The sequence below is a fragment of the Psychrobacter sp. JCM 18900 genome, assembly GCF_904846625.1.
GTDB lineage: Bacteria > Pseudomonadota > Gammaproteobacteria > Pseudomonadales > Moraxellaceae > Psychrobacter.
The window spans coordinates 115,344-346,029 of the sequence record NZ_CAJHBL010000004.1 but is presented as its reverse complement, the minus strand read 5'-3'; the positions used below and the strand labels follow the sequence as shown (position 1 = coordinate 346,029).

199 protein-coding genes, 1 tRNA gene and 1 pseudogene (2 of these 201 only partly in view) are annotated in these 230,686 nt (G+C 42.9%); 83 read left to right on the top strand and 118 right to left on the bottom strand.

Going from position 1 to position 230,686, the window contains the following annotated elements; translation table 11 throughout:
* Positions 1–1,079: the 3' portion of an iron chelate uptake ABC transporter family permease subunit gene (locus JMX96_RS09770; protein WP_201568841.1), read on the top strand. It extends 7 nt beyond the left edge of the window; the window shows 1,079 of its 1,086 coding nt (coding positions 8–1,086); its start codon lies beyond the left edge, outside the window; it ends in the stop codon at positions 1,077–1,079.
* A gap of 77 nt (positions 1,080–1,156) precedes the next feature.
* A complete protein-coding gene (locus JMX96_RS09765; protein WP_201568840.1) occupies positions 1,157–1,927 on the top strand; it encodes an ABC transporter ATP-binding protein in 771 nt (256 codons plus the stop codon).
* Positions 1,928–2,356: 429 nt separating this feature from the next.
* Here the strand turns inward: JMX96_RS09765 and JMX96_RS09760 are convergent, their stop codons facing one another.
* Both JMX96_RS09760 and JMX96_RS09755 read right to left on the bottom strand, forming a co-directional pair.
* Positions 2,357–3,637 carry a PepSY-associated TM helix domain-containing protein gene (locus JMX96_RS09760; protein WP_413786742.1) on the bottom strand — a complete coding sequence of 427 codons (1,281 nt, stop codon included), beginning with the start codon at positions 3,635–3,637 and terminating at the stop codon, positions 2,357–2,359.
* A 222-nt stretch (positions 3,638–3,859) separates the two neighbouring features.
* The gene (locus JMX96_RS09755; RefSeq protein WP_201568838.1) at positions 3,860–5,962 is read right to left on the bottom strand and encodes a TonB-dependent receptor domain-containing protein; all 2,103 of its coding nucleotides are present in this window, start codon (positions 5,960–5,962) and stop codon (positions 3,860–3,862) included.
* 502 nt (positions 5,963–6,464) lie between these two features.
* On the opposite strand from JMX96_RS09755, the gene JMX96_RS09750 reads away from it, so the two are divergent.
* From JMX96_RS09750 to JMX96_RS09730, 5 genes are all read left to right on the top strand, one after another.
* Positions 6,465–6,740 carry a Trp family transcriptional regulator gene (locus JMX96_RS09750; protein ID WP_057761242.1) on the top strand — a complete coding sequence of 92 codons (276 nt, stop codon included), beginning with the start codon at positions 6,465–6,467 and terminating at the stop codon, positions 6,738–6,740.
* A 114-nt stretch (positions 6,741–6,854) separates the two neighbouring features.
* Positions 6,855–8,273, top strand: a complete 1,419-nt coding sequence (locus tag JMX96_RS09745) for an anthranilate synthase component I family protein (RefSeq protein ID WP_201568837.1) — start codon at positions 6,855–6,857, stop codon at positions 8,271–8,273.
* Positions 8,274–8,329: 56 nt separating this feature from the next.
* Positions 8,330–8,977: an anthranilate synthase component II gene (locus tag JMX96_RS09740; protein ID WP_201568836.1), complete on the top strand. Its 648-nt coding sequence runs from the start codon at positions 8,330–8,332 to the stop codon at positions 8,975–8,977.
* Positions 8,978–9,064: 87 nt separating this feature from the next.
* Complete coding sequence (locus JMX96_RS09735) at positions 9,065–9,730, top strand: lysozyme inhibitor LprI family protein (RefSeq protein ID WP_201568835.1); 666 nt, start codon at positions 9,065–9,067, stop codon at positions 9,728–9,730.
* 298 nt (positions 9,731–10,028) lie between these two features.
* Entirely contained in the window at positions 10,029–10,982 is a 954-nt protein-coding gene (locus tag JMX96_RS09730; protein WP_201568834.1) for a DMT family transporter, read from the top strand.
* Between the two features lie 112 nt (positions 10,983–11,094).
* On the opposite strand, the gene JMX96_RS09725 is transcribed toward JMX96_RS09730, so the two are convergent.
* The 4 genes from JMX96_RS09725 to JMX96_RS09710 form a co-directional block, all read right to left on the bottom strand.
* The gene (locus tag JMX96_RS09725) at positions 11,095–11,838 is read right to left on the bottom strand and encodes an amino acid ABC transporter ATP-binding protein (protein WP_057761251.1); all 744 of its coding nucleotides are present in this window, start codon (positions 11,836–11,838) and stop codon (positions 11,095–11,097) included.
* Positions 11,839–11,897: 59 nt separating this feature from the next.
* Entirely contained in the window at positions 11,898–12,581 is a 684-nt protein-coding gene (locus JMX96_RS09720) for an amino acid ABC transporter permease (RefSeq protein ID WP_179797881.1), read from the bottom strand.
* A 74-nt stretch (positions 12,582–12,655) separates the two neighbouring features.
* Positions 12,656–13,492: an amino acid ABC transporter substrate-binding protein gene (locus JMX96_RS09715; protein ID WP_201568833.1), complete on the bottom strand. Its 837-nt coding sequence runs from the start codon at positions 13,490–13,492 to the stop codon at positions 12,656–12,658.
* A gap of 448 nt (positions 13,493–13,940) precedes the next feature.
* Positions 13,941–14,714 carry a UTRA domain-containing protein gene (locus JMX96_RS09710; RefSeq protein WP_201568832.1) on the bottom strand — a complete coding sequence of 258 codons (774 nt, stop codon included), beginning with the start codon at positions 14,712–14,714 and terminating at the stop codon, positions 13,941–13,943.
* A gap of 341 nt (positions 14,715–15,055) precedes the next feature.
* On the opposite strand from JMX96_RS09710, the gene hutU reads away from it, so the two are divergent.
* From hutU to hutI, 5 genes are all read left to right on the top strand, one after another.
* Positions 15,056–16,765 carry a urocanate hydratase gene (gene hutU / locus JMX96_RS09705; RefSeq protein ID WP_201568831.1) on the top strand — a complete coding sequence of 570 codons (1,710 nt, stop codon included), beginning with the start codon at positions 15,056–15,058 and terminating at the stop codon, positions 16,763–16,765.
* Between the two features lie 70 nt (positions 16,766–16,835).
* The gene (locus tag JMX96_RS09700) at positions 16,836–18,200 is read left to right on the top strand and encodes a YjiH family protein (RefSeq protein WP_201568830.1); all 1,365 of its coding nucleotides are present in this window, start codon (positions 16,836–16,838) and stop codon (positions 18,198–18,200) included.
* A gap of 398 nt (positions 18,201–18,598) precedes the next feature.
* Complete coding sequence (gene hutH / locus JMX96_RS09695) at positions 18,599–20,161, top strand: histidine ammonia-lyase (protein ID WP_201568829.1); 1,563 nt, start codon at positions 18,599–18,601, stop codon at positions 20,159–20,161.
* 23 nt (positions 20,162–20,184) lie between these two features.
* Positions 20,185–21,243: a formimidoylglutamase gene (gene hutG, locus JMX96_RS09690; protein ID WP_201568828.1), complete on the top strand. Its 1,059-nt coding sequence runs from the start codon at positions 20,185–20,187 to the stop codon at positions 21,241–21,243.
* A 96-nt stretch (positions 21,244–21,339) separates the two neighbouring features.
* Positions 21,340–22,617: an imidazolonepropionase gene (gene hutI, locus JMX96_RS09685; RefSeq protein ID WP_370587283.1), complete on the top strand. Its 1,278-nt coding sequence runs from the start codon at positions 21,340–21,342 to the stop codon at positions 22,615–22,617.
* A 287-nt stretch (positions 22,618–22,904) separates the two neighbouring features.
* Here the strand turns inward: hutI and gdhA are convergent, their stop codons facing one another.
* Entirely contained in the window at positions 22,905–24,251 is a 1,347-nt protein-coding gene (gene gdhA / locus JMX96_RS09680; protein ID WP_201568826.1) for an NADP-specific glutamate dehydrogenase, read from the bottom strand.
* Positions 24,252–24,874: 623 nt separating this feature from the next.
* Between gdhA and JMX96_RS09675 the strand changes: the two genes are divergently transcribed.
* The 6 genes from JMX96_RS09675 (at position 24,875) to JMX96_RS09650 (ending at position 29,246) form a co-directional block, all read left to right on the top strand.
* Positions 24,875–25,237 (top strand): roadblock/LC7 domain-containing protein, encoded by a 363-nt coding sequence (locus JMX96_RS09675; RefSeq protein ID WP_010201036.1) that lies wholly within the window; start codon positions 24,875–24,877, stop codon positions 25,235–25,237.
* Between the two features lie 176 nt (positions 25,238–25,413).
* Positions 25,414–25,908 (top strand): PAS domain-containing protein, encoded by a 495-nt coding sequence (locus tag JMX96_RS09670; protein ID WP_201568825.1) that lies wholly within the window; start codon positions 25,414–25,416, stop codon positions 25,906–25,908.
* Between the two features lie 3 nt (positions 25,909–25,911).
* On the top strand, positions 25,912–26,661 hold the full coding sequence (locus JMX96_RS09665; protein ID WP_201568824.1) for a PhnD/SsuA/transferrin family substrate-binding protein: 750 nt from the start codon (positions 25,912–25,914) through the stop codon (positions 26,659–26,661).
* A gap of 124 nt (positions 26,662–26,785) precedes the next feature.
* Positions 26,786–27,409, top strand: a complete 624-nt coding sequence (locus tag JMX96_RS09660; RefSeq protein WP_201568823.1) for a hypothetical protein — start codon at positions 26,786–26,788, stop codon at positions 27,407–27,409.
* Between the two features lie 140 nt (positions 27,410–27,549).
* On the top strand, positions 27,550–28,164 hold the full coding sequence (locus JMX96_RS09655) for a hypothetical protein (RefSeq protein WP_201568822.1): 615 nt from the start codon (positions 27,550–27,552) through the stop codon (positions 28,162–28,164).
* A gap of 416 nt (positions 28,165–28,580) precedes the next feature.
* Positions 28,581–29,246 (top strand): class I SAM-dependent methyltransferase, encoded by a 666-nt coding sequence (locus JMX96_RS09650; RefSeq protein WP_201568821.1) that lies wholly within the window; start codon positions 28,581–28,583, stop codon positions 29,244–29,246.
* Here the strand turns inward: JMX96_RS09650 and JMX96_RS09645 are convergent.
* The 8 genes from JMX96_RS09645 to nfsB form a co-directional block, all read right to left on the bottom strand.
* A complete protein-coding gene (locus JMX96_RS09645; protein WP_201568820.1) occupies positions 29,243–30,337 on the bottom strand; it encodes a hypothetical protein in 1,095 nt (364 codons plus the stop codon). The two genes, JMX96_RS09650 and JMX96_RS09645, sit on opposite strands and share 4 nt — an antisense overlap.
* Positions 30,338–30,427: 90 nt before the next feature.
* Positions 30,428–30,994, bottom strand: a complete 567-nt coding sequence (locus JMX96_RS09640) for a GNAT family N-acetyltransferase (protein WP_201568819.1) — start codon at positions 30,992–30,994, stop codon at positions 30,428–30,430.
* Between the two features lie 48 nt (positions 30,995–31,042).
* Positions 31,043–31,765, bottom strand: a complete 723-nt coding sequence (locus JMX96_RS09635) for a nucleotidyltransferase family protein (RefSeq protein ID WP_201568818.1) — start codon at positions 31,763–31,765, stop codon at positions 31,043–31,045.
* Positions 31,762–33,099 carry an XdhC family protein gene (locus JMX96_RS09630; RefSeq protein WP_201568817.1) on the bottom strand — a complete coding sequence of 446 codons (1,338 nt, stop codon included), beginning with the start codon at positions 33,097–33,099 and terminating at the stop codon, positions 31,762–31,764. The genes JMX96_RS09635 and JMX96_RS09630 overlap by 4 nt, the downstream gene beginning before the upstream one ends.
* Positions 33,100–33,210: 111 nt before the next feature.
* Positions 33,211–35,649 (bottom strand): xanthine dehydrogenase family protein molybdopterin-binding subunit, encoded by a 2,439-nt coding sequence (locus tag JMX96_RS09625; RefSeq protein WP_201568816.1) that lies wholly within the window; start codon positions 35,647–35,649, stop codon positions 33,211–33,213.
* Between the two features lie 2 nt (positions 35,650–35,651).
* Entirely contained in the window at positions 35,652–36,644 is a 993-nt protein-coding gene (locus JMX96_RS09620) for an FAD binding domain-containing protein (RefSeq protein WP_201568815.1), read from the bottom strand.
* Positions 36,641–37,312 (bottom strand): 2Fe-2S iron-sulfur cluster-binding protein, encoded by a 672-nt coding sequence (locus JMX96_RS09615; RefSeq protein ID WP_201568814.1) that lies wholly within the window; start codon positions 37,310–37,312, stop codon positions 36,641–36,643. The genes JMX96_RS09620 and JMX96_RS09615 overlap by 4 nt, the downstream gene beginning before the upstream one ends.
* 335 nt (positions 37,313–37,647) lie before the next feature.
* Positions 37,648–38,304 carry an oxygen-insensitive NAD(P)H nitroreductase gene (nfsB, locus tag JMX96_RS09610; RefSeq protein ID WP_201568813.1) on the bottom strand — a complete coding sequence of 219 codons (657 nt, stop codon included), beginning with the start codon at positions 38,302–38,304 and terminating at the stop codon, positions 37,648–37,650.
* A 391-nt stretch (positions 38,305–38,695) separates the two neighbouring features.
* On the opposite strand from nfsB, the gene JMX96_RS09605 reads away from it, so the two are divergent.
* Positions 38,696–39,349 carry a DsbA family protein gene (locus tag JMX96_RS09605; protein ID WP_201568812.1) on the top strand — a complete coding sequence of 218 codons (654 nt, stop codon included), beginning with the start codon at positions 38,696–38,698 and terminating at the stop codon, positions 39,347–39,349.
* A 44-nt stretch (positions 39,350–39,393) separates the two neighbouring features.
* Entirely contained in the window at positions 39,394–40,089 is a 696-nt protein-coding gene (locus JMX96_RS09600; RefSeq protein WP_201568811.1) for a haloacid dehalogenase type II, read from the top strand.
* Between the two features lie 124 nt (positions 40,090–40,213).
* On the opposite strand, the gene JMX96_RS09595 is transcribed toward JMX96_RS09600, so the two are convergent.
* Complete coding sequence (locus JMX96_RS09595) at positions 40,214–41,344, bottom strand: S-(hydroxymethyl)glutathione dehydrogenase/class III alcohol dehydrogenase (RefSeq protein WP_261862992.1); 1,131 nt, start codon at positions 41,342–41,344, stop codon at positions 40,214–40,216.
* Between the two features lie 292 nt (positions 41,345–41,636).
* Here JMX96_RS09595 and JMX96_RS09590 point away from each other — a divergent pair, with 292 nt between their 5' ends.
* Positions 41,637–42,557, top strand: a complete 921-nt coding sequence (locus JMX96_RS09590) for a LysR family transcriptional regulator (protein ID WP_201568810.1) — start codon at positions 41,637–41,639, stop codon at positions 42,555–42,557.
* 111 nt (positions 42,558–42,668) lie between these two features.
* Positions 42,669–43,187, top strand: coding sequence for a DUF302 domain-containing protein (locus tag JMX96_RS09585; protein WP_201568809.1), 519 nt, complete (start codon positions 42,669–42,671; stop codon positions 43,185–43,187).
* Between the two features lie 90 nt (positions 43,188–43,277).
* Here the strand turns inward: JMX96_RS09585 and JMX96_RS09580 are convergent, their stop codons facing one another.
* The 8 genes from JMX96_RS09580 to epmB form a co-directional block, all read right to left on the bottom strand.
* The gene (locus JMX96_RS09580) at positions 43,278–43,565 is read right to left on the bottom strand and encodes a DUF4031 domain-containing protein (protein ID WP_201568808.1); all 288 of its coding nucleotides are present in this window, start codon (positions 43,563–43,565) and stop codon (positions 43,278–43,280) included.
* Between the two features lie 95 nt (positions 43,566–43,660).
* A complete protein-coding gene (locus tag JMX96_RS09575) occupies positions 43,661–45,922 on the bottom strand; it encodes a transglutaminaseTgpA domain-containing protein (RefSeq protein ID WP_201568807.1) in 2,262 nt (753 codons plus the stop codon).
* Positions 45,919–46,935 carry a DUF58 domain-containing protein gene (locus JMX96_RS09570; RefSeq protein ID WP_201568806.1) on the bottom strand — a complete coding sequence of 339 codons (1,017 nt, stop codon included), beginning with the start codon at positions 46,933–46,935 and terminating at the stop codon, positions 45,919–45,921. Before JMX96_RS09570 ends, JMX96_RS09575 begins: the two co-directional genes overlap by 4 nt.
* Before the next feature lie 253 nt (positions 46,936–47,188).
* Positions 47,189–48,214, bottom strand: coding sequence for an AAA family ATPase (locus tag JMX96_RS09565; protein ID WP_201568805.1), 1,026 nt, complete (start codon positions 48,212–48,214; stop codon positions 47,189–47,191).
* 42 nt (positions 48,215–48,256) lie between these two features.
* Complete coding sequence (locus JMX96_RS09560) at positions 48,257–48,715, bottom strand: c-type cytochrome (protein WP_201568804.1); 459 nt, start codon at positions 48,713–48,715, stop codon at positions 48,257–48,259.
* Positions 48,716–48,779: 64 nt separating this feature from the next.
* Positions 48,780–50,867, bottom strand: a complete 2,088-nt coding sequence (locus tag JMX96_RS09555; protein WP_201568803.1) for an EAL domain-containing protein — start codon at positions 50,865–50,867, stop codon at positions 48,780–48,782.
* Between the two features lie 324 nt (positions 50,868–51,191).
* Positions 51,192–52,949 carry a hypothetical protein gene (locus JMX96_RS09550; protein WP_201568802.1) on the bottom strand — a complete coding sequence of 586 codons (1,758 nt, stop codon included), beginning with the start codon at positions 52,947–52,949 and terminating at the stop codon, positions 51,192–51,194.
* A gap of 369 nt (positions 52,950–53,318) precedes the next feature.
* On the bottom strand, positions 53,319–54,326 hold the full coding sequence (gene epmB, locus JMX96_RS09545; protein WP_201568801.1) for an EF-P beta-lysylation protein EpmB: 1,008 nt from the start codon (positions 54,324–54,326) through the stop codon (positions 53,319–53,321).
* A 160-nt stretch (positions 54,327–54,486) separates the two neighbouring features.
* Between epmB and efp the strand changes: the two genes are divergently transcribed.
* Complete coding sequence (gene efp / locus JMX96_RS09540; RefSeq protein ID WP_057761310.1) at positions 54,487–55,059, top strand: elongation factor P; 573 nt, start codon at positions 54,487–54,489, stop codon at positions 55,057–55,059.
* Between the two features lie 158 nt (positions 55,060–55,217).
* On the opposite strand, the gene JMX96_RS09535 is transcribed toward efp, so the two are convergent.
* From JMX96_RS09535 to JMX96_RS09490, 10 genes are all read right to left on the bottom strand, one after another.
* Complete coding sequence (locus tag JMX96_RS09535) at positions 55,218–57,020, bottom strand: GAF domain-containing hybrid sensor histidine kinase/response regulator (protein WP_201568800.1); 1,803 nt, start codon at positions 57,018–57,020, stop codon at positions 55,218–55,220.
* Positions 57,021–57,050: 30 nt separating this feature from the next.
* Positions 57,051–57,911: a ThiF family adenylyltransferase gene (locus tag JMX96_RS09530; RefSeq protein ID WP_201568799.1), complete on the bottom strand. Its 861-nt coding sequence runs from the start codon at positions 57,909–57,911 to the stop codon at positions 57,051–57,053.
* 100 nt (positions 57,912–58,011) lie between these two features.
* Positions 58,012–58,944, bottom strand: coding sequence for a TatD family hydrolase (locus JMX96_RS09525; RefSeq protein WP_201568912.1), 933 nt, complete (start codon positions 58,942–58,944; stop codon positions 58,012–58,014).
* 542 nt (positions 58,945–59,486) lie between these two features.
* On the bottom strand, positions 59,487–61,730 hold the full coding sequence (gspD, locus tag JMX96_RS09520; RefSeq protein WP_201568798.1) for a type II secretion system secretin GspD: 2,244 nt from the start codon (positions 61,728–61,730) through the stop codon (positions 59,487–59,489).
* A gap of 77 nt (positions 61,731–61,807) precedes the next feature.
* Positions 61,808–62,713: a type II secretion system protein N gene (locus JMX96_RS09515; RefSeq protein WP_201568797.1), complete on the bottom strand. Its 906-nt coding sequence runs from the start codon at positions 62,711–62,713 to the stop codon at positions 61,808–61,810.
* Positions 62,714–63,541, bottom strand: coding sequence for a type II secretion system protein N (gene gspN, locus JMX96_RS09510; RefSeq protein WP_201568796.1), 828 nt, complete (start codon positions 63,539–63,541; stop codon positions 62,714–62,716). It abuts the gene before it with no gap.
* A gap of 229 nt (positions 63,542–63,770) precedes the next feature.
* Positions 63,771–64,094 (bottom strand): H-NS family nucleoid-associated regulatory protein, encoded by a 324-nt coding sequence (locus JMX96_RS09505; RefSeq protein ID WP_101204384.1) that lies wholly within the window; start codon positions 64,092–64,094, stop codon positions 63,771–63,773.
* A gap of 1,044 nt (positions 64,095–65,138) precedes the next feature.
* On the bottom strand, positions 65,139–65,753 hold the full coding sequence (ssb, locus tag JMX96_RS09500; protein WP_201568795.1) for a single-stranded DNA-binding protein: 615 nt from the start codon (positions 65,751–65,753) through the stop codon (positions 65,139–65,141).
* 317 nt (positions 65,754–66,070) lie between these two features.
* Positions 66,071–66,682 (bottom strand): DUF3833 domain-containing protein, encoded by a 612-nt coding sequence (locus JMX96_RS09495; RefSeq protein WP_201568794.1) that lies wholly within the window; start codon positions 66,680–66,682, stop codon positions 66,071–66,073.
* A gap of 141 nt (positions 66,683–66,823) precedes the next feature.
* Positions 66,824–68,188, bottom strand: a complete 1,365-nt coding sequence (locus JMX96_RS09490) for an MFS transporter (RefSeq protein WP_160022262.1) — start codon at positions 68,186–68,188, stop codon at positions 66,824–66,826.
* A gap of 738 nt (positions 68,189–68,926) precedes the next feature.
* On the opposite strand from JMX96_RS09490, the gene uvrA reads away from it, so the two are divergent.
* The 3 genes from uvrA to JMX96_RS09475 all read left to right on the top strand — a co-directional run bounded on the left by uvrA (position 68,927) and on the right by JMX96_RS09475 (position 74,318).
* Positions 68,927–71,833, top strand: a complete 2,907-nt coding sequence (gene uvrA / locus JMX96_RS09485; protein ID WP_201568793.1) for an excinuclease ABC subunit UvrA — start codon at positions 68,927–68,929, stop codon at positions 71,831–71,833.
* Between the two features lie 312 nt (positions 71,834–72,145).
* Entirely contained in the window at positions 72,146–72,394 is a 249-nt protein-coding gene (locus JMX96_RS09480; protein WP_201568792.1) for a hypothetical protein, read from the top strand.
* Between the two features lie 154 nt (positions 72,395–72,548).
* Positions 72,549–74,318, top strand: coding sequence for a P-loop NTPase fold protein (locus JMX96_RS09475; RefSeq protein ID WP_201568791.1), 1,770 nt, complete (start codon positions 72,549–72,551; stop codon positions 74,316–74,318).
* A gap of 69 nt (positions 74,319–74,387) precedes the next feature.
* Here the strand turns inward: JMX96_RS09475 and JMX96_RS09470 are convergent, their stop codons facing one another.
* Complete coding sequence (locus JMX96_RS09470) at positions 74,388–74,669, bottom strand: DUF503 domain-containing protein (protein WP_201568790.1); 282 nt, start codon at positions 74,667–74,669, stop codon at positions 74,388–74,390.
* A 264-nt stretch (positions 74,670–74,933) separates the two neighbouring features.
* On the opposite strand from JMX96_RS09470, the gene JMX96_RS09465 reads away from it, so the two are divergent.
* The 4 genes from JMX96_RS09465 to JMX96_RS09450 all read left to right on the top strand — a co-directional run bounded on the left by JMX96_RS09465 (position 74,934) and on the right by JMX96_RS09450 (position 78,179).
* Positions 74,934–75,722 (top strand): threonine/serine ThrE exporter family protein, encoded by a 789-nt coding sequence (locus tag JMX96_RS09465; RefSeq protein ID WP_201568789.1) that lies wholly within the window; start codon positions 74,934–74,936, stop codon positions 75,720–75,722.
* Between the two features lies 1 nt (position 75,723).
* Positions 75,724–76,176 carry a threonine/serine exporter family protein gene (locus tag JMX96_RS09460; RefSeq protein WP_101205820.1) on the top strand — a complete coding sequence of 151 codons (453 nt, stop codon included), beginning with the start codon at positions 75,724–75,726 and terminating at the stop codon, positions 76,174–76,176.
* 174 nt (positions 76,177–76,350) lie between these two features.
* Positions 76,351–77,715, top strand: coding sequence for a glutathione-disulfide reductase (gorA, locus tag JMX96_RS09455; protein ID WP_201568788.1), 1,365 nt, complete (start codon positions 76,351–76,353; stop codon positions 77,713–77,715).
* Positions 77,716–77,981: 266 nt separating this feature from the next.
* Positions 77,982–78,179 (top strand): hypothetical protein, encoded by a 198-nt coding sequence (locus tag JMX96_RS09450; protein WP_227677006.1) that lies wholly within the window; start codon positions 77,982–77,984, stop codon positions 78,177–78,179.
* A gap of 44 nt (positions 78,180–78,223) precedes the next feature.
* On the opposite strand, the gene JMX96_RS09445 is transcribed toward JMX96_RS09450, so the two are convergent.
* Positions 78,224–78,847 carry a GNAT family N-acetyltransferase gene (locus JMX96_RS09445; RefSeq protein ID WP_201568786.1) on the bottom strand — a complete coding sequence of 208 codons (624 nt, stop codon included), beginning with the start codon at positions 78,845–78,847 and terminating at the stop codon, positions 78,224–78,226.
* A 365-nt stretch (positions 78,848–79,212) separates the two neighbouring features.
* Entirely contained in the window at positions 79,213–80,862 is a 1,650-nt protein-coding gene (locus JMX96_RS09440; protein ID WP_227677005.1) for an FAD-dependent oxidoreductase, read from the bottom strand.
* A 243-nt stretch (positions 80,863–81,105) separates the two neighbouring features.
* Here JMX96_RS09440 and truD point away from each other — a divergent pair, with 243 nt between their 5' ends.
* Positions 81,106–82,431 carry a tRNA pseudouridine(13) synthase TruD gene (gene truD / locus JMX96_RS09435; protein WP_201568785.1) on the top strand — a complete coding sequence of 442 codons (1,326 nt, stop codon included), beginning with the start codon at positions 81,106–81,108 and terminating at the stop codon, positions 82,429–82,431.
* Between the two features lie 105 nt (positions 82,432–82,536).
* On the opposite strand, the gene JMX96_RS09430 is transcribed toward truD, so the two are convergent.
* Positions 82,537–83,994, bottom strand: a complete 1,458-nt coding sequence (locus JMX96_RS09430) for a sensor domain-containing diguanylate cyclase (RefSeq protein ID WP_201568784.1) — start codon at positions 83,992–83,994, stop codon at positions 82,537–82,539.
* 293 nt (positions 83,995–84,287) lie between these two features.
* A complete protein-coding gene (locus JMX96_RS09425) occupies positions 84,288–85,169 on the bottom strand; it encodes a PHP domain-containing protein (RefSeq protein ID WP_201568783.1) in 882 nt (293 codons plus the stop codon).
* Between the two features lie 291 nt (positions 85,170–85,460).
* On the opposite strand from JMX96_RS09425, the gene ispZ reads away from it, so the two are divergent.
* The 6 genes from ispZ (at position 85,461) to JMX96_RS09395 (ending at position 90,340) form a co-directional block, all read left to right on the top strand.
* Positions 85,461–86,012, top strand: a complete 552-nt coding sequence (gene ispZ / locus JMX96_RS09420; protein ID WP_101205812.1) for a septation protein IspZ — start codon at positions 85,461–85,463, stop codon at positions 86,010–86,012.
* A gap of 107 nt (positions 86,013–86,119) precedes the next feature.
* Positions 86,120–86,446 carry a YciI family protein gene (locus JMX96_RS09415; protein WP_201568782.1) on the top strand — a complete coding sequence of 109 codons (327 nt, stop codon included), beginning with the start codon at positions 86,120–86,122 and terminating at the stop codon, positions 86,444–86,446.
* A gap of 56 nt (positions 86,447–86,502) precedes the next feature.
* Positions 86,503–86,892, top strand: coding sequence for a hypothetical protein (locus JMX96_RS09410; protein WP_201568781.1), 390 nt, complete (start codon positions 86,503–86,505; stop codon positions 86,890–86,892).
* A 124-nt stretch (positions 86,893–87,016) separates the two neighbouring features.
* Positions 87,017–89,083: an FAD-dependent 5-carboxymethylaminomethyl-2-thiouridine(34) oxidoreductase MnmC gene (gene mnmC, locus JMX96_RS09405; protein ID WP_201568780.1), complete on the top strand. Its 2,067-nt coding sequence runs from the start codon at positions 87,017–87,019 to the stop codon at positions 89,081–89,083.
* Between the two features lie 101 nt (positions 89,084–89,184).
* Complete coding sequence (locus JMX96_RS09400; protein WP_201568779.1) at positions 89,185–89,619, top strand: secondary thiamine-phosphate synthase enzyme YjbQ; 435 nt, start codon at positions 89,185–89,187, stop codon at positions 89,617–89,619.
* A gap of 82 nt (positions 89,620–89,701) precedes the next feature.
* Positions 89,702–90,340: a hypothetical protein gene (locus tag JMX96_RS09395; RefSeq protein WP_201568778.1), complete on the top strand. Its 639-nt coding sequence runs from the start codon at positions 89,702–89,704 to the stop codon at positions 90,338–90,340.
* A 150-nt stretch (positions 90,341–90,490) separates the two neighbouring features.
* Here JMX96_RS09395 and JMX96_RS09390 read toward each other — a convergent pair whose 3' ends face one another.
* The 7 genes from JMX96_RS09390 to ffh all read right to left on the bottom strand — a co-directional run bounded on the left by JMX96_RS09390 (position 90,491) and on the right by ffh (position 97,009).
* Entirely contained in the window at positions 90,491–91,168 is a 678-nt protein-coding gene (locus tag JMX96_RS09390) for a DUF4112 domain-containing protein (RefSeq protein ID WP_201568777.1), read from the bottom strand.
* Positions 91,161–92,078, bottom strand: coding sequence for a 4-hydroxybenzoate octaprenyltransferase (gene ubiA, locus JMX96_RS09385; protein WP_201568776.1), 918 nt, complete (start codon positions 92,076–92,078; stop codon positions 91,161–91,163). The genes JMX96_RS09390 and ubiA overlap by 8 nt, the downstream gene beginning before the upstream one ends.
* 130 nt (positions 92,079–92,208) lie before the next feature.
* Entirely contained in the window at positions 92,209–92,451 is a 243-nt protein-coding gene (locus JMX96_RS09380; RefSeq protein ID WP_201568775.1) for a hypothetical protein, read from the bottom strand.
* Between the two features lie 91 nt (positions 92,452–92,542).
* Positions 92,543–93,442 carry a class I SAM-dependent methyltransferase gene (locus JMX96_RS09375; RefSeq protein ID WP_201568774.1) on the bottom strand — a complete coding sequence of 300 codons (900 nt, stop codon included), beginning with the start codon at positions 93,440–93,442 and terminating at the stop codon, positions 92,543–92,545.
* 66 nt (positions 93,443–93,508) lie between these two features.
* Positions 93,509–94,351, bottom strand: a complete 843-nt coding sequence (locus JMX96_RS09370) for an undecaprenyl-diphosphate phosphatase (protein ID WP_201568773.1) — start codon at positions 94,349–94,351, stop codon at positions 93,509–93,511.
* 141 nt (positions 94,352–94,492) lie between these two features.
* The gene (gene tsaB, locus JMX96_RS09365; RefSeq protein ID WP_201568910.1) at positions 94,493–95,194 is read right to left on the bottom strand and encodes a tRNA (adenosine(37)-N6)-threonylcarbamoyltransferase complex dimerization subunit type 1 TsaB; all 702 of its coding nucleotides are present in this window, start codon (positions 95,192–95,194) and stop codon (positions 94,493–94,495) included.
* Between the two features lie 270 nt (positions 95,195–95,464).
* Positions 95,465–97,009, bottom strand: a complete 1,545-nt coding sequence (gene ffh, locus JMX96_RS09360) for a signal recognition particle protein (RefSeq protein WP_201568772.1) — start codon at positions 97,007–97,009, stop codon at positions 95,465–95,467.
* Positions 97,010–97,461: 452 nt separating this feature from the next.
* Between ffh and JMX96_RS09355 the strand changes: the two genes are divergently transcribed.
* Positions 97,462–98,226 (top strand): inner membrane protein YpjD, encoded by a 765-nt coding sequence (locus tag JMX96_RS09355; protein WP_370587212.1) that lies wholly within the window; start codon positions 97,462–97,464, stop codon positions 98,224–98,226.
* Positions 98,227–98,310: 84 nt separating this feature from the next.
* Here JMX96_RS09355 and purU read toward each other — a convergent pair whose 3' ends face one another.
* The gene (gene purU, locus JMX96_RS09350) at positions 98,311–99,231 is read right to left on the bottom strand and encodes a formyltetrahydrofolate deformylase (protein ID WP_227677004.1); all 921 of its coding nucleotides are present in this window, start codon (positions 99,229–99,231) and stop codon (positions 98,311–98,313) included.
* A gap of 214 nt (positions 99,232–99,445) precedes the next feature.
* On the bottom strand, positions 99,446–101,881 hold the full coding sequence (locus JMX96_RS09345) for an Ig-like domain-containing protein (RefSeq protein WP_201568770.1): 2,436 nt from the start codon (positions 101,879–101,881) through the stop codon (positions 99,446–99,448).
* Between the two features lie 484 nt (positions 101,882–102,365).
* Between JMX96_RS09345 and rpmB the strand changes: the two genes are divergently transcribed.
* Both rpmB and rpmG read left to right on the top strand, forming a co-directional pair.
* Complete coding sequence (rpmB, locus tag JMX96_RS09340) at positions 102,366–102,602, top strand: 50S ribosomal protein L28 (protein WP_057761372.1); 237 nt, start codon at positions 102,366–102,368, stop codon at positions 102,600–102,602.
* 128 nt (positions 102,603–102,730) lie between these two features.
* The gene (gene rpmG, locus JMX96_RS09335; RefSeq protein WP_010201403.1) at positions 102,731–102,886 is read left to right on the top strand and encodes a 50S ribosomal protein L33; all 156 of its coding nucleotides are present in this window, start codon (positions 102,731–102,733) and stop codon (positions 102,884–102,886) included.
* A 156-nt stretch (positions 102,887–103,042) separates the two neighbouring features.
* On the opposite strand, the gene JMX96_RS09330 is transcribed toward rpmG, so the two are convergent.
* From JMX96_RS09330 to ispH, 11 genes are all read right to left on the bottom strand, one after another.
* Positions 103,043–103,354: a hypothetical protein gene (locus JMX96_RS09330; RefSeq protein WP_201548793.1), complete on the bottom strand. Its 312-nt coding sequence runs from the start codon at positions 103,352–103,354 to the stop codon at positions 103,043–103,045.
* Positions 103,355–103,574: 220 nt separating this feature from the next.
* Positions 103,575–103,886, bottom strand: a complete 312-nt coding sequence (locus JMX96_RS09325; protein WP_057761376.1) for a hypothetical protein — start codon at positions 103,884–103,886, stop codon at positions 103,575–103,577.
* A 108-nt stretch (positions 103,887–103,994) separates the two neighbouring features.
* Positions 103,995–104,393: a hypothetical protein gene (locus JMX96_RS09320; RefSeq protein ID WP_227677003.1), complete on the bottom strand. Its 399-nt coding sequence runs from the start codon at positions 104,391–104,393 to the stop codon at positions 103,995–103,997.
* 211 nt (positions 104,394–104,604) lie between these two features.
* Entirely contained in the window at positions 104,605–105,294 is a 690-nt protein-coding gene (gene rpe, locus JMX96_RS09315) for a ribulose-phosphate 3-epimerase (protein WP_057761380.1), read from the bottom strand.
* Positions 105,295–105,408: 114 nt separating this feature from the next.
* Positions 105,409–105,690 (bottom strand): TIGR03643 family protein, encoded by a 282-nt coding sequence (locus JMX96_RS13685; RefSeq protein ID WP_370587211.1) that lies wholly within the window; start codon positions 105,688–105,690, stop codon positions 105,409–105,411.
* A 229-nt stretch (positions 105,691–105,919) separates the two neighbouring features.
* Complete coding sequence (fghA, locus tag JMX96_RS09305) at positions 105,920–106,810, bottom strand: S-formylglutathione hydrolase (RefSeq protein ID WP_057761382.1); 891 nt, start codon at positions 106,808–106,810, stop codon at positions 105,920–105,922.
* A gap of 120 nt (positions 106,811–106,930) precedes the next feature.
* Entirely contained in the window at positions 106,931–108,412 is a 1,482-nt protein-coding gene (locus tag JMX96_RS09300) for a C13 family peptidase (RefSeq protein WP_201568769.1), read from the bottom strand.
* Between the two features lie 319 nt (positions 108,413–108,731).
* Positions 108,732–110,693: a molecular chaperone HtpG gene (htpG, locus tag JMX96_RS09295; protein ID WP_201568768.1), complete on the bottom strand. Its 1,962-nt coding sequence runs from the start codon at positions 110,691–110,693 to the stop codon at positions 108,732–108,734.
* 502 nt (positions 110,694–111,195) lie between these two features.
* Positions 111,196–112,011: a thioesterase family protein gene (locus JMX96_RS09290; protein WP_201568767.1), complete on the bottom strand. Its 816-nt coding sequence runs from the start codon at positions 112,009–112,011 to the stop codon at positions 111,196–111,198.
* Positions 112,012–112,065: 54 nt separating this feature from the next.
* Complete coding sequence (locus JMX96_RS09285; protein WP_201568766.1) at positions 112,066–112,314, bottom strand: hypothetical protein; 249 nt, start codon at positions 112,312–112,314, stop codon at positions 112,066–112,068.
* A gap of 53 nt (positions 112,315–112,367) precedes the next feature.
* Positions 112,368–113,324, bottom strand: coding sequence for a 4-hydroxy-3-methylbut-2-enyl diphosphate reductase (ispH, locus tag JMX96_RS09280; RefSeq protein ID WP_057761392.1), 957 nt, complete (start codon positions 113,322–113,324; stop codon positions 112,368–112,370).
* Between the two features lie 373 nt (positions 113,325–113,697).
* Here ispH and gmk point away from each other — a divergent pair, with 373 nt between their 5' ends.
* From gmk to JMX96_RS09240, 8 genes are all read left to right on the top strand, one after another.
* Positions 113,698–114,324, top strand: coding sequence for a guanylate kinase (gene gmk, locus JMX96_RS09275; protein ID WP_102091897.1), 627 nt, complete (start codon positions 113,698–113,700; stop codon positions 114,322–114,324).
* A 164-nt stretch (positions 114,325–114,488) separates the two neighbouring features.
* Positions 114,489–114,749 carry a DNA-directed RNA polymerase subunit omega gene (gene rpoZ / locus JMX96_RS09270; protein WP_057761396.1) on the top strand — a complete coding sequence of 87 codons (261 nt, stop codon included), beginning with the start codon at positions 114,489–114,491 and terminating at the stop codon, positions 114,747–114,749.
* 339 nt (positions 114,750–115,088) lie between these two features.
* Positions 115,089–117,287, top strand: coding sequence for a RelA/SpoT family protein (locus JMX96_RS09265; RefSeq protein WP_201568765.1), 2,199 nt, complete (start codon positions 115,089–115,091; stop codon positions 117,285–117,287).
* Positions 117,288–117,392: 105 nt separating this feature from the next.
* Positions 117,393–117,773 carry a RidA family protein gene (locus tag JMX96_RS09260; protein WP_057761400.1) on the top strand — a complete coding sequence of 127 codons (381 nt, stop codon included), beginning with the start codon at positions 117,393–117,395 and terminating at the stop codon, positions 117,771–117,773.
* Positions 117,774–117,947: 174 nt separating this feature from the next.
* The gene (locus JMX96_RS09255) at positions 117,948–120,236 is read left to right on the top strand and encodes a primosomal protein N' (RefSeq protein WP_201568764.1); all 2,289 of its coding nucleotides are present in this window, start codon (positions 117,948–117,950) and stop codon (positions 120,234–120,236) included.
* 234 nt (positions 120,237–120,470) lie between these two features.
* The gene (locus tag JMX96_RS09250; protein ID WP_201568763.1) at positions 120,471–121,652 is read left to right on the top strand and encodes a cation diffusion facilitator family transporter; all 1,182 of its coding nucleotides are present in this window, start codon (positions 120,471–120,473) and stop codon (positions 121,650–121,652) included.
* Positions 121,653–121,959: 307 nt separating this feature from the next.
* On the top strand, positions 121,960–122,664 hold the full coding sequence (locus tag JMX96_RS09245) for a hypothetical protein (RefSeq protein ID WP_201568762.1): 705 nt from the start codon (positions 121,960–121,962) through the stop codon (positions 122,662–122,664).
* A 90-nt stretch (positions 122,665–122,754) separates the two neighbouring features.
* Entirely contained in the window at positions 122,755–124,641 is a 1,887-nt protein-coding gene (locus tag JMX96_RS09240; protein WP_114700593.1) for a monovalent cation:proton antiporter-2 (CPA2) family protein, read from the top strand.
* 58 nt (positions 124,642–124,699) lie between these two features.
* Here JMX96_RS09240 and JMX96_RS09235 read toward each other — a convergent pair whose 3' ends face one another.
* Positions 124,700–125,629 (bottom strand): DUF2628 domain-containing protein, encoded by a 930-nt coding sequence (locus tag JMX96_RS09235; protein WP_201568761.1) that lies wholly within the window; start codon positions 125,627–125,629, stop codon positions 124,700–124,702.
* A 201-nt stretch (positions 125,630–125,830) separates the two neighbouring features.
* On the opposite strand from JMX96_RS09235, the gene trmB reads away from it, so the two are divergent.
* From trmB to JMX96_RS09220, 3 genes are all read left to right on the top strand, one after another.
* Positions 125,831–126,670 (top strand): tRNA (guanosine(46)-N7)-methyltransferase TrmB, encoded by an 840-nt coding sequence (trmB, locus tag JMX96_RS09230; RefSeq protein ID WP_201568760.1) that lies wholly within the window; start codon positions 125,831–125,833, stop codon positions 126,668–126,670.
* Between the two features lie 1,058 nt (positions 126,671–127,728).
* A complete protein-coding gene (recA, locus tag JMX96_RS09225) occupies positions 127,729–128,781 on the top strand; it encodes a recombinase RecA (protein ID WP_201568759.1) in 1,053 nt (350 codons plus the stop codon).
* Between the two features lie 40 nt (positions 128,782–128,821).
* Complete coding sequence (locus JMX96_RS09220; protein ID WP_201568758.1) at positions 128,822–129,913, top strand: regulatory protein RecX; 1,092 nt, start codon at positions 128,822–128,824, stop codon at positions 129,911–129,913.
* 213 nt (positions 129,914–130,126) lie between these two features.
* Here the strand turns inward: JMX96_RS09220 and JMX96_RS09215 are convergent, their stop codons facing one another.
* From JMX96_RS09215 to JMX96_RS09190, 6 genes are all read right to left on the bottom strand, one after another.
* Positions 130,127–130,840, bottom strand: coding sequence for a YidB family protein (locus JMX96_RS09215; protein WP_201568757.1), 714 nt, complete (start codon positions 130,838–130,840; stop codon positions 130,127–130,129).
* Positions 130,841–131,081: 241 nt separating this feature from the next.
* Positions 131,082–131,540, bottom strand: a complete 459-nt coding sequence (locus JMX96_RS09210; RefSeq protein WP_201568756.1) for a hypothetical protein — start codon at positions 131,538–131,540, stop codon at positions 131,082–131,084.
* Between the two features lie 52 nt (positions 131,541–131,592).
* A complete protein-coding gene (locus tag JMX96_RS09205; protein WP_057761419.1) occupies positions 131,593–131,874 on the bottom strand; it encodes a succinate dehydrogenase assembly factor 2 in 282 nt (93 codons plus the stop codon).
* A gap of 126 nt (positions 131,875–132,000) precedes the next feature.
* Positions 132,001–132,894: a dihydropteroate synthase gene (gene folP, locus JMX96_RS09200; protein ID WP_201568755.1), complete on the bottom strand. Its 894-nt coding sequence runs from the start codon at positions 132,892–132,894 to the stop codon at positions 132,001–132,003.
* A 456-nt stretch (positions 132,895–133,350) separates the two neighbouring features.
* Positions 133,351–135,246 (bottom strand): ATP-dependent zinc metalloprotease FtsH, encoded by a 1,896-nt coding sequence (gene ftsH, locus JMX96_RS09195; protein ID WP_057761422.1) that lies wholly within the window; start codon positions 135,244–135,246, stop codon positions 133,351–133,353.
* Between the two features lie 401 nt (positions 135,247–135,647).
* Positions 135,648–136,280 (bottom strand): RlmE family RNA methyltransferase, encoded by a 633-nt coding sequence (locus tag JMX96_RS09190; protein ID WP_057761424.1) that lies wholly within the window; start codon positions 136,278–136,280, stop codon positions 135,648–135,650.
* A 334-nt stretch (positions 136,281–136,614) separates the two neighbouring features.
* Between JMX96_RS09190 and JMX96_RS09185 the strand changes: the two genes are divergently transcribed.
* Together JMX96_RS09185 and JMX96_RS09180 are read left to right on the top strand one after the other, a co-directional pair.
* Positions 136,615–136,926, top strand: coding sequence for a YhbY family RNA-binding protein (locus JMX96_RS09185; protein ID WP_057761426.1), 312 nt, complete (start codon positions 136,615–136,617; stop codon positions 136,924–136,926).
* Positions 136,927–137,145: 219 nt separating this feature from the next.
* A complete protein-coding gene (locus tag JMX96_RS09180) occupies positions 137,146–137,904 on the top strand; it encodes a hypothetical protein (protein WP_201568754.1) in 759 nt (252 codons plus the stop codon).
* Positions 137,905–138,042: 138 nt separating this feature from the next.
* On the opposite strand, the gene JMX96_RS09175 is transcribed toward JMX96_RS09180, so the two are convergent.
* A complete protein-coding gene (locus JMX96_RS09175) occupies positions 138,043–138,771 on the bottom strand; it encodes a CHAP domain-containing protein (RefSeq protein WP_160022325.1) in 729 nt (242 codons plus the stop codon).
* A gap of 249 nt (positions 138,772–139,020) precedes the next feature.
* Here JMX96_RS09175 and JMX96_RS09170 point away from each other — a divergent pair, with 249 nt between their 5' ends.
* Positions 139,021–139,536 carry a hypothetical protein gene (locus JMX96_RS09170; RefSeq protein ID WP_102091884.1) on the top strand — a complete coding sequence of 172 codons (516 nt, stop codon included), beginning with the start codon at positions 139,021–139,023 and terminating at the stop codon, positions 139,534–139,536.
* 298 nt (positions 139,537–139,834) lie between these two features.
* Here JMX96_RS09170 and lpxC read toward each other — a convergent pair whose 3' ends face one another.
* From lpxC to JMX96_RS09110, 12 genes are all read right to left on the bottom strand, one after another.
* Positions 139,835–140,752, bottom strand: a complete 918-nt coding sequence (gene lpxC, locus JMX96_RS09165; protein ID WP_201568753.1) for a UDP-3-O-acyl-N-acetylglucosamine deacetylase — start codon at positions 140,750–140,752, stop codon at positions 139,835–139,837.
* Between the two features lie 324 nt (positions 140,753–141,076).
* Positions 141,077–142,282: a cell division protein FtsZ gene (gene ftsZ, locus JMX96_RS09160; protein WP_057761433.1), complete on the bottom strand. Its 1,206-nt coding sequence runs from the start codon at positions 142,280–142,282 to the stop codon at positions 141,077–141,079.
* 266 nt (positions 142,283–142,548) lie between these two features.
* Positions 142,549–143,841 (bottom strand): cell division protein FtsA, encoded by a 1,293-nt coding sequence (ftsA, locus tag JMX96_RS09155; RefSeq protein ID WP_057761435.1) that lies wholly within the window; start codon positions 143,839–143,841, stop codon positions 142,549–142,551.
* Positions 143,842–144,005: 164 nt separating this feature from the next.
* Positions 144,006–144,794: a cell division protein FtsQ/DivIB gene (locus tag JMX96_RS09150; RefSeq protein WP_057761437.1), complete on the bottom strand. Its 789-nt coding sequence runs from the start codon at positions 144,792–144,794 to the stop codon at positions 144,006–144,008.
* 377 nt (positions 144,795–145,171) lie between these two features.
* Positions 145,172–146,164, bottom strand: coding sequence for a D-alanine--D-alanine ligase (locus JMX96_RS09145; RefSeq protein ID WP_227677001.1), 993 nt, complete (start codon positions 146,162–146,164; stop codon positions 145,172–145,174).
* 23 nt (positions 146,165–146,187) lie between these two features.
* Positions 146,188–147,627, bottom strand: a complete 1,440-nt coding sequence (gene murC, locus JMX96_RS09140; RefSeq protein WP_101205772.1) for a UDP-N-acetylmuramate--L-alanine ligase — start codon at positions 147,625–147,627, stop codon at positions 146,188–146,190.
* Between the two features lie 66 nt (positions 147,628–147,693).
* Positions 147,694–148,779, bottom strand: coding sequence for an undecaprenyldiphospho-muramoylpentapeptide beta-N-acetylglucosaminyltransferase (gene murG, locus JMX96_RS09135; RefSeq protein ID WP_201568752.1), 1,086 nt, complete (start codon positions 148,777–148,779; stop codon positions 147,694–147,696).
* 296 nt (positions 148,780–149,075) lie between these two features.
* Entirely contained in the window at positions 149,076–150,047 is a 972-nt protein-coding gene (gshB, locus tag JMX96_RS09130; protein ID WP_201568751.1) for a glutathione synthase, read from the bottom strand.
* A 65-nt stretch (positions 150,048–150,112) separates the two neighbouring features.
* Positions 150,113–150,826 (bottom strand): orotate phosphoribosyltransferase, encoded by a 714-nt coding sequence (pyrE, locus tag JMX96_RS09125; protein ID WP_201568750.1) that lies wholly within the window; start codon positions 150,824–150,826, stop codon positions 150,113–150,115.
* A gap of 62 nt (positions 150,827–150,888) precedes the next feature.
* Positions 150,889–151,923, bottom strand: a complete 1,035-nt coding sequence (locus JMX96_RS09120; RefSeq protein ID WP_201568749.1) for a hypothetical protein — start codon at positions 151,921–151,923, stop codon at positions 150,889–150,891.
* 80 nt (positions 151,924–152,003) lie between these two features.
* Positions 152,004–152,843 carry an SDR family oxidoreductase gene (locus tag JMX96_RS09115; protein ID WP_201568748.1) on the bottom strand — a complete coding sequence of 280 codons (840 nt, stop codon included), beginning with the start codon at positions 152,841–152,843 and terminating at the stop codon, positions 152,004–152,006.
* 101 nt (positions 152,844–152,944) lie between these two features.
* Positions 152,945–155,107: a DUF4105 domain-containing protein gene (locus tag JMX96_RS09110; RefSeq protein WP_201568747.1), complete on the bottom strand. Its 2,163-nt coding sequence runs from the start codon at positions 155,105–155,107 to the stop codon at positions 152,945–152,947.
* A gap of 151 nt (positions 155,108–155,258) precedes the next feature.
* Between JMX96_RS09110 and ampD the strand changes: the two genes are divergently transcribed.
* The 3 genes from ampD (at position 155,259) to JMX96_RS09095 (ending at position 158,301) form a co-directional block, all read left to right on the top strand.
* Positions 155,259–155,888, top strand: coding sequence for a 1,6-anhydro-N-acetylmuramyl-L-alanine amidase AmpD (gene ampD, locus JMX96_RS09105; RefSeq protein WP_201568746.1), 630 nt, complete (start codon positions 155,259–155,261; stop codon positions 155,886–155,888).
* A gap of 112 nt (positions 155,889–156,000) precedes the next feature.
* A complete protein-coding gene (gene murJ, locus JMX96_RS09100; RefSeq protein WP_201568745.1) occupies positions 156,001–157,551 on the top strand; it encodes a murein biosynthesis integral membrane protein MurJ in 1,551 nt (516 codons plus the stop codon).
* A 129-nt stretch (positions 157,552–157,680) separates the two neighbouring features.
* Positions 157,681–158,301, top strand: coding sequence for a hypothetical protein (locus JMX96_RS09095; protein WP_201568744.1), 621 nt, complete (start codon positions 157,681–157,683; stop codon positions 158,299–158,301).
* Positions 158,302–158,312: 11 nt separating this feature from the next.
* On the opposite strand, the gene JMX96_RS09090 is transcribed toward JMX96_RS09095, so the two are convergent.
* Positions 158,313–158,933 carry a GNAT family N-acetyltransferase gene (locus tag JMX96_RS09090; RefSeq protein WP_201568743.1) on the bottom strand — a complete coding sequence of 207 codons (621 nt, stop codon included), beginning with the start codon at positions 158,931–158,933 and terminating at the stop codon, positions 158,313–158,315.
* A 215-nt stretch (positions 158,934–159,148) separates the two neighbouring features.
* Here JMX96_RS09090 and ribF point away from each other — a divergent pair, with 215 nt between their 5' ends.
* Complete coding sequence (gene ribF, locus JMX96_RS09085; protein WP_201568742.1) at positions 159,149–160,216, top strand: riboflavin biosynthesis protein RibF; 1,068 nt, start codon at positions 159,149–159,151, stop codon at positions 160,214–160,216.
* Positions 160,217–160,291: 75 nt separating this feature from the next.
* Here the strand turns inward: ribF and JMX96_RS09080 are convergent, their stop codons facing one another.
* From JMX96_RS09080 to JMX96_RS09065, 4 genes are all read right to left on the bottom strand, one after another.
* Entirely contained in the window at positions 160,292–160,531 is a 240-nt protein-coding gene (locus JMX96_RS09080; protein ID WP_160022359.1) for a DUF2789 domain-containing protein, read from the bottom strand.
* Between the two features lie 302 nt (positions 160,532–160,833).
* Positions 160,834–161,817: a malate dehydrogenase gene (locus JMX96_RS09075; protein ID WP_261863010.1), complete on the bottom strand. Its 984-nt coding sequence runs from the start codon at positions 161,815–161,817 to the stop codon at positions 160,834–160,836.
* Positions 161,818–162,234: 417 nt separating this feature from the next.
* A complete protein-coding gene (locus JMX96_RS13740) occupies positions 162,235–162,357 on the bottom strand; it encodes a LasU family protein (protein WP_413786741.1) in 123 nt (40 codons plus the stop codon).
* A 1,012-nt stretch (positions 162,358–163,369) separates the two neighbouring features.
* Positions 163,370–165,502 (bottom strand): lytic transglycosylase domain-containing protein, encoded by a 2,133-nt coding sequence (locus JMX96_RS09065; RefSeq protein ID WP_201568740.1) that lies wholly within the window; start codon positions 165,500–165,502, stop codon positions 163,370–163,372.
* A gap of 347 nt (positions 165,503–165,849) precedes the next feature.
* On the opposite strand from JMX96_RS09065, the gene miaB reads away from it, so the two are divergent.
* Positions 165,850–167,343, top strand: a complete 1,494-nt coding sequence (gene miaB / locus JMX96_RS09060; RefSeq protein WP_201568739.1) for a tRNA (N6-isopentenyl adenosine(37)-C2)-methylthiotransferase MiaB — start codon at positions 165,850–165,852, stop codon at positions 167,341–167,343.
* A 101-nt stretch (positions 167,344–167,444) separates the two neighbouring features.
* Here the strand turns inward: miaB and JMX96_RS09055 are convergent, their stop codons facing one another.
* From JMX96_RS09055 to JMX96_RS09035, 5 genes are all read right to left on the bottom strand, one after another.
* Positions 167,445–167,681, bottom strand: coding sequence for a hypothetical protein (locus JMX96_RS09055; RefSeq protein ID WP_227676999.1), 237 nt, complete (start codon positions 167,679–167,681; stop codon positions 167,445–167,447).
* A 150-nt stretch (positions 167,682–167,831) separates the two neighbouring features.
* Positions 167,832–169,046, bottom strand: a complete 1,215-nt coding sequence (locus JMX96_RS09050; RefSeq protein WP_201568738.1) for an RtcB family protein — start codon at positions 169,044–169,046, stop codon at positions 167,832–167,834.
* Positions 169,047–169,827: 781 nt separating this feature from the next.
* Positions 169,828–170,556, bottom strand: coding sequence for a LysE family translocator (locus tag JMX96_RS09045; protein ID WP_201568737.1), 729 nt, complete (start codon positions 170,554–170,556; stop codon positions 169,828–169,830).
* Between the two features lie 170 nt (positions 170,557–170,726).
* Positions 170,727–171,995: an acetylornithine deacetylase gene (gene argE / locus JMX96_RS09040; RefSeq protein WP_227676998.1), complete on the bottom strand. Its 1,269-nt coding sequence runs from the start codon at positions 171,993–171,995 to the stop codon at positions 170,727–170,729.
* A 48-nt stretch (positions 171,996–172,043) separates the two neighbouring features.
* Positions 172,044–172,697, bottom strand: coding sequence for a UPF0149 family protein (locus tag JMX96_RS09035; protein ID WP_057761477.1), 654 nt, complete (start codon positions 172,695–172,697; stop codon positions 172,044–172,046).
* 212 nt (positions 172,698–172,909) lie between these two features.
* Here JMX96_RS09035 and JMX96_RS09030 point away from each other — a divergent pair, with 212 nt between their 5' ends.
* Together JMX96_RS09030 and JMX96_RS09025 are read left to right on the top strand one after the other, a co-directional pair.
* The gene (locus JMX96_RS09030; protein WP_201568736.1) at positions 172,910–173,350 is read left to right on the top strand and encodes a hypothetical protein; all 441 of its coding nucleotides are present in this window, start codon (positions 172,910–172,912) and stop codon (positions 173,348–173,350) included.
* A 108-nt stretch (positions 173,351–173,458) separates the two neighbouring features.
* Complete coding sequence (locus tag JMX96_RS09025; protein WP_201568735.1) at positions 173,459–173,914, top strand: cell division protein ZapA; 456 nt, start codon at positions 173,459–173,461, stop codon at positions 173,912–173,914.
* 77 nt (positions 173,915–173,991) lie between these two features.
* Here JMX96_RS09025 and JMX96_RS09020 read toward each other — a convergent pair whose 3' ends face one another.
* From JMX96_RS09020 to JMX96_RS09005, 4 genes are all read right to left on the bottom strand, one after another.
* Complete coding sequence (locus JMX96_RS09020) at positions 173,992–174,282, bottom strand: hypothetical protein (protein WP_224737782.1); 291 nt, start codon at positions 174,280–174,282, stop codon at positions 173,992–173,994.
* Between the two features lie 280 nt (positions 174,283–174,562).
* On the bottom strand, positions 174,563–176,656 hold the full coding sequence (gene glyS, locus JMX96_RS09015) for a glycine--tRNA ligase subunit beta (protein WP_201568734.1): 2,094 nt from the start codon (positions 176,654–176,656) through the stop codon (positions 174,563–174,565).
* Between the two features lie 9 nt (positions 176,657–176,665).
* Positions 176,666–177,667: a glycine--tRNA ligase subunit alpha gene (glyQ, locus tag JMX96_RS09010; protein ID WP_102092582.1), complete on the bottom strand. Its 1,002-nt coding sequence runs from the start codon at positions 177,665–177,667 to the stop codon at positions 176,666–176,668.
* 475 nt (positions 177,668–178,142) lie between these two features.
* Positions 178,143–178,355 (bottom strand): PspC domain-containing protein, encoded by a 213-nt coding sequence (locus JMX96_RS09005; protein WP_057761485.1) that lies wholly within the window; start codon positions 178,353–178,355, stop codon positions 178,143–178,145.
* A 918-nt stretch (positions 178,356–179,273) separates the two neighbouring features.
* Between JMX96_RS09005 and nadR the strand changes: the two genes are divergently transcribed.
* The 3 genes from nadR to JMX96_RS08990 all read left to right on the top strand — a co-directional run bounded on the left by nadR (position 179,274) and on the right by JMX96_RS08990 (position 181,847).
* The gene (gene nadR / locus JMX96_RS09000; protein ID WP_201568733.1) at positions 179,274–180,332 is read left to right on the top strand and encodes a multifunctional transcriptional regulator/nicotinamide-nucleotide adenylyltransferase/ribosylnicotinamide kinase NadR; all 1,059 of its coding nucleotides are present in this window, start codon (positions 179,274–179,276) and stop codon (positions 180,330–180,332) included.
* Between the two features lie 127 nt (positions 180,333–180,459).
* Positions 180,460–181,191 carry a nicotinamide riboside transporter PnuC gene (gene pnuC, locus JMX96_RS08995; protein ID WP_201568732.1) on the top strand — a complete coding sequence of 244 codons (732 nt, stop codon included), beginning with the start codon at positions 180,460–180,462 and terminating at the stop codon, positions 181,189–181,191.
* Between the two features lie 221 nt (positions 181,192–181,412).
* A complete protein-coding gene (locus tag JMX96_RS08990) occupies positions 181,413–181,847 on the top strand; it encodes a DUF962 domain-containing protein (RefSeq protein ID WP_057761491.1) in 435 nt (144 codons plus the stop codon).
* Between the two features lie 187 nt (positions 181,848–182,034).
* Here the strand turns inward: JMX96_RS08990 and JMX96_RS08985 are convergent, their stop codons facing one another.
* The 3 genes from JMX96_RS08985 to JMX96_RS08975 all read right to left on the bottom strand — a co-directional run bounded on the left by JMX96_RS08985 (position 182,035) and on the right by JMX96_RS08975 (position 184,196).
* Positions 182,035–182,646 (bottom strand): nitroreductase family protein, encoded by a 612-nt coding sequence (locus tag JMX96_RS08985; RefSeq protein ID WP_201568731.1) that lies wholly within the window; start codon positions 182,644–182,646, stop codon positions 182,035–182,037.
* Positions 182,647–182,755: 109 nt separating this feature from the next.
* Positions 182,756–183,469, bottom strand: coding sequence for a pirin family protein (locus JMX96_RS08980; protein ID WP_201568730.1), 714 nt, complete (start codon positions 183,467–183,469; stop codon positions 182,756–182,758).
* Positions 183,470–183,815: 346 nt separating this feature from the next.
* The gene (locus JMX96_RS08975; RefSeq protein WP_201568729.1) at positions 183,816–184,196 is read right to left on the bottom strand and encodes a DoxX family protein; all 381 of its coding nucleotides are present in this window, start codon (positions 184,194–184,196) and stop codon (positions 183,816–183,818) included.
* A gap of 137 nt (positions 184,197–184,333) precedes the next feature.
* Here JMX96_RS08975 and JMX96_RS08970 point away from each other — a divergent pair, with 137 nt between their 5' ends.
* Positions 184,334–185,239 (top strand): LysR family transcriptional regulator, encoded by a 906-nt coding sequence (locus JMX96_RS08970; protein WP_201568728.1) that lies wholly within the window; start codon positions 184,334–184,336, stop codon positions 185,237–185,239.
* A 34-nt stretch (positions 185,240–185,273) separates the two neighbouring features.
* Here JMX96_RS08970 and JMX96_RS08965 read toward each other — a convergent pair whose 3' ends face one another.
* On the bottom strand, positions 185,274–186,680 hold the full coding sequence (locus JMX96_RS08965; RefSeq protein WP_201568727.1) for a Na+/H+ antiporter NhaC family protein: 1,407 nt from the start codon (positions 186,678–186,680) through the stop codon (positions 185,274–185,276).
* A 210-nt stretch (positions 186,681–186,890) separates the two neighbouring features.
* Positions 186,891–186,965, bottom strand: a tRNA-Gly gene (locus JMX96_RS08960).
* 529 nt (positions 186,966–187,494) lie between these two features.
* Here JMX96_RS08960 and JMX96_RS08955 point away from each other — a divergent pair.
* The 4 genes from JMX96_RS08955 (at position 187,495) to JMX96_RS08940 (ending at position 189,896) form a co-directional block, all read left to right on the top strand.
* Complete coding sequence (locus JMX96_RS08955) at positions 187,495–188,307, top strand: M48 family metallopeptidase (RefSeq protein WP_201568726.1); 813 nt, start codon at positions 187,495–187,497, stop codon at positions 188,305–188,307.
* 273 nt (positions 188,308–188,580) lie between these two features.
* The gene (locus JMX96_RS08950; protein WP_201568725.1) at positions 188,581–188,901 is read left to right on the top strand and encodes a BolA family protein; all 321 of its coding nucleotides are present in this window, start codon (positions 188,581–188,583) and stop codon (positions 188,899–188,901) included.
* Positions 188,902–188,975: 74 nt separating this feature from the next.
* A complete protein-coding gene (locus tag JMX96_RS08945) occupies positions 188,976–189,335 on the top strand; it encodes a SirB2 family protein (protein ID WP_201568724.1) in 360 nt (119 codons plus the stop codon).
* A 165-nt stretch (positions 189,336–189,500) separates the two neighbouring features.
* Positions 189,501–189,896: a hypothetical protein gene (locus tag JMX96_RS08940; RefSeq protein WP_057761508.1), complete on the top strand. Its 396-nt coding sequence runs from the start codon at positions 189,501–189,503 to the stop codon at positions 189,894–189,896.
* A 206-nt stretch (positions 189,897–190,102) separates the two neighbouring features.
* Here the strand turns inward: JMX96_RS08940 and trxC are convergent, their stop codons facing one another.
* The 3 genes from trxC to JMX96_RS08925 form a co-directional block, all read right to left on the bottom strand.
* On the bottom strand, positions 190,103–190,540 hold the full coding sequence (gene trxC, locus JMX96_RS08935; protein WP_201568723.1) for a thioredoxin TrxC: 438 nt from the start codon (positions 190,538–190,540) through the stop codon (positions 190,103–190,105).
* 147 nt (positions 190,541–190,687) lie between these two features.
* Positions 190,688–191,308: a class I SAM-dependent methyltransferase gene (locus tag JMX96_RS08930; protein ID WP_201568722.1), complete on the bottom strand. Its 621-nt coding sequence runs from the start codon at positions 191,306–191,308 to the stop codon at positions 190,688–190,690.
* 159 nt (positions 191,309–191,467) lie between these two features.
* On the bottom strand, positions 191,468–192,340 hold the full coding sequence (locus tag JMX96_RS08925) for an MBL fold metallo-hydrolase (RefSeq protein WP_201568721.1): 873 nt from the start codon (positions 192,338–192,340) through the stop codon (positions 191,468–191,470).
* 330 nt (positions 192,341–192,670) lie between these two features.
* Here JMX96_RS08925 and JMX96_RS08920 point away from each other — a divergent pair, with 330 nt between their 5' ends.
* From JMX96_RS08920 to JMX96_RS08895, 6 genes are all read left to right on the top strand, one after another.
* Positions 192,671–193,006: an ArsR/SmtB family transcription factor gene (locus JMX96_RS08920; protein WP_238052827.1), complete on the top strand. Its 336-nt coding sequence runs from the start codon at positions 192,671–192,673 to the stop codon at positions 193,004–193,006.
* A 46-nt stretch (positions 193,007–193,052) separates the two neighbouring features.
* Positions 193,053–194,756 (top strand): SulP family inorganic anion transporter, encoded by a 1,704-nt coding sequence (locus tag JMX96_RS08915; protein ID WP_201568720.1) that lies wholly within the window; start codon positions 193,053–193,055, stop codon positions 194,754–194,756.
* A gap of 237 nt (positions 194,757–194,993) precedes the next feature.
* Entirely contained in the window at positions 194,994–195,320 is a 327-nt protein-coding gene (locus JMX96_RS08910) for a beta-lactamase hydrolase domain-containing protein (protein ID WP_201568719.1), read from the top strand.
* A 66-nt stretch (positions 195,321–195,386) separates the two neighbouring features.
* Entirely contained in the window at positions 195,387–195,719 is a 333-nt protein-coding gene (locus tag JMX96_RS08905; RefSeq protein WP_057761521.1) for a TIGR01244 family sulfur transferase, read from the top strand.
* A 375-nt stretch (positions 195,720–196,094) separates the two neighbouring features.
* The gene (locus tag JMX96_RS08900; protein WP_160022401.1) at positions 196,095–196,952 is read left to right on the top strand and encodes a bile acid:sodium symporter family protein; all 858 of its coding nucleotides are present in this window, start codon (positions 196,095–196,097) and stop codon (positions 196,950–196,952) included.
* Between the two features lie 178 nt (positions 196,953–197,130).
* Positions 197,131–197,883: a glutathione S-transferase family protein gene (locus JMX96_RS08895; RefSeq protein ID WP_227676997.1), complete on the top strand. Its 753-nt coding sequence runs from the start codon at positions 197,131–197,133 to the stop codon at positions 197,881–197,883.
* Between the two features lie 73 nt (positions 197,884–197,956).
* On the opposite strand, the gene JMX96_RS08890 is transcribed toward JMX96_RS08895, so the two are convergent.
* Both JMX96_RS08890 and ahpF read right to left on the bottom strand, forming a co-directional pair.
* Positions 197,957–199,405 carry an alanine/glycine:cation symporter family protein gene (locus JMX96_RS08890; RefSeq protein ID WP_201568718.1) on the bottom strand — a complete coding sequence of 483 codons (1,449 nt, stop codon included), beginning with the start codon at positions 199,403–199,405 and terminating at the stop codon, positions 197,957–197,959.
* Between the two features lie 258 nt (positions 199,406–199,663).
* Positions 199,664–201,241: an alkyl hydroperoxide reductase subunit F gene (gene ahpF / locus JMX96_RS08885; RefSeq protein ID WP_201568717.1), complete on the bottom strand. Its 1,578-nt coding sequence runs from the start codon at positions 201,239–201,241 to the stop codon at positions 199,664–199,666.
* Between the two features lie 439 nt (positions 201,242–201,680).
* On the opposite strand from ahpF, the gene JMX96_RS08880 reads away from it, so the two are divergent.
* Positions 201,681–201,929, top strand: coding sequence for a YdcH family protein (locus tag JMX96_RS08880; protein WP_057761532.1), 249 nt, complete (start codon positions 201,681–201,683; stop codon positions 201,927–201,929).
* A 170-nt stretch (positions 201,930–202,099) separates the two neighbouring features.
* Here the strand turns inward: JMX96_RS08880 and ahpC are convergent, their stop codons facing one another.
* A complete protein-coding gene (gene ahpC, locus JMX96_RS08875; protein WP_057761534.1) occupies positions 202,100–202,666 on the bottom strand; it encodes an alkyl hydroperoxide reductase subunit C in 567 nt (188 codons plus the stop codon).
* A 268-nt stretch (positions 202,667–202,934) separates the two neighbouring features.
* Here ahpC and JMX96_RS08870 point away from each other — a divergent pair, with 268 nt between their 5' ends.
* Positions 202,935–203,846 carry a hydrogen peroxide-inducible genes activator gene (locus tag JMX96_RS08870; RefSeq protein ID WP_201568716.1) on the top strand — a complete coding sequence of 304 codons (912 nt, stop codon included), beginning with the start codon at positions 202,935–202,937 and terminating at the stop codon, positions 203,844–203,846.
* Between the two features lie 39 nt (positions 203,847–203,885).
* Entirely contained in the window at positions 203,886–204,557 is a 672-nt protein-coding gene (locus JMX96_RS08865) for a hypothetical protein (RefSeq protein ID WP_201568715.1), read from the top strand.
* On the opposite strand, the gene JMX96_RS08860 is transcribed toward JMX96_RS08865, so the two are convergent.
* The 7 genes from JMX96_RS08860 to JMX96_RS08830 all read right to left on the bottom strand — a co-directional run bounded on the left by JMX96_RS08860 (position 204,535) and on the right by JMX96_RS08830 (position 213,308).
* Positions 204,535–205,137, bottom strand: a complete 603-nt coding sequence (locus JMX96_RS08860) for a methyltransferase domain-containing protein (RefSeq protein WP_201568714.1) — start codon at positions 205,135–205,137, stop codon at positions 204,535–204,537. The two genes, JMX96_RS08865 and JMX96_RS08860, sit on opposite strands and share 23 nt — an antisense overlap.
* Positions 205,138–205,349: 212 nt before the next feature.
* Positions 205,350–205,883 (bottom strand): M48 family metallopeptidase, encoded by a 534-nt coding sequence (locus JMX96_RS08855; protein ID WP_201568903.1) that lies wholly within the window; start codon positions 205,881–205,883, stop codon positions 205,350–205,352.
* A 215-nt stretch (positions 205,884–206,098) separates the two neighbouring features.
* On the bottom strand, positions 206,099–207,661 hold the full coding sequence (locus tag JMX96_RS08850) for a DUF1513 domain-containing protein (RefSeq protein ID WP_201568713.1): 1,563 nt from the start codon (positions 207,659–207,661) through the stop codon (positions 206,099–206,101).
* A 3-nt stretch (positions 207,662–207,664) separates the two neighbouring features.
* Positions 207,665–208,816 carry an imelysin family protein gene (locus tag JMX96_RS08845; protein WP_201568712.1) on the bottom strand — a complete coding sequence of 384 codons (1,152 nt, stop codon included), beginning with the start codon at positions 208,814–208,816 and terminating at the stop codon, positions 207,665–207,667.
* Positions 208,817–208,885: 69 nt separating this feature from the next.
* Positions 208,886–210,550 (bottom strand): di-heme oxidoredictase family protein, encoded by a 1,665-nt coding sequence (locus JMX96_RS08840; protein ID WP_413786740.1) that lies wholly within the window; start codon positions 210,548–210,550, stop codon positions 208,886–208,888.
* Positions 210,551–210,835: 285 nt separating this feature from the next.
* Positions 210,836–212,296 (bottom strand): imelysin family protein, encoded by a 1,461-nt coding sequence (locus JMX96_RS08835; protein WP_201568711.1) that lies wholly within the window; start codon positions 212,294–212,296, stop codon positions 210,836–210,838.
* Between the two features lie 355 nt (positions 212,297–212,651).
* Positions 212,652–213,308, bottom strand: a complete 657-nt coding sequence (locus JMX96_RS08830; RefSeq protein ID WP_057761553.1) for an OmpA family protein — start codon at positions 213,306–213,308, stop codon at positions 212,652–212,654.
* A 375-nt stretch (positions 213,309–213,683) separates the two neighbouring features.
* Between JMX96_RS08830 and JMX96_RS08825 the strand changes: the two genes are divergently transcribed.
* From JMX96_RS08825 to minE, 5 genes are all read left to right on the top strand, one after another.
* Positions 213,684–214,646: an acyltransferase gene (locus tag JMX96_RS08825; RefSeq protein ID WP_201568710.1), complete on the top strand. Its 963-nt coding sequence runs from the start codon at positions 213,684–213,686 to the stop codon at positions 214,644–214,646.
* A gap of 411 nt (positions 214,647–215,057) precedes the next feature.
* Positions 215,058–216,155, top strand: a complete 1,098-nt coding sequence (locus tag JMX96_RS08820; protein ID WP_227676996.1) for a hypothetical protein — start codon at positions 215,058–215,060, stop codon at positions 216,153–216,155.
* Between the two features lie 71 nt (positions 216,156–216,226).
* The gene (gene minC / locus JMX96_RS08815; RefSeq protein WP_201568708.1) at positions 216,227–217,051 is read left to right on the top strand and encodes a septum site-determining protein MinC; all 825 of its coding nucleotides are present in this window, start codon (positions 216,227–216,229) and stop codon (positions 217,049–217,051) included.
* Between the two features lie 289 nt (positions 217,052–217,340).
* On the top strand, positions 217,341–218,153 hold the full coding sequence (minD, locus tag JMX96_RS08810) for a septum site-determining protein MinD (RefSeq protein WP_057761560.1): 813 nt from the start codon (positions 217,341–217,343) through the stop codon (positions 218,151–218,153).
* Positions 218,154–218,155: 2 nt separating this feature from the next.
* On the top strand, positions 218,156–218,446 hold the full coding sequence (gene minE, locus JMX96_RS08805; RefSeq protein ID WP_057762631.1) for a cell division topological specificity factor MinE: 291 nt from the start codon (positions 218,156–218,158) through the stop codon (positions 218,444–218,446).
* Between the two features lie 78 nt (positions 218,447–218,524).
* Here minE and JMX96_RS08800 read toward each other — a convergent pair whose 3' ends face one another.
* From JMX96_RS08800 to JMX96_RS08770, 7 genes and pseudogenes are all read right to left on the bottom strand, one after another.
* Positions 218,525–219,052: a cytochrome b gene (locus tag JMX96_RS08800; protein WP_201568707.1), complete on the bottom strand. Its 528-nt coding sequence runs from the start codon at positions 219,050–219,052 to the stop codon at positions 218,525–218,527.
* Between the two features lie 139 nt (positions 219,053–219,191).
* A complete protein-coding gene (locus JMX96_RS08795; protein ID WP_201568706.1) occupies positions 219,192–219,689 on the bottom strand; it encodes a hypothetical protein in 498 nt (165 codons plus the stop codon).
* A gap of 17 nt (positions 219,690–219,706) precedes the next feature.
* Positions 219,707–220,702: a chemotaxis protein CheB gene (locus JMX96_RS08790; RefSeq protein WP_201568705.1), complete on the bottom strand. Its 996-nt coding sequence runs from the start codon at positions 220,700–220,702 to the stop codon at positions 219,707–219,709.
* Positions 220,692–227,579, bottom strand: a complete 6,888-nt coding sequence (locus tag JMX96_RS08785) for an Hpt domain-containing protein (protein WP_201568704.1) — start codon at positions 227,577–227,579, stop codon at positions 220,692–220,694. Before JMX96_RS08785 ends, JMX96_RS08790 begins: the two co-directional genes overlap by 11 nt.
* A gap of 30 nt (positions 227,580–227,609) precedes the next feature.
* Entirely contained in the window at positions 227,610–228,542 is a 933-nt protein-coding gene (locus JMX96_RS08780; RefSeq protein WP_227676995.1) for a CheR family methyltransferase, read from the bottom strand.
* Between the two features lie 110 nt (positions 228,543–228,652).
* Positions 228,653–229,726, bottom strand: a pseudogene (locus JMX96_RS08775) (methyl-accepting chemotaxis protein); the annotation flags it as partial.
* Between the two features lie 543 nt (positions 229,727–230,269).
* Positions 230,270–230,686, bottom strand: the 3' portion of a protein-coding gene (locus tag JMX96_RS08770; RefSeq protein ID WP_160022438.1) for a chemotaxis protein CheW. 114 nt of this gene lie beyond the right edge of the window; the window shows 417 of its 531 coding nt (coding positions 115–531); its start codon lies beyond the right edge, outside the window — the gene reads right to left on this strand; the stop codon is at positions 230,270–230,272.

Below are 230,686 nucleotides of genomic sequence, written 5' to 3'. Positions count from 1 at the left end.
CATCAACTAAGCTTACTTCCACCAAGACTGATGCTACCAAAACCAGCACAGCAATAGATAACTCATCTTCAGCAGATGGTCAGTATTCAGCCGCTGCACAAGGTCAGTTGGCAAAGCTTTGGGCATGGATAGCTGCCCATCCAAAATCCATAGCAGCTATTATTCTACTTATCTCGATGACCTTGTTTATGACGCTCAATGTCAATGGCTATTGGGACTTTGCGCTACCATTACGCGGCAAAAAACTGCTGGCACTGATGGTGGTTGGCTATGCGATTGGCGTGTCGACGTTACTGTTTCAGACGTTGACTCACAATCCAATTCTAACGCCCTCCCTACTCGGATTTGATTCACTCTATGTTCTGTTGCAGAGCTTACTGGTTTTCTTTTTAGGTGCGATTAGCTTTACCAGTCTCGATCCTATTGCCAAGTTCACGCTAGAGATTGTTCTGATGTTTGGGGCATCTTTATTATTATTTAAGCTATTGTTTTCTAAAAGCAGTCAGGATTTGACGCGGCTAATATTGGTGGGCGTTATCTTTGGTGTGTTGTTTCGCAGTTTATCAGCACTCATTGCACGGCTGATTAACCCTGATGATTTTGTGGTCGTACAGTCCGCTAGCTACGCGCAGTTCAATACGGTCAACCCTCAGCTACTGGGCATCAGCTTATTTATCTGTGCCATCACTGCGATATTTGTGTGGCGCTGGCGTTACCAATGCGATGTGTTGATGCTCGGACAAGCACAGGCCGTCAACCTTGGTATCAACTATCAACGTCTGGCATTTGGTCTATTAACTGTCATCGCTGTACTGGTTGCCACGGCCACTGCACTGGTCGGTCCTGTAACTTTCTTTGGTCTATTGGTTTGCGCATTGACCAATCGTATCGCGCGACATATGTATCACACTGAGCGGCTGATATTGGTCAGCTTGGTCGCTATGATTTGCTTAGTACTGGGTCAGACTATCTTTGAGCAAGTGCTAGATATGGCAGGCGTATTGTCAGTGGTAATAGAGCTAGCGGGCGGATTGATGTTCTTAGCATTGATATTTATGTCTCAACGTCGTTCAGTATGACCACTTAGCTGACATTGTTTGTTTAGCCGATCCTGTTGATAGAGAAAACCCTAAGACTTTTTTAAATAAGACTGACTATGATTAAACTGAATAATATCTCTCACCATATTGGCAAACAACAAATCTTGCATGACATTACGTTGTCCCTACCAACGGCGCAGGTAATTGCTTTGATTGGGCCTAATGGTGCTGGGAAGTCTACGTTGTTTTCTGTTATGGCTCGTTTGCAGCCGCTGCAATCTGGGCAGGTGAGTTTCGCTGTAGATAATGAGGAACGTGACATTGTCAGCTGTCAGGCGCGGACACTGGCCAAGACGGTCGCTATGCTTGGGCAAGACAACCATGTACAAGGACGCCTACGCGTACATGAGCTACTGATGTTTGGTCGTTACCCTTATCATCAAGGGCAACCGACCGCTGACGATCAACAAAAAGTACAAGAAATCCTCGAACGCTTTGAGCTTGAGCCACTTGCCGAGCGTTTCTTGTCAACGCTATCAGGCGGACAGCGTCAACGCGTGCTGATTGCTATGATTGTCTGCCAGGATACGCCCTATCTATTGCTCGATGAGCCACTAAATAACCTAGACATGTATCATGCTGGTCGACTCATGCGTGAGCTACGCCAGCTGAGCCACAATCAGCAAAAAACCGTGGTGATCGTCCTGCATGATATCAACCAAGCGGCACAGTTTGCCGATACAGTGGTTACGATGAAAGCAGGAAAAGTGACTGCTGTTGGTTGCCCTGCTGATGTTATTACTAAAGAGACGATGAAAGATTTATACAACGTCGATGTCACTGTCCTAAGTCATCAGGGTCGTCCAGTGATTGTTGATACGGTTTAAATAAAGAATTTCGCAAATAATAAAAGAAATTATAGATGCATAGAGCGCTATTAAATAATCGATGGATAAACTACAAAAACCTATCTCTACTAGTTTTAGTGATTAGCCTTTGCCTGTTCATTTATTATGCTCTAAATAAGGAGATATCAAATACCTTTTTTTGGTTAGGAATGACTTTATATACTCTAAGATTAGTGATTATTCCTATGGATTTTACTCAAGACATCTCGTCAGTAGATTACACAAAGAACTATGATGAAAATAATAGTTGGCATAGATGGGTCATGATAGGTGAGACGTTTGCTTTCTTCATTTTTACTGTCTCGATAGCAGACACAATATTTTTGCAATTAAATTTATAACTAGGGCATGCTTTTGATTCAACAGATAACTATCTAAATAAAAACATACCCTAGAAATCTGGCAATATTACCTACCCTTTTGCAACGCCTTCAATCGACTTTGACGCCCTTTCCACCATAGATAAACACCAGTAATAGACAACACTGTCACAGCCAAACCTATCAATGCTAAAAATATTTGATACAGCAAATGGCCAATACCTTGACTGATATGCCCCATATGTAAGGTCGATAGCCATTGATCGGCTTTGCTGCCAAATGATGAACTTTGATAGCCAAAATTTACACGCTCGATGCTACCAGTCCTTGCATTGACAGTAATAGACGAAGCGCCGCCTTTTTTACCGATATCTCTGTTTGTTTTGAAACGCATCTGCCATTGATTGTCTTCTTCGACCCAGCGGATACCCAATAGCTGCTGTACCGACACGCCATTCTGCTGTGCAGCGATTTCTGCCTGTTCGCTTAGATAAGCAATGCTATTGGCTTTATTGACGACATCAATAGCATCGACATTACTAGCCTCGTTACTCAAAGCCTCACCTTTTGCAGCGCCAATCCTCGAACCCCTGTCTGCATTAGCAGTCTGCCCAATTTCTTCACGTGATTTTTCTTGTTTGTCGCCTCTGCCTTCGAGCCCCACAACTGCATGCATCACAGGTTGATAGACCTCTCTTAGGTTAAAACCAACACTCGACCACGCGATGACAAACAAGATCCCCCAAAGCCATAATCCAAAGGCATGGTGTAGATCATAATTCAATTTAAACATATTACTTTTGGTACGAATTTTCCACGCTGGTAACCAGCGTTTCAAAAAGGAGGCACGTTTTTTGGGCGAGGTTTTATTCTGTGCTTTTTTCTTGATTGCTCTAGGAAACGTTAAGTAAAAGCCAATAAAGCAATTAATCGTCCACACGAGCGCGACAATCCCTAGTAGCAATCTTCCAATATCACCCAGTAATAAATCGCGATGTAACCAAAACACTTTCCACATGGTGTTGTGCCATGCCCACTCATCTCTATCACGAGTACCAATGATATCGCCAGTATAAGGGTGGACATAAACCTGTTGAAAAGGTGCTTTTGGTTGGTTTTGGGCGGCTTTTCCTCGTGCTCTATCTACCGAAAATACGGCTGACCTCTCTGCTGCTATCGAGGTTGGCATGCTAGAAAAAGCATATTGTGGGTACGCACTGATGACCTTGTCATGAAGCTCGGCAATAGGCAGATGTGATGCGTTTTGTTTCTCGACCTGAACCAGTTTATGGTTGAAGACATCGTCTAGCTCGTCATGAAATGCCAATAATGTGCCAGTAATACCAGTGATAATTAAAAAAGCTGCCATGGCAAGCCCAGTATAACGATGGAGCCATAGGCAAGCTTGACGAGGATTGAGTGAAATCATTAGTGTTGGTTCTTTGTCATATGTTGTTTTGGTAGGTACTTATCAGTTGGCACGTCATTGCTGTTATAGCCAATGTAAAAACTAGTAGGCAATAAAAAGCCAGCTCCCGTATAAGACAGCTGACTTTATAAGTACGATTAGATTTAAATTCGATAAGCTAGATTAGAACTGATAAGTTAAAGACGTTTTGATATTACGTCCCATTTCAAAATCAGTATAGGCATCATCGATAGAGTTACGTGATGCATGACTTGCATAAGTCTCATCAAAGATATTGTATACACCTAGTGTGGCTTTTAAACCTTCAATTTGAGTTGGCGTATAAGTCATAAAGATATCGTGTACGTCATAGCCTGATTTTTCGTTGTCATCACCAGCAGTATTCGGTGTCACATCGGCGACATAAGTACTGCGCCAGCCAAGCTCAGTAGTGTTGGTTGGAGCGTAACCTAGGTTAACCATATACTTATCGCCAGACTCAGAGCCGCTACCACTGACAGAAGAGATATTGTAACCCGTATCTTCGCCTTTGCTACGCGCACGAGCATAGCTTAGACCCATGTTGAAGTTATCTGCGCGATAGTCGGCTGATAGCTCTACGCCTTTGATTTTGAAATCTTCGTCATTATTAATGACACCTTCACAAGTACCACCAAGTTCGCCTGTACTACAGTTAATACCTGGTCTATCTATATTCTTTCCAGATGCATCATATCTGATGTATTCGATATAATTTTCGATATTGGTTTCAAAGTATTTAGCACTTAACTTTAAAGAGTCATCAGCCATCGTTAGACCGCGCAGCGTTGTAGCAATACCGACTTCTGCATTATCACCTTCTTCTGCTTTTAAGTCGTCATTGACATATGTACCAACACCATCGGTATTATAAATCGTTTGGCTGAGATCTGGACCGTTAAATAACTGCGTATAGCTTGCAAATAGTTGGGTGTGCGGTGCAATCTCATAGCTAGCAGCCAATGCGCCAACGACATTGTCATAAGTCTTGCCAGCCGATACATATTCTGGAGACTCATAACGGTCATAACGGACGCCTGGCGTTAAGCTAAGCTTACCCATTTGCCATTGGTCTTCTAGATACACTGAAGTATTGGTTGCTTCATCTGTACCAGCAACTGGTATAGCTGTACCTCGTTGAACACTGCTATAGTCAGATTCTTTTTTGTAATGCTCAACCCCAGCGATTAACTTATGAACCCCTGGTACACCATTGATGATATTGCTATCGATGATACTGGTGTTTTGTACTTTTGCGCCTGTGGTTTGGACTTCTGCATCAAACTCAAACCCAGGTAAGCCATCAGAGTTACGCAAAATCTGCGTGCTAGTCTGATATACACTGGCGTCTACATTGACCAACTGGTTGGCAGGATTGTATGCGTAGTCAAGCGCATAGGTATCGCGTTTGACTTCCTGCGGGATGATTGGGTTCCAGCCACCAGCAGGAAAATCTGGACGTAATGGGAACTTGCCTTTGTTTTCGGTACGGCTAAAGCTAGCGCCTACATGATGATCACTACCGACATAAGCACCAGCTTTTAATAGGATGTTTTCGCCTTCGCTGTCTTCCGTTTGGATTTTACGGCCTTTACCGTCTTCACCAGCATCCGCATTGCGTTTGCCATAATAAGCCAGTAAATCAACATTTTCTGTTGGTGCACCATATACAGTGGCAGAAGTTAGCAGTTCATCATTGTTGCTAGCATAACCTGTATGCAGCTTAGCACCTACTTTTTGACCTGGCTTAAGTAAATCTGCCGCGTCGACTGTCTCAAAAGCAACCGCGCCGCCGATGGCATCATTGCCTAACGTCACTGAGTTATTGCCCACTGATACTTCTGCTTGTTTTAGCAGATCTGGATCAATAGTGACATCACCCATATGGTAGAACAATGCGCCTTCTTGACGTGCGCCATCAATCGTTACTTTTAGATTGGTATCATCAAGACCACGTACACGAATACGTTGGTTGACTGATGAGGTACCGCCCACGCTTACCCCTGGTACAACGTCTAAAAAGTCGTTCAAGTGGCTGGCTTGTGCAGCTGGGGTGTAGTCATCTATATAGACAGAGTCTTCTTGTACAGCGTCACGTACTGAGCTATTTGCTGTTACAGTGATAGTCTGCAATGTCGTGTTTGGCATATCTGCTGCCGTTGCAGCGCTAGCAGCTTGCGTCCACAATACAGCGGCGACACCGATAGACAATACTGTCAATTGACTAGATAACTTTACTTCGCGCATAACACATTTACTCACTTTGTTTACTGTCAGAAATTAGAATGTTTAGAATTATTTTTAAAGGCTGTCGTCAAACAACCCTTAAAATAGTGCCTACCAGAAGATTAAGTACCTTAAAAATACTTAACTCATCGTGCGAATAACATGATTAATGTTAATGATAATGATTAGCGTTTAAATAATGAGAGGCATAATAACGAAGTATTAACACTTTGGCAATAATTAATGTAATAAATTCTCAATTTTAGCTCTGGACATGCTGAGAGAGCACAAAAGTGTTTCTGTACTAGTCGTAAATATAACATTCAATATGGTTCTGACGATGTATCAAGACTATATGTAGTCAGGCGTAGGAACTTATCACTTATATATCAGTCTGCTATTAACTTAGCTCATCACTTGTTTTTCTTGTACTACTGTACTAGAATACTGAAACAAGATAGTTCCCAGCGAAAAATTGCTTAATAAACGACCTATCTATTTTCTTTGGCTAAGATGACCTATTATGACTACCGATCCTTATCAAAGCTTAGTGAAACATTTGACCAACTGTACTGATAGCGCAGATATCGAAAAGCTGCTCAGTGCCCTGCTGACCGATAAAGAACAGCATGACATTGCCAATCGTATTCGCATTTTTGACTTGCTAGATCGCGGTATCACCCAACGTGATATCTCTGAGCAGCTCGGGGTTGGTATCGCCACTGTCTCTCGCGGTGCCAAGGCCAAGCAAAGCCATGATGTCAGCGCGTTACTGGCCACTCATAGAGACCGCTCTTAGCCTCTGACGACGATACTATCTAGCTTTTTACTGACGAAACTTATACTTATTAATCAACACTTATTAGTCGACACTCATTAATCAACACATATTTGAACCATTTCGGACTTTGTTATGACCTCTAGTACTCGCATACAGACCAAGCCTGCTCCTATCGATATTCCGAGCAAACCACAACGCATCAAACTGACGCAAGATATCGATTTTTTTGCATTATTCAAACGTATTGAAAGCGCGTTTGATACCTGCTATTTGCTCGAATCATTGGGTGAAGACAGCCATATCTCGCGCCATCATGCGATCGGCTTTGACCCTGTGACGACTATCGCAGCATTAGATCGCAACACGCTTGCGATTACCGATAATAAAACTGCTGAGACAAGTTGCTATCAAACCGACAACCCTTATCAATTGCTGCGTGAGATAACACCGCAACATGTCATCGCCCGTGACCAAAGCGGCGGTCTGGTTGGCTATTTGGGTTATGACTGCGTGAACTTTTTTGAGCCAAGTCTCAATGCAAAAGCCAGCGAAGACTTTGAACCATTTAAGTTTGGCGTGTATTTAGATGGATTGACCCTAGATAAGATGACTGGGGAAATCTTCTACTTTTATTACCCAACTGCTCAGCAAGAAAACCGCATCGAGCAAATCAAAGCCCTACTCGATGAGCCAACGCCTAGTTATGAAGCGCCTAAAGTTGAATTTTTAGGTGATGGTATGAGCCAAGAAGAGCATGCTAATGTCGTTATGCAAGTCAAAGAAGATATCATCGCTGGGCGTATCTTTCAGTGTGAGGTTGGGTTTAAATCTAAGTACCGTATTGCCGGTGACAAAATGCCGATTTATGAAAAGCTGCGCGCTGTCAACCCATCACCGCATATGTACTTTATGAAATTTGCCCAGCAGTGCATCATTGGCGCTTCTCCTGAGCTGCTATTCCGCTTGCGTCAGGGTGAAATGGAAACTTATCCGCTCGCAGGAACTGCCAAGCGCGGCGCCGATGTAATAGAGGACCGTAAGCTTGCCCGCGCCTTGCTCAACGATGACAAAGAGATTGCCGAGCATAATATGTTGGTCGATTTGCATCGCAATGATATTGGCCGTGTGGCACGATTTGGTACGGTAAAAGTACGCAGTTTGATGGATATTAAACGCTTCTCTCACGTACAGCATATCTCTTCTGAAATCGTTGGCATCCTGCATCCTAACGAAGATATGTTTAGTGCGCTTGCCAGCAACTTCCCTGCTGGTACGCTATCAGGCGCACCTAAAGTAGAAGCCATTAAGGTGATTAATGAGCTAGAGCCAGATGGTCGCGGTGCTTATGGCGGTGCATTAGGCTCGTTCAATTTTAATGGTGATTGTATCTTCGCCATTCCTATTCGCAGCCTCTTTATCAATGGCGAGTCTGCCTACGCTCAAACTTGCGGCGGTAACGTTTACGACTCCAACCCAGCTGATGAGTACTTAGAGATTCAGCGTAAACTGTCGGCGATGAAAGTCGTATTAGACAGCTTTATGCAATCATAATTGCTACTAGAAATACTGCGTAAATTGACCATATTTTACAAAAGAGTTTATGACCCATGAATGTTTTAATTATCGATAACTACGACTCGTTTACCTTTAATCTCTACCAATATGTGGGTGAGATTTTGCAAACCTTAGACAGTGATAAAGAAGCCAGCGTAATCGTTAAACGCAATAACGAAATAACCTTAGCAGATGTAGAAGCGATGAATCTTGATAGAATTATCATTTCGCCTGGCCCTGGCTCCCCTGACGATCCGGCGTACTTTGGCATCTGTAGCGAGGTCATTGAAACACTAGGCAAAACTGTGCCGCTATTAGGCGTCTGCCTAGGTATGCAAGGCATTGCTCATGTGTTCGGCGGTGACGTGGTACGCGCCAGTGTACCGATGCATGGCAAGGTCTCATCAATTCGCCATGATAATTCAGGTATTTATCAAGGTTTACCACAAGAGCTTGAAATCATGCGCTATCACTCACTGGTGGTAAAAGCCGACACTATCCCAAGTTGTCTCACGATTACTTCCGTGGTCGCCAATGACAGTGGTGCTGAATTGAGCTTTGCTGAGTCAGCATTGACTGGTGATGAAATTATGGGACTGGCGCACAAAGAATACCCAATTCAAGGTGTGCAGTTTCACCCTGAGTCGTTTGCCACTGAGGGCGCTAAGCGATTGCTGAGTAACTTCTTGCTACAGGTATAAACCTATATGTCCGTCTCCATGTCTAGCTCAAGCCTAAATAAACCTAGCTTACTCAGACATACTACATTGCTCTTGAGCTTAATGCTAATGACGTCTGTCAGTTCCGCCGTAGCGCCTGTACAGGCAAACTTTACAATGGGCATGGACATCCAAGGTCAACGTCTCAACCTTTATGAGAGCTGTGCAGAAGGAAGCGTTACTTGCAACAATATGCTGCTAGTCGCTCCCGATTTAGGACGGCTATTGCAGACAACACCAGAACCTAGTAAGTCGCCCTATGCTGTCAAATACTACTCTGCGGAAACCAAGCATAGCTTATGTAAAGATGGCGTGACCCCGTGTCGATTTCAGGGTTATACCTTTGAGGGCGAAGATTTTGATGGGTTTATAGATACCTCGAACCATGAGATATCTATAAGAAGTAAATGGACAGTCGATACCTATAGTGCCACCTACAAAGAAAATGCGACTTATCTGCCATTAGCATCAGAAGCTGCTCTGATTGATCAGATATATAACACGTCTGATAAAGCATTGAATGAAAGCTACAGAGTAACGCGAAATGAAGTCAGACGCCTGTACGGTGAGGATATGGCGGCTGATCTTAAGAAAGAGCAGACTCAGTGGATAAAACAGCGCTCAAAAAACTGCGGGGCTGATACGGATCATTTACCAAGAACCCAAGTGGAAAAAGTGTGCTTTATTCAGCGAAATACTCTCCGAGAGCAAACATTCTTTTTATGGATTGATTAACAGAGACTATAGAAATGAAAAATGGTACGAACACAAATATGATATAAGTTAATGATTCGATATTGTTTAGGTTATTCAGCAAACGCTAGCCATTTTTTAGCAATTTAAATAACTATTGACTGAATTTAGCACACGCCCTAGTAGCCACTTATTATCTTTTAGTGATAGACTCAAAAGAATAAACAAAAGACAGCCTTTAATCAGGTTGTCTTTTCTTATTTCAGCATTGCTTGGAGAGATTGTATCAATAGCAATCTTACAACATCTTGTGTCACTTAGATCGTAAGAAGAAAACAGTATGGCAAACATCGACAACGGAATGACGAACCATTCGCATCAATCATGGCTAGGCACCATCCAAATTATCACGGCTGCTATTTGCTGGGGCACGTTGGGTATATTCTCGACTTATCTAAACCAAATTGGATTTAGTGGCTGGCAGGTAACGATATTACGCATCGTCACGGCAGCCTTTATTATTTTAGCCATGCTACCAAAATTGTGGCCACACCTTATCAAATTACAACCAAAACAGTGGCTGGGACTGGCGATGCAGTCATTGATAGGTGTCCTTGGCATGTCGGTCTGCTATTTTTTTGCGGTCAGTTACGTTGGAGCTGGCCCTGCCGTTGCCTTACTCTATACCGCGCCCGTATTTAGCTTATTATTTTCGAAGTTCTTACTGAGTGAGTCCATTACTCGTAAATCAGTGTTGCTAGCATTGATGGCGGTGTTTGGCGTAGGTTTAACGATGTTAGGTGAACAAGCAAAAGTTAACTGGGGGATTTTACTCGGTCTATCAGCAGGGATGTGCTATTCGTTATATGGCGTATTGGGTAAGCGTGCGATGCATTACGCTCACCCTGCCCCTCTGGTATTTTTCACTTCCATTATCATTAGTGCTGGCGTACTACTGCTCTTGCCTGAGACCTATAACACTTATGAGCAGCTAGTGAGTCTGCCCTTAATGACTTGGGGCTATGTTTTAGGATTGTCATTATTGGGAACCGTCGTGCCATTTGGGCTATATATGAAGGCATTGGAGAAACTGCCTGCCACTCGTGCATCGGTATTCACGATTTTTGAGCCATTAACTGCGATTGCGCTCGCGATGCTGTTACTGCATCAATCTTTGTCTTGGATTCAATATCTGGGCGTGGCACTTATTTTGCTGGCGGCTTTGTTAAATGCTGTATTAAATGGTACTGCTACTCGCGTACCTCGCTGGTTAAAGCAACGACAAAAAATATAGTTTACTGTCTATTATTTGAAATACGTCCTATTTATTGCGATAAAAAAAGCCCCAACCATTGCATCATGATTGGGGCCTTTTTGTTTTATTACTTATGCGAAAACAAACGTTTTTACTGCTCAATACGTTGCAAAAATGCCTGCGTACGAGGATGTTTTGAGTCCTCAAACAGCTGCTTGGCACTGCCTTCTTCAACCACATGACCATCCTCAATCAGTACAACATGATCGGCAACGTCTCGGGCAAAGTTGATTTCGTGAGTCACTACAACCATCGTCCAACCTTCAGAGGCGAGCTGCTTCATCGTCTCAAGCACATCCTGTACCAACTCTGGATCAAGCGCAGAGGTTGGCTCATCAAACAGTAAGAGCGATGGCTCAATAGCCAGCGCACGAGCAATACCGATACGCTGCTGCTGACCACCAGATAGCTGGAACGGATACAGATCCGCTTTGTCCGACAGTCCAACTTTCTCAAGTAGTACCAATGCCTGCTCACGGGCTTGCGCTTTGCTTTGACCTTGTACGACCGTAGGCCCAAGCATGAGATTTTCAATGGCTGTCTTATGTGGAAATAAATTATAAGACTGAAAAACCATACCTGACTTACGCTGTAAGGCTAGCAGCGTTTTTTTGCTTGGCTTAGTCGCAAAGTCGACGCTCAAGCTATCGTCATCAAAAGCAATCACACCTTGATCAGGAATCTCTAGCGCATTTAAGCAACGCAAAAAGGTGGTTTTACCCGATCCTGAAGGTCCTAATATTACGACTACTTTGCCTTTATTAATGGTCAAGTCGATGCCTTTTAGCACCTGATTGCCACCGAAGGCTTTATGAATATTAGTGACTTTGATCATAAAAATTCCTGTTGTGCTAGGGCGTGTCTATTGAGCCATAATTTATTTTACTACGTAGCTCATTTTGCTACATAACGGTCTAGCCGAGTTTCAAGCTTGCCTTGGATAAAGGTCAAGAACAGACAGATACCCCAGTAGATAATCGCCGCTTCCGTATAGACCAGCATAAACTCATAGTTACGAGCTGTGATAATCTGCGCTTGTTTGAATAGCTCAGTGACCAGTACCAATGAAGCAAGTGAGGTATCTTTTACCAGACTGATAAAGGTATTAGACAACGGCGGCACCGATACTCTAAGCGCCTGCGGTAAAATCACATGGCGGAAGGTCTGTAGATACGTCAAGCCAACTGTCGATCCTGCTTCCCACTGCCCTTTTGGTATTGACAAAATCGAAGCACGCACTGTCTCCGATGCATAAGCACCGATGTTCAGTGAGAACGCGATAATCGCTGAGGGAAAGGGATCGAGCTTCACCCCGACACTTGGCAGACCATAAAAAATAATAAACAGCTGAACCAGCATCGGTGTACCGCGAATGGCGGACACATAGACACGAGCGAGCCGATAAATGATTTCATGGAACCAAGTGGCACGCGGAATAATACGAATCAATGCCACTGTCAGTGCAATGGCCATACCAATCGCAAATGAGATCAATGCCAGCGGTATCGAATAATAGATACCGCCTTTGAGCATTGGCCAAAACGACGAGATGACAATCTGCGCTCGATCAGGACTCATAAATGGCAATACTGCCAATAAGTCCGCGAACCATGATGTAGACATTACAGAAGCTGACATGATAGAAACTGACATTATTTTTGTTGACTTATATCAGCACCAAAGAACTGTTCGCTAAGCTTGGTAAGTGTGCCTTCAGCCGCCAATTCAGCCATTGCTTCATCCAGTTTCGCTACAACTTCATCATCACCTTTAATAAGCACTAGGCCTGAACCAGTTTGTTCACTTGCAGGGGCAGTTAGTTTAATCTCAAGATCAGAATCTGGGAACTTTTTGAGATAATCCAATACCGCTAGATTGTCATTCATCGTAAAGTCAGCACGGTCTTGCTTAACCAATTGAATCGCTTGCGCCATACCATCGACAGGAACGATCTCTGCACCATAACGCTCTGCAAGCTCACCATAGTTACTGCTAAGTGATTGCGCCGTACGTAGGCTTTTTAGACCTTCCCACGAGCTATAACGGTTATCATCAGTAGGTGCCAATACAACCGCACCTGACCAGCTATAAGCCATTGCTTTGTCATACTTTGCTTTACGCTCAGGCGTGGTCAAACTAACTTGGTTAGCCACCATATCAAAACGTTTTGAATCCAAACCAGCCAGCATCGCATCCCATTGAGTTTCTTTAAACTCAACGTCTACGCCCAGTTTATCAGCTACTGCACGCGTTACTTCAACATCATAACCCGTTAGTTTGCCGCTCTCATCATGGTATGTGAACGGAGGATAAGTACCCTCTGTACCAACGTTGATAGTGCCGCCGTTGTTAATACGTTGTAGTAAATCAGAACCGCCTGTTGCAGCGCTGTCAGTTGCACTGGTATCGGCTTCGTTGGTAGTAGATTGACCACAAGCGGCAAGGAACATAGTGCTGGCGGCAAGGGCTAAAAGAGTACGACGTTTCATAAGACGTCCTTATAAGAGTGAATGAATAAAGTAAAAACACATAATGTTAATAAGACACACAGCACTAATAAAATATACGGTGCTAATAAATAGGGCAAGCCGACACAGAAGAACAATACGAGCTCCTCTATGATATTCGGCTTTGGTTGCCCGATTTGAGGTTATTCGGGCTATTTTTCAATACTGTTTCTATATTATATTTTAATTTTTAACGATTGTTCAAATATTCTGAAGAGTTTAATTAACGCCAATTGCTATCTTATTAAATAGCAGCTTATGGATATAGTATCTCATTTTGGACAGAAAAAACGTACACAATCAGTGAGCATACGTAAGCTATAGTCAGTTCGATATAATTTCGATATAAGGAAACCGAGTGCAAGTTATACATTAGTATGCTTAGCGAGGATGACGATGTAGCGGATTTATATAGGCTTGACTATATCTGCTACAACTCGCCTGAGAACTGATAGCGATCACCCGCGTGCCACATTTTTACAAAGGTAACGACTTGCCCAGCCGAATAGGTCTGCCGACGCAGCACAAGCGTTGGTGACTGCGGCGCAATTTGCAAAAACTCAGCAATCTCATCAGGGGCTGCCAATGCTCGAATGGTATAGCTACCACTCTCTAGAGGGCTTTTGGCAATTAAGTAATCACTGGTATTGACCACACTAAAATCCTGATCGATAAACTTCGGTACTTTTTTGGCATCGACCCAGCGTTCTTCAAACTGTATGGGCTGACCATCGGCAAAGTGAATGATTTTTACTTCATACAGGACAGCTTCATCACTAGCATCTTTCTGAGCGCTTGTGTTAACAGGCACAGACTCTTTATCAATCACAGCCCCTTCATCAATACCAAACTTACGACGCAATTCATCATCGAGCATATCAGCCGTAATAGCACGCTTACTCATGACCTGTGCCTCATAATCACGATTGGCGGATTTGAGATCCTCTGCGATATTGCGAACTTCTACGAACGTATGGTTAAACTGCTGCTGCGCGACAAACGTACCTGAGCCTTGACGGCGTTCTAGTACCCGCTCCTCGCTCAGTTCTTTGAGTGCACGGTTGACCGTCATTCGTGACACACCAAATTCTTCAGCCAGTGCCATTTCTGTCGAAATTGCGTTGCCTGCCTGCCACTTACCAGAATGAATATTGTCTAGTATGGCGTTTTTTATGCGTTGATACGCCGGAATCGTCTTTGTCATATCCGCCTTTAACCGTCAGTTTTGCTAATAGGAGTGACCACATAATATCACGAGACCACCGTGCAAGCCTTAGTCAAAATGTCTGAGCGTTCAGTATTAACTAGGGGATAGTTCAACTCACTCGATGTTATCTAAATCGGCTGAGTGAATGACAAAAATAATCAGCTCATGAAAAAAATCCTTGCATAGAAAAAGTATCTTTGATAATTTGTATATACAACTTTACGACAGTATCGATAATCTAGCCAATTTAGCAAGCAGTTAAGTGCACTCTTAGACTGATCGTAAACCACTCACTTTAATTGCCCAATCGACTTAAAAGATTTCACAAGGATTTGACCATGACTACTGATAGCAATAGCAACAAACCTACTCGACGCGATGAGAGCCGTAATATCGCTGCGCCTACTGGCTCTACGCTACATTGCAAAAGCTGGCTGACCGAAGCCCCTTATCGGATGCTGCAAAACAACCTGCATCCTGATGTGGCGGAAAACCCAAAAAGCCTAGTCGTCTATGGTGGTATCGGACGCGCAGCCCGTAACTGGGAAAGCTACGATCAAATCCTAGAATCGCTAAAAGAATTAGAAGATGATGAGACATTATTGGTGCAATCGGGCAAACCCGTCGGCGTGTTTCAAACGCATGAAAATGCCCCGCGCGTCTTGATTGCCAATTCAAACCTTGTGCCGCGTTGGGCAACGTGGGAGCACTTCAACGAGTTAGATCGCAAAGACTTAATGATGTATGGCCAAATGACCGCTGGTAGCTGGATTTATATCGGCACGCAAGGCATCGTCCAAGGTACGTATGAGACTTTCGTTGAAGCAGGTCGTCAGCATTATGACGGTAGCTGGGCGGGTCGTTGGATTTTGACCGCTGGTCTTGGCGGTATGGGCGGCGCGCAGCCACTTGCGGCTACTTTTGCAGGGGCAACTTCATTAAACATCGAGTGTCAGCAGTCTAGTATTGATTTCCGTTTGCGCACTGGTTATGTCGATAAGCAAGCGGATGATCTTGACCATGCTTATGAGCTAATCAAACAACATACCGATGCAGGTGAAGCCGTTTCTATCGCCCTCCTTGGCAATGCCGCAGATATCCTACCTGAAATGGTCAAGCGTGCTAATGCTGGTGGCATGAAGCCGGATTTGGTCACCGATCAAACCTCGGCGCATGATTTGATTAATGGCTATCTGCCAAGTGGCTGGACAGTGGAAGCATGGAAAGCAGCACAAGAAGATTCAGAGCAACACGCAGCACTGACCAAAGCAGCCGCTAAATCTTGTGCCGTACACGTACAGGCGATGCTAGATCTACAAGCAATGGATATTCCAACGACCGATTATGGCAACAACATCCGTCAGGTCGCTTTCGATGAAGGCGTCAAAGATGCCTTTAACTTCCCAGGTTTTGTCCCTGCGTATATTCGTCCGCTATTTTGCCAAGGTAAAGGCCCATTCCGCTGGGTAGCGTTATCAGGTGATCCAGAAGATATCTATAAGACTGATCAAAAAATCAAAGAGCTATTCCCTGAAAACCAGCATATCCATCGTTGGTTAGATATGGCAAAAGAGCGTATTCAATTCCAAGGCTTGCCTGCTCGTATCTGCTGGTTGGGGCTTGGTGAGCGTGATAAAGCAGGTTTGGCATTTAATGAAATGGTCAAAAACGGCGAGCTAAAAGGCCCGATCGTTATTGGTCGTGACCACTTAGACACGGGTTCTGTTGCCAGTCCAAACCGCGAAACAGAAAGCATGAAAGATGGCTCAGATGCGGTCTCTGATTGGGCATTATTGAATGGCATGCTCAATGTCGCAGGCGGCGCGACTTGGGTATCACTACATCATGGCGGTGGTGTTGGTATGGGCTACTCGCAGCACTCCGGCATGGTCATTGTCGCGGATGGTACTGACGCCGCAGCCAAAAGATTGTCACGCGTGTTAGTCAATGATTGCGGCTCAGGCGTCATGCGTCATGCAGATGCAGGTTATGAGTTGGCGATTAAAACAGCGAAAGAATATGGTCTAAATCTGCCAATGATCAAATAGTTTGTTCCTTGTCCTTATATGCTGTAGCTGGGTATAAGGACATAATCGGCGTTTTATCAAGGAGGATAATATGATTGAGCAAAATACGACATCTAGCCTGAACGATGAAAGTACAACGACATCATCGAAAAAACTACTATCAACCCCTATTGCATTAATACAGCTGATCGTATTCAGTGCGATCGGTTTGGTGATGTTTTTTGTGCCATTTACCATTGGCGAGAAAAGCACGATTTTGTTCGATCATGGTGCGACCTATCTGGTGACTCAGCAGCATACTTTGTCCGTTACGCTATTGTTTTTACTCATGCTCTATGGCGTGAGTAAACCATTTATAGATGGCTCATGGCGCAAAAATATCACCCACATGATTATGACTGCTTTTAAAATCATGGGTCTGATATTGGCAGTGATGTATGTGGCTGACGTAGCGCCTGCCTTTATGATGGAAAAGGACATGCTGCCGTTTTTGTTTGAAAAACTGGCCTTACCGGTGGGTATGATTGTACCGATTGGGGCATTGATATTGGCATTCTTGGTTGGTTTTGGCTTACTAGAAATGGTTGGTGTGCTCATGCAGCCGGTTATGAAACCTATTTGGAAAACCCCAGGCTCATCAGCGATTGATGCCGTTGCTTCCTTTGTCGGCAGCTACTCCATTGGCTTACTCATTACCAATCGTGTGTACTTGCAAAAGCAATATTCAGCACGTGAAGCCATTATCATTGCGACTGGGTTTTCGACTGTATCAGCCGCGTTTATGGTGATTGTTGCCAAAACGCTTGGTCTGATGGAATTTTGGAATGTGTTCTTTTGGTCTACGCTAGTAATTACCTTTATTGTCACTGCAATTACTGCTCGTATTCCACCTATCAGTCTCTTTGATGATAGCGTTGAACGTCCCGCTTTAGACCATAAAGGTGGTACACGGCTAGCAGCTGCGTTTGACTTGGGATTATCCACTTCGCGCCGTGCCACTGACCTCAAACAAATCTTGTGGTCTAACTTTCGTGATGGCCTGACGATGGCAGCCGCCATTGTGCCATCTATCATCGCGGTTGGCTTAACAGGATTGCTATTAGCAAAATATACGCCAGTTTTCGATGCCTTGGGCCTGCTTCTTTATCCCTTTACATGGCTTGGCGGCCTACCGGAACCGCTAGTCGCTGCCAAAGGCATGTCAGCGGGCTTGGCTGAGATGTTCTTGCCAGCATTACTACTAAGTGAGGCAGATATTCTGACACGCTATGTCGCAGGGGTCATTTCCATTAGCAGTGTGCTGTTCTTTTCAGCCATGATTCCATGCGTGCTTGCGACCGAGATTCCTATCTCTGTTGGCAAAATGGTCATCATTTGGTTCGAGCGCGTGGTATTCAGTATTTTACTGGCTGCGGCATTCGGACATCTGGCTATGTACTTCAATTGGATTGGCTAAAAAATTCAAACCCAATAATAGATATTTCGTTGATTAAAAAACTTTCAACAATTTAATTTTAATAAAGACACTAGGGCGTGTCCTCAATTCAAACGAGTGTCCTCTAAATGGGCTAAAAACAGCTAAATTTTGCCAAACATCGTCAAATAGTTGGTCAATATCTCGATATTATCTGCACTATTTTCCTTGTTTGACGGCAATTTATCTCATTTTTATCACCATTTTTAAAATGAGGACACACCCTAAACAAAAATAATATAACCCACATAGTCGATTCAATTTAAAAGTAGTACAAGGCAACCGAGTGTAGATGTATATGTGATACTTCAAGCGAGGTTAACGCTGTAATACTTTTATAGTGGAATGACTATATGACTTACCACACTAGGATGACCCCTATGAACGACATCAAACAACTAACCCTACATCCTCGCCAGCTTAGCTTTGAGATGCTACGTGATATCTACGAGCAGCCTGTCATATTGACACTACCTGAGAGTGCCTATGAAGCGATAGATGCCTCGCACGAAGATGTACGCACTATCATTGCACGAGACAAAAGCGCTTATGGTATTAATACTGGTTTTGGCCTATTGGCAAAGACGCGTATCAGTGATGATCAGCTTGAGCTACTTCAGCGTAACCTAATCGTTTCTCACTCAGTGGGTACTGGTGAAGCGTTGCCAGACGGCGTGGTGCGACTGATTATGGTGATGAAAGTCGCCAGTCTGGCGCAAGGTGTCTCTGGTGTACGCCGTGAAGTGGTTGATAGTTTACTTGCCTTAATCAACAAACAAATCACACCCAATATCCCAGCCAAAGGTTCAGTTGGTGCCTCTGGTGACTTAGCGCCATTATCACATATGACACTTGCAATGATGGGCGAAGGTGATGTGTTTGTTGACGGTAAAAAAATGCCTGCCGCTGACGCTCTAGCACAGCATGGACTTGAGCCTATTACTCTTGCAGCTAAAGAAGGCCTTGCACTGATCAACGGTACGCAAGTATCAACCGCATTGGCATTACGTGGTTATTTCTTGGCGCGTGATTTGCTTGAGACTGCGACCATTGTCGGCTCACTATCAATTGATGCTGCCAAAGGATCAGACTCACCATTTGATGCGCGTATTCATGAAGTGCGTGGCCATCATGGTCAGATAGAGATCGCCAAAGCACACCGTCAGCTAATCAAAGGTAGTGCTATCCGTGCCTCACATGACGGCGAGCAAGATGATCGAGTACAAGACCCTTACTGCTTACGCTGCCAGCCACAGGTTATGGGTGCTTGCCTTGATATCATCAACCAAGCAGGAAAAACGCTACTCATCGAATCCAATGCCGTAACTGACAACCCACTTATCTTTAATAACGAAGATGGGCCAATTGCTATATCAGGTGGTAACTTCCATGCTGAGCCAGTCGCTTTTGCCGCTGATATTTTAGCCTTGGCAATCGCTGAGATTGGCTCTATGTCTGAGCGCCGTGTCGCTTTGCTAATCGACGCGACGCTATCAGGTGGCTTACCGCCATTCTTGGTTGATAATGCTGGGGTAAACTCAGGGTTTATGATTGCTCATGTGACCGCCGCAGCACTGGCGTCAGAAAACAAATCTATCGCCCATCCTGGTAGCGTCGATAGCATCCCGACTTCTGCCAACCAAGAAGACCATGTGTCTATGGCCACCTATTGCGCACGACGCCTATACGAAATGGCACAAAACACTGCCACCATTATTGGTATTGAACTTCTGGCTGCTGGTCAAGGCATCGACTTCCATCGCGGACTAGATACGTCAGAGCCGCTGACTGTGGCACATCAGAAACTACGTGAAAAAGTGACTTTCTATGACAAAGATCGCTACCTAGCCCCTGATATCGAAGCAGCCAAGCAGTTAGTATTAGACGGTACGCTTGCTGAACATTGGCAGTCACTACGCAGCGATTGGTATGAGTCTAAATAAAGATCAATAAGCGGAGAGCAGCGATGACAATAGCGATAACAGCAGCACCGAATACCACACCCATTAGCCATACACCTGCTGATATGACCCAGTGGACAGGACGTGCAGAGCCATTTGAGACTGCGCGTGCCCGTTATTGGTATCAGCTTGCTCAGCCTTACGAGAAACAACATATTGGGCTGGTTGGCTTTGCCTGTGAGCAAGGCGTCAGACGCAATCAAGGCCGCGTGGGTGCTAGAGCTGCCCCACCATTGATTCGTCGAGCTTTTGCTACGCTGCCAGTCATCGCTGATTTACAACGACGTTTTGATGGTCAATTATCAACCTTATTGGGTGATGCTGGCGACATTCATTGTAATGATAATGATAGCTTTGCCGAGAGCACTCTTGAGCAAGCTCAGATCAAATATGCTGATGCAGTGAGTACAATCGTCAAGCAAGGTGGATTACCCGTCGGGCTTGGCGGTGGTCATGCCATTGCTTATGGTAGCTTTTTGGGATTATGGCAGGCCTTAGAAAATACTAGCGAAACAACTATCAGCACAAACACAGCGCCTACTATTGGGATTATTAATTTTGATGCTCATCTTGATATTCGTCAGTCTGATGTAGCGACTTCTGGGACACCATTTCGCCAAATTGCCGAGCACCTTGATGCACATGGTCAGCCCTTTCATTATTGCTGTATTGGCGTCAGTCGGTTCTCTAACACGGCGGCGCTTTTCGATCGTGCCGAGCAATTGGGCGTACAGGTTATCAGTGATGAAGACTGTCATTATCAGCCTTGGGATACACTTGCTGAGCAAGTTAAAAGCTTTATAGATCAGGTCGATATCGTGTATTTGACCATCGATATGGATTGCTTACCATCTAGTGTCGTTCCAGGTGTGAGCGCACCTGCCGCCTTTGGTATTGAGCTGGGTTTCGTTGAGCGTATGGTCAAAACCATCATGGCATCAGGCAAAGTAAAAATGGCAGACATTGCTGAGATCAATCCTACCTTTGACGTTGATAGTCGTAGCTGCAAAGTTGCTGCTCGCTTACTAGCGACTATTGTAGAGCAGCATTTAATTGTCACCTAAACACATTAGCCTCCCAATAATTAGGAGCATATTATGAATGAATCAAAGAACTCCGTATTGAAAAACCCTACAGAACAGACGCTCGACGAGTCTACTATGACATCATTTGACCACATCATTACTAACGCCAATATCGCCACTTTTTCAGCGCAGCATGGTTTTGGTATTGATATAGGTAGTGATGCAAATGAGCACGCTGATAGCATCCCATACGGACAACTACTACACGCGGCTATCGGTATTAAAAGTGGCAAAGTCGCTTGGGTTGGCACACATGATCAAATCACTGCTCATTTACCTAAATATCAAGATAGCCAAATCACAGACGTGGATGGTAAATGGATAACCCCAGGGCTTATCGACTGTCATACGCATATTGTCTATGGTGGCAACCGTAGTAATGAGTTCGAAGCAAGGTTACAAGGCGCTAGCTACCAAGACATTTCTGCACAAGGCGGTGGTATTGTCGCGACGGTCAGTGCTACTCGCACCGCCAGTATTGAATCACTATTTGCACAAAGCGAAAAACGCTTCGTCGCACTTATGAAAGAAGGCGTCACCAGTATTGAAATCAAATCTGGCTACGGCTTAGACTTGGACACTGAGCGTAAAATGCTCACGGTCGCTCGTCAACTGGGCGAAAAATACGATATCCATGTAAGTACCACGTATCTAGCAGCGCATGCCCTACCTACTGAGTACAAAGACCGTGCGGACGATTATATCGTACAAGTCTGCAAGTGGCTGCCAATTCTGCATGCAGAAGGCTTAGTCGATGCGGTCGATGGTTTCTGTGAAAATATCGCTTTTAGTACTGAGCAAATCAGACGAGTGTTTGAAGTGGCTCGCTCATTGGATCTACCAGTCAAACTACACTCTGAGCAGCTGTCTGATATAGGTGGTAGTGCCTTAGTTGCTGAATATAAAGGACTATCGAGCGACCATCTAGAACACTTATCAGAAGAAGATATCAAAAAAATGGCGGCTAGCAATACGGTTGCCGTGATATTGCCAGGGGCGTTTTATACGCTACGTGACACCAAGTTGCCGCCGATTGACGCACTACGCAAACATCAAGTTCCCATGGCAATTTCAACCGACTGTAATCCTGGCACCTCACCGTTGACGTCACTTTTATTGACGATGAATATGGGCTGTACGCTATTTTACTTAACCACTGAAGAGGTTTTGGCAGGAGTTACTGTTCACGCAGCACAAGCTTTAGGACTACCGAATAAAGGTAAAATAGAAGTGGGCTGTGATGCTGATTTGGCACTATGGGATATCGCCCGTCCTGCTGACTTGCCCTATCAAATGGGACTAAACCCTATCCAAGGTATCATGGTACAAGGTAAATGGCGCGACACAATATAATCAACCTACCTTTGTTTATCTCAATTAAAAAAGCCCCAATCATTCAGTGACTGGGGCTTTGCTATTTGTCCGTATGAACCAACTACTAGGGCGTGTCTTCAATTCACTCGATAGTCATCTAAATGGGCTAAAAATGGCTAAATCTTGCCAAACATCGTCAAACAGCTGGTTAATATCCCGATATTATCTGCGCTATTTTTCTTGTTTGACGGCAATTTATCTCATTTTTATCACCATTTTTGAAATGAAGACACGCCCTAGAGCATGTTTAACCCTTATAAGTAAGACTAGTTCAAAATACCAAAAGCAACCAACGCATCAGCTACACGTTTGAAACCAACCATATTGGCACCAGCCATATAGTCGATATAACCATTGTCAGTTTGACCATACTCTGCTGAAGCGTTCGCAGCACTGTCGTGGATATCTTTCATAATACCTTTTAGACGCTCATCGACTTGCTCAAAGGTTTGATACTGACGGACAGAGTTTTGCGACATTTCAAGCGCAGACACTGCCACGCCGCCAGCATTGGCCGCTTTACCAGGTGCATAATGGACTCGGTGTAAACGGATATAATCAATCGCTTCCGCAGTGAGCGGCATATTCGCGCCTTCAACCACATACTTCACACCATTTTCGACGAACAGTTTGGCATCAGCTTCATTGACTTCGTTTTGAGTAGCGCATGGAATCGCAATATCAGCTTCAAACTGCCACGGTTTCTGTTTGGCAAGCCACTCGCCACCATAAACATCAATATACTCTGCTAAAGGCTTGTTTTGCTGCTTTTGTTTTTTGAGCCAATCAATTTTTTCTTGGTTGAGGCCATTTTCATCATGCAACGTCCCTTGTGAATCAGAGACAGTTATTGCCATACCACCTAGCGCATTCACTTTTTCGGCAGCATGCAATGAGACATTACCCGCCCCTGATATCAGCACCCTTTTGCCTTGAAGCGTATCGTTCTGAGCGATGAGCATGTTTTCTAAGAAGTAGACTGCACCGTATCCCGTCGCCTCTGTACGCATCAAGCTGCCACCAAAGCCCACGCCTTTGCCAGTGATAACCCCTGTTGATTCACGCGTCAAATTCTTATACATCGCAAACATATAGCTAACTTCTCGACCACCGACGCCGATGTCACCAGCAGGCACATCCATGTCTTTGCTCACGTAATGATGTAGCTCACGCATAAAGGCATAGCAAAAACGACGTATCTCGCTGTCTGTTTTACCTTTAGGATCGAAATCTGACCCACCTTTACCGCCGCCAATAGGCAAGCCAGTTAAGGCATTTTTAAAAATCTGCTCGAAACCTAAAAACTTCAACACGGATTGATTGACCGTAGGATGGAATCTGAGACCGCCTTTATAAGGGCCTAGAGCATTGCAAAACTGCACACGCCAACCACGATTGACTTGTACCACGCCTTGATCATCTTCCCAATTGATACGAAAGCCAAATACCCGATCAGGCTCTACCAAACGCTCGAATACCTTTAACGTACTATATTCAGGATGCGCATCGTATAAAGGTTGAATCGTAATTGCCACCTCTTTTACTGCTTGAATGAATTCGGGCTGATGGGCATAACGTGCTTCGACTTTTTGGATGGCTTCACTGATGCTCATGTATTTCTTCCTTAGGATAAAACTGGTGATAGTAATTATTTACATCGACGCTACAACATATTGAGTAAGCGAAAGGACTATAAACGTTGATGTAAAACTGAAATCGCCCCTATACAAGATTATGTATAGAGACTGATAGGATCAAAAAAGCTGACTCAATTTGTATTTTTATAATGTATTTAGAAGTGTCAACATTTATCCCCTCATGACTGTATATCATTTTTGAGACTTATAAGTCTAGTAAATATCTTCATCATAAGAATCTATAAGCGATTTTTGTTAGCTAAATTTCAGCGGCTCCGTTTGATAGCAATGGTGGACATTAATCTATAGTTACAAAGAACATCTCTATTCAAAAAAAATACCAAGGATCTTGCTAGGTCTTCAACCGCTCATCGACTAGACATAATAAAAAACCACCATTTTCCTCGAAAAAATAAAGATAAAGGGTAATGATTTGATGACAAATGGCATAAAAATCCAAAAAATTTACTTTTAATTGGGCAAATGTATATCAATATTATTAGTAAGGAATTATAATACCTTTCTTTAAACAAGGATATTTCTGACTAACTTCATTAGCTCATAAATAAAAAACCAATCACCAGTACAGAGAAAGCGATATGCGTACAGATTCATTTCAGCAGATATTGGAAGACTTAAACAGTTCATCAGCAGATGTTGAAGCATCTGCCCTAATCTCTAACGATGGTCTTATGATTGCTTCAGCTCTACCAACCGGCGTGGATGAAGATCGCGTGGGTGCTATGTCAGCAGCATTATTATCATTGGGTGATCGTGCAGGACGCGAGTTGGCACGCGGTAGTATCGATCGCATTATGATTCAAGGCGAGAAAGGCTATGTCATCATGACCTCATCAGGCGATGAAGCCGTACTTACCATCATGGCAAAACCCAACGCCAAGCTTGGCTTGATATTCCTAGATATTAAACGCGCCTCAGAAGCGTTGGCAAAGCTCATTTGATTGGCGACTGCTTATCGAATTTATTAGCTTTTAATTACTATAAACATAGTTGGTTCAATATAATTTGAATATAAGAAAACCGAGTGAAAGTACTACAAGTAGTAGGCTAAGCAAGGCTGACACCGTATCCGATTTATAAAGGATTGACGATATAACGATCAACGAAGGAGATGACCATGGGTTCTCCAATCCCTGATGCACACAAACCCGATATGCCTGCTGAGCAAATCACGATGACTTATCATGATGGCACGTCACGGACTGTCTATGATACTGGTATAGAGCGCCCCTACCCAGACGGTAAGCTGATTGTCTCGCGTACCAATCTCGACGGTATCATCACTCACGTCAACGACGCCTTTGTCGAAATCAGTGGCTATCATGTAGATGAATTGATTGGCCAACAGCACTATATTTTGCGTCATCCTGATATGCCAAAAGCTGCCTATAAAGACTTATGGAGTACTGCTGAGTCTGGACAAAAATGGCATGGCTATGTCAAAAACTTATGCAAAGACGGCAGTCATTATTGGGTCTATGCCACTGTGGTGCCTAACGTGCGTCGCGGCGAAACCGTCGGCTATACCTCGGTACGACGCAAACCATCACGCAGCAAAATTGAAGCGGCGATGATTCAATATGCCCAAATGAAACAAAATGAGGAAGGCTAGGTCATGACGACACACAATATGTTAATCGCCCCTGATTTTTCTCCTGATCGCTTTGCAGGCTGGCACATGTTCAATACTTTGATTCAAAAACGTGCCAACTTAAACATGCATCTAAATATCCCTGCCTCTCACGCTGAGCAAGAGCAGGTCATTGATGCTGGTGACATTCAAATCATTTATGCTAACCCCTTTGATGCAGCGACTCTCATCCGCGAGCAAGGCTATCGAGCCATTGCCCGACCTATCGGTAAATCTGACGAGATGATCATTGCAGCCGCAGCTAATAGCACTATCAGTCGTTTGGAAGACATTCAAGCAGGGGCTACTGTCGCGATGGCTGACAACCGAGATGTCAAACTGATTGGTTTGCGATTGCTAGAAGCCGTCGATATAGAAGCCTCTGATCTCAACTGGGATGTGACCGAGACCTATCAAGCGGCTGCCCGCAAAGTCATCAAAGGTGAAGCCCAAGTCGCGTTTTTCTTGGCAGAGATATTTCATAGCTTTTCACGCTTGACCAAGACTCAGCTGTCAGTACTTATCGAAAGTGACTTGGCTGATATCAGTCATGTACTCCTTGTTAAAGAAGACTTTCCCGATGCGCAAATCTTCCTAGAGGCCATCCTCAATTTGCATAACGATGCAGATGGTAAAGAAGCATTGTCTGAGCTTGGCATGCCTCAAGGATTTGAGCCAATGAGCGAAGAAGATGCCGAATTTATGATTGATTTGATGCAGACATTATTAGATTAGTCGCTCAATCATTGTATTGATATCAAGCGCTATTTCTCTGGATTACATCATCGCTTGTCGTATGACATCATTACCACTGAAGCAAGCACCGTCGTCATAATAGCGATGACAGGAGGGTATTATTATGTCTGATTCAGACCTGATCAAAGAAAATGAAAGAGTCGCGCACCGAGTATTTCGGTTTTACTCACGTAAAGTATTTTTGGCACCCAATAACCGTCACTTTCATGAGCAGCGTATCAATGCAGCGTTACTGTTGACGGAGAAAGAACCGCTACAGGGTGCAGTGGCAGACTTTTTTTATGGGTGCTGGTTTGATATTCCATACGATGTAAACAACCTATTTACTCGTATAAAAAATCGTTTGTATCCTCATGTCCAGCAAGGCTTTCGCGATTGTATTGATAAAAAAAGATACATCCAGCGCAATAGTATGCTTGCCACTCGCTGGAGTGTGCTGACATCCCCTTCTCTCAATGAGCAAAAGCAACGACTGCGTATCAGCAGCGACGATGCCCGAGAAATCGCTAAAGACATCACCACTGAGCTGATGCAAGCGCGTGAGGACGAAGACTGGGGTACGATTGAGCAAATCGAAAATGAGTTTTTTGCCCATTGTACTGCGCGCAATGATCGTCTCGCATTTTCGCTGGTATGGTTTCGCTTGGGTAGAAGTGTTTGGCAGTTCGATGCACGTTGGGACAACTGCCAACAACATCTCGATCAAACTATAGTCAAATCCATATAAATCCGCTACATCGTCATCCTCGGTAAGCATATTAATGTATAACTTACGCTCGGTTTCCTTGTATCGAAATTATTTGAACTCAACAATATGAAAGCCTAATTTGTCACCTATTAATCACTTTTATCATAATGGTAGTTACTATGTCCTCTTACTTAAATGCTGATAAAACCTATCTTACCCTGACGCCAGCTGGTATTTTTGAGGCGTTTTCACAGAACGAACCAACTGATGAGCAGTTGGCATTACAGGATTTGCTGTCTTATGATCAGACGTTGCTCGCTGCTGACTGGCTTCAGCGCTATTCTGAAAAATGGCTACAGAGCTTTATAGAACAAGGTTGGATTGAAAAGCTGTCGCTACTTTTACCAGCACCTAACTTACCATTGGACCAGTTCTTGCCTTATGTCGTGGCGAGCTTATCTGGTAAACGCCGAGCCGCTATTGGATCTGATGAAGGGTTTTGTTTGGCACGAGTTGGCTATAGTCAAGAAGAAGCGGACATGCTCAGTGTCGCCGCCGCTGATTTTTCAGGCTTTATGCTCCGCCAAAAGCAACGTGGATGGGCAGTAGAGAGTCAGGCAATCTCGTTTTTTCAGCAGGTTGACCTACTCATTCCTGAGACCAGCTTTGTGTTTTTATGGATAGATAATGCAGGCTACGTTCTCATTATCGATGGCGAACCTTTGACCAACAGTCGTGCTTTTGTCGAACTAGTATGGGCCCTTAAAACGTCTGGATTGAGATTTCTTAACTAAGGAGGTTTCTTAACTGATTTAACTCGCTTAGTTGATTCCACTGTATCGACTGATTTGATGCTTAATCTCAATCTTTTACGCGAGCATAAGCAGTGCGCTTAATTCTAGCTAAGCACACTACTTATGCTTATATGAAACTTTTCGTACCATTCTTATCTATATCACTCTTTGATATCGGCTAACTCTATGCAGCAATAACAATACTCTCAGAATTAACAATAACTTGTCAGAATTTAGGTCATACTCTTCTCATACTTAAGTATTTTCTTGCCACAACTTAAGTTGCCACAAATCTCTAATCATTCAAACATCTATACCGCTTCCAATATTTTAACTATCTTTTCCAACGTCGTACCCTACCGAAATCGGCAACCCCTGCCAAAACTTGCATTCTTGCTTATTTTTTAGGACAGTTTATGACTTCGCTGACCACTGTGCGCGTGCGTTATCAAACGATTGAAATTGGCAATACCGACATTCATATTTGTACTTTGCGTGACAATCAACAATTTAGCGACCCTGATGACGAAGCGTTAAATTTGGGCATCTGCTCTGCTTCTTGGCCGATGTTTGGGGTGATATGGCCGTCAAGCTTGGTGCTGGCCAATCATATGCTTGATTACGATATTGCAGGCAAACGTATTTTGGAAGTTGGCTGCGGTATGGCGCTCTCTAGTTTGCTACTGAATCATAGACATGCGGACATCACAGCGACTGACTATCATCCAACGGTTGAGTATTTCCTTGATAGGAATACCACGCTGAATAATAACAAAGAGATTAATTTTGAGCGTTTAGATTGGGCAGAGGATAATAGCCATCTTGGCAAGTTTGATATGATTATCGGCAGTGACTTGCTCTATGAAGACCAACACATTGATATATTAGCTGAGTTCATTGACCGTCATGCTATGCCGACTTGCGAAGTCATCGTGGTCGATCCTGGTCGCGGTCGAAAAAACAAGCTAACCAATAAGATGACTGAATTTGGCTTTAGTAGTAAGCATGTAAAACCTGAAAATACGACTTACCTAGACTTGCCATTTAAAGGGCATATTCTGACGTTTTCGCGAGATAATTAATCTGACGGTTTATCTTTATCGTTTCCAAATTTTGCAATAAGTGCCATGATGACTTCTTGAGAGTTAATTGGATAAGACTCATTACTTATAGATTGAAAATCTTTAGGGGCAAATATTCTTTGAGCAATTTCGGATTTTATTTTATGTTGCTCTTCTTCAGGTAACGAGGCTATATAAGGATTAATAGCCTTTAAGTCTAATGATGTTTGAAGATGAGTGTATTGTTGCTGACGATGCTTAGTAGACTCACGCGCTAAGTAAGCAGCTGGAACAGATAACAAGAACACTAATGCCAATCGTAGAAGCGAATTAGATAGATCAAAGCTTTGATGAATAGATTCCCAGAAAGAATAGCCAGCTATTAGAATAATAATTGCCATACAAAACAATGATCCCCATCTCAACCAATCAGCAGCTATTTTTTCTTGGTCTGCACTATCAGCATATTCAGTAACAATCACTCTGCTTGCTGCGTTACCTAAAAGAGTATCTAACTGAGCATTCTTATCATTAATAGCTTTTAGCTCTTCTTCATATGCTAGTGATATGGCACCAATTTTACTTTTGTATGTCTCTTCTAATGACTCTATTTCTTTCGTTAAAATATCAGCCTTAACTTCACTTTCATCAAGTGATTTTTTTACTTTACGATTTAATTGTTCAAGTTTTTCATTCGTATCTTTTAATTGTTTCTTAAAAGATCTATAGTCTTGCATATCGCTTGAAACATTTGAACGTGCTTTGTCTGTCAAAGGAACTGTCAAAATTGGTGAATTTTCTATCTTTCCACGAAGAAAAACAGCACGTTCTGATAAAGTTTTACTATATTCCCTCGTTCGCTCATCAATATCCTCAACAAGAAAATCAATTGTACTTGCATTCGAACAAACACTTAAAGCAGCTTCTGCAATTTTCTCTGCACTTCCTTTATCCAAAGCAACCTTGTAATTTTCATAAGCCCTTATAAAATAATCAATACGATCTCTAGTAGTTTTTGATACTGGGTTCTCACCGATACTATCTCGAAATTTATTGAATAGCTCTAATATATCTGCTATACCATTCTCAAATTCTAGTAATATATCTTCCATAGCATTCTCATTTTATATACATAAATCGATAATTATATATTAGTTTAAGTATATAAATTTTAATTCGTTTAACTGGGTATGCTAACGCAGCTAAGCAAGCTTCCACTGCTGCCGAGTGATTTTGTACAGCACATGCTCAGCGAGCCGATGATTAGAATTAATCATCGGGTGATAGAAGTTTTCTTGTGTATTGGTCATACCAAGGCGCTCCATAACCAATTGTGAGCGCTTATTAATGACTGCTGTAAATGAAACTACTTCCTCAATCCCTAACTCAACAAAGGCAAAATTCAGAGATGCTCGGGCAGCTTCAGTCGCATACCCTAATCCCCAATAGTCATTATCTAAGCGCCAAGCAATCTCGACAGCAGGAGAAAACGGCATATCGGCATGCGCGTTATTTAACCCAACCATACCGATAAAAGTATCTGTCTCTTTTAGACTGACCGCCCAAAAACCCCACCCATTGTCATCAATCAGCGACTGGCATTTTTTGGCGATAGTATTACTCATGGAAGTAGTCAATAACTTAGGAAAGTATGCCATTACTTCAGGGTTAGCATTCATCTCAGCGAATGGCGCAAAGTCGCTCGCTTGCCATTGTCTGAGATACAGTCGTTCGGTTTCTATCGTATTTATAATTTTATTCTCTCGCATTTCGTTGTTCAGAAGGAATACTGTTCAAAATCAATTAAATTAATCAAGTTAGCTATCAAGCCAACCCAGTTTTCTAGCAAACGCTAGTTGCTCAGGCGTATCAATATCGTAGCTAAGTTGGTCATTATCGACATCACCTACTTGATCAGTGGGCAATTCTCTAATGAGGTAACGAAGCCCTTTATCTCCTATCAATTCTGACTGCCACTGTCTCAGCAGGTTATAGTCAATTGCCAAAGGCAGACCTATGATATCAGATACCGTTTCATCCAGATTTTGATGTTTTTTTAAACGTTGCCAACTGTCATAGCGACTAGCCACTACTGGCTGCTCGCCCGATAGCAAAGCGGTTAAATGTGGCTCATCTAATAACACTTGATCGACTCCCATGATGAGCACTCGATCGATTGAAGTCGTTTCAAGAGCAGCAATTGTCTCAATACCTAGACTTAAACTATCCGCCATACCAGCATCAGCTTGTGAGTTCACTACTATTTGAACCGTTGAATATTGATTTTCCAACGCTGTAATCGCGCTATCAATCAAACGATGCTTATCAGGAATAACGACGACGATGGCTTGCGGATTGGTCGTTATTGCCAATCGAGTCATATAAGTAATTAACGGCTCGCCATTCTTAATAAGCAGCTGCTTGGGTTGACCTAGACGCTGACTGAGGCCACTTGCTAAGATAATGACCGCATGGTTTTGACTCTGCTGTTTAGTACTTTCTGTATATTCAGCACCTTCTGTAAATGCACGCTTACTCATACGCCACTCTGGACAATATTGGCATCCGTATCATTACTCACCGCTGGGATATTTGAAACATTGTTATGTGAACCACTTACTGGAGCGTCTTGACTATGCATGACCGCATTAATCTCTGCCATGATGCCAAGCGCAAGTGCCTCAGGGCCATCTCCACCCAGCTTATAACCAATCGGATAATGCAATTTATGAATGCCAGCTTCTAACATAGTAGGATTGCTAAGGTTTATGCTAATCTCATTAATTAAACGTTCGGTTCGATAGCGCGGCCCTAATTGTCCTAAGTATTTATAATTGTTTGAATGCTCGAGCAGTACAGTTAGGCGCGCGCGATCTTGACTCAAGCTGTGTGACATCAGGGCGACGGCTGCGTTATTACTGAGCTTAAGCAAAGTCTCACTGTCATCTAAAGATAGCGACATCACAACATCCGCTTGAGGAAACCGCATACGCGTCGCATATTGCGCGCGACTGTCTACGACCGTCACATGCCAATCTTGTAGTTTAGCCATGGTCACCAGTGGCATCACATCGTTACCTGCCCCGCAAATCAATAGACGCAATTGTGGTTGCAGGCGTTGCACGAGCCACTCTGTATTTACGTCTTCATTTTTCACCGTCACATATTCGGCATTTTTATCAGACAGCTTATATTGTGCTAACTCTTCTACAGTATTGGCAAGTATGCTTGGAAGAGCTGTTTTCCCTAGTGCAAAAACGCTTCCCAAACTGCAGTATTCATCTAAATTAATCCGCATCCCGATTTGCAAGTTATCACTGTTTTGCGATATAGAATCTTGATACTGATAGTCGTCAGCACGAATTAAAGTCGCTACAGTAATCGGCTGCTGAGTACGTCGAACATTACGGATTGTCTCTAACAATGGTGTTGCTGTCGTTAGTCGTTCAAACAATACATGCACTCGCCCATTACAGCCTAATCCAAAATTTAGCTCATCAAAGTCCGCGTCATCTAAACCGCCATTTAAGCCGCTATCTAAACCTTTATCCGACTCATCATATATATCAGAGTTAGTTCGCTTCACACCTGCTTGCGCTTGGCCATCGTCAGCATATTGAATGTCATCACCCGTCTGATAGACTTGCACATTGGCACCGTTACGAGTAAGCCAAAAGGCACGTTTGATAATATGCGGCTCCAAGCAGCCACCACTAATCATCCCAACTGATCGACCATCCTCACAGATAAGCATCATCGCGCCAGCACGGCGATATGCTGAGCCTTCAGTACGTACGACCGTTGCCAATACAGCATCAATACCTTGTTGCTTAGCTTTGATTGCCAGCTTAAGAATGTCAGCGACCTGATTCATAACGCCTCTTATTTGGTAGTTATTTTCTTGATAATGACGAAATATACTGCTGATTGAGTTATAAAAACCCGCTCATTAAGCGGGTTCCTGTCGTACATATGGCTCAAAAAATTACTCTGGCATCTCGTAAAGCAATTTATCAAGCGTAATCGGAAAATCATAAACGCGTACGCCGACGGCATTATAGACAGCGTTAGCAATCGCGGCGGCAGCACCAGCAATAGCAGTCTCACCAATGCCCTTGATATGCATTGGGTTGGTATAAGGATCATCCTCTTCGACCAATATCACATCTAACTGTGGTACATCGGCATTGACTGGCACATGATATTCAGCGAGATCATGGTTACATAGGCGACCGTCACGTTTATCGTAGATGACCTCTTCCATCAACGCTGAGCCAATACCGAATACCATGCCACCATAGCATTGCGAAGTCGCTGTTTTATGGTTAAGAATACGACCTGCGGCAAATGCGCCTGTCATGCGTTTTACTCGAATCTCACCAGTAACTTTATGCACAGCTACTTCAGCAAAGTTTGCACCAAAAGAAGACTGACGATACTTTTTACCATTTTTACCTGGCTTTATCTGTCCTTTGGCACTGACTTTTTGCTCCTCGTAGCCTGCGATCACGTCAGCAAGCGCATATGATTCTGTATTGTCAAAATCATATTTTTCTGATGCTGTCTGTTCTTCTAATACATTCTCTGAAAATGAGACTCCGGTCGTTTCAGATATCTTATCAATAGTGCTATCAGCAAACGCTTGACCGTTCTCTTTGGCTGCCTCTACTGTAGTCAGATCATGCTTGCCTACTTGCTTAATTTGACCATTATCTAGCTGAATCGTATCAGGGTATAGACCGACTTTTTCTGCTAACATTTCACGCAGCTGCTCACAAGCGAGGTAGACACCACTACCTGCACTTGCTGCACCCCAGCTACCACCTGAACCTGATGCAGGTGGTAAGGCACTATCGCCTAATTTCATCTCGATATGGTCGATAGGTAATCCTAATAAATCTGCTGCTACCTGAGAAAACACTGTATAAGACCCTGTACCGATATCCGTCATATCTGTCTCGATAACTGCTTTGACACCAAGCGCTTTTGACTTATCGATTTGCAGCGTTGCGCGCGCTTCAGAAGACTGTAACTGGTTACCACGTGCGGCCGCAGCCATGCCCGTGCCTATCCACCAGTCACCTTCTAATTGACTGGCAGGCTTTGTGTTGCGCTGACTCCAACCAAACTGCTCAGCACCTTGCTCCATACAGGCAATCAGCTGGCGCGTCGAAAATGGAATGTCTTTACTAGGGTCTTTTTCGGGTTCGTTACGGCGGCGCAGCTCTATAGGATCAAGGTCCAATTGCGCAGCCAATTCATCCATCGCACACTCAACGGCAATCATACCGACCGCTTCACCAGGTGCACGCATAGAGCCTGATAGCACTTGGTTCATATCAACCATTTCGTAATTTACACGGCGGTTTTTACCACTGTATAGATAGTGCGTAGACAAGGCAGTTGGTTCAAAGAACGCTTCGTCTGGCAAATTGCTAGAAATGGTATCGTGAATCAACGTATCGATAACGCCATTTTTATCGCAGCCAATTGCAATGCGCTGACGAGTGTTTGAGCGTCTGACCGTTGCCTCCATCACCTGTGGACGGGTCATAGTAATCAATACTGGTCGACCAAGATCTTTTGACGCAATAGCAGCGGCAATAGATTCAGGCGCAATACCGAGCTTACTACCAAACCCACCACCAACATAGTGTGCAATTAGCTGAACTTGATCTTTGTTTAAGTTTAGCGCATCCATGACTTGCTGCTTACAAGACGCAAGCATTTGATTTGCCGTATAAAGAACGAGCTTATCCCCTTCCCAATGTGCCAATGTCGCATGTGGCTCCATCGCAGAGCTGTTTTGACTTGGCGTATGATAAAAGCGATCTAGTGTTACTTCAGCATTAGCCAATCCTTGCTCAGGATCGCCTTGGACATAATTTTTGTCAGAGCCTTTTTTTTCATCAACTGCATGGGCGTTAGACAACTCTTTAGTAAAATTTAATGCCGCTTGGTCAGTCTCATCTTTATAAGTGACTTTAAGCGCATTTGCCCCTTCTGTTGCTGCTTCAAAGGTTTCAGCGATTACAACAGCGATGGGTTGACCATGATAAAAAATCTCAGTCGCTCCCTGCTTTGGCGCTTTTTTCAATCCGCCTTGCTGAGAATTACGCAAGAAGTGCTTAGGATCTGTCACGACCTTGATAATATTGGGAATGCCATCTAAAGAACTACTATCGATATTCTGGACTTGCCCTTTAGCAATAGTCGCACCGACCAAGACACCGTACGCTTTATTGTCTAAATGGATTTCAGCACTGTAAGGTGCTTGACCACTAACCTTCAGCGAGCCATCAACACGGTTGATTGGCTTACCAACCAGTTTGCTCGCTGTTGTGCTAAATAAAGATTCAACAGGTTCATCCATGGTCATTTTTTTGGTCGGTTCTGACTGAGTGATTGATTCAAATAATGACATGATTATGCTCCCTCGCCCGCTAGTGCGCGCTGAATGACTTGTTTTAGTAGGCGACGCGTCAACGGTATCTTAAAGTCGTTTTGACCATTACCTTTGGCATCATTCAATAACAGATCGGCAGCTTGCACGATAACGTCATTATTGCCATCGGTATCCGTCAACAGTGCCTCAACTTCTTCATTACGCCATGGCTCCGTACCGATACCACCAAATGCCAATCGTACCGTTTTTAGATTACCGTTATCATCAGCGTCTATCACTGCGGCACAGGACACGAGCGCAAACGCATATGAGGCGCGATCTCGCACTTTGTCATAAGTATGCATACCTTTAATAGGCGCAGGTAATACAACATGAGTAATTAACTCGCCTGTCTCTAATACGTTTTCAATATGCGGCGTATCTTTCGGCAAGCGATAAAAGTCCTTCACATTGATAGAACGAGTCGATCCATCCGCTTTAACTGTCTCGATAGTGGCATCCAGCAAGCGCATCGCTACTGCCATGTCAGATGGATGCTGAGCGATACAGGCATCGCTCGTACCTAAAATAGCCAGCGTACGGTTCTCGCCATTGATAGCAGGACAACCTGTGCCCGGTTCACGCTTATTGCAAGCACTATCCGTTTGATAGAAGTAATAACAACGGGTGCGCTGTAAGAAATTACCGCCAGTCGTTGCTTTATTACGCAGCTGGCCAGTCGCTCCTGCCAAAATCGCTCGGGACAATACTGGATAATTTGCAATAACTTCAGGATGCGCTGCTAAATCACTATTGGTCACAAGCGTGCCAATACGCAGACCACCGTCGGCAGTGGTTTCAACTTGCTCTAATTCTAAACGGGTAATATCGACCAATTTAATTGGCGTTTCAATCTCCAATTTCATCAAGTCTAATAAGTTGGTACCACCTGCGATAAATGACGCATCTTTGGTACTGGCAGATATTGCCGCTTGCTCTGGTGCATCAGCACGGCTATATTCAAAGCGTTTCATGAGCGGCCTCCTGTTGTAGCAGTTGCTGTCTTGTTATTCGCTGAGGTCTTACCAAGTTGCGCCTCGCTCGGTGGCGGCGACCAGATACCTGTCACGCTTGAGTTTTGCACTGTATTGTCTGTTGTTTGAGTACTAGCTTCTTGTATTTGACTCTCTGATACCTGACTCTCAAGCACTTGTGAAATGGCTTTGATAATATTTGGATAAGCTGAGCAGCGGCAGATGTTACCACTCATGCGCTCAGCAATTTCTTGTACAAGGAGACCATCAGGATTTTTTAAGTCGGTGCTAACATGGCTTGGCCAGTTTTGCTTCACTTCTTCTATCAATGCGGTCGCTGAGCAAATCTGACCAGGCGTGCAATATCCGCACTGAAAAGCGTCATTGTCTTTAAACGCTTGCTGCAATGCCGATAATGACTCTGGCATTCCGATGCCTTCAATTGTTGTGATGTCATCACCATCATGCATAACGGCGAGCGTCAGACAAGAATTAACCCGTCGTCCATTGATGAGCATTGTACATGCCCCGCATTGACCATGGTCGCAGCCTTTTTTGGGTCCAGTAATTTGTAAATGCTGACGACAGACGTCGAGCAGTGTCGTACGGGCGTCAAGATTTTCAAGCTGATAATCTTGCTTATTGATTGTTAAAGTCAAAGTAGACATGCTGGCTTCTCGCTGGCAGATGAACATAATAAAATGGTGAAATACGCTTCAAAATGACAGCGTCAATAAATTTATTATGACGTATGAAAAAAGTTGTTTTGTTTTTACTTTGTAGGGGTTCCAGTGTAGTTTCTAATCTGCAAGAGTATCGAAATGTTAGCGCTGCTAATAGGTGATATATGATTTATCATCAGTTTTTAACGTTATTTCAAAGGAAATATCGATAAAAAAAGCCCCATAAACGGTCAGTTTATGAGGCTCTTAAATAGACTTTTTACGTATAGTATTTAGTAGATATGTCTATTAAATCCGTTCTTGGATTAGCTAATAACTGGCTAGGCTTTCGTGATAATCGTTTCTTCATCAAAACGTGATTTTGGCAGCTCAGCGTTAAAGTCATCTTTACTACGATAACCAAGTGATACGACTGCCACAGCGGTGTAACCTTTACTACGCAAATCAAACTCTTCATCAAGTGCTTTTAAATCCGCCCCTTCCATCGGCACCGCATCGATACCCAAAGTTGCAGCCCCTAGTAGCAGAGCGCCCATATTAAGATACAATTGCTCTATCAACCAATGTGGCTCGTCCTTTTGCTCATAACGACGAATGTCCAAAAACATTTTACGCGTCTGATGCATTTGCTCTTTAAATTGTGGTTCCGCAAAACGACCATCTGCATTTTCTTTTTCTAGTATGTCATTCAAAAACTCATCATCTGCATAGACACGGCTACAGAATACAATGACGTGCGAGGCACCTTTTACTTTGGCATCGTTGAACTCATACATGCCCTCAGTGCCTTTTGCGATTCGGGCTTTACCAGCTTCATCATCAGCAATGACAAAATGCCAAGGCTGAATGTTGGTACTCGAAGGACTTAGGCGCAAAATATCTTTTAGACTTTGGAAATCTTCTGCTGAGATTTTCTTATTGGTATCAAATTCTTTTGTGCTATAGCGCCAGTTCATCGCTTCAGTGATATTTTTCATCTATGACTCCATTATTGATATTAGTTTTTTATTCTTGCTTAGAATTTTTCTTCTTCGATTATCATTTAACGAAGCCACTTTAAATAAAAAGCTATTTTATGACCATGCCTGCTTGGTTAAGTATTCGTAGGTTTTGTTATGACTGAGTCAGCGTATTGCAAAAACGCCTACTTTCTTATTGGTAATGGTTACAATTACGCTACCGAATTGGCGACGCCGACTGCGCAGACTACATTGTAATCACTTAGTCATTCTCTTAGTATGAACTGACTTGATATATGGTAACTAATTATAGTTGTCTGATAACTAGGTATATCTGCTTGATTCCAACTGATATGCCACTATCTATACATCCCAAACAAAACATACATAATAATACCTGTGAGGAAATATGAGCACATCAGAAAAACCACTCCGAATAGATATCGTCTCAGACGTCGTCTGCCCTTGGTGCGTCATCGGTTATCGCCAATTGGCAGCAGCACTTGAGCAAACCAATACCGCTCACACTATCCACTGGCATCCGTTTGAGCTAAACCCAAATATGCCGAACGAAGGTCAAAACCTACGTGAGCACATCATCGAGAAGTACGGTTCTACCAAGCAAGAGTCAGATGCTAGCCGAGTCAGAATGACTGAAGCTGGACAGGAAGTTGGCTTTAAATTTAATTTCAATGATGACACACGCATGCACAACACCTTTAACTTGCATCAGCTGCTACATTTCGCTGATCAACAAGGCCGCATGCATGAGCTAAAGCAAGCCTTGTTTGCCGCGCATTTCACCAATAACAGAGACATCTCAGATATCAATGTGCTTGCTGATATTGCAGCAGAGACTGGGCTTGATCGTAGTGAATCATTGGCAGTGTTAGAAGGTCAGTTCTTTGCAAAAGAAGTACGAGCCGAAGAGCAGCATTGGCAACAGCAAGGCATCCAAAGTGTACCAGCGATTATCTTTAATGAGCGTCATCTGGTCAGCGGTGCCCAAGGGGTCGAGAACTACATCAGTATTTTAGAGCAATTGGCCAACATGACTGAGTAAACCACCTGACGTTATAAAAATGTCATTCTATAAAAGGATACTTTATGTCTTCTGAACGCTTTCCCTCGATTATTGTGTTCGACGTCAACGAAACATTGCTCGATATCGACACGCTAACGCCTTTATTCACCCGTGTCTTTGGCAAGCAAAGAGTACTGCGAGAATGGTTCGCTCAGCTGGTACTGTACTCGCAGACCATGACGTTATCCGGTCTCTATACGCCTTTTGGCGAGCTCGGCGTTGGTGCATTGCAAATGGTTGCTGATATCAGACAAGTGGCTTTGACAGACGACGATATCAATGAGTTCAAAGAAAGAATGAACGCGTTGCCGGCGCATCCTGATGCAGCGCCAGCACTGACTCGTTTGCGTGATGCAGGGTTTCGACTGGTCACGCTGACCAATTCAGCAAGCAGTGCGTCCCCAACGCCACTAGAAAAAGCAGGTCTCAGTCAATTCTTTGAGCAGCATTTCAGTATTGAGACTGTTGGCAAGTTCAAGCCAGCACCTGATACTTACCAATTGGTGGCTGATACGCTAGCCGTTGATACGTCAGACTTATGTCTTGTTGCCTGTCACCTCTGGGATACTATAGGCGCACAAGCGGCTGGTTGTCGCGGTGCATTTTTGACCCGTCCCTATAATGCGATGCTCAACGCGCCAAATGTACCAGTTCCAGATTTGACCGCATCAGATTTATCGACACTAGCGGATCTAATCATTAGCAAAAAGAGTGCTTGAGACTTTCAATCACTAAGCTATGTGTGGAAATAATATTAAAAAAAGGCTGCTTCAATATTGAAGCAGCCTTTTTATTTTTAACAAAGCATTTCTAAGACAATGACGTCGTTACTGCTGTCATTAACTACTCTGAGAAGTGTACAACCGTACGGATACTTTCGCCTTTGTGCATCAAGTCAAACGCTTCGTTGACGTCTTCTATCGGCATCGTATGAGTGATGAAGTCCTGTAGCGGAATCTCGCCTGCTAGATAGCGTTCGACATAACCTGGTAGTTCTGTGCGACCTTTTACACCGCCAAATGCTGAGCCCTTCCAGACTCGACCAGTCACTAACTGGAATGGACGGGTTGAGATTTCTTGTCCAGCACCAGCCACACCGATGATGACCGACTCACCCCAACCTTTGTGGCAGCACTCTAACGCTGAACGCATGACATCGACATTACCGATACATTCAAACGAATAATCAACACCGCCATCAGTTAGCTCAACGATCACTTCTTGAATTGGTTTGTCATAATCTTTTGGGTTGATACAGTCAGTTGCACCTAGTTTTTTGGCTAACTCAAACTTGCTTTCATTGATATCAATCGCGATGATACGGCTGGCTTTTGCCATAGCAGCACCAATTACTGCTGACAGTCCAATACCGCCCAGTCCAAAGATAGCTACTGTAGCGCCCTCTTCAACTTTTGCAGTATTCATGACCGCGCCCATGCCAGTAGTCACACCGCAACCAAGCAAGCAAACTTCTTGTAATGGCGCTTCTTTATTGACTTTAGCCAAAGAAATCTCTGGTAAAACCGTGTACTCAGAGAAAGTTGAGCAACCCATATAATGATAGATAGGCTCGCCGTCTTTATAAAAACGTGTAGTGCCATCTGGCATCAAGCCTTTGCCTTGAGTCTCGCGCACTGCCGAGCAAAGATTGGTTTTTCCTGAGCGGCACATTTTACAGACGCCGCATTCTGCCGTGTATAACGGAATGACATGGTCGCCGACCTGAACACTGGTCACGCCTTCGCCAACTTGCTCAACGATACCGCCGCCTTCATGACCCAAGATCGCAGGGAATACGCCTTCTGGGTCTTCACCAGATAAGGTAAAAGCATCTGTGTGACAGACACCACTGGCGACGATTTTTACCAATACTTCGCCTTTGCGCGGTAGCATGACGTCCACTTCTTCGATAGATAGTGGCTGCTTTGGACCCCACGCGATGGCGGCTTTTGATTTGATAAATTTATCTGACATAAAATTCTCTCTTTTTAATTGATTGTTATTTATGGGTGATGACATGACAGTTGCGTTATAAGTGCAATCCATTCTAGTAACTTGCTAACACATTTTATGGATTTTGGCGTTCACTATATCCACAGTTAAAACGAATAAAGATAGACTGAGCTTATCTTGCCTGCCCTCTATAGGCAAGCATCGATGACAGTAAAACACTCTCTGTTTACATTGATACCAACCATTATATTTATTTCTGAGCGGATAACAATATGCTATATTTGCAAATATCTTTTACATATTGGTAATAATCATGCGCTGGGAAGGGATTAGTGAGTTTGTCTATGTCGCAGAATATGAGAGTTTTACGCGTGGTGCAAAAGAGCTGGGTATCTCGACGGCACAAGTCAGCCGTCAGATCAGCGCGTTAGAGAAACGTTTAAATATAAAGCTGCTATATCGAACCACACGCAAGGTCTCATTAACCGAAGAAGGACGTGTATTCTATCAGCACTGCCGCAGTGTGCTCGATGGCTTGGATGCGGCTGAGCAAGCCGTAAGCAACTTACAATCAAAGCCTCAAGGCAGGATAAAACTAACAGCGCCCGTTACTTATGGTGAGCAGCAGTTATTACCACTCATCAATGATTTTATGATGCAATATCACGATATCGAAGTGACTGCCTTTTTGAGTAATCAGAAAATTGATTTGATTGAAGGGGGTTATGATTTGGCCATTCGTATTGGCAAATTGCATGACTCGACGATGATGGCAAAGAAACTTAGCCTGCGTACTAATTTTGTCTGCGCTGCGCCCTCTTATCTAAAAAAACACGGCATACCGCACCATTTAAGTGATTTAAGTCAACATAACTGCCTATTGGGTACACGTGACTACTGGCATTTTATAGATACCACTAAAACAAAAGAGAACAGCGATACTTATGGTAAGACGGACAACCAACAAACGAGCGTAGAAAGGAACCTGCGTGTCTCTGGTACGGTGCAATACAATAGCGGCCATAGTCTGGTCGATGCTGCGCTAAAAGGGCTAGGTATCGTACAGCTGCCTGATTACTATGTGCAAAAGTACTTAGCGTCTGGCGAGTTAGTCAGTTTACTCGATGACTATAGAGAACCCGAAGAAAGCATTTGGGCCATCTATCCGCATAACCGTCATTTATCACCAAAGATTAGACTGCTCGTAGATTATTTGGCAGAACATTTGGTTTAACGTTCTGTTAAGACGTATTGCAATCACAGACCTGATTACGCACAATGAATATTCGATGTTGCTCATTATAGTTAGGACTGACCATACTACAGACAACTTAAAGGTGTAATTATGATTAAAATCGTCTCTATCGCTGCGCTGGCAGTGGCCGTTTCCGCTTGTGCCAGTATTGATACGCTGTTGGATAAAACCAATAGCACCGGTACTATGACAGACACCACAACCTCTATCAATGCCGAAAAAGGCTTGGTAACTTTACAGAGCAATCACTCTGTCCAAGATACCGCAGACAAACTGGTCTCAGTTATCGAAAGCAAGGGTATGAAAGTATTTGCACGAGTCGATCATCAGAAAAATGCACAGAGTGCCGACTTATCATTGAGACCAACGCAAGTCGTTATGTTTGGTAATCCTAAAGCAGGTACGCCATTAATGAACTGTGAGCAAACTGTTGCCATTGATTTACCACAAAAAATCTTAATTAGCGAAGATGCTGATAAAAAAGTATGGCTGTCATACAACAACCCTGACTACCTCAAGACACGTCACAATATCAAAGGTTGCGATACCGAGATTGCCAATATCTCAAAAGCACTCAACGCGATCAGTACTGCAGCAACAGCAAAATAATGTGTTTGGTATAGTTGAATAAATATATATTCGAGTAAATAAGTGAACAGGCAATTGAAACATTACTTATTTACTTGAAAATCCCTCATATTAAGAATGACTAGATTGCTCTATCTGGTCATTCAACTCTACTTTTAATTTCTTTGCACACTCGATAATTTTTCTGCGATCAGCAGGAATCGCGCCGTACTCAATCGCGGTTTCTCGCATTTGTACGGTGACATCATAATGCGGATAACTGGCATCACGATGGAATAGACGCTCATCTAATTCAATGAACGCCGCAAACTCATGCAGCTCTTGCAAGCTATCGGCAAGCATATGACACCACTTATGGCCTCTGAATTTTATCTGCACAAAATCTACATATATCGCCATATAACCGCCTCTCTACTTATCCACTAATTCGCTTATCTAACTTGTCGTCAGTTCAAGATACCTTAGCAACTTAATAACACTATCATCAAAAACCTTTATAACAATGCGCGTACATCTTTTTTAAGTTGTTTGAGTCGTTCTTGATACTTGCTATGACTACTATCAAATGTACTCAGTCGTCCATAGCGTAACTGACGGTAGTTTTGTCTAATTTCAATAAGCTTTGCCTGAATAACGATTGGATCATTGCTATCTGTTAGCTGACTCGTAGAATGAGCAGTGTCATCCTGACGGCTATCAATAGCCGATGCCAGACGTTCCAGCCAAGCTAGCTGCCCTTCGTTATCATTGCGGGCTAATAATTTATCATGCTTAGCAACACGTTTTGAAAGCTGAGCAAGAGGCAAGTCTGCTGGGTGCCAGCGCTTACGGCGACGATACCAAATGACAAATACTAAGATAGCCATAACGGAAACCGCACTGGTGGCTAACCAAATGATTTGCTGCATGATTGAGCTGATATTGAACCATTTGAGTAGCGAGTCGGCCTGTTTGTCTTGGTCATAGCCAACTACGTCTTTTTGCCAGTAGTAGCTCGCTTGGTCTGATAGGCGGCGTAGCGTTTGTAGCATCTGATACTGCTGATAGCTGATTTGTGCACTGGCACCATTGCCAAACATAGCTGCCCCTTGCTGCTCGGTCATCGTATTCATGCCTTGCTCTACTCGCTCAGGCGCCACAAAGGCTGTCGGATCCACACGTACCCAGCCTTGGCCCTCAAGCCAAACCTCAGTCCATGCATGCGCATCCATTTGCCGCACTTCCCATACGTTACCATTGCGACTTGGCTCACCGCCTTGATAACCCGCTACTACTCGTGCAGGAATGCCAGCGGCGCGTAGCATAAAGGTAAAGCTTGACGAATAATGCTCACAGAACCCTGCTTTGGTTTCAAATAAAAACTCGTCAATCCGATTGGTATTGAGCCGTGGTGGCGACAACGTATAGCGAAACTCTGTCCGATTGATCCATTGCTCAATAGCAGCGATATAGCGCACAGGGTCTGAACCTGACTGCTCAAATAACTGCTTAGCAAGCGCGCGTGCTTGTGGATTACCTTCATTAGGCAAGGCAAGATTCTCGCGTCTTGATGCCTTTGTCAAAACTGGGTCAATACGCATCGATGCAAACTGCGATACATCATAACGGAGCTGCTGCGTAACAGGCTGATCTTTGGTTAAAGTAAAGTCTGATGTGGTATTGATGTCTGGCTGCTGAGAAAATGGATAATCAAGACCGAATAGCCAGTTTTGCTGAGTAGGTTCTAAGATAACCTTGTAATTGACAGGTGCCGCCCTTGATTCGTCAGGTACAGTAGCAAAGGCATTCTGAATCCATGCAGGTGCTTGCAATCTCGACGACCATTGACCCTTTTGGGAAGCTGGTCGCCATGTGACACCATCGAAATCACTAAATACCAAACCGCGCCAATACAGCTGCTGTTGCGGTGGGCGCTCATCAGCAAACTCTACCCGAAAGGCTAGCTCAGTTGACTGCCCTAAATTGGCAAAATCACCAGGAGACATGCTATTAGACACACCTGTAACGGCTTGCTGACCTGAGAGCTGTACGGACCACAGTGGTGGCAGTCTCGGAAAAAACAAAAATAGCACCAGCAATAATGGTAACGCGCCAACCCCTAACACACCCAATGTCCGCAAGCGTCCATCACCGCTAGCATTGCTATCATCATTAAGCGCAATAAATGCTAGCAATACAATGACTGCGCCAACGATCACTTCTAAAGTAGTCAGTAAACCTTGATCCATCAAAAATAATGCCGCAAGCACGAACAATGATAAATTCAAAACCACATAGGCATCGCGGCGCTTATATAGCTCCCACAGTTTGCTAACTAGGCATAACACTAAAAATGCCACACCCATATCGAGCCCAAATGCCGTACTGTAGGTCAGCCACAGACCTAATAGCCCCAGCAGAAAGCCTAGCATTTGTACACTTTGATAAATACGCTTTAGGTGCGATAGTTTTTTGAATTTAGCTTTGATATGAGGCAATTGAGCGGCGATACTGACGGCGGCAAATCCTATCAGCCATAATGGTAAATGTGCGGCATGCGGTAACACAACGACGACTTGAGCAATTAATATCCAATAATAAGCTGGCAGTGCAAATAACTTACGATACCATTTAGCGTCATTTCGCTCAGGTCGAATTGAGACTTTTTGACCTAAAGCCAACTGCTCAAAGCTTGCCGTTTTTGTAGCATCGACCGCAGAATACTCTGTGGACAGTGTATCAACATCAGCAGAAGATAAGCGTTTAGAATTAGTCATGGTGCTTTCGCAAGCCTTAGCAAGCATGCTTGCGCAAAGGTTTCCCCGTTACCCATTTCCGCAGTAGCAGGAGTATCACTAGGTAAACGCATTTGAAACGGTACGCCTAGCTGACCCAGCGTCAATGCACCATAAGCCAATTGTGCAAGTTTTTGCTCGTGATGTGCAGCTGGCATATCTGCATAATCAAGCGTTTGCTCATGACCGACCGGATCAGCGAAGTGCTTGGTCAGCATGCCTTGTCCCCGCGCCACATGCCCCCAAGAGACTCGGGCCAATGACTCACCCTCGACATAATTATCTAATCGCTCAAAGTCGTCCTGACCCTGTCTATACTGCCCACCTGTTGGTAAATCCTCTAAGCTTGCGATTGCATATTTTGCTTGCCAGTCAAAAACTTCAGGTTTTGGATATACCCAAGCCGTACGCGCAAAGTATACGTAAGACCATGCACGCATGATACCTAGAGGATAAACTGTTTTTATTTTTAACCGTGGCAGTTCAAGCTGACCACGGTTGTAAGTCTGGACAGGCAGTCGAATGACTTGCTCGCCTTGTAATCGCGTGATGAGCACTGAACTTGGCGCGTTTGTGACATTTTTGGTTTTCTTATTGGCTAACTGCTCAAATTCAAATAGCAACTGACGCCGTGGTTGGCGACTATCACTATTCAACTGCAGCGTAATCCAGACAGGCAAGCCAGCTTCTGTCATAGTGACTTCTAGCAGACGCACTTGCAGACCAGATATATGAGCAAAAGTAACATGAAAACTAATTAGCCAAATACTAACCAGATAAAAGCACAAACCAAGCACCAAATTGTTGCCATAATTGATACCCGCGATAAAGGTAATCCCTAACAATACGGCGAATAGCATTCCTTCACGACTAAAGAAAATATAGACATTACGCAAATTAAGCGTAGCACTATCACTCTTAGGTGCGCGCGCGGCAAACCAGCGGCTCAGAGCTGATTTTATTGGTGCGGTTAAGGCCTTTGGCAATAAGCTCATGACTACCCTATTATTACCATCTAAATAACAATGCTGTCAGTATTTGTATTTATATCTAACTGACAAACAAACTCACGAATAGAACGATATAGTTGATTCAGGACAATTTGAATACAAGAAAAGCGGGTGAAAATACCGTAAATAGTGAACTGAGTGACTTTGATATTTTTTCTAAGTTATATAGATTTGACTATGTGTAGAATTATGGTTCAGCGATGCAGTTAATCAATAGGGTCAAACAGTCTGCCAGCTGCTAAGCAACGACTGACACTTCTGCTAGGATACGTTGGGCGATGGTTTTTGTTGCCTGCCCACCAGTCACATGCGCGGGTACGAAACGCTGACCGAGGCGATGATCAGTAACCGCAGCAAACACTGCTTGTATATCTTCAGGGGTCACTTCCATATATCCCGATACATAAGCATGCGCTTGGGCAGCACGTTGTAGTGATAACATGCCGCGAGGTGATAAACCATGATACTCTTGGCTTGCACGAGTTTTTGCAACCAGTCTTTGCAAGTAATCCAGTACTGTATCTGCTACATAAACTTGCCTGACACCCTGCTGAGCCAATAGTACAGCTTCAGTATCAAGTACCGTATCCAAATCCTTGAGTAGCTCGCGACGGTCTTTACCTTTTAGCAGCTCACGCTCTGCGGCAGGCGATGGATAACCCAATGATAAGCATAATAAAAATCTGTCTAACTGCGACTCTGGGAGCGGATAGACACCTGCTTGTTGCAATGGATTTTGAGTGGCAATGACAAAGAACGGTTGCGGCAAAGGATAAGTCTGACCATCTTGCGTGACTTGTCGCTCCTCCATTGCTTCAAGTAGCGCACTCTGCGTTTTGGGACTGGAACGGTTGATTTCATCGGCAAGTAATAACTGAGTAAATATGGGGCCCGGACGAAACTCAAACTGCTGTTTACTTTGGTCGTAGATGCTCATACCTAAAATATCAGCAGGCAACATATCATTGGTAAATTGCACTCGGCTAAAGCTCAAACCTAACAACTGTGCCAAGCCCTGAGCCAAAGTCGTCTTACCCATACCAGGCAAGTCCTGCAATAACAAATGACCGCCTGCCAAGATACAACTGAATGCTAGCCTAACTGCTTGCGGCTTGTCCAATACAATCTGATTTAATTGCGCTAACAGCTGTGCAATTTGCTGCTGGTTGCGTTGAAAATCAGCCGTACTAGGTATGGGCTGGCTGAGCGGATCCGCTGTTTTATGAGAGGTGAATAATGATATATCGTTAGCTGCATGGGTCATAGTAGGTTATTGGCTCATTTTTTAGGTCATAACGATGATAAGTCAGTTCACATCATCTGTAACGGTTGGTGCAGGGGCACGGAGCGTAGATAAATAAGCAATAATATCAGCACGCTCTTTCGCATCTGGCATCGGGTCAGACAGCATTTTGGAGTCTGGCATGGCTTTTTGGGCATCTGCAATATATGGATCGAGTGTCTCTGCATCCCATACCCAACCTGAATCTTCTAGCCCTTTACTGTAGGTATAGTCTTTTAACTCGGCAGCCGGCGCACCATATATATTCATTAATTGTGGGCCTTTTTTATTCAGACCTGCATTACGTTGATGGCATTGACCGCAAGCATCTTTATAAATTATCGAGCCGTTGTCCGCATCGCCGTCAGTATATAAGGGCAGAGTCACAGGAGCACGGTGGTCAGGTGGTGTTTTCTCACAAGCTGTGAGCAACAGAACAGCAGCCAAAAGGCTGCTCAGTTGATATCTACTGATAAGGGACATTTTTAGCAATCTTTGGTTGAGGAATATTATCGCCATGACATAAACGATATGATGTACTGGCCTTTTAACTCGCTACCTTTATTGTGCTACTAGGCTCTTCTAAATAATACCCTTGCAAATAGCGCGCACCCACACTCCAAGCAACTGACATCGTTGCTGCATCTTCGATATAAGGCATGAGCACGTCGACTTTAATATCATTAGTACGCGTGATAAGAGACTTGACCGTCTCTAAATTCTCTGCTGAACCAATGTCTTGAATATAACTGCGTGCCAAGCGTACCATATCAGGTTGGACAAAATTGGCAATTTCAATAGATTTGGCAGACGAGCCAAAGTTATTAACACCGATTTGACAATTGACATCGTTGAGCGCGGAAAATTGGGATTTGGCGACGGTTAAATGATCAGAGATATCTATTTCATTGAACTGTAGTGTTAATACACCAGCTGTACCGCCCACTGCCTTTATCAACTGACTGGCGACAATCGGCAATTTTTTATCAACCAGTGAAGCATTGGTTAATTGTACTAATAATTTAGCTTCAGGATTAACTTTGCGGACATCATTAATTTTCTTACAAGCATTGATAAGCACCCATCGGTCAATCTTCTCTAACAGTTGATGCTTTTTAGCCACTGCCATAAATTGATCAGGGGTTAATACCGTATTGTCAGCATCTGATAAAGGTAACCGTAGATACACTTCAAAGAAGTCGCTACGATCGTTGTTGATGTCGTATATTGGCTGAAATGATAGCTCAAAGCGGTTATTAGTAATAGCATCCACTAATGACTCAGCAAGTGCATGATCGTCACTATTGGCATGTTCGCTTGGGTCATATATACGGTAAGACCCGCCACTATTAGAAGTCTCTACCATGATTTGGCTGATAGCATCCATGGCACGTTCTAATATAATGACAGGCTCTACAGGATTTTTTTCAATTTTGACAACAGCAATACTGACTGTTGTACTCGTTGTACGTTTATCAACTTCAATAAACATATCCTTCATAGACGAACCGATATGCGCAGCAAGTCCTTCAAGATCACTCGTCGTCTTGTTTTTCACCAATATCGTAAAAGCGGTATCGCTGAAACGGCTCACATGCCCATCAGGTACTAGCTCAGTCAACGTGTGGGCAACTTGTTTGACCGTTGCATCTATTCCTTGTAGACCCAAACTACTTCTTATTTTGCCTACATTATCAACCTGCACATATAGCAGGGCTGCGGTTATTAGTCCTTGAGACGCCTGCTGATGTATTGCTATCATCTGATCTTCAAAACCGCGACGATTATCTAGGCCAGTTAAATTATCTTTACGTTCAGCTTCAGCTAAACGCTTGGCAACCTCTGCACTATTGTTACTATTCTGCTGAATAATAATCTGAATGACTGGCTCGCCCTCTAACGTGGCTGATGCTAGTTGTAGCTTTGCTTCAAAAGTACTGCCATCTGTCCGCACGCTTTCAAAATTAAACTCAACGTCTTGGCGACTACCTTTGTCAAACTGACGTAAAAACTGTTTAAACCCTTGAACATTATCTCTACCTGAAATCAGGTCAATAATAGGCACGCCTACCACTTCATTCATCGATTTAAAGCCGAATAGCTGAAGATAGGGCTCATTAGCAAATATATGGATACCCTCGTCTATATAAGCGACCGCGCTCTTAGAGTTCTTAATCAATACATTGGCACGTTGTTCTGCTTCAGAAAGCACTTGACGCAAGGTTTTTAGCTCACGGCGACTGCGCAAACTACTATGCTGCAAACAAATGGCCATTACTACTGGCATCTCTTGATTCATTTCAAGCGCTTTGACCATCGTGCCACTAATCACAGTCGGTAGCTCATACTCATTGTAGGCAGTCGACGCTACCTCTTCATTCGTTAAACAGATCATTGGCAGATCGATATTTTGCTCTTGTACGATGCTCACCACATCTGTAAAGCTCATATTATAAGCTTTGCCAAATACCAGCACATCCCACGGTTGGCGCAGAAGTTTTAATAGCTCTTCTTTATCGTCCATAAACCCCAAATTTACACTATCATAATAAGGACTCAATAACTGAACAAGACGTTCAGCATAGAGCTGATCGTCATTGATCACCAATAAATTTAAAAGAGATTGAGAGCGCATAAGGAGCCTTTTAGTCGTACGTATTGTTATCTATTATTTTGTTGCTTTACATCTTTCTCTAAAACTAACCTAGCACATAAAATATGCTAGCGTTAATATTCTATGAATCCTATCAGTATAGACTGAGTTTTCACTATGATAATTATTTTATAGTTAGAGATATCATAAAAGTCAGAGTAACAATATTTATCATTATAGACAATAATTAGACCAACTGCAGATTAACTTATACCCTTTGTCGCCTACTATATTACTGACGAAAATCTGTATAAACTCTCCGTTATGGCCTAAAACCCCTGTTATGTACGGATGTATCCCTAAGCGTTATAACTGAGCAACCTCATATTGACTAAACTTATCAGTCATCATCAGCCTGCGTCCTAATCGTAGGGAGGTTTGTTTATTGCCAATACGCATGACGACTCTATCATCAGCTTGAAAGTACGAAGGTGGTACGATTAGTGTGCCAGTCGTCTGCAGCTGTTCATCCTTACCAAGAATAAATGCTGGTACAAAATGTCGACTTCGTTTTTGATTACCTTCCAAACGTAGTCCACATGCCACAATTTTATGCCCAAGTACTTGCCATTCTACTTCTGGATTTTTGGTATCTAGATTGAGCCAACGCACGACCCCTATTAACCAATTAGGCTGTTCTGTATTTTCAGATCCATAGACCAGAATCAGACTCATGATATGTAAAGGCTGAAGTGCTGTCATAGAAAAGTCAGGGTCAGTTTTTTCTATACTAAGTATTTCTTGATTGAAAATATCTTTATTGACACCATTCTTATTGAACTCATCATTTTTTGGTAAAAAATGCAGTGTGCGATATGCTGAAGAACTGTCATAGTCGTCAAATGTTTCAATATTTATGATACTTCTGTAACTACTTTCATTATCAAATGTGTCATATGAAGGCCTGTATTCTTCTCGTAGATATTTAATATCAATTAGATTAGCGAAAGTTTTTAAATGACCTACATGGTAGTGTATATCATTAAAATTGGTGATTAACTTTGCCTGCTGCTTGCTAGTATATTTGGTTGGCAAAGTAAGTGGCGGCTGCAAATAGCGGTAGCTGATGGTCATCGAAATAGCATTAAGCAAACTATATTCTGCTGTGCTACCTTCCTCGATAAAGTCTTTTTTACGTGACTCAAAATACTCAACTATCGGTGTCAGTTCTATAAATAGACAGTCATGACGATCTTCATAGGGGTTGATATGAGAGTTGACTGTTAGATAGCTTGGTGGATTACTACTATGAAGATCAACAAAAACCTTTGTCTCGGTGGTAGGCTCCATTGTCGCGCCCATTTGTTTAGCCCAGTCAGGCAATAGACGCTGTACGAGTAAGATATTCGGGCGCCTCATAGCACGCAAATTTAACAAGTGATGCAAACAGATTTGGCAATATAGCTGATGGATACTGTTTGTTTGGTTCGTGACAGTATGTAGACTTAAATCCATATCAGCTACTTTTTTCTGATGAGCCAGATAATATAACTGATTGACTTTAGACCACAGGTAATCTGATGGCTTTCGATAGCACAGTGTTTCTTCTGCTAATAGTTTTTGGTATTTTAATAGTGATTGATAAATCGCAATAGCAAGCGTGCTATCAGGTTTAGTCTCAGCACCAAAAAAACGCTGCCAACCTTTACCAGAAGATTGGTTTAAGGAGGCTTCTGACAACTGCGTCTCACGACGTATGACTTTGTCGTAAACCATAATAATTAAATAATGCAGCGATTGCATTTGAGCGATATAAGACATCTGATCCTGACTAAGCGCACCTGTCTCATAGATATAGTGCTGCCTAAAAGCTGCAATCAGCCGGTCTGAAGCATCAATGACTGTTGCCATTAATTTGAGACGCTGTTGTTCATCCATATTGGATTCACGTAATACTGTCAGTAGACTCTCTAAATGCTCTGTTTGCTGCTCCTGGGTAAGCGTAGGTAGCGTTGCCAACATCTTTAACAAGTAACGCTCTTGACCATTTACTGAGCGATTAGATAGCGGAGGTAGTGGCTCTGTAGAATCTAAATGCTCTTGAAACATTGATAAAGTTATCATCAGTATGTTTACTCTCTATTAGTCACTCTGAGGCAATCAGTAATATGCAGCAGTACAAATACATGTATGGCATAAAAAATGTTTGTTAAGCTCGACTATAGAAAAGTGATGATATCTATTTATTGTGAGCCTAAATCTAGCAGTACGCTCTGACAATACCTATATACTGGCAAAGTTTTGTATTTAACGTTATATACTTTTTAGGTAGATTACATACTGACAGTTTATATTCTGTTCCAATCATATATCTATTTATACTTATAAAAAAGCATAAATCCTAGATTTTAGTTTCTAAAGATACTATCCGCTTCTTTTTTTAAGAGCCACTCTTTGTTTACTAATTCTCCTAAATTGATATAGTGCCCTACATTAGCCATTGCTGTAAATATCAATCGGCACTTTAAAAGGTTTATTAGGTAACTCTCTGACCAACTTAGGGACAAGATAACCTGGCAATGATGCTAGCAATGACCAATAAAGCTCAATCGCTGCTTGCTCACTACTATCGAAATGCGCCGCACCAGCCACCTTGTCCAACACATGTAAATAATATGGTAGCACGCCAGAAGCAAACAAACGCTGACTAAGCTGTACTTGCGCGTTAAGAGTATCGTTGACACCTTTTAGCAACACGGCTTGGTTTAATAGTGTAATTCCAGCTGCTCTCGCACGTTGCAAGTATTCAGCGGTTGGTGCATCTAGCTCATTGGCATGATTACAGTGAATGACCATGACAATATGGCAGCGGCTTTGAGATAACCTCTCTAACAATGCAGAATCCAAGCGTGCAGGTATCACCAATGGCAAACGCGTATGCAACCGAATCGTAGTAATCTGCGGAAGAGACTCCAAAGTATCTAACCATGAAAACAATCGTCTATTAGTCACATTTAGTGGGTCACCACCACTCAAAATTACCTCATTGACCTCAGGATTTGCATTAATATAATTGATGATATTTTCTTTTGCATCAGCAGTAGGCATATTGGCACTATAGTCAAAATGCTGACGAAAGCAGTAACGGCAGTGAATAGCGCACGCACCCGTAATCGTTAATAACACTCTCGACTCATATTTATGCAGCAAACCTTTTACAGGGTTTTGCGTGTTTTCGCTTAACGGATCTGCTACGTAGCCTGTGACGTTGATTTGCTCTTGCTGGTCTGGTAACACTTGTTTAAGCAGGGGATCATTACGGTCGCCAATAGCCATTTTTGCCACAAAGCCACGCGGCACACGCAGTTCAAAATGCTTAGGTACGTAAACTTCTGCACGCATTGATTCAAGCTGTAGGAGACTCAATAGCTCATCAACAGATGTAATAGCTTCCGATAATTGCGTTTGCCAGTTTTTTTGTGTGATTAAATGGTTTATCATGACAGCCTATTACCTGTGCCCAAAATCCGATATTATACGCCCTTAGTGTCTAGCCTATCAAAGTATCCTCGTTAATCCGTAAATACTTGGCATAACAGAAAATTTTGGTACAGTCAGCCCTATGTCTTACTATTATATTTACAACCCCTAGGAGTTTCTTGTGGCAAGTTTTTCTACTAATGAATTTAAAGCTGGTCTAAAAGTGATGCTTGATGGCAACCCTTGTGCCATTCTTGAAAACGAGTTTGTCAAGCCTGGTAAAGGTCAAGCCTTTAACCGTGTTAAGTTGCGCAATCTTCGTAGTGGCAAAGTACTGGAACAAACTTTCAAATCAGGTGACAGCTTAGAAGCTGCTGATGTGATGGATACTGAAATGAACTATCTATACAACGATGGCGAGTTTTGGCATTTTATGCATCCTGAAAGCTTTGAGCAGATTCAAGCGGACAAAAACGCAATGAGTGACTCAATCAAGTGGTTAAAAGAAAACAGCAATGCTCTATGTACCATTACGTTATTTAATGGTGCTCCTCTGTCAGTCACGCCACCTAACTTCGTTGAGTTAGAAATCACAGAAACAGATCCTGGCGTACGCGGTGATACTTCAGGCGGTGGTGGCAAACCTGCTAAATTAGAGACAGGTGCTGTTGTACGTGTGCCATTATTTGTGCAACAAGGTGAAGTGGTACGTGTTGATACGCGTACTGGCGACTACCAAACTCGCGTGAACTAATATCGCTCTAGACATGACTGGTAGTTGATATTTACTGATATCTTTATCATCAATAAAAAAGCTTAACCACCATATAGGCGGTTAAGCTTTTTTTATATTTACCGATCATAGTTACATTAAAATGCTAATCAATGGCGCTAATGCTAATATCTAGTAAGTTACTCTTCTTCCAATGATTGCTTTTGTATCAGCCAATACTGTACCAAGGCATTCAACTGTTCTTGCTTAAAAGGTTTGGTGCAATAGTCCTGCATACCAACTTTCAGATATTTTTCACGCTCGCCGTCCATTGCATTGGCAGTTAAGGCAATAATGGGCGGTAGTACTTGGGGATCATACAATTCATGCAATTTAATAGTTGCCTGTACACCGTCCATAATCGGCATATGATGATCCATTAATATCACATCATAACGGTCAGGGAATAAAGCGAAAGCCTCAATTGCTTGCTGACCATCCGTAACATGGGTAACGGTATGACCACTGCTGGTTAGTGATTTTTTGGCTATGATCGCATTGACAGCATCATCTTCGACCAGCAATATATGACCAGACCGCTCATGCGTAGGTTCAATCATAGTCGTATCGTTAGAGTCTTGCCATGTCTCATACTTGTCTTCATCAATAGTAGTCAGCGGTAATAAAACACTAAATGTCGTACCAACCCCTACTTCACTATTTACGTAAATGTGACCACCCATCAAATCGACTAGGGACTTACAAACAGACAGTCCAAGTCCAGTACCACCGTAAATACGATGGGTAAACTTATTTGCTTGATCGTAAGCGTCAAATATCGCCTCTAACGACTCTTCTTTGATACCAACACCCGTATCTTTCACTTCTATACACAAAGTCATGTTCTGACCGTTTTTATCGCACTCTATTTTGCTCGCTTCTTTTTCTTTACTCGTACTCACAAATTTTTCATCGATGTTATCTGGACAGTAGCAATTGTCCATATGTTTGACATCGATACTTACCTGCCCACCTTCACGCGTGAACTTAATCGCGTTATTGACCAAGTTTGCAATAATCTGTTTTAGACGTACAGGATCGCCGTTTACATAAGGTGATAGCGTTTCAGTATAATGATAATCTAAGGTTACACCTCTTTGGCGTGCCTTAATCGCAAACAAACTGACAACCTCATTGCATAAACTAGATAAGTTCAATGGAATAGAATCAATCGTCATCTTTCCAGACTCAACCTTCGATAAGTCCAAAATACCATTAATGATGACCATCAAATGTTCATTAGAGACTTTGATGTTATCAACATAGTCACGTTGTTCGCTACTGAGTTCCGTATCGCCTAACATCTCTACCATACCGATAATACCATTCATCGGTGTACGAATCTCATGACTCATATTGGCCAAAAAGCTCGATTTCATCTCATTAGCACGCTTAGCATCGCGTTGTTTATCTTGTAGTTTCAACGCATCTGCCGCCATCATTGCAAACTGCGCCAATATCTTTTCTTGTTGACTGCTAAAACTCTGATGTGGCTCAGTATCCATAAGGCATAAGGTGCCCAGACGATACCTTTTGTTATCTTCATTTAAGATAATAGGTGCACCAACATAAAATCGTAAATACGGAGCACCTGTGACCATCGGACTTTGGCTAAAACGGCTATCTTTAAATGTGTCTAACACGATTAACACATCATCAGACAGTATCGTATAATTACAAAAAGCCGTGTTACGTGGTCCTTTGCTTACAGCCTCATCTTCACTACCAAATTGACAGGCTGGCTTTAAATATTGAGTTTCCTCATCCATAAAAGTGATCGTAACTACAGGCACATCAAAAAACAGCTTTACGAGTTCAACAAGCCGATCAAACGCAGGCTCCTCATCTTCATTGAGTACCTGATATTTCTTTAGCTTATTGATACGCTCTATTTCATCTACCGCGACAGGGTAGCTCTGCTGAGATGAGTTAGATATAGACAAGGTAAACTCCGTTAAATAATATCAGACGTATTAGTTACGACTCGTCTGTCTTATTAATAATTGTAATGCTTCACTCACCATAATCATCGCCACTACTGACGTAACGACCACTGCTGAGCCATAACCACCGCACTGCAGACCGCCTGTCTGACAGCTTTTATCTACAATTGGCGGCTCTGTCGAATAGACACATTTGATACCAAATTTTTCTTTTAAAGCACTATTAATGCCTTTCTCGTGGCGTAACTTGTTGCGTAACTTGGCAAGTAGTGGATCTTGATAACAGTCACGCAAATCACTAACTCTAATCTGACTTGGATCTATCTTACCACCTGCACCGCCCGCACAGACCAACTTTAGTTTATTAAAACGACAGTGTAAAGCAATTGCCAGTTTAGCATTCATATCGTCTACACAGTCTAAAATAACAATCGGTCTCCCCTGAGCAGTAGCGGACTTGACCGATTCACGACTTGGTAAGAGTGTGGTGACATTATCTACCGTCAAAAAGTCATCGACTAAATTTAAGGTTACTGTAGGGTTAATCTCTCTAATACGAGTTGCCATTGCTTCAATTTTACTTTGACCAAATGTGCTGTCCAATGCAGGCAGTTGGCGATTGACATTAGAAGCAACCAATACATCCAAATCAATCAACGTAATCGTTCCCACTGCTGTCCGAGCCAGCGCCTCTGCTGCCCAAGAGCCCACCCCTCCTACACCAATAATGTAGACATGAGCTGCCGAAAAAGTATCAACCGCAGAGGTACCATATAGTGTCCGTGTACCTTGAAAACGACGATCGTACTGCCCATCTTGTTGGAGCGATTCGTTTTGTGCAAGACTGTCTTCGACGGATTTTGGTTGTTCAAATTGTCGCGTGTCACTCATAACAGATCAAATTCTCTTTTAAAATATTTTGGTTGTCATTTATACGGCTCATACTTTTTAGCTTCTAATTACAACGATGCTTTTCTTATAAATAGCATAGTTACACTGAATAAGCCCAGTCTACTTTCAGAGCATTACAGCTATTTTGCCATAACTGCTTAGCAAGTTTATCATGTGGTATTTCTAATAGCTCACTCAAGCTTGCCAATACCCATGGCAGATTGGCTGGTACATTCCTATTATGTGAATCAGTATCATCCGTTGTCTGACACATAATAGGTGTCATATCTGGACAATCCGTCTCAATGACCAAGCATTCGATGCCATGACTCTCAACTGCTACTTGAATAGCACGGCGCAGTTTTTTGGCATTCGGATTGGTTATCTGACCCGTGACACCAAGCTTAAACCCTAATTTCACAAAAGCCTTGGCCTCTTGTTCACCACCGCTAAAACTGTGGGCAATACCACCTAATTTATGCGCATCGTATTTATGCGCTTTTAATATTGCAAGTGCTTCGGCATGCGCCTTACGAATATGCAGCATCACTGGCAGTCGATGGGCCACTGCTATATCCAACTGCGCCGCAAAGAACCTTTTTTGTTTAGCAAATACATCAGGCTGCTTCATTGCATCGGTAAAGGTGTCTAATCCAATCTCACCAATGGCTAATGGACGACGCTCTATCACCATTTGCTCAAGTTGTGTTAAATGGTCGTCGGTATGCTGCTTAATATAAAAAGGATGTAAACCTAGCGCGATATGGGCTGCAACATCGCACTTATCTTTACTATTCACCTTTATCACAGACGATGGCGACATTTTATTAATGAAATCTTGAGTATCGTACATTCGATCAAAATACTGATATAAATAACCTACTAGCACTAAGTGACGAATACCTTGACTATAAGCCTGCTCTACCTGTTGTCTGCGATCATTGTCGAACACTGGAGCATCAAAATGTGTATGCGTATCTATAAGAGGATAGACATTTTTTAAAACTTCTCTAGCATCTGTTCTCTCAGCCATGGTCACTGATTTGTTGCCACACATTAATAAACTCCAAAACTGACTTTTCAGAACATAGAATTGAGTAATAAACACTAAGCAATTTTTACTATACAAGTATTTTTATATAAGAATATTGCTATAGACGCATTATTGAGCTTCTATTTTTTAATTACTAGCTTCTATTTACTAATTACATTCTCGTGAGCATCGTCAATATCACTACCCTCAGATACGGTATTATGACTATTTACTGTCTCCGTATTGTCCTTTCGACTACTGCGCCTAGGGATGAGTAATAGCGCAGTTGCAGCCACACTTAGTAAAAGCCATTTTTTTGTATTTTTATCATCTGTCATTTTAGCTTCTGATTTACTGTAGCGGAAAACATAATACGTAACTCACTATTCTATTAGTAACCAATATACTCAAATATAAAAGCGGCTATGTTTATCTGTGTTATGAATACGCAAGCTAATGTACGATGTAACTAGTATCTATTACATCGTACATTAATTTATGCCAGTCGAATCACATTAACCGTTATATATAGAGCTAATATTTTAACGATTAAGAGGATAGGTCGTGATACCACTATTAGGACTATCTACTCTCGTAAAACCTTGCGAAGTAGATTTTGGCGCTTGATCACGTTTAGGGATAAGGGGATTTAGCGGCATGAGCTCGTAATCCGCACTGACATTACCACTCCAACCTTCAGTGCCGCTCAATGGTAATTGCTTAATCGTACCGTTTTTATCAATGACCAGCTGCAACACTCTCATTTGATTGAATTTGCGTTCAGTCACACTCGCTACCGCGCCACCATCACGTAAAATAGTCGGCTGTAAAAAGATTATCAAATTGCTCTTTTGGGTGCTGTCGTTGTCAGAACGAAAAAGTCTACCGATAATAGGAACATTGCCCAACCCAGGAACTTTCTGTTGACGTGTAGTGGTGTTGTCACGCATCAGGCCGCCCAAGGCAATCGTCTGCTGATCATCCGCTAGGATGGTCGTATTAATAAGGCTTTTATTGGTAATTAGCCCACTGGCATTACCCGTACTACCTGGTACCACTGACGAGACTTCTTGCGATACCTCTAGACGTACTGTGCCATTGTCACCGATATGAGGAATAACATTCAAATTAATACCAATGTCTTGGCGATCAATTGTCTGAAATGGGTTGTTTGAATTATTGCCACTGGTGGTAAAAGAGCCCGTGACAAAGGGTACGTTTTGACCAACCAAGATACTGGCTTTTTCATTATCCAATGTCAAAATCGATGGCATGGACAATAGATTAGCGCTGGTAGATGAGTCAAGCGCCTGTAGAATAGCGCCATAAAACTCTGTATTGCCCTGACTGTCTTTACGACTGTCACCAATACCTATCAATGCACCAGCAATAGAGCTGGCAGCAGCGCTAATACCTGCCGTACTCGTCCCTGCTAAAGCGGCCGCCGCAAGCGTCGTCGCGCTGGCTCCCACATTATTAAAGTTGACCACTCCATAGCCACTATTGGCATTACCTAACGCCCATTGAACGCCTAGCTGGGTGGCATCGTCGCCTGACACTTCAACAATAGCTGCTTGAATTAATACTTGTGCGCGGCGACTGTCTAACTGGTTGACCGCATCTTCAATCTCAAACATTAGCTCAGGTGCGGCGTTGACGATAACGGCATTTTGAGTTTCATCAGCGATAATACTAAACGGACGACCGCCCACTCCTGTGCTTGTTCCGCTTGTGCTGCTAGTCGACACAGCAGCTGCACTGCTACCTAGGCTATCGCTAGCTGCATTATTAATTGCGGCGCCTGTGCTACTTGCATCATTTAGCGAAGCGGATTCTAGTGTCGAGGTCGCGCCAGCACTATTGATAGATTGATTAGCGAGTAAGCCGCGTAACATATCGGCGATATGACCAGCACTAGCATACTTTAGACGAAAGACACGTAAACCACTTAAACGTCTGGTAGGCGTAGTATCCAATTGATTGACCATTTCTTGGACTTTAGCAATCATTTCAGGACTGCCTTTGACTAGCAGTCTATCACTCGACGTGTCAGCAATTACCTTTAGCTGATTGTTGCCACCTTGTGCTTGTCCACTACCCGCACTTGAGACTAAAGCGCTAATCAACTCCATCATACGTTCGGCATCGACGTGGCGTAGTGGTATCACTTGCAAACTGTCATTCACATTGCTGTCTAAGTCACGAATAAGGGCTGTCAGCTGATTAAGACTGTCTGCTCGATCGGACAAAACCAGCGCATTGACACCAGGTACAGCGGCCGCGTGAGCCGACTGCGGCATCAATGGGCGAATAACACCTAATACTTCTGCAGCTTGGGTGTTGGTCAAATAAATAACTCGAGTGGCAAGCGACTCACCAACACTATCACCGCGTAAATCAACCGCCACACCAGATTGCTTAGCAATATTATCTGGCACCAGTTTTGTCGTCGTTCCCGATTCAATCGCAGCGATACCATTCACTTGCATCACGCTTAGAAATAACTGATAAATCTCATCACGGGACAGGGCTTTGTTGGAAATAACTGTGACATTACCATTGATACGTGGATCAAGCACAAAGTTTTGATCTGTAATGGTCGCAACTTCATTGATAAAGGCTTTGATATCAGCATCTTGTAGATTAACTTTCCAGCTCTCAGCATTGGCAAGACCAACACCAGCAGTCCATAATGGCACTGCCAGACAAAGTGGACGACACAGGCGCATCAAACGCTGCAGGCTACAGTACAAAGGCGTGGCTGAAAAATTCTGAAAACTTACCATATTGATGATTACCTACAGTGATATTGCTTACTATGTGCTGAGTGTTTAAGGAGCAATTTTGCTAAAAACCTACCTTGCTAGAACTGCTGGCGAATCGTAATAACTTGCTCACCACGTTGAACCTCTATCTGCGCTTCACCTGCTTGCTGTACTTGCTGAAGTACACCAGCATCTTGCGCTGGGTTATTGCCTACGCTCTGTCCGTTGACGGTCAGTACCTTATCGCCTGGCTCTAACCCTAAACGATTACGTAGGCCAGCAGGCATCGCCGCTGTGACTTGGTAGCTTTCACCTGATGCCATCACCCCCATCCTACTTAGATAACTGGCGGGGTTTTCTTGCAAGGCCGTAACCGCTTCTTCGATAGCCGACTGTGGATTACTTGAAGTGTCTGCGCCAGTCGTCCCTTCTGTCTCAGGAACAGCGTTTTGTACTGGCTGGGGCGCTGTAGGCAACATACTATTGTTTGGCAAACGCTGATTACTTATTCCGCTTGCTAGCATATCACTTTGGTCTAATGGCATCGCCTCTGGCATTTTAATAACGGTTTCTTTATCGTTAGCATCAGCGATGATGACTGAATTCCAATCAACAGCCACGAGCGTATAATCGCTATCTTTTAGCCCATCACCGATGCGGTAATTTTTGACTTCGCCATTGACATTCAGTAAAGCCGAAGACATGCTCTCAGGTATGGCTAGTAGTACGCCCTTGAGCTCAATGTTGGGAGGTGGTTGCACGGCTGCGGTAATAGGATCGGGATCAGCAAAGATTGCAAATAAGCCACTATAGTCGTTAGTGGACTTAGCACTATTCTGTAGAGGCGCTAAAGGCAAGGCAGGTGCTAAAGGCGCTGCTAACAGTAGCCATAAAAGACGGGCGGCTGTCCAGCATAACCAAGCAATGGCTAGCAATAATAGCCAACCTGAAAAGCGATTGAGAGTATTAATAACAGGTTTTAGACTTGCGGCGATATTAAGCATTTAGTTCGCCCCCAAACCAGCTAACAATGGCTGGCGCACACTGACAACTGGCGTATCTTGAGGAGCTTGTCCTTTATATTCAGGCATATTCTCTAGCAAGCGCTGCGTCAAACTGACATCGAGCATATTATCGCTATCGAGATACAGATCTCCCAAACGCTTATCTTGATTGTTTAATAAATTAATATGCAGCAAATCTCTATTGTTTTTCTGCTCTGTACTAAGCTCGGCTCTTAGAGCGGGCATCGTAATATAAAAAACTTTGCCACCACTAGGATAGCCTACCTCACCACCAACCCAAGTCAATTGACCATCCGCTGCGCTAAATCCGCCAACGTCTTTAGCAGGCTCACTACTAGATGCGTCATTTTTATCAGCCTGACGCGTTAGCGATACATTATTTACTTGAATAGGGGCATTTGGCAGCTGCCAGTTGACCATACTCGCTAGCGTCTCAGGTGCAATTTTCCCACTCATGTTGTCAACTTGCCATGAGCTCAGACCAAGTTTAACTTGCCCATTCAGACGTGTCTGTGATGAGTTAATATTGACGTCCGCACCTAGCTTACCTATGAGTAACTGCCAAGGCTGCCATGACCATTCTGCCATACCTGTAAGCGATGTTGATGACATAGGCAACTGCCAAATAGCAGCACCTTGCCATACATTGCCAGATACATGCTGGACATAAGGCGTATCTGGCGCGTATTTCTCAAGTAACCATGCTGCTGGCATTTGCAAAACAGCAAATAGCGCAAACAACACAAACCCCACTAGCCACCAGAGCTTACGGGGACGTTTATGAGAAAACTCAGATACTTGGGCCACAGTCGTACAACTCTTATATAAGACAAAAACGTCATTATCATAACAAACAATGGCATATAGATGACAGAAAAAAAGCCAGTATCTTTTTGCCAAAATACTGGCAGTAAAGATACTGGCTTTTATTTTCTCGAAAGCAGCTATGTCTGTCGCTAAATGGTTGTAAATACACTATTATAAATAGCAACTTCAAACTGGTTCACAGAAAGTAACTCTATAAGAAAACAGCTAATTAAATAGCGAAATCTTCGATATCACGACCTGCTGCTAGCGCTTCGACTAACCACGTTGGCTTACGGCCACGGCCAGTCCAAGTTTCACTATGGTCATCAGTATTACGATATTTAATGCTGCGTTTTTTCTCTAACTTTTCACCAGCTTTCAGTATTTCTTCAATCGTTGCATTGCTATCTTCTGCAATCTGCTCGAACTGCATATAGGCATCATACAAACGTTGATGCTGTTTTTTGGCGATAAGTTGTTGAGCGTTTTCAGTGATAGCACGTAACTCATCTACGTTCAAATTTTCTAAATCAATTGCGTTATTTTTGCTCATAATAAATCCAACTATAAAATAAGAGTGTGGCCTCTATTGAGGTATTATTTTTCGTGAAAACATGCGGAGAACAAATCGTTCATTGGCCATTAATTCTATTTATAAAATATAATTAATTCTAAAGAGTATTCAATTTCTAATGGCATCTCGAACAATCTATTATAAATAGAAGATATATAGCAACAGATGCTCATTGTATCCATTTTAAATAAAATTAGTTTTAGATAAATCTAAACATACAAGTCACTATTCTTTATATATTGCTATTATAGCTTCGAAAGTATTTCCTAATAATAGAACAAAATTCTAGTACTTTGACTACTGCTAGAATTTCACAATAATATTTCGACCAAAATCTACTGTTAAAATAATAGAGTAGTATCTCTATGCACTATACTCTCAAATACTGCTAATTTTGGAGATAGTTCTGCATCAGCTCTGTAACTTACTATGTCGTTCCTATGGTACGTTCCGAAGAAGTTAACCATTTCATATAAAGATCTATTATCCAAATAGCTTTCGATTTATTAATAAGAAACAAGTAAAACTTTGGTTATTATCACCGAAATTTATTTTATTTATAGACGATCAGTATATATTAACTATATGCCATATAAAGTTAGTATAGCAATTTTTAAAACCAAACGTCACTAATCATAATTATTTTTTGGTATAAACGGTCAATATAGAGTATGGAAGGTAGTAAGCATACTAGCTAATGTGAAAACCAATAGTGTTAAACCAATAATAAATAAACTTAAGTTTATTCGATTAAAAATTAAGAGCATATTAAATAAATTAAAAAATTCTTTAATAAAAATTTAGTTTAACTATGCTAAAAAGCATCAACTGAATTACATTTCTGGATATAGTTAATCCTCTATAAAAGAGCTACAGCCTTAACCTCGTTTGAAGTATCACAGTTACATCTGCACTCAGTTGCCTTATATCTCTTTTAAACTGAATCAACTATAGCAAGCATTAAAAAAGCCCTGCAGTTGCAGGGCTTTTTTAGCATTTTTACATTAAAGTCTAAGGTATAAGTTAAAACGGAATGTCATCATCTACAGGGCCATCTGGCATTGCTGTAGGCTTAGATTGTGCAGGTTTCTGTGCTGGCTGATTGAACTGATTTTGCTGAGCAGGCGCTTGATTGTTAAAACTGTTCTGCCCACCTTGAGCCGCTGGTTGATTGTAGCCACCTTGATGTGCCATTTGATTATTTGCTTGCTGACCAAAGTTATTCTGACCACCTTGATTATTATAGCCGCCACTTTGACCTTGGTTTTGACTACCAAAGCTATCTCCACCCTGACCGCCGCCAGTTTGACCATCGAGCATCTGCATTTGTTCAGCACGAATCTCAGTAATATAACGGTCTTGACCACTTTGGTCTTGGTATTTACGTGTACGCAAACTACCTTCGATATAGACTTTGCTGCCTTTGCGCAGGTATTGCGCTGCGATTTCACCTAGACGGTTAAAAAGTGCGATACGATGCCACTCTGTCGCTTCTCTTTTTTCGCCACTTTGTTTGTCTGTCCACTGCTCTGATGTCGCAACCGAGATATTGGTTACACTACCGCCATTGCTGAATTGGCGTGCCTCAGGATCTGCTCCGAGGTTACCGATGATGATAACTTTATTGACTCCGCGCATGATACCGTCCTTTTACTTATGAATAATTTAATAAACTGTTTTAATCGTTATCTGATAGCGTCAGTTGGCACTATCGATTGTATAATTTTACTTTAACCAATTTTTATCGAAATATCTATAGGCCACCTATGGTGCACGTCAGTCTATGTCGCTTAGATACTCTATCTTGATATACTAGTAGATATGGTAGAGTCCAATAAATAATAGGTAATAGTTAAATATGCTGCTATTTTGCCATTTTAAGACGCTGAAGAACACCTTTCACCTTTATCGATATTGCATAGCACCTGGCTTATTATCAAATAATTTAGACGTTTTCAATTAACATCAGAAGGCTTGCGATGCATGCTCAACGTCACGCTACCCAGCTCAACGCCAAATTTTTTCATCACTGAGCGATTGAGCATGACATCCTTATTGATAAGATACATCCAATCATCGAACGTTACTTTATAGGTTTTGTCCTCGACAGGTAACTCTAATAAGTAATTCCAGTGCAACGTGTTGCCAACCACTTGCCCTGTTGCCTCGCCAATAACATCACCTGCCACACCTTTCCAGCTGCCATCTGTCTGCTCAGTCAGACGCCATATACGCTGCGATTTCGTGCCATCTGCCCACGAGAACTTCTCGTTTAGGACAATGACATCATCTCCCTCATGGGTTGCATCAATGTCGACATAAAAGCGTTTTTTGACCTCACCATTTCGACCTTGGAACATACCCCAACCATCAATTTGACCCGAAAAAAACTCATGCATGTTGAGCGTTGGTGTGGTGTTCTGATACGCCTGAATATTTTGCGTAGCGCAACCAGAGGTTAGCAGCATGGCTGATAGACCAAGACCTACAGTTAACTTGGCTATTGAGCGATGCGCCTTCTTTTTACCCTCAATGACACTAGCAGACAACATCTTAAATTTACTCATATTAATTCCTTTTAAATAGAGATAAATAGTTAGTTTCTACTTATTGATATTGGTTGTTTATGAGACTGCTGTCTGTGCAATTTTTGCTATTTGGCTTTATTTCTATATAAAAACATAAGTCTAAAGCTGTTATATATCATATTAAATATCTAACGGACTCTGCGCCAAACTCGATAGCTGCTGACGTGAATCATCCGTCAACTGTGTCTTATCTAACTTTAAATAGGCGACTTGCTCTTTTGCCATGACGACCAGCTCGTCAACGCCATCTACTGCCAGCATTTGTCGTGACCAGTCTTGGATATTAATATCTTTGGGAATAGTAACCGTTGTGCTCGACAGATAAGGTGGCTGAGAGATGGGAATGATGATAAGCAATGCGGCACCCATAATAATAGCCAGTATGCCCCACGCCAACAAATTAGGCTGGCTTAATAACAGACCACCCATTGCCCCGCCTACAAATGCTCCAAAGAACTGACTAGAAGAGTTAAGCCCCATCGCGGTCGCTTTATTGGCGACTGGTGCGCGCTTAGATATCCATGAAGGAATCGTCGCCTCAAGCAGGTTAAAGCCCATAAAATAAAGCAGCAAACCCAATATGATACCAACACCGACCTGACTGCCAAGCGCAAGTATTGCTAAAGCGGCGGTCATCAATGCAATCGCACCCAAAAATACCTGACGCATTTTGCGTTTCTTTTCAGCGATGATAATAAAAGGTATTGCGATGGCGAACCCGATAAACAGTAGTGGCAGATAAACCATGCCTTGCTGACGTACTGACAAGCCAAGTACGTCACTGAGCTGGTGCGGCAATATCACAAATATCGCCGTCATCGTTAGGTGTAGCGCAAAGATGCCGATATGTAAGCGGTTAAGATCGCCAATCTTAAGGACAGTAGCCAACTGTTGACCGATGGTCTTATTATCCAGATTGTGCTTGAGCACGCGCATAGGCGTCGGTACCACCACCAATAGCAGCATCGCCAATATAGCAAATCCTGAAGTTAGCCAAAACAGTCCAGAGATTCCGAGCGATCCGACTAACAATGGACCAAAAGCAAAGGCGAGCATAATAGAGGTCGCAATCGTCAGACCCATCGTGGCCATCGCTTTGGTACGCATTTCCTCACGAGTCACATCTGCCAATAGTGCCATAAGCACAGCAGAGACCGCGCCACTACCTGCCAGCGCCCGACCAATGATCACTTCATAAATATCTGTCGCATTTGCTGCAATCATGCCGCCGACAGCGAACAGTATCAATCCCAGAAAGATAATAGGCTTACGCGGAAATTTATCAGCAGCCAAACTCATCGGTATCTGAAAGATGGCCTGCCCTAAGCCATAAATACCAACGGCCAACCCAATCAAAAACGGCGTCGCGTGTGCATAATTGTCACCGTATACAGAAAATACCGGCACAATCATAAACAAGCCAATCATACGTAAGGCAAAGATGCCACCGACTCCGAGGATTGCCCGTTTCTCTACGCTATTCATACTTGCCTCACTGGTTGATCATTGCTGGTTGCACATTGCTATCTTTCATGACTAACACTGCGCCATACCATGATTTATCACTACTGGTTTATCAAGGCATTGGCCTATAAATCAAGCCCCCTAGTATAAGACATTCGCCGTTTGGTTGCCGAGACTTTTGTCTTACTGGTGCAGTAACGTATGCGCCCTCAACCCAAGCCATTCATATTACGAGATTATTTTGTTACCAAGTGCATCAGATGCACAGTCACACCTTGAATAATGCTGTCACCATGACAATAAAGTAAAACGTTGTCAGCATAATTAATGGCTAACTCACCATATCTATGTAACGACGAACACTTCTATTATACGTAACGACGAACGCTTCTATAAAATCACATTTTTGGTCAAAACCATAACAAACGATGCCTGTTACTTAACATTGATTTGATTTAGATTTGCTTAGTCCTATAAAAAATCGTCATAGGAACGATAAGCAATACAAAGCCAAACAATAATAGAAAATGAATAACTAGGCTGGCATAACTTTTACCTTATCAATATATGTACCTTTTATAATGACACTGTTCATAACGACATTATTTATAACGATATCTTTTATAACAACACTACTCATAACAACATCATAAATTTAGAATTATTCACCTTTTAACCAACCACTTTACTGATCTGTATTTATTTTTTGACTTGAGATATTTCCCAATCCCCTTTTAGCAAATAGGAAACCTGTAACCGATGGCACATGACCATATCGCAATACGCGGCGCACGTACTCATAATTTAAAAAACATCGATTTAGACATTCCACGAGATAAATTCGTGGTAATCACTGGCCTATCTGGCTCTGGTAAATCTTCGTTGGCATTTGACACCTTGTATGCCGAAGGGCAACGTCGTTATGTCGAAAGCTTATCGGCATATGCTCGTCAGTTCCTTTCTCAAATGGAGAAGCCTGACGTCGATAGTATCGAGGGTCTATCCCCTGCGATTGCTATCGAGCAAAAATCCACCAACCATAACCCACGCTCGACCGTCGGTACGATTACCGAGATTTATGACTATCTGCGCCTGCTATATGCACGCATCGGTACGCCATATTGCCCTGAGCACGGTGAGCCAATGGTCGCGCAGTCAGTCACTGAAATGGTCGATCAGGTCATGGCATTGCCAGATGACACCAAGATTATGATTTTGGCACCGGTGATTCGTGAGCGTAAAGGTGAGCATACCGTTTTGCTTGAGCAACTGATTGGGCAAGGTTTTGTTCGCGTTCGCGTCGATGGTGATGTTTACGATACCGATGAGCTACCAACGTTAGATAAAAAGAAAAAACATACCATCGAAGTGGTGGTCGATCGCTTTAAAGTTCGTGATGACTTGGGCAACCGTGTCGCTGAGAGCTTAGAGACGGCGTTACGTTTGGGTCAAGGACTGGTCACGCTGCACTTTATGGATGGCAATCCAAAAGAAGGCGGTGATGAAAACCAAGTCATGTCAGCCAAGCATTCATGCCCTGTCTGTGATCGTGCAGTGCCTGAGCTTGAGCCACGCATGTTCAGTTTTAACAACCCATATGGTGCATGCCCAAGCTGTGATGGTCTTGGTAAACGTCAATATTTCGCCGCTGAAAAGCTGATTACTCATCATGAGAAGTCACTTAACCAAGGCGCAATCAACGGTTGGGACAAGCGTCATGCGTACTATTTTGGTTTGCTTAGCACGGTCTGTAAGCATTTTAAAATCGATATGGATGCGCCATGGCAAGATCTGTCCAAAGAGCAGCAAGACCTAATCATGCACGGCTCTGGTAAAGAAAAACTCACCTTTAACTTTACCGACGAGCGCGGTCGCAAGACGAATAAGACTGTACCATTTGAAGGTGTGCTTCCTTACCTAGAGCGTCGTTATGCCAAGACGCAAAGTAACCTTGTGCGTGACGAGCTGGCAAAATATCTGGCTGATACCACTTGTAACGTCTGTGATGGTGCGCGTCTAAATGAAATCTCACGTAATGTCCGTGTCGATGATCAGACCATTGCAGAAATCGTTAAGCTATCTATCGGTGATGCGGCGGACTATTATAAAACGCTAAAGATTGGCGGTCATAAAGGCGAAGTAGCCGAAAAAATCTTTAAAGAGATTAATGAGCGTTTAAACTTTCTTGTGAGCGTCGGGCTTGATTATTTGACCCTTGCTCGCTCTGCCGAAACACTATCGGGCGGTGAAGCGCAGCGTATTCGTTTGGCTAGCCAAATCGGTGCTGGTCTGATGGGTGTGATGTACGTACTTGATGAGCCATCAATCGGTCTGCATCAGCGTGATAACGATCGTCTGCTAAAAACCCTAACGCGCTTGCGTGACTTGGGTAACACGGTACTGGTCGTTGAGCATGATGAAGACGCTATCCGCCAAGCGGATCATGTCATCGATATCGGTATCGGTGCAGGCGTACATGGCGGTCATGTCATCGCTCAAGGTACGGTCGATGACATCATGGCAAATAAAGAGTCGCTAACTGGGCAATATATGTCTGGTAAGAAAAAAATCGAGATTCCAACTGTCCGTCATAAAGCCAAAACCATCGATGTGGAAGTCAAGGGTAAGGCCAAATCCAAAAAAGTACCGATGACCATCGAGCTAAAAGGCGCGTCAGGTAATAACCTACACGATGTGGATTTGACCATTCCTGTTGGCATCATGACTTGTGTGACGGGTGTCTCAGGTTCAGGTAAATCAACCTTGATTAACCGTACGCTTATGCCATTGGCAGCGACTCAGTTAAACAATGCCTCAACGCTGATTGCCGACAAGTTTGAAAGCATTAGCGGTCTTGAGCATTTGGACAAAATGGTCGATATTGATCAAAGCCCAATCGGCCGTACGCCGCGCTCAAACCCAGCAACTTATACAGGTGTGTTTACCCCTGTGCGCGAGATGTTTGCCCAGACGCAAGAAGCGCGTGCCCGTGGCTATAAGCCTGGTCGCTTTAGCTTCAATGTAAAAGGCGGACGCTGTGAGATGTGTCAAGGTGATGGTCTCATCAAAGTTGAGATGCATTTCTTGCCTGATATGTATGTGCCGTGTGATACCTGTGAAGGCAAACGCTACAACCGCGAGACACTAGAGATTCACTATAAAGGCAAAACCATCGCTGATGTGCTTGATATGACTGTTGAAGATGCCGTTGAGTTCTTCTCAGCGATACCAGCCATCTATCGTCGTCTGCAAGCACTGATGGATGTCGGTCTGAGCTATATTCGCTTGGGCCAGTCTGCGCCAACACTATCAGGTGGTGAGGCGCAACGTGTCAAACTGGCGCGTGAGCTTGCCAAACGTGATACGGGACAGACGCTGTATATCTTGGATGAGCCAACCACTGGTTTGCATTTCCATGATATCGATAAGCTGCTCAATATCCTGCATGCCCTACGCGATAAAGGTAATACTATCGTGGTCATCGAGCATAACTTGGATGTTATTAAAACGGCAGACTGGGTGATTGATCTAGGCCCTGAAGGCGGTAAAGGTGGCGGTATGATCATCGCGGAAGGTACACCCGAGGAAGTGGCTGAAGTCAAAGAATCCTACACGGGTATATTCTTAAAGCCAATGCTTGAGCAAGGTATGAAAGAAGTCGGCTAATACCCTTAGTCTTGATTGATAAAAGGCTACTCTTCATAGGGTGGCCTTTTTTATTGGTTGGTATAAAGCAAAGCGCAAACTATAAGCTATGAATGAAAATTGCTATATAAACTAAGGCTTAAGTTACTTCGCTACGTTACCTTTCTTAATATTTATTAAAGATATTTAAAAGTTAAATGTATTAATATTTAACTGGTGAGATATGACACGTAAACGCACACGATATAGAAACAACTGGTTAATAACGATATAGCCAACACAAATTGACGTTACTCATTCTTGTACGACCTCTGAAACTCTTAAGGAATTCTTATGAAAAAATTACTATTTATTGTCTTAGCATCTACTGTTGGCGTTAGTGCCTGTGCGTCAAGCGGCACATCAAATGGCGTAAGCGATCGCAACCATCAAAGACCTGCAATGTCTGCTGATATGAAACAAGCCATGGATGATTGTGCTCAACGAGCTGGCGTAAAAATGTCTAAAGAAAGTCGTCCAAGTAAAAGTGATATGAAGAAGCTAGAAGCCTGTATGACTGCAAAAGGGTATAAAAAAACCTGAAGGACATGGCCAAGGCCGTCCGCAATAATTAATACTTTTTAGATGCTCATTGATAAAAGGCTACTCTTTAGGGAGTGGCCTTTTTTGTTGGGTTTAATTCAGATTCAGTGCTAATATCATTATTAATATACGAACACCTGTAAGGTAGTTAGCAATGGCAAATGTAGCAAATCTTGAAAAAAAGCTTTTGAAGCTTATCAATAATAAAGACTCTTTTGCTATTGCTCTGACTGGTGAATGGGGTATTGGAAAGACGCGCTTTTGGAATAATTTCTACGAGGAAAACCATATAGATTTAGGTGTTAGTAAATACTCTTATGTCTCTCTTTTCGGTATAGATTCAATAGAAGCATTAAAATTTGAAATTGCTCTTAGCACCCATGAGACTACTCAGAAAAAAGACTATCTCTCTGGTCTCAAAGGTATCTTCAAAAAGAGCTTAGATGTCATAGATTTACCAAAGCTTGAAGGTACAGGCATCACATTATCTCTTGGTAAAGGCTTGATTAGCAGTACAATTACTAGTCTTATCGGAGACACTTTGATTTGTATTGACGATATTGAAAGGTTATCTAAGAATATAGATATCAAAGATGTTATGGGATTAGTTAACCATTTAAGCTTAGAAAAAAACTGTAAAGTCGTAGTAATATTACATGAAGGTAAAGCAGACAAAGACTTTAGAGAATATAAGGAAAAAGTGTTTGATGAGGTGTTAACTTTAGATAACTCACTATCTATCATCAAAGAGATAATCATAAATAATGAACTTTTTCCTATATACGAAAATTTTTATCAAACTATGAACATCAAAAATATAAGGTTTTACCAGCGTGTTAAAAACACATTTGAAGCTATGCTAAACAATGCAGACGATGACTTGTCTTTTACTAGTAAGAAACAAATTTTGGAAGCTCTTTTAATTATACGTATGGCACATGATATGCCTTCTATTTTTGACAATACTATTGATTTCGATTTCTTTGTGGAGTCATATAGCTCACCTAGAGTCGATGAGCTTCGTGGTTACGACCTTGATCTGGCACTCATATCAGATGAAGACAAATTAGATGATAAAGAAAAAATTGAAGTAGCAAGAAAATTCAAATTGATGGATGATACTATTTCTCAATTTTATAGCTACTTTGAGCTTTCAGGCTGGAGTGAAATAATAACAGGCTTACTTATTGATTTAGACACAGAAAGTGATGTTATCGAAGAATTAAGCCTATCTGACAGACTCACAGAAGCTCAATTAGAAAACGATAGAGAAAAACAAGAATCGATGATTGAGTATCATAGTTTAAACCCAGAACATGGATTTAACCAAAGAATTTTTGATAATATTAAAAGTAGAATAGATAGAGAAGCGCTCCCTAATTTAAGCTTCTACTATAATATATTAAGGAAAAATGGAGCTTCTGATCTATCTGACCAACTTAAAGAGTTGGTAGAGAACTATATTGAAGAAAAAGTTTCGAAAGGTTTAGAGCAAGGTCTTATGGAAAGCTATTATTTGAATCATTCAAATACAAATGATCTTTTTTATAACTTTCTTCAGCAAGCTGTAAAAAGACATAAAAAAGATCTTATCTCAAATGACAACGCTGATATTATGTCTAAAATTTTTATGCGATTTTGCAAACATGGAAATGATAGTGAGGATTTTTTCGCAGCTATACAAAATATTAGCAAAGAAAGCTTCAGTGTTGTTATTTGGCAGCCGCTCAGTGATGGGTTAAGTAGAATGCTATATATTCGAGAATTGTTAAAACACCCTGCTTTTAGAACTGGTAGTTCTAAATTTAAAGAAGTTAAGAAATGGACTTTAGAGTTACTCCAAGAGAGAATCGAAGAAAAACCGAATAGCAAAGCAGCTATCGAGCATCTTTTAGAGCTTACGAATAACTTAGAGAATATATAATCGTAATACTGAATAGCTGTCATGAGACGCGATTTAGCCCCAATTGGCTATCTACAAAGATGCCCCAACCTAAACAAACTCCCTCTCAACATTCATTACTCTTGCATCCACCGTACGCTCTAGCTTCTCTTCAATCTGACTACATTGCGACTCGACCTCACGTTTAGACAGCCCGATAATCACAAACGTCCACTCGCTGGCATCATGCCGATCGCGCTCACCGCTTTCACATACCGCGACACTTGGCGTATTGCCAAAGCGCGCATGCAAGTCGCCCATACGGTGGCGTTTTTCTTTTAACGAGCCACAGCCAGGCAATGAAAACGCCAGCGTCAAAATAGCGATATGCATTTTATGCTCCTTGCGATAAGGGTTTACGCTTTATAATAGTAGCAAATCAGTACTGTGAGTGATTCTATCGTTAATTCAGTTTAAAAGAGAGTCAAGGCAACCGAGTGTAGAGGTAACTGTGATACTTCAGACGAGGTTAACGCTATCACTCTTTTATAGAGGATTGACTATATCGTTACCTTGCTATATTCGTATCGCTACCCTATCCACTCCCAGACCCTTTATAATAGTGTATCAATACAAACCAACCTGCGTATCTAACTCATGACCTCTATCAGCTACGTAAAGCAGCAGCGTATTACTCGACTATGCGTGCGCTGCGGATTACTCCTTATGCAGTATGGCGCTGAGTCTGCCGTGGTGGTGGACTTGTCCAAACGCTTGGGGCTTGCCTTGGGAATGAACAGCGTCGAATGTTCGCTGAACTTTAACGCCATCACCTTGACGACTATCTGTGACGAGCGCTGTATTACCACTACCAGAGATACGATCAATCAGAGCATCAATGTCAATTTATTGGTGCAAATCCAGCAAATCGTTAACAAGACTGAAGCCACTGTCGATCACAATGACTTGATTGACCGCACTACCCTTGCCTTTGATGAGTTGGATAAGACCGTATATCCAACATGGTTAGTAAGCGTGTTTGTTGGCGCATCTTGTGCCGCATTTGCTTATCTGAATGGCGGTAGTTGGTCGATTACAGCGGTAACATTTATCGCTGGCATGGTGGCGATGTTTACCCGTATCTATCTGGCCAAACATCATTTCAACCCTTTTATCACGGTCATTGTGACGGCTTTTATTGCCTCACTCATTGGCGCGACGACCTATTATTTTGATATTGGGAATAATGCCGATATCGCCGTCGCCTCTAGCGTTCTGCTACTGGTGCCCAGCTTTCCTTTGATTAACTCTTTGTCCGATATCCTAAAAGGCTATGTCAATATTGGTGTTGGGCGTGCGGTCTTTACCTATATGCTGACCTTGTCCGCGTGCGTCGGTATCGTGATGGCACTGGTTTTACTTCGCATACAGCATTGGGGGTTTTAAGATGTGGTTTATTAAAACCGTCATACTGTCTTGTATCATTACCCTTGGTTGGACGCTGATGTTTAGCGTACCTAAACGCTATATCTTGCCTTGTTTACTGATGACGGCATTTGGCTTTGGATTAAAGACAGCACTCGTTTATCAACACATTCATATCGTGGTTGCTAGCTTTTTTGGCGCGATGCTTGCTAGCTTTTTGGGTGTGTATTTTTCTAAGAAATATACCCTACCGCCCAAGGCGCTCATCTCGCCTAGCGTCATTTGTATGATGCCTGGTATCGCCGCCTATAAGGCGATGGTCAGTATGGTGCAGATTGGTTACTTTGGCTTTTCAGATGAGTTATTTAGCCAAATGATGGTGTATTTGTTCGAAGCTTTATTTGTCACCTCAGGATTGGTGCTCGGCTTGTCCATTCCGGGGTTGTTATTTTATAGACGTCGTCCTATTGTATAAGTGGGTTTGAGGGGATTTAAATATCTAAATGCTAGGCATTTCTTAACCAACCACCGTTTATAGTCAAGCGATTCAACACATCTTAACCATAAAAAACTTGTAAGATGGATGATAAGACCCATTACAGTAGAGTCAGAAACAGCACCAATAACAACTTAATAAAGAGACCGTATTATGACCAAACATTATGACTATATCTCTATTGGCGGCGGTAGCGGCGGCATCGCATCACTCAACCGCGCAGCCAGCTATGGCAAAAAATGCGCCATTATCGAAGCCAACCAACTGGGCGGCACGTGTGTGAATTTGGGCTGCGTTCCCAAAAAAGTAATGTGGTATGGCGCGCAAGTGGCTGAAGCTATCCATAAATATGCGCCAGATTATGGTTTTGATGTCGATGTTAAAGGTTTTGACTTTCAAAAGCTGGTACAGAGCCGCCAACAATATATCGAAAACATTCACCGCGCTTATGACAATAACTTGGCAAAAAACGGCGTCGAAGTGATCAAAGGCTTTGCCAAATTTGTCGATACCAATACCGTAGAAGTAAATGGCGAGCTGATTACCGCTGACCATATTTTGATTGCTACGGGCGGTCATCCTATTCAGCCAGACATCAAAGGCGCAGAATACGGCATTGACTCTGACGGCTTTTTTGCGTTGAATCATTTGCCAAAACGCGTGGCGATTGTAGGTGCAGGTTATATCGCTGTCGAGATCGCAGGCGTGTTAAACAGTCTGGGTACCGAAGTGCATTTGTATGTGCGTAAACACTCGCCACTACGTACATTTGACCATACTATCGTAGAGACTTTGCTGATAGAAATGGAACAAGCTGGCATTAAGTTACATACCAATACGGTGATCAGTGAAGTCAATAAGAATGACGATGACAGCCTCGATTTGACTACCAACGATGGTGGTGAAGACTGTATCGATACTGTCGATTGCTTGATCTGGGCGATTGGTCGCGCGCCATCGACTGATGGTATCAACCTGCAAGTGACAGGGGTCGAGACGACTGAGACTGGTAAAATCAAAGTCGATAAATTCCAAAACACCAATGTCGATGGTATTTATGCGGTTGGCGATATTATCGAAAACAGCGTAGATCTAACGCCTGTAGCGATTGCCGCAGGACGTCGTTTATCTGAGCGTTTGTTTAACAATAAGCCCAATGAGCACTTAGACTATACGTTGATACCGACGGTGATTTTTACCCATCCAGCTATCGGTACAATTGGCCTGTCTGAGATCGACGCGGTAGAACGCTATGGCAAAGAAAACATCAAGTGTTATACCTCAAGCTTTACCGATATGTATAGCGCGGTGACTCAGCATCGCCAACAATGCACCATGAAGCTAGTATGCTTGGGCGATGATGAAAAAGTCATTGGCTTGCATGGTATTGGTTTTGGCGTCGATGAGATGATTCAGGGCTTTGCTGTTGCGATTAAAATGGGTGCGACCAAGGCTGACTTTGATAATACCGTTGCCATTCATCCAACTGGCTCAGAAGAGTTTGTGACGATGCGTTAGACTCACTGGACAATATTACTCTTAAGTCTTAGCTATGATAAAAAAGGATGCCATTTGGGCGTCCTTTTTTATTGTCAGTCATGGCGTAAGCATATAGCTTCCTAGGTCTAAAGCTGGCTCATTACTTTTATATCGTCCTGATGACTACTGTATTTTTCTAATCATTATTTGTATTGGAAAATTTAAAGTAAGGCATACTGACAGCGCAATCCTGATGCTGCTATGATGCGCTTAATACTGACCGTTGAGAGATGACTGTGTGGCAGGTGTACTTATTTATACTACCGATTGGGCTTGGTATCATGACCTTGGCAGCAAGCCTATTGTTTTTGTTCGCTTATCTGATGTCGGATGATAATGCCACGCGCTTGCCAGCATTTAACTGGTTCAAGCGCTTAATCATCGTGGCATTTGTGCTGCTGAGTATTGGACTATTTATGACTTTTGGATATTTCTGGGGTTGAGCGAGATAGAATATTTTTTAGTGTTTTTTACTAGGCCAACTTGATTAGCTAACGACTTTTTCTAGTTCTAATAGCTCTAAATCATCACGCTTTGGCTCGCCATTATTGCCATCATTTGGAAACGGCATTTTATTGCCATTGAACTGATAACCACGGCGCTGATAGTAAGCCAAAAGCTCAGGACGATGACTTAGTATAGACATAGTCAGACGGCTAGGCTGATTAAGTGACTGTAAATGACGATCTGCAAAGGTCTCAGCCGCTTGTAAAATCACGTTGCCGACACCCTTCCCTTGTAGCACAGGATGTACCGCAAACATGCCGATATAGGCTTTTTTATTTGAGTCAGCATCAGTTTTAATATCGACAGCGATACAGCCAAGTATCTCACCCATCTCATCTCCCTCACGATTGCCTGTTGTGGTTTTCGGATAGACAAAATAATAGTGATTAGAATCATTGATTACGGCGGCGAGCTCCGCTGATGTAGTCCTGATACCACCGATCAAATCGGCCTCATTGGTCCAACCTGCCGTCTCGCGATAGCAGCAATTCAATAACTGCTCAAGTGCGCCAATATCCTCTAGTGTCGCTTCACGCAAAAATACCGACTCTTTATTAAAGTGGTCTGTGTTTATGTTGCTACTATTTATATTTTTTTTGCTCATATTATAATTTTTCCTTTTCTGTCTATGTATAGTTGCATTCAAATAATTTCGATACAAGAAAACTGAATTCAAGTTATACATTAGTATACTTAACAAGGTTAACGATGTAGCGGATTTATATGGATTTGACTACATAAAAAACTGACTTAGATCACTAAGCCAGTTTAGGGTATGTCATTAATTAGATTATGCAGCTTAAAATGAGAAAAATTGTAGATAAACGAGGAAAAAATTGCTGTTAATATGAACATATTTGCAAGATTTCTGACGATGTTTAGCAAAATTTAGCCATTTTAAGACCACTAAATGTATTCATATGCTAATTGTGACATGCCCCAGATACTAATAATTATTGCTTGATAGTACTAGCGCGATAATGCATGGGCTTGCTCAATAATATCAAGACCTGCATTAAGCTGCGCGCGCGTCGGTGCATGACCACGGCGTAATAGCTCGGAGAAGGCAACCAGCTCTTTATCACGTCCAAGCGTACTTGCTGCACTAGCTCGTGTATCCTCACCTTCATCATCGAAGTAGTATTCGATATAATCATGCGTATCTGGCGTACCAAATAGGATATTGTGATCTGGTGTCTCGGCATGACCGCTATAGCGTAGGCTCTTGCCATATTGCATGGTCCAAAAGAACGGAATACGCGCCTCTAATGAATCAATACTGTCGTCATTTAGGATTGCAGCAGCTGTAACCATGCCATGCTGCAGCGCCACGCGCCAATGCTCGATACGCATGCGACCCATCTGGTTGGTGGCTTTAGCGATATCACCCAGCGCATAAACGCCATCGCGCAGCTGTAGATGCGCATCGACTTGTACGCCATCTAGATCGTTAACTCCGCTCAATATCTCTGTACGTGGAGACACGCCAGTACCCAATATCACGATATCGGCATCAATATGCTCACCATTCGCCAGCGTGACACCGCCTACATTTGAGAAAGCTTGATTATTGTTATCTCCATCCTTGTCCACTTGACGATCAACCTTAGTAATTTCATTGACGGTTGCGTCAAACACAAAATTGATGCCCTTCTCTTCATGTAACTTAATTAAGGCGTTACTCACCGTTTCAGAGACAATATTGCCCATCACACGGCTACCTTGTCCAACCACTGTAATAGAAGCTGTCGTGCCTGCTTGTGCTAATGCCGAAGCGGTCTCCATACCGATAAAACCTGTACCAATGATCACCACGCGCTGATCATGACTAGCCGCTTTAATTAGTTTGGCATCTGTCATGCTGCGTAGCGTATATACGCCATCTATGTCAGCGCCTTTGATAGGTGGCAAGTTTGGTTTAGCGCCAGTGGCGACGACCAAGAAGTCTGCAGTTTGTCGCTCGCCGTTGCCATCATTATCCTCTATGACGACGGTCGATTCATTAGGCAGCACTTCGTTAACCGTTTGATTAAGGCGTAACTCAATATTGTTGTTATCCGCCCAGTAAGCACCGCCCAAGAGCAGCTTATCCTCGTCCATCTTACCTGCCAAAAATGCTTTGGATAATAAAGGTCGGTTGTAAGGAGCTTTATCATCTTTACTAATCAACGTAATCTTGCCGCCATAACCACCCTGACGCAACTGGTCGGCTGTCATAAATCCTGCACCGCCACCACCAACAATAATAGTATGGGTGTCAGTCAATTTATCATTTTCGACTTGCCCCGTTACCTGAGCTGAGGTATCAACCGTTAAACTGTCACCATCATAAGTCAGCTCATACTGGGTCAAACCTTTAGTCGCTATCGGCTCTAATAATGAGCCGTCGCGACTATCAAAAGTCGCATGATGCCAAGGACAGACTACCCGATTACCACAGCGTAATCCATTACCCAAGTCTGCACCCGCATGTGGGCATTTGCCATCGAATGCATGGAACTCATCGTCATCGCGAGTGATTAAGATGATACTATCGTCTTCTTGCTTATATGATTTCATGCCACCGCTTGGGATATCCGCTTTACTAATGGTGACGGTGTTGATCGTTGCGTCGGTCATAATGCTTCCTTAACAGTTATAATGATGTCTAATGACAGCAGGTTGAAAATGACCGTAACCAACCAGACAAATTCAACTTATCCTATTATTTTTAATATGCTATGCATTGATAGTAGCAAGAGCTCCGTGCACACGATGTTTTTTTGTATGTTTGCTGCGTTGCAAAACGTAATTATGCGACTTTGCTTTCCGCACTCCTTTTACTTCTAATCATTATTAATAAACAAAATAAAAGACGACCCTATGACTTCTCAAGATAACCAAAACGAAATCATTACTACTTCTCAAGATAGTTTAGATAGCCAAGTTGCTACTCTTGACTCAACAGCTGTTGCCCAAAATGGCAATGAACAAAAAACTAATGACCAAGCAGCCAGTGAGCAAATTGACCTAGCTCATGTTGATATTGCCACTAGTACAGATACTGCAAATTTGCCACAGCCAAGTTTGCAGCCGATACAGCAAGCGACTTATAAATCCAATGCGACTGATTTTATCGTTAATGAGCTATTGCCGTTAGACTTCACTGGTGAAGGTGAGCATTTATGGCTACATATCGAAAAATCAGGCATAAATACCGCTTATCTGGCGAAACTACTGTCAGAGTGGGCAGACATTCCATTGCGTGATGTTGGTTATTCAGGGTTGAAGGATCGTCACGCGTTGACGACTCAGTGGTTTAGTTTGCGCATACCAAAGAAGCAATTGCCGCCTACTGAGTTTGCACCAGTAGACATCGGTGAAAATGAGACTGTCACTATCCTTGCGCAGCACTGGCACAATAAAAAACTCAATCGCGGTACGCACCGTGCCAATCAGTTTGTTATTACTTTACGTGATATTCAGTTTGCGAGCGCTAGTGACGAAAATGTTTGTGACGGAAGTAACGCATCACCCGAGCAACTACTATCTGCAAAAGAGGCCGTCGAGCAGCACCTAACGCGCATTGGCGAAAACGGCGTACCCAATTATTTTGGTCCACAGCGTTTTGGTCGTCAGGGTAATAACGTCAGAGAGGCTTTATCACTGTTTGCTCGTCCACCGCGAGAGCCGCGTCCACAACCAAAAAAGAGCAAACGTAAGCGTGCCCCGCGCGAGCAAAATACGATGGAACTGTCTGCTGCACGTAGCTTGATATTTAATGAGATATTGGCAGCGCGAGTGCGTAATGGCAGCTGGAACACTGGCCTAGCAGGCGAGGTGTTTAATTTAGATGGTTCAGGATCGATATTCACTAGTGAAACACTAGATGATACGTTGCATGCTCGTATTGATAATGGCGATATTCACCCAACTGCCGTGCTATGGGGTACGGGTAACGATAAAGTCATCGGTAGCGCTGCAGATTTAGAGACCGAGGTAGTACAACACAGTCCACTACTCATGCAACTAGCAACTGGATTAGAGCAGCGCGATATTAAGGCGCAAAGACGAGCGCTACGCCTACCGATTGAGGCGTTAAGCTGGGAATGGTCGGACGATCAGACGCTAGTATTAAACTTTACTTTGACGACGGGTAGCTTTGCCACAAGTGTGCTCGCAAGTTTAGTGCAGGAATTAGCATCTTGATTGGATTAAATCGAAGCCTCAATTGAACCAATCAATAAAATATCAGCCATACCGATAATACTTACAAAGTCTTAGTGGCATGGCTGATCGTTAATAAATTAATGGCTAGCGGCTTTTGTAAAGCGATTGCTTACCGCCTTCTTTTTCGGCCCACATCTCATTTGCACTGACAACTTGATTGCGACCACGGTGCTTGGCTTCATATAGTGCCTTATCCGCTGTGCTAATAAGCCGCTGGCAAATATCACTAGGCAGCTTTTGCATTAAAGCGATTTTGCTTTCCGCGCGCTGAGTAGCAATTGGCTTGATAAGAGGTGACGTTTGAGCGACAGTTTTTTGCTGTGTGATCGTTTTGTAGCCTTGCGCGATACAATCTCGCTCTTCATGAGTTAAGGTATACAATCCAAAGCTTGCTGTCACATTAAAATCAGCCAGACCTTCAATCTTCATGACATGCTCAGCAATATTTAGGCGTAATTGTTCGGCAATCATCATAGCGCTATCATGCTTTGTGTCTGGTAGGACAATTAAAAACTCTTCGCCGCCATAGCGACTGATAATAGTCTTATCTGTTAACGACTGCGATAGCGTCTGCGAGATTTCAATCAGAACCTGATCACCTACATCGTGACCATAGTTATCGTTAATCTGTTTGAACCAGTCCAAATCTAACAGCATGACGCTTAAGTCTTGATATTCTCGCACAGTAGCCAAAGCATACTTCATCTTTTTCAAACCGTAGCGACGATTTTTAAGCTGAGTAAGCTCGTCCTGATTGGCATGTAGAAGGGTCTCAAACCGACTATCATCTAACACCAATAGCAAAGCACGAAACATATAAACAATAAAAATCGCTTTTGGCAGCGCTAAATATAAATGAGTCGACCGCCAAAAAAATGCGGATGAACGCTGTAGCTCGCTGATACTATCCCAGTTTAAGACATTGTTCTCAAAAGCCAACGCAGCAACCGCATTTTCAGCAGCCATAATCTCGTTGTAAGTTAGATAGTTATGACTTTCAAGCATGGGATGAATGACGGTCAATTGGCGTAAATTAGGCAGACTGATACCAAAGTAAGGTGACATGATCGCTAATAGCATCAAAATAATATGCAGCCAAAACATACGCCAAGCATAGCGGCGTTTGATCAGCATCATGCCAAGCATAGCGCCGCCGACGAGCGACACGCCTGCAAACAGACTGCTGTACCCTATCATCACAATAACAGTAGAAATGTAGGCGGTGTAAACCAAAACCAAAGCTATCTGCCATCTGCTTAAGACAATGTCGTTGTCATTGCTTGAGTGAAATAAGCCTTTGACCATGCACAAAAAGAACAGCCCGACAAAGCTAATCCCAAGCCATAATGGATATAGATAGTGTATATTTACATAGGTATTTAGCGCATCTTGCTGCCACCAAACATATAAGCACCAGAACCAATGCAATGACACTTCTAATACGATAAATAAGGCCATCAGCGATGTTCGGTCAGCGGCCTGCCACTCAAAAATCATTTGAGAGATTTTGTTGTAACCTAGATGGGATATCGATACAGCCATAGAAGGGCTACCGCAGAGAGTGTAAATACATTAAAAGGTATAAATACGTTGAATATATAAGCGCTAAAATCAAAGCCAAAGCATACTATCCGCTCTGAAATTTTCATATCAAGTGTTACAAGTTCTTGCCTTATTATCAATCTATTTTACGCATTTATTTCCCAATAATTTCTCTATGAATGCAATTTTGTTTACTTACCCATTCCTAGCCTTATTCATCATGATAAATAAGGCCTTATCGCTATTGAAAACAACCTTATTAGAAGTAACTGTAAAAAGGTAAATCCTGCTCATTAAGCAAGCGTTGCAAAAGACTCCCAAACCCCTTGCTGATCATCATTTAAAGTAGGAACATCGCCCAAACGTCGCCAAGGCATGTTACTACCATGAAAGTCACTACCAATAGATGCCGAAAGACCATGCTCAGCAATGCTACGGTCGACCATTCTGCGAGTACTAATTGGCTCACTAGTGGCTGGTAGTTCACAAGCATCTCCGCCAAGCTGCGCAAACTCTTCGATTAGTTTACGCACGCGTGTCGCTGATAGTTGATATCGCGTGGGATGTGCGAGCACCGCTTTGCCGCCGCAAGCATGAATCAGCTCGATACCATGCTGCATCGTCAATGCCTCGATTGCTACATAAGCAGGTTTGTTATCTGCTAGGTACTTATCAAAGGCTTTTTGAACGGTTTTGACTTCACCTCGCTCAAACAATACCTGTCCAATATGGGCGCGGCCGACTGCTTGAGGGTTACCGCCTGCTTTATCGAGCACTGCTTGCCATAGCTCATCATAATTAATATCTAATAGCTCACTCAATTTTTCAGCGATACGCTGACCACGAGTGGCTCGACTGTCTTGCAGTTGCTGCAGCGTTGCGTGCATTTTTTCGCGATCAGTAAAGTCCAGTCCAAGTACGTGAATAATTTTATTGGTGGATTTATTCTTTCCGTAACCACCGCTTAACGTATGTTCACAACTGATTTCAACACCATTAATAATCTGCATATCGCAGGCACTGGCAGCGTCTCTTGCCTCATCAATCCCTGCCAGCGTGTCATGGTCAGTCAATGCCAATACGTTGATGCCCGCTGCATGGGCACGCTGTATGACCTCGGTCGGTGCGTAGGTACCATCTGAACAAGTACTGTGGCAATGTAAGTCAATTTTCATAAGCTGAGCCTTAAAGTGTTAAATAAAATAAAAGTAGAATAAAAGTTAGGTAGCAGACAGTCATTGTTACGATTATGAGTATTGTGATTTGTCTTGCTCATTCTGTAGATTTAGCAGTTATCGTTACTGTATTCGTGTTTATATTTGGCCAGTGGCATGGTCATCAGGCGCAATAAGAAAGTATTACTCTGTAGGTCGCGTATATCGCATGATTATCGTGTTGATTGCTTTTTTTTGGTGCGGTAGACGTGTAAACTACCCCATACGTTTTTGTTGGATACACCCTTTGCTATGAAAGCATTATTAGACTTTATTCCCTTAATTGCCTTTTTTATCGCGGCGCGTTATAACGGTATTTTAGCAGCGGCAGGGGCTTTGCTCGTCGCCACTATTATCGTTTACGCCATTCATTTTATTCGTCAAAAAGGTAAGTTTGATAAGCAGCAATGGGTTGTCTTATTATTAACGATTTTATTCTGCGGCGGCACATTACTGCTGCGTGATGATATTTATTTGCGCTGGAAGTCGCCCATTATCAATGGTATTTTTGCATTGACACTATTCGTCAGTGCCGCTATTAATAAGCCATTGATGCAGCTTGCTATGAAAGAGGTATTTACCCTGACGCTTAGCGGCTGGAAAAAGCTGACCGTTGCTTGGGCATTGTTTTTTGCCCTAATGGCTGTACTGCATTATATCACAGCGTTCACAATGTCAGATGAAGCATGGATCAACTTTAAGACCTATGGCTGGATTCCAATTATGCTAGTGTTTGTCGTAGCTCAATTTGCCGTGTTGAAAAAGCATCTCAACCCTGCCCTAACAGACAAAGCCACTAAATAATTTCTGTTGCCTTGTCATAGTAGAAATAACAATTTTATTGCTATGACGTTTATATTAAGCCCACATAAGCTCATCATTACTTTTTTATTATTCACTAAGGAAGTCTCATGTCTTTATTTGCAATCATTGGTCATGACGTGGCTAATAGCAGTGCACAACGTCTGATTACTCGTACTGAACATATTGAACGTTTAAAAGCGCTGCATCAAGAGGGCCGCCTCGTTATCGCAGGTCCAACGCCTATCGAGCATGGCAAGAATGATATGTCAGGCAGCTTAATCATTGCAGATTTTGACTCTATCGAAGCGGCTCAAGCATGGGCAAACGATGAGCCTTATCTACGTGATGGCGTGTATAGTCATGTCGATATCAAACCATTTATTCAAGCATTGCCAGCACCAACTGATAGCAACAATCAAGTAGCTGCATCGTGATTCAGAGAGTCTCTTTTTCACCTACCTGTTGCTACAAAAGTGCCCTGATTGGTCTCATGTTAGTGACAGCCGTTTCGGCGCAGGCTGCACCTGCTGCGCCCATAACACCTGCTGTCGATGCAACCGATCCGACAGCAGTGCTGCCGTTGACTGGGCCAGTAGCGCCGCGCGCTTTACCAACAAAAAACTCAGCGCTAGATATCAATGATACCTTGGCGGCACAGTTGCAACCATCTACTAAAGCATTGTCAGCTGCCAATCAAGAACTGCTCAGCCGTAATGCACAACTACAGCGTCAAGTGAACGATTTACAGACTCAAGTAAATGTCTTGGTTTACGAAAGTAAAGGACAATTGTTTCTATACGGTGCGTTTACCGTTTTGATCAGTCTATTAGTCGGTATTTTTGTCTCGTGGTTAGTATTTGTCCGCCGTGAGCGCTGGTAGCATATACTGTGCTCGCACTGACTTGCATTACTCTACTTCGCTGTGTCTGACCAAATGTCGATATCATTGATCCGTCACTGCTGATCGTTGAGCTTCCGTTTCTGATATTTCTAAGAAGTGCCTCATGTCTACCGCTAACCATCAAAACCCTGAACACTTAAACGTTATCACGCCTGCCAAGATTGACTGGCAAACGGATGATACTGGCAATATGGTGCCAGTATCAGGTGAGTTTGGAGATGTGTATTTTTCTCATGCAGATGGTTTGGCAGAAACGCGTCACGTGTTTCTAGAGCACAATCAGTTACCAGAGCGTTTAGTACATCTTGCACCAAAGCAATGCTTTACGATTGCTGAGCTAGGCTTCGGAACTGGGCTTAATCTACTAGCAACATGGCAATTGTGGCGACAATTACGTGAAACCAATCCGCAATTAGCAACGGCTCGCCTGCACTTTATTACTACTGAAAAGTTCCCTATACCGCTAGCAGATCTGACCCAGATACTTGCGCTATGGGGTGAGCGTGCACCTGAACTAATGGCATTTATTGAGCCCCTGTTGGCTGCATATCCGCCCCTAATTGCAGGCTGTCATCGTTTAAGTTTTTCTCATGATAACTTAACCGTCGATATCTGGCTTGGTGATGCAGCAGAAAGTCTAAGCAAACTGGCATTAGACCGTTCTAGCCAGCATACGCCTTATATTGATGCTTGGTTTTTGGATGGTTTTGCGCCTTCTTGCAACAGCACCTTGTGGGCTGACAGTATCTTTGCACAAATGCAGCGCCTATCATGCCCTCATACGACTGCCGCCACTTATAGCTGTGCAGGTATCGTCAAGCGCGGACTAAGAGAGCATGGCTTTCAAATTAAGAAAGTCAGAGGTTTCGGTCGAAAACGAGAAATGCTAACGGCCCTCATGATTGATGCGGACAGTAGTGACATTACTAGCGATGATAAAAGTTGTGATAATAAAAGCCACGAGGCGAAGCAGCAAACGACTTATAGCACATTCGATCACACTGTCGTCATTGGTGCAGGTGTCTCAGGGTTGCTCACAGCTTGGTCGCTTGCCAATCGCGGTATTACCGTCATCTTATTAGATAAATCAGCGCCCTTAGCAGGTGCATCGGGCAATCCTAGAGCATTACTTGCGCCCAAAATGACGCCGATTCACCATGTTGACGAGCATCTGCATACCATAGGCTATCTCCATAGCAGCAGGCTATATCGAGGCCTTAATCAAACAGCCGTACAGCTTAATACAGCACCGGTACTTGAACTGACTGGCGCCCTTGATTTACTCATAAAAGCCAATATCGGTACGGAACAAATTGCCGACTATCCTGACGAGATGGCAACCACCCTATCGCATGAGCAAGCACAGATTACTAGCGGCCTAAAAGAGCAAGATTTATCAGAGAACTTGTACTTACCGCAGTCTGGTCTGGTCAATCCGCAAGCATTAAAAAACATCATACTGACTCATCCACTCATTCACTTTCAGCAGTTAGAAGTGAATAAAATCAACGAGACTGAGCAGCAAGTTCGTATTGAAGGTATTGATGAAAACCATAACTCTATCATTATAACTGCTGATAATATCGTCATTTGCGCGGCTTATGAAAGTCATAAATTGGATCAGCGTGTTTTTGATTGCCGTAAAATTCGTGGGCAGCTGTCTTGGTTTACGCCAACCCCTGAGCAGTACGCTAAGCTGCCTAAAATACCGCTTAAATATAGTGGTTACTGTGCGCGGTTCAACGCACAGAGTGGAGATGATGAGTTAAATACCGTGGTCGCTGACAAGCCATATTTATTGCTTGGCGCGAGTTTTATCCGCAATGATACAAATACCGATATACGTCCTGAAGAGCATCAAATTAGCCGAGACAAGCTCATCAATGCTATTCCTGAAATGGCATTTATTATTCCAGCGGATACGAGTCTGTGGCAGGGACGAGCTGGCATTCGCACTCAGACGCCTGACTACCATCCTATCGTTGGACAATTGGCAAACAGTCAGCGAATATGGACAATGAGTGCGATGGGCGCAAAAGGTTATGCATTGGCACCTATTTGTGCTGAAGCATTAGCAGATATGATGCTAGGCTCATTCGCACCACTGTCAGAGACGATGCTCGCACGCTTATCACCCAATCGTACACGGCTACAGACGCCGCTTGTTTAAGAATAAATGGCTCTTGTGTAAATAACAGCAACGATTTTCATAGTTCATACTGTCTTATGATATCTTAATTTAATGTCGACTCTAATAATGAGATATATTCTATGAGCTATTACCAAACCACTCTTACGTTACCTACTTATGCGCGCGGCATTCATATCATCACTCCGAAGGTTAAAGAAGCGATTTCTCAGCTGTTACCTCACTCTGCCAAGGTAGGGTTGGTTCATCTGTTTTTGCTGCACACGTCAGCCAGTCTTGCGATCAATGAAAATGCCGATCCAGATGTCAGACTAGATACAGAGGATTGGCTTAATAAAATCGCACCAGAAGATCAGCCAGAGTATCGCCATACCTTAGAAGGATCAGACGACCTGCCAGCGCATCTCAAAAGCATGATGCTTGGGGTAAGCTTGACTATACCGCTTGTCGATGGTGGATTAGGTCTAGGCATGTGGCAAGGGATTTATTTATGTGAGCATAGAAACCTACAAGAATATGGCGGACAGCGTAAGCTGGTGATTACGGTAAATACGTAATAATATACTGTCAATAAATAGCAGATTGACCCTTGCCAATTGCCCCATTTACGTAGAGCGCTATTAACGGATAAAGCTGATTATGAATACTTCTCTTCCAAAAGTACTAAACTTACGAAAATCTACACTGCTTTATCGTACGGCTCCTGCTATTTTCTTCAGTCTGTTGCTACTGACTGCTTGTCAAAAAGATCCAGAACCTGAAGCAACTGATACAACTACAGCTGAGACCTCAACGCAAACCACGCCAGTAACGACCAATATCAACGTTGATGCAGCTGAAGATAGCAACGTAGATGATGCTCAAAATGTAGCGCAGACTGATTCAGAACGTGATATGAACCTAACAGAATTAGATAAAGATCTTAGTGATACTACGTCCATGGCAAATGCTAGCGCTGAAAAACCTAATCCAGAACAAGCTATCAAAGGCGCACAAATCACTGATGTCCGTTATAAGAGTGCAGCAGGTGAGAATTTGTCCGTGGTCTTTGAGACGTCGGCAGCTGGTATGCTTAACGCGATCATTACTCGCCCCAACCAGCCAAAAATGACATTAAGCGCACCCGAAGGCCAAGGCAATAATCCTACCTATCAATCAGCTGACGGTAGCATCCAACTGGTCAGTCATGCTGGTGGCGGCACTATCGACCTTATCCGAAACAATAAAGTGACTAGCTTTGATGCCGTCAGTGCTGAAGCAGAAGTCATCACTGAATAAAGTCTGAGGTCGCCTTTGTTTCAATACGCGATTTAAAATCATAAAAAAGGCGGCAAACGTTATTATCATTGCCGCCTTTTTCGTTTCTGTGTATTATTCTCTACTGACTTGTCTCTACTAAGCTGTCTAATGGGTTATGAGTGATTGTATTTAACCAAACCCAGTCGATTGACCAAACACCCCGACCAACCAGCTTATCACTGTCCACAGCCCCCAACCGACAAATACAATGACTATCAGTCCAAGAAAATCAGGGATATGCAAATACAGCCAAGCAACGATTGGATTGCGCCAAAAAAACCCAAAGCGGCTTTGCTGCTGCTTGTCTTCTAGTGACTGGTGCAAAAACGGTCGATCCATATGCATGGTTTCGGTAATACCATACTCATGGTGTAGATGCTCGTGCACGATACCCAATGTCTTACGGCTAGGACGAATAAAAATATCTAATAGCGTACCAATGCCAGGTACGATACCAACGACCATATCAATAAGTGCCAATCTAACCGCTGGCGTCATTTTATGAGCGGGCACACCCAACTGACGTCCTAATATAAATGCATAACTGGTCAATGCCAATCCTGCTAAATCTCCTGCGAGTGGAATGGTCGAAAGCGCGGCATCCGCACCCATTCCTTGCTTGGTAAAAGGCACTCGTACTAGCGAATCCATAGTATTGGCAAACTTCGCCAGTTTACGTTCAGTTGCGATAACTTGCTCGCGAGTCAGACCATGTTCGGCAAGTTTAGCTTGATAGTCTACGACTGACGCATTCGTATCAGACAGTTTCTTTAATTTGAATCTCGGCAATTTATCGAACTTATCCATTTAGCGTCGTCCATATGCAAGTGACTGCGATGAGCGCAAACACATAGCGCCCTACCCAGATATTGGCCAAGAACGCCTGAAAGCAGGCCAAAGGGTTACGGCTGGCACAAGCGCTATTTTGTTTGGCAAACATCATCGCAACAAGCGCCAACCCAAATACCGGTGTTACGCCTAATGTGGTCGGGGCAAAGTAATGCCACATAACCACGCCCATCATTAGCAAAAATAGCATCTGTAATATTGAGATGATAATCACGTCATAACGACCGAATAGTATCGCTGTTGATTTCACGCCAATCTTTAAGTCATCCTCACGGTCAGCCATGGCGTACTGGGTATCATAGGCCACTGTCCAACACATATAAGCTAAGAATAGCAGCCAACACCAAATATCGGGAGCGCCTTGCACCGCCACATAGGACATCGGTATCGCCCACCCAAAAGCAGCTGCTAAAAATACTTGCGGCAAATGCGTATAGCGTTTCATAAATGGATAAATAAACGCCAATACAACGGCACCAAGCGACCAGTAGAATACAGCTATAGGTAAGAAAAATAGCAGACTGGCACTTAACAGCACCAGCACTAAAAATGCAGCGACGGCTTCTTTGCCAGATAGGCGTCCATCTGCTAACGGGCGGCCTTTAGTGCGAGTCACATAACCATCTACTTTGCGATCCGCAAAGTCATTGATCGCACAACCAGCCGCTCGCATAAATATTGCACCAAGGGCAAATATTGCGAACACCTTGATACTTGGCAACGCTGCCGTCATTCCTTGCTGCTGCGCTTGACCCATTGCAGCAAGTAGTACGCCCCAAAGCGTTGGCCATAGGAGCAGCTCAATGCCGACTGGTTTATCAAAACGGGTTAGCTGGATGTAGGCTTGTAGCTTGTCTTTAAATGTCATGGTTTTTTATTATCATTAATTGGATACTTTTTATGTGTGCTTATATATTTAGCTCAGAACAACTAAATTGATTTTTGAAGGGGCTGGTTGCTTAGTTTTAATAGACTAATTACTAAGTTTAATGGTCTGGCTACTGAATTTGTTGCCACAATTTATTCGCTTCGATCAGTGATAGCTCAGGATATTGCTTGCGTAATGCTTTCAGCGCTGGGACTTTGTCTTTTTTGGCTGCTTGTTGACGTAAAAATGTCAGTTGCTCTTGTGGATTGCTCAGCTCTTTTAACCGTGCTTCAAGCCGAAGAATTCGAGTACGCAGCATGATATTAATCAACAGTAAAACTGCACCCATGACCCAAATAATTAGCGCTGACATTCCTTGCTCCTTAATCCATTAATTTTGAACACATAAGCTGATTAATTGCGTACATTTATACTCGTACATTCGTTATCACAAACAGCAGCTATCAGACAAAATACCCATCAAAGCGTACGGCTTCATTATGCCAGCTTTCGCTAGCTGGCTCATCAGCAAGCAGCGGTGCAAAATGTGGACGCTTTACGACTACGCGACCTTGGCCTTGCGTATTTTGTTTGACAACGGCCTGCGCCCTACTTAGCAGTTGTCGCTCTTCATCTGAAGTTGGTGGACGAGCCAATTGATGCAGTGCTTGCATATGCTTACCGACTTTTGCCCCTTTACCTGTTTTGCTATCTTGATAGCTATCCTCTGGAAACATCGGATCCAAATAGACGACATCGATTGCCATAGCATCGTCTATTGCGGTGCTTGCTTCTAAATTCGCAAAATAACTGAGCGCATTAGCATTAATAATCTGTAGACGGCTCATGAGCTTTTGCCAATTGGGTAGCGCACTCATACGCTGCTGCTCTGCAAGTAACAGCAATGCCATCAACGGCTGCTGCTCAAGCATAGTGACTTGGGCACCAGTACTGGCCAATATCAAACTATCATGCCCAAAGCCAGCAGTTGCATCAATAACGTGACTATCTGATGTGATTTTGGCGGCTTGTAATAGCAGCTCAGACTTACGGCCAGCACTCACTACACGGCGCTGCAACTTATCCCACTCAGGTGCCACACTAAGCCCATCACTTAGCCATGATAGCTTATCTTTATCATCTAATAATAAAATAGGCTGAGTAGATGCTTGGCTCAATTGCTGACGGCGCTTTTGAGTGAGTTTCTCTGTAGCGACTTTAATATCTAAGATAATTGATAATGTATGCTCAGCTATCAATGACTGTAGGCTCTCAATCTGTGCTTGCTGACTGTCATTGACGTAGAATAACTGACAATGTACAACAGCACCTGTCTCGTCATACGTTTGGGGCACATCGGTCATAACCATCATCCTGTTTGCTGCTTATTTTCACTATAAATTACTGGCGTGTTAAATCATAACGCAAATCTAGCCAGCCATTTGATAACCAAAGCCCCAAGCGGCGACCAACACGATAACACCCGTGATAATGCGCAACCAAGCAAAAATAGTAAAGTCGCGGCGACTTACCCATGCCACAAGTAAGCGGATACAAAGTAGCGCTACTACAAATGATACGATGGTTCCGATACCTAGCACTAGCCAATCTTCACTGTTGGTCAGTACGTCACCATGTTTGAGTAAATCCAACAGTGCCGCGCCTACAATGACAGGAATACCCAAAAAGAAAGAAAACTCAGCAGAAGCCTTACGTGAGACACCTAACCACAGCGCACCAATAATAGTAGCACCTGAGCGTGACGTCCCTGGTATAAGAGCTAAACATTGGAACAAACCAATCATCAACGCAGTTTTTATGCTGACATCTTCCGCTTCTTCTGCAATGACCGTTTTAGGACGCTTTTCCACGTAAAATATCAGCAGACCGCCAATGATGAGCATAATGGCAACGACGATAGGATTAAACAAATAAGCTTTGATTTCATCGGCAAAAGTAAAACCAACAATCATCACAGGGATAGTAGAGACAATCAGACTCAGTCCTAGCTGTCTAGGATTGGTCATGCCCTCTGATTTACCAGTCAGCAAGCCCATCAGCGCTTGCCATAACCTACCCCAATAGTCATAAATCACTGCTAAAATAGCGCCAAGCTGTACCACCACGACAAATAAATCGACTTTTTCTTTAGTCCAGAAACCCATCACATCTGCTGATAAAATCAAATATCCCGTACTAGAGATGGGTAAAAACTCAGTGATACCTTCAACGATACCCATGATGACAGCTTGAACGAATAAAACTATATCCACAGTGACTTTCCTAGAAACAGACTGGCCTAAAAAACTGGCCTAAAAACAGACCGATTGGCTGTCCTATATTAACGTTGATTTTATATTGGTATGCGCTTGCTAAACACTAAAAAGCTGGCTGCAAAAAGTATATTTATAAAGCTATGCTTTGCCTTGCTCTTTAAGTGTTTTCCAAGCTTGATTACGTAGATATTTTGGTAATGCCTGTGACGCTTCTGTACCACCATCGTTTGCAAACTGGGCAATACCAAGCTGCCCAATGACAACAGCATCTGGCCAAACATCTTCATGACAGTCTTGCTGATCATGTCGTGCCAATAGCGGCGCGCCATTACCAACGATAGGCAGGTTGAGCTCTGTTTGGCTATCATAATCTAATAGTTGCTCAGTGCTATCGCCACAATCAGCCAAGACTGGCTGCATAATGCTATAACCTAATTGGTCGTCAGTTACCAATTCATACTGCCCAAAGTAAACTTGCTGCATACGAGCATCAAGGGCGCTGTATAGGTGTGTCAGCCCGTATTTCTGATACGCACATTGTGCGATTGCTTGCAGGCTTGAGACGCCAACGCAAGGCAAGTCATGCGCTACAGACAGAGCCTGTACCACTGCCGTATTAATACGGATACCACTAAACGCACCCGGCCCGCGATTAAATATTAAAGCCTGTATATCAGCAAGACGTAACTGTGCCTCAGACAATGCAGCATCAATCATCGGTAAAATCTGCTGAGTCTGCTGACGCTTACCTGTTTCGGTATGGCTCGATAGTACCTGTCCGCTCGAATCTAAAATCGCGATCGAACACTGGTCGAACACGGTATCCATTGCTAAAAACATCACAACCTCGGCTTTTACTTTTGGCGTTCTAAATTGATTTGTCAGATTTTAATAATTTTTAATAACGATCTATCATTCATGTCCTGTAATAATCTAGACAGAGTGAAGCAGCGCCTATCATAGCATTTAGGGTACACGAATTTTATTAATTTCTATATTTTTCACACTTTATCCATCAGTGTTTATCTACAACTGATAACGATAAAAAGCCCCAAAGCTTTATTGGCTTTGGGGCTTTGATCAAACTTCTTAAAAATAACTAATCGTTATCTAAAAACGGGTTTTGAACTTCTTTGGTGCTTGGTTTTGCATTTCTTGCATTTGTTTTTGCATCTCTTCGGTGCTTGGCATGTTATTTGGATCCAGTCCCATTTGCTTGGCCATTTGTTCTGGATTCACGTCCTTAGCACCACCTTGCTGCCCGCCACCAAACAATGGACCGCCGCCACCGCCAGTACTACCGCCACCCATGAGGCCTTGCATAGACTTCATCATTTTACTGATGCCTTCAGGCTTTGAAATCATTTTCATCATTTTTGCCATTTGCTTGTGCTGCTTGAGCAGACGATTAACATCTTGAATCTCACGGCCTGAACCTGCTGCGATACGGCGCTTGCGACTTGGGTTAATCTTATCAGGGTTTTTACGCTCAAATGGCGTCATTGAGTTGATCAATGCTTCCATTTCGCGAACTTTTTCTTCTGGTTTGGCATCTTCGACTGCTTTTTGCATGTCTGAGCCGCCCATACCAGGCATCTTATCCAAGAAACCTGCCATACCGCCCATGCTCTTCATCTGCTGGAACTGGGTCAATAGATCCTCAAGGTCGAAGTCACCGCCCTTTTGCATCTTTTTCGCCATTTTTTCGGCTTTATCACGGTCAATCTTTTGCTCAACTTCTTCGACCAGACTCAGTACATCGCCCATACCAAGGATACGCTGCGCGATACGCTCAGGGTGGAAAAGCTCTAGCTCGTCTAGTTTTTCACCGCGGCCCAAGAACTTAATAGGCTTACCCGTGATAGCACGTACAGAAAGCGCCGCACCGCCACGAGCATCACCGTCAGTCTTGGTTAAGATAACACCTGTCAATGGCAACGCATCATTAAAGGCTTTTGCGGTATTGGCGGCATCTTGACCCGTCATGGCATCGACGACGAATAGCGTCTCAGATGGGTTAACCGCAGCAGTTAGCGCCTTAATCTCATCCATCATGGTATCGTCGATATGTAGACGACCAGCGGTATCAATGATCAGAATATCTTGATATTGGATTTTGGCTTCTTCAATCGCACGCTTTGCGATATCAATTGGATTCTCATCTGTGCTTGAGTTCACAAACTTAGCATTCACCTGACCGGCTACTTGCTCAAGCTGTTTGATAGCCGCTGGACGATAAACGTCGGCAGAGACTAGCATGACTTTTTTCTTTTGACGCTCTTGTAGATATTTGGCCAACTTACCAGCTGTAGTCGTTTTACCCGCACCTTGCAGGCCTGCTAGCAAATAGACAACGGGCGGTTTGCCTGTCATCTCTAACTGCTGATTGGCACTGCCCATCATTTCGGTCAGCTCGTCGTGTACGATTTTGACAAAAGCTTGACCTGGCGCTAACTCTTTTAGCACCTCGGCACCAAGCGCTTGTTCTTTTACGCGTTTTACAAAATCACGAGTGACAGGCAACGCCACATCGGCTTCTAACAACGCCATACGCACTTCACGTAGCGTGTCTTTGATATTGTCTTCGGTCAACTGTCCGGTACCGACGATGTTACGTAGGCTCGACGATAAGCGTTCTGTTAAGGTATCAAACATAAATAACTCTCAATTAAAATGGTTTTCAATTAAATAATACGCAATTAAAATAACTCTAAATCAAACCATTAAAATGGTTCGTAAATAATATTAGGATACGCTATAAGATATTAGGATATTGCATGACAAGGAACATAATAAAAGAATTATATTATCAATACTATAGCATTAACATGGCTCAAAACTTATAGTCGTTTCGCAAAAGACACAGCGATTATAATTGTAGTCAACTTTTTATAGATGACATATTTTATGTTTTGCGCTATGCAGTACTGCCGATCATTTATAAGTTATAAGCAAGATGGTGCTCAATTGGCACCCATTTTATGATAAATTGGACGATTATTCTAATCATTCTGATAATACCACTTTAGCGATACATTGAGCGGCAGTTTATGCTCAGTATAAGATGAGGCTTTTTATCTGTGCACTTTGCATTCTTACTTGCTAGCATGGCTTATGTCTTAGTCAGCATCCATATTGGTTGGGCGCTGGTTCAGGACAAACCTATCCACAAAAGCCTCAGTTTGGGCTTATTGCTGGTTGGCATGGCTGCACATGCGGCACTGCTATATCCATACGTTGTGACGCTGTATGGTTTAAATTTCAACTTATTTAATATCATCAGTCTGACCAGTTTATTTTTCTTATTCTTTTATCTGCTGTTCTGTTTATACCGCCCTATTCTTAGCCTTGGCATTTTGGCTGCACCCACTGCGCTGATAGGTATGACTGTCGGTTATATCGGCCGCGCCCCTTATCAACCGCTCACTGACGTCAGTATCGGGCTTGAAATCCATATCATATTATCATTAGCTGCCTATTGTGTGCTGTTGATGGCGGCTGTACAAGCGCTATTTTTACGTCTACAAATACGTGAGCTCAAGCATCATACCATTCACCGCTTTTGGGTCAATAAACTACCTTCCTTGCAAAGTATGGAGAGTTTATTATTCGATATGCTGTTGGTAGGCTTTGTATTGCTCAGTATCGCACTAGGAATTGGGTTTATCTATGTACAAGACTTGATGGCGCAACATATCGTGCATAAGACTGTTTTTAGTCTACTGTCGTGGTTATTATTTGGTGTGCTACTATTCGGTAATTGGCGTGCAGGCTGGCGAGGTAAACGTGCGGCCAATATCACTATTTATGCCTTTATCCTATTAGCCATTGGCTTTGTTGGTAGCAAGTTCGTCTTAGAAATGCTCCTATAAAGTATATGTTCAAAAAAAGGCGGTTAGTAACTGTTGCTACTGACCGCCTTTTTATATTCTTAGCAGACTCACTACTAATTCTTCTTAGTTAAATACGACTGTCTTATTACCTGCCACAATCACACGGTTTTGCACATGCCAGTTTACAGCACGTGCTAATACGTTGCGTTCGATATCACGGCCGATAGCACGCAGCTCTGTCACCCCTTGGCGATGCGTCACACGGTGTACATCCTGCTCGATGATAGGCCCTTGATCAAGCTCAGCTGTGACATAGTGCGCAGTTGCGCCGATAAGCTTAACGCCTTTATCGTAAGCTTGACGATAAGGATCTGCACCCACAAACGCTGGCAAGAAAGAATGATGAATATTGATAATCTGCATCGGCCAACGCTTGACGAAGTCTGATGACAATATCTGCATATAGCGCGCCAATACTAGCAAGTCGTTACCTGCCATCAGCTTATGAATCTGCTCTTCTGCCTCTGCCTTATTGTCTTTTGTCACTGGTACATGATGAAAAGTAATACCAAAATTTTGTACTGCTTGCTTTAAATCAGGATGGTTGCTGACCACGCAAGTAATCTCGCAATCGAGCAGTCCACGCTGATGTCGCCATAATAAATCTAACAACGCATGATCAAACTTAGATACCAAAATACCGACTTTGGTCTTCGTTGCATTATTATGTAGACGCCAATCCATATCGTGGCGCTTAGCAACCGTATGCGCAAAGCTGGCTTCAAAATTCTCGATAATATCGCTCAATCCTGCCAAAGCAAACTCTAAACGCATGAAGTATTGACCGCCTTCATGCGCCGTTGAATACTGATCAAGCGTAATAATATTAGCGCCATAACGATGAATAAATTCAGAGACTGCCTGTACGATACCTGCCTGATCTTTGCATTTGATGAGCAGCGTGGCTGTATCAATAGCGCTAGGTGTTTGTTTGCTCTGAGAAGCTATGGTCGATAATGAAACCGCTTTAGTATTGTCTGACATAATTCGCCCAATATAAAAAATGATGACTTATTGCTGAAAAATTGCTGACAGCGTAGTAAACCGGTTATTTTAATCCTTTTTGCAATACTTTGCTGAGCGAGTTAGTTGTTTTTAATTATTTAAGGTGATTTGGTTATTTTAAAGGACAAACTAAAAACCCCCAACGTAGGGTTGAGGGCACCTTTAATCATGTAATAAGAAGAAGCAACTCATTCTAATTAGGATTGCTACAACTAGGATTAGTACCGAATGGACTCACCCAGTTTGGACGTGTGGGAACATTAATATCAACATCGTCTATCAGGACTGGAAAACTAATTAAGCGAGACTGTTGTGACTCACTACCATCTACATTTGTATTAACAGTAACTTTGGCCTGGTACCATTCTGCATATTCTTTCGGATAGCGTATTGAAAAATCAACTTTACCAGCACCATCTGTTATAAAATTAAAGTTTTGGCTAGAACTAACCTCGTTACCATCTTTGTCAAGTACTGCTACAACGTTAATTGGGTCTAACTGACCATTCCCATTCACATCTTCACCTAAATCTAAAATACCATTATTATTTGTATCTTCACTAGGACAGCTTATATATGGGACACGATCCCATACATTTTTATCAAGAGTAATATTTCTAAATACGCTCCACTGACCTTTACCGTAACTGCTAGGGTTTAAATTAATAGATACTGGTTGATTGATTGCTGGCTTACCTGTGCTGTTTAATACGCTAATGGAGCCTTTTTGGAAATAATAAACTTCACGGTCACCAGCAGATATCTTATCCGCAAAGGAAAAACTGATAAATGTTGCTCTAGTCTGTATCGAAATCTTCGCTTCTACAGGACTAATATTTACTGGCTTTTCTGTACCATCTGGCAGCTCAATTAGCCGCACTTCAGCTGCAATGACAACGCCTTCTGTTTTTGTTGGGTTCTGCCCGGCATTGTAAACTACTTTCGCTAAACCACTACTATCAGTATAAGCGACACCTTGACCTAGACTACCCCCAGATGCATCCTTAGTAGTCGTAAACTGGACAATTGCATTTTTCACCGGTGCATCATCGCTATCTAATACGCGAGCGATCACTTGCGTTGACCCGCCAACACTTAGTACTGAACGCTCAGTCTGTAGAAGCAACTTGGTGGGGCTAACAGAGACGAAGCTCAATACCGTTTCTTTAATACTGTCTGATTGGTTTGTTCTTCTATGCGTAGCAGTAATAGTAGCGCTATCAGGAACACTTGATTCAATATAGAACTCTAATTTCTTATTTAACACTGTAAATACACGGCGTGAACTGCCCTGTTCTTGATTTTCATTTTCATTTTGATAGATTTTGCCTTTGTTTGTGACAAGAATAACAGAGTCACCATCATCAGCATCAGGAACACTTAATATTACTTTCTTTCTAGTATCCACCTCTATATCATTTGTTCGTTCAAAGTTCATACTTGATTTGATAGCCGATCCTACAGTTAATATATCAGAAATACGTTGAGTATTTTCAGCACCTTTAATTTCAATACTAAATACATAACTATCATTATTTGAAACATTTAAATCAGCTGTATTTAAGTCAAATCTGAAGTTACCATTACTGTCAGTGCTGCTACTTCCTACTTCTACATTGTTATTATACAATAATACAGTTGCACGATTGATAGGCTCTGCTGCACCATCCATTATCTGCCCAGATACAGCAAAGCTTTCCCCACTACTCACCATGTTTTTAGAAGAAATAACATTACTTGCTCGCGTACCAGAAACTATAATAGGGAAACTTTGCTCAACAATGCTATTTTCTTCGTCATTAACTAATACTGTTAGTAGACTTTCATGGTTTATTTGTGAATCAACATTAGCTCTGCTTTGTATCAGCTTTACGGTAATCAACCCTTCTGCATTAGTAACTTGATTAGAAGAACCATCTAAAGATAAACCATATAATGCAGCATCAGTAATGCCGATAACTACAGGGACACCTGCGACAATACCGCCCTTCTTATCAGTTACTCTAATATTTATCGTTGCCGTGTCTGCACCAGTTAGCAATTCGGTTTTATCAGAGGCAATAAACACATCATAAACATCATCTTTTTGTGTGTTCGTATTACCTTCTACTCCAAATAGTGTAAGAGATTGTTGAACACCATCAACACTGACTCTTATTGTTACACCGTTCTTAATAAGAAAGTCACGCTGTGCTGCAGTTAACGTGTTTGTTGCTTGCAACTCAATGACCGCTTTCCCTTTTTCATCAGTAGTTACTCTAGAGCTAGAAGTGCTGAATAACCCTGTTGCTTTGGGATCAGTGACTGCAAAGGTAACCGTCTTATCATTTACCACTCCGTTTTTATCATCTAATACTAGAGCCTCTATTTTTATAGAAGCATCTTTCGCCATATCCACATTAATACTAGTATAATTAGACAATATATATATTTCACTTGCCTTAATAGTTGACTCTTCCTCACTACCTGATTCTTGATTACTTGGAATTACTGTAACCAATCCAATATCTGGCTTTGGCGCGATAGTATCGGTACCGTCACCACCACCGCCACAACCTGCTAGAGCTAATGATAATGTGAGCGCTGTTAACTGAAATAGCTTGGAAGTAGGTAATGATGTATATGACATGTTTTGACTCCGCATGAGCAGTAATTTATCTGAGCAAATAAGCAAAAAATCATTACCCAGAATCAGAATAGATTGGTAATGATACATAGATTTACAGTAATACTAGCGTATTAACAGATTGTATTAAATATATAACAGCAACTTTACTGACTTTTGTTATAACTTACAACTAAAAATTAATCTTTACTATTAAACAATCAACAACATAGAGCGCTCATTTCAGGGTATAATAGCCATCCTTTAATTCGACAGTTACTGTAAAAATATTTGAGTATTCATCTGTTTTATGGTATAAATGTCGGCTTTAAAATTTTCTGAATTGGTCAGCCTGTTATTTGCCTTTAGATAGCAGCAAAACCAGCTCAACCTTCATATAGTTTTGTTTGGTGCAAAGCTGCCGCTTGCTGTGTCCATGCCGCAAAAACGTGCAACTTGCCCAGACTGGTATGAGAAAAACTCATACCTCATAGATTAGGAGTTCGCCATGTCTCGAGTTTGCCAAGTGACTGGAAAGCGCCCTATGGTGGGTAATAATGTTTCGCATGCAAACAACAAAACCCGTCGTCGCTTTCTACCAAACCTTCACAACCATCGTTTTTGGGTAGAGTCTGAAAACCGCTTTGTACGTCTACGTGTGTCTACCAAAGGTATGCGCATCATTGACAAACTTGGTATCGATAAAGTGTTAGCGGATCTACGCGCACAAGGTCAAAAAGTTTAAGTTAAAAATAGCAGCTGAGTGATGACTCTCATCATTTAGGCTGCTGTTTTGCTACATTAATTGTGGCAACTCATTCTTTGAGACACGTACCTATCGTTTGAAGACCCCTCATTTACAGGAAAGCTATCATGAGAGATAAAATTAAATTAGTATCAACAGCTGGTACTGGGTATTACTACACCACTACTAAAAACAAGCGCACTATGCCTGGCAAAATGGAAATTAAAAAGTTTGATCCAAAAGTACGCCAGCACGTGATCTTTAAAGAAGCTAAAATCAAATAATTTCCATTTTATAAGTGGTACTATTTGAACAAAAAAAGGGTTTATCAATTGATAAACCCTTTTTTTATGGCTGTAGCTTCATGTTGCTAAGCTATATCTTCAATTATTCGCTTTGACTGGTATTCGCTTTAACTGGAGCTCAAAAATAACCAAAGATTAGCTGTAGTGTGTTGGTTCTTTATCATATACATGCGCATGCCACTTGCTCATTTGCTTTTGCATAATGACCTGAATCGCAGCATGAATCATATGTTGACCAATGGCTTGAGTATCGCTACCAAGTAGTTCTTTTAGCTTGTCAGAAAAATCGATAGTCATCAGCGGCGCTTCGTCTTGTTCAGCATCACGCAATAACAACCTACCATCATCTGCTTCCACCAACTCTAACGTGGTTTCTTTGGCAAATCCTGCAAACTGATCGCTATTCTCGTTATCTACTTCTATATCATTATCGATATCGTATGGCATTAATGTATTCCTTATTATCCCGTTTAGTACTGGTAGAGAAACTAGTCATTGCAAAGCAGTCATTTCTAAAAATAAACTCATTCGGCAAATCTATCGTCTTACAGTAACGCGGGTAAATCTGTCTTACTCATACAATGGACGCTTTAACACTCGAATTCAAGGGCTGTCACATAAGTCTCTGCTATAAAAGCAAACTTGAATACCATGTCGTTTGTATATATTAGTGCCAATAACGTAGCTTTCCTAATGTAAATAAGAAGGCCACAAACATTCCAAGGTAATAAACCAGCTTTAGCTCAAGGCTAGGATCACGATACTTAAATGGCAGTGCAACGGTGGCCGTCGCAGTAGGCAATATCAGCAGCATAAGCAGCCAATTCTCAATGACATTTAGCCAACCTTGTAAATCAGTTCCGTGACGTAGTGACGCCAATCCCATTAACAAACAAGCGATAATTAAGCTAGTAAATAAGCCATTTGGTAAGTCTTTAGGATAGATAATTTTAGCAATACTGGCTGGTACGATTCTCATATAAAATTCCAGTCATGCTTGTAGAACATGGCTTAATGATTAAAAAATATAAAATATTACGACTTTATATATAGGCGTGGAAAAGCATTATATTTACAGCGAAACTACTCAACTATAAGTACCCATTAGCCATAGCATCGATATACAAGAAGTCAAATAACCCAAACTAATCGCATTCCAACTCTCGATATGCAGGCCCTTAACTTTGTTAAGTATGCGAGAGCCTACCCAAAAAAATAGCGGAATGCCTAGCATAAATGCAGGCACAATGACCGCTGCATGACGCAGCACGGTTTCGACATCATCACCCACCATCAGGCGAAAGCCATAACCTGCCAAACTAAGTACAAGTGCAAACATCGCTAAGCCAATGGTAATGCCTCTAGGTACCAAACTGCGCTGCGGTGTTTCACTTGTAAGTGACTGCCTAGTCTGCTGATTCAACGTTTCATGAGAGTTTACTTGCTCACAAGGTTCTGTTGAACTGGTAGAATTGTTTGTGTCCATATTTCACCTTTACGCGACTGACCGTTATATATAATTGATTCAATTTAAAAGAGAGACAAGGCAACTGAGTGCAGATGTAACTGTGATACTTCAAGCGAGGTTAACGCTGTAGCTCTTTTATATCGGATTAACTATATAGTCATAAGTTATACAGCACATCTTAATATTATTGTTATATGGCTAATAGCGTTTATTAACCATACAACACTCGCTAGCTGTTGTTGGCTAATAGCAACTCTGCGCGCATCTCATCAATAGCCGCTTTATAATCTTCTTGATTAAAAATTGCAGAACCCGCAACGAACATATCAGCACCCGCTTCAGCAATCGCACGTATATTACTGGCTTTGATACCGCCATCAACTTCCAATCGAATATCTCGACCACTGGTAATAATACGCTGACGTACTTGACGGACTTTGTCTAAAGTACTATCGATAAACGACTGTCCACCATAGCCTGGGTTCACACTCATTAATAAAATTTGATCTACTTTATCCATGACATAATCAAGATAATGTAGTGGTGTCGCTGGATTCAATACCAAACCACACTCTGCACCGCCATCTTTGATCAACTGAAGTGAGCGATCGATATGAGCGCTGGCTTCAGGATGGAAGGTAATGATACTAGCACCCGCTTCCAAAAACTGCTCAATCATACTATCGACAGGTGAAACCATCAGATGTACATCAATTGGCGCTTCAACACCATAGTCACGCAATGCCTTACAAATCATGCTACCAAACGTCAAATTGGGTACGTAATGGTTGTCCATCACATCAAAATGAATCACATCGGCACCCGACTCTAGTACCTTCTCCACTTCTTCGCCCAACCGCGCGAAATCAGCTGAGAGTATCGACGGTGCAATAAGATAAGGTTTAGCAGGACTGTTCATAATTGAGCTACCTAATTCATGTTTATATAAGATATTAATAAATTAAAAAGGAAATTATAATTGGCTCACATATGCTGAGAGCCTTTTATATATTGATGCTAAATACTTAATGGTTTAGCGCTGCTTATATTGAGTTTTGCAATAAGCGCGGCCAACTTCGAAAGAGCGCTTTGCCTCATGTTTGGTAGCACGATTGCTTACTCTCTGACGCCATAAGCGAAAAGATGACGGCTTTAGCTCTTGGCGCATGAGCTTGATAACCCCAGTCTCATCGAGACCGTAGCTATGCTCTATGGCACCGAATGTCGTTCTATCTTCCCATGCCATCTCTATCACACGAGATATTTGCACGTCATCAAGTACTCTATCACCAGCGTCATTGACGGTTTTTGCAATCAACTCGTCTGATTTAGCTTGAGACACTTCATCACTATAATCAATGCTACGTTGTTTTTTTTGTAGAGCAGCATCCATATCAGCTTGCATAGTCGCTTTTGTAGAGCTCGTATCTGCTGACTTATTCTTCGAATTAGAAGCTGTCAAATCTTGATAACTTGCCATAAAAATCACCTTCTGAGCATGAATGGAATAGCGAAAAATGTATCGCGGTCATCTGAAAGACATCTTAGCTCATTTGAGCCATATGCCAATGATGTTCGATATGATCATTAATCACCGTTTGGATAAAATAATAGCTGTGGTCATGCCCCGCTTGATAACGTAATGTTAAGGGCTGTTTGGCTTTTGCACAAGCGTCTTGTAGTTTAGAAGTCTGTAGCTGACCTTCTGCTAAGAAATTGTCAGCTGCACCTTGATCAACCAAAATGCTCGAATACTGCTGACCGACCTTTTCAATCATTTGTGAGGCGTCTGCTTGTGCCCATAGAGACTTATCATCACCGAAGTACTCTGTGTAAGCAGCTTGCCCCCATGCAGACTCACTGGCCGCACATACTGGCGATAAAGCCGATACGCTGACAAACTTACTTGGGAACTTAAACCCTAGCAACAGCGCACCATGACCACCCATTGAATGCCCTGTGACACCGATGCTGTGAATAGGAAACTCTGAACGTAGTAAGTCATATAACTCATCGACAATATAGCTTTGCATATTAAAATTGTCTGACCACGGCGCTTGAGTCGCGTCAACATAATAGCTTGCACCTTGACCGACAAAATAGCGATCGTCGTTTGGTACATCGCTGTCTTCACTACTTCTAGGCGAAGTATCAGGTGCGATAAGTATCATACCAAGCTCGCTGCATTTTTGCTGAAAATGCGCTTTATGAGTGACATTATCAGCATTACACGTCAAACCTGATAAATACAATATCGCAGGACAACGTCGCCCAGCCAAGGCTTCATCAGGTAGATAAATACTAAACGTCATAGAGGTTTTGGTAGATGTCGACTCGTGACTATAATAATGCTGCTCACCATTAAAACAGCGATTCACGCTTTTTTGGGTAAGCTGTTTATTGGTAGATAAACTATGACTATAGGAATTTTGCATGAGTGATATCCTTTTATTCAAAATAGAACCAATGACAATGTTTAATAAATACTCATCATCTAATAGTAAATCTGATATTGGCATTTATTAAATGCCAAATCATACTTTATATTTATTTAGCTATTCAGCAGCTATCTCTACTTCGTCTACCGACAGATTAGTAGCGCTGTCAGGTAAAATATTAACCGTTGTAGAAGCTGCATTATTTGTAATACTAGCAACGGATGGGCGCGCCTTATCAAATAATACTTGCTCAAACGCAGGCAATGCCGTCTCCATTAAGCTACCAATCACCATTTGCGGCTCCGATGGCTCAAAGCCCATGGCGCTCTCACGCTCATTGACCCGTATACTGGCATCCTTAAAAGCCGACTCAAAACTGGTATTCCCTCGTAGGCTTTCAGCAAAAAACGCTTGGCCAAAATAGGTCATCTCAGCTGTATTCGTGCAGCCAAATGATGCTTTGTCAGCGGCTGATGCAGTAATCACTACCGTGGTTGGCGATGCCAATTCGTCAATAAACGAACCTGAGTAGCAAGCAGACACCACAATCACACGCCAGCGGATACCAGATGCGTCTAGCGCGTCACGCAACCAGGTGGCATCTAAATTATCCATCGCAAGCGGCGGATTTGCCAACTGGACGATATCCTGATTACCATGTGAAGACAACGTCAGGAACAATACATCTTCATCAGCATTCATCTGCTGACCGATTTTCTTTAGGCCGCGCAAAATGCTAGTCTTAGTAGCAATTGGCTCATCGAGCCAGCTATAAGTATTATTGATCAGCGATAGTGAATGCCCGCTGGTACCAAAGCGCACATCAAACAGCTCGCGTACCTTATTAATCTCAGAACGAAAGACGTTTTGATCAGAAAATCCTGCTACTCCCATAAAGTACCAGTCGGTTTTACCATCGATACTTGGGTCTATACTATCCAATGCTTGCTGTAATAAACGTGGCTGCTGATACAGTGCCGCCTCTTCTAATACAGGCTCTACAGGTATTTGCTTAAAGATTGGCTGGTCTGCGACATTACGCTGCCAGATGGTCAGCAACGCTACCGCGCCAACTAATACAATGATTCGCTCCCACCATGGTATACGCAGACGACGGGAGAAAATCCAAAGTAACGCTAGCGTTTGCCATAAGAACAATACTAAAAACAGTACTGGTAAGAACGAATAACTCCAATTTGGCAACCAACCATAGCTACCAAAAAACTGCACCAAGCTCTGCAATAGGGCTGATAATGTATCAGCGACCAACCACAGTACTACTGGTACAAATACCAATGCTTGGTTGCTCGCTCGCCGAGCCAAAATGATACCACCAAGTAAAATAATCATCGGCCAGATCAAATAACTGACCAATCCTTGCTCATTAAATATGCTGCCACTTTCAGCAGCTAACCATGAAAATAAGACATTACTACCAAGCGCCAATAGTGCAAATACGGCAAACTGTACAAAAGTGGGTTTAACCCAAGAAAAAGCTCGTGTTGAGCCCACCAGCATCCACAAAGTTGCAATAATATTGGCAGCGAAATTGAGCGAAAAACGCTGAAGCGAGACGGTTTTTAACGACGTAAGTGACAAAGACTTAGACCTCTAGCCAGTCGAGAAAAATAAAATGACTCAATGATAATTATCTTAATGTAACAGCCGCGCGGTGCAATAAATTGACGATTTTTTGTACAGCATGCAGACATCGATTTATATTGAATTCACGATGGAGTGATTATAGAAGATGACTAGCACTGCCTAATATTTTAGCTCGCTAATCTATCGCGATTGTAACGGATTGTCGGTTAAGAGGATAAGGCTGATTTGTAAAATTCACTCAAATTCGGCCAAAAATTCAAATAAAAAAGGAGGCCTCTTATATAAAGCCTCCTTTTTTGCTAATTACTAAACATTATCTCATCAATAGCTCATTGACGCGTTTTAGGTAAGCGGCTGGATCGTCTAGCTGACCACCATCTGCTAATAATGCCTGATCAAAAATGACTTGCGCCAAATCATCGAATTGCTCACTGCTTTCAAGCTTCTTGATGAGTGGATGATCAGGGTTTACTTCTAGCGTTGGCTTACTTGCTGGTACATCCTGACCCATTTGCTGTAGCATCTGAATCATTTGTGGTGATAGCTCACCTTCACCTACAACCAAACAAGCTGGACTATCGACTAAACGCGTCGATACTTTGACGTCTTTAGCACGCTCGCCCAACGCAGCTTTTAGCTTATCAACTACTGGCTTTAGCGTTTCTTGTGCTTTCTCTGCTTCCGCTTTTTCTGCTTCATCTTGCAAGTCGCCCAGGTCTACTGCGCCTTTCGCGATGTTTTGCAGCGGTGTCTCATCGAATGAGGTCAAGAAGTTCATTGCCCATTCATCAACACGGCTGGTCATCAAGATAACTTCAATGCCTTTTTTCTTGAATAGCTCAAGTTGCGGGCTGTTTTTCGCAGCGGCTAGGTTATCAGCGGTGAGGTAGTAGATGGCTTTTTGGCCATCTTTCATACGACCTTTGTAATCTTCGAAGCTTGTTACCAAACCGTCTTGGGTGCTGGTAGCATAACGCAATAGCTTAGCAATACGTTCTTGATTACCTGCGTCTTCGCCTAAACCTTCTTTGATGACATCACCAAACTCTGCATAGAACTGGGCAAATTTCTCTTGCTTATCACTGTCTTCGCTATTCGCAAGGCTTGCGAGTAAGGTTAAGATACGGCGAGCGTTACCATCACGGATAGATTTTACATCACGTGATTCTTGTAGTAGCTCACGGCTCACGTTCAATGGCAAATCTGCTGAATCAATCACACCTTTCACAAAGCGTAGATACATCGGTAGCAGTTGCTCAGCTTCGTCCATGATAAAGACGCGCTTCACATAAAGCTTTAGACCATGCTGCTGCTCCCGAGTGTATAGATCGACTGGCGCTTTTTTAGGAATATATAGTAGCTGCGTATACTGTACGCGACCCTCTACACGGTTATGCGTCCAAGTAAGCGGCGCATCCATGTCATAAGAGATATTTTTATAAAAATCAACATACTCATCATCTTCAATTTCAGAGCTAGAGCGAGTCCATAGTGCACTGGCTTTATTGATTGTTTCCCACTCATCAGTGAGTACCATCTGGCCACCAGCAGGTGTGTCGTCGTTTTCGTCTTCTTTTACGTCTTCTTGCCAGATCTCTTTACGCATCTGAATCGGCAGGCTGATATGGTCAGAGTATTTATTAACCAAGCGCTTAATTTTACTGCGATCTAAGTAACTATCTTCGCCTTCGCTATATTCTTCTTTTAGATGCAAAGTAATCGCCGTACCACGCATTTCTTTGGTAATAGGCTCAACAGTAAAGCTACCAGTACCATCTGATACCCAGCGTACGCCTTTGTCTGCAGGTTCGCCTGCTTTGCGTGACTCAACACTGATGGTATCAGCCACGATAAAACCTGAGTAAAAACCAACACCGAACTGACCAATCAACTGTCCGTCTTGCTTTTGTGATTCAGATAATTTGTCCAAAAATGCTTTGGTGCCTGATTTAGCAATCGTACCTAAGTTTTCGATTGCATCGGCTTCGTTCATACCAATACCATTGTCGGTAAAGGTAATAGTTTTGGCAGCTTCATCAACAGCGATGCGGATTTTTAATTCGCCATCATCTTCATAAAGGCTATCATCATTTGTGCCTTCAAAGCGCAACTTATCACAAGCATCCGACGCATTAGATACCAACTCGCGGACAAAAATATCAGCGTTAGAATATAGTGAATGCGTTACCAAATGCAGTAACTGCGCCACTTCCGCTTCGAACGTATGTTTTTTTAATTCTGGATTCAGACCTTCAGCTTGAGTTGCTTCACTCATAAAAACTCCTTTAAATTCTATGAAAGACCTATTATCAGATAACGATATACTCACTAAAGCCGTTCTCATAATGTTAGAGAACTTGCCGTATGCAATACCGTTAAACTGTCTATACTAATAGGGGCATTGAGAAAAAATTCAAGCTCAAAATTCCTATTCAACAAAAAACACCGCGCTTGTTTATCAAGGCGGTGTTCTGGTATCAGTTATTTACTTGCTTCGTCATTTAATTGCTCAGTCATTTTCTGACATAGCAATCGAAGCACAAACAACAGCAACTATTCTGAATATGCTTCTATCAATATATCCCAGAGAGTCGTCAGCTTTTTTGAAAATTGCGTATGGGTTTTCATAGTAACCTCTATGTCGATTAACATCGGCTTGTTAGTAATATTGTCTTGTTAGCTACTATTAGAACCATTTCTCTATTATTTGTATAATTAATTGATTACAATTTATCGTTTCATTTTTCAAAACCATAAAATGACTGACTCTTAGTTTTTTAACGTGGCATCGGGCGAATAGTAAGGATTTGCTCACTACGACCAAAAGGCCCTTGTACATCGTGCAATACTGCACTTGTCAGTCCGATACCATCATCGCCATATTGTTGTACAGCCTCGATACCGAGCCAGCGACCTTTTGGCGAGCGATGCATATGGATTTGCAAATCAGTATTGGGAAACATCCATTCTAACTTAGATAAACCAAGACCCAATCTTGGTACAACACCATTGGCAGTATCGACCATACCTAACAGATGCACCAAGTCATCAGTCGGCTCGCCTTCAATCATGTCGAGATCATTGGTAATCCATACCATACCGCGACCAGAACGACGGTCTTCTGTCGCTACTAGACGTACGCTCTCAATAAAGCCGCCCGGCCAACCTTTCATACCGTCCCAAACTGGCAACTCTTCAGGTTTGTATTCTGCTGGTTGATCTTCAAGTCCGGCAATCTCGCTGGTATCTTGAGTAATCAGTCGCCACGCTCTTGCAATGATAGCATCGCGGCCACGGCTACTCATGACCGCTTCGACCAGCTCAATAGTCTTACCCGGTCGGATACAGCGAGTAGTGATAGTAAAATCGTCAAGCGGTATTAGCCCCAAGATATCGAGGCTCACACGTGCGATACGGGTATTAGGTTGTGGCGCGAAGCTGTTAATCTCGGCTGTTAATAGGCCTGTTGCTGGCGCCATGTGCTGCTCATGCTCATTCCAAGCACCTTGAGCATGCTTGGTTGGCTGATAATGCGCCACACTAACACCGTCTTCTTGCAATTCTCGTTTAACAAATTTGTAATAAGCAGTCATAGCTATCCTATATTTGGTACTTTCATCTGTATTTTTTATTTAGGCTTGTACTTTTTATTTATGGATAAGCTCTTGTTTTCTGAGCGTGAGAATCCGGCGAGCTTTTTGTATGAAAAATAACAAACAGATCATGACTACTGCGAGCATTGCGTAGAAAAAGCCTTTATCTGCCATAAACTTCATAATATTCATAAACAATACAAAAACCACTGCTGCCATCACTAGCATATTGAGTTTTAGTTGCTTGTTGACTTCAGCGAGCGTGGCCTCTGCCAATACAAATCTGGCTTTTGGTTCTTTCATGCGACCTTATCCATATCAATGATGGTTCATACAAATACAAACACGAATATTAGTTACTTACCGACCTGAGTGACAGGAATCCGCAATGCTTTCGGCAGACTAAACGTCACATTTTCTTCAATACCAGATAGCTCACTAGGTAGATCGCCACCCCAGTCTTGCAACTGTTGCAATACTTCTTGGATCAACACTTCGGGCGCGGATGCACCAGCGGTCACGCCTATACTCTGCACACCATCTAACCAACGCTTGTCCATCTCACTGGCATTATCGATTAAATACGCTCGGCAATTCATACGCTCAGCCAACTCTCGCAAGCGATTAGAGTTTGATGAGTTTGGCGAACCAACTACCAAGACCACTTCACAGCGACTGGCCAAATCTTTTACCGCATCTTGGCGGTTCTGTGTGGCATAGCAAATGTCGTCTTTACGAGGGCCTTGGATACTAGGGAATTTTTCACGCAGCGCATCGATAACGCGAGCAGTATCATCCATCGACAAGGTTGTCTGAGTCACAAATGCCAAGCGTTCGGCATCTTGGACAGTTAATGCAGCCACATCACCTTCATCTTCGACCAGATGAATCTGCCCACCATGGCGACGGTTGAAACGCCCCATCGTGCCTTCGACTTCCGGATGTCCTGCATGTCCTATTAACACGGCATCCATGCCATCTTGCGCAAACTTTGCCACTTCGATGTGTACTTTAGTTACCAGCGGACATGTTGCATCGAACACTGTCAAATCACGACGCTCAGCCTCATCTTCGACTGCTTTAGAAACCCCATGAGCGGAGAAAATAACGATAGAGCCGTCTGGTACTTCATGAAGCTCTTCAACAAATACCGCACCACGATTGGCCAAGTCTGACACCACAAACTTATTATGCACAACTTCATGACGGACATAAATAGGCGGCTCGAAACGTGTCAATGCTTCATTAACAATCGCAATTGCACGGTCCACACCAGCACAAAATCCACGGGGATTGGCAAGATAAATTTGCATAAAAAGGCCTATCATTGGATAATTTATAGTTAAAACGTATTTTTGAATTTTTTATTCAAAAGTTGGGGCGAAATCAATGCTCTACTTTAGCATAATTTGCTTTTGTCGCTCTCTAAAATAGCTGTCTACTCATAGCAATATTTTGTGGGCAAATCTCAGCATGCTTACGACATATTGCAAAACCAGCTTTAACTTGTATAAAAGCAGTTTATAATAATGCATCTATTATAATTTCTATCGCCATACATGATGGCGTTTTTTATTTTTTCCAGTCTTTGTTTTTGACTGAGGCACTGCTTAACTTTTTATCAACACGCATTTATTACGATACATTTTACGAGTTACTAAGACACCTTCTATTAGGATAAATTGTATGACAGGTTCATTATTCATTGTTACTGCCGCTTCAGGTACTGGCAAGACTTCACTGGTCAAGCAGTTGCTTGCGACCACCAACGACTTGACTGTCAGCGTCTCACATACGACTCGCGCACCACGCCCGGGCGAGATTGACGGTCAGCACTATCATTTCACAGATACCGATAGTTTTACCAATGGTATCAATGCGGGTCTATTTCTAGAGCATGCTGAAGTATTTGGTAACTATTATGGCACGTCAGAGGAAAGTGTACGTACTCAGCTAGCGGCGGGTATCGACGTTATTTTGGAGATTGACTGGCAAGGCGCGACGCAAATCAGAAATATCTTTCCCGATGCCATTATGGTTTTTATTCTACCACCCAGCATTGCGACATTACGTCAACGTCTCTCGACCCGTGCGCAGGATTCTGTAGAAGTTATAGAGCGCCGTCTAGCTGGCGCGGTCACCGAAATGGCACAATACGTGAATGCTGACTATGTAGTGATCAATGATAATTTTGACGTAGCATTAGCTGAGCTAAAAGCAATCATCGTGGCCGACAGGCAGACACTTGGTCGTCAGCAGCAGCGCTATCATCGCACGATTAGCAACTTGCTAAACACTCAGGTAGAAGAGTAAACTACGCACAAGCAGCTAATCTCGTAAGTAGATATAAAAAGCAACTACGCGACTTGGCAAAAAATGCTATAATATTTAGCTATCCCCCTTTATATTTTTGATATTATTTTTATTGAGTGGCGGGCAAGGTCCGTTACTAATAAAAACAACCGAGGTAGCTATTTATGGCACGAGTGACGATTGAAGATTGTTTGGATAATGTTGATAATCGCTTTGAGCTAATTTTGGTCGCAAGCAAACGCGCCCGCCAATTGGCCAAAGGTATTGCCGAGCCGTTGGTTGACGTTGATAACGACAAGCCTACAGTATTGGCACTACGTGAAATTGCCGCTGGCAAAATCACACGCGACATCCTAAATCAGCCAGAGCATAATTTTGCTACTAGCTCATTAGATTTAGCATTATCAGGCGACCACAGCTTCTAATAAGCTGTTTTGATAAGATGTATTTCATAAAGGCAATCGTGTTTTTATAAAATAAATACACATCTTGATCAACTATAGAGACCACAGCATAGGCTGTGGTTTTTTGGTTGTAATAATAATGTATTGGCTATTTTGGTCACCATTTATCCCCAAAATAGACCACTGAGTGAAATTTTTTCATCGCCCACACGCTTATCAGTTGACATTGAAAGCGATTTGCGATTAATTAGAGAATGGCGTACTCATCCTTAAGTTTTGTATGGTAGGTCATTATTTAGCCTCCATTTGCTTCGGTAAGTGGCCCAATAAGTAGGTCATGGAAAATAGGATCATCATTTTATGAGTCAAACCCTACCCAAACTCAGTCATCACCTCGTCGATGATGCTCAATATAATTTACTACGTTCGGTAGGTTATCTCACTGCTGCTGAGCGCCGTGATATTGTTGATGCTTGTGAGTTCGGAGATATTGCGCACATTAAAGACAAGCGCAAATCAGGGGAACCTTATATCACGCATCCAATCGCTGTCGCTGAGATACTAGCGGGCTTTCGCTTAGATCGAGATACCATTATTGCAGCAATTTTGCATGATACGGTCGAAGACACCGAAGTTAGTGATGAGCAAATCAAGCAGCGTTATGGCGAAATTGTATCAAGACTGGTCGATGGTGTGACCAAGCTAAAGTCATCTTCGCATAACAAGCAGCAAAATAAAGCGGCCACCTTTCATAAAATTTTGACCGCTACCCTCGCTGACCCGCGTGTACTTATTATCAAGCTTGCTGACCGTCTACATAATATGTCTACGCTTGACGCGGTACGTCCTGAAAAACAGCGTACCACAGCTCAAGAAACCTTAGATTTTTATGTGCCATTTGCCCGATTAATGGGTCTGAATGATATTGCTGACTATATCGAAGTATTGTGTTATCGCAATTTAGACTCTGATATGTACAACAAGCTGTCTGATAAACTGCTACAGCATGGGCTTGGACGAAATTTTCAAAGAGAGTCGATTCATCGTTATTTGAGTATCGTACTAAACAACTTGGATCTCAATGGTCTGGTCAAAGTCTTAGATAATCGCGTGGTCATATATCGTCAGTTTTTCCGCAATCGCGGTGAGATTAATGCGCTACTGCGTCACTATGCATTTGAAATCGTCCTTGATAATATCGAAGCATGCGACAAACTGGCCTATTACTTAATCAAAAAATATCAGATTGATGATACCCATATTGCGGATAACATTCGTCGACCGCTACCAGGTGGTAACCAATCCCTCACCCTCATCTATGAGCGTGATAATGACGTGGTAAAGGTCACTATATTGACTAAGCAAATGCAGAGCGCTGCCAGACTTGGGGTCATCGGCGCAGAGCACGCATCTGATGTCAGTCAGTCAGTTATCCAAGCGTCACTGCGCAACATGAAAGATTTGGTTGATGAAGATAATCTGAATGAAAACAGTCCTGATTTCTCAGCAGCAGTCTCTACCATCAATGAGCTGATGGATTATCTGCACTCTAGTAAAATCATTTGCTACAGTCCTCAAGGCCGTGCTTACGAGCTTCCACAGGGTGCAACGGCGCTAGATTTTGCCTACGCGGTCGGGCCTATGATTGGTAACGTTGCCGTTGGTGCAAATATCGATGGCAAAGCTGCAAAGCTCGGCACTGTAGTAAAAAATGGACAGTCCGTTGAGATAGAAGTGAACAGTCACTCAGAACCAAAAGCTGAGTGGTTGGGATTTGTAGTGACTAACAAAGCCCGAGAAGAGATTTTACGTTGGTTCAAAGATCTATCTGTCGCTGACAAACAACACCATGGCAGGCAAGCATTAGATCGTGCGCTCAGAACGCATCAGAAAAGTTTTGATGATTTGACAGTTGCTGACTGGAAAGATCTGACTGAATGGCGCGGCCTAACTGAAAAAGATGCGTTATTTGAACAAATAAGCTCAGGTACGCTACTTCCTCAGCTAGTCGTGACACGTTTATTTAGCGATGAGCTGAGCGACCTACAGGCAAAAGTACATAGCGATGACATGACCCAACCGCAACAGCTGATTGCAAATGCTGCTGGAGTCGAGCTTGATTTTGCTAATTGCTGTCATCCAATATATGGCGACCCTATCGTAGGGCATTTATCGCGTCATGGTTTGGTCGTTCACCGTCATAAGTGTTTCTCACTGGATGACATCCGTAAGGACAATCCTTATCAGGTGATCCAATTACGTTGGCGCAATGACAATGCAGTCAAACAAGGTGACATCGGTGAGCACGATCTAAAAAACAGCGGCAAGATTCGTTTTCCTGCTTACTTAAAGCTCTCTATTGCACTTAGTGACGAGCAAATCAGTGAAGTTATCTATCACTTACGCCAGCTCAATATGGGTGTTGAAACCGTTGATGTTCGCAATACTGATACCATCATTCATATCGTGGTACGTAGCCGCAACCACTTAGCACAGGGTATCCGTGAACTACGCTCGCTGCTAGGTTTCCCTAACATTATACGGTTATATCAATTATAATAAGCACATTTGCATCACTGCTATAGTCGTGATGCAAATAGCTAAAATAGAACTGCTATTCTAGTAGCAATGAATCACTCACATAAAATATAAAAGGGACACCCCATGACTCGTCAAACCATCCAAACTGATAAAGCACCTGCAGCAGTCGGCACCTATTCACAAGCCGTAAAAGTCGGCAATACTGTCTATATCTCAGGTCAGCTTGGTTTTGATCCTGACACGATGGAGCTAAGAGAAGGTTTTAAAGCACAGGCTGAGCAAGTATTTGAAAATATCAAAGCTATCTGTGAAGCCGCTGGTGGCAGTTTAAATGACGTGGTCAAATTCAATGTATCTTTGACTGACTTGAGTGATTTTGCTGTCTTGAACGAAGTGTTTGTCGCCAATCTAAGCGAGCCATATCCTGCCCGCGCTGCCGTCCAAGTAGCTGCTCTACCTAAAGGTGGTGTGGTAGAAATCGAGTCTATTCTTTATATCGAGTAAGATGATATTTGATGCTTAATATTAGGTACTAATTGTTAAGCATCATTATTAAGTGCTCATTTTAGCAACAGCCTATAAGTTATATCACAATAAGCTTAGCATCATGCTAAGCTTATTGGTCTCTGTTCTATTATTCTGATCTCATATTCACCTAATAAGACTGCGAAGCCGTTTATGTTGGTACAAGTTGCTCTGCCCGTTCCCCTTTATCGGGTGTTTGACTATAGCCTACCAGCTGATATGCTTGCTTTACCAGACAGTACAATACCGACAATCGGCAGCCGTGTCGAAGTTTCGTTTGGTCGTCAGACTCTGATTGGCATTGTGATTGCTCATATTTCGCAAGATGATAGCAGCGTACCTGTTAACAAGATCAAACCTATTAATAAATGTCTAGATGCTGAGCCTATTTTGGACGCTGGCATGCTCAAGCTTGCCTATTGGTTGGCGCGCTATTACCATTATCCACTTGGCGACGTGTTAGCAGTTATCCTGCCAAGCCTTGTCCGTCAAGGCAAACCATTAGATTTACTGATTACCCATTGGCGAATTTTGCCTCATATCACTGATGATGATTTTCGAGCCAATGCTAAGAAACAAAAGCAGCAGTTCGATATGCTAAAGCTACATGGTCAGCACGGCGCCAGTGAAGATGTATTGCTATTAGAAGGGATGCAACGAGCCTTTTTAAAGACGCTAGAAGATAAAGGGTTAGTCGAGCGCTATATTCAGCCAAAACAAGCACCTACTCCAGTTAAACTGGCAAAAATGCCACTTGATCTCAATGATGAGCAGAAACTTGCTGTCGACGCTATTATTGCTGCCCATGAATCAGATACTTATACTGGTTTTCTGCTCAACGGTATTACTGGTAGTGGTAAAACTGAAGTTTATCTGCAAGCGATGCAAGCCGTACTAGAGGCTGGCAAACAAGTCCTTATTTTAGTGCCAGAGATTGGTCTCACACCGCAAACGCGGGCAAGATTTGCCAGTCGGTTTGCCGCCCATATTGTGCTATTACACTCTGGTATGACTAACACTCATCGCTTACAAGGTTGGCAAGACTGCCGCACGGGGCATGCACAAATCGTGATCGGTACACGTTCGGCTGTGCTATATCCCTTTGCAGACTTAGGCTTGATTGTTGTTGATGAAGCGCATGATGGCTCGTATAAGCAACAAGACACGTTACGTTATCATGCGGCTGATGTCGCTCTCTATCGAGGTTTGCAATACAAAATCCCAGTGATACTCGGTACTGCCACACCTTCTCTTGAGCATTTAAAACTGGTCGATGATGGCAAACTATCAGAATACCAACTGCTTACTCGTCCGGGCAATGCCAAACCTGCAACCATGCAACTGATCGATGCTCGCTTGCAAAGTACCCATCAACAAGCACAAGATGACGGTGCGCGCTATGATACAGGGCTGACGGATGCCATGATCGGGGCGATACGGCAAACGCTAGAGTCCGGTGATCAAATACTAATATTTTTGAATCGTCGTGGCTATGCGCCTGTTCTATTGTGCGAGGCTTGTGGCTGGCAAGCAGATTGTCCGCGCTGTGACGCTCACCTGACCGTTCACTATAATAGCCAATCCCAGCGAAACAGTTATTCAAGCAACTCGTACTTAAAATGCCATCATTGCGATTGGCAAGCCTATATCCCTACCGTATGCCCTGATTGTGGTAGTCAAAACCTAGACGCCAAAGGTATGGGAACGACAAGGCTTAGCGAAAATCTACATGCAATCTTTGCTAACCCTCAAACTAGCAAAGAGCTCTATCCGATTATTCAGATAGACCGTGATACCACAAGACGCAAAGACAGCTGGGAAAATATTTATGAGCAAATCAATAAAGGCAACCCTGCCATATTGGTCGGTACACAGATGGTCGCCAAAGGGCATCACTTCCCCAATGTCACGTTGGTTTGCTTACCCAATGCTGATCGCGGATTTTTATCAGCAGACTTTCGCTCACCAGAGCATACCGCACAGCTCATGATTCAGGTAGCTGGCCGTGCTGGTCGAGGTGACAAAGCTGGCCGCGTATTGATTCAAACGTTGCAGCCTGATAACGAGTTACTATTAAAACTGGTCAAAGACGGCTACTTGTCATTTGCACGCGAGCTACTGCAAGAACGTCAATTGATGGGCTTACCTCCTCATCGACATGCTGCATTGATACGCTGTGAAGGCAAAACTTTGGCAGCCACTACTCAAGCGCTCAAGGATGCTATTGCGCATTTGCCTAATGCTCATAACCTCGCTGTTCTCGGTCCTATTGATGCGCCCATGAGTAAAAAGAACAGCCGCTACCATGCACAGCTTTTGCTACTGGCCAAAGACCGTCGTCAATTGCACCATGTGTTGGGACAGTGGTGGCAGCCAGTGCTTGCCCTACCAAGCGCTAAATACCTTAAACTTACTTTGGATATTGATCCTGTCGGTTGGTAGTTCTCACGCAGCTCTCAACAAATGGGTGCATATCTTTCTACTCATCTCCTCATCATGTTTACTTCGTCGTTACAGCTTCTCATGCTTGGCTATGTTAAATTTATAACTCTCAAATGGTATGCGATAGAGGCTCTACGCCCACTCTACCTATAGCAAACATCACTTATTAGTAAACGTCACTTATCAGTAAGCACCATCTATCGAACGCAACTATCAGCGAATCTGAGTATTATTATGAATCCAAATAATCCAAACTCTGACGAGCACAATCATAGCCAACAGCATGATAATACGGATGTGCCTAAGTACGTTCGCGAAGATGAAGAAAATAACTACACTCAAGAAAACCAAGGCCATCACGATCATGATGAGCATCTAGAACAGACAACCACAGCACGAGATACCAAAGGCTATCAGCGTACCTTGCTGTTCAGCTTTATTATCATTACTGGTTACATGTTTATCGAAGCCATTGGTGGTTGGCTTACCGGTAGTTTAGCCTTGCTATCTGATGCAGGGCATATGTTAAGCGATGCGATAGCGCTTGGTGCCACTTTGGTCGCGTTTAAAATCGGCGAAAAAGCGGCCACTCACCAGAAAACCTTCGGATACAAGCGTTTTGAGATATTAGTCGCTACGGTAAATGGCGCGACACTTGTCATAATTGCTTTGATGATTTTTTATGAAGCGATCAAACGCTTTAACTCACCGCCAGAAATTGCGACCCAAGGCATGCTTATCGTGGCGACTATCGGTATGTTAATCAATATTCTGGTCGCTTGGCTAATGCACCGAGGTAGTCAAGGTGGCGAGTCACACGACCATAATCATGGTACGGATGATGCCAAGGTCGCAGAGCAGAAACCTAATAATGCAGAACCCGTTAACCTCAATATGCAAAGCGCCTATTTGCACGTATTGAGCGATTTATTAGGGTCAGTGGCTGCGATTATCGCTGCGCTACTTATGATGGGTTTTGGTTGGGTATGGGCAGACGCAGTGGCATCAGTAATCGTTGCCGTACTTATTTTAATTAGTGGCTACCGCGTCGTACGTGATTCTGTGCATATATTGATGGAAGGGACGCCTGCCAATATATCGCTAGTCGATGTGGAGCAAAAATTACTCGAAGACTCTCAAGTACAAAAAGTACATGACCTACATGTTTGGAGTATTACTAGCGGTCTCAATGCACTCTCTTGTCACGTGGTGGTCGATGGTGAAATGAGTATCCATGAATCAAATATTCTAATTGCCAGTCTAGAACAAAGACTGCTAGAGCTTGGTATTCACCATGCTACTATTCAGGTCGAAAGCTCGTCTCACCCGCAAAATATCGCACATAGCGATGCATTGGTCTGTGATATTTCGGGACAGCTACCTGATGGTAATAGTCATATTGGTCATAACCATTGACGATACATTTTCAGCTAAGTGTCTGAATAGATAAGGCAGTAATTCGAACCCTAATCTAGCAAATATAGGCATAGTCATCTCATATTGGCTCATACTAAAATTTACGTGGAATTAGGAATTTAATTTTGGTCAAATTAGAGCAGTTATGATTTGCGACAAACTTTTGTTTTATTCGATTCAAAAAACTCAAGTCCAAATCGGCTTATATGGTTATAATAACTATTATAAAGTTTTGTTTAGCACCCCAGTTAATTTTTATAATCATACTTTTTGGTATTTTCACTCTATCTATTGATGATACAACACTATGTCTAGACGCTCAGCACCCTTTGTCGCCCCAGACTATATCGATGATCCTGCATCAAAAGATGGCAAAAAACACGCCAAAGTTTTGTTATCAACGCTGCAAGAAGACATTGCAAACTTTCGTAATGAACAGTTTCCACCTGATGTTTTGCGCCAAATTCGTGATATGCCTATTTATGAAGGCAACTTAGCCGAAGTCCAAACCTATCAACAACGTTGGCAAAATCTGCTTGAGCGTGCAAAGGATTTTTATCCAGCGGCCAATATGCCACCTGATTACTTGCCACTTCCTGCCAGCCTTGAAATACCACAATTCATCTATCATGTTCAGCGTCTACACTTGACTAAGACGCGCGCTAAAGAATCTAAAAGCTTTGGGTCAGTAGGTGCTCTGACCGATAAGTGTGGTCAATATACGGATGATGAAATCGAGCGTATGACAGCGGTGTTAGATAACGACGAGGAAGCGCGACTGGTAGCGCATCGTGAATTTATCGATCTGCGCGCTTATGTTTTTTGTCGCGATAGTAAGGGCGAGATGCTAGAGCCTGAGCGGGTACGCTTTTATCGTACCGGTCTTATTGTACATGCCCTGCCTGACTTTAAGATTGTTGATAGTCGCCAGACACCGCGTAAACGCCGCAACGATGCTTATAATAATCCGCTTGCAGACAATGGTGTGTGGAAAATTTATCGCAAAAAATAATAGATACTAGCGCGATATCGTTTTAGCCATACTGATTTTAGTCACGTTTATTTTATATTGTATATTTTATTCAAATTTTAAGGAGCCCAGATGTTTGCTGCCGCCGCCGGCTCACCAAATCTCATGTTGCAAGCCACTATATTTTTGGGAGCAGCATTGCTCTTTGTCCCTCTTGGTAAACGCTTCGGCATTGCAACGGTTTTAGGCTACCTCATCACTGGACTCATATTGGGCCCAAGTGGCTTGGATGTGGCAGGCGACGCTGAAAGTCTATTGCACTTTTCAGAGTTTGGCGTGGTCATGCTGCTGTTTATTATCGGGCTTGAGCTACAGCCTTCGCGGCTCTGGGCATTGCGCCGCTCTATATTTGTATTGGGCGGTTTGCAGGTCGGTTTAACTGGTACGCTACTGATGTGGCTCCTACATCAGTTTTTCTCCTTACAACTAGATACTGCCTTTATCGTTGGTTTTGGTTTAGCCCTGTCTTCTACCGCGTTTGTACTACAGATACTGACTGAAAAACAGCAGCTTTCGAGCACGCATGGTCGAGAAGCCTTCACCATTTTATTATTCCAAGATATTGCGGTCATTCCATTGTTGGCAGTCATTCCGTTCTTATCAGGGGTGCGTGAGCAAAGCTACGATTTAATTTATTTTGGTAAGGTATTTGCTGTCTTTGCCGGTCTGATTTTTGCCAGCCGTTATGTGGTTCGACCCTTCTTCAAATTTGTGGCTTCCAGTGGTGCGTCAGAACTACTGACAGCGGTCGCGCTATTTATCGTGATGGGCGTGTCTATTTTGATGGGTCAAATCGGTCTATCAATGGCATTAGGTGCATTTTTGACAGGTGTGTTGCTCGCTGATTCTGAGTATCGTCACGAATTAGAAGCCAGTATCGAACCTTTTAAAGGATTGCTGTTAGGTCTATTCTTTATGTCGGTCGGTATGCTTACCGACGTCAAACTCATTTTAGCAGAACCCATCTTTATTATTGGCTGTGCGCTCGCCTTGATGTTTATCAAGTTTGCAGTGATTGCAGGAATTGCAAAAGTATCGGGCAATCGCTGGCCGACGAGTATCCGATTGGGCGTGACCTTAGCTCAAGGTGGTGAGTTTGCCTTTGTCCTATTCAGTGTTGCCACTGCCCAAAATGTCTTACGTCCTGAGCTTGCTAATACTCTCAATCTTGTGGTTACCATCTCGATGGCGCTGACACCTTTGGCATTCTTATTGTTAGAAAAAGTGGGTGAGCCGTTATTTGCCAAGAGCAAACCAAGTCGCGAATACGATACCATTCCTGATCATGAACATCAGGTCATTATTGCGGGCTTTGGCCGCGTTGGTCAGATTATTGGCCGTGTACTGCGCATGCATAATATCGAATTTACCGCTATCGAACGCTCTGCAAACCGAGTAGATTTTGTAAGAAAGTTCGGTAACCAAGTATATTATGGCGACCCAAAGAACCCTGAGATTTTACGAGCGGCAGGCATTCAAAAAGCGCGAGTGTTTATTCTCGCTATCGATGACTTAGAACGCTCTATCACTACCGCTCAGTATCTTCGTAAAAATTATCCTGAACTAATTGTATTGGCAAGAGCACGCGATCGTCAGCACTATTATCGCTTGCGTGAGGTTGGCGTGCGGCACATTTGGCGTGAGACTTATTTGTCGTCTTTGGACATGTCACGCGAATCACTACAGTTATTAGGTATCTCACCAGAAAAAGCGCGAGAAACAGTAAAAACATTCCGTGATTATGATGATGACTTGATCGAACGCCAACAAGCTATCTACGATGATGAAGCTAGCATGATTGAATCCGCGCAATCAGCAATGGCTGAGCTTGAAAGCTTGTTTGACGAAGATATTGGTAAAGCACGTAAAATGGATTTAACCGATTTTTATGAGGCGTTAAAGAGCCAAGCAACACCAGTTGAGGAAAAAGATGATACTGCAACGGATTCTAAGCATTAACCCTAAGCAGTAGCTCTCAGCACTAGCAACACCTACAAGCACTCGTGAAATACAGTCCCTAATCAGCTATGCAGTTTTTAGGGGCTTGTTTTTTATTCAGTGAGCTTATGCAATCCCAGTTATCACTTTCTGGTGAATGATAAAAGACCAGCGTCTGCTCGTTTAAATAGCGTATCGGAAACGTCACGTTCTGAATCGTTGCTACTACCGCACAGTCGGTTTCTGGCACACCAGCGGCCTGAGTATCGACATGCATGCGTAGTTGCTGCTGCTCGGTGCTGAGAGGCAAATCTACTGGACACTGCCCCGTCTGCTGATAAATCAACGCCACTCGGTTTTGGGCATTCTTTGCAATATCATAAGCGTCAAACAACACTTCATTTGCTTTTGGCTTAGCGATAATAGGCAAAAACTGCACCTTAATGACCAATAGCGAAAACGCAAAAAAACCAAACCCTAATGCCAATCCAAACAAGCTAACGCCACCTTCTCTTTGCAGATGCGCCTTCTGTGCGGCCTCATCTCGCGGATAGTCATTTATCGCATCAGCGATCTCACGCCTTGCCATTCGGTAGTAATACGCATCTGTCCAACGTGCTACCATAAACGACCAAAATAGCCAAATAACAGCAGCAATACCGATACGTGTTGCCATCTGATAAGCATCTGGTACATAGGACATCGCTACAAATTCAAAGGCGACTAGCACCAGCGCGACATTAAGCTGGATAAAAGACCACCCTGCAACACTATAGACAATCGCATCCATATAGCGCTTGCGATATAGCAGCCAAGGAAAGGTGATAAAAAACGCAGCCCAATGCCATTTTGGTGACAGATAACCTTGCTGATCAAACTGCTCAAAACGTTTGAGGTAATAACGCTGGGTACGATTACCGATGAACCACTTGTCTAACTGCTTACGTTTAGTAGGTGTTAACGACTCTTGATAAAATGGTGGCGGTGAATCTGTCTCTATAAATAACATGGCAACACGCTCTACTTACTGACTCTTAGAAAAAGCATTTAAAAGATACCAGTATATGATAACGCTAAAACCCGTGTGTAACATAGAGAAACCACAGCACTGACCAGCAAATACGCGAAAATAGGATTGTCCGTTCACAGTTGTATGGATTTAACTTATAATAAGCAAACATCACCCACCTAATTAAGCCTTACGAATCCTATGAGTCAACATTCTGATATCAATGACAACGTCAATAGTACCAATACTACTGATGAGCAAACCCTTAATAGCACAAGCGAGCCTATCGATATCGATAACAGCACTAGCCAAGAGATAGAACCGACCTCTGACAAGCATATCCGCATCGTCAATACGTTTATGAAGCGCCGTACGCACATGAACAAAAACGCCGAGCTTGCACTAACTGCTCCAGAATTTTCTGAGTATTTGGTCAATAACAGTTTTGGTGATGGCGATCTTACCGGTATTGACAACTTACGTACGTTATTTGCTGATAGCCCTAACGGTCCAGATGCGCCGCTTACGGTAGAGATTGGTTTTGGCTTGGGTGATTCGTTTATTGAAATGGCGGCCGCTGACCCTACTCGTAATTTTGTCGGTGTAGAAGTGCATGAGCCTGGTATTGGTAAATGTGCTTATATGGCTGGCACCCAAAATTTGAGCAACGTAAAAATCATCAACGGTGATGCCATTCAATTGCTCAAGCAACTACCAGAAAACCATATCGACCGTATTCAGCTATACTTCCCTGACCCATGGCAAAAGAAGCGCCACTATAAGCGTCGTTTTGTCAGTCCTGAACGTATGACCATCGTTACGCGCAGCTTAAAACAAGGCGGCTGGTTCCATACAGCAACTGACTGGGAGCATTATGCGTTTTGGATGGTTGAAGTATTGGATGGTTTCGCTGGACTGACCAACAAAGCAGGTACAGGTAATTTCACTGAGCGTCCTGACTTTCGTCCAATGACCAAGTTTGAGCGTCGTGGCCTCGACCGTGGGCATGGCGTCTGGGATTTGATCTATATCAAAGACTGATCAATACAGCTTTACTTTTGATAATTTTGACAAAGCGGCTATCTGATGTAGCCGCTTTTTTGTGACCTTTTATAGGCTGTAGAAAATATTTCTAAAAATACTAGACATCCTATGCATAACTATGTCTGCTGATATCTTAAGTGTATATCTTGAGTCATACTCCTGACTTTTAATGCCTATAGTATGATTATGCATAAAAAAAGATAAATTTATAATTTGTGAAACATAGCGCTCATAACGTTGTTCGTAGACAAAACTGCTTCTCTAAAGTAGTTAGAAACAAAATATAGAATCCGTTCCTCATACTAATTATCTACGTAAACTTATGTATTATAAGGCTTTACAGAGTTCTCCCCATAAGCTGTGGATAACCCTGTGCATAAGTCACTACTTGACAACTTTATAGCTAAGCAACTTAAAGGATAAGGTAAAATCGTTCATTTTTTATACAATTTATAAAACATTTAAAATCAATAACTTATATTAAATTCGTACACATAAAAAATTATTTTAAATAATTTCTAAAATAATTTAATTCTTCATAATGTTTCACAATCAGTAAAAATAAGCCTTTTATTTGTTGTGGACAACTCCTAAATCTATTGACAAGCATAGTCATTATAAGATTCAAAACAAGAGCGACCTATCGCATCTTTTCTATAGATTTTCAGTCTCATACCATACGACAGATAGTGTCGTCTAGCATCCCTCAACACTCATTATAGTGCCTTGCTTTTGTTATAATTACCTTATCAAATCAACAGCGTTAAGAAATTGATTCAAGTAATTAGCACGCCAAAGCTGACTTAAAAACAACGATAACGACAGTGTATTACGGACTTATCTTTACTTCTCTCGCTATTTAATTTTACTGTATAGTAGAACGATACATTTGATACTACTATCTATACCAGTCACGTGACAACCTATTTTTCGATAAAACAGCCAAACAATAATTGCCGACTTCATAACAGTCAGTATGCGTTTGCCAAAGGTTTTAACCGTACCAATATTTTATTTATAGCATCAACTTAACTACCGAAAACAAGGAATCCAATATGGACGACAATAAAGCCAAAGCCCTCAAAGCGGCATTAGGTCAAATCGAAAAGCAATTTGGTAAAAACACCATCATGCATCTAGGCGATGACTCGGCCATTATGGATGTCGATGTGGTCTCTACAGGCTCTCTAGGATTAGACATTGCGCTTGGCATTGGTGGTCTACCAAAAGGCCGTATCGTTGAAATCTACGGTCCAGAAAGCTCAGGTAAAACCACCATGACCTTGCAAGCTATTGCAGAATGTCAAAAGCAAGGCGGTACTTGTGCCTTTATCGATGCCGAGCATGCGCTTGACCCTGTTTATGCACGCAAGCTTGGGGTAAACACTGATGATTTATTGCTTTCTCAGCCTGATAATGGCGAGCAAGCTCTTGAAATTACAGATATGTTGGTACGCTCAGGCGCAATCGACATGATCGTAATTGACTCAGTAGCTGCGTTGACACCACGTGCCGAGATTGAAGGCGAAATGGGCGACTCACACATGGGTCTACAAGCGCGTCTTATGAGCCAAGCCCTACGTAAAATCACTGGTAACGCCAAACGCTCTAACTGTATGGTGGTATTTATTAACCAAATCCGTATGAAAATCGGTGTTATGTTCGGTAGCCCTGAAACGACGACTGGTGGTAACGCACTGAAATTCTACGCCTCTGTACGTATGGATATCCGCCGCATTGGTGCGGTCAAAAACGGTGATGAAATCATCGGTAACCAGACCCGTGTCAAAGTTATCAAAAACAAAATGGCACCACCTTTCCGCCAAGCTGAGTTTGAAATTACTTACGGTGAAGGTACGAATCACTTAGCCGAAGTCATTGACTTAGGCGTGGAGATTGGAGCCGTTGGCAAAGCAGGCTCTTGGTACAGCTATGGCGACGAAAAAATCGGTCAAGGTAAAGCCAACTCTGTGCTTTTCTTAAAAGAGAACCCTGCCATTGCTCAAGAAATTGAAGACAAGATTCGTGACGAAAAGCTTGGTACGAAAAAAAATAGCAAAGCCGACGAAACTGAAGAAACAGAACAGGCTTCTGAACCTGTACAATAATGGTTTAATGATTAACCGTTGCCAGTCACTATGATTCATTATGAAAATTAAAACCTTAGCTGAAATTCTAGCTGAGTCGGGTGCCGACTCAGCTAGTTCTGTTGATAGCAAACCAAAAAAACTGTCCAAAAACTCTCATACGAAAGAGCATAAAAAACGAGAGAAAACTAGTAAACGGACTACCCGCTCAAATAAAGATGATTCAGTCAAGAATGACGCTACTATTGATACAGCGTTTTTCGAAGACTCCTCTCCTAAGTCAAAAAAGAACTCTAAATCTAAAAAACGTAAAAAGCGTTTTCACCCAGCAGCCAATTTTACCGCTGAGCCTAGTGATACCCCTACATATCAACCCCCTGAAGCACAAACCATCAAAGAGATGCTGGCAGAAGTCAAACTCGACATTCATAATGACGAAATTAGTGATGGTTTGACAACTGGTACTAGTGATAGCACTGAGCCGCTATCCAAAAACTCAGAACATGAAGCTGAGTTTTTTGCTATCAATGATAGTGAAACAGACAGCCAAAACGATAACATACCAGCCGCGCTCAAAGCCTACTTACGAACCCCTGAACAAAAACAAGCAGAAATCGATGCGATTAAAGCTGAAAGTCGATTGCGTTGGCTCGCATTTTATTATTTATCACGCCGTGAATACGGTAAGGCTGAGCTAAAGCAAAAGCTGATCGACAAAGAGCAAGACCCAGAAAAAATTGACGCACTGCTCGATGAGTTTGAAGAAAAAGGTTATCAAAGTGATTATCGCACTATCCTAATGTTGATACGTGAGAACATTCGCAAAGGCCGCGGACGTGGTCGGATCAAACAAGAATTCTATCGCAAGAAGATTGCTATGCCAGGTAACATCGATGAGCTAATCGATCTGGCAAATACTGAGTCTGATGAATTTAGTGAGTTTGTAGATGATGATGCAGACAACCTAGTCGATGGTGTGGATTGGCTGAAACTGGCGGTGATAGCACGTACCAAAAAATACGGTAATGACATACCAGTTGAACAAAAGGAAAAAGCCAAGCAGTTACGTTTTTTACAGTATAGAGGGTTTAATACCGATATCTGCTTCGCAGCACTTAACCATACTACAGAGACGCTAGACGAGCGATTTTAAGGACTTGCTATTGCTATCGCTATCACTGTCCCTGCCAAACGGTATTTATCGACAGTCATACTATTATGACAAATGTAAAAAAGAGCACGTTATATAACGTGCTCTTTAATCAATACTGCCAGAAACAGTACTGCCAGTTATTTTAATTGAGGCGGCTTTTAAGTATTCAGTTAGAAATTTTCGAATTTTGAGCTGCCAAACTACTTGAACAAACTACTTAAAATTACCAAGACGGCTAGATAGCTGACTAATGATTTGATCTATCTCTTCATTGGCTTCAGACTCATTATCCAGATTGCCATTAGGCGTTAGCTGATTCATTACCTCAGGCAATAGCTCAGCGAGCCCTTGTCTTACCTCAGTTTCATTAGCACCAGTATGAGCGGCCACTTGCTGAATTTCATTTTCATCAAATAAGCGGTTGATTTCGTTTGGATCTAAATTATCGTTTGCTTCGTTATTACTCATCCAAGAGCCTGCTTGACCTTCATAGCCCATACCAGTGATTTTCGACAATGCACCGCTCAAACCACCATTACGTTTGATCCAGCTAAGTACCATAGGCATCAATGCTGCAACGAGCATACCTTTGCCACCAAACCCACTATTAGTACGCTGACCACCTAATACGCTACCTAAAATATCACCTAGTCCGCCAGCACCTGAACTCATACCGCCGCGCTGACTACCGCCCGTGAGACCACCAACGATGTCATCTAAGCCAAAACCATTATCTGCTTGACGACTATTTTGTTGAGGGCTATAACCACCTGCCTGACTGCCACCGCCCAGCACACTACCTAAAATATCACCTAGTCCGCCCGTCTGCCGTGTTTCAGTACGTTGGTTAACTGGATTGCGCTGAGCATCGTCTGGATTCATTGCACTACGTGCCACTTGGCTCACTAAATTCCCTAATAAGCTCATTATCTATTCCTCTTTTTATCCTATTGTTTACTACAAAAATACTGCTAAAAATTGTGAAACCTCATATCTGCCTACATTTTTTTTAATAAAAGGACAGCAGACTTACGAGTTTTATTTTCTATTTTTAATATAACAGATTTTAATATAACAAACCTCTTTGTGCTTGGAGTTAGCTATTTTGTTATGACGTGTAGGGATTTTTCATCGTAAAAGGAAAAACCTAAGCTCCATAAATACTCAGCTATCTAATATTACCCTTACTGATATTGGCTAAAATATTTAATTGTCGCCATTGCTCGTGATTTACTTGGTCGCGAAATATAGTCGTCGAAAACGATCTTTGATAAGGCTCAACGATCTTGAACTCGATACTCATCGCCCACTGGTAGTGATTTATATCGATTAACTCTACTTGCCATAACTCATCGCCGCGTCCCGTTCGTATCAGTAATTGCCATTCTTTATCGACACGCTGACTGAGCAATGGCTGACTAATATGTAATAGTATCGGTCTCGATATAATCAGATAACTTGCAACTGCTGCCGAGACTATTAAGATTAGTAAATACTGCCACAAAGTCAAAGATGCAAACCATGCCAATATCATCATAACGCCAGTCAAGCCTACATATAGCAGCGCGCGTACATAACTGGCAGGCTTGATAGCTGTATCAATACGTAGCGAAGTTACTGGCGTCATATAAGCGTACCATGGGAAACGTTAGATATTGTACTGACCCATTCTTTAAAAGCTAAACCAAGTCTTTGGTATGGCGCCATGTTTTTATCTTATTGACCAACGCCCAGATGTCATCCTCTTCTGGACGATTTTGATTGGTAAAATAGTCTAGCAAGTCTGGGTCTTCATGAGTGAGCATTTCTGCAAATGTTGCTTGTTCAGTAGCATCTGCTGTCAGATACAGCTCCTTGACGTAAGGATCAATATAAAAATCCAATTCTTTTAATCCGCGGCGAGCTTGATAGATAATACGGCGCTGTTCATTGGTTGGTTCTGGCTGAGTTGTACTTGTCATAGATTTACTCTTATTAATTGAGATAGTTTTATTGGTTTAGACAGTTTAAAAATAGACGTTAAGCATAGCGTATAGAATATTTATAGTCTTAAAATCTCGCTATGCATTCGGACATGTAGAATGAAATTAACAACGATATTCTGACAGTTGACTCCATAAGGCCACTGCTTGCTGCATCATCGCCACATTATGCGTACGAATGATACTTGCGCCTTGTTGTACGGCCAATAGCCCAGCAGCGGTTCCTGCCGAATCACGCTCTACCGCTTGCGTCGTACTCACAGCTTCAGACCCACTTTTGGTCAATACTTCTGCTAAAAAACGCTTGCGAGAAATGCCAAACATCATTGGCAGCCCTAATGTCTGCAAGCTGCTCAGCTGACTTAATAATGCGCAGTGATGCTCATAGTTCTTAGCAAAACCAAAACCTGGGTCGATAATGATATTGCTTTGTTTGACGCCGATGCTGACTACTTCGTTAATACGGTCGAGCAGCTCTGTACGCACTTCATCGATCACATTGTCATACTGTGCCAGATTATTCATTGTCGTTGGCTCACCGCGCATATGCATTAGCATAACAGGTATATCAAGCTTAGCCGCTAGCTCTGCCGCACCAGTACGTTTCAGTGCTCGTACATCGTTCCAAATATCAGCACCTTCATTAAATGCTGCCTGCATGACTTCAGGGCTGCTAGTATCAATCGATAACCAAATAGCATCACCACAATGCTGACGAATGGCTCGAACCACTGGCACAACTCGTTGTATCTCGTCTTTAGTCGCTACAGTTTGCGCATTTGGACGAGTAGATTCACCACCAATATCGATAATAGTAGCGCCTTCATTCATCATCTGCTGACAATGAGCGACGGCTTTATCTACTGCGTTAAACTGCCCACCGTCTGAAAATGAATCTGGCGTTACGTTCAAGATACCCATGATATGCGGCTGCGACAAATCTAAGGTTTTATCACGGCTAGATACTTGGTAGTTGGGTAAAGGTTGGAAAAATGACATGAATAATCCATCACAAGTAAAATTTATAATGCAGCTTTAGGGCGTATTGAACATTCGACCATGGCACTGACAGAGACTATTTTTTAGACAGTTCGACGTTAAAAATAGTAAGTTTAGTCATTCTAAGCGTGTATTTTTAACAATGAAATGGCAAAAAAGAGTGCTGTCTCCTTCTGTTAATATTAGAGCTGAGCCTAAAACTGCCCCCAGATCCATACAAGCAGTACGTTGCAAACCTAGTTAAGGCTGGAGCATTACCGTCACTTTATGCCTTGTCTGGAACAGTTTTAGCGATTAGCAGTGCCTATTTGTGAATGTTCAATACGCCCTATTTATTGTTATCTACGCTTATGATACCAGTAAATCTTATAGGGTTCTAAACCCTTCATAAAATGATGACAATAAAAAAGCCCTTTATCGTAAAGGGCTTTTTATTAAACATGAATACGCTAGCACTTACATCGCCGGTAATGGTGGCGGTGTAGCACCAGTTGTTTTGACATCGTTCTTCGATAAGTTTACTTCGTTATGCTGGTAAACTCTCGGTGGACGTGGTTCTTCACCTGCTAAAATATCTTGCAGCTGGTCACGATCAATAGTTTCCCAGTTCATAAGCGCATCAACCATTGCATGCATTTTGTCTTGGTTAGCCTCAATCAGTTCACGAGCAATATCATACTGCTCTTCTAGCATACGACGCACTTCTTCATCGACTTTCTGCTGAGTAGCTTCAGAAATTGTACGACCACCACCACCGAAATACCCTTGCGAGTTGTCGTCATCTTCGTACACCATGATACCAAGTGCATCAGACATACCGTACTTCGTCACCATTGCACGTGCCATTTTGGTAGCGCGTTCAAAGTCGTTCGAAGCACCCGTCGACATTTGATTGATAAATACTTCTTCAGCGATACGACCACCGAACAAAATAGCAATGTCGCTCAGCATTTTCGACTTATACATACTGGTTTGATCGTGCTCAGGCAACTGCCAGGTGACACCAAGGGCAAAACCACGCGGCATAATAGTAACTTTATGCACAGGATCTGTACCCGGTAATAGTTCAGCTACTAACGCATGACCCGCTTCATGATAAGCAGTCGCACGGCGCTCTTCTTCGCGTATTACCATGGACTTGCGTTCAGGGCCCATATACAGCTTGTCTTTCGCATCTTCAAAGTCATTCATATCGACGCTGGTCTTGTTGCGACGCGCGGCAAACAATGCAGCTTCGTTTACAAGGTTAGCAAGCTGTGCACCACTAAATCCAGGCGTACCACGAGCAAGAGAACTGGCATCTACACTGATTGTATTTGGCAGTTTCTTCAAATGGACTTTTAGGATTTGTTCACGGCCTTTGATATCCGGCAAGCCTACTTGTACCTGACGGTCAAAACGACCTGGACGCAATAATGCTTTATCGAGCACATCAGCACGGTTGGTTGCGGCAATAACGATAACGCCTTCATTGCCTTCAAAACCATCCATTTCAACCAATAACTGGTTCAATGTCTGCTCGCGCTCATCGTTACCCCCGCCCATACCGGAACCACGATGACGACCGACTGCATCAATCTCATCAATAAAGATGATACAAGGAGCGCTTTTCTTCGCCTGTTCGAACATATCGCGGACACGAGATGCACCAACACCGACGAACATCTCAACAAAATCAGAACCTGAAATTGAGAAGAACGGCACTTTAGCTTCCCCAGCAATGGCTCTCGCTAGCAGGGTTTTACCTGTACCTGGAGGACCTACCATCAAGATACCACGAGGAATCGTTGCACCCAGTTTGGTAAATTTGTCTGGATCACGTAAGAACTCAACCACTTCAACCACTTCTTCTTTGGCTTCTTCACAACCAGCCACGTCTTCGAAGTTAACGTTGATTTGGTCTTCGGTCAGCATTTTGGCTTTAGATTTACCAAAGCTCATTGGGCCGCCGCCTTTACCGCCAGCGCCGCCCTGCATGTTACGCATAAAGAATAAGAACAGACCAATAATCAATAGAATTGGGAAGCTGGCTATCAGTAGTTGCATTAATACGCTTTGGCGCTTTGGTGCCGTTCCTTGAACTTCGACTTGGTTCTCACGTAGCATTGGCATGAGCTGGTCATCTGACACAGCTGGTCTAATGGTCTCAAAAGATGAACCATTTTTCTTTTCGCCGGTGATCTGTTCGCCGTCGATCTCGACACTGGCTACTTGGTTTTCTGACACTGCGGTCACAAACTCAGAGTAGTTAAGGTTATCCGGCTCAGAGGATTGATCAAAGCCGCTAAACACCAGCACCAAAACGCCGATTACCACCAGCCACAATAAGGTATTTTTTACCATGTCGCTCACTAGTTATTCCCATCCCTTACTTATTGGTGTGTTTATTAAACACGTGACGTCTATAAACGTATTGCTCATTTTTAACGAATATCCCGATAATAAAAAACTGCTAAATTAAACTTATATGATTTATAGGTAGCCTAAAAATTGTTTTTATAAATAATCATTATGAGAGAAACATAGATATACGATCATTGAGCTTGTAAAACGCTTATTATCAGACGACTTTGCCTAAAACGTATGCTAAAAACAAAGGTAATATACCATGATATGTGGTGCTAACCCGCATAATTCAAGCAGGTTTCACGATTATTCATTTAACAATTGACGCAGCTTTTATATCGCGATAATAACACTTTATGGTGGTTTACCCTCACGCTTACAAGAGCAGCAACCTATTGATGTTAAAACTATTTAATCGCTATCCAAAACATCTCTTTTGAGCGTGGTCGTGACGCACCTGGCTTTATACTACGAATCTTACTAAAATCCTGCTGCATCTGCTTGCGTAATTCTTGTGTACCCTCACCTTGAAACACTTTCATAATAAGTGCGCCACCTTCTGGTAAGGTTGCGAGCGCGAAGTCTACTGCTAGCTCACATAAGTACATCATACGTGGCTGATCGATAGCGCTATTTCCCGCAGTATTCGGTGCCATGTCAGACAATACCACGTCGACTTGTCTATCACCCACTTCTGCCATAATGGCATCAAACACTTCAGCTTCACGAAAATCACCCTGAATGAAGGTCACATCAGGCAAGGTATCCATCGCCAAAATATCAGAGGCAATCAAGATACCATCGTCACCTACCAATCGACCAGCGACTTGTGACCAGCTACCAGGCGCACTGCCCAAGTCCACGACCGTCATGCCTTTTTTGATTAGGTTGGTTTTTTCATTAATCTCTAATAATTTATAAGCGGCACGGGCACGGTAGCCATCTTTTTGAGCTTTTTGCACATAATGATCGTCAATATGCTCTTTCATCCAAGCACTGCTGCTCTTTGATAGTTTTTTGTTTTCGATACGCGTGGCCAAAATACCTGCTCCTATTGCTTTACTAAATCTAGCTGCTTTAATTGCTCTATCACTTACAAACTGATATTAATCCGTTGCGGATTATTCTAAATACGGTGTTAATCAGATTTTTTATTCATGGTTGGTTGCAAACTGACCAAATTCTATTGGTTAAATAACTGTTTTATAAGGCAGTAGCGTTTATAATGTACCAAACATTCAGTTTAACATTTTCGTCACGTAAAATCGTGCAAAATCCTGCTGATCTCATGCAAGATGGTCACAGATTATCTATAATGATCAATAACTGTTTTTGATAGTACCATTTTTATTTTTACCAACACTTAGGAATTCTATGCAACTCGATAACGCTACCATCAAACGTCTAAAAGGCATCGGTCACGAGCTAAAGCCTATCGTTATGATCGGCAACAAGGGTATTACCCCAACCATTACTGAGGAAATCGATCGCGCGCTAACAGATCATGAGCTTATCAAAGTGAAATTGCCTGCTGGCACGAAAGAAGAGCGTGACATCGTTGGTGCTGAACTTGCTAAAGCGGCTAATGCATCTTTGGTTCACTCTATTGGTCGTATGGCATTATTACTACGCAAAAACCCAAATGCCAACCCAAAACTGTCTAACCTAGCACGTCACGCACAGTAATATGTCATGACCGACTAGACTTAAGTGACTGGGTTTTATGTTCACTTATATCATAGCCAAACGATAATGAAATACAAAGGCCGCGACGCATCTTGCTCGCGGCTTTTATGTTTTTCGATAGTCTCGGTTATACTTACCATATAGTATTAGTGCCCTTAATCAGTATAATTTCTCTTGTCACTATTACCTCTTTATTATTACCGTCGAGATGTACCCATAATGAACCAATCTTTTGACCTCTGTATAGCCACCGAGACAATAGTGAAAGACGCTCAGCAACTAGGTGTATCTATAGAAGCGCTTGAGAATATCTCTATCGAAGTAAGTGTAGAGATCATCCAGCAACCAGCTTTGCAACTAGTGCTGACCTATCAAGTGACTCTGCCTAGTCAAATTCTAGCTAATCAACTCAATTGGCCAACATGGCAACAAACTCAAGTAAATTTCACTGATTATCTATGGGAAGAAACCTGCCTTGAATGCTTTATTGCTGGCTGTAAGGCTGATGGCGAAGATATCGTGGCATCTGACCAGACAGAACCGCACAAGATACCATTTCAGCAAACAACCGCTTATATAGAGATTAATGCTAGCCCTGACGGCCGCTATGCACTCTATCAATTTGAGAACTATCGTAACCCTGCGACACTACCGCCATTACCGTTGTATGAGACCGACGGAACCACATGCGCATCTATTGGTTGGAATAACCATAAGGATTTGACAGCCTTATCAGTAGCAAGCCTACTATCTAGCACTCCAACGGCAGTGCAGACACCTGCTAATTATGAGCGCAGCTTTAGCCTACCTATAACGCAGCTACCGAATCAACAATACGCTATTGCAAACATGATGATTGAACAAATACATCCTTGTGTCATCTTATGGTTTGGCAAAACTGACTTATACTTTGCCTCGGGTCATGCCTCTCCGCCTGATTTTCACAATCGTGACTATTGGCCAAAATTTGAGCTTTGATTTGGTTATATGAGCTGTACTCATTTAGGCATCCCAGTTTAAAGCACAAAAAAACCCAGTAATGTCATAAAGAGCATTACTGAGTTTGGAGAAAACTTTAGTCTTATTTAACTGATACTTACTTCATTTAACCGATGTTTATTTGTCAGCCATCGCAAGGTAGATACCACGATCTGATGCATCATCAACATACTGCGAATCACGCCATGTCGTATAGCTGTATGTACCGCTATAAGGGCTAATGCTGTTTTGACGGAAGTCAGATACCCAGTCATTGCCATCAAAAATCTGGATATGACCATGTGGACGGCTTGACGTGCGGTTATAGACAACGACATCACCAACTTGTGGTGCCATGTCGTTACTGATCTTGGTAAAGCCAGCTTGGGCTAGCGTGCCACGAGAGGCGTACTGATAGGCTGAAGGGTTAGGCGTAAATTCGTAACCTGCTGATTGTAATGCTTTACGTACATAGCGAGCACAGTAGCCAGAGCTTCTAGATAGAGCGACGCGAGAGGCATTTGCTGCTGCAATAGCAGGAGCAGAGTTGCGGTCAGGTACGCGGCTTGCTTGCTGCTGACGCTGCTCGTAAGATAAACGACTGGTCAGTGAAGCGAGCTGATATTCTTTTTGCTTAGCATGAGCACTTAGATTGTCAATTGCTTGACTGATCTCATCGTTGCTATATACATGTGCACCACTGTTAGTGCTATAGATGTTGCGACTAGAACCATAGTTCGCAGAAGTAGAAATATTTGTGATGGTATGACTCAAGGTATTATTTGGTTGAAAGGTTGTTTCGGCAGCACCACTCGTCTGTGCGATACCCATTCCCAATACTGACAAAATCAATAAAGCTTGTTTCATAAATTTACTACCTATTGTTAATACAAGTCTGCTCGTCATCCGTAACGAAGCATCAATTAATTTAGAGGATATAATCATCAAATAGACGTGATAAAATCCCTATTACAACGGTTCATTCTTTTCAAATAGTGACTAGTGCCAGTAGTACTTCCCACCTAGTCAACTATCTTATAAGCCATCTGCTATATATTGCTTTTAGCATGTCTGTTATGAGTATCGAGTTTGTCACCTATTAGATGAGTACTTACGATGTCAAAAAAACAGCCTAATCGGCTTGCCCAGCTTATAGATCATCAAGCATTTGCTGGTAGCGCGCTACCTCAAACCCTTGCTAACAACATGCGACTATATATAGAAGCAACCAACGAGATAAAAGAGCTATTGGTAGACTGTCTACCTGAAGAAATACTCAATACCTGTTGGGTTGTAGGCTTAACACCTGAGCAGTTGATATTAAGTGTTAGCTCAATGACAGCAGCAAATCATATTCGCTATTTACATAGCTCGTATTTGCAAATACTAACAGAGCAGTCAATTACATTTAAACAACTCAAGCAAATCCGTGTCGTTGTGGCTAAAAGCTCTGCCGATAATTATTCATCTAAACAATCGTCAACATCATCACTGCACTTACCAAATTCTCGTAAAGCCAATGAAAATCAGGCGCTTAGCCAGAACACAAAACGGACTATATCACAGGCCGCAGAGCATGTCACCACTGATGAAAATCTCAAAAAAGCCCTTTTGCGTTTGATTAATCATTAAAAATACTGACCGTTAAATGTAAAGTTATGTAAATAAGAACAGGTGATGGCATTGATAAAGATGGATTTTTGTAATGTATCAGATAAAAAAAATCCTTCGTTAGTTACATCCAGATTATGGATATAGCTAACGAAGGATTTAAAAACCATCTACAGCTTTTGTATTATATGCCTTAACAGAAAATTCATATAATCATATAGATATTATATTCAAAATATAGCATATTATATAAATGTAATTATGGGCTTTCTATGTAATATTGCGTAAATGTTTCGATACTTCCTGTATATTCCTGTATTTATCCTTCAATAACCAAATCATTAAGCGGTAAATACTCGATAGGACAGGTTACATTGTCATCAAAAGTTACAATTTTAAAGTTATCTTCGTCAGATAGTATTTCACGTACTAATAAATTATTTAGAGCATGACCAGACTTATAGGCATTGAAACGACCTAAAATTGGGTAGCCAATCAGATGCAAATCTCCCAAAGCATCTAAAATTTTATGACGGACAAACTCATCGTTAAAACGTAAGCCTTCTGCATTAAGTATGTTGGCATCATCGATAACGATAGCATTTTCCATACTGCCGCCAAGTGCTAAGTTATTTTGACGTAGCGCTTCTATATCACGTAAAAATCCAAAAGTACGCGCAGTGCTTAATTGTTCGATGAAGTTCTGTGTAGAGAACTGCAACTGTGCATGCTGAAAGTTCTTATCAAACGCAGGATGATCAAAATCAATTTCAAAGTTTAATTCATACCCTTCATAAGGACGTAGCTCTGCCCATTTATCTTCTAGTTTTACTCGTACTGGACGTATAATTTTAATAAATTTCTTGGCCGCTTCTTGCTCACAAAATCCTGCATCTAGTAAGAGCGCAACAAAAGGCGCAGCGCTACCATCCATAATTGGTATCTCTGAAGCAGAGACCCGAACTAACAGATTGTCTATTCCTAGACCAGCGATGGCACTAAGCAGATGCTCAACCGTCCCCACTCGCGTACCACCAAACACTAAATTCGATGACATCATCGTGTCTTGTACTAAAAACGCACTCGCTGGAATTGGTTGACTACCTTCTATATCAGAGCGCTCGAAAACAATACCAGTGTCAATCGGCTGTGGATGAAACTCCAAGTCAACAGGCTGACCACTATGTAGACCAGTACCCGTAACGGCTATTGCTGTTTTTATGGTTCTTTGGTTCATGGTTGTCTTCTCACATATTTTGTTACAATTGACATAGTGTACCATTACCGACCCCTTATTCGCTATATATAAAAAGCGCTAATTTTCTTATCTCCTTGATTGATAACACTTATCGTCAATATCCTATTGCTGATTTTTACTTTATATAGCCTATTTAATGCTATAAAACAACGAGGCTCATATAAGTTTCGACAGTCATATACATATAGATTACATAGAAAACTGGCATGAATTTTCTTATAGAAAACGTTTCATTTTTCCTTAAACACAAAAAAGCCAACGTTAAAACGCTGGCTTTTTCTTACTCACAGTAAATTAGAAGTACTATTTATTCTGTTGACGCTTTAAATAGTCTTGAATACTGTTTGTTTTCGTCTTAGGCTGCTCTTGAGGTGCACTTGCACTAGGACGTGCAACGCTATCTTGATACTGCTGAGCTTGAGACTGCTTCTGACTATTTAAAGCGCTGGTATGCACATTAGGATCAACAGGTTGCGTGCTATTAACAGAAGGTACTGGCTGCTCTACTACTTCTGGCTCTTGTCCAGCATTCTCATCTAACGTTAAGCCAGTTGCGATAACGGTTACATGTAAGTCGTCACCCATTTTTTCATCAATCACAGAACCGTAGAAAATGTGAGCGTCGTCGATGTCAGTAATTTCTTCGACTATTGCACTGATTTTGCTCATCTCATCTAGTGACAATGATTCTGAAGAAATAACGTTAACCAATAGGCCTTTTGCATTTTCTAAACGCAAATCATCAAGTAGTGGTGATCTGATGGCTTTTTCAGTCGCTTGACGCGCACGATCATCACCGCTGGCACGGCCAATACCCATCATCGCATGACCTTTCGCAGTCATTGCCGTACGGATATCGTTAAAGTCGATGTTGATCATACCTTCGCTAGCAATGGTTTCCGCAATACCTTGAACAGCATGCAGCAATACATCATCCGCTTTTTTGAAAGCATCTTGCATAGAGATGTTGCCGTATACACTCATTAATTTATCATTTGGAATCGTGATAATTGAGTCGACAAAGTTAGTCAGCTGCTCAATACCTGCTTTAGCAGCTTTGATACGCTTACCACCTTCGAATTTAAATGGCGTGGTCACAACCGCAACTGTCAGCACTTCCATTTCTTTAGCAATACGAGCAACAACTGGCGCTGCGCCTGTACCAGTACCGCCACCCATACCAGCAGTGATAAATACCATATCCGAGTGCTCAAGCAATGCGCGAATCGCTTCTTCTTCGCTCTCTGCTGCTTCACGACCCACTTCTGGATTTGCGCCTGCCCCTAGACCACGGTTCGTTTTTGCACCTAATTGCAATTTGTGCGGTGCAGTAAGACGATCTAGCGCTTGTTTATCTGTATTGGCACAAACGAACGTTACACCTCTGATGCCTTGCTGTACCATATGTTCAACTGCATTACCGCCGCCGCCACCAACACCGAATACAGTGAAGCTTGCTTGGCCATTGTTTTGAAGCTGATTATCATCTGGCATGGTGTATTTTGACATAAAAAAGATTCTCCAGTTGCAGATAGCGTGTAAGTCGATACATAGTAACGCACTCATGTGGCGCGCTATCGACATACTATATATAAATGTATTTAAATAAAACAGGGTATGGCTAAAATCGATCAGTATAGACAATAATATGTCATTATTACTTAATACTTTATTTTTAAAACTAATTTATTCGCAATATTACTTTATTTTCTTGCTTAACCAACTTAGAGACATTCCATAATGTATGGATGCTCTAGATATGATATTAAACAGATCTATAATATTTTCTTTAAAACATTTGCAAACCGTTGACCCGCACTCCGAAATACGCCTGATACTCGATTGTTTTGAATCGCTTCAGGTTCACTTTTTTCGCTACGGCGGAATTGCTCACTCTGACTGTATAACAACGTACCAAAAGCTGTCTGATAAGCACGGTCATTCACTTGACTATTTAATAGCTTAAATGACTCATCATTATCAAAATGATTATAAGCGCTGATAGCAGGATGGGTGTTTGTTAGTACGACAGGCATTTTTAGTAGCTTTTTGGCAAAGGGTATCATACCTTTAATCGTACTACCGCCGCCAGTCAACACAATCCCTTTATCGATATAGCCTATCAAACCTGCTTCGTGTAGTTGACGCGCTACTTCAGTAAATATCTGAACGTAACGAGCTTCAATGATGCGTGCTAGGTTATAGATACCAATATTGATTTCGTCACCCGAGCCTTGAGGCTTGAATAAAAAGAAGGCGCTTGGATCGACACTATTAACATCAGCTGTGCCATGAGACTTCTTCAGCTTTTCAGCTTCAATCATGGAAATACCAAAATCAGCTGAAATATCCATTGTCACTTCATGACTGCCTGTTGCTATACAATGTGTAAAAATCAGTTTATTCTCTTTATACACACAAATGCTGGTCGTACTAGCACCGATGTCTACTAAGCAAACCCCTTGCTGGCGTTCCTCAGTCATCAAACTATACTCAGCACTGGTCACTGCATCAAAAACAATATGATCAATGCCGACGTCACAACTTTGCAATAGTTTTTGGATATTCTGACGGCTGGCAACAGGCATCATCATCATGTGGTACATCACGGTGATATTGTGTGCCATCATTTCGATGACATCATCCACCATAAAATCTTGCTCATCAACATAGATACCTTGCTGACAGCAATGCATCAAATAATAGTCAGATGATAAATCACGCGATTTTGCATTGGCCAATGCTTGTACCATGTCTTTGGCACGTACGACTTCATCTTCTACTTTGACCTCTCCAGCACTGTTTTTGCTAGATAGCTCAGGGGTCGCAAGGGTTAACCAAACACTATGCACACGGCAGTTAGCGGTGTCTTCCGCTTCTTGAATGGCTTGCTTAATAGCACCTTGTAGACGTTCACGATGCTTTATTTGACCTTGATAAAAATCGCTGTTTTTAACTTGTCCTACGCCCAAAATACGAATGTCTTTTGCAGAGACAACATTGCCTATGACGACATATACTGCCGTGGCACTTAGATGGACAACAACCAGATTTTCATTATTTTTCATGGTACCAGACAAATTATCGCTAAATAGAAGAGCAAGTGATGCTCTTCTATTGAATCATTAAAAAAAGCGTTACTAATACGCTATGATGTTGTACATATTTTCTTCAAACTAAATAAACCGTATTAGTTCACATCGGTTATGTATAGATGTAATACTTACTTAGGCTATTCTGATTCAGCACTCTGTGTCACGTTCCAAGCAATGGTAAAGCCATTTTTGTATCGTAAATCTACAGACTGCATGTCATCTCGACGCGTACGTAACTGATTACCAAGCAGCTGGCTTAAATTCAGTAGTTTTTGCGCCGTATTTTCATTGTCTACAATTACACGTAATCCATTGTCAAAGCGGATTAGCCAAGTCATTCTCGGTGACAGAATGATATCTTCGACCTGCATACCAAGCGGTGCATACCAATCATTGACCTGCTGCATTTGTTGCATAATAACTGGTGCTTGAGACATCTCGCCTTGTAGGGTGGCAAAACGCTCTTGCGTTAAATCTCTACTATCAGCAGGAACAAATACAGCCCCTTTTGCATCGACCAAACGTTCTGTACCAAAATTAGCAACTGCTTGTTTGGGTAATGCGTTGACGACGATGCCACGTTGCCAATCACGAGAGATACTCACTTGGTCTACCCAAGCTAAACCCATCGTAATGTCTCGCAATGCTTGCAAATCAGAAGTAAAGAAGCTACTTACTTGTTGTTGTTCCATCACGTCTTGCAATGAGCCATACTGAGCAGCAGACAAACCTTGATTACTGACATAAATATTTGCTGGCGGTGCATCACGCAGCGCTTTGCCGCCCATCATTAATATTAGCACTAGCAAACCTAAGACCAGTACCATAAATAGATACTTTACCGTTGCCGGTATTTGGATCTTAGATTTTGGGCGACCGGCTTTATCACTCATCAAGTCAGTTACCTCGTTGACAGTTTGAGCCATAACGACCTTTGTCCCTATATTTGCATAAAACTGCTCATGCTATTTATTGATATAAATCTGCGTATTTTTGGCAGAAGCTTATTAAGTCGATATGTTATCAAATTTTGTTAAAAATATAGCTTATATACAGCGATTACGTTGATTTAAACGTAACATTTTTCTTAAATTATGAATAAGTTATCAATTGTATTCACAAAACAACATAAATATCACCGAAATAGACCTATTCTTACAATATTAACGTATTTTGTGGTTAAACAATAGCCAAACACCAACTAGCAGCAGCGAATTTACACAAGTTTACACGAAGCTGTGGTATAGCAGCTCTAGTGACACAAAGAGTCATCACTATCTGCTCAATTTAATTGATTTGACAGTTATAGCGTTTGTGCCAAAATGTGCCAGCATAGTGCATCAAAATCTAATCCACGCGCTTTAGCTGCCATCGGAACCAAACTGTGACTGGTCATACCTGGTACGGTATTGATTTCAAGCAACCAAAAATTGCCTGCTTCGTCTTGCATGGCATCGATACGTCCCCAGCCTTTTGCATCTACTGCACGAAATCCTGCAAGGCTTAAATCTTGCAAGTGCTTTTCATCAGCCGCGCTCAATCCACAGGGGATATAGTAACTGGTATCGTTACGATTATACTTGGCTTCAAAATCATAGAAATTAGTGATATCAGCTGGTTCGAGACGAATAACTGGATAGGCTTCGTCATCGATAATTACAATTGTAAATTCGCGACCTGTAATCCAGCGCTCAGCCATCACCGCATCACCACATTCCACTGCAGTTGCATAAGCAGCAGGCAATTCATCAAGATGATTAACCTTGGTCATGCCAATGCTTGAACCTTCATGAACTGGTTTAATGATAAGTGGCAGACCTAACATATTAACCACTTGCTGCCAGTCAGTATCAGCCGTCAATAATGAAAATGGTGCAGTTGATAAGCCGCAGCCTTGCCACAATTGCTTGGTACGTACTTTGTCCATACCTAGTGCAGAAGCTAGAATCCCTGAACCAGTTTGCGGTATATCAAACCACTGTAATACGCCTTGCAGCAAACCATCTTCGCCGCCACGACCATGTAACACATTAAACACGCGGTCGAATTTGCGTAGCTCAGTAATGTCTTGATGCTTTGGATCAAAGTGAGTGGCATCAACGCCTTGGTTTTGAAGCGCTTGCAATACTGCCGCACCACTATCCAAAGACACGCTGCGCTCATTGCTACTACCACCATAAATAACGGCGACTTTGCCAAACTGACTAGCATCTTTTGCATGAGTCGTCGTGTCTACAGATGTATCATTGGTAGCTGTATTTTGAGTGCTATTATTGTCTTTATTATCAGTTGTCATGAGGATCGTCCCTAAATTTTAGCTTACTTAATATAAAGGTTATTGGCAGCCAAATCGATAGCAATTTGCCCGACATTACCAGCGCCTTGGGTAATCAGCATATCGTTAGCTTTTAGCAAACGTTGCATCACAGGGGCTAGATTGTCTTTATCAATAATAGTCGGTTCAACTTCACCGCGCAAACGGATACTGCGCGCTAGTGACTTGGTATCAGCGCCCGTAATCGGACTCTCACCTGCTGAATAAACATCTAATAATAATAGCTCATCAACACTCGATAGCACTTCTACAAAATCGTCGTAGCAATCACGGGTACGGCTATAACGATGCGGCTGAAATAGCATCACTAAACGACGATCAGGGAAGCTTTGACGAGCGGCTTTGATGGTCGCATCAACTTCTTTTGGATGATGACCATAATCATCAATCAATAAGACATTGCCATCATCGATATCGACAGAGGCGTGCTGTTCAAAACGACGGCCCACGCCTTCAAATTTTTGCAGGGCACGCTCAATCGCTGCATCATCAACGCCTTCATCGGTCGCCATCGTGATGGCAGCAAGCGCGTTATAGACATTATGTGTACCAGGAATGTTTAACGTTAGGCGTAATGGCTCACGGTCACGGCGCAATACGGTAAAGTGAGTTTTGGTTCCTTCTGTCACTAAGTCTACAGCTTGTACATCATTGAACGGCTCTAGACCAAAGGTCAATACTGGACGACCGATATCATCGATCATTGCATACAGCTCAGGATCGTCACCGCAGACCACTGCCAAACCGTAAAACGGCATGTTTTGTAGAAACTGGATATAAGCGGCTTTTAATTTATCAAAGCTGTTTTCGTAGGTTTCCATATGGTCTTGGTCGATGTTGGTCACAATCGCGGCCATCGGATGCAATGACAAGAATGATGCATCAGACTCATCAGCCTCTGCTACCAAGAAACGGCTGCTACCCAATGCTGCATTTTTGCCTGACGCATTTAACTTACCGCCAATGACATAAGTAGGATCTAGCTGTCCTTCTGCCATCATTGTGGTTAGCAAACTGGTCGTCGTCGTTTTGCCATGCGCGCCAGCAACTGCGATACCGTGACGATAGCGCATTAGTTCACCAAGCATATCAGCGCGGCGTACTACTGGCAGACGAGCTTCAAGCGCTGCTTTCACCTCAGGATTGCTACGATCAATCGCTGATGAGACAACGATAACATCGGCATTGGCAATATTTTTGGAGTCATGGCCAATCGATATCTCGATGCCAATCTGCTGTAAACGCTTAGTCACTAGACTTTCTGCGATGTCAGAACCACTGACCTGATAGCCTTGATTGTTCATTACCTCAGCGATACCGCACATGCCTGAGCCACCAATACCGATAAAATGCAAATGCTGAATACGGCGCATTTCTGGTATTTCAATCAAACGCTTAGGTAGAGCTTTCGCAGAGGTAGGCATAAGGATCTCTCTTTATTAAAGGTCAATAAAACTTAGTAAATTCAAATAAGGGGTATAGATGACAGACTATAGTGCTTGCCAAATGATATCAGCAACTTGCTTACTCGCACTACGGTTAGCCAATGCATGGCCTTTCTTTGCCATCGCCAAGCACTTCTCTCGATTGAGTGCGCCAAGCTCATCACTTAGACTTTTGGCAGTTAGCTCTGACTGTGGCAGTAGAATTGCCGCATCATGCGAGGTCAGCGTGCGGGCATTAGCTGTCTGATGATCATCCACTGCATGCGGTAGCGGTACAAAAATAGCGGCAATTCCGACGTTTTGAATTTCGGTCACGGTCAATGCACCTGCGCGGCAAACGATGATGTCTGCCCAGTTATAAGCTGCAGCCATATCATTGATAAAGGGCTGTACAGTAAACTGATGGTTGTTTAGATTTTGCTCGCTATAAGCCGCTTGCGTGGCTGCTTCATTATTGCGTCCGCATTGATGTAGGACTTCAAACGGCTGATCTAGTAATGCCAATGCTTTTGGTACTGTATCATTTAATACCTGAGCGCCAAGTGAACCGCCGACTACCAACAGCTTGAGCGGTGAACTGTCGTTTACATCGTAGCGTACCGTTGGCTCTGCGACACCAGTAATGGCGTTACGCACAGGATTGCCCACTGTCTCAAGCTTGGCATCTTGCTGACTATTAGCAAAGGTATTCTCGAACGCTTGTAATGTTTTGGTCGACAGTTTAGATAGGTAGCGGTTGCTCATGCCAGCGATGGCATTTTGCTCATGGATAATCAATGGTGTGTTGGTCATGCGCGCAGCGATACCGCCAGGTGCAGTCACATAACCACCGAACCCAACGACCACATCAATCTGATTACTACGAATGACTTTTATAGCAGCCATCGTCGCCGATAGCAGAGTCACAGGCAGCTTCAATAGGCGACCAACGCCTTTACCACGAAGTCCTTGCATATTAATAGCATGAAAAGGATAACCTGTCGGCTCAACCAAACCGTTTTCCATACCGTTTGGCGTTCCTAACCAATGAATCACCGCACCGCGCTGGGTCAGCTCGTCGCTCACTGCAAGCGCTGGAAAAACATGCCCGCCCGTACCAGCTGCCATCATCAATATATGCGGAGTTTTCATGAACGCCTGCCTATCTTTACTTTATTTATATGAAGGGTTTATCTCACTGCGGCGGTAACAATTATGAAAAATAATGACCTAGCCAAAGCCCGCATAGTATAGAGGAAATCATTGTCTTATATACAGTACTTTATGCAGCAAAAATAACAAAAATCCAAGCCATGATCGGTCACGGCTTGGCGTCGTGTAATGCTAATAAACGGTAAGGAAAATCAATGACTAACAAAACCTCAAAATATGGGTTTTACGTAGTCAAAATATTCCTGAACTCAAAACTTTCCTGAACATAGCGAAAGCTACGCAGTAAATTTGTTCTCAATCGCCATGATAAAATCGGTCGCGATATCTGTACCGCATTGGTCATCAATCTCACGTACGCACGTTGGGCTAGTGACGTTAATCTCAGTGATACGTCCACCGATCAAGTCTAGACCAACGAACATTAGGCCTTTTTCTTTGACGATTGGTGCCACAACTTCTGCTACTTGACGTTCAATATCAGTCAATGGCATGGCAACACCGCTACCACCAGCTGCTAGATTACCACGGGTCTCGCCTTTGGTTGGAATACGAGCCAAACTATAATCTACCACGACTCCATCGACGATCAATACGCGTTTATCGCCTTCTTTGATTTCTGGCAAATAACGCTGCGCCATAATGGGCAAAGTCTCAAGCTCAGTCAGTATCTCTAACGTCACTCCAATGTTTGGGCTATCAGCAGTCAAACGGAAGATGCCAGTGCCGCCCATACCATCTAGTGGCTTGACGATGACGTCCTGCTGTTCAGCGATGAACTTACGAATGTGTGCTTGTTTGCTAGTCACAATCGTTGGGCTCATATAATCGCTAAACCACGTCGCAAACAACTTCTCATTGCAGTCGCGAATCGCTTGTGGATCATTGACCACGAGCACGCCTGCTGCTTTGGCATGGTCAAGCATATAAGTGGCATAAATAAAGCGCATATCAAACGGCGGATCTTTGCGCATCAAAATCACGTCATAGTCACCGACTGGCCCTGTGCTTTTATCACCCAACGTATAGAAATCTGCAGGATCACGCTTTACTGTAAGCGGCTGCGTATCAACCATCAACTGACCACGGTCCAACCACAAATCATGAATCTGACAATAACCGAGCTGATGGCCACGGTCTTGAGCGGCCCACATCATAGCGAGACTGGTGTCTTTTTTATAATTGACTCGCTCGATAGGATCCATAATAACGAGTATTTTTAGCGACTTTTCTTGTTTTTGTTGGCTCATGATAAGACTCACTTACGTTATATTGTTGATATGAAACAAACTTATTAAACAACATCAGTGCCCAACTATACGCCGTACTGCTCACGATAGTGTTGCATTTTGGCTAACTGGGTCGCGTCTTTATGCTGGCCGTTTTGTGCACCATGGTCATCGGCTAAATAACTGATCAAATCATCGATATCGACCAATGCACGTACAGGCACTTCTAGTGTCGCAGCAAGCTCTTGGATAGCAGAGTGCTCGGCTTGACCTTTCTCTTTACGATCCAGTGCAACAATAATACCAGCAACGCTTGCACCTGCTTGCTCTAGAATCTCGACCACTTCGCGCATGGCTGTACCCGCTGTGATGACGTCGTCAAGTACCCAAACAGCCTTGCCAGTTACGTCAGCACCGACCAAATTGCCGCCTTCGCCATGAGTTTTGGCCTCTTTACGGTTATAGCCCCATTTGGCATTAATACCATGATGTAGCCATAATGCTTGCGCCGTCGCTGCGACAAAAGGAATACCTTTGTAAGCCGCACCAAAGATGACCAGCTCTTGCTCATTATCGCCATTATTTGCACTTATCTGTTCAGCTAAGGCATCTGCATAACCACGTGCTAGCAGTGACAACATCTCACCAGTCGCAAGCAAACCTGCATTAAAAAAGTACGGACTGATACGACCAGACTTTAGGACAAACTCACCAAACTTGAGCACTTGGTTGTCGAGAGCCAGTTGAATAAATTGATGAGATGAAAATGTAGGGTCTTGAGGGCGTGTTACATGAGACATTATGACATTCCTATCAGCAAAAAGAGGGGGCAAAAAATTTGCATTATTGTACGCATTATTGATCAGCTTGACCAACCATTGATCTCATAACCCTGCATATTGGCATAGCGAGTCAGCAAACCACTACGTGACGAGATATTAAAATAGCTCTGTCCGTCTGCTCGTACTTGTATCTCCCAACCCAAATGACAAGCGGCAACAATAATATGACCAGCAAATAGTCGAATCTGACGATATGCGTGGCGTTGCGACGGCTCACAAACGATCTGACTGAGCAAATAGCTACGCACATGCTGGCAGATTTCTGCGGCGCTATAACTATGATTGATACTTTTACGGCTACTGCATTGCTTTAGCGCATGGACGGCCACGCTACATGCCATGATATCTGTGGCCAAACTGCCCTCACCTGTATCAAACTGCTGCGGTTGTAGTATCACTTGCCAATCGTCGGCATACAGACTATTGAGTAGCTCATCAGGATTATAACGTTTGGTCAATGCGCGCATAGATAATGCAGAATTTTGAGCCTTGCTGTCATTATTTGAGTCATTATCTGAATCGTTGTTTGACTCAACCCCTGTAGAGCTATCAGTCGGCAAAAACCCATAACGGTTCAGTTTTGGATAAGCCCGAATCGCCTGTTGAATATCCGACATATCTAACAACGTCATATCTGATAATGTCGATATTAACGGCTGCTCACTATGATTCTGATAAAAGCTATCCGGTAATTCAATAAGCTGTGCTGCATTTAGTAACGATAAATGCTCAGCCAGCGCTTCTGAAGCAATCAGCGACCATTTCGATAAGCCCTCTGCATTGGGCTGATAGAACCGAGTCGAGTTACCGTAGAGCCTACGCAGTTGACCATTCAGGCGACGAGCAGGATCAGGAATATCACTCAATGGTCTGGCAGGGTCAAGAGGAGACTGTTTGGGATCAAAGTTAGGATGTACGATCGCAGGCTGCTGTGAATCAGCTAATATAGACGATTGCTCAGCCTTTTTTTGCACATGACCTTCTGCCAGCTGCCCGCCTTCTGTTGCCAGATTAGCATGAGACAAACGATCATCAGAAGTAGAAGGCTGGGACATGAAATCTCCATAGACTAGAAAATAAATAAGAACGATTATACCAAGGGCTATTTTACTCTGTAGGGCTTAACTCTAAAGGCTTACTTTTGATGATTTAAAATATCTCGGTAGCCTGTCTGCCAGTCAGCATAATCAAGCCAAGCTAACGGAATGTTGCTGTGCAAGCGTTTTCCTGTCACTGAGGTTTTTGTACTATCGATAGTAGGAGGTGTCTCGCCAACCTGCTCACTAAGCCAAACCCCTAGCTCAAACGTAGTAACAGGTCGATAGTCTGTCGCTAGATAGATAGGCTTTGGTGCTTTTATCGTCAACACTTTGGCGATGATATTGACCAAGTCGCGATCCATGATGCGGTTGCTCCAATGCTCAGCTGGCACTGGTTCTTTATTTTGCTCACGAGCCTTACGTAGTCGCATTAAGCGCTCACGCCCATAGATACCACTAGGACGAATAATAATGGCTTTATCACCAAAGCCTTGTTGCAGCGCTTGTTCTGCTCGCAATATAACCTTTGAGGCTTCACGCGCAGGCGTAGCGGGTGCAGTATGCTCATCAATCCATTCGCCATTGTCCTGGCCATAGACACCAGTAGAAGAAATGAATACCACACGCTCAAGTTTGGTAAGCTGTGGAGCAAGCGTTGCCAAATGCTGGCTAATCGCTAGATAACTGTTGTGATAACCGCTGGTCGAATACTCGTCAGGGGTAACGATAATCGCAATATGAGTAAATGCTTGCAGTTGCTCAGCCGTCAAAGTCAACGCATCAGCCTGCAAAAAATCGGCGCTATCTACCAAATCATAATGGTGGCGCTTACTACGAGCAAGCCCAGTCACCCAATAGCCATCTTGGGCAAGTTTATTGGTCACTGGCAGGCCGATATCACCTTGTCCAATAATTAGTAAATTTTGCGTACTCATAAAGCATCTTTTCCTTTATACAACTTCCTTTATGCAACGATTACAGCACTTAGAAGCCATTTTGTTTAAATTAATGCCTAAACCAATGCCTAAACCAATGCCTAAAAATAACGTCTGTATGACAGCTGTATATCATCATTGGCATCGATACGATCTTGCCATTCGTAATTGGCATTAATGCGTAATGCTTGTTTTTTATCAATGTCGTATTGCAGCCCTAAGCTTGAGACTGGTTGCCAATAATGGCCACGGACGTTGGTTTCATCGCTGCTGCCATGATACCAATATGGCAATTGCAATTCAGCTTGCGCGCGTAACTGATTGTTAATCTGATAACGGCAGCCTGCATTGATACCTGCGCCTAGACGAAAACCTTTATTGATACCTCGTCCTACTTGCCCTGTACCTGCCAAAAACGTATAGCACAGTTGCGGCGGCATCTCACCAGTGCCTGTGGCGGGTGTACCAAATGCCCATGACCAGCCTTTTTCGTAACCCACACTACCGACCAAATGATCCGTACCTGCTTCTTGCGACCCATCGTTTACTCGCGTCGCCTCGATACTGGCGCCCCAAGTATTGCCTTTTTTGGCAGCATTGACAGGGTTAAAAGAGCGGCCTCGAATCAAAGTAACATTTTGCAAGACCACACTATCTGGCTGATTGGGATTATTATCATCTGTGTCATACAGTCGTAATGTCGCAGCCAGCCCTTCTAAGTTGAAAAACTGTGGATACCCTGAGGCGTGGTCAAGCGTATCATGAAACCCCGCTCGAAACCCAATATCTATATAGTCATCGTCACTACGCTGCCCTATACCTATCGTGCCCAATTGTAGCGGATGCCTGTCTATCGGATTATTATCCGATACGTCGATTTGACGCTTGAGTAGTGTTTGCCCATCGGCTGACATGCTCGATATAGGATTGAGCTGCGCAGACTTGATCTCATTCACGGTTTGTTTAGCGCTATTATGATAGCCCAACTGCGCGCGCTGTTGTTTTTTCTCATTGAGCTGAGATTGACGTAAGGTATTATCAGCAGGCGTATAAATCGTACTTGCCAGCAACTGCTCATCATTTAATAGTTGAATCACATCAGAAGGCACGACTGCGTAAGACAATTGACTCAGTAGGTTTTGCTGCGGACGGACCACATCAATAAGACGTAGAATCTCAGAAGCACAATTGTCCGTGGTAAAGTAATACGGCATCTTCAATGCTTTGGTTTCCCAAACGTGGCGCATAATCTGCTGAACTTCCTTCGGCGTCAGACCCAACTGATATGTCCACGTATCCCGTTCATCGTCTTGCAGGTATTTCGCTAGCATCTCTGGATAAGGGTCAATTTCGATAGCGCTGTTGTAGCTACCAATCATTGACTTGGTAGCATAGACTGGAAAACTGTCGTTTGGATCACCGTCTACCGTATAGTTCAGCGCATAAGCCTTATCGATTTGATTTGGGGCGGCGATGCTCGCTTTTGAGTCAATGCGTAGCAACGTATGAGCAAATGCAGAGAGCGGATTGTCCAAGTACTCCTGCGCAAACATGATAGATAGCTGCTCAGGTGCAATGGTCTGCATCCATTCATCCAGCTCTGGACACTCAGCAGATAGACTTGCAGCATCGATCGCTAGCACCTCTGTCAACCATGCCACTCGCGCTGGAAAACGGCATAAGACAGAATTGTTATTGGTATCAGTTTTTGCTTGGTCATTATCAGTCGCCGATGATGACACCAACTCTTGTGCAAGTGCCGCGAGCATCGCATCCAACTCTGCACCTGAATCTCGTTGACCATTTTCACTTAAAAAAAAGCTCGGATCATCAACCAAACTCTCGGTTTTCTTTTTACCCAATACACTGTTTTTATCATCGTAAAAATATAATAAACGTCGCCATGTTGTATGCTGTGCCAACTTGTCTGTTTTTACTTGCTGACGCCATGTCGATAGCAACTGTTCTGTCGCTAAACTTGATTCAGATGAAGTACTATTTTTAATATTAGGTTCAGCATTACTGATATTACCCGACTCAGATAATGCATCTGAATTAGAATAAGTAGGTGCTGTGCTAGTAGGTGCTAAGCTAGATGCGTCAGGTGACAATGCATCTGATTCAAGGACGGACAGCGGCGTTGGTAGAAATGCCTGTGTTTGAGCTGAGAGTAGCAACCCTGCTATAGCCAATGGCAGACGTGCTCGCAGGCCAATGGTCATTAGCGTACAATCGATAGGTATGGACGTCAGTTTTATAGACATGAGGTAGAATCTCGCACGTTATTATTCATATGCTATCAGCGTTATTAAAGTTTCTGGGTCAAAAAATCAAATACATCGCCCACTATCATTTAACTATTTAGATAGATTGTTTATTACACCATTATCAATACTAGTATAAAAAGAGAGCATTATGCCCGTATTATCACCAAACTCATCATCTACGTCGCCAATGATCATCAAAGATGGACTACTATCAACAGCTACTTGGTTGGCTTCACCCAATTACAATGTAAGGCCAAAAGATTTAAGTATTGACGCCATCGTCGTACACAATATCAGCCTACCACCGAATGAATTTGGTGCCTGCGACACTAATGGTACGCATTACGTGAAAGCATTATTTACCAATCAATTAGACTGGGATGCTCATCCTTACTTTCAAACAATTAAAGGCGCAGAAGTATCAGCGCACTTGTTTATCGAACGTGATGGCGCTATCACCCAGTTTGTCAATTTCAACGAACGGGCATGGCATGCTGGGCGGTCTAGCTACTTGGGTCGACCTGAATGTAATGATTATAGCATTGGCATCGAGCTTGAAGGGTCGGATTTTGTGTCCTTCACCTCTGCTCAATATGAGCAGCTAGCCGAAGTAATTGCCGCCATCTATAAGGCCTATCCCAAAACACGTCGCCACTTGACAGGCCATAGCGATATCGCGCCTGGGCGTAAGACTGACCCTGGTGATTTTTTTGAATGGGCAAGGTTGCGCCAGTTAGTCGCTGATGCAACGAAAAACGGTGTACCGCCACATAAGTGATTTCCACACTCAATCCATTTATCTCAATGGTGAAAGTGATATAATTCGTCAGTTTTTTATCCATATCACATCAGCACATAACTCCATATACAACTTGGCAAGATAGGTTCTCATGGCAAAAAGTCGGTTATTTCGTTCAACCATGGTGGTCAGTAGTATGACCATGTTATCGCGTATTTTAGGTTTGGTACGTGATGTTGTATTGCTAGGGGTTTTTGGTGCAGGTGGTTTGATGGATGCCTTTTTGGTCGCCTTCAAAATCCCAAACTTCTTACGACGACTGTTTGCAGAAGGTGCGTTTAGCCAAGCTTTCGTGCCAGTACTGTCCGAATACAAAGAAAAGTACAGTTTGCAACAAGTGCAGATTTTGGTCAGTCGAACCTCGGGGGCATTATTGCTAGTATTATCGATGCTGACAGTGGTGGTCATCTTAATCGCACCTTGGGTGGTAACGTTATTTGCCCCTGGGTTTGCCGATCAACCCAACAAGTTTGCCATTACCGCTGAGTTACTGCGTCTTACCTTTCCATATTTGCTATTCATTTCTATGACAGCCTTTGCCAGTGGTATTCTGCAAAGCTACGGTCGTTTCGCCGCGCCCGCCTTTGCACCCGTGTTATTGAACCTGTGTATGATTGGTGGCGCACTGATTTTTGCGCCAATGTTTGATACACCCATTATGGCGCTTGGCTATGCAGTCGCCATCGCAGGTTTGCTACAGTTTTTGATTCAACTGCCGCAGCTTTGGCAACAAAAGCTGCTTGTCGCACCAAAAATAGACTTCCAGCACGAAGGCGTTCGTCGTATTTTAAAGTTGATGTTACCTGCTATCTTTGGTGTTTCTGTTACTCAGATCAATTTACTACTGAACACTATCTTCGCCTCATTGATGATTGGCGGTTCCGTCTCTTGGCTCTATGCAGCTGAACGTATGAGCGAGCTGCCATTGGGTCTGATTGGTGTGGCCATTGGTACCGTCATATTACCAAGCCTATCCAAAAGTGAAGCTCAAAAAGACGACGTCAGTTTCAAAAAGACCATCGACTGGGCAGCACGTCTTATCATCTTGGTCGGGGTCCCCGCCTCAGCTGCCCTATTTGTACTGGCAGATGTATTAATGCAAGCGCTGTTCTTACGCGGTGAGTTTACCTTACGTGACGCCCAGATGAGTTCACTGGCCTTACGTAGTATGGCAGGTGGTATCTTAGGATTTATGCTTATTAAGATATTTGCTCCTGCGTTTTTTGCGCGTCAAGACACTAGAACCCCTGTCAAAATCGGTATCATTTCTGTCATCGCCAATATGATTTTTAGTGTTATTTTTATTGGGATATTCTATTTCTTAGAGATACCATTACATGGCGGTCTGGCATTGGCTACGACTGGCGCTGCTTTTGTAAACGCAGGCTTGCTATATTACTTCTTACACAAGCGTGATATTTTCCGTTTTGGTCCGCATTGGAAAAAGCTGTTTACGCAGTTTGCTATCTCGACTGGCTCTATGATTGGCGTGCTTTATTTTATGCTACCTTACTTTCCTACCGATCAGGCTCAGTGGCAGCGTATCGTCGCGCTGATTATTATGTGTGCTGTCGGAGCGCTGGTTTACAGTGTGGTATTGCTAGCGACAGGGTTCCGTCCGCGTCAGCTAAAGCACGGTTAGGACAAAGTATAAGCAAACTTATGACGGGCTTACGAAACCAAAACAAGCCTGTTATGAGAAATGACAATGCGCGCTGCGAATAATTGTCATAATAGATCACTAATGAATAAATGACATTTGAGGTTTGATATGACAACGAAACAGCCAATCTTTCAGCGCTTACCAATTTTGCTAGCAACTGGTGTACTAAGCACTGGATTATTTATTAGCGGTTGTAGCAATAATGAGTCAGAAACTGCTACCGATAATGAAGATGTGGTAGCGACTGTGGATACCTCAGAAGACATCACATTAGACAATGATACGACTGACCAAGCAATGACCGATGACAGTGCTAGCGAAACAGGCAAAATTACAGATGGCACTGAAGATAAGACAGCGATTGATAGTAACAATATTAATCCAGTTACCGATGCGCCTAAACAGAAAAGCCTAGTGACCAATCCGACTCAAGCCGGTACGCCAGAGGATACTGTCAAGCAAGCCCTAAACAGTTTATATTACGGTGACGTGAAGGATGCAGCATCATACTACCAAGTCGATATGGCAAACTTCGAAGAAGAGCTTGCCAATACCCAGTCTGCGTTTCAGCAAACGGTGGATGGCGTTACGATTACTGATACCAAATATAATGATGATAAAACTCGTGCCACCATCACTGGCGAGCTGATGCTAAAAGGACAGAGCGAACCTGCACCACTGACCTACCAGCTACAGAAGATAGAAGGTCAATGGAAGATTTTAGGTTAGAGCGTTTTAAGCTAAATTGTTTCAGACGCTTTATCTGAGATATCGTCTGATGTCACTGATTTACCAAGCATCACAACATCAGCGATAAACCCTTCCATATCGCAAACTTCGGGCATATAACCCCATTGTTCAAAGCCAAGCTTACGGAACAGTCCTAAGCTTGGATGATTATGAGCAAAGACAAGGGCGATGATATTTCGAATACCTAGGTTTGGTGCTTGCGTCAACATCCAACGGGTCAGCAAACTGCCCAATCCTTTGCCCTGATAATCTTGATTTAGATAGATACTAATCTCGGTACTGATATGATAGGCCGTACGTGCGTACAAATCGCTAAAGCTGCCCCATGCGACTATCGGCGCCTTGGTTTGATCTACATCATCTGATGGTAGTACTTTAACCACATATATTGGTCTGGTTGCACTATCCAAATGCTCCTCAAACCAAGCGGCACGCTCCTCTAGCGTAACCAATGCAAGATTGGCTGTTGCTTGTTTACCCGGTATGCTTTGATTATAAATGGCTAAGACTTCTGCTAAATCTTCTTTATTTGCACGCTGCACAACGAACTGATCGGTGAGCTGATATGTCGATAGTTCGGTTGGTATAGTATTTAAGGCAGCAGCAGACATAAGATCTCCATCGTTGTCGAGATTGTTGTTAGGGTTGGTGTTAGCATCATTGGCAATAAAGAATAGCCACCCTATGCGTCATAGTTGCATTACACGTAGACTATAGGATGTTAGTGTGGCTATTTTACTTTATAATGGCTGGTTTTAGACACATCAATTTTAAGCATAGATGTGTTTTTTCGTTTTTTATTTGGTCTCATCATAGCTGAAAACTTATGAAAACCTATTTTCTTGAGCAACTGATTTCGTCGCCACACGCTTCATCTACGGACACTGTCCCAGTAGAGTTGGCAGCTTGCGTGCTCACTATTGGTAATTTCGACGGTGTGCACCTTGGTCACCAAGCCATGCTAGCCCAGGTTCGTGAAATTGCGCATACCCAAAACTTGGGTGCAGCGGTCATGATATTTGAGCCGCAGCCACGCGAGTTTTTTGCACCTGCTAAAGCGCCTGCACGTTTGACCAATCTGGCAGAAAAACAAGCACTGCTGGCAGAATATGGCGTTGAAACATTGATCGTAGCAGGTTTTGATACAGAGTTTCGCTCGCTATCAGCACAAGCATTTGCCGATATATTGGCCAAGCGTTTGAACGTCAAAGCATTGGTGCTGGGCGATGACTTTCACTTTGGCCATGATCGTACTGGCGACAGTCAGTTTTTGCGTAGTTATGGTTTGGATGTGACCAACCTGCATACGGTCACTGATAATAGTAATGATAGCGACAGTGTTGATACTATCGATAACGACGCTGCCCGTATCAGCTCTACTCGTGTTCGTGATTTACTATTAGCAGGTGATCTTCAAGCAGCCAACAGGTTACTTGGTCGTGACTATGCAATCACTGGAGTGGTTGTGCGCGGCGATCAGATAGGTCGTACGATAGACTTCCCTACCGCAAATATCGATTTGCAACGTATAAAGCCTGCCCTGTATGGTATTTTTGCAGTCGATGTGGTGAGCTTAGATGACAATGGTAATGTGATCGCTGATGGTTTGACTGCGCTTGCCACCGACGGTCATACAGGTGTTGCCGGCTTGCGTCCGCATAGTGTGTTCGGCACGGCTAATATTGGCAAAAGACCTTCTGTTGATAAAGGTGATGACTGGCGACTAGAAGTCCACTTTCCACAGTTGCAAGCTGATTTATACGGACTGAACTTACACGTACGTTTCCTACACTTCTTGCATGGTGAGCGTCGCTATGATGGATTAGAAGCATTAAAAGCCGGTATTCATCAAGACGTCGCAGACTTACTTGAGTGGCGCGACAAGCAAATTTAAAATTCAGTGTTAGTCCAGACATAAAAAACCCCGCGTTATTAAGACTATCGCGGGGTTTTTTATGTCTATAAGTCTTTATGCGTCAGGATGCAAACGAACATTTAACTCATCAATGGTTTCTACCCATGCTGCATCTTTTTGCCATTCTTCTTGTAAGAACATACGCTGATTATCTGTCCAAATGCTAGCCTCTGTCAGTTTTTCTTCGCTAGCTAGTTGGTTTTCTGCGATAAAATTATCGATTGCTTCATCAGAGCTGTCTAGGCCTAACTGAGCAAATAACTCATTCATACTATATTCTGGTTCACCCAACATAACTTTCTCCTTAAATGGTACGAATAGGATCGTACTTATTGTTTAATGTGCTTATTATTCAAATTGACATATTCATTGTAGCAAGCTTTATTTTAATAGCTGTTAATCAACGTTTATCTAACGTTATCAATTGTATTGACGCTAAACTGCTTTTATCCATTTAAAATAGTGACATAAATTATTTTCGCTCACTCATTTCTTATATTTCTTATAGACACAAAAAAGCCCTCATATTCCAGAGGGCTTTTCATACTACTTATCTCTACTACTTGAATCATAGCTTACTGGATAGCAGCTTAGATTTACGGTAGTAAATGTGCTACTGCATCACGCTCTTCACTAAGTTCTTGCTCAGTGGCAGCCATTTTCTCTTTCGAAAAGTCTGATGATACATCAACGCCGTCTACGATAGACCAGTCGCCGTTAGTGCATGTGCATGGGAATGAGTAGATCAAACCTTCAGCAATACCGTATTCACCGTTTGAGTAAACGCCCATAGATACCCAATCGTTCTCATCAGTACCTAGTGCCCACGTACGCATGTGTGCGATAGCAGCGTTGGCAGCAGAAGCCGCAGATGATGCACCGCGAGCTTTGATAATTGCAGCACCGCGCTGTTGTACTTCTGGGATATAAGTCGCTTCGTACCATTCGCGATCAACTAAATCTAGCGCAGGCTTGCCGTTTACTGTACAAGTAGTTAGATCTGGATACTGAGTTGACGAATGGTTGCCCCAGATGATCATTTTTTTCACGTCATTTACAGTGCTGTCAGTCTTGCCAGCTAACTGTGCCATAGCACGGTTATGGTCTAGACGAGTCATTGCAGTGAAGTTGCGTGGATCAAGATCTGGCGCATTGCGCTGAGCGATAAGTGCGTTCGTGTTGGCAGGGTTACCGACTACCAATACTTTTACATCACGGCTAGCGACTTCGTTCAATGCTTTACCTTGTGCTGAGAAGATCGCAGCGTTGGCTTCTAGCAAATCTTTACGCTCCATACCTGGGCCACGAGGACGTGCACCAACCAGTAAAGCATAATCGATATCTTTGAATGCGACATTAGCATCGTCAGTTTGGACGATACCAGCCAACAATGGGAATGCACAGTCTTCTAGTTCCATGACCACACCCTTTAGGGCGTCAAGAGCTGGCGTAATTTCAAGTAATTGCAAAATAACTGGCTGATCTTTACCTAGCATCTCGCCAGATGCAATACGAAATAGCATCGCGTAGCTGATATTACCAGCGGCACCAGTGACGGCAACACGTAAAGGCTGTTTCATTGACATTGAATACTCCCTAATTAATTATTAGATAATTCTAATGAACGATTATCATTTTAGATATCGACTTGTTTGCCGCATAGCAGCATGTATAAACCGAGAGCTAGTGTAGCACTTCATCGCAGTGACCGTCTAGATACAGTCATAGACCCGTCAGGGATTATATTGTTACATTTTATACGAGAGGAGTTCTACAGAGGCTAAGCGCTTACGGATAAAGCGCTAGAGGGTTTTAGCACATGATAATTAAAGCACACTTTCACTGTGTTATACGTAGATATAATGGTCAAAATAGGCAATGTGCACCATCAAATTCGATTAAGTGAAATGAAAAACGGTATCGAAAAGGAAGTTTAAGCAGGTAACTAAGTAAAGACTATCGTCCACCTGAAATGATAAATTTACTGCCACAGCTGTCTACAACGTCATGACAAGTACCAAAGTCACTACCTTCATAACACACATGTATATCAGTAAGTATCGATTGGCGACGGCTACCTTCTTGACAGATGAGGTCCACGCTATTGGAAGACATACCACTATTGAGACGGGTCATTTGACTGATAAATCGTGATTTGGAAACGGTATAACTATTACCCGTATTTAACTCGTTCGGTAGTTTTAATCCACCTGCATAGTTAGTAATCTGTCGAAAGTAACTGCTGGCGCTAAGCGGACTACAAGCTCCATAACGTTGCCACGTTTGGCTACGTACCGTTGTGTCAGGCATGATGCGGTTGACGACTTTTAGTTGTAGCGGGGTAAGGCGTGGCTCACTACCACGACCGCATCGTTCGCCATATCCCATATCTAGACCAGATACGGTTAACGAGTATCCTTCTAAACACTGACGCATACGTGCCCGCGTTGGCTGCATATTACATAATGCTGGGGTCATCTCAATCATCAATACGCGCTGACCAGTCTTAACCGTGTTAGCCGCCTGTGCTGGTAGCAGTACAACACCTTGTATAAGCAGTAAAGCGCCGAAGCTCATCGTTGCTTTAATACTACCTACACTGTGTTTGCTAGCCAAATCTGCACGCAATCGCATCATAGAGTTAGCAGCCTTGTTGCTTGCGTTTGTATCTGTCTTTGTATTTGCCTTCGATAAAAAGCATATCCGATTAGATAACGAATATTTGGTTTTTGGCGACGTAGACAGACTAAAATATTTTTTGATCATAGGACTGAAGGCAGTTAGTTAGCAATGATAAGACATAGGCTATAACTTAAATCATTAGACGCGATACATAAAACACGCATTGACCTAAGAACAAGACTGAAAAATAGGGTTTCCCATTAAGGCAATGGTAACAAAACGTTTTTTTTAATCTATAGCAAAAACGTAAACGTTGACGACATCGTCAGGAAGCTCGATAAATGTTGATAAAGCACTGAAGGATAACGGCCGTGAAATTTACCTTAGTCAGATGAGTGCTACTTTGGCAAATCAGAGTTGATCAATTGACAATTAGCAAAGCAAATTAGCAGATAAAAATAAACCACTAACAATAAATCATTAGTGGTTTATCAAATACCAGTTCAGTGATTAAAATCCAGCTGGCACCGTACCCATACGCTGAGTAATCGGCTGACCACGACCCAATAGACTGCTATAAATAGTGGCGTTTTCCATTACGTGTTTGACATAATTACGTGTCTCAGGAAATGCAATCGACTCTACATACTGATCTGCGGCAAGTGAACCATAAACTGGCTGCCAACGTTTGGCATTATTAGGACCAGCGTTATAGCCTGCGGTTGCCAATACTGGTTGATAATTGAGTTTGCCCAAGATATCACCCATATACCACGTACCATAGCGGATATTGGTATCACCGCTGTTAGTACGGCTCGCACTATACGTCTCGCCTAGGTTACGAGCGATATATTTTGCAGTATCAGGCATAACTTGCATCAGTCCACTCGCACCCACGTTTGAGCGTGCTGAAGTCACAAAGCGACTCTCTTGACGCATAATACCGTACGCCCATGCTGGATCAATACCTGCTGCCTCACTATAACGTACGACTGCGCTTTGATGCGGCATCGGATGCGAAAGTGCTAAGCTATCCACTCTATCAGTATTATCAACCGCATAAATCGCTCGATCGAGCCAGCCCATGTCATAGGCTTGACGAGCAGCGGCAATAATCAAATTGTCATCACGATTGTCACGAGCTTGCTTTACAGCCCAGTTCCACTCACGGTTGGCATAAGCACGACTAGCTTCAGAGTTGTACAGTGCAAACGCACGGGCAAAGTTGGCATCTTGCATGACGCGCGCGCGGTCAGCGGTACTGACATTAGGCAAATTACTACCGCCTAAACGGCTAGCATCAAAACGCTGCCCTATTTTATCTTTTGCCATTAGACCGTAATAGTCATTACTTTTTGCTAGGTTTTGATACATTTTTTTAGACGTATTGCGCTTGCTACTATCGCTTGACTGCTCATACGCACGAGCTAGCCAATACTGCCACTGGGCTTCTTTTTGCGTTTCGCCATCCATTTTTGAGATAGCTTCTACCACGTCATCCCAACGACCGAAGCGAATCGCCGCCATAGCGTAATCTTCAGCTTCTTCAAAATTAAAATCATTGTCCAAACTGTTGCGGAACCAATCCACTGCTTCAGCGTTAAAGCCATCGTCAGTGTTGTGGTTCATACGCTGTACGCCAAGCGTACGATAAGCATAGCGTCGGGTTTCGTCATTCAACAATCTGACCGCGCGCTGATTGTCTTGTTTGATATCAAAATCTAACTGTAGCGCCGCCTCACGATAAGACTTGTCAGCCATACGGCCGATTGCGTACATATATAGGTATTGATTGGTTTGGCTAGCAGGCTCACGACCAAAACGGCTAAAGAAAGAAGACGGATTTAGCTGAATTTCACTGAGCGCCGAATAAGCAATTGGCGTACCAAGACGTGAGGACAATGCCATAATATCACCAGTCTTGCCTTTACGTAGCATACGCTTGAGACGAGCCGCACGATCTTGATTACTAATTAGCGCGTTGTTGTTCATCTCCATCGCTAGCTGATCGCACAATGCTGGTTGCTTTTTGGTGGTCAGCCACACATCAGATTTGGCTGCCATAGCACGCATGGTGTCACCGCCATTATTAAACCCAAGCGCAACCGCACAGCGCTCACTGGCATCCGCATTGGTAATCAAATTGGCTACCTGTCTGACAGAGGCGTAGTCATTCGATCCTGCCTTGGTCTCCGCAAAATCCGCAACCAATTTCTCAGCCATCACTGTGTCTGGATACTGACGCACAAACTGCGAGACCGCCGCTGAACTCTGTGAATTGAGATCTAGATTCATACGCCAATAGGTCGGATACATCGCAAACAAGCCGCCGCTCATGACTTGCTCATAGTTATAGAGCGCACTCACATCACCGCGGTCTGCGGCGATAGCGGCTGCCATAAATGAGTCGATACTACTGTCTTGCTGATAATCTTGTTGATAGTTACTTTCTTGTTGGTAGCTTTCCTCATCGCCCCACGTCAACTCGGCACAAGCGACTTGTGACACACCAAGTGCACTTACCGCTGTTGCCACGCTCAACGCGCTCAACCGTAGCGTACCTACTGTGATTCGCTTTGACGCGTGTTTTTGACTGATAGACTCTTCATCCTTGATGCTATGCGCAACACGCAACTTTGTCATACTGACTCTCTTTATGATATCTCTACAAATATGTGAATAACGGTTCGCTAAGTACCGCCAAGGGTATAGCAATCATCATACTATACTCATTGTGCTTTCAACTATCTCCTTTACCTTTTGTTAATAAATAGGACAGCACGGTGTAACATAGAAGTGATAACGAGCCGCAGTTTTTATGAATAGTAATATGAACGCCAGTAAATAATTGATACTGCTATGAATTATTTATCATATTGATACCTCATCGCTCGTGCTAATTTTTCACATTGGCACAGGGTTGTGATAAAATACGCCACCTGTTAATCGGCTACTCCGCTATATTTTTGGTCAATCATGGACTTATCCTTATGAGTGTTACTGTATTCAATCCCCGCATCGATGACGATGCTGTTGCTGAGACGACTGTCACCGCACGTGCTGTCACTGCACTCAAAGAAGCAAGTTCAGCCCAAGCGCCCGTTGAAAAAGCAGCGACAAAAAAGGTCTTTGTCACGACCCAAGGCTGTCAGATGAATGTCTATGACTCTGGCAAAATGCTAGACGTGCTAGGCGACTCACATGGTATGGAAGTCACTCATGATATCGATGAGGCCGACGTACTATTGATGAACACCTGCTCTATCCGCGAAAAAGCGCAAGAAAAAGTCTTTTCAGAATTGGGTCGCTGGCGCAAACTAAAAGAAAAACGCCCTGACCTCGTCATTGGCGTCGGTGGTTGCGTCGCTTCACAAGAAGGCGATAACATTCAAAAGCGTGCGCCTTATGTCGATATGGTATTTGGCCCGCAAACCTTGCATCGCCTGCCAGAGCTGTATGATCAATCAAATGAACAACGTGAAATCGCACCTAAAAACCGTATCGGTACGATTGATGTGTCATTCCCTAGCATTGAGAAGTTTGACTTTTTGCCTGAGCCAAGAGTAGAAGGCTACAAAGCCTTTGTCTCTATTATGGAAGGTTGCTCAAAATATTGCTCATTCTGCGTGGTGCCTTATACGCGTGGTGAAGAATTATCGCGTCCACTTGACGATGTATTGGCTGAGATTGATAGCCTTGCCGCTCAAGGTATCCGTGAAATTAACCTATTGGGTCAAAACGTCAACGGCTATCGCGGCGAAAAAGACGATGGCAGCATTTGCCGTTTCGCTGAACTATTGCACTATGTCTCGCATGTTGATGGTGTCGAGCGTATTCGCTATACGACTAGCCATCCGCTAGAGTTCACTGATGACATCATTGATGCATATGCACAATTACCAGAGCTGGTATCACACTTACATCTACCGGTTCAGAGTGGCTCAAACGCTATCTTGGCAGCGATGAAACGTAACCATACAATCGACGTTTATATTAATCAGATTAATAAGCTAAAAGCCATTCGTCCAGATATTCATTTATCGAGCGACTTTATCATTGGCTTCCCTGGTGAAACCGATCAAGACTTCCAAGATACCTTAAACTTGGCGAAAGAGTTGAACTTCGATCACTCTTACAGCTTTATCTACTCTAAGCGCCCAGGCACGCCAGCCGCTGAGTTGCCAGATGATGTAAGCTTCACGACCAAAAAAGATCGCTTGGCTGAATTTCAGAAAGTCATCATTGACTCAACGCTAGCGAAAACGCATGAGATGGTCGGCACCACTACTCGCGTCTTGGTTGAACAAGTTGCCAATCGTCATCCTGACTGCTTAATCGGTACAGCAGATAACACTCGTACCGTTATGTTCCCTCATGATGTCGAGAAAATGGATGAGCTGTTGGGTAAACTTGTGAGTGTACGTATTACTGATTTCGTCAGTCCGCATATGGTAAAAGGTGAGCTAATCGAAGTATTGGCATAGTGGTTAAGGTAACAATGGTTAAGTTATAAATTTGAGTAAGAATAAAAAAGCCATTCACTATAATAGCGAATGGCTTTTTTGTGCGTGAATGTTAACTACCACTATTCTAATAACCAATCCGTCTTCCGTAACTGCTGCTTGGTCTCACGGCGACGTTTTTTTCGAACAATATCGATATCTTCTTTCTCATGAATACCACCTTTTCTTAACAGTGGATCCAGAGCCAAATAGTTGCGCGGCTTGACTGTACTTAGTGAGTGCTGTGTACCTGTTTCAGCTTGCTGCTCTAACTGCCGTTCAATCTGTTTGGCCTTTTTTAAGGTTTGTTTTAAGCTCATGTTTTTACCTATATTTTTAATAGCTCTAAATCTGTTTTATATATCCGAATGACAGCATAGTGAGGTCACGACTAGGAAATCGAGCGCAAATAGTACACTTAGTACATTTAGCTCGATTGACACCGTCATGACTCGCTATGTTTTTATTCGTTAGCCTTTAATACACATGACCTGCTTAAGCGTATGCACCACCTCAACCAAATCCGTTTGATTGGCCATCACTTCATCGATGTCTTTATAAGCGCCGGGTATCTCATCGATGACGCCTTTATCTTTGCGACACTCGACGCCATCCGTCTGCGCTTTTAGCTCATCGATAGTGAACGCTCGCATAGCTTTACCACGGCTCATCTGTCGTCCTGCCCCATGTGAGCAAGAACAAAACGACTCTGCCGCGCCTAGACCACGTACGATAAAAGACTTTGCGCCCATAGAGCCTGGAATAATACCAAGCTCACCTGCATAAGCACTGATCGCGCCTTTACGCGTCACATAGACTTGCTCACCGAAATGTACCTCTTCATTGACATAGTTATGATGACAATTGATGGCTTCTTTGGTCAGCTGAAACCGTGGTAATCCCGCTTGTGGCGACTGTAATGACTTAATGACGAGACGCATCATCTCGCGGCGGTTCTCTAACGCGTAGTCCTGCGCCCAGCCTACTGCTTCGACATAATCGGCAAAGCTATCAGACCCTTCAGCAAAGTAAGACAAATCTCGATCTGGCACATGACCAAAGCGCGATTGACGCTCTTTTTTGGCAAGGTTAATGAAATAGCGACCGATACAATTACCGATGCCGCGACTGCCAGAATGCAGCATTACCCAGACATCACTGTTTTCATCCAAGCACAGCTCAATAAAGTGATTACCACCGCCCAATGTACCCAACTGCTTTGCCCACGTACGCTCAAAACCTTTAAGCATTTTGAGTAAACCTGGGTGTTTATCAGTAATCGGTTTTAGGCGTTTACCTAGTGGATCAAGCGTTGAATTTTTGGCTTGGATTTGCTTATGCATATTGAAACCCACAGGCACTTGTTGCTCCACTACCAAGCGTAACGACCTTAAGCTATCAGGCAGATCACTTGCGGTTAGGGATAAGCGCACGGCGTTCATACCGCAGCCAATGTCTACCCCAACTGCGGCAGGAATGATGGCTGACTTGGTCGGTATCACGCTACCAACTGTAGCGCCTTTGCCAACGTGCACATCGGGCATCACTGCAATGTGTGAATGTACAAACTCTAGCTGGGCTAAATTGCGTAACTGCTGCATCGCACCTTGCTCAACATCCGAGGTATAAATTTTGACTGGTACACCGTGTTTACGATTTTCGTTTAATACTAATTGAATGCTCATAACTTGTTATTTCCATTTTGTTATTTTATAACCATGCATTTTTTATAATTACCGGTTTTTATAATTTTTAGACATTACTTATATATCTCAATTAAACGCAACGTTTAATAAGAAATGAAGTTATAAAATTTAGGCGATAAAAAACCGTATTCTTATTAATTAAAAAATCAATAAAAATGCATGGTTAATTTATTATGGACATTTTAAAGAAATATAATATAGATCAAAACCGTCGGCCACAGCGTAAATATTATACGCATAGAAAAGCTTTAACTAAATCATAGCCTGAGTCGCTTTATTAGCAATAACGGTAAAGAAAAACGTTAGGTAAACAGATAACAGCAAGCGCAATATGGCTTAGCACAATCGCAGAGCACATTTGGCACAGTAGACCTAGAAAAGAGATAGCGCAAGTAGATACAGAAGGCTATTCGTTGATATCGATAGATGGGATATCACTCAATAGCTTATATAAAAATTTAGCCAAACCTTTTCGAAGGTGTCATTGCTGTCATGTGGTTTACATATTCAATCTTTAAAAACGTCTTGGTAGTTAAATAGGACACGATGATTCCTCCATAGGTTATGGCCAATGTCAGGGTGACAATAGCAGGTTAATTGAAGTGATTTTTCGCTTATGAAAGATAAACGATATAAATCAATGAACCAATAATAACGATTTAAAAATTAAAGTCAATAATTAATTTTGACTTGTATATAAAATGATTTAATAAACGTGTATTTAATTAATCACTTTAATTTAAAATCGTATCGGTAGTTTTTAAGCTATAAAACTATTTATCACTTCAGCCAATAGGGCAGCAGCGATAATTATAAATATCACCCCGCAACCACGATTGAGCCAGGCTAAGCGATTACCCACATCGAGCCAACTTGCTAGCTTTTTGCCGCCTAGCGTATATACGATTTGCCAAATCGTTTCACTCAAAAACAAGCCGATGGTCAATAGGACGTATTGTGGCCATAGTGGCGCGCTGAAATTGATAAATTTAGGGAAAAAGGCCGCAAAGAACAAGATAGCTTTTGGATTGGATAGTGACACCCAAACCCCCGTACGAAACAAAATCAGGTTACTTGGCGCTGTTTTCACGGCAGCACTAGAGAGTGAGCGTGACGACGGTGTGGCAGCCACACCTTCAGAGACAGGATAATCAGCTGCCACCTCAGCACTCAACTCACGAGCATCGCTCATCAAGCTACCGTCACCAGCATCGCGCCATGAGCTGATACCCAAATAAATCAAGTATGCCGCGCCCACGGCTTTGATGATCGTCAACAGCCAAGGTGACTGGCGACTGATCACATCGAGCCCAAGTAGAGTCGATAGCAGCAATACAAACAAGCCAAGACTCAGGCCTGCCAGCGTCCACAGCGTTCGTTTTACGCCATAGTTCATGCCATACTGAAATGCCAGTAGCATATTAGGACCAGGGGTCGCTGAGATAAAAAACGTACTTGCGAAAAACACTGCAAACAGATGCCAAGACATCAACCCACCCCTACTTTGTCATGTGTAAATGGTTCTAATACGAACGGCTATACGACTTAAATATGCGACTAAAAAATAAACACCGCCATTAAGACGGTGTCACTTATACCTATATATCAAAAAAGTCTCGCAAAAATTCTTAAAGGAACGACACGCCTTTTTCTGAATAATTATGACTGCATGGACGGCTGAGTCGTACAGCTATCTAATAGCTTCTTTAAAAACGCATCGCAGCGTTCAATTTCACTAAGCTCCACATATTCATCCGCTTTGTGCGCCTGTTCAATACTACCAGGGCCACAAATAATCGTTGGGATGCCTGCATTGGTAAACTGACCGCCTTCAGTCGCATAAGCCACTTTATGACGCTCATCATCTCCTGTCAGCGCAGCGATTAACGATTGTAGCTCAGCACTATCGTCATCTGTCATTGCTGGGACGCTTTCTTCTTGCATCAGCTCAATACCAGTCTCTGGCGCGCGTGCTTGCATTTGAGCATTTAGCTCAGCAACTTTGGCTCGAATGGGCGCTAGTATATCGTCTTGCTTCATGTGCGGCAGGTTACGATAGTCAAAAGTAAACTCGCACAAGTTGGGTACGATATTGGTCGCTGTACCACCATGGATGGTACCTACTGACAATGTCGAATAAGGAACTGTAAATAACGCATCGTTATCATCACGAGTACTCAGCTCTTCAGCAAGCGTATCTACATAGCCAACCAATCTGCTAGCGTAGCTAATAGCATTGACACCTTGTGCAATCAGTGACGAATGCGCCGACTTGCCATGTACACGGCAACGATAAACTGCGATGCCTTTGTGTGCAACTACCATGGTCATGTTAGTTGGCTCACCGACGATACAATAATCAGGCGTGATACCACGTGCTTTTAGGTCTGCCAAAATCAATGGCGCACCCAAACAACCAACCTCTTCATCGAACGATAATGCCAAATGCAACGGACGACGTAGCTGACCATTGGTCGATAACTGCACGGCTTGCGGCAATACCGTAAGCGCACAAGCGATAAAGCCCTTCATGTCACATGCACCGCGACCATATAGCTTATCACCGCGTATCGTCGCCGTAAACGGCTCTGAAGACCATGCTTGTCCATCAACTGGCACAACGTCAGTGTGACCCGATAAGACCAGACCATGATTGACGATATCGGCATTTTCGCCAGCGGGTACAGTCACAAACAAGTTAGCTTTGGTTTTAGCTTCATTAAAGGTCAAATCTACCGTCAAACCTAACTGGTCACAGTACGACTTTACATCGTTAATCAAAGCCAAATTAGAATGGCGACTGACCGTATCAAAGGCGATGAGACGTGTTAGCCAATCTAGGCTTTGAGTAGGATGTTCGACACTTTTCAGCTGGACAGCGCTGCTGCTATCCACATTATCGCTATTACTACTGTTATTTTGGATCATAAAATATCCTTACTACAATTTTCAGAACTATGATGTGTCAGAGCTGCCTTACGATGGATTGTTATGATTCATCACATCAACCACTGGCGGCATTGGTTTTGGTAGCTTACCTTCTGCCTGTAGCTCTTTGGTTGTTTTGGCATCGATAGACAAACCCGCTATGAGCGCGATATCTTTGACAGCCTTACGTTTACGCGTAGCAAAGCTTACGGGTACCATGCGAGCAAATTCATAGATATAAAGATAAGACTCTTCACCACCTTCAAAATCTTCATCATCTTCGAGACGAATTGCGCCAATCTTAGCCAAATCAGATAGCATCTCGTTTTCTTCACTGGTCAAACCGCAATCAGTAATACCAAAACCAGTCATAAAACCGTTTGCCCACTGTTTCAACGCCATCACGCGCTCGTATAAATCATGTTCATCATCTGGGATGAGCGGCATATACGCGTAGGCATCATCTTTGTCTTTTAGCTGAAACACGATGTCTTCCGCTTCTTCTGTCAGCAAGGTCAATGCAGGCTCTGGTAATGGGGCAAAGCTGAGCTCTTCAAACACCTTAGCCCAAGTTGCTTCGTCAGGCGCATTACAAGCCGTCATAAGCCCTGTCATCATGCCATGCACTTCGCTGATAGACACGTCAGTCCAGTCATCAAACGCAGTCAGCCAAGTATTCCAGCCAGAGATATTATCATTCATAATAGATGTCCTAGTAATTGATTACTGCTCATAAAATAAAAATAGTCGCGATAAAATGTCATAGACAAGTCATCGATAAATAAAAGTGAAAACACAAAGCCTGATGCTTGTAATTACTTTGTTGATATAGATATTATGCGGTCACCTATGGCATTATTAAATGCAGCGAACAAAATTCATTCACGCTTACTTGTTAAGGATAAAAACTGACTATGTATGATCAACTTAGAATATTAGAAAAAATGGTACTCGACATCAAAAAACAGTATCAGCTTGTCAGTGCTGAACTTAGCAGCTTAAAACAACACCCTGTTACTGATTCAAAAGAATTTGCCGCACTAAAAACCCAATTAGACAACAGCCATAACGAACGTGACGGTGCCAAAAAACAACTGAACGATCTCGATAAGCGCTATCAGAGTCTTGCAGAAGCGCACCATATGATCGGTGAAGAACAAGACAAACTGCAAAAACAAATCAGCCAATTACAACAACAAAACAGCGAGCTGCAACAACACAATAATGAGCTAAAGCAGCAGTATAGCGATATCAAACAACAAAACAGTGAACTACAAAAGAAGAACCAATTGGCAGCCGAGCGTACGCAAGTCGTATTACAACGCCTAACTCGTATCGATCAAGCAGAAGGCTAACGCATTCTTGTAGCAGATAGCAAAGACGTACTGTTTATTCAACTGCCAAATGCTATTTGTAAAATCTGATATCACTCATTTCACTGACCAGACATTGTAGGATTTATCATGACCGATGACCAAAGCAAATCGATAGAAAAACAATCAAAAAATACTCAAGCGCCAAGTGCACCAGTAACAAGTGCGCCAGCGCAAAAAACAGCACCAGCAGCATCAAATATATCAAGCGCCATGGCACAATCTAATACCAAAACACCTAAAGCGCCAGAACCACAAATCAAGAAAGTCGATATTGCGATTGCTGGGGTTACTTATCCAATCTTTTGTCCAGTACATGAGCAAGAAGAGCTACTGTCAGCGGTTTCGTATATCAACAACTATGCGCTCGATCTAAAAAGAGATGCGCCAAGCCTCAGTCAAGAAAGCATACTGGTACTGTGCTGCTTGAACCTATATGAAAAAATCCATGCCAATCAAAGAAGTGCTGAAGATCGTTTGCAGAAAGACAAACAGTCTGAGGCATTGCTGAATAAAATCATGAAAGATGCTCATTCTATTCTGTAGATACATCGTACTGTATTAAACTCATAAGCGCCTAGCTAATAAAGTTAGGCGCTTTTTTTGGTCAATCATTTATCTAATTATGCATAAGGCGTGTAGGTCTTGCCTGCGTGAAAGTCTGCCTGATGCTCATAATTGCAAAAGAATAACTCTTGGTTCGCTTCAACGTTGCCATCGGTAGCTGTACTTGGTTTGGTTTCGAGTACGCCGCGATATTCAGCCAAGCTGTTGCCACAGAAATTGCACTGACGCGGAGTGGTCACATCCCCTTCTTTTGGCATCATACTCTTAGGTGCACGCGGGTACATAAACTTATAAAAAGCCCACATTGAAGCCCAAATAATAAGGATGACAATAATAACAGCAAACACGGCAGTGCTCCTTCGATTACGGGTAAACGTGAGAAATAACGAAATCTATTAAATAAGATTATTTAAGACGTTTTGATAGCATAAATTTTACCGTCAATAATAGCGACAATACAATGCCTTTACCGTTTAATTGCTAATTGCGCTAACTGACTGGTTATATCCATTCATTAACTGTACGAGTAAATCAGTCAACTATATAACAAAAAACCTGGCCACGATAAGCCAGGTTTTTTATCAAAAGTAACAGTCAAGTCAAAACAACAATCAGCTTTTAGCAGGATTACAGCTGTAGCTCGCTGATATCAGCTACCGTCAAGAACAAGGCGCGAACCTGTTTTAGCAATGCCAAGCGATTGTTTTTAAGCGCAGCATCTTCACTGTTGACCATTACTTGATCAAAGAACTGTGTCAGCGGCTCATCTAGGCTAGCCAGCGTTTGCAATACTTGCGTATAGTCCGCTTGCTCCAGCAATGGTTGTACCACTGTCTGTGCTTGCTGCACATTTGCATATAAATTTTGCTCAGCAGGTTCAGACAGTAGTGCCTCATCGACTGTATCAGCCACGCTCACTTCTGACTTGGCCAATATGTTAGCAACACGTTTGTTTGAATCAGCCAACATCGACGCTTGTGACAGCTCGCTAAATGCTTGCACTGCACGGATACGCTGATCAAAATCAAGCGGCATATGCGGGTTAATCGCTTGCACTGCTTGAATCGTATCGACGCTAACGCCCTGCTCTGTATACATCGCACGATAGCGCGAGTTTAGGAATGCCATGACTTGGGTAAAAGTATCACCCATTTTGGCAATCTTGCTACCTTCAGCATCGCTATAGCCTTTAATCGCTTGCTCAACGAGCGCTACCAGATTAATCGGCAACTGCTTTTCGATCAAAATACGTAAGATACCAATAGCAGAACGACGTAAGCTAAACGGATCCTTTGAACCCGTCGGTGCTTGGTCAATCGCAAAAATACCAACCAATGTGTCCAAACGATCCGCCAATGCTAGGCAAATACCAATCGGTGTTTGTGGTAATACATCACCGCTGAATTTCGGCAGATACTGCTCTTCTAAACTGGCAGCGACCGCTTCTGGCTCATCATTCAAACGTGCATAATAAGTACCTGCGATACCTTGTAATTCAGGGTACTCGCCGACGAGCGAGCTGGCTAAATCTGCTTTAGATAAAATACCCGCACGTACGGTTTCATCAACATTGACATCGTGGCCTTGCTGCTGCATCAACGTGGCGATAAACGCAGCAAGCTTAGCAATACGCTCAGACTTCTCCCAAATCGTACCCAATTTATCTTGGAATACGCGATTTTTTAGGCTTTCTGTGAGTGCAAACAATGGCTGCTTTTGATCTTGTAAGAAGAAAAACTCTGCATCAGCCAAACGTGGACGTACAACTTTTTCATTACCTTCAATAATCTGGTTAGGATCTTTTGATTCAATATTGGTAATAAAAATGAAATACGGCTGCAATTTGCCAGTCTTATCCGTCAAGCAAAAATACTTTTGATCCGCTTGCATGGTCGAGATAAGTGCTTCTTGCGGTACTTGTAAAAAGCGCGCTTCAAAGCTCGCTCGTAGCGCAATTGGAAAATCGACCAATGCAGTGACTTCGTTTAATAAGTCTTGCGGTACGATGGCATCAGAATTGACTTCATCTGCCAAAGCTTTGACTTGGTTTTTGATCAGCATTTGACGCTTATCAAAATCTGCCACTACTTTTAGACCATCTAGCAATTGCTCATAATCATTAGCATGAGCAATATTATGGTAGTCAGGGCTGTGGAAGCGATGACCACGCGTTTGCGTACCAGTCTGATGACCTTGGATAGTGGCATCAATGACAGTATCGTCCTGCATCAATACTGCCCACTGTACTGGACGCACAAACTCGTTACGGCTAGCGCCTGAGCGCATACGCTTAGCAATCGGCAAATTATCTAGCGCGGTTTGGAAAATAGCAGGCAGTAGCTCAGTGGTCGCTTGACCACGGATAGTCTGCTCAAAACCGACATAGTCACCTTTATCGGTATTAATCGTCGTAAGCTCGCTAGCTTCAATACCCAAACCTTTGGCAAAACCCATCGCCGCACGTGTTGGGTTACCCTCTGCATCGAACGCCGCCTTAATCGCTGGTCCGCGTTTTTGCTCAGTACGATCCGGCTGCTTATCGCTAATACCTTGAATCTGAATTGCCAAACGGCGCGGAGCAGCAAAGGCTTTGATGCTATCAAAAGTAATATCTGCTGCAGTTAATTGCTCAGTAACACTGGCTTGTAGCGCATCACGTAATGGTTTTAGGCTCTTTGGAGGTAGCTCTTCACACCCCAGTTCAAATAGAATAGTACTCATGGGATGCTCCTATTTATCGTTAGTAGATTGGTTAGTGTCGGTAGTTTCTTTTGCTGAGTTGTCTGCTGCTAAGCTGTCTGCTGCCACGTCTTCTTTTGGCAAATACTTATCAAGTGCGGCTTGGCGATGCTCTTCATCAGCCAACGGGAAGCCCAATTTGGCACGAGCTTCGACATAACCAAAAGCAACCTTACGAGCAAGCGTACGCACACGTAGGATAAAACGCTGACGCTCAGTCACTGAAATAGCGCCGCGTGCATCAAGCAAGTTAAACGCATGTGATGCTTTTAATACCATCTCATAAGCTGGCAATGGCAATCCTGCATCGACCAATTTGTCGGCTTGTTGCTCATAAAAATCAAACATCTCGCCCATCATCGGCACATCAGCGTGCTCAAAGTTGTAGGTAGACTGCTCGACTTCGTTTTGATGAAAGACATCGCCATAAGTCACACGGCCAAACTCACCATCTGCCCAGACTAAGTCATAAACACTATCGACGCCCTGTACATACATGGCTAAGCGCTCAAGTCCGTACGTGATTTCACCAGTGACTGGGAAACATTCAATACCGCCGACCTGCTGGAAGTAGGTGAACTGCGTGACTTCCATACCGTTTAGCCAAATCTCCCAGCCCAATCCCCACGCACCAAGCGTTGGCGATTCCCAGTTGTCTTCTACAAAGCGCACATCATGCACCAATGGATCAATACCAATGGCTCGTAGTGAGTCCAAATACAGCTCTTGAATGTTCGGTGGATTCGGCTTTAATACGACTTGGAACTGATAATAATGCTGCAAACGGTTCGGGTTATCACCATAGCGCCCGTCAGTAGGACGACGTGATGGCTGTACATAAGCCGCATTCCAACGCTCAGGACCTAACGAGCGCAAAAACGTCGCGGTATGAAAAGTACCTGCACCGACTTCCATGTCGTAGGGCTGCAATACAACGCAGCCTTTATCGGCCCAATAATTTTGCAAAGTTAAAATTAAATCTTGAAAAGTCATCGGTTGAGAGTCTTTATCTTGTGTCATCGGGGTTATCGCTTGGGATGTCATAGTTTCGGTTTTCATAGTAAAGCCACTGTGAAATGAATATTATTAAATAAATCTCTGATAGCGCACGCGCGACCTATTCGGCAACGACTCTATCTGCCTGCTCACCTTACTAAAAATTGACTATTTTATCCATATTTACATCAACTAAATTTGCATAGTGGGCACAAAAACTCGGTTGTATAGCGTATTTTCAGGCAAATCATCATGGAAGTAGTACTAATACAATAAATAAAAAAATACCCAAATGCGCTAGCATTCGGGCAGGAGGAAAATTGTATCTTGGGCATCCTGATTGATCAGGCTTTTTATTTTTTGGAGGTCTACTATTTTTAGCAACTACGTCTAACTTAAACTTGGCTCTTTAATTAGTTCAGAAAACCTAATTCTAAAAAAGCTAATTTTAAAAATAATTATCAGGCTCCTATTATTGATAAGACTGACTATTGGCTTTTGGCATAATTATCCATAGGATGATATAAATCAAAATGCCTGGTACTGCTGCGCTTAACGATGAGATAATGACAAATAATACTCTCACCCATGTTGGCGACCAACCAGCATATTCTGCAATGCCACCCATCACACCTGCTATCATGCGATTGTTTGGTGAGCGATGTAATTTTGCTAACTTAGCCAAATCAAATACCTCTCTATTTTCTATTCTTGTTTATTTTTTTATTCTATTTTTCTGATTGTCTTACGTATTTAGCTAAAACATTATCTTGCTTTGCTAACTTACGAATCAGTATATCAATAATTCAGGATCTATCTGTTGAAGGTATAGCAGTACTTTGTGAGTTTATGCTACTCAAGCTTACCCTAACCTGTCATAACATCATGCAAACCCCTGATTTTAAATAGTTATTTCAAAATGTTTCAAAACTATCTTTGTTGCTATAACCTTGCAATCCAGCTTTACATATCTTGTTATTTTTAATTTAATCAAAGAGATAAGCTCGCTTCATAACGCTAAAATTTAGTTAAACTTTTGATAGTCTGAATAATCTTTTAACTAACCAATTTTGCTCATTTAAGAAATTCTCAATCAAAAAACGTGCGATTCCGTGTACGTGCGATATACCTTATTTTTACAATAACCCACCTGCAAATACTCCAAAAGCTTTATACCATGCTGATAAGCAACTTAAGTTTTCAGACGTTCTATGATGAAAGTTATAACACTGCTCAACTGTTATTTAAAAACACCTTTACGAAGAGCATTAGAAGTAAAGAACATGGTTGGTATTACGATTCTTAATAGACTTCTGATTTGGATCTTGATAGATGTCTAGTTTGGATCATTTAACTTAGACAGCATCAGCCATATTTTTTGGAATAGACATGGAACACTAGGGCGTGTCCTCATTTTAAAAATGGTGATAAAAATGAGATAAATTGCAGTCAAACAAGGAAAATAGCGCAGATAATATCGAGATATTAGTCAGCTATTTGACGCTGTTTGGCAAGATTTAGCTGTTTTTAGCCCATTTAGATGACTATCGATTGAATTGAGGACACGCCCTAAGATTAGAATAAAAAAATAATAAGGATAACTATGTACGAAACTGGATTGATGATTGGACATTTTGAACCCCTACATTTAGGACAGATGCGCAGCATATTGGATGCAGCAGGACAAGCCAAAACCTTGCATATCGTTATTATGGCGCATCCATCGCCGCATCCTGATTTTACCATTACCTTACAAGACAAGGCGCGTTGGCTACAGATGGCCTGTGCCGACTTGCCATTTATCCATATTCATACTACTCATGAGATTGAGCTACCGCTGCACGAACATTTGTATAGTGCCAGTGATGATATTAGTATCGATGTCGCTGCTAGTAATGCCAAATTGCAACGCTTAATGGACGCACTATCACTATCAGCAGAGACTGTATTGTTTATGGCGGAAAACCATCCGCTCACCCGCAATAACATACAAGAGCAGCTGCTTTTGCCAGTCGTTACTACGCCGCTACAGCCCGAGTTTGACTCTTATGCGATTGCGCGTGATCCCGTTGCCCATTGGTCAGCACTTCATCCGCAAGCGCGCGTCGACTATACTAAGACTGTTGCTATCGTCGGCGGTGAAAGCTCAGGTAAGACAACGCTAGTCCATAAGCTTGCCAATTATTATGGTGCCAGCTTTGCCCTAGAAATGGGTCGTTTGTATGTCGGTACAGATTTGGGTGGTAGCGAGGTTGGCCTGCAATATAGTGATTATGGCCCTATTTGTCTTGATCACGCTGAGGCAATCCGAGAAGCTAAAGCGAATGCAACGGCCCCTATTACCATCGTTGATACTGACTTTGTCACTACGCAAGCATTTTGTGAAGAGTATGAGGGTCGCACGCACCCTTTTGTGGCTGCTTGTATTGATGAGTTTCGCTTAGACCATACCATCATGCTAGATAACAATACGCCATGGGTTGATGATGGTATGCGATCTTTGGGTACGCCTGAAGCGCGTGGACGCTTTGAGCAGCGTTTGATAGATATTTTCGCACGTCATGATATTACGCCGCATATGATCGATCAGCCCGACTATGATGCTCGCTATCAGCAAGCATTGTTATTGATTGATCAATATATCTATGGCAAAAAATCATAAACTGTACTGAGCATATTTATAATAATTTATTCAATTAGCACATGTTATTTAACTAGCACACTTTATTTAACTAATACATGACAGTTAGCACTATATTGATATCAGTATTCACTTTAGGGGAAAAGCGATGCGTATTCAGCTATTGGACAACATCACCGGAAAATGGGCGATGCAATGGATTATCATTTGGTTTATTTGCGGTGTTATTGCCTTATCCGCAGGTTTTTGGCTCACGACAGACCATACCACGCTTGATTGGTTTTACTTGGCGGTCTCGTTCATTGGTTTGGTTTGCGTAGTCTCGCTATCATTCCGCAAAAACGTCATGGGCAATGGCTTTGGTATGGGGGCAACCGCAGGCGAAGTCATCGTACAGGCAACGTCTGGCGCAGTTGGTTTGATGCTTGCTCCATTATTTAACTTTTTTACCCATGTTTACGGTATTTTTTATTGGTCGAAGCACACCGATCCTGATGGCGACATGATACCCAAGTCAGCAAGTAAAGCTGTTTGGTTGATTACCGCTACCTTCATTATCGTTGGACTTGCACTGTTCCCTACGGTAAATGATTTATTAGCGAGCTACGGCTATGCGGTCGTAGAGGATGATAGTAGTCTGTTTTTGGGATTTATCTCTTTCTTTTGGATTAACGTCATTGCCTTTGTGCTGTCCATCACCGCTCAGGCAGCTATGATTTTGCGTTATTCATTTAACTGGTGGTTATGGATTATCGTCAACTTTGTCTGGCTCATCGTGAATCTGATGTCTGGCAACTATATCTTTGCTATTCAGACTATGGTGTATCAAGTAAACGCCTTTATCGGCCTGTATGAATGGCATCGTAGCGAGCAGGGATAATGCGTCTCCTATAGAAAAACCCCTTGGGAATTTGAATAAAATCTTGCTGATATAGTATCAATAGTACGAGTGAACTTGACTGTGCCGTCTATCAGATAACATGGTAGACAGGCGCAATTAGTGCTACAACTGATGTTAACAATCATCTTTATACTGAGATCAGTAGCGAGCCCATTAGCTAGTATGAGTTACTTATCTTATTTACTAACAGGGAGGTTAGTATGTCTCGACAACCAAAAATGTCCAAACGTACGCTAGAGCAATGGCTTAGTGAGTACTCAGTCAGTCATCAAAACTTGGTCAATAAAAAAATCCATTGGCTATGTGTGCCAACCATCTTTGTCAGCCTGTTAGGTATGGGCATGTCGCTATCTGTGTGGTTTACCTTGGTACTAAGCGCATTGGTATTACTGTTTTATATGCGCTTATCTACGCCACTTTTTTTAGCGATGGGGATGTTTATTCTTATCTGTCTGTCAGTGATGGCAGCGATGCCATGGGGCTTTAAAGCGTGGGCAGCGGTATTTATCGTTGCTTGGATTGGCCAGTTCATTGGTCATAAAATCGAAGGCAAAAAACCTTCTTTCTTTAAGGATCTACAGTTCTTATTAATCGGTCCAGCATGGGTAGCTAACAGCTTGATGCAACGTAAATAGTTGTCAATCTCTGCGTAATTTCTGCAGGAATTTAGCTTAGCTTTAGGCTACTCAACAACCTATACAATTCTCACCCTCAACAAAAGAATATCATCAATAAAAAAACGCCACCCAGAGATTACTGAGTGGCGCTTTTTGTTTTACGTAAGCTTTCAGGACTATATAAAATAGAATAAACTAACTTATATTAAGCACTAAAAACTTTCATACGCTCTTCGACTGGCTTAAATGCTTTTTCGCCCGCTGGCTGCTCAATCGTTCCAAATACCAATTGTGCATTTAGCGTCCAGTCTTTGTCGATATCCCAAGCGCTAGCTACTTTTTGATCGATTACTGGATTGTAATGCTGTAAGTTTGCGCCAACATCGATACTGGCTAGTGCCGTCCAGATAACATACTGATGCATGGCGCTGGTTTGACTTGCCCAAATTGGGAAGTTGTCAGCATATAGTGGCGCGGCTTCTTGCATGCCTCTGACGACTGCTTGATCTTCAAAAAACAGCACCGTACCAGCACCGTTACGGAAACCATTGACACGCTCTTTGGTCGATTTGAACTTCTCTTCGTCACCAACGATTTCGCGTAATGTATCTTCGGTCATATCCCACAATTTAAGATGGTCATCGCCGAACAATACAACGATGCGCGTTGATTGCGAGTTAAACGACGATGGCGTGTGCAAAATAGCATGCTCAACTATTTTCACGATTTCGTCCTTAGCTACTGGCAGTTGGTTGCTTAGCGCATAGATAGAACGACGTTTCTCTGCTAGCTGCTGTAGTGTTGTTAAATCTGACATAGTGTTTCTCCAGGTTATTAGTAAAATAGTTATTAATAAGAGTAATTTTTAGCGTTAATATTTATTGGTATGAGTACTTTAATTGATAAAGCACTTTGCTATCCGATGACTACATAAATAGCGGTACTTCCATCACTAGCACACGGCTAGCTACTGTTGCGTCCATCGTAAAGCTCTGAGTATCCCAAATGCCAAGGCCGTCACGAGTAGACAGGACTTGGCCATTTATCACGACCTCACCACTGATGACAAATACGTAGACACCGTTGTTAGGATTATTTAACTGATAAGTTTGCGATATACCTTCGTCAAAACTACCCATGCTAAACCAAGCATCTTGATGAATCCAAACCCCTGCATCATTGGCATTAGGTGATAGCACTTGGCTAAACTCGTTAGGTCGCATGATATCGCCCATATGCACTTGCTGATAACGCGGTGCGACATCCATTTTGTTTGGTATCACCCAAATTTGCAAAAACCTCACAGCCTCTGCATCGTCACCATTCATTTCACTATGGGTAATGCCTGTACCCGCTGACATTACTTGAATTTCACCAGTTTCTATGACGCCCTCGTTGCCGATACTGTCGCCGTGAGCGAGCTTGCCGGATAGAGGAATACTGATAATCTCCATGTTACGGTGCGAGTGATTGCCAAACCCCTGACCGCCAATGACGAAATCATCATTGATGACGCGTAAAGCACCAAACCCCATACGCTCAGGATTATGATAATTGGCAAAGCTAAAGGTATGTCTGCTTTTAAGCCAGCCATGATTGGCATCGCCACGTGAGTCTGCTGCATGATAGATTGTTTTCATAATTCGTCCTTAGCTATCAACATATTAATTCTCTATATACTTATTATCGATTAATATATTTAAACAATGGGCTTATTATAATTATTAATTCTACATAGATAAACAACACTAAATGCAATTAACTATTCTGTTTTATAGAACAATCATAGCGGTTTTAACGTAGTATAGATTTTTTACATATATTAGCAAAGCTAACTTTATATAAATTACTTTAAGTTATTCTTATATAAAAAACTGTCTGCTGTTGAGATTTCCTGTGAAAATATTTATGACGCTCTTTATTTGAAACTACCCCTTTATGATTGTTCTTCGTAAGCGTATAAGAGGTAGATCAGCTACTGATTGTTTATCGCTTATTGTCTATTGAGTAAGCACCCGCACCATGAGCAAAAATCATCAAAAACCCACCGGCGATTGAAATATTTTTCATAAATGAGATCATCTGTGATTCGTCAGTCCAGAACTGATGAAAAAGAACAGCTGACACGATGCTAAACCCAGCAAACAAGAAAGCGATTGGGCGAGCTTTATAACCTAGCAAGATAGCGATACCACCTAGTACCTCAAACGCGATTACCAATGGTAGTAACATACCAGGCACACCTACTGACTCCATATAGCCTTGAGTAGTCGCATAATCTGTGATTTTACCAATGCCTGCAAAGATGAAAATGATTGATAATAATAAACGTCCGAGCGGTGCGCTAAATTGCTGTAATTTGTCCATAATGATACTCCAAAAGTGTGTTTGATCATGTCTCTAAGTAGAGAATAGCGCGATTATAGGCGTTGACTAGCATGGGATAAACAGCAATAATCACAAATATAAGTTCTTGATGTAAGAACAATCATGAGGCATCGATAATGGGTCAATTAGAAGACATGGCGATGTTTGTACGCATTGTTGAGGCAGGTAGTATTACCAAGGCTGCTGAGCAGTTAAATATTGCAAAATCAGCCGTCAGTCGCCGACTTAAAGAATTGGAAGAGCGTTTAGGCAGTCAATTAATCAGCCGTACTACCCGCCAATCTAAATTGACGCAAGCTGGTGAGCAGTATTATCAGCAAGTGAACAATATCTTGCGTGCGGTTGACGCTGTCAATGAGCATGCTACTGACGCTCCCATGCGTATTGAAGGTACGCTAAAAATGACAGCGCCGTTGTCCTTTGGACTCATGCATCTGAACGATGTGATTGATAAATACGCCAATAAACATCCCAATCTGAGATTCGATCTGGATTTTTCTGACCGACGTATCGATTTGATTGAAGAAGGTTATGAGCTGGCTATTCGAATCGGCGAGTTACAAGATTCTAGCTATCAAGCCAAGCAGCTTGCATTGATTCGTTGTGTGATTTGCGCCAGTCCCGATTACTTAGCAAGAATGGGCACGCCTGAAACGCTAGACGATTTAGACAACCATGCGCTGTTGCAATACAGTCTCGGTCAAACCAATAGTATAAACTTGGTGGATACTGAAGGCAGAAGTCATCATCGTACGATAGATGCCAAAATCAAAGCCACCAATGGTGAGTTCTTAGTGGATTTGGCAGTCAAAGGCCATGGCATTACCTTTGTGCCAACCTTTATAGCTTATAAACAACTGGCGCTGGGCGAGCTTGTACCTGTCTTCCAACACTATCAATTGCCAACCCTAACCGCTTATGCTGTTTATCCAAAAAATCGTTTTTTGTCGCAGCGTTGTCGTTACTTGATTGATTTTATTGCCGAGCAATTCGGTGACAATCCGTACTGGGATCAGTATTAGCCCATGTTTCTGTTATTCCTAACGATATCAATTGCTATTGATTTTGGGTCACCTTCCCTTCTTTAATCCGACTAATCGTCAGCCCCGTAAACCCGAATAGCAGCGTCAATAGCAGTGACAAATAACAGAAGAATGCATAAGGCAAGTAATCCAATACCGGCACCCCTAATGCCTGACTGATAAATACCCCGCACACACTCCACGGCACTAATGGATTAATTACCGTTCCCGCATCCTCAATTGTCCGCGACAAATTCTTAGGATGTAAGTGTAGACGCTCAAACGTCGATCGAAAGGCCGTACCTGATAATAGAATACTCAAATACTGCTCACCGATTAGCACGTTAATGCTCAGTGCCGACATCGCTGCGGCGAATATCGCTCGTCCTGATGTCGTCAGTGTGTCTTTAATACCAGATAGCAGTGCTGGCAGAATACCCAGTGCCGTTAATAACCCACCTAAGCTTAATGCCAGTATCACAATTGCCTGCGTAAAGAACATACTCTGTACACCGCCGCGCGACAGCATACTACCTACCTCCCCTAGCTCTAATGACTCAGCAGGGGCATAGCCTGCAAACAAGTAACCACCCAATTGACCAAAGCTTGGTGAACTATGGATATAAGTAATAATCAGTGCCGCGGCAATGGTACAGATAATCGTATAAATCGCATTAACCCGAAACAGTGCTAACCCAACCAATACCACAAACGGCAGTACCGAATACCCATGTACCAGACCACTGTCTATCAGTTGTCCTTGCAATATTGTCACTTGACTCAGATCAGCACTGGTCGTCTGTCCTGAGAACATCCAAAACAGTATCACTGTCAGTATCCACGCAGGTACGGTTGTATACATCATATTGCGAATATGCTCAAACAGATCGATACCAACGACAGAGGACGCAATCGTACAAGTATCAGATAAGGGCGACATCTTATCACCAAAGAATGCCCCTGATACCACAGCCCCTGCTGCTATTGCCACATTGGCATCAAAGGCATTACTCATACCGATAAACGCCATGCCCAGAGTTGCTGCAGTCGTCAAACTACTACCCAAAGCAATACCAATAATAGAGGTTAAGATAAAGGCAGAGATATAATAATACTCAGGTGATATCAGCTGAAAGCCTACATACATCAGTGTGGGAATCGCTCCTGACATCATCAGAGCCGCAACCATGAGTCCAATAAAGAAGAATAAATAGATGGCACCAATACCGCGCATGACACCTGAGGCCATTTGTGCCTGCATGTCATCAAAGCTGAGTCCTTTATACATACCGATAGCCAGTAGCACACAGATAGCCAATATAAGAGACAGGTGCGGCACCCAGCCAAAACCAATCATGGTGATGCCCATGATACCGATGACGATGGCGGATATGATAAAGGCGAGCTTGGCACTGATTAATGTGAGGGGTTTTGGTGGCATTGGATGCCCTTATGTTGCTATAGGTTTAATTCGTTCAGGTATTCGGGGGTGCGCATCTATTCTTCAATATCGATAATCTCTGTCTTGCTGATAGTTAGCTTTAGTTTTTGATTTCTATGTTTTCGCTATTAGCTGACTTAGGACAGATTTTACACATAAAAAAAAGCCTCACTGTGAAGTGAGGCTTTTTGCGCTTTTTCAAGCCATATTTGGAGCGGGAAAAGAGATTCGAACTCTCGACCCCAACCTTGGCAAGGTTATGCTCTACCACTGAGCTATTCCCGCTTAGCATCAATCCGTAGCGTTGTTAACAACTACTCCGTCTCGATAGGCTGGCTATTTTAGCAAATATTCTGTGGGTGTCAACACCTTTTTTAGAATTTATTTCTAATATTTTTAGCTAAACGTCCTTTTTATCGAAAAAATTAACATAAGCAATTGATTTAAAAACAGGAATTAATTTTAATTAAATTAAAAATATTTCACATTAATTATAGAACTTTAAGTCTGAGCTCTACTTCCTTTAGCTTCATAGTGGTCATAAGACAATCGATAAAAGAAAAACTTACTATTTTTACTCTAATAAAAAGATATCACACTTACAATCATACGCTTTATTGTTACTTTTCCTATCTTGGTTTTAGGTGGTTAACATTATTATACTTATGTCTGATTGCAGTTCAGGTAGAATTTTACCATTAGAGTAGATGAGTAAACCCTAATAAGAGGTCAATAAAGCCCCCTTTACAATCTACGACACTGCTTTACCCTTTGTTCGTTTGTAGGTTTTTCCATTTTATAGAGAGGATATTTTATGAAGAAGTTATTAACCACGACAGTGATGGCCGCTTCGTTGTCAGCACTGACCTTAACTGGTTGTACCAGCACTACCAGTACTGGCGCGGTTGGTGTTGATCGTCAGCAATTGCTATTAGTGTCTAGTGAGCAAGTATTGGCACTGTCTGCCCAAAGCTATGCCAAAACAATACAAGACGCTAAATCAAAAGGTGTGCTAGATACCAATACCGCTCAGCTAAACCGCTTAAAAAATATTGCGAACCGTTTGGTTGGTCAAGTTAGCGTCTATCGCGCAGATGCAGCCAAGTGGCAATGGGAAGTACACACCATTAAGTCTAACGATCTAAATGCATTTGTGGTGCCGGGTGGTAAGATCATGTTTTATTCAGGCATCATCGATCGCTTGAATCTCACTGATGATGAGATTGCTGCCATCATGGGTCATGAAATCTCTCATGCATTACGTGAGCATTCACGCGAGCGTCTGTCACGCGAGTATGCGACCCAAACTGGTATCGGTCTGGCTGCTAGTATATTTGGCTTATCACAAGGACAGGCTGAGCTAGCTGGTACTGCGGGTAATTTAGGCTTGAGCCTACCCCATAGTCGCACTCAAGAAAGCGAAGCCGATCAGATCGGTCTTGAGCTGATGGCACGTGCAGGTTATAACCCTCAGGCGGCTGTTACGCTTTGGCAAAAAATGCAAAAAGCCAGCCAAGGTGAGCCACCACAATTCCTTAGCACTCACCCAACCAGTAGCAGCCGTATTGCAGAGTTACAGTCATTGATGCCAAAAGTTACGCCTCTATATCAACAGTCGCGCCGCTAATTAGCTACCTTTACGCTTTATCAGTGCGTGTTTAGATATCATAGAAGCAAAGTACAGCCAAAGCGTTGTGCTTTGCTTTTTTAGTTATAGCCAGACATTGCAGGCGTTATAATTGGCAAGCATTGCAGTTGATAAGCATTTTAATAGGCAGTGTTTGCAATTGGTCGATTTGGCAATCACACTCTATCCCACTTACCGTGTCTGTTATAATACCGATAAATATTGTTTGCAGATTGCTCAATCAAATTGCACAAAATACATTGAAGGATTGTTATGAGTATCACACCTACTGCCGACGCACTTCATGCCGAATTACAGGCACTTGCGCCGCAGCACATCGAACTGATCAATGAATCGATGTCGCATGCCGGTTATTTTGAAGGTAAAGAAAGCCACTTTAAGCTCACTATCGTTAGCGATGCATTTGACGGCAAACGACTGGTCGGGCGTCATCAGCTGATATATGGCCTAGTCACGCCTTTACTCACTTCACAAGGCGGCCAAGTACATGCTCTCGCCATCCATGCCTATACTCCGACAGAATGGCAAGGTCAAAGCCCTGCGAGTCCATTATGTGCTGGTCAAAACAAATAGCCGATTATGTTTGACTCGCAACTACATATTTTAAATTAGCCTATATACTGCAGTTTTAGAGGGAGCAATATTCAATGAAACATCTACATATGCTGATGGCAGCACTGACTGTTGCGCTATTTTTATATCAAAGCTACTTAGTACTCAGCGCAGATAGACGCGCACCACGAGCAGTCAAAATAGCCACGCATATTATCTATGCCCTGCTTATCTTGTCAGGTGCGATGATGCTAATGCAATTGATGGGTGCCAACGCTCCTATACAGTGGGTGTTTGCCAAAATCATCTTACTTATCGCTGCTATTAGCTCAAGCATTAAAGCGTTTAAGGTTGATGCGACACCTGTGCAAAGAAAAACAGGTATCCTTATTGCTGCCGTTGCCTATATCGGGATCGTCATACTTGCCTTTGCCAAACCCGCAAACTTATTTTAATAAGCGATTTTCTGTTTTAATAAGCAACCATTTTAGAAAGCTGTCGATATTTTGATGATACGATGCGAAAATTTTTCATCATCGATGGATTTTCAATATCTTAATTGCGCTATTTTTGCTATCTTAAATAGATATAAATACAATCACTTAGCCACTGGAGCCATTATGAAAACGTTTACGACAGCGACACTACTAGCTGGCATTTTTGCGCTCTCAGGCTGTGCCTCTACTGGTAACATCACCCCGCAATATGTACCACCAAGTACGTATCAAAATTATAATTGCCAAGCCCTTAGCCAAGAGTACACTCGCGTCAACCGCTATGTCGAAGCGGCTCGCAACGAGCAATCTACGCTATCGGCATCAGGCGTCGGTGTAGGCGTCTCTGCAGGACGCTGGGGTATTTCGCCGAATATCAGCTTTGGTCTAGGCAAGAGCAACAATACCAAAGCACGCGATGCAAAATTATCGCGGCTCTATGGTGAGCGTGATGCAATTGTCCAGTCGGCGCGCATTCAGCGTTGTAGCTTTGCCAATGGCATCAAGATTTATGGTGAATAAGCTTAAGAAAGTGCAAAGCTATCTACACGGCTAAAATAGTACATGACACCGTAAAATAGTACATGACACCGTAAAGTAGTACATGAAATAGCAAGAAGCCAATATGCAGATCGCGTATTGGCTTTTTTATTGCTACGGTTTTTTATAAGAAAACATAAGTATTTGGATAAATAGCTTGGAGAAAAAGTAATCTAGCCTGACTAATACTAAGACTGTAAGCTTTGCACCCACTGGATGATTTGATGACTTGGTAGCGCACCTGATTGACGTGCGACTTCTTTACCATTTCTAAAAGCAACCATCGTTGGCAAGCTGCGAATATTGTAAGGAGCGGCTGCCTGCTCGTATTTATCCGTTTGCATTTTAGCAAAGACTACTTGTGGCAATTGACTAGCAGCGCTCTTGAACTCTGGCGCCATCATAATACAAGGCTGACACCAACTCGCCCAAAAATCCACGATAGTCAGCACATCGTTCTTTTGGATAACCTTATTGGCTGTTTGCGCATTTAGCTCATGTGGACTGGCAGTCAATAATGGCTGGCCACATTTACCGCATTTTGGCGCAGCGCTTAGTCGTGCAGCAGGTACACGGTTGGTTGCTTGGCAATGTGGACATACTAGATGAAAACTTTGCTCACTCATTATTTAATTCCTATTCTAATTATTTTGTTATTTAAAATACTGTTCATGAACGCTTTTATATAAAAGCTGGTTACGTTGCTTGCTGTAGTTATAGTCTCGTCGCGTTGATTGGTAAATAATTTTAGCATAGTTAATTGGGCTTATCCTTTATGCGAGTTGCTGTGCCACACCGCTATACACATAGCTCATTGGTCTTGGGCCGGGCAAATACGCTTCGCTCAACTCATCAATAGCAAACCCACCTTCTCTGATAAGTGCTGGAATATCGCGATCTAAATGACACCCACCTGCTATAGGCTTCCAAAAAGGTGTCAATCGATGCTGCCAACGCTCAACAGAAGAGTCTGGTGCCAGTCCATGCTCACAAAATAGTAAGCGACCGTTAGGTTTTAACACGCGTGCCATTTCTCGAAGCGCCGCTACTGGATCATCAATACTGCACAAGGTAAAAGTCATCACAATCGTATCAAATTGATCCGTATCGGCATGGATACCTTGTACATCGACAGCTATCACTTCAACCGGAATGCCAATGCCAGCCGCACGCTCACGAGCCAGCGACTGCATTTGAGCCGCTGGATCCACACCGATGATAGAGGAGACTTTATTAGCATCATAAAACTGTAAATTCAGACCGCTACCAATGCCAATCTCCAACACCTTACCGAGCGCTTGCGGAACAATTTTGGAACGCGCTTTCATCACATTACCCGTACTACAGGCAACATCTATCATCTTTGGCAACACATAGCGCTCGTAAGGGTTCATTGCTCTCTCCAGTTATTGCCGCACTTAGCGCTTGCAGTTGGTCATACACAGTATCTAAAAACGGACAGTCTACAGGTTAGCATTCTTATAGATATCAATCATACGATACTTACGTAGAGCTGCATCAGGTAATGACTTTCAGTTATTACACTGTTTAACTTATCCACCGAGGACATTGATCGGGACTTTCAGATAACGCGTACCGTTGTCTTCTGGCTCAGGGAAATGTCCGGCATCGATATTGATTTGTACAGCAGGAATGATAAGGCGAGGCATATCTAAAGTCGCATCACGGCGCTCACGCATCTGCACAAACTCTGCTTCGTTGATACTGTCTTTGACATGGATATTCTCTAGTTTTTGCGCGGCTACTGTTGTCGTTGGGCAATGCTGACGACCTTTGCTCGGATAATCATGACACAGATACATGACCGTATCTTCAGGAAGTGCTAGCAGCTTCTGAATAGACTGATAAAGCGTTTTGGCATCGCCACCAGGAAAATCACAGCGCGCTGTACCGACATCAGGTGCGAACAATGTATCTCCAACGAATACCACTGTTTTCTCATTATCAGCGGCTAGATAGGCCATATCGGCACGTGTATGACCGGGTACATACATCGCAGTGATAGTAATGTTGCCAAGCTCTAAGGTCTCGCCTTCGTCTGTCAAGATATCAAACTGACTGGCATCAGTGCGGAAACTGGTGTCAAAGTTGAAAATTTGCTTAAAGATTTTTTGTACTTCGGTGATATGCTGACCGATGACTAACTGTCCGCCAAGGCTTTCTTTTACATGAATGGCCGCTGACAAATGATCTGCATGCGCATGGGTTTCAATAATGTACTTGAGCGTCCAATCCTGCTCACGTACAAACTCAATCACTTCATCGACACTGCTAGTATTGGTTCGGCCTGACTTAGCATCGAAGTTCAATACAGGATCGACAATGGCACATAATTTTTGCTCAGTATCAGCAAGTACGTGGGTATAGGTTTCTGTATCGCTATCTAAAAAAGAATGAACTTGCATGGCGGCCTCTTTAATTATTTATACATAAGTTATTTATACATATTTTGGTCATAAGGATTTTTATCTTTAATTAACCCTTAAGTATGATATTCAGTCGTATATAATGCGTTCCTACGACTTATCTGATGCCACCAATATAACAACCACTATACAATTTATCAATTTATATAATGTAATTAATGATAACTTGCTATGTGGCGTGATATCATTGATAATCAACTATATATTGTTCAAAACATCATGGCATTTGTTACCCTCTAATGTAAGGAATTTGTTCTGACTACTTCTATTTCAGCCGAAGGTACACTTAATCGCAGTACCACTGACGATGTGTCATCTGATACTGCAGATTTAGTACCTGCCGATCTTGCCAAGCAAATGCAGCAAGCATCGCTACAAGCCAGCCAACTATTAAAGTCGCTATCGCACCCTGATCGCCTACTTCTTCTCTGTCAATTGACCCAAGGTGAATATTGTGTCGGTGAGCTTGAGGATTTGGTCGGGGTTGGACAGCCGAGCTTATCGCAGCAACTGGGTATATTGCGTAAAGACGAGCTGGTCGCCACACGCCGCGAAGGTAAGCAAATTTACTATAGTATCGCAAGCGAGGATGCGCTAGCTGTACTTGATCTGCTGTATCAACGTTTTTGTGCCAAAGCAGAATAACGCCGCCCTCGCCTAATTATTTATACTATCTACTGTGGTGATTGATATGTCCTCTATCGTCGCTCGTCTGATTCCAGCTTGGCTGCGTCAATACCAGCTCTCAGCGTTGCCGACTGATCTCGTCGCAGGCATAGTGGTGGGTGTGTTGGTCATACCGCAGAGCCTAGGTTACGCAGTGCTTGCAGGACTGCCGCCTGTCTATGGCTTATATGCAGCGATCGTACCTGTCCTCGTTTATGCGTGGCTCGGCTCTAGCAACGTGCAAGCCGTAGGACCTGTTGCCATTACCGCCATCATGACCGCCAGTGGCTTACTGCCTTATGCCGAGCAAGGCACTGAACAGTACGCACTAATGGCCAGCCTATTGGCACTGATGGTAGGTGCACTGCTGTGGGTAGCAGGCAGGTTAAAACTTGGCTGGATCATGCAGTTTATCAGCCGCGGCGTGTCCGCAGGGTTTGTAAGCGGTGCAGCGGTCCTTATATTTGTCAGTCAACTCAAATATCTGACCGACATTCCGGTCACGGGCAATAGTTTGATTGGGTATCTATCTACCCTGCAACGCTATGCCAGCCAGCTGCATCCATTAACCTTAGCTATTGGTGTGACCGCATTTGCGCTATTGGTTGCCAATCGCTATGCAAGTGAATGGATATGGCAGACGTGGCTATCATCGTCATATGCCAAATGGGCAGAACGCTTATTTCCGCTTATCTTACTTGGCATTGCTATCGTACTCAGTATGGCACTGCATTGGAGCACACATGGTGTCGCGACCATCGGTCGTATTCCCCAAGGGCTACCGAGCTTTACGTTACCGCACATCTCAGACCTACAAGAAGCGCTGAAGCTCTTGCCGACCGCAGGATTGATGGCGCTAATCGTATTTGTATCGAGCAGTTCAGTTGCCAGTACCTATGCTCGTTTTCGTGGTGAAAGTTTTGATGCCAATCGTGAGCTGACTGGACTTGGACTGGCCAATCTGTCTGGTGGACTGTTCCAAAGTTTTTCGGTTGCGGGTGGATTTTCGCGTACGGCTATCAATGCCGATTCAGGCGCTAAGACTCCACTTGCCAGTCTCGTCACCGTACTAGTAATGATTGCCGCGCTCATAGCCTTTAGCAATGCGCTTGCCCCACTACCCTATGCACTGCTGGGCGCAACAATCATGGCCTCCATCATTGGCCTGATAGATATCGCGACGTTGAAATCTGCATGGCAGCGTGATCGCTTAGATGGTGCTAGCTTTTTGGCAGCGTTCGTCGGTGTGCTGATATTTGGGCTAAACACTGGGCTGGTCATTGGTCTAATGGTGTCATTCGCCAGTCTCATCTGGCAGTCGAGTAAGCCGCACGTGGCTGTCGTTGGACAGTTGGGCGGTACAGGACATTTTCGTAATATCAATCGCCATGACGTCGTAACTTTTGACAACTTATTGATGTTACGTATCGATGAGAGTTTGTTCTTTGGTAATAGTGAATCTGTACATCGACGTATCCTCAATGCCATGCAGCAATATCCCGATGCCAATGAAATTATATTGATTATGGCTGCCGTCAACCATATAGATCTGACCGCCCAAGAAATGCTTTGTACCTTAAATCATGAGTTGGCGTTACAGAATAAGCGCTTGCATTTTAGCTTTATCAAAGGTCCTGTGATGGACATCATCGGTCACACCCCATTGATTAGCGAGCTATCAGGGCAGGTCTATCTAAGTACCTTAGATGCTGTCGATGCATTAAAATAATCTATATTTTGATTACAATGAAATCGCTATAACATTAGTTTTCGCTCAACCTCAATTACTATTGTCGTCTACAACACAATATCGCTATGATAGCGCCTGTGTTATGCTAGACGCACTAAATAGGGAATCAATTAACCTAGAAATCGACCTAAAAAATGCTGATTTATAGTCCTTTGATATTCTTAGCCCAACCCTCAATAATAAATATACTTTAACAAATATAACTGAACCTATCTTATGACCGATAATTTAACGATTTATAAGCAAATATACCCAAGCCAATGCGTTAAGATTGCTGAGCTTGGTTATCGCTCAGTGCTTAACATTCGGCCAGATGCCGAGATTGAAACACAGCCTAATAGCTGCGATTTGGCAACGGCTACCGAACAGGCAAACCTAGCGTATCATCATCTACCGTTTGATGATGAGCGCCTAAGTATGCTGACGGTCGAGCAGTTTGCCGAGTTCTATCACTCAATGCCCAAGCCTATATTAATGTTTTGTGGCACTGGTGCACGTGCCAAGCTACTGTACCAAAGCGCATTGATGCAAGGTCTGTTATAACAACAACCGTCGCTCGAACCAACACGTTTTATAAACCCAACAACACCAATAAAAAAAGGAGCTCTTATGAGCCATGAAGTTAGCTTTACCGGACAAATCACGCCTGACCAAGTGCCTATGATTGCCGAAAATGGTTTCAAAACCATTATTAATAACCGTCCTGATGGTGAAGAGCCAAATCAGCCAACCAGTGCCGAAATCGAAGCAGCAGCCAAAGAAGCTGGACTTGCTTATAAAGAGATTTCTTTTGCAGGTAATGAGCTGAATCAAACTCACGTCGAAACGTTTGCAGATTTCTTTAATCAAGCTGAACAGCCAATGCTGATTTTTTGCCGCACGGGTAACCGCTCAAACGGTATCTATGAAGCCGCTAAGCAAATGGATTTACTAGATGACTAGTGCAGCATAAATAGACTAGACAGTTAGAATATTTAGCCCACAGAATCTTGTGGGCTTTTTACTGCGTTTATCATTATGCTCAAAGTGTCATTAGCCACAAACAACCCAATCACTGCCTGATCATTTCCCGATAGCTTCCAACAACCTCGACCAACCTCAATAGTCACGACAAGTGGGTTACTATACGAGCGTAATACCGCTATTATCATTTGATAGGCTTGATCTAGCTTAGTGGTTGAGACCCTTAATTAGCTAGACGATTGAATACCTAAACACATGGATTGTGAGCAGCTGCCTGATGACAAGGTTGCCCCGCTGCTATTTACTTTCAAAACGCCATCTTGGTATGGCATTTAGTTTTACAAGGAATGTTTGATGAATAATACCGCGCTAGCATTACTGCCACTAGCCCTTGCCTACATTATGTTCACTCTAGGAGCAGGGCTAAAACTTAGTGATTTTAAGGTCATTGCCAAATATCCAAAAGCGTTCTTTGTTGGTTTAATCAATCAAGTTGTGTTGGTACCGTTGGTTGCGCTCGCAGTCGTGTTAGTGACGGCTCCGCCACCAGCGATTGCTTTTGGGATTATGCTGATTAGTTTTTGTCCCGGTGGCGTCACTAGCAACATGCTGACCTACTATGCCAAAGGAAATGTCGCTCTCTCTATCGCGTTGACCGGTGTGGTCAGCATACTATCGGTCATTACATTACCTATCTTAATCACGTTGGCTTTTGATCACTTTATGAAAGATCAGGCAAATTCTATTAGCGCGATAAAGATTGGCCTAGTCATGTTCTTATTGACCACTTTGCCCGTATCTCTTGGTATGCTTGCTCGCCACAAATTCACTGACTTTATGGTACGTCGTAGCAGCCTTCTAAACGGCTTGGCCAGCGTGTTTTTTGTACTAATCGTCTTTGCTGCTATTGCCTCTAACTGGCAACTACTACAATCACAGTTCACTCAAATTGGTTTAGAGCTGATCTTTATCATTGCTATTTTATTCGCTATTAGCATCTCGATCTCTAGAGTCCTAAAGCTCAGCTGGTTTGATACCAAAACCATCTCGATAGAAACCAGTATCCAAAATAGCACGACGGCTATTACCTTAGCCCCTATCATCATGGGTGTGAGCACACTACCCGTCATCGCGCTGCCTGCTGCTTTGTACGGTGTGCTGATGTATGTCGTTGCGCTGCCCGTTATTTTCCTAATCAAAAACAAGAACTGATGATAGCGAATGTAAGAAATAAAAAGCGCCCTTCTAAATAAGTACCCGTCTAAATATTAGATGGGCATTTTTTTGAAATAGGATTTAAATGATAGAAATATAGCTCGGGTTATAGACTGGTCAATACTCAACATTGAGTACATAATAAAATGCTACTGTTATCGCTTAATAGGACTCTATGATGCAAAAACCGCTATTAATTATTGGGAATAGAAACTACTCATCTTGGTCGCTACGAGCATGGCTATTGCTCAAAGCCTTCAATGTTGATTTTGATGAGCAACTTGTCGAGTTGTTTCATCCATCAGCACGCTCAATGCTCGAAGCGCATTCACCAACGGGTAAAGTACCTATTTTAGTCTATGGTGAAAAAGATAATAAAGTAACCGTTTGGGACACCTTAGCGATTGCTATGCATGCTAATGAGTACTTTACGGATATTGATATTTGGACAGGTATTGATAAATCTAACGCTGAAAAACGACATAATAGTCAAAGTAGAATAAATAGTGCCTATTGCCAAAGCATCGTGGCTGAGATGCATTCGGGATTGACAGGCATTCGTAACGAGATGCCGATGAATATACGAGCAACGGCTAAGATACAACCAAGTAGTGCTTGCTTAGCAGATATCACTCGTATCGAAGACATCTTTGCCGATTGTTTAAAAACTCCCTCAGCAGACAGTTTCTTATTCGGAGATTTCACAGCAGCTGATGTGTTTTTTGCTCCAGTGGTGCTGCGATTACAGACTTATGCTGATGCATCTGATATTACTTTGCAGCCACTGACTAAGCAATATTGCCAAACCATGCTAAATCATCCACACATACAGGCGTGGCAACAATCAGCACTAACAGAAACTCGAGTTATTGAAGAAGATGAAGCAGGCAAGATACTGTCTGTCGTTGGCGTATTGGCGAATAAATAGTATCTTACATAAAAAAACCACTTCAGCTTAGCCAGAGTGGTTTTTTGTTTGATAAGACTTCGAGCATAACGTTTTACTGCTTTTGCTCTAATGCCTCTTTTACTGCTTTTTTGCCCCATGCGCTCAGATCAAGATCTAACTTCTCATACTCTTTTGCATCAAATAGCGGCTCTTTAACCCCTGATTTCAACTGACTTGCAAAGTCGTCCAATAGACGCTTAGCTCGTGGAAATAACATTATCAAGGCCAGTAAGTTTGCTAGCGCTAGCACGCCCATCAACGGATCAGCGAAGAAGAATACTGTAGTAGCGGCAGGAGCCACTGCGCCCAAGAATAATATCGCCATCACGACAATTCGTAAAACCAAGGTCGCTTTTTTAATATTCTTTTTGATCAAGAAATTAATGGCGTTTTCGCCCATGTAGTAGTTATACATGATAGAACTTAGTGTAAATAACAATAGCGATATAGTCAGAATATACTGCGCCCAGTTCCCAAGCTGAGTCGTTAACGCTTGCTGTGCCAGTACAATACCATCGACTTCAGCACCTGGTTGATATACGCCGCTCAGTAAAATCATAAATGCGGTGGCACTACATACGATTATCGTATCAATAAATACAGATAATGACTGCGAGATACCTTGACTCACAGGATGAGTGGCATAAGCGGTGGCAGCAATATTAGGCGCAGAACCTAGACCTGCTTCATTAGAGAATAAACCACGCTTCATACCTTGCTCAATCGCCACACCAATACCACCGCCCACGACAGACTCAATACCAAATGCATTTTTGACAATCATTACCATCAACGTAGGCAGCTCTGTGACATTGAACAATATAACAACAAGTGCCATACCAATATAGATTAATGCCATAACAGGAATGACAACGTCAGCTACTTTTGCAATGCGCTGAATACCGCCAAAGACAATAAACCCACCAGCAATGACCAACACCACACCCGATATCCAGCGATCAATCCCAAAGCTTTCAAGCGCAGAACCTGCCACCGTATTACCTTGGAACGCGATAAACCCGATAGAGAAAGACAGTAGTAAAGCAATAGCATAAATAACGGCAAGCCAGCGATAGTCTTTACCTAAACCATGTAAAATATAGGTTGCAGGGCCACCGCGAAAGTTACCATCAGTATCTCTACGCTTATAAAGCTGGGCTAAGCTACACTCGACAATGCTGGTCATCATGCCAATTAAAGCCACAACCCACATCCAGAATACCGCTCCCGGACCCCCTAAAGAGATGGCAACAGCAACACCAGCAATATTACCACCGCCTACACGTCCACCGATAGAAACGAGCAACGCTTGACGGGCAGAAATTCCGTCGTCACCTACCTCATCCGTTTTGAATACGCGGAACATACGTTTAAAATATTTAAACTGAGCGAACCTGCCTACGATGGTAAATAATAAACCAAAAATAATTAGCATAGGCACGAGCGCCCAGCCCCACGTTAGATCCCCGACTAGGGCAAAAAAAGCTTCAATATATTCCATGCCTATTTTCCTTATAGTTCATGACGCTATGATAGGTTTTATTGCATACATTATTGCATCAACAACACGAGTTTGTAATGCAAATGTCGAATTTGTAACGTAAATACTGATATTTTCTGAGTGAAAACGCGTTATTTGTTTACTTAAGAGTCCATTTTCTAAATATCAGGATTTTTTTATAGAGAAGTATTTATACGCTAACATAAAAAGACCACCTCAACCGAGGTGGCCTTTTATACTGAAACTAAACTGAACAGCTTACTGCATAACTAAGTATTCAAACGCTGACAATGCTGCTTTACTACCTTCACCCATCGCAATGTTGATCTGTTTGAATGGTACGGTGGTTACATCACCACAAGCGAAGATACCTTTACGATCTGTACGGCAGCGCTCATCGATTTCGATCTCACCAAAGCGGTTTAGATCAACGAAGCCTTTGATGAATCCAGTGTTTGGCACTAAACCAATCTGTACAAACACCCCTGATAAGTCACGCTCATGAGTCTCACCTGTGCTGCGATCTTGGTAAACGATAGACGATACTTTACCATCAGTCGCTTTGATTTCTTGCGTTGCTGCACCAGTAATGAACTCGATGTTGGTTTTCTCTCTGGCTTTATTGATCAGTACTTGGTCAGCTTTCAATTCATCAGCGAACTCGAGTACAGTAACGTGATTGACGATACCTGCCAAATCTAGTGCTGCCTCAACGCCTGAGTTACCACCGCCGATCACTGAGATATCTTTACCTTTAAAGAATGGGCCATCACAATGCGCACAGAAAGCCACGCCTTTACCGATATTTTCTTCTTCGCCCGGTACACCAAGCTTTCTCCACTGAGCACCTGTCGCCAAGATGATACTACGAGTATTAAAAGTCTCACCAGTATTTAGGTGGATACTGTAGTTCTCTTCTTCAGTCTCACCAATTTCTTTAACGCTCACATGCTCTTTTAGCGTGATGTTGTATTCAGCCAAGTGCTTAACAAAGTTGGTCGATAAATCCGTACCATTAGTGAGCGGTACTGAGATCAAGTTTTCGATATCTTGCGTGTCTTTTACCTGTCCACCGATACGATCAGCGACCATTGTAACTTTTAAGCCTTTACGCGCTGTGTAGATGGCAGCAGCCACACCTGCAGGGCCAGCACCGATGATAGTAACGTCTTGCTGCTCTAATTGCTCAGCATCGTCTTCTACTTCTGACAGTAAATCAGGGAACTGCTCTTGCAATTTTCCAATCAATTTAGCAGTGTCGATCAGACCATTAGCAAATGGCTTACCGTTTAAAAATACAGCTGGTACGCCTTGGATTTTGTTCGCTTCTACTTGCTCTTGGAACAATGCACCGTCGATCATCTCATTACTGATACCATCGTTTAGTAGCGCAAACTGGTTCAATGCTTGAACGACTTCTGGGCAGCTATGGCATGACAATGACACGTAGGTCTGGAACTGTAGCGGCTTATTAAAGCGCTTAACTAGCTTTTGGATACCTTCATCCAACTTTAGCGTATGACCACCCGCTTGCAAAATCGCCAAAATCAATGACGTAAACTCATGACCACCTGGAATACCGCTGAATACGATACCAGTATCATCTGATGCGCCATCGATATGGCTGACTACTTTAAAACTAATCGCACTAGGCAAACTATCGTCAGTCGCTTCTGCATCGAAGTTGATTTTGTCTGTTGTTCCAGCAATCTTGGTCAAAAAATCTACCAATTCTGCACGTTTTGCATGCGTACCAGTACCCAATATAAAGGTAATTGGGCGTGTCATATTTTCGCTATAGTTCTTAACGGCATCTAATAAATTCTGATCTATCATGTTTGTTCCTCATTATGACTGAATATGTAACGGCAGCTGTCATGCCACGCGTCTAAATATAAAATAGTTGGTGTTAATAATTTTGTATAAAAGGTTATATATAGTGGGCTCTTGCCCTTTGATGTGTCTATTATCAAGCGTTTAGCGAATTTCAGCAAGCTGAGAAACTCAAACTTTATGTTTTATAAAACCAATCGTTTGTTAACTTAAATAATTAAATATAAATACATAAGCAAATGATAGTGATGGTACATGGTCTATTTTTTCGCTACAATCGAATGGTATTGATAGCAATATGCATTATCAATATCGTGAAGTAACTATCTTTATTACCATTAAACTTTCACCCCTTCCAAACAAAGTCTTACCATCATAAGCGTCTTAACCATAACGTGCTTACGCTTATTCTAAGCTTGCACTAAATAACAAGGATGACAACATGACAATGACAGACACATGGCAAGATCACAGTGATATTATCGATGAGCTTAAGCAAAAGGACACGCATTTTGCGAGTATCTTCGATGAGCATACGACTCTAGATAGGCAAATTAATAAGCTTGAAAACGATGTGGTCAAGCATGCCAGTCGCGACGAAGAAATCGAACAGATGAAACGACGAAAGCTACAACTCAAAGACGAGATTTATAAAACTATTGATAAAAATAAAGCACAGTCTCGCGCTTAATATTGCGTCTATACTTAGAGATATGCTGAGAAAATAATACTAACAATATCTATGCTTAAGACGTAAAAAGACCCCATCAACTTATGTTGATGGGGTCTTTATTTGTAGTACTGCCTTAAATCAGATATTTAAGATACAGCACTACTTTTATCTAAGTATGGAATGTCTACTTAGATTTTACCAACTAGGTCAAGACTTGGCTTCAATGTGTCGCCGCCTTGTTCCCAAGCTGCTGGGCAAACTTCGCCGTCATTTTCACGAACATACTGTGCTGCTTTTACTTTACGTAGCATGTCTTTTGCACTACGGCCGATACCGCCAGCATGGATTTCAGCGACTTGGATCAAGCCATCAGGATCTACTAGGAACGTACCGCGCTCAGCCAAGCCTGCTTCTTCAATCATGACATTAAAGCCACGAGTAATTTTACCAGTAGGATCGCCGATCATTGGGTATTGTACTTTACCGATAGCTTCTGAAGAATCATGCCACGCTTTATGTGTGAAATGCGTGTCAGTAGATACTGAGTATACTTCAACACCGAGGCCTTTTAGCTCGTCATAATGAGCGGCCATGTCTTCTAGCTCAGTTGGGCAAACAAACGTGAAATCAGCTGGGTAAAATAGGAAAATCGCCCAGTTGCCTTTTACGTCTTCTGAAGTGATGGTTTTGAATTCACCATTTACGTATGCATCTGCTGAAAATTCTGGGATTTCTTGATTGATGATAGACGCCATGGTTGGCTCCTCTATAGTTGAGTAAATTGGAAATTATTTATATGGTTTTTTCAATTAGCCCTCTAGCTCTCTGGGCTACCTGACAAACTATACGCGAATTCTACGGTTAATCCAGTTAAAAGTTTTTAATGTGATGTTTTGTTTTATTAAACTTGTTAAACTATTATCTCTACATTTTATCATTGGTGCTTAATTGGTAATTTGCTACCTTATAAAGGTTGACCAAACATAATAAATTGCATTAAAAACCCACTAACAGAGAGGTTTTATGATTACTTTACGACAACTTGAGTTTGCCCTAGCCGTCGCCAAACATCGTCATTTTAAACGTGCTGCTGAAGATTGCAATATCTCGCAGTCTGCACTAAGTTTGGGTATCGCAGAATTAGAAAAACAGCTAGATACTCAGATTTTTGAGCGCAACAATAAACAGGTATTGATTACCCCTATCGGTCAAGACATTCTTACGCGGGCGCAGCGAGTGTTTTCTGAAGTGAGTGATTTGACCACACGTGCCCATAGCCATCAGACGCCGCTTGCCTATCCTATGACTGTCGGTATTATTCCGACAATTGCGCCTTATTTGCTGCCAAAAGTACTGCCTGCGCTACGTGCTCAATATCCAGAGTTCCGTATGACCATCGTCGAACAACAGACAGAGCGTCTGCTTGAGCAAGTACGCTACGGTCATATCGATACGGCTATCATTGCACTACCGTACGCGGTAGATGGGCTACACAGTTTTGAGTTTTGGAGTGAGGACTTCTTTGCTGTATTTCCAAAAGATGACATACATGCCAAGCTTGATACTATCAATGCTGACGAACTGGCAACTGCCAATCTCATGTTACTTGGCGAAGGACACTGCCTAACCGACCAGACGCTGTCTGTCTGTCATTTCGACCGTGCACAAATGAAGTCAAGCTTCTCAGATGCTAGTTTAAATACTTTGATTCAGATGGCACTTGCCAATATGGGCACAACGCTAGTGCCTGAAATGGCGCTCGATCAGCTACACCTGCAAAACCAAAATGCCGTCGCCATACCATTGGCTGAAGACGGGCCGCATCGCCATATTGCCTTTGTCACCCGTCTGAACTATGCGCGTGTCGATGATGTTAGCTTGCTTGGCGAGGTGTTTAATAAAGCATTTAAAGATGCGGTAGCTAACAAAGAATAATCAAACCATTTTTACCACGGTCATAGTGAAAAACGACATATGAAAACTGCCTCAAATAAGCATGATGAGCTTGGCAAGTGCTTTGCACAGTATTTGTCAGCTATGACCAGCGATATCTCGCCAAAGCAAATAGATAGGCTTTGGCAAGATATCGTGACGCGCTATGGTGAACCACAACGTGCCTATCATACGCTCAATCATATTGAGCAGCTCTTGGTACAGTTTGAGAATATTAAGCACCATCTTGCTGAGCCGCATATCATTGCATTGGCACTGTACTATCATGATGCGATATATAACCCAACACGCTCCGACAACGAGCTAAAAAGTGCAGAATTTGCGACAGATGCTTTGAGCCCTTATCTAAGCACAGAGCAATGCCAGCAGATCTACGCTCTCATTATGATGACGGCTAATCATCAGATAGATGTATTGATAGACAGTGAAAAATACAATGATGCGGCATATTTGTTAGATATGGATTTGAGTATTTTGGGTGCGCCTTGGCCTACCTACAAGCAGTATGCAAAGGCGATACGTCAAGAATATAAGCATGTCGCCGATGACAACTACCGTGATGGACGCACTGCAGTGCTACAAGGATTACTAGCGCATCCCAAACTCTATCTGACTGACCATTACTATAATCAGTTAGAAACGCAAGCTCGAGATAATATCAAGCGCGAGCTCACTTCGCTTGCAGCTTTATAAACAGCTCACTACCCTGCCGTGCTGGATGTGAATTATAGCTAGGCTCCATAATATCGATATCAAAATGACTTTGAAAGCGCTGCTGGTATTCTTCCTTGCTGCCGCCAAATGGTGGCTCTTCCCGTCCAAAATCCGTGTCAAACAACAATCCAACCAGCTTACCTTGTGGCTTTAGCAGTCTCGCCATCTGCTGCACATATTCATCACGGCGCGATGGATTAATCGCACAAAAAAACGTCTGCTCAAGTATCCAATCGAATTGATACTGCTCAGCTGGTAAACTAAAAAAATCCGCACAGAGCAAATGCTCAGATGGAAAATTAGGGTAACGCTCTGCAAACGTCTCAATCGGTGCAGGGGCAAAGTCAACCAGCGTGATATTGGTAAAACCTTGCTCATATAAATAGCCTACTTCATAAGCATTACCCGCACCTGGCACTAGTATCGCTTGATCTTTCGCGCTCTCAGGTAGCTGGTCGATATAAGCTTTTAGCGGTGGTGACACCTGCCCCATGTCCCAACCGATGCTGTTCTTCTCATAACGCTGCTGCCAAAACTCCGCTTGGTTGACGTTTTCCATATAACATCCCTGTATATAAACCTGCTGATTAAATGAAACAATTTGTACCGTTATTTCTTATCATATCAGGCTTATTCAGACGTGTCCTTATTTTAAAAATGATGATAAAAATAGGACTAGGTGCTCTGCATAATGAAGGTGACGCAGATGATATCGAGGTGCTTACTAGAACTATTTAGCTGATTAGAAAGTTAGATAGTTAGATGGTAGGTTTAGTCCAGCTGTCCTGTCTTGCCCGCTAGGATATTATGCCATTGCTGGTAATCTGGCATCGCTGTGGCAACGGTTTGCCAAAACGCTCGGCTATGGTTGGCATGATGCAAGTGGCACAGCTCATGAACGATTACGTATTCGGTGCATTCGATAGGATAGGCAGGAAGATAAACCGATAGCCAAATTCGTTTTGCGCGTGTGTTGCAGCTACCCCAACGTGTGTGCATTTTTTTTAACCGTATTTCATTGGCGTAAGCGCCAACGATTGGCTGCCACTTTTCAAATATTGCAGGTGCGACTTTAGAGAGTTGTTGCCGATAATATGTCGTTTTTTGATCGGGGCTGAGCGTAAATGATTGCTCTACACCCCATAATAGAACTGAGTTATTAGCAGTTGGAAAGTCTGACGACGTATTCTGTCTACGTCTATACTGTTCTAATACCTGCGGGTGATTTGCAATAGCCCAAGGCACCCGCTTAGCCACAGCATGCAACATTTGTAATGCGCTGACATGCATCGGTGCAGAGACCATCAACGTATGGGGCTTTAAGCGAAAATTGATATTTTTAACATGCTTTTTACTGATATGTAGCTCGATGCCTGCCTGTGCAAGCTGCTGTCTGACAGTATCTAAATTGGTGTCTAAGCTAATGCTCTACTCCTTGGCTGACTATTACTACCGTTCTAGTAATAGTCGTTATTAATCGCCATACCTGTTCAGCTGTCGCTCTTGTTGAATATCACGTATCACAGTGCTTGTAAGTGGTTGTCAAACGACATCATATGCAGTTGACTGTCTTTGATAATCCGCTCATGAGGTTCGATGTCGTTTACGTCCAACTTTACTTCTGGTAAAGCATTTACTCTTAGCGCTGTTAACTGACCTTGACCATCACTAACGATAAAACCTGTCGGCTCGGCATGTTTATCAATTTTACTCATTGAAGCACTAGAATTGGCTAACACTGAAGCCCCTGCACAATCTGGCAGGCTTACATCATCAATCAGCTCGCGAGTATGTAAATCATAAATTGCCGCACGGCCACCAATCGGTGTGGTCACACACAGTAGGTTACGCTCACTATCCACCGCCACGCTAGCGATATATTGGTGAAAACGTTGCCATTGATTATTTGGCATAGTGAGTGATGTAAAGCTGGCATCACCACGTTTATGAGTCAATACCAATGGAACATTGATATGTTTTTCACCTTGGAACTGAATACCGATCATCACTGTGCCGTCATCGTGCATGGTTAAGTGGCGCACACTCATCTGATTGTGCTCGGGAGTCACTTGCTCAAGCAGTGTGCCATCGTGACGATTCAGATAAACCAGTGAGGGTCGCATGGTATCTAGGTTTAGCTCTTCGCGTGAGGCCTGCTCGGTTTTGATGCCTCCATTTGCAATGACGAGCGTTTCGCTATCAGGATGCATAATCAGTTCATGCGGTCCGATACCATATGAATCAAATTCTGCTACTCTTTGATAAGCATCACGGGCATCATAGATACCGATTTTGCCTGCCAGACTCACTGTGTCATTCTCAGTTACGTAGAGCAAGCTACCATCTAAGCTATAACAAGCATGACCATAAAAGTGACGGTTTACATCAGCTGTAATCGCATGCTGTACTTGCCCATTTGACGTATTAAGTACCCAGAATTTTTCGCTTGGACGGCGACCCATGACGACGACATCACGTCTTTGATCCACATTGCTATGCTGAGTTTGAGCTTCATATATATTGACAGGCAGAGGCTGAACAACGATGTCGTGGACACGCTCAGGCATAGTCGTCTGCCAAACGATTTGTCTGTCAGCATCAATACCTACCACACCAAAGTCGTGCTCATTCTGGCTTGATGTGGCATGATTTTTTGGTAGTGATGCGACGCCACTGACCCAGCTGACTGGGCGCGCCAGCATCGTTGTCGTATGCACAGTAGCAAAGTCAGGCGTGTTACTTTTATCATCACCTACAGCATGATAAGCCTGCTTCCAGGTTGCCGCTGCTTGCTCACAAGCATAACGTAAGCGCAAAAGCTTCGGCGTTAAATCATGTGCCGCTCGTAATACCTGCAACTGCGTACAAATACCATCTACATAATCTTGTAGACTGGCATCTGGATGCTGCTGCTTACGATAACGATGATGAATACCGACCAGCGCCGCCGTGCCAACTGCTGTCAGCACTGAAGTCGTCAAAAGCTCATGAGTTGACGAAGTTTTCCCAGACCGATTAGACCTGTTCATCTGGTCATGATTCTGAGCTGCTGACACTGCTGTACTCGCTTCGATAGTAGACATTGTCTAATCGCCATCAGTGCTGTTAAAGCCCACACGGATACCAAGTGCTGGGATTAACTGGCGCTTAATCAGACGAGTGACATCAGTCAAATGATCGTATAACGCTTGTTGGTCGTCCTTACTAGCCTCTGATAAATCTTTTGGCATTTGTGCTAATAATGCGGTTGTATCAGCCAATGCAGTTGATAGATTATCCGAAACTTTGTTTTCATCATTGCTACCAAGAATAGCCGTCAATACTGGGTCAGTCATGGCTTTGTTAATCGTATCTAACTTAGCATTGATAATAGCGCGGCTTTGACCAGCAGTAGCAGCAGGTAAATGACCCTTTGCTTTACCTGTCAGACCGAGTGGCTGATCAATGGCATTAGACTTCATAGTCTCAATCAATGACAGTAGAGAGTTAATCCATTGATTTAAGCCTCTATCGCTTTCTGCTGTTTTGTCTATCGCCAATAAATCAGTCGCGTTTTGCTGCCAGTTTTTCTCGATGGCTTTTAGACGCGTGCTCAACGCACTACTAGCGCTAATCACGTAAGCACACTGACCAGCGTCTAGACTGTCATTGGCAAACAATGCCTCTTCCAACCCTGGTACACCTTGTACGATAGCACTCTCGCCAGCAAGCTGCTCTGGCGTTAGTTTTGGATTGGCTGCGATTAAGTCAGCCACGCCACTATGTACGAGTCCGCGCTCGTCAGGATAATAGTTAATGTATAGATTGCTCATGCTAGCAGTCGCAGGACCGAAGTTGACCATCTCAGCACTCGACCATGCTTGTGCCAACACTAGCCACTGTGCACGTAATGCTTGTAGCTCATCGCCACTTACTGGAGCTTGGGTACAATGCTTCTGCGCCAATTCGTTCAACAGATCGCTTTGCTTGGCCGCATCAGCATACGCAGGAATCACGATATCGTCTGCCACATGCGTCAAATACGTTTTTGCAGTCTCAGGGCTGATATCTACTGCAACGATTTGCTCAGTACTTGCTTTGCTGTTCTCTACTGAGCTGTCAGTAGCTGCACTGTCTTGCACAACTTTTTGGCTGTCTACATCTGCAGTTTTGTTGTCATCGGCAGGTTTGACACAACTGATCAGCAGTCCAGCACTTAATGCAGATAGCGCCATTGCCAAAGCGTGGTTTATTTTCATAGGTTTCTCGGTAATGTTATAGATAGTAATTTATAGCGTTTTTATACTAATTTTATAATAGCAACTTTATTACAGCGACTTTAGGAACGCATTAAGCTCTGTGCGACCTTGTTTGTCTAACTTCAACACTTGTTGCTTTTGCTTTTCGGCTTCTCCGCCATGCCATAAAACAGCTTCCATCAACGTACGGGCACGGCCATCATGCAAAAACGTCGCTTGAGGATCAACTGTCTGCGCAAGCCCTACGCCCCAAAGTGCTGGCGTACGCCATTCATAAGAGTTGGCTAAAAATTCAACTTGGGCATCTTTTGGTGGTAGTTTGCCAGCAATCGTACGATCAGCGAGATCATCGCCCATATCGTGCAATAGCAAATCTGTGTAAGGATAAATCACTTGTCCATGCTGCTCAAGGTGATCATCGTCGGTTTTTGGCAACTGATATCTTGGCGTATGACAGCTTTGACAACCCATGTCATAAAAACGCTTTTTGCCAGCCAGCACAAGCTTATCATCTGCATTACGGCGATGCGGTACTGCTAGATTGCGAGTATAAAATTCTACAAACTTAGCGACCTCATCGTTTACTTCCACAGGTGATTTACCATTACCCTGCTCATCAGCACCTGTCGCTGCATTTAGGCAAGCGGTCTGCGTTGGCATACATGACTCGTTAGGACGGATGTTCGACGTCAGACCCATGTCTTCGTTAAAGGCACTTTGGTTCTGAGTAATAAGTTTGGTTTGACCTGCTTTCCACCCAAATCGTCCAAGCGCACGCTTGCCGGTTTGTGGATCCATGACCCAGTTAAATTTACCACTGATATCACCATTACTACTGTCGCTGGCTTGCTTTTTAATGTCATCGTCAGGTATTTGCTCTAGTAGCCCAAGCCCAATCATCGGTAGCGCCACACGCGGTGATACCATCATGTCATCGTCAAAAGCACCGTAACCAGGTTTGGTCAAATTAAACATTGGCGCACGTAGCGTCTCGACATATCCGTCAGCAAAGGTCACTGGTTTGTCCGTCCACTGCACTGCGATTCTCGCTTCAGCAGGCACGCCCTGAATACCGCGATCTTGTAGCTGGCCACCATACATAGGATGGGCCACCTTTTCAATCAGCGAATCCTGTAGCTGTTGGCGCTGCTCATCAGTCGTCGCTGGCATAGACAGACGAATCAATAAACTATCAGCATCGTCATCGGCAGTCATCGGCGCATGGCCTCGCCCATCTTTGACATGACAAGACTGACAAGCTGCCACATTGAATAATGCGCCCAACCCATCGCGACTATCAGTACTAGCAGGTGCAACGACCCATGGCTGCTTGAAAAATGCATTACCAATAAAGAACGATCCTTTTCGAGAAGCTGCTAGATTCGATGAAGGCTTCGAGTAGCTCTCAGCACTGCTAATGCTAATACCAGAGTCACCGCCCTGCTTGATCTCTTGAGGGTCAAAGCTCACCAGTTGCTGCATCGGCACGCCTGCCAGTGTTTCTATATTTTTGACGTGTTCGGACGACAGCGATTGGCTTTTTTCACTGCTGCTTTCATTACTTGAGGCCTGCTCTGAAGCATCACTAGAAGTGTTGTCAGAAACGCTATCAGATGGTTGACACGCACTGATAGCCATTGCACTCGCGATAATTAGCGCAATCTTAGAGGGTATATGTCGTAGGATTTGAGTAGCAAGAGGAGAATCAGAGGGGTTAACATAATTGGCGTTCATAGAAATTAATTGCCTTAGCGCTAGAGTAGAACCATTAAAATTTTGTCATACCATCTCATTATATGTCGTCACAATCATTGCCTGTCGACATATAATGAGGTGGTACACCGGCCAATTGTCTTATTTAATGCTCGTAAAAATGCGTTGCCAACGGTGGCTGACAACGCACGTATTATATCTAATCTAAGTATCTAATAAACAGCGGTTACTGACCTATAACGACTAATAAAACGTCGCAAAGCCAATGAAAGGCTTTTAAATAAGGGCCGCTAGCTTAAATTTTTCTTAAAACTGTGACCCTGCATCTGCATCTAGATTATCGATACCAACTGCTTTTGCAGCGTTTTCGATACTGGCCGTCAGCTCTTGTAAGCTAGTGATACCCGCTTCAACCCATCCACGACGGACGTTTTGTTCTTCAGCAGAGATACCTTCTTGGCTGGCTTGACCGACAGTTGCAATCATCTGGTCAATCTTGATGCCGTCTTTTTCGCCTTTTTCAACGATAACGTTAAACGCACCTTCTACTTTGTTGAACTCAGCAGCCAATTTATCAGCAGCTTCTGTGTGGCCGTTATCCGTCAGATAATCTTTGATACCGTAGCCGCCTACTGTCTTACCAGCGACTGTTGTATAGCTACCATTAAAGACGTTTTGGATACCGCGCGCATTATTGGCATAGCTTAAATGGGTCAAATCACTAAAGCATTCGTGCTCATCTTCAGTAGAACCAGTAACAAAAGCGACCTGCATACGCTCAGAAGCAAGCTCACCTAATGCTAAGCTGCCCATTTGATACATAATTTGGCGTAGACCATTGTCATATTTGCGCGCTATCAAATCACTACGTAAGGTATTTTCAGTATCAGGCTGCCACTGGGCTTCCATCGCGGTCAAATCATCAACCAATAGTTGAGTTGCAGCAGTTAAGAATTCACCACGGCGCTCACAGATACTGGCATCTTCATTGACGGTCTCACCACTAGTACACTGTCCGGCTTGAGTCGCATAGTCAGTGACTGGGCGATTACCTGCGCCTTCTTTTACGCCATTGTTGTCTTGACCCCACAGCATAAATTCAATCGCATGATAGCCAGTCGTTACGTTGGCTTCACTACCACCGATTTCATTCATTTCTGCAAGTAGCTCAGGCGTAATCGTACTGGTATCTTGCTTGATACTACCGACAGTAATGCTGTCGCTATTGATGATGTTCTCTTGGCTGTTATATTCGCCTTCATAGTCGTCACCGACATAATCAATCAGCGCTTCATCAAGTGGCCAAGCATTGATCTGCCCTTCCCAGCTATCGATGCTGTTGATAGCACGTTTGTCATTGGCAGTCACAAAGCCTTCATCAAAACGAAAAATCTCAGTTTGTGAATATGGCTGGCGCGCTGCTTTATAGGCAGCTTTTGCAGCATCAAGGTTTTCTTGTGTTGGAGTGGCCACGTATGTTTCTACCGCAGTTTGTAGCGCTTTAGCCGTGTCCAACGAATCTTTATAAGCGGCGTGTGCCATATTTGCATAACTGATAATTAATCTATCAATATGTGCTTTTTCGGCAGCAGTCATCTCTGAATTATCAGCTGTCTCTGTGCTTGCTACTTCTGTTTGTGTCTCTGTCGCAGCATTGATGTCTTCATCGGCTTGCTTTGTACAGCCCGACACCATTAACAATCCTGCAAGTGCAACAGCTAAAGTAGTTGGTAAAAGCTTACGGCTCGTTACTGTGGTAATCGTCATACATATCCTCAAGAAATATAGCAAAAAATTCGTTTTGGTTAAGTAGCCTCAATTATTTTGATAATCAAGCCATGTTACAGCAGGCTATCTTAGCCATGCACATTGACTCTCAGTGCGCACGATAAGACGTTTAATATTGCATTGATAACAAACACTGACAAATTATAGTGTTATTGATAATCATTATCAATATTTAATTTAATATTAACTATATCTATCAATGCTCAATGCTTTGTTCAAACTGAGAACACAAAAAAAGAGCCAGCATATCGCTGACTCTTTTTGAAATATATGTGCTCAAATATCTAGCACATACTTAATAGCTATATAGCTATTTATTAGTTATAGCTATTGATTAGTTTACGCTCTGTGGTGCGTTAACTGTTAGCTCAACACGGCGGTTTTGACCACGGCCATATTCAGTATTGTTGTCTGCGATTGGACGTGACTCGCCGTAAGCAACAACATTTACACGGTTTGAAGCAACACCGCGAGCTGTTAAGTAGTTAGCAACTGAGTAAGCACGATCACGTGACAGACCCATGTTATAAGATGCTGAACCTTTGCTATCAGTGTGACCAGCGATAGTAATTGTGTTTTGGTTGTACTGGTTCATCGTTGAAGCAAGCTTATCAAGCGTTGGCTTGAATGATGAGCTAAGGGTTGCATCATCAAATGAGAACGTGATGCTACCTGGCATAACCAAATCAATGTTACCAGTGGTTGGGTTTTGCTCAACAGTTACGCCTGTACCAGCCATTTGCTGCTCAAGCTGACGAGCTTGACGCTCCATGTAGTAACCAACGCCTGCACCTAGTGCTGCGCCGATAGCTGCATCACGACCAGTTTTGTCGCCGCCTGTTGCTTTTGAAATAGTTGCACCACCTGCTGCACCAACTAGACCACCTAGAGCAGCTTTATTTAGACGCTGTTGTCCAGTGTTTGGATCTGTTGTACAACCACTAAGTGCTAAACCTGATGCTACTGCTGCAATCATTAAAGTATTACGCATAATATTTCCTCTTAAGTTTAAAAAATCGTGCTTTTTATAAAGATTGTCCATTAATCTTTTTTAAGTACTTATCTACATTCCCCATTATTATGGCAACTACAACCTATCTCTGTGTAATATTTTGTCATACCTATGTATGAGAAGTGCAGGTTATATTTCAATGATTTTATAGGTCAAATCTTCGCGCCTTGCTACCACTAGTCACGTTTACAACCGTACACTACAACATGTTTCTGCTAAAATTATATCGCTGAATTTGTCGGCTTTAAATAGTCATGATTTAAAGCTTTACGTTCATAATATTCCTGACTTAACTAGGACAGATTCAGCGACATACGGCTTATTATTAATCAGATAGACTGAAAAGGATTGAGCATGCGATTGACATCTACCATTCGAAAAATGCATAAACGTTCGCCTAAACTGGGCAAAGCTGTGTCGCTTGCAACAGCCACTGGTGTCATCGCCGCCAATAGCTTCGGTGGTAGTATTCCTTTATGGCTAATGGGCGTCGGTAAAGTCATTACTGGCGCCTCTATTGCGGACAAAGCCGTCATCAAAATTGCTACTCACTGGATCAGTAGCAACAGTGCCTTAATCGACAATATGTTGCCTCGCAAAGATTGGCGTATCAACCTACCGGACGATATTCATACTGATGGTAAATACCTGCTAGTGAGCAACCACCAATCATGGGTCGATACCAGTATCGTGCAGTATATTGGCGAAAAACGCTTGCCACTCACACGATTTTTTACCAAGTTTGAGCTGATCTACATCCCTATCGTTGGTCAAGCTTTTTACTTTTTAGATTTTCCAATGATGCGCCGACACTCAAAAGAAGCCATCGCCAAAAACCCTGCGCTAAAAGGCAAAGACATTGAGGAAGCCAAACGTGCCTGCGCCCTACTAAAAGACAAACCGTTTACCTTATTAAACTATTTAGAAGGTACTCGTTTTACCAAAGCAAAACAAGCTCAGCAAAAATCGCCTTATACGCACTTATTGAAACCTCGTGCAGGTGGATTATCATTGGCTATTAGCGCACTAGGTGAAGATATCGATGGCATACTAGACATGACCATCGTATATCCTGATGGTGTGCCAAGCTACGGCGATCTTTGGAAAGGCAATATCAAACGTTTGGGCGTTGACTTGCGCTACATTGACATACCAGATGCCTTGTTCGAAAGTATCAAGCAAGGTGGCTACGAAAATGACGAGGATACAAAAGCTCAAATGTTCGACTGGGTTGAACAAGTATGGCGTCAAAAAGATGAACGCATTAGTACTATGTTGGCAGATTTTGAAACTAGTCCTAAAACGCAAGATGCCTAACAAAGACGCTCAGCAATAATAAACTGGCTGACCGTTAGACCTTATCAAATACCAAGCACAGTCTATGCAAGCGTACTAAGTAGTAAATATCGATGTAACAAACGTTGATGCAATAAGTATCGATGTAACAAACGTTGATGCAATAAGTATCGAGTACGAGATAAAAAGTTATTGAGGAACAAAGTTACGGGTACAGGTGTCACAATAGTCATATCTTACTTATGATGTTTACTGTTAAAACAGCCATGCATCGTAAGTAAATTTTAATCAAAGATGGGTTGTTTTTTAACCTTATTCATTGATAATGTGACTAATCATGAACTCATAGATTTTCGATGTCTACTTTAATAGTAAATGGTAGTAAATATCGATTTCTGACCCATTCTTTGTGCCATTTATTACTTATAAGGTATGACTGTGCCCACCTCTACTACTAGCTCGCCGTTAGCTACCGAATCTGTTTTGAGTCAGCCTCCTTATCCAATCAGTAATGAGCCGCCAAAACCGGACCATCCAAAGCCGAGTCGCTTTAAGCTCACTTACGATATCGTTATGATTATTGCCATCAGTATTGATCTGCTATTGATCAGTATCGACGCTATTTTGATGAGCAATTTTAGTAGTAATGCTGCAGAATGGCTAACCATTAGTGAAGGGCTCAATTGGTATCAGAGCACTCTACATGATCCTCTACGCACTGCTGGAGGTTTTTTTACTATCTTTTTGGTCATTGAGTTGCTATTGCGCTGGGTGATTGCCATTAAACAAAAAGTCTATTATCGCTGGTTCTTTTTCCCATTCGTTCATTGGTACGAAGTATTAGGCTGTTTTCCGCAGCTACGTGCTTTGCGACTACTGCGAGCGGTCGTTATTGGACGACGTCTATATCAGCTTGGCTATCAAGTACTGCCGCAGACGTGGATCAACCGAATCAAGTTCTACATTGACCTACTGTTAGAAGAGCTCTCCGATCGCGTTATTTTGACAGCGATACAGAACTTTCGACAAGAGCTAACCAGTTCAGACACGCATAAATCATTCATCGAGTCGACGATTGCAAAAAATCGAAATGAGATTGAAGCGGCCGTATTGTCTGTGCTGCGTACAGAGCTTGCACCGAAGCTGCAAGAACTGACTGCCTCATCAGGTGGGGGCAGTATATTGGCGAGCGAAATGGGCAATGCTATTGAAGAAGGATTGGCCAACACACCTGAATTGCGACGCTATCTACGCATGATACCTATCGCTGGCAGCCTGATTGAGTCACAGCTGCATCACGTCGGGCACAATATCGGTGAGAATGTCGTAAATGCGTTAAACAAGCGACTTTTAGACCCTAAGCGCTTGGATATATTAATGATGGAAATTGCTAGCGGTATTGCGCAAATAGATACCAATAATACAGCGCTAGATACCTTAATTTCTAGTATCATTGATGACAGTTTGACTGCGTTTGAAGCGCAAGTAAAAGTGCAGCAATGGAAACACCAAGATATGCTAAATCTATAGTTTAGCTATCTAATAGCATGATGTAATAAGAGACATAATACCGTGACAGAATTATTTTTAAGGGTTTGTATATGACAGTTTCAGCTAACGATAACCAGACTGCACCAGCGCTAGCTTTCTATGGCAAGATGCTGACGTTTTCACGCGTACAGTTTAGTACAAGCGATCTAGCAGCTATAGAAGCTCAGCTAACTGAAACGCTCAGTAATAAATCGAGCAATATCCCTATCCTTATTGATAGTGACGTTGAGCAGGATTTATTAGCATTGGTAGAGCTGTTATGGGCATGGGGATTACAGCCTATTGGTGTGGTGACAGGTATGCTGGATGCGCAAGCACGTGAGCAACGCTTAGCGATATTTCCAGCAGATGGTAAGCGTATTGAACGTATATTACCAAGTAAAAAAGCCCCCATCCCTACTCAAAAGGCAGTAGAGAACAACAACGCCGAAGTAGTTAATGCTAATAACGTCGATGATACTTCTACCACGAGCGAACCTGCTACTGAAACGACACTATCTAATATGCCCACCGAAACATTGGTAAGTACCCAGCATATTACTAGCTTAATCTATGATCAAATGCTGCGTTCAGGACAAAGCCTCAATCACGTTGGTGGCGACTTGATTTTGACCAGTAGTATCAATAGTGGTGCTGAAGCGATTACTGACAATAGCTTACATGTATATGGCCGTGCACAAGGGCGTTTGGTGGCAGGCGCAACAGGGGATAAAGATGCCCGTATATTCTGCCAAGTCTTTAATCCGTCACTGGTATCAGTAGCAGGGACTTATTGCTTACGAGACAACTTACCTGAGCATGTCATCGACAAGTCGGTGCAAGTAAAATTCGTAGAAGGTGAAGGCTTAGTATTTACCGTGATGGATGAAGCTTAAGACGCCATTAAAAATAATACACCGTGAAGTGACTTTATAGAAAACTAAGGTAGTTAAGCTGCTCTATTCGACAAGCCAAAGAGCATGACTATGACCCTACCAATACCACGCAGAGAGGCTAATTGAGCGATACATAGGTTGTTTTTCTGCTTTAGTATCGAGCTGCTATAAATTTTTGTTTATTTATGCTAGGCTAGCTTCGAAGATAGTGTATATATGTTAGGTGAATAACATGTAATTTTGCTATTTATATAAAAGATATCCCATTGATTCATAGGAGTGTGCCATTGTGGCGAAGATAGTTGTAATCACTTCAGGTAAAGGCGGTGTGGGTAAAACCACGACAAGTGCTTCTTTTGCCGCTGGTTTGGCGTTACGTGGCTATAAAACGGTTGTTATCGACTTTGATGTAGGTCTACGTAATCTAGACTTAATCATGGGTTGCGAAAACAGAATTGTTTATGACTTCGTTGATGTCATCACTGGAAACGCGCGCTTGTCGCAAGCACTTGTCAAAGACAAACAGCTTGAAAACCTGTATATCCTGCCCGCCAGTCAAACGCGTGATAAAGACGCATTGACAGACGAAGGGGTATCAGAAGTAATGGCTGAACTCTCAAAGCAGTTTGACTATATCATCTGTGACTCACCTGCCGGTATCGAGCGCGGTGCACAGCTAGCGATGTATCATGCGGATGAAGCTATTATTGTCACTAACCCTGAGATCTCTTCAGTACGTGACTCAGATAGAATCATCGGTATTCTGCAAAGTCAGACGAAAAAAGTAGAAGAGAACCAAGGGACCGTCCGTGAGCATTTGATTATCACTCGTTATAATCCTGAACGTGCGGCTGCCAATGAGATGATGGATATTGATACTATCTCAAATGATATCCTAAAAGTTCCACTACTTGGGGTTGTTCCTGAAAGCCATTCAGTGCTTGAAGCGTCCAACCATGGCGAACCAGTTATTCATTATACCGACTCTGTTGCTGGTCAATGTTATGAAGACATTGTCGCCCGTTTCTTGGGTGAAGAGCGTCCACTACGTCATATTGACGTGAAGAAAAAGAGTCTATTACAGCGCTGGTTTGGAGGATAATGATGACTAAGAAAAAAGGATTTTGGAGTAGCCTATTTGGTACTGACGACAACAGTAACGCAGGTAGCGCAAATTTAGCAACTGAGCGTTTAAAAGTTATCGTTGCTAGCGAAAACAGATTGAACAATCGCTTAACGGTTGATCGTATCGAGAAAATGAAACGTGAAATCTTAGAAGTCGTGAACAAATACGTTAACGGTGTGCAGATTGATGATGTCAATATCAACCATCGTTCTGAAGACAGCTTAGATGTGTTAGAGATGAATATCAATTTGCCTGAGCATAAGAAATAACGTTCTAGCAATACGTATTTTTACAATGAATAAAAAAAGCCCCAAGTTTGATACTTGGGGCTTTTTAATGTTTATCGATTATTTCATACGGGCAATAAGATTGTCTTTTTTGACAAACTGATGGTATAACGCGGCTGCTATATGCAAGACCGTAAAACCAATAATCATTGGCCAGATAATCTCAGTATGCAAGTTATTGTAAAAACGAGCCAAGCTTCTATCTGGGGTTACGAATACAGGGATCTGAAAGATACCGAAAATATCAACCGGTCGACCGCCATATACTGCCATCAGTAAGCCAACCATTGGCATAGCAATCAGTATGGCATAGAGAGCAAAATGTGACAGCTGAGATATGAGCATTTGCCATTTTGGCATGGCTAACGGTGGTGGCGCCTTAGTAAAAACGCGGTTGATAACTCGGGCAATCATCCAAAATAACAGGCTCACGCCGAACGCTTTATGATATCCAATAAACATATTGCTATCTAAATTCTCATATAGCAGTATCATTACCCATGTGGTTAACAGTAAGGCTGCACTAATCCAATGAAAAATACGGCTACTAACCGACCACTTTGATACATTCGAGTTGGCATTATTCATGAGGGACTCTACTACCTTTATCAGGAATTATCTCTAATCAATTTTATAAGCCAGTTAATAAGTCTTCAACAGATGAAGTCATTAACATTACTGGCTTACTATTTATAGAATGGAGAATACCTTAAATACAGGTGAGAATCTAGCCATCCGAATCAATCAGGTGGTGGGCTATTTTATCCAAATCTGGCACTAAGTAGATTTCGTCATCAATCATCACTGTTTGGTATAGGTAGGATGAGACGTCATTTTTATCAAAATACTCTTCCCTACCTTCGATATTAGCACCACTAAATTGTTCCGGTGTTTCTACATCTTTCACTTCAGAAATTCGTGCTTGCAGCTGACGCAAATCACCTGCCGTCTGTAAGGCAAAACGGTGATCAGTCGTATTACCTTCCAAAACAACCATTTTGTCTGGAGTTTGATCTTGCAGTAGCAAATGAAATACAGCCAAATCTTGCTGTTGCCAGTCGTATCTAGAAACCTGCTGCTGAGACTCATCCACACTCAAAATTAGGCTGCTTGGAATGATCCAGTCCGGCTGGTTAACTGCTGGAACAATAGTGACGTCAAGCATACCGTTGTTGGTAGTCAACAGACTCACAGCCTCAAACGAATGTTTTAAAATTTGTGTCATACGTCACTCGCAATAAGTTAATGTGAATGGCTATCTGCCCTTTCACCAATGTAATCGGTTAGTTTTTTTGCTAAATCGGTAGGGCTACCAACAAAATTGCAATACCCTGAGTCAATGATAGCCTGAGGCTGACTTGGACATGCACTCAAGCTCGGATCTTGTGCCCATAATTGACTGTTATTGTCTTGGATTAAGTCTAGATACTGAGAGCCATCATTACCCATACCTGAAAATATAATATTAATAAGCTCGCTACCATGAACATCACTGGTATTTTTGAGCAGCTGCCCGATTGCAGGCTTATATTCACCATGCCAATCTTGATCCAATAGTATCACGCGACCTGTTGAATCACAGACAACCTGCTTATCAATAGGTACTATCAGACACTCTCCTGCTCGTAGCCGCTGTGAAGAAGCGATAATCTTACAGCGCCAGTCATTATGACGATTAAGTATGCGGGGCAACGTACCAATCATAGCCTGATTAAAATGATGTGCCAATAAAATACAAATTGGCAGTGTGGCTGGTACGTTATCTAAAAACTCTTTGACCGCACTAGGACCACCCATAGAAGCACCTAAAAATACGACATAATGCCAGTCAGTAGCGGCGCTCTTATAATTTGGAGCATCTACTAGTGTTGGTAAATCAAGCAACTGGGCAAATTTACGCTTTAACTTACGTTGCCATTTTGCATATTCTTGCGATTCGTTTAGATACGGTGCTTGACTGAAGCCTACTAGTACTGCTGCTGGTTTGGATGCCACCGTCGCTATTGCCACACTGTCATCATAATCACTGTCTATCAGCCAAATATCGATAGCTGAGTTAGAAAGCTCACCTGTTTCATGCCACTGTGTTCGTGACACACAGCCGACTAGCATAAAGCCGAAACCACGTACCGTATCTGAAAAAGCCATGCGCTGGCGGTGGTCTTCTGCCACCACCATCACTTTAATATCGTTTTTATTTTTTTTTCGCAGCGCTAAAACACGTGCATTATCCTTCATTAGTCAGGCTAACCCCTTCACCTAGTAATTTTTGCATTTTATCAAGCAGCTCTTTTTCTTGGAATGGTTTACCCATATAGTCATTCACACCAATCTCTAAGGCACGCTCACGATGCTTTTCGCCAGTACGTGACGTTATCATAATAATCGGAATTTGCTTTAGACGATTATTATGTCTGACTTGAGTGGCGACCTCGAAGCCGTCCATACGAGGCATTTCGATATCAAGCAATATCATATCTGGTGTCATATCTTGCAATATCTCAATTGCGTCAATACCATCTTTAGCGACTGCCACATTGAACCCCTGGCGCTCTAAGAAACGTGAGGTTACTTTACGCACTGTCACTGAATCATCGACGACTAGAATGGTAGATTTAGACTCTATACGTCCTCTTTTAGCATCAGCAGCTTTCGTAATATTCTTGACCAATTGCGCATTACGCATAAGAGCAATCAGATCTAAGATGAGCATGACCGAGCCATCACCCATGATAGTAGCAGCTGAAACTCCTGGAATATTTGATAATTGTTGGCCTAAAGGTTTGACAACAACTTCTATGCGCGAACCTGCAATCTGATCCACTTGCAAAGCAATATTCTGTCCGGTACGGTTTTTAATAATGATAAGCGGTAAGCTGGTATTGGTATTTACGACCAACTCATTTAACTTATTACCTGATAAAATCTCATTTAGGTAGCGTACTCGATACTCAGTGTCTTCAAAATTCAATGTGGCATCATTTGATTGATAATAGTCATAGAGCTTCTCTGGGTTCACTCGAACCACACGCTCAATCTGTACCAATGGAATTGCATAGTAGCGATCTGCAGCACGAACAACCAATGCGTCAGACACGGCTACCGTCAATGGTAGGCGCATCGTAAAACTTGAGCCTTTACCCAACTCTGAAACGACGGATACTGAGCCACCTAGTTGGCGAATCTCACTAATAACAACGTCCATACCAACGCCGCGTCCAGAAATCTGAGTCACTTGCTGACTCGTACTCAATCCGGCGTTGAAAATATATTGCATAATATCAAGGTCTGACAGATTATTATCGTCTGCATCAATTAGACCCTGAGAGATGGCTTTGCTACGTACTGCTTCAACATCAATGCCTCGCCCATCATCTGTTAATTGAATGACGATTTCACTACCTTCACGACGGACCTCAAGGGTAATACGGCCACTACGCTCTTTGCCTGACTTCAGACGGGTTGACGTGGTTTCAATACCATGGTCGACAGCATTACGTAACATATGCTCAAGCGGTGACGTAATGCGCTCTAGAATGGTTCTATCCATCTCGTCATCAGCATTAACAATGGTCAGTTCAACAGACTTATTAAGCTCGTTAGCTGTTTGACGTACGATACGTTCAAGACGTGGTGTCAAGCGCGTAAATGGCACCATACGTGAATTCATCAAACCGTCTTGCAATTCAGTCTGGGTACGAGATAATTGTAGCAGCAGGCTTTCACTATCGCGTGTTTTTTCTAATAGTGTATGGTTAATATCAACCAAATCCGAGGCCGACTCTGTTAAAGATTTAGACAGCTGATTCAATGATGAGTATTGATCCATCTCTAGAGGGTCAAAGTCTTCATTATCGATGAGTTCCTCATCTATCTGAGACAAAATTTGTGCTTCTAGCTCGATCTCCATACGACGTAGCTGATCTGCCAAGCGTTGTACTGTCGTACCCATCTCTTCAATACTGTTTGTTAGACTACTGATACCCATATCGATACGAGCACGGTTAATCGCTGACTCGCCAGACAAGTTAATCATGTGCTCAATCAAACCACCTGAGATACGAATCATCTCATTGCTACTAGCGCTCTGATCTTCTTCATGAGTATCTCTAAGCATAGACGGCATTTCACTGATATCTTTTGCAAGATACTGCGAATCTTGGTTTTCTTTGGCAATTAGGATTGCTTCACGCTGGGCTTGTAGAGACTCTTTAGGTATCGTTTTTATGCTATCAGGGTTTCTACCAAACTGCTCCAATGCTTCAATCAACAACGTAGGCGTTGGTGGATTAACATGTTGTTGAAGAATAAATACTGCATCAGCTAGCCAGTCATGACTTGCAACCAGTAACTCTAATACTTTTTTGGTGGCTGGACGTCGATTACTAACAAAATCCGTATAAACTGATTCCATTTCGTGAGCTAAGTCAGCGATACCAGAGGCAGTGACCATTCGTGCGCCACCCTTTATGGTATGCAAGTCACGTTGGAGCGCTTGTAACGCTGTGGCATTACTCGTGTCTTTTAAGAACAAGTGCAGATACTTATTACGATTGGTAAGCTCTTCTGCTTCTTCTAAAAATACCGCTAATATATCAGGATCAGGGAGTCCGTTAGCCCACGATTGATTAATCATGCTATCCAGACTTAGGGTACTCAATGCCTCGTTATCACTGTCAACAACATTGGCAGCAATGCTACGCTCTGTAGGTTCAAAATGATTTTTTGGTACTGGTATGACTAGATCGACTACCTCTGGTAACGTTTTTGCTTTTTCAAGCTGGCGCAACTGTTCAATCAGCTCTGGAGTAAAGAAAGATTTCTTATGACTCACAATATGCATCACTTGTAGTGACATCGTGTCTTGCACCATTTGCATGATTTCAAGCCACTGCGCGGTTGGCGCTCTTCGGTTCTCTACAAACGACTCGTAGACGCTTTCTGCTTCGTGAGTCAAATCACCAATACTACGGATACCAGCCATCCGTGCACCACCTTTGATCGTGTGCAAATGACGCTGTAGAACTTTCAGCGCATTGACATTGGTGATATCGGCACGCCATTTATTGAAACTTTCATCTAGTGCAGTATCAAGCTCTTGTGCTTCTTCTAAAAATATCTCTAATAGCTCGATATCAGTGTCAATCGTTTCAAACTGTAACTCAGTTGCTGGAACAACTTTAACGGTGAAGCCAACGTCCTCGTTCTCACCCCTTTCTTGATAAATACTCTGTAGATCATCAATGACTTGTTTATCTATTTTTAAGGAGGTACTTCCAGCTAAGGCATCAAACAAGCCAATCAGCTGAGCATGACCTGCATGCAATATCGCTTGAATGTCTTGATTTTGAGCTTTATCGATATGATTACTTAAATAACGATACGCATTACCTAGCTCATCTAAAATCGTGAAAAATTTTGGAAATGCTTGCGCTTTTTCCATAAGAGAAGCTATTTGAGAGGTTTGCTGCTCTATATAGCCTTGAACATGCTCTATCTCAGTATGATTCAACGCATCATCTAATTCCCACTCAGCATCGAGCAACGTATCAATATTACTGTCTAATAACTCTTCTATCGTCGGTTTCTTATTGGTCATGACAGTAGTGTCATTAGCCACGTATTGCTCGCCAAGCATGGCTTGCAATGACGCTATATCATGCTGACTCTGCGACCCATCGTCCTCTGCTGATACATCGTGCTGCTCTATATTTTGCTTATAGTTATTTAGATAACCCTCTATTAATGTGGCTGACTGGGCCAATGCTTCTAAGTGCTGAGCATTCATGCCTATATCTTGTTGTTGTAATGACTCCAAGCTATGCTCGATGGTTGCACTGACTTCACTGATAGCGGCCAAAGCACTAGAACCAGAAGCGCCGCGCAAAGTATGAAATGCGCGTACGATTTCATCTGTGATTTCTATATGACGCTGTTCTCTATTGTCTTTGACAAACTGTTCGATACAGTCAAGCAGCTCTTCTGCTTCATCAATAAATATCTTACAAAATGCTTTTTCTTCCTCAGTTTGAGGGGTAAGGACAACCGCTGCCTCTGCCATTTTTTCATTGACCGAATGAAAGGTCTGTAAGGTAGAGTCTATAGCTTCATTACTGTTGTCATCATAAGCATTGCCAGTCTCAGCCGTATCAGACCATGGCGTTGTTTCTTCCATCTCATCTATAGAACTACTTACTGACTGTGCAAACAAAGCAGCATAGCTAAATCCATTACCCTGCTGCTTGCTATACGCATCAGCACACGCAATCCACACTGGAACTACAGCTGGATAGTCTTGAGTACCCTGTTCAAACGCTACAAGCATATTGGGGTAAGCCGCCAATACATCTGTAATTAACTGACGCATATCAGCTGAGATAGCGACACTATTATCCAAAATACGGTTGAGCATGTTTTCTATAGACCATGCCAGTTCCGCTGTATAGTTAGCACCTACCATGCGGCCCGAACCTTTCAAGGTATGGAAACCACGGCGAATATCTTTTAATCCCTCTAGATCGCTCGGTGTTTTCTGCCAGCTTTCATACAATGGCACAATTTCTGCCAATACTTCATTGGCCTCTTCTATAAATATCTCTTTGATATCAGGATCTGCATCGTCGGCATCAGCTGGTAGTTGATTAGTCTCTCTAATAAAAGGTGCAAGACTCTCTGGAATATTCAACGTAGATAGATATTCGTTGATATTCGCTTCCTTATTATTCGATTCAGTAGCCAACTCGGTACTATCGTTATTAGAAACGTTATTAGAATCGTTATCAGCATTATCGATTTCTAGTAGCGATTTTTCTAATTCTGCATCATCTGACATAAACTCTTTGGGAGCAAGTTCAGCTAGCGTCAGTCCAGTGTTGACCGGCTGCTGACTCATAAGATTACTACTTTGTAAGATAACAATCGCAGGATCAAATCTTGGTAAGCGCTGCGCTGAAAAATCTGCTACCAATGCTGGTAGAATTTTTGTGGTATCAACCACTAGATTTACAACATCATCTGTTACTGGTAATGTTTTATCTAATAAACGATTGAGTAGGTTTTCGATTGACCATACTATTTCACTGATACTAAAGGCACCCACCATACGACCTGAGCCTTTTAGAGTGTGAAAACCTCTACGCACTTCGGTTAATGGTGTTAGATCTTGTGAGTCTTGCGCCCAGATAGGAAGGAAATCTTCAAGATCAGTGATAATTTCGGTCACTTCTTCAATAAAGATATCGTGGACATCTTCATCTGTTTCAAAGTTATCAGGCTTCACGTGTTCACGAGCCTGCTTTAGTGCATCACTTTCAGTACTATTGGACAGACTCACATTATCTTGTTCAACTACATTTGCATCGTCTATATTGATAACAGGGCTGATCTCGCCACTATCATCGTAACGTACAACATTCGTCGCAGCTGACCCTTGAGTGAGTACAGTCTCGTTAAGCATTGCTGGTGATTCGATATCAGTATCAAGAAGCTGTGTTGCTCTGGCCGTATGTTCATTTGCTAAAGTGAGCAACTGCTGGTCGAAAACCTGCTGCGCAAGATAATCAAGTAATAGCTCAATAGACGTTAAGCTCTCAGCCAACGCCTGCACCAAACTCCAGCTCGGGGTAGTAATATTACGAGTAGTTAACTGTGCAAATAGACTACCGATATCATCCATAGTATGACGAATTTCTGGCAATTCCATATCGTCAAAAGCTTGACCAATACTAGTAAAATCAGCAGACGCTGGTAATAACCCAATATCTTGATGTTGTATATAATCGTTGAAATTTTGCTTTATCTCTTCCACTGCAATTCGAAGCTCACGTAGGCCATCATCGGTAGGAATAGAGTCATGTTTACCTATTAATTCTGTCTCATTGCTGCTTATCACTTCAGGCAAAGTAGCGAAAGAGGTCGCATCACCAATCTTAAGTGAAATAGTTTGTTCAGTACTATAAATAGCGTTGTATAACTCTTGCAGCTTGCGTTCAATTTGCCATTGCTCTTGCGCAAAACTTGTTTCTGATACGAGAGACTGTTTCAAATCTGCAAGGATTGATTCCACCTGAGACACATAGTAAGTCCAGCCTCGGTTTTTGAGCTGTTCTCCGATATGTTGTAAAGGAGCTACTAAGCTATCTGGCTCATCTAGCTTGAAAATAAGCGCATCAAGTTGAGTTAATAATTGTGGTAAAAAACGAGACGCTGTCGTGGTACTTTGAGATACTTTATCCAAAATAGACTGAGTACGTTTGCTACTGTGCGCTAGATAACTCAATTCGACATAGATTGCGGTGGTCAATCTTACAACTATAGTTGAAGGTACTTCATTTGACTGGGCACAAGACTCTATAACTTGATCAAGCTGACCTAATAATGGAGCATAACGCTCAGGAAGTGGTTTCTCGTTTTGGGCCAGATCGCTTAGCAGTAATTCAGTTAAACACCATAGTCTTTGTAAACCACTATCTTGTGTTGTCTGCCTGAGATACTGGCTAGCTTTTCCTAAGGTACTGAGTGCTGACGACTGATTTGTATTAGTGATCAGTAATGCTTGTACTTGCTGACGCCATACGAGTAGCAACTGCTGACACTGTTCACTTGTCAAGCTAGCAGTAGCTTGTTCTGTAGGTAGGGCGGCTTCAATATTATTGATAATATTTTCGTTATTCGCATGATCGCTTGCGTATTCATGCTGAACGTCACTAACATTTACAAGAATGTCAGTTTCTATATCTCGTTGAGACAAAGCTTGGGTCAGCTCATCAATTGCTCTACTTATTAGACCTCTATGATAGATTCCTGTACGCGCATACTGATTAATCTCTCGTTGTAATAATCGATGAGAGAACTGACCTATACGGCGCTCTTTAATAGAAAAATCGTCACAACTTTGTAATCCTGCGAGTTGACTCAACTTGCTAGCAACACCTGCTAGTAAAGGTAGTTTAAGTATGATGAGCGCACCACTAACCTGATGATAACTTGATATTAGTTGCTCATGGTCGATGCTAGATTCACCTAATTGCCAACCGTCAGATATCTGTGTTAACTGCTGATTGAATAATGGTAGCAACCACTGAAACGTCACTATGTCATTGGGCTGGTTTTTCATAGGTTTATCCTAACTCGTCTATGCACTAATTTAGGCACTAATTTTTTGCCACACATTAACCTGTGGGTGCGCAATGCGGCGCATATTTGAAGGACGCCAGAACAACGCCTCACCTGGAGCCAATATAATATATCCCTCTAACGCGCACTGCTCTGATAACCGTGCCAAAATATCACGCTGATCAAATTTACGAAAATATAGCAGCATGTTTTGGCAAATAATCACATTCTGAAGATGCGTAGTGGGTGGTTTTTGTTCAATAATATTGTGTACAGAAAAATTGACATGTGGCTGCAATACAGGCGCTACCTGCCAATTCTCCTGCATACTATTAGCCGCTTCTGGTGTGTCAGGCTTCGATCTGTTTAATGTAATCTTAGATGGCAGCGGCTGAACGAACGGCTGACACGATTGCGGGATTAAAGTTTGTTGCCTGTTATCGTATTGTCCCAACCGTGCGCTTTTAATAGCCTCTTCGCTGATGTCCGTCCCTAATATTTTATAGTCTTGACATCGCTGTGCGGCCAAGCTCATGGCCAGTGACCAAGCTTCTTGTCCACTTGCGCAGCCAACACTCCAAATACGAAACAAACTATCAATGTTGTCCGCTTTATGATGCTGCAATGCATACTCTGTGACAAAGTCGATAGAGGGTCTATGTCGAAAGAAGCGACTCTCATGAATGAGTACTTTGTCTAACAACTGCTGACGCAACTCATCACTTTTCGATAGTTGATACCATAATTGTTGAACGCTCAATCCGTTCGACATCGCCGTACAGTCGACTGCATTGGCCAGCCACTGTAGTTGTATGTCTGGCAGCACAAATCCAGTCTCTTGCTCTATGTACTTCTGCCATCGCTGCACATCCAAACTGTCGACTTTCATCAAAGTATTACCCAATGTCAGATCAACTGTATTAAACAGATGGTTTGGCTTACCAACATTACCTAAGCTAGACAAATCACCTACTATAATTACGGCTTATTTTTATCATTCTTGGTACAGCAACTTTGTTCAATATGCAGAAAAATCAAATACTATCAATCTTGCTCTAAAAGAATAACTAATCACTAAACGCTTTCTTTCAATGCGCCTTCCGTATCCAACACTTCATAATCTACTAGCTCGTCGTCGTTCGATACCTTAAAGCCTGTTACCGATTCCTGTAGTGCTGCCGCCATTTCACTTAGCTCACCAATAGAACGGGCTGTTGCCATCGTTCCAGAAGAAGTTTGTGAGGTAATATCTTGAATGATGTTCATGGTGTGAGAAATATGACCCGCAGACTCAGCCTGTTGTAATGCAGCGTTTGAGATGTTTTGAATCAAGTCAGCCAAAGTATTAGAAACGCTCTGTACTTCTTCTAGTGCTTCACCCGCATCTTTCGCTAAGCGTGCACCGCGTACAACTTCAGAAGTTGTTGACTCCATTGACATAACCGCTTCGTTGGTATCAGCCTGAATGGTTTTTACCAACGTTTCAATCTGTTTAGTAGCGTTTGCTGAACGCTCAGCCAGACGCTGTACCTCATCAGCAACAACCGCGAAGCCTCGGCCCGCTTCCCCTGCCATCGATGCCTGAATAGCGGCGTTCAATGCCAAAACGTTGGTCTGGTCAGCAATATCGTTAATTAGTCCAACGATGTCACCAATCTCTTGCGAAGACTCACCAAGACGCTTAATACGTTTTGACGTTTCTTGAATCTGATCACGAATAACGTTCATACCCTCAATAGAGCGCTGTACAACTTCTGCTCCATTGTGAGAAATAGCAACTGAACGCTGGGCAACCGTTGCAGATTCTGCAGCGTTGTTTGAAACCTGATCAATTGAGACAGTCATCTCATTAATAGCGGCTGATACACCAGCAATTTCTTGTGCTTGGTGTTCAGAAGCTTCGGCCAGTTCAACAGCATTCATCTGCGTTTGATCTGAAGACTGTGAAACTCGGTCAGCAGTGCTGTTAATAACCAGTACCAGCTGTCGCAATTGGTCAATTGCAAAGTTGACTGAATCAGCAATTGCCCCTGTAAAATCTTCTGATACAGTCGCGTTGACTGTCAAATCACCTTCTGCCAAATCACCCAATTCATCAAGCAGACGTAAAATAGCGATCTGGTTACGTTCGTTTTCTTCTTGGATTTGACGCGCTCGCTCAGACTCAGCTTCTGCTTCTTGGCGACGACGCAAGGTTTCTTTTTCAATAAGCGATCGCTCTGATCCACCACGGTTTTTCAGTAGCTGGTACAAAGCAAACAGAATCCCTAATGCGCCGATTGCAAATATAGCTGCTGGCAAGATAACAGATTGATTGAAACTATCGAAATACTGACTTACCGATGATAGCGAGTTAACTAGCCAAATCAGACAAGCCAAACTTAATAGAACAAAAAATCCTAACAATAGCTTCCAGGTACTATCAGCGTCTTTGCCATCTGCTGATGTTTTGGCCATACCAGCTACAGGTTTTTTTATCACATCACTCATCTTGCGTCTTCCTTTCAAACAGTCATCAAAGTCTAATTGTGGCTGACTTTGACAATCGTATTGTTATCTAAACAATGATTAGCAAAGCCTGTATAAATGCTGACATCGAACCCTATTACGTCAGTCGCTATCCTTCTATCCTTCTATCCTTCTATCCTTCTATCGTTATTTGTTGATAGATAGGTACTTTATAATTGATAGCTATATCGCAGCATCTGAATACTGAGGATCCTGTGCGAGCAAACTTGGCATAAATACATACCAGTCTTGGTCATTTTTGAAAAACTTGCCATGGTTATAAGGCGCAAATGGCGACTCTGGATCTATGGCTTCTGGACGATACTGTTCTTGTGTGAACTGTTCGATACCAAGTACTTGATCTACCAGCAGTCCTGAAAAGTTATTGTCATAATCAATGACGATAACTTTTCGTTGGCTCATTTGTGTCAAGCGACTAGGTACTTGCAAAAAATGCGACAAATCCGTTAAAGGTAATAGTCGCCCACGAATGTTGGCAATACCTAGCATCCATGGCTTTACTAGAGGTAGGCTAGTATATTCTGGCATAGATAATACCTCTGATACCTGACCCATAGGGGCAACTAGGCGCTGCCCACC

What these genes read in the sequence shown, in the direction of transcription:
- JMX96_RS09735 (WP_201568835.1), top strand. Translation starts at nt 9,065, where the DNA reads ATGACGTCTGTCAGTTCCGCCGTAGCGCCTGTACAGGCAAACTTTACA.
- JMX96_RS08990 (WP_057761491.1), top strand. Translation starts at nt 181,413, where the DNA reads ATGTCTCGACAACCAAAAATGTCCAAACGTACGCTAGAGCAATGGCTT.
- JMX96_RS09555 (WP_201568803.1), bottom strand. Translation starts at nt 50,867, where the DNA reads ATGCGCTCTCAATCTCTTTTAAATTTATTGGTGATCAATGACGATCAG.
- ahpC (WP_057761534.1), bottom strand. Translation starts at nt 202,666, where the DNA reads ATGGCGTCTATCATCAATCAAGAAATCCCAGAATTTTCAGCAGATGCA.
- JMX96_RS09380 (WP_201568775.1), bottom strand. Translation starts at nt 92,451, where the DNA reads ATGTCAGCGCTAATTATTTGGGTCATGGGTGCAGTTTTACTGTTGATT.
- JMX96_RS09605 (WP_201568812.1), top strand. Translation starts at nt 38,696, where the DNA reads ATGAGCACATCAGAAAAACCACTCCGAATAGATATCGTCTCAGACGTC.
- JMX96_RS08825 (WP_201568710.1), top strand. Translation starts at nt 213,684, where the DNA reads ATGCGATTGACATCTACCATTCGAAAAATGCATAAACGTTCGCCTAAA.
- JMX96_RS09210 (WP_201568756.1), bottom strand. Translation starts at nt 131,540, where the DNA reads ATGACGCCAGTAACTTCGCTACGTATTGATACAGCTATCAAGCCTGCC.
- JMX96_RS09045 (WP_201568737.1), bottom strand. Translation starts at nt 170,556, where the DNA reads ATGTCTTGGCATCTGTTTGCAGTGTTTTTCGCAAGTACGTTTTTTATC.
- ribF (WP_201568742.1), top strand. Translation starts at nt 159,149, where the DNA reads ATGAAAACCTATTTTCTTGAGCAACTGATTTCGTCGCCACACGCTTCA.
- JMX96_RS09220 (WP_201568758.1), top strand. Translation starts at nt 128,822, where the DNA reads ATGAAAATTAAAACCTTAGCTGAAATTCTAGCTGAGTCGGGTGCCGAC.
- JMX96_RS08930 (WP_201568722.1), bottom strand. Translation starts at nt 191,308, where the DNA reads ATGAACCCTTACGAGCGCTATGTGTTGCCAAAGATGATAGATGTTGCC.
- JMX96_RS09145 (WP_227677001.1), bottom strand. Translation starts at nt 146,164, where the DNA reads ATGACAACTGATAATAAAGACAATAATAGCACTCAAAATACAGCTACC.
- recA (WP_201568759.1), top strand. Translation starts at nt 127,729, where the DNA reads ATGGACGACAATAAAGCCAAAGCCCTCAAAGCGGCATTAGGTCAAATC.
- JMX96_RS09390 (WP_201568777.1), bottom strand. Translation starts at nt 91,168, where the DNA reads ATGGATAAGTTCGATAAATTGCCGAGATTCAAATTAAAGAAACTGTCT.
- JMX96_RS09715 (WP_201568833.1), bottom strand. Translation starts at nt 13,492, where the DNA reads ATGAAACGTCGTACTCTTTTAGCCCTTGCCGCCAGCACTATGTTCCTT.
- JMX96_RS08820 (WP_227676996.1), top strand. Translation starts at nt 215,058, where the DNA reads ATGACTGTGCCCACCTCTACTACTAGCTCGCCGTTAGCTACCGAATCT.
- hutG (WP_201568828.1), top strand. Translation starts at nt 20,185, where the DNA reads ATGACAATAGCGATAACAGCAGCACCGAATACCACACCCATTAGCCAT.
- JMX96_RS09620 (WP_201568815.1), bottom strand. Translation starts at nt 36,644, where the DNA reads ATGAAACGCTTTGAATATAGCCGTGCTGATGCACCAGAGCAAGCGGCA.
- JMX96_RS08795 (WP_201568706.1), bottom strand. Translation starts at nt 219,689, where the DNA reads ATGACACAAATTTTAAAACATTCGTTTGAGGCTGTGAGTCTGTTGACT.
- fghA (WP_057761382.1), bottom strand. Translation starts at nt 106,810, where the DNA reads ATGCAAAATTCCTATAGTCATAGTTTATCTACCAATAAACAGCTTACC.
- JMX96_RS09515 (WP_201568797.1), bottom strand. Translation starts at nt 62,713, where the DNA reads ATGCTTAATATCGCCGCAAGTCTAAAACCTGTTATTAATACTCTCAAT.
- argE (WP_227676998.1), bottom strand. Translation starts at nt 171,995, where the DNA reads ATGATCCAAAATAACAGTAGTAATAGCGATAATGTGGATAGCAGCAGC.
- JMX96_RS09285 (WP_201568766.1), bottom strand. Translation starts at nt 112,314, where the DNA reads ATGAAAGAACCAAAAGCCAGATTTGTATTGGCAGAGGCCACGCTCGCT.
- hutH (WP_201568829.1), top strand. Translation starts at nt 18,599, where the DNA reads ATGAACGACATCAAACAACTAACCCTACATCCTCGCCAGCTTAGCTTT.
- JMX96_RS09585 (WP_201568809.1), top strand. Translation starts at nt 42,669, where the DNA reads ATGATTAAAATCGTCTCTATCGCTGCGCTGGCAGTGGCCGTTTCCGCT.
- nfsB (WP_201568813.1), bottom strand. Translation starts at nt 38,304, where the DNA reads ATGAAAAATATCACTGAAGCGATGAACTGGCGCTATAGCACAAAAGAA.
- JMX96_RS09480 (WP_201568792.1), top strand. Translation starts at nt 72,146, where the DNA reads ATGAAAAAATTACTATTTATTGTCTTAGCATCTACTGTTGGCGTTAGT.
- trxC (WP_201568723.1), bottom strand. Translation starts at nt 190,540, where the DNA reads ATGAGTGAGCAAAGTTTTCATCTAGTATGTCCACATTGCCAAGCAACC.
- truD (WP_201568785.1), top strand. Translation starts at nt 81,106, where the DNA reads ATGACTTCTCAAGATAACCAAAACGAAATCATTACTACTTCTCAAGAT.
- uvrA (WP_201568793.1), top strand. Translation starts at nt 68,927, where the DNA reads ATGGCACATGACCATATCGCAATACGCGGCGCACGTACTCATAATTTA.
- JMX96_RS09760 (WP_413786742.1), bottom strand. Translation starts at nt 3,637, where the DNA reads ATGGCAGCTTTTTTAATTATCACTGGTATTACTGGCACATTATTGGCA.
- rpmB (WP_057761372.1), top strand. Translation starts at nt 102,366, where the DNA reads ATGTCTCGAGTTTGCCAAGTGACTGGAAAGCGCCCTATGGTGGGTAAT.
- JMX96_RS09700 (WP_201568830.1), top strand. Translation starts at nt 16,836, where the DNA reads ATGATTGAGCAAAATACGACATCTAGCCTGAACGATGAAAGTACAACG.
- ftsA (WP_057761435.1), bottom strand. Translation starts at nt 143,841, where the DNA reads ATGAAAAATAATGAAAATCTGGTTGTTGTCCATCTAAGTGCCACGGCA.
- pnuC (WP_201568732.1), top strand. Translation starts at nt 180,460, where the DNA reads ATGCGTATTCAGCTATTGGACAACATCACCGGAAAATGGGCGATGCAA.
- JMX96_RS09180 (WP_201568754.1), top strand. Translation starts at nt 137,146, where the DNA reads ATGAACCAATCTTTTGACCTCTGTATAGCCACCGAGACAATAGTGAAA.
- lpxC (WP_201568753.1), bottom strand. Translation starts at nt 140,752, where the DNA reads ATGAACCAAAGAACCATAAAAACAGCAATAGCCGTTACGGGTACTGGT.
- JMX96_RS08870 (WP_201568716.1), top strand. Translation starts at nt 202,935, where the DNA reads ATGATTACTTTACGACAACTTGAGTTTGCCCTAGCCGTCGCCAAACAT.
- mnmC (WP_201568780.1), top strand. Translation starts at nt 87,017, where the DNA reads ATGTCTACCGCTAACCATCAAAACCCTGAACACTTAAACGTTATCACG.
- JMX96_RS09050 (WP_201568738.1), bottom strand. Translation starts at nt 169,046, where the DNA reads ATGAGCATTCAATTAGTATTAAACGAAAATCGTAAACACGGTGTACCA.
- JMX96_RS09035 (WP_057761477.1), bottom strand. Translation starts at nt 172,697, where the DNA reads ATGAATGATAATATCTCTGGCTGGAATACTTGGCTGACTGCGTTTGAT.
- JMX96_RS09530 (WP_201568799.1), bottom strand. Translation starts at nt 57,911, where the DNA reads ATGAGTGACACGCGACAATTTGAACAACCAAAATCCGTCGAAGACAGT.
- JMX96_RS09445 (WP_201568786.1), bottom strand. Translation starts at nt 78,847, where the DNA reads ATGAGCAAAAAAAATATAAATAGTAGCAACATAAACACAGACCACTTT.
- JMX96_RS09660 (WP_201568823.1), top strand. Translation starts at nt 26,786, where the DNA reads ATGTCTGATTCAGACCTGATCAAAGAAAATGAAAGAGTCGCGCACCGA.
- JMX96_RS09075 (WP_261863010.1), bottom strand. Translation starts at nt 161,817, where the DNA reads ATGAAACAGCCTTTACGTGTTGCCGTCACTGGTGCCGCTGGTAATATC.
- JMX96_RS09675 (WP_010201036.1), top strand. Translation starts at nt 24,875, where the DNA reads ATGCGTACAGATTCATTTCAGCAGATATTGGAAGACTTAAACAGTTCA.
- JMX96_RS09065 (WP_201568740.1), bottom strand. Translation starts at nt 165,502, where the DNA reads ATGACAAAGTTGCGTGTTGCGCATAGCATCAAGGATGAAGAGTCTATC.
- gshB (WP_201568751.1), bottom strand. Translation starts at nt 150,047, where the DNA reads ATGAGCCAACAAAAACAAGAAAAGTCGCTAAAAATACTCGTTATTATG.
- JMX96_RS09465 (WP_201568789.1), top strand. Translation starts at nt 74,934, where the DNA reads ATGACCTCTATCAGCTACGTAAAGCAGCAGCGTATTACTCGACTATGC.
- JMX96_RS08925 (WP_201568721.1), bottom strand. Translation starts at nt 192,340, where the DNA reads ATGCAAGTTCATTCTTTTTTAGATAGCGATACAGAAACCTATACCCAC.
- JMX96_RS09580 (WP_201568808.1), bottom strand. Translation starts at nt 43,565, where the DNA reads ATGGCGATATATGTAGATTTTGTGCAGATAAAATTCAGAGGCCATAAG.
- JMX96_RS09560 (WP_201568804.1), bottom strand. Translation starts at nt 48,715, where the DNA reads ATGTCCCTTATCAGTAGATATCAACTGAGCAGCCTTTTGGCTGCTGTT.
- JMX96_RS09600 (WP_201568811.1), top strand. Translation starts at nt 39,394, where the DNA reads ATGTCTTCTGAACGCTTTCCCTCGATTATTGTGTTCGACGTCAACGAA.
- JMX96_RS09430 (WP_201568784.1), bottom strand. Translation starts at nt 83,994, where the DNA reads ATGGCTGTATCGATATCCCATCTAGGTTACAACAAAATCTCTCAAATG.
- JMX96_RS09625 (WP_201568816.1), bottom strand. Translation starts at nt 35,649, where the DNA reads ATGTCATTATTTGAATCAATCACTCAGTCAGAACCGACCAAAAAAATG.
- JMX96_RS08965 (WP_201568727.1), bottom strand. Translation starts at nt 186,680, where the DNA reads ATGCCACCAAAACCCCTCACATTAATCAGTGCCAAGCTCGCCTTTATC.
- JMX96_RS08845 (WP_201568712.1), bottom strand. Translation starts at nt 208,816, where the DNA reads ATGAAAATAAACCACGCTTTGGCAATGGCGCTATCTGCATTAAGTGCT.
- JMX96_RS08910 (WP_201568719.1), top strand. Translation starts at nt 194,994, where the DNA reads ATGACCGATAATTTAACGATTTATAAGCAAATATACCCAAGCCAATGC.
- murC (WP_101205772.1), bottom strand. Translation starts at nt 147,627, where the DNA reads ATGCCTACCTCTGCGAAAGCTCTACCTAAGCGTTTGATTGAAATACCA.
- JMX96_RS09290 (WP_201568767.1), bottom strand. Translation starts at nt 112,011, where the DNA reads ATGACTGCTTATTACAAATTTGTTAAACGAGAATTGCAAGAAGACGGT.
- JMX96_RS08865 (WP_201568715.1), top strand. Translation starts at nt 203,886, where the DNA reads ATGAAAACTGCCTCAAATAAGCATGATGAGCTTGGCAAGTGCTTTGCA.
- glyQ (WP_102092582.1), bottom strand. Translation starts at nt 177,667, where the DNA reads ATGACTTTTCAAGATTTAATTTTAACTTTGCAAAATTATTGGGCCGAT.
- JMX96_RS09215 (WP_201568757.1), bottom strand. Translation starts at nt 130,840, where the DNA reads ATGAGCTTATTAGGGAATTTAGTGAGCCAAGTGGCACGTAGTGCAATG.
- ispH (WP_057761392.1), bottom strand. Translation starts at nt 113,324, where the DNA reads ATGCAAATTTATCTTGCCAATCCCCGTGGATTTTGTGCTGGTGTGGAC.
- JMX96_RS09505 (WP_101204384.1), bottom strand. Translation starts at nt 64,094, where the DNA reads ATGAGCAAAAATAACGCAATTGATTTAGAAAATTTGAACGTAGATGAG.
- JMX96_RS08955 (WP_201568726.1), top strand. Translation starts at nt 187,495, where the DNA reads ATGAAGAAGTTATTAACCACGACAGTGATGGCCGCTTCGTTGTCAGCA.
- JMX96_RS09475 (WP_201568791.1), top strand. Translation starts at nt 72,549, where the DNA reads ATGGCAAATGTAGCAAATCTTGAAAAAAAGCTTTTGAAGCTTATCAAT.
- JMX96_RS08880 (WP_057761532.1), top strand. Translation starts at nt 201,681, where the DNA reads ATGACAATGACAGACACATGGCAAGATCACAGTGATATTATCGATGAG.
- JMX96_RS09755 (WP_201568838.1), bottom strand. Translation starts at nt 5,962, where the DNA reads ATGCGCGAAGTAAAGTTATCTAGTCAATTGACAGTATTGTCTATCGGT.
- minE (WP_057762631.1), top strand. Translation starts at nt 218,156, where the DNA reads ATGACTAAGAAAAAAGGATTTTGGAGTAGCCTATTTGGTACTGACGAC.
- JMX96_RS09525 (WP_201568912.1), bottom strand. Translation starts at nt 58,944, where the DNA reads ATGGCTGAGAGAACAGATGCTAGAGAAGTTTTAAAAAATGTCTATCCT.
- JMX96_RS08785 (WP_201568704.1), bottom strand. Translation starts at nt 227,579, where the DNA reads ATGAAAAACCAGCCCAATGACATAGTGACGTTTCAGTGGTTGCTACCA.
- JMX96_RS09615 (WP_201568814.1), bottom strand. Translation starts at nt 37,312, where the DNA reads ATGTCTACTTTGACTTTAACAATCAATAAGCAAGATTATCAGCTTGAA.
- gorA (WP_201568788.1), top strand. Translation starts at nt 76,351, where the DNA reads ATGACCAAACATTATGACTATATCTCTATTGGCGGCGGTAGCGGCGGC.
- JMX96_RS09250 (WP_201568763.1), top strand. Translation starts at nt 120,471, where the DNA reads ATGAATCCAAATAATCCAAACTCTGACGAGCACAATCATAGCCAACAG.
- JMX96_RS09185 (WP_057761426.1), top strand. Translation starts at nt 136,615, where the DNA reads ATGCAACTCGATAACGCTACCATCAAACGTCTAAAAGGCATCGGTCAC.
- JMX96_RS08890 (WP_201568718.1), bottom strand. Translation starts at nt 199,405, where the DNA reads ATGGAATATATTGAAGCTTTTTTTGCCCTAGTCGGGGATCTAACGTGG.
- JMX96_RS09400 (WP_201568779.1), top strand. Translation starts at nt 89,185, where the DNA reads ATGAGCTATTACCAAACCACTCTTACGTTACCTACTTATGCGCGCGGC.
- JMX96_RS09570 (WP_201568806.1), bottom strand. Translation starts at nt 46,935, where the DNA reads ATGAGCTTATTGCCAAAGGCCTTAACCGCACCAATAAAATCAGCTCTG.
- JMX96_RS08915 (WP_201568720.1), top strand. Translation starts at nt 193,053, where the DNA reads ATGTCCTCTATCGTCGCTCGTCTGATTCCAGCTTGGCTGCGTCAATAC.
- miaB (WP_201568739.1), top strand. Translation starts at nt 165,850, where the DNA reads ATGAGTGTTACTGTATTCAATCCCCGCATCGATGACGATGCTGTTGCT.
- JMX96_RS08950 (WP_201568725.1), top strand. Translation starts at nt 188,581, where the DNA reads ATGAGTATCACACCTACTGCCGACGCACTTCATGCCGAATTACAGGCA.
- glyS (WP_201568734.1), bottom strand. Translation starts at nt 176,656, where the DNA reads ATGAGTACTATTCTATTTGAACTGGGGTGTGAAGAGCTACCTCCAAAG.
- epmB (WP_201568801.1), bottom strand. Translation starts at nt 54,326, where the DNA reads ATGATAAACCATTTAATCACACAAAAAAACTGGCAAACGCAATTATCG.
- JMX96_RS08790 (WP_201568705.1), bottom strand. Translation starts at nt 220,702, where the DNA reads ATGAAGGATAATGCACGTGTTTTAGCGCTGCGAAAAAAAAATAAAAAC.
- rpe (WP_057761380.1), bottom strand. Translation starts at nt 105,294, where the DNA reads ATGAACAGTCCTGCTAAACCTTATCTTATTGCACCGTCGATACTCTCA.
- rpoZ (WP_057761396.1), top strand. Translation starts at nt 114,489, where the DNA reads ATGGCACGAGTGACGATTGAAGATTGTTTGGATAATGTTGATAATCGC.
- gspD (WP_201568798.1), bottom strand. Translation starts at nt 61,730, where the DNA reads ATGGTAAGTTTTCAGAATTTTTCAGCCACGCCTTTGTACTGTAGCCTG.
- JMX96_RS08940 (WP_057761508.1), top strand. Translation starts at nt 189,501, where the DNA reads ATGAAAACGTTTACGACAGCGACACTACTAGCTGGCATTTTTGCGCTC.
- JMX96_RS09205 (WP_057761419.1), bottom strand. Translation starts at nt 131,874, where the DNA reads ATGACAAGTACAACTCAGCCAGAACCAACCAATGAACAGCGCCGTATT.
- nadR (WP_201568733.1), top strand. Translation starts at nt 179,274, where the DNA reads ATGTACGAAACTGGATTGATGATTGGACATTTTGAACCCCTACATTTA.
- JMX96_RS09670 (WP_201568825.1), top strand. Translation starts at nt 25,414, where the DNA reads ATGGGTTCTCCAATCCCTGATGCACACAAACCCGATATGCCTGCTGAG.
- JMX96_RS09090 (WP_201568743.1), bottom strand. Translation starts at nt 158,933, where the DNA reads ATGTCTGCTGCTGCCTTAAATACTATACCAACCGAACTATCGACATAT.
- JMX96_RS09635 (WP_201568818.1), bottom strand. Translation starts at nt 31,765, where the DNA reads ATGAGTAAGCGTGCATTTACAGAAGGTGCTGAATATACAGAAAGTACT.
- JMX96_RS08835 (WP_201568711.1), bottom strand. Translation starts at nt 212,296, where the DNA reads ATGACGATTACCACAGTAACGAGCCGTAAGCTTTTACCAACTACTTTA.
- JMX96_RS09630 (WP_201568817.1), bottom strand. Translation starts at nt 33,099, where the DNA reads ATGAATCAGGTCGCTGACATTCTTAAGCTGGCAATCAAAGCTAAGCAA.
- JMX96_RS09725 (WP_057761251.1), bottom strand. Translation starts at nt 11,838, where the DNA reads ATGATCAAAGTCACTAATATTCATAAAGCCTTCGGTGGCAATCAGGTG.
- JMX96_RS09170 (WP_102091884.1), top strand. Translation starts at nt 139,021, where the DNA reads ATGTCAAAAAAACAGCCTAATCGGCTTGCCCAGCTTATAGATCATCAA.
- JMX96_RS08860 (WP_201568714.1), bottom strand. Translation starts at nt 205,137, where the DNA reads ATGGAAAACGTCAACCAAGCGGAGTTTTGGCAGCAGCGTTATGAGAAG.
- JMX96_RS09550 (WP_201568802.1), bottom strand. Translation starts at nt 52,949, where the DNA reads ATGATAACTTTATCAATGTTTCAAGAGCATTTAGATTCTACAGAGCCA.
- JMX96_RS09710 (WP_201568832.1), bottom strand. Translation starts at nt 14,714, where the DNA reads ATGACAAAGACGATTCCGGCGTATCAACGCATAAAAAACGCCATACTA.
- JMX96_RS09395 (WP_201568778.1), top strand. Translation starts at nt 89,702, where the DNA reads ATGAATACTTCTCTTCCAAAAGTACTAAACTTACGAAAATCTACACTG.
- JMX96_RS09645 (WP_201568820.1), bottom strand. Translation starts at nt 30,337, where the DNA reads ATGGAAGATATATTACTAGAATTTGAGAATGGTATAGCAGATATATTA.
- JMX96_RS09320 (WP_227677003.1), bottom strand. Translation starts at nt 104,393, where the DNA reads ATGGACACAAACAATTCTACCAGTTCAACAGAACCTTGTGAGCAAGTA.
- JMX96_RS08905 (WP_057761521.1), top strand. Translation starts at nt 195,387, where the DNA reads ATGAGCCATGAAGTTAGCTTTACCGGACAAATCACGCCTGACCAAGTG.
- JMX96_RS09235 (WP_201568761.1), bottom strand. Translation starts at nt 125,629, where the DNA reads ATGTTATTTATAGAGACAGATTCACCGCCACCATTTTATCAAGAGTCG.
- JMX96_RS09355 (WP_370587212.1), top strand. Translation starts at nt 97,462, where the DNA reads ATGGCTTATGTCTTAGTCAGCATCCATATTGGTTGGGCGCTGGTTCAG.
- JMX96_RS09120 (WP_201568749.1), bottom strand. Translation starts at nt 151,923, where the DNA reads ATGTCCCAGCCTTCTACTTCTGATGATCGTTTGTCTCATGCTAATCTG.
- gdhA (WP_201568826.1), bottom strand. Translation starts at nt 24,251, where the DNA reads ATGAGCATCAGTGAAGCCATCCAAAAAGTCGAAGCACGTTATGCCCAT.
- JMX96_RS09665 (WP_201568824.1), top strand. Translation starts at nt 25,912, where the DNA reads ATGACGACACACAATATGTTAATCGCCCCTGATTTTTCTCCTGATCGC.
- JMX96_RS09460 (WP_101205820.1), top strand. Translation starts at nt 75,724, where the DNA reads ATGTGGTTTATTAAAACCGTCATACTGTCTTGTATCATTACCCTTGGT.
- rpmG (WP_010201403.1), top strand. Translation starts at nt 102,731, where the DNA reads ATGAGAGATAAAATTAAATTAGTATCAACAGCTGGTACTGGGTATTAC.
- JMX96_RS09110 (WP_201568747.1), bottom strand. Translation starts at nt 155,107, where the DNA reads ATGTCTATAAAACTGACGTCCATACCTATCGATTGTACGCTAATGACC.
- ampD (WP_201568746.1), top strand. Translation starts at nt 155,259, where the DNA reads ATGCCCGTATTATCACCAAACTCATCATCTACGTCGCCAATGATCATC.
- JMX96_RS09245 (WP_201568762.1), top strand. Translation starts at nt 121,960, where the DNA reads ATGTCTAGACGCTCAGCACCCTTTGTCGCCCCAGACTATATCGATGAT.
- purU (WP_227677004.1), bottom strand. Translation starts at nt 99,231, where the DNA reads ATGTCAGACAATACTAAAGCGGTTTCATTATCGACCATAGCTTCTCAG.
- gmk (WP_102091897.1), top strand. Translation starts at nt 113,698, where the DNA reads ATGACAGGTTCATTATTCATTGTTACTGCCGCTTCAGGTACTGGCAAG.
- JMX96_RS09025 (WP_201568735.1), top strand. Translation starts at nt 173,459, where the DNA reads ATGACCGATGACCAAAGCAAATCGATAGAAAAACAATCAAAAAATACT.
- ssb (WP_201568795.1), bottom strand. Translation starts at nt 65,753, where the DNA reads ATGCGCGGAGTCAATAAAGTTATCATCATCGGTAACCTCGGAGCAGAT.
- JMX96_RS09095 (WP_201568744.1), top strand. Translation starts at nt 157,681, where the DNA reads ATGACAACGAAACAGCCAATCTTTCAGCGCTTACCAATTTTGCTAGCA.
- JMX96_RS09425 (WP_201568783.1), bottom strand. Translation starts at nt 85,169, where the DNA reads ATGAAAATTGACTTACATTGCCACAGTACTTGTTCAGATGGTACCTAC.
- JMX96_RS09495 (WP_201568794.1), bottom strand. Translation starts at nt 66,682, where the DNA reads ATGAGTAAATTTAAGATGTTGTCTGCTAGTGTCATTGAGGGTAAAAAG.
- JMX96_RS08985 (WP_201568731.1), bottom strand. Translation starts at nt 182,646, where the DNA reads ATGTCAGATTTAACAACACTACAGCAGCTAGCAGAGAAACGTCGTTCT.
- htpG (WP_201568768.1), bottom strand. Translation starts at nt 110,693, where the DNA reads ATGAGTGAAGCAACTCAAGCTGAAGGTCTGAATCCAGAATTAAAAAAA.
- JMX96_RS09345 (WP_201568770.1), bottom strand. Translation starts at nt 101,881, where the DNA reads ATGTCATATACATCATTACCTACTTCCAAGCTATTTCAGTTAACAGCG.
- ahpF (WP_201568717.1), bottom strand. Translation starts at nt 201,241, where the DNA reads ATGATAGATCAGAATTTATTAGATGCCGTTAAGAACTATAGCGAAAAT.
- JMX96_RS09745 (WP_201568837.1), top strand. Translation starts at nt 6,855, where the DNA reads ATGACCTCTAGTACTCGCATACAGACCAAGCCTGCTCCTATCGATATT.
- JMX96_RS08830 (WP_057761553.1), bottom strand. Translation starts at nt 213,308, where the DNA reads ATGCGTAATACTTTAATGATTGCAGCAGTAGCATCAGGTTTAGCACTT.
- JMX96_RS09655 (WP_201568822.1), top strand. Translation starts at nt 27,550, where the DNA reads ATGTCCTCTTACTTAAATGCTGATAAAACCTATCTTACCCTGACGCCA.
- JMX96_RS09730 (WP_201568834.1), top strand. Translation starts at nt 10,029, where the DNA reads ATGGCAAACATCGACAACGGAATGACGAACCATTCGCATCAATCATGG.
- JMX96_RS08855 (WP_201568903.1), bottom strand. Translation starts at nt 205,883, where the DNA reads ATGGTCTCTGCACCGATGCATGTCAGCGCATTACAAATGTTGCATGCT.
- JMX96_RS09030 (WP_201568736.1), top strand. Translation starts at nt 172,910, where the DNA reads ATGTATGATCAACTTAGAATATTAGAAAAAATGGTACTCGACATCAAA.
- JMX96_RS09260 (WP_057761400.1), top strand. Translation starts at nt 117,393, where the DNA reads ATGACTCGTCAAACCATCCAAACTGATAAAGCACCTGCAGCAGTCGGC.
- JMX96_RS09590 (WP_201568810.1), top strand. Translation starts at nt 41,637, where the DNA reads ATGCGCTGGGAAGGGATTAGTGAGTTTGTCTATGTCGCAGAATATGAG.
- JMX96_RS09720 (WP_179797881.1), bottom strand. Translation starts at nt 12,581, where the DNA reads ATGAGTCCTGATCGAGCGCAGATTGTCATCTCGTCGTTTTGGCCAATG.
- JMX96_RS09640 (WP_201568819.1), bottom strand. Translation starts at nt 30,994, where the DNA reads ATGCGAGAGAATAAAATTATAAATACGATAGAAACCGAACGACTGTAT.
- JMX96_RS09765 (WP_201568840.1), top strand. Translation starts at nt 1,157, where the DNA reads ATGATTAAACTGAATAATATCTCTCACCATATTGGCAAACAACAAATC.
- murG (WP_201568752.1), bottom strand. Translation starts at nt 148,779, where the DNA reads ATGAAAACTCCGCATATATTGATGATGGCAGCTGGTACGGGCGGGCAT.
- JMX96_RS09150 (WP_057761437.1), bottom strand. Translation starts at nt 144,794, where the DNA reads ATGGCTCAAACTGTCAACGAGGTAACTGACTTGATGAGTGATAAAGCC.
- JMX96_RS09265 (WP_201568765.1), top strand. Translation starts at nt 115,089, where the DNA reads ATGAGTCAAACCCTACCCAAACTCAGTCATCACCTCGTCGATGATGCT.
- JMX96_RS09375 (WP_201568774.1), bottom strand. Translation starts at nt 93,442, where the DNA reads ATGACCGATGTGCCCCAAACGTATGACGAGACAGGTGCTGTTGTACAT.
- JMX96_RS09055 (WP_227676999.1), bottom strand. Translation starts at nt 167,681, where the DNA reads ATGAGCTTAAAACAAACCTTAAAAAAGGCCAAACAGATTGAACGGCAG.
- ispZ (WP_101205812.1), top strand. Translation starts at nt 85,461, where the DNA reads ATGAAAGCATTATTAGACTTTATTCCCTTAATTGCCTTTTTTATCGCG.
- JMX96_RS09175 (WP_160022325.1), bottom strand. Translation starts at nt 138,771, where the DNA reads ATGAAACAAGCTTTATTGATTTTGTCAGTATTGGGAATGGGTATCGCA.
- JMX96_RS09575 (WP_201568807.1), bottom strand. Translation starts at nt 45,922, where the DNA reads ATGACTAATTCTAAACGCTTATCTTCTGCTGATGTTGATACACTGTCC.
- JMX96_RS08980 (WP_201568730.1), bottom strand. Translation starts at nt 183,469, where the DNA reads ATGAAAACAATCTATCATGCAGCAGACTCACGTGGCGATGCCAATCAT.
- JMX96_RS09255 (WP_201568764.1), top strand. Translation starts at nt 117,948, where the DNA reads ATGTTGGTACAAGTTGCTCTGCCCGTTCCCCTTTATCGGGTGTTTGAC.
- JMX96_RS09440 (WP_227677005.1), bottom strand. Translation starts at nt 80,862, where the DNA reads ATGACCGACGCAACGATCAACACCGTCACCATTAGTAAAGCGGATATC.
- pyrE (WP_201568750.1), bottom strand. Translation starts at nt 150,826, where the DNA reads ATGTCTCATGTAACACGCCCTCAAGACCCTACATTTTCATCTCATCAA.
- hutI (WP_370587283.1), top strand. Translation starts at nt 21,340, where the DNA reads ATGACATCATTTGACCACATCATTACTAACGCCAATATCGCCACTTTT.
- trmB (WP_201568760.1), top strand. Translation starts at nt 125,831, where the DNA reads ATGAGTCAACATTCTGATATCAATGACAACGTCAATAGTACCAATACT.
- JMX96_RS09415 (WP_201568782.1), top strand. Translation starts at nt 86,120, where the DNA reads ATGTCTTTATTTGCAATCATTGGTCATGACGTGGCTAATAGCAGTGCA.
- JMX96_RS08945 (WP_201568724.1), top strand. Translation starts at nt 188,976, where the DNA reads ATGAAACATCTACATATGCTGATGGCAGCACTGACTGTTGCGCTATTT.
- ftsZ (WP_057761433.1), bottom strand. Translation starts at nt 142,282, where the DNA reads ATGTCAAAATACACCATGCCAGATGATAATCAGCTTCAAAACAATGGC.
- JMX96_RS09115 (WP_201568748.1), bottom strand. Translation starts at nt 152,843, where the DNA reads ATGAGTACGCAAAATTTACTAATTATTGGACAAGGTGATATCGGCCTG.
- JMX96_RS09750 (WP_057761242.1), top strand. Translation starts at nt 6,465, where the DNA reads ATGACTACCGATCCTTATCAAAGCTTAGTGAAACATTTGACCAACTGT.
- JMX96_RS09490 (WP_160022262.1), bottom strand. Translation starts at nt 68,188, where the DNA reads ATGAATAGCGTAGAGAAACGGGCAATCCTCGGAGTCGGTGGCATCTTT.
- folP (WP_201568755.1), bottom strand. Translation starts at nt 132,894, where the DNA reads ATGTCATTTTTCCAACCTTTACCCAACTACCAAGTATCTAGCCGTGAT.
- JMX96_RS09650 (WP_201568821.1), top strand. Translation starts at nt 28,581, where the DNA reads ATGACTTCGCTGACCACTGTGCGCGTGCGTTATCAAACGATTGAAATT.
- JMX96_RS09240 (WP_114700593.1), top strand. Translation starts at nt 122,755, where the DNA reads ATGTTTGCTGCCGCCGCCGGCTCACCAAATCTCATGTTGCAAGCCACT.
- JMX96_RS09740 (WP_201568836.1), top strand. Translation starts at nt 8,330, where the DNA reads ATGAATGTTTTAATTATCGATAACTACGACTCGTTTACCTTTAATCTC.
- JMX96_RS08850 (WP_201568713.1), bottom strand. Translation starts at nt 207,661, where the DNA reads ATGTCTACTATCGAAGCGAGTACAGCAGTGTCAGCAGCTCAGAATCAT.
- JMX96_RS09080 (WP_160022359.1), bottom strand. Translation starts at nt 160,531, where the DNA reads ATGTTGGGTGAACCAGAATATAGTATGAATGAGTTATTTGCTCAGTTA.
- JMX96_RS09470 (WP_201568790.1), bottom strand. Translation starts at nt 74,669, where the DNA reads ATGCATATCGCTATTTTGACGCTGGCGTTTTCATTGCCTGGCTGTGGC.
- tsaB (WP_201568910.1), bottom strand. Translation starts at nt 95,194, where the DNA reads ATGTTTTTAGCAATGGATACCGTGTTCGACCAGTGTTCGATCGCGATT.
- JMX96_RS08895 (WP_227676997.1), top strand. Translation starts at nt 197,131, where the DNA reads ATGATGCAAAAACCGCTATTAATTATTGGGAATAGAAACTACTCATCT.
- JMX96_RS08975 (WP_201568729.1), bottom strand. Translation starts at nt 184,196, where the DNA reads ATGGACAAATTACAGCAATTTAGCGCACCGCTCGGACGTTTATTATTA.
- JMX96_RS08800 (WP_201568707.1), bottom strand. Translation starts at nt 219,052, where the DNA reads ATGAATAATGCCAACTCGAATGTATCAAAGTGGTCGGTTAGTAGCCGT.
- JMX96_RS08900 (WP_160022401.1), top strand. Translation starts at nt 196,095, where the DNA reads ATGAATAATACCGCGCTAGCATTACTGCCACTAGCCCTTGCCTACATT.
- minC (WP_201568708.1), top strand. Translation starts at nt 216,227, where the DNA reads ATGACAGTTTCAGCTAACGATAACCAGACTGCACCAGCGCTAGCTTTC.
- hutU (WP_201568831.1), top strand. Translation starts at nt 15,056, where the DNA reads ATGACTACTGATAGCAATAGCAACAAACCTACTCGACGCGATGAGAGC.
- JMX96_RS09565 (WP_201568805.1), bottom strand. Translation starts at nt 48,214, where the DNA reads ATGACCCATGCAGCTAACGATATATCATTATTCACCTCTCATAAAACA.
- murJ (WP_201568745.1), top strand. Translation starts at nt 156,001, where the DNA reads ATGGCAAAAAGTCGGTTATTTCGTTCAACCATGGTGGTCAGTAGTATG.
- JMX96_RS09410 (WP_201568781.1), top strand. Translation starts at nt 86,503, where the DNA reads ATGTTAGTGACAGCCGTTTCGGCGCAGGCTGCACCTGCTGCGCCCATA.
- JMX96_RS09325 (WP_057761376.1), bottom strand. Translation starts at nt 103,886, where the DNA reads ATGAGAATCGTACCAGCCAGTATTGCTAAAATTATCTATCCTAAAGAC.
- JMX96_RS09330 (WP_201548793.1), bottom strand. Translation starts at nt 103,354, where the DNA reads ATGCCATACGATATCGATAATGATATAGAAGTAGATAACGAGAATAGC.
- JMX96_RS08970 (WP_201568728.1), top strand. Translation starts at nt 184,334, where the DNA reads ATGGGTCAATTAGAAGACATGGCGATGTTTGTACGCATTGTTGAGGCA.
- ffh (WP_201568772.1), bottom strand. Translation starts at nt 97,009, where the DNA reads ATGTTTGATACCTTAACAGAACGCTTATCGTCGAGCCTACGTAACATC.
- ubiA (WP_201568776.1), bottom strand. Translation starts at nt 92,078, where the DNA reads ATGACATTTAAAGACAAGCTACAAGCCTACATCCAGCTAACCCGTTTT.
- JMX96_RS08840 (WP_413786740.1), bottom strand. Translation starts at nt 210,550, where the DNA reads ATGAACGCCAATTATGTTAACCCCTCTGATTCTCCTCTTGCTACTCAA.
- JMX96_RS09595 (WP_261862992.1), bottom strand. Translation starts at nt 41,344, where the DNA reads ATGTCAGATAAATTTATCAAATCAAAAGCCGCCATCGCGTGGGGTCCA.